General features: G+C 28.5%; 252 protein-coding genes, 13 tRNA genes and 1 riboswitch (2 of these 266 cut by a window edge). Of the genes, 137 read left to right on the forward strand and 128 right to left on the reverse strand.

The window, feature by feature from the left end; translation table 11 throughout:
- The 32 genes from B9N70_RS02175 to lpxB all read left to right on the forward strand — a co-directional run.
- Positions 1 to 33: the 3' end of an NADH-quinone oxidoreductase subunit C gene (locus tag B9N70_RS02175; protein ID WP_085114173.1), read on the forward strand. 573 nt of this gene lie to the left of the window's left edge; only the last 33 of its 606 coding nucleotides appear in the window; the start codon falls outside the window, past its left edge; the stop codon is at positions 31 to 33.
- The gene (locus B9N70_RS02180; RefSeq protein WP_085114174.1) at positions 17 to 1,192 is read left to right on the forward strand and encodes an NADH-quinone oxidoreductase subunit D; all 1,176 of its coding nucleotides are present in this window, start codon (positions 17 to 19) and stop codon (positions 1,190 to 1,192) included. The genes B9N70_RS02175 and B9N70_RS02180 overlap by 17 nt, the downstream gene beginning before the upstream one ends.
- A complete protein-coding gene (gene nuoE, locus B9N70_RS02185; RefSeq protein WP_085114175.1) occupies positions 1,189 to 1,797 on the forward strand; it encodes an NADH-quinone oxidoreductase subunit NuoE in 609 nt (202 codons plus the stop codon). The genes B9N70_RS02180 and nuoE overlap by 4 nt, the downstream gene beginning before the upstream one ends.
- Positions 1,790 to 3,118 (forward strand): NADH-quinone oxidoreductase subunit NuoF, encoded by a 1,329-nt coding sequence (gene nuoF / locus B9N70_RS02190; RefSeq protein WP_085114176.1) that lies wholly within the window; start codon positions 1,790 to 1,792, stop codon positions 3,116 to 3,118. Before nuoE ends, nuoF begins: the two co-directional genes overlap by 8 nt.
- The gene (gene nuoG, locus B9N70_RS02195) at positions 3,111 to 5,144 is read left to right on the forward strand and encodes an NADH-quinone oxidoreductase subunit NuoG (protein WP_085115114.1); all 2,034 of its coding nucleotides are present in this window, start codon (positions 3,111 to 3,113) and stop codon (positions 5,142 to 5,144) included. Before nuoF ends, nuoG begins: the two co-directional genes overlap by 8 nt.
- A gap of 2 nt (positions 5,145 to 5,146) precedes the next feature.
- Positions 5,147 to 6,145, forward strand: coding sequence for an NADH-quinone oxidoreductase subunit NuoH (nuoH, locus tag B9N70_RS02200; protein ID WP_085114177.1), 999 nt, complete (start codon positions 5,147 to 5,149; stop codon positions 6,143 to 6,145).
- Positions 6,146 to 6,631: an NADH-quinone oxidoreductase subunit NuoI gene (gene nuoI, locus B9N70_RS02205; protein WP_085114178.1), complete on the forward strand. Its 486-nt coding sequence runs from the start codon at positions 6,146 to 6,148 to the stop codon at positions 6,629 to 6,631.
- Between the two features lie 5 nt (positions 6,632 to 6,636).
- Entirely contained in the window at positions 6,637 to 7,266 is a 630-nt protein-coding gene (locus tag B9N70_RS02210; protein ID WP_085114179.1) for an NADH-quinone oxidoreductase subunit J, read from the forward strand.
- A complete protein-coding gene (gene nuoK / locus B9N70_RS02215) occupies positions 7,259 to 7,570 on the forward strand; it encodes an NADH-quinone oxidoreductase subunit NuoK (protein ID WP_085114180.1) in 312 nt (103 codons plus the stop codon). The genes B9N70_RS02210 and nuoK overlap by 8 nt, the downstream gene beginning before the upstream one ends.
- Position 7,571: 1 nt before the next feature.
- On the forward strand, positions 7,572 to 9,473 hold the full coding sequence (gene nuoL, locus B9N70_RS02220; RefSeq protein WP_085114181.1) for an NADH-quinone oxidoreductase subunit L: 1,902 nt from the start codon (positions 7,572 to 7,574) through the stop codon (positions 9,471 to 9,473).
- Positions 9,473 to 10,954, forward strand: a complete 1,482-nt coding sequence (locus B9N70_RS02225) for an NADH-quinone oxidoreductase subunit M (protein ID WP_085114182.1) — start codon at positions 9,473 to 9,475, stop codon at positions 10,952 to 10,954. The genes nuoL and B9N70_RS02225 overlap by 1 nt, the downstream gene beginning before the upstream one ends.
- A gap of 1 nt (position 10,955) precedes the next feature.
- Positions 10,956 to 12,374 (forward strand): NADH-quinone oxidoreductase subunit NuoN, encoded by a 1,419-nt coding sequence (gene nuoN, locus B9N70_RS02230; protein WP_085114183.1) that lies wholly within the window; start codon positions 10,956 to 10,958, stop codon positions 12,372 to 12,374.
- The gene (locus tag B9N70_RS02235; RefSeq protein WP_085114184.1) at positions 12,374 to 12,910 is read left to right on the forward strand and encodes a biotin--[acetyl-CoA-carboxylase] ligase; all 537 of its coding nucleotides are present in this window, start codon (positions 12,374 to 12,376) and stop codon (positions 12,908 to 12,910) included. Before nuoN ends, B9N70_RS02235 begins: the two co-directional genes overlap by 1 nt.
- A 3-nt stretch (positions 12,911 to 12,913) precedes the next feature.
- A complete protein-coding gene (locus B9N70_RS02240) occupies positions 12,914 to 13,657 on the forward strand; it encodes a type III pantothenate kinase (protein WP_085114185.1) in 744 nt (247 codons plus the stop codon).
- 2 nt (positions 13,658 to 13,659) lie between these two features.
- The gene (locus B9N70_RS02245) at positions 13,660 to 15,318 is read left to right on the forward strand and encodes a ribonuclease J (protein ID WP_085114186.1); all 1,659 of its coding nucleotides are present in this window, start codon (positions 13,660 to 13,662) and stop codon (positions 15,316 to 15,318) included.
- A gap of 1 nt (position 15,319) precedes the next feature.
- Complete coding sequence (locus B9N70_RS02250; RefSeq protein WP_085114187.1) at positions 15,320 to 15,565, forward strand: DUF1467 family protein; 246 nt, start codon at positions 15,320 to 15,322, stop codon at positions 15,563 to 15,565.
- Positions 15,566 to 16,900, forward strand: coding sequence for a proline--tRNA ligase (gene proS, locus B9N70_RS02255; RefSeq protein WP_085114188.1), 1,335 nt, complete (start codon positions 15,566 to 15,568; stop codon positions 16,898 to 16,900).
- On the forward strand, positions 16,897 to 18,126 hold the full coding sequence (locus tag B9N70_RS02260; protein ID WP_085114189.1) for a lipoprotein-releasing ABC transporter permease subunit: 1,230 nt from the start codon (positions 16,897 to 16,899) through the stop codon (positions 18,124 to 18,126). Before proS ends, B9N70_RS02260 begins: the two co-directional genes overlap by 4 nt.
- Positions 18,119 to 18,796, forward strand: coding sequence for an ABC transporter ATP-binding protein (locus tag B9N70_RS02265; RefSeq protein ID WP_085114190.1), 678 nt, complete (start codon positions 18,119 to 18,121; stop codon positions 18,794 to 18,796). Before B9N70_RS02260 ends, B9N70_RS02265 begins: the two co-directional genes overlap by 8 nt.
- Positions 18,789 to 22,208: a DNA polymerase III subunit alpha gene (dnaE, locus tag B9N70_RS02270; RefSeq protein ID WP_085114191.1), complete on the forward strand. Its 3,420-nt coding sequence runs from the start codon at positions 18,789 to 18,791 to the stop codon at positions 22,206 to 22,208. Before B9N70_RS02265 ends, dnaE begins: the two co-directional genes overlap by 8 nt.
- Positions 22,209 to 22,335: 127 nt before the next feature.
- Positions 22,336 to 23,145 (forward strand): 30S ribosomal protein S2, encoded by an 810-nt coding sequence (gene rpsB, locus B9N70_RS02275; RefSeq protein WP_085114192.1) that lies wholly within the window; start codon positions 22,336 to 22,338, stop codon positions 23,143 to 23,145.
- Positions 23,145 to 23,996 carry a translation elongation factor Ts gene (gene tsf / locus B9N70_RS02280; protein ID WP_085114193.1) on the forward strand — a complete coding sequence of 284 codons (852 nt, stop codon included), beginning with the start codon at positions 23,145 to 23,147 and terminating at the stop codon, positions 23,994 to 23,996. Before rpsB ends, tsf begins: the two co-directional genes overlap by 1 nt.
- The gene (gene frr / locus B9N70_RS02285) at positions 23,996 to 24,547 is read left to right on the forward strand and encodes a ribosome recycling factor (RefSeq protein ID WP_085114194.1); all 552 of its coding nucleotides are present in this window, start codon (positions 23,996 to 23,998) and stop codon (positions 24,545 to 24,547) included. The genes tsf and frr overlap by 1 nt, the downstream gene beginning before the upstream one ends.
- Positions 24,544 to 25,224, forward strand: coding sequence for a polyprenyl diphosphate synthase (gene uppS, locus B9N70_RS02290; RefSeq protein WP_085114195.1), 681 nt, complete (start codon positions 24,544 to 24,546; stop codon positions 25,222 to 25,224). The genes frr and uppS overlap by 4 nt, the downstream gene beginning before the upstream one ends.
- On the forward strand, positions 25,205 to 25,870 hold the full coding sequence (locus B9N70_RS02295; RefSeq protein ID WP_085114196.1) for a phosphatidate cytidylyltransferase: 666 nt from the start codon (positions 25,205 to 25,207) through the stop codon (positions 25,868 to 25,870). The genes uppS and B9N70_RS02295 overlap by 20 nt, the downstream gene beginning before the upstream one ends.
- Positions 25,871 to 27,037 (forward strand): 1-deoxy-D-xylulose 5-phosphate reductoisomerase, encoded by a 1,167-nt coding sequence (locus B9N70_RS02300; RefSeq protein ID WP_085114197.1) that lies wholly within the window; start codon positions 25,871 to 25,873, stop codon positions 27,035 to 27,037.
- Positions 27,034 to 29,259, forward strand: coding sequence for an outer membrane protein assembly factor BamA (gene bamA, locus B9N70_RS02305; protein WP_085114198.1), 2,226 nt, complete (start codon positions 27,034 to 27,036; stop codon positions 29,257 to 29,259). Before B9N70_RS02300 ends, bamA begins: the two co-directional genes overlap by 4 nt.
- 148 nt (positions 29,260 to 29,407) lie before the next feature.
- Entirely contained in the window at positions 29,408 to 29,854 is a 447-nt protein-coding gene (gene fabZ, locus B9N70_RS02310; protein WP_085114199.1) for a 3-hydroxyacyl-ACP dehydratase FabZ, read from the forward strand.
- 51 nt (positions 29,855 to 29,905) lie between these two features.
- Entirely contained in the window at positions 29,906 to 30,886 is a 981-nt protein-coding gene (lpxD, locus tag B9N70_RS02315; protein WP_085114200.1) for a UDP-3-O-(3-hydroxymyristoyl)glucosamine N-acyltransferase, read from the forward strand.
- Positions 30,883 to 31,665, forward strand: a complete 783-nt coding sequence (gene lpxA, locus B9N70_RS02320) for an acyl-ACP--UDP-N-acetylglucosamine O-acyltransferase (RefSeq protein ID WP_085114201.1) — start codon at positions 30,883 to 30,885, stop codon at positions 31,663 to 31,665. The genes lpxD and lpxA overlap by 4 nt, the downstream gene beginning before the upstream one ends.
- Position 31,666: 1 nt before the next feature.
- Entirely contained in the window at positions 31,667 to 32,452 is a 786-nt protein-coding gene (gene lpxI, locus B9N70_RS02325; RefSeq protein ID WP_085114202.1) for a UDP-2,3-diacylglucosamine diphosphatase LpxI domain-containing protein, read from the forward strand.
- Positions 32,449 to 33,582, forward strand: coding sequence for a lipid-A-disaccharide synthase (lpxB, locus tag B9N70_RS02330; protein ID WP_085114203.1), 1,134 nt, complete (start codon positions 32,449 to 32,451; stop codon positions 33,580 to 33,582). The genes lpxI and lpxB overlap by 4 nt, the downstream gene beginning before the upstream one ends.
- Here lpxB and gltX read toward each other — a convergent pair.
- The 7 genes from gltX to B9N70_RS02365 all read right to left on the reverse strand — a co-directional run bounded on the left by gltX (position 33,562) and on the right by B9N70_RS02365 (position 40,971).
- On the reverse strand, positions 33,562 to 34,959 hold the full coding sequence (gene gltX / locus B9N70_RS02335; protein WP_085114204.1) for a glutamate--tRNA ligase: 1,398 nt from the start codon (positions 34,957 to 34,959) through the stop codon (positions 33,562 to 33,564). The genes lpxB and gltX overlap by 21 nt on opposite strands.
- A gap of 22 nt (positions 34,960 to 34,981) precedes the next feature.
- Positions 34,982 to 35,659 (reverse strand): transcriptional repressor LexA, encoded by a 678-nt coding sequence (gene lexA, locus B9N70_RS02340; protein WP_085114205.1) that lies wholly within the window; start codon positions 35,657 to 35,659, stop codon positions 34,982 to 34,984.
- 89 nt (positions 35,660 to 35,748) lie between these two features.
- Complete coding sequence (locus B9N70_RS02345) at positions 35,749 to 36,540, reverse strand: indole-3-glycerol phosphate synthase TrpC (RefSeq protein WP_085114206.1); 792 nt, start codon at positions 36,538 to 36,540, stop codon at positions 35,749 to 35,751.
- Complete coding sequence (trpD, locus tag B9N70_RS02350; protein WP_085114207.1) at positions 36,533 to 37,525, reverse strand: anthranilate phosphoribosyltransferase; 993 nt, start codon at positions 37,523 to 37,525, stop codon at positions 36,533 to 36,535. The genes B9N70_RS02345 and trpD overlap by 8 nt, the downstream gene beginning before the upstream one ends.
- Before the next feature lie 4 nt (positions 37,526 to 37,529).
- The gene (locus B9N70_RS02355) at positions 37,530 to 38,096 is read right to left on the reverse strand and encodes an anthranilate synthase component II (RefSeq protein WP_085114208.1); all 567 of its coding nucleotides are present in this window, start codon (positions 38,094 to 38,096) and stop codon (positions 37,530 to 37,532) included.
- Positions 38,096 to 39,556, reverse strand: coding sequence for an anthranilate synthase component I (gene trpE / locus B9N70_RS02360; protein ID WP_172819946.1), 1,461 nt, complete (start codon positions 39,554 to 39,556; stop codon positions 38,096 to 38,098). Before trpE ends, B9N70_RS02355 begins: the two co-directional genes overlap by 1 nt.
- Entirely contained in the window at positions 39,553 to 40,971 is a 1,419-nt protein-coding gene (locus B9N70_RS02365) for a SurA N-terminal domain-containing protein (protein ID WP_085114209.1), read from the reverse strand. Before B9N70_RS02365 ends, trpE begins: the two co-directional genes overlap by 4 nt.
- 57 nt (positions 40,972 to 41,028) lie before the next feature.
- On the opposite strand from B9N70_RS02365, the gene B9N70_RS02370 reads away from it, so the two are divergent.
- Genes B9N70_RS02370 through B9N70_RS02405 form a run of 8 tightly spaced genes read left to right on the forward strand, consistent with a single transcriptional unit; the run spans position 41,029 to position 47,456 of the window.
- Complete coding sequence (locus tag B9N70_RS02370; protein WP_085114210.1) at positions 41,029 to 41,763, forward strand: triose-phosphate isomerase; 735 nt, start codon at positions 41,029 to 41,031, stop codon at positions 41,761 to 41,763.
- Between the two features lie 5 nt (positions 41,764 to 41,768).
- On the forward strand, positions 41,769 to 42,068 hold the full coding sequence (secG, locus tag B9N70_RS02375; protein WP_085114211.1) for a preprotein translocase subunit SecG: 300 nt from the start codon (positions 41,769 to 41,771) through the stop codon (positions 42,066 to 42,068).
- Positions 42,069 to 42,108: 40 nt separating this feature from the next.
- On the forward strand, positions 42,109 to 43,725 hold the full coding sequence (locus tag B9N70_RS02380) for a CTP synthase (RefSeq protein WP_085114212.1): 1,617 nt from the start codon (positions 42,109 to 42,111) through the stop codon (positions 43,723 to 43,725).
- Positions 43,722 to 44,546, forward strand: coding sequence for a 3-deoxy-8-phosphooctulonate synthase (kdsA, locus tag B9N70_RS02385; RefSeq protein ID WP_085114213.1), 825 nt, complete (start codon positions 43,722 to 43,724; stop codon positions 44,544 to 44,546). The genes B9N70_RS02380 and kdsA overlap by 4 nt, the downstream gene beginning before the upstream one ends.
- The gene (eno, locus tag B9N70_RS02390) at positions 44,547 to 45,803 is read left to right on the forward strand and encodes a phosphopyruvate hydratase (protein ID WP_085114214.1); all 1,257 of its coding nucleotides are present in this window, start codon (positions 44,547 to 44,549) and stop codon (positions 45,801 to 45,803) included. It abuts the gene before it with no gap.
- Positions 45,803 to 46,096 (forward strand): septum formation initiator family protein, encoded by a 294-nt coding sequence (locus B9N70_RS02395; protein ID WP_085114215.1) that lies wholly within the window; start codon positions 45,803 to 45,805, stop codon positions 46,094 to 46,096. The genes eno and B9N70_RS02395 overlap by 1 nt, the downstream gene beginning before the upstream one ends.
- A 2-nt stretch (positions 46,097 to 46,098) precedes the next feature.
- Positions 46,099 to 47,019 carry a lipoyl synthase gene (gene lipA, locus B9N70_RS02400; RefSeq protein WP_085114216.1) on the forward strand — a complete coding sequence of 307 codons (921 nt, stop codon included), beginning with the start codon at positions 46,099 to 46,101 and terminating at the stop codon, positions 47,017 to 47,019.
- On the forward strand, positions 47,019 to 47,456 hold the full coding sequence (locus B9N70_RS02405) for a type II toxin-antitoxin system RatA family toxin (RefSeq protein WP_085114217.1): 438 nt from the start codon (positions 47,019 to 47,021) through the stop codon (positions 47,454 to 47,456). Before lipA ends, B9N70_RS02405 begins: the two co-directional genes overlap by 1 nt.
- Here B9N70_RS02405 and B9N70_RS02410 read toward each other — a convergent pair.
- Genes B9N70_RS02410 through ispF form a run of 3 tightly spaced genes read right to left on the reverse strand, consistent with a single transcriptional unit; the run spans position 47,453 to position 49,513 of the window.
- A complete protein-coding gene (locus B9N70_RS02410; protein ID WP_085114218.1) occupies positions 47,453 to 47,944 on the reverse strand; it encodes a CinA family protein in 492 nt (163 codons plus the stop codon). The genes B9N70_RS02405 and B9N70_RS02410 overlap by 4 nt on opposite strands.
- The gene (locus tag B9N70_RS02415) at positions 47,911 to 48,414 is read right to left on the reverse strand and encodes a phosphatidylglycerophosphatase A family protein (RefSeq protein WP_085114219.1); all 504 of its coding nucleotides are present in this window, start codon (positions 48,412 to 48,414) and stop codon (positions 47,911 to 47,913) included. Before B9N70_RS02415 ends, B9N70_RS02410 begins: the two co-directional genes overlap by 34 nt.
- Positions 48,407 to 49,513: a 2-C-methyl-D-erythritol 2,4-cyclodiphosphate synthase gene (ispF, locus tag B9N70_RS02420; protein WP_085114220.1), complete on the reverse strand. Its 1,107-nt coding sequence runs from the start codon at positions 49,511 to 49,513 to the stop codon at positions 48,407 to 48,409. The genes B9N70_RS02415 and ispF overlap by 8 nt, the downstream gene beginning before the upstream one ends.
- Positions 49,514 to 49,556: 43 nt before the next feature.
- On the opposite strand from ispF, the gene B9N70_RS02425 reads away from it, so the two are divergent.
- From B9N70_RS02425 to B9N70_RS02470, 10 genes are all read left to right on the forward strand, one after another.
- Complete coding sequence (locus tag B9N70_RS02425; protein ID WP_085114221.1) at positions 49,557 to 51,347, forward strand: sensor histidine kinase NtrY-like; 1,791 nt, start codon at positions 49,557 to 49,559, stop codon at positions 51,345 to 51,347.
- The gene (locus tag B9N70_RS02430; protein ID WP_085114222.1) at positions 51,337 to 52,692 is read left to right on the forward strand and encodes a sigma-54-dependent transcriptional regulator; all 1,356 of its coding nucleotides are present in this window, start codon (positions 51,337 to 51,339) and stop codon (positions 52,690 to 52,692) included. Before B9N70_RS02425 ends, B9N70_RS02430 begins: the two co-directional genes overlap by 11 nt.
- The gene (trkA, locus tag B9N70_RS02435; protein WP_085114223.1) at positions 52,693 to 54,078 is read left to right on the forward strand and encodes a Trk system potassium transporter TrkA; all 1,386 of its coding nucleotides are present in this window, start codon (positions 52,693 to 52,695) and stop codon (positions 54,076 to 54,078) included.
- 9 nt (positions 54,079 to 54,087) lie between these two features.
- On the forward strand, positions 54,088 to 55,494 hold the full coding sequence (locus B9N70_RS02440) for a potassium transporter TrkG (RefSeq protein WP_085114224.1): 1,407 nt from the start codon (positions 54,088 to 54,090) through the stop codon (positions 55,492 to 55,494).
- A gap of 30 nt (positions 55,495 to 55,524) precedes the next feature.
- Positions 55,525 to 55,601 (forward strand) — tRNA-Arg (locus tag B9N70_RS02445).
- A gap of 125 nt (positions 55,602 to 55,726) precedes the next feature.
- Positions 55,727 to 56,767, forward strand: coding sequence for an amino acid ABC transporter substrate-binding protein (locus B9N70_RS02450; protein WP_085114225.1), 1,041 nt, complete (start codon positions 55,727 to 55,729; stop codon positions 56,765 to 56,767).
- Between the two features lie 107 nt (positions 56,768 to 56,874).
- Positions 56,875 to 57,981, forward strand: coding sequence for an ABC transporter permease subunit (locus tag B9N70_RS02455; protein ID WP_085114226.1), 1,107 nt, complete (start codon positions 56,875 to 56,877; stop codon positions 57,979 to 57,981).
- Positions 57,982 to 57,983: 2 nt separating this feature from the next.
- Positions 57,984 to 59,426 carry an amino acid ABC transporter permease gene (locus tag B9N70_RS02460; protein ID WP_085114227.1) on the forward strand — a complete coding sequence of 481 codons (1,443 nt, stop codon included), beginning with the start codon at positions 57,984 to 57,986 and terminating at the stop codon, positions 59,424 to 59,426.
- Positions 59,427 to 59,430: 4 nt separating this feature from the next.
- Positions 59,431 to 60,165, forward strand: coding sequence for an amino acid ABC transporter ATP-binding protein (locus B9N70_RS02465; protein ID WP_085114228.1), 735 nt, complete (start codon positions 59,431 to 59,433; stop codon positions 60,163 to 60,165).
- A gap of 149 nt (positions 60,166 to 60,314) precedes the next feature.
- Positions 60,315 to 60,686 (forward strand): helix-turn-helix domain-containing protein, encoded by a 372-nt coding sequence (locus tag B9N70_RS02470; protein WP_085114229.1) that lies wholly within the window; start codon positions 60,315 to 60,317, stop codon positions 60,684 to 60,686.
- Between the two features lie 8 nt (positions 60,687 to 60,694).
- On the opposite strand, the gene B9N70_RS02475 is transcribed toward B9N70_RS02470, so the two are convergent.
- Positions 60,695 to 60,770, reverse strand: a tRNA-Asn gene (locus B9N70_RS02475).
- A 50-nt stretch (positions 60,771 to 60,820) separates the two neighbouring features.
- Positions 60,821 to 60,894 (reverse strand) — tRNA-Cys (locus B9N70_RS02480).
- Positions 60,895 to 61,015: 121 nt separating this feature from the next.
- Between B9N70_RS02480 and B9N70_RS02485 the strand changes: the two genes are divergently transcribed.
- The 10 genes from B9N70_RS02485 to phoB all read left to right on the forward strand — a co-directional run bounded on the left by B9N70_RS02485 (position 61,016) and on the right by phoB (position 73,761).
- Entirely contained in the window at positions 61,016 to 63,640 is a 2,625-nt protein-coding gene (locus B9N70_RS02485; RefSeq protein ID WP_085114230.1) for a valine--tRNA ligase, read from the forward strand.
- Complete coding sequence (gene ilvD / locus B9N70_RS02490) at positions 63,640 to 65,358, forward strand: dihydroxy-acid dehydratase (RefSeq protein ID WP_085114231.1); 1,719 nt, start codon at positions 63,640 to 63,642, stop codon at positions 65,356 to 65,358. The genes B9N70_RS02485 and ilvD overlap by 1 nt, the downstream gene beginning before the upstream one ends.
- Positions 65,358 to 66,563 (forward strand): sugar phosphate nucleotidyltransferase, encoded by a 1,206-nt coding sequence (locus B9N70_RS02495; RefSeq protein WP_085114232.1) that lies wholly within the window; start codon positions 65,358 to 65,360, stop codon positions 66,561 to 66,563. Before ilvD ends, B9N70_RS02495 begins: the two co-directional genes overlap by 1 nt.
- Positions 66,563 to 67,723: an ATP-binding protein gene (locus B9N70_RS02500; RefSeq protein ID WP_085114233.1), complete on the forward strand. Its 1,161-nt coding sequence runs from the start codon at positions 66,563 to 66,565 to the stop codon at positions 67,721 to 67,723. The genes B9N70_RS02495 and B9N70_RS02500 overlap by 1 nt, the downstream gene beginning before the upstream one ends.
- Positions 67,724 to 67,834: 111 nt before the next feature.
- The gene (locus tag B9N70_RS02505; RefSeq protein ID WP_085114234.1) at positions 67,835 to 68,854 is read left to right on the forward strand and encodes a substrate-binding domain-containing protein; all 1,020 of its coding nucleotides are present in this window, start codon (positions 67,835 to 67,837) and stop codon (positions 68,852 to 68,854) included.
- A 112-nt stretch (positions 68,855 to 68,966) separates the two neighbouring features.
- On the forward strand, positions 68,967 to 70,370 hold the full coding sequence (gene pstC / locus B9N70_RS02510; RefSeq protein WP_085114235.1) for a phosphate ABC transporter permease subunit PstC: 1,404 nt from the start codon (positions 68,967 to 68,969) through the stop codon (positions 70,368 to 70,370).
- Complete coding sequence (pstA, locus tag B9N70_RS02515) at positions 70,363 to 71,625, forward strand: phosphate ABC transporter permease PstA (RefSeq protein WP_085114236.1); 1,263 nt, start codon at positions 70,363 to 70,365, stop codon at positions 71,623 to 71,625. The genes pstC and pstA overlap by 8 nt, the downstream gene beginning before the upstream one ends.
- Positions 71,626 to 72,387 carry a phosphate ABC transporter ATP-binding protein PstB gene (gene pstB, locus B9N70_RS02520; protein ID WP_085114237.1) on the forward strand — a complete coding sequence of 254 codons (762 nt, stop codon included), beginning with the start codon at positions 71,626 to 71,628 and terminating at the stop codon, positions 72,385 to 72,387.
- A gap of 3 nt (positions 72,388 to 72,390) precedes the next feature.
- Positions 72,391 to 73,080 (forward strand): phosphate signaling complex protein PhoU, encoded by a 690-nt coding sequence (gene phoU, locus B9N70_RS02525; RefSeq protein ID WP_085114238.1) that lies wholly within the window; start codon positions 72,391 to 72,393, stop codon positions 73,078 to 73,080.
- Positions 73,081 to 73,761 (forward strand): phosphate regulon transcriptional regulator PhoB, encoded by a 681-nt coding sequence (phoB, locus tag B9N70_RS02530; protein ID WP_085114239.1) that lies wholly within the window; start codon positions 73,081 to 73,083, stop codon positions 73,759 to 73,761.
- Here phoB and B9N70_RS02535 read toward each other — a convergent pair.
- The 3 genes from B9N70_RS02535 to B9N70_RS02545 are packed head-to-tail and all read right to left on the reverse strand — an operon-like array spanning position 73,758 to position 75,050.
- Positions 73,758 to 74,405 (reverse strand): aquaporin, encoded by a 648-nt coding sequence (locus tag B9N70_RS02535; protein ID WP_231909421.1) that lies wholly within the window; start codon positions 74,403 to 74,405, stop codon positions 73,758 to 73,760. The two genes, phoB and B9N70_RS02535, sit on opposite strands and share 4 nt — an antisense overlap.
- Complete coding sequence (locus tag B9N70_RS02540) at positions 74,395 to 74,829, reverse strand: arsenate reductase ArsC (protein WP_085114240.1); 435 nt, start codon at positions 74,827 to 74,829, stop codon at positions 74,395 to 74,397. Before B9N70_RS02540 ends, B9N70_RS02535 begins: the two co-directional genes overlap by 11 nt.
- On the reverse strand, positions 74,826 to 75,050 hold the full coding sequence (locus tag B9N70_RS02545; protein WP_085114241.1) for a DUF6552 family protein: 225 nt from the start codon (positions 75,048 to 75,050) through the stop codon (positions 74,826 to 74,828). Before B9N70_RS02545 ends, B9N70_RS02540 begins: the two co-directional genes overlap by 4 nt.
- Before the next feature lie 89 nt (positions 75,051 to 75,139).
- Between B9N70_RS02545 and B9N70_RS02550 the strand changes: the two genes are divergently transcribed.
- The 3 genes from B9N70_RS02550 to B9N70_RS02560 are packed head-to-tail and all read left to right on the forward strand — an operon-like array spanning position 75,140 to position 76,982.
- Positions 75,140 to 75,505 (forward strand): Fur family transcriptional regulator, encoded by a 366-nt coding sequence (locus tag B9N70_RS02550; protein ID WP_085114242.1) that lies wholly within the window; start codon positions 75,140 to 75,142, stop codon positions 75,503 to 75,505.
- Complete coding sequence (locus B9N70_RS02555) at positions 75,505 to 75,969, forward strand: hypothetical protein (protein WP_231909422.1); 465 nt, start codon at positions 75,505 to 75,507, stop codon at positions 75,967 to 75,969. The genes B9N70_RS02550 and B9N70_RS02555 overlap by 1 nt, the downstream gene beginning before the upstream one ends.
- Before the next feature lie 14 nt (positions 75,970 to 75,983).
- Positions 75,984 to 76,982, forward strand: coding sequence for an Ldh family oxidoreductase (locus tag B9N70_RS02560; RefSeq protein WP_085114243.1), 999 nt, complete (start codon positions 75,984 to 75,986; stop codon positions 76,980 to 76,982).
- Here B9N70_RS02560 and xth read toward each other — a convergent pair.
- On the reverse strand, positions 76,974 to 77,750 hold the full coding sequence (xth, locus tag B9N70_RS02565; RefSeq protein ID WP_085114244.1) for an exodeoxyribonuclease III: 777 nt from the start codon (positions 77,748 to 77,750) through the stop codon (positions 76,974 to 76,976). The genes B9N70_RS02560 and xth overlap by 9 nt on opposite strands.
- A complete protein-coding gene (locus B9N70_RS02570) occupies positions 77,750 to 78,067 on the reverse strand; it encodes a HesB/IscA family protein (RefSeq protein WP_085114245.1) in 318 nt (105 codons plus the stop codon). Before B9N70_RS02570 ends, xth begins: the two co-directional genes overlap by 1 nt.
- 50 nt (positions 78,068 to 78,117) lie before the next feature.
- On the opposite strand from B9N70_RS02570, the gene B9N70_RS02575 reads away from it, so the two are divergent.
- From B9N70_RS02575 to secF, 13 genes are read left to right on the forward strand one after another with little or no spacing between them, the layout of a single operon-like run.
- Positions 78,118 to 79,236 (forward strand): deoxyguanosinetriphosphate triphosphohydrolase, encoded by a 1,119-nt coding sequence (locus B9N70_RS02575; RefSeq protein ID WP_085114246.1) that lies wholly within the window; start codon positions 78,118 to 78,120, stop codon positions 79,234 to 79,236.
- Positions 79,233 to 80,966, forward strand: coding sequence for an arginine--tRNA ligase (argS, locus tag B9N70_RS02580; protein WP_085114247.1), 1,734 nt, complete (start codon positions 79,233 to 79,235; stop codon positions 80,964 to 80,966). Before B9N70_RS02575 ends, argS begins: the two co-directional genes overlap by 4 nt.
- Entirely contained in the window at positions 80,966 to 81,229 is a 264-nt protein-coding gene (locus tag B9N70_RS02585; RefSeq protein ID WP_085114248.1) for a hypothetical protein, read from the forward strand. Before argS ends, B9N70_RS02585 begins: the two co-directional genes overlap by 1 nt.
- On the forward strand, positions 81,222 to 82,169 hold the full coding sequence (locus B9N70_RS02590; RefSeq protein WP_085114249.1) for a glycoside hydrolase family 3 N-terminal domain-containing protein: 948 nt from the start codon (positions 81,222 to 81,224) through the stop codon (positions 82,167 to 82,169). Before B9N70_RS02585 ends, B9N70_RS02590 begins: the two co-directional genes overlap by 8 nt.
- A gap of 9 nt (positions 82,170 to 82,178) precedes the next feature.
- Positions 82,179 to 82,916, forward strand: a complete 738-nt coding sequence (locus B9N70_RS02595) for a segregation and condensation protein A (protein ID WP_085114250.1) — start codon at positions 82,179 to 82,181, stop codon at positions 82,914 to 82,916.
- A complete protein-coding gene (gene scpB, locus B9N70_RS02600) occupies positions 82,916 to 83,614 on the forward strand; it encodes an SMC-Scp complex subunit ScpB (protein WP_085114251.1) in 699 nt (232 codons plus the stop codon). The genes B9N70_RS02595 and scpB overlap by 1 nt, the downstream gene beginning before the upstream one ends.
- Before the next feature lie 45 nt (positions 83,615 to 83,659).
- Positions 83,660 to 83,860 (forward strand): twin-arginine translocase TatA/TatE family subunit, encoded by a 201-nt coding sequence (gene tatA, locus B9N70_RS02605; RefSeq protein ID WP_085114252.1) that lies wholly within the window; start codon positions 83,660 to 83,662, stop codon positions 83,858 to 83,860.
- Between the two features lie 5 nt (positions 83,861 to 83,865).
- Entirely contained in the window at positions 83,866 to 84,099 is a 234-nt protein-coding gene (gene tatB, locus B9N70_RS02610) for a Sec-independent protein translocase protein TatB (protein WP_085114253.1), read from the forward strand.
- Positions 84,092 to 84,862: a twin-arginine translocase subunit TatC gene (tatC, locus tag B9N70_RS02615; protein WP_085114254.1), complete on the forward strand. Its 771-nt coding sequence runs from the start codon at positions 84,092 to 84,094 to the stop codon at positions 84,860 to 84,862. The genes tatB and tatC overlap by 8 nt, the downstream gene beginning before the upstream one ends.
- Positions 84,855 to 86,114 carry a serine--tRNA ligase gene (serS, locus tag B9N70_RS02620; protein ID WP_085114255.1) on the forward strand — a complete coding sequence of 420 codons (1,260 nt, stop codon included), beginning with the start codon at positions 84,855 to 84,857 and terminating at the stop codon, positions 86,112 to 86,114. The genes tatC and serS overlap by 8 nt, the downstream gene beginning before the upstream one ends.
- A 54-nt stretch (positions 86,115 to 86,168) precedes the next feature.
- Positions 86,169 to 86,456, forward strand: coding sequence for a preprotein translocase subunit YajC (gene yajC, locus B9N70_RS02625; protein WP_085114256.1), 288 nt, complete (start codon positions 86,169 to 86,171; stop codon positions 86,454 to 86,456).
- A gap of 20 nt (positions 86,457 to 86,476) precedes the next feature.
- On the forward strand, positions 86,477 to 88,030 hold the full coding sequence (gene secD / locus B9N70_RS02630) for a protein translocase subunit SecD (RefSeq protein ID WP_085114257.1): 1,554 nt from the start codon (positions 86,477 to 86,479) through the stop codon (positions 88,028 to 88,030).
- Positions 88,030 to 88,920: a protein translocase subunit SecF gene (gene secF, locus B9N70_RS02635; protein ID WP_085114258.1), complete on the forward strand. Its 891-nt coding sequence runs from the start codon at positions 88,030 to 88,032 to the stop codon at positions 88,918 to 88,920. The genes secD and secF overlap by 1 nt, the downstream gene beginning before the upstream one ends.
- Here secF and B9N70_RS02640 read toward each other — a convergent pair.
- Positions 88,917 to 89,519 carry a urate hydroxylase PuuD gene (locus B9N70_RS02640; protein WP_085114259.1) on the reverse strand — a complete coding sequence of 201 codons (603 nt, stop codon included), beginning with the start codon at positions 89,517 to 89,519 and terminating at the stop codon, positions 88,917 to 88,919. The two genes, secF and B9N70_RS02640, sit on opposite strands and share 4 nt — an antisense overlap.
- A gap of 40 nt (positions 89,520 to 89,559) precedes the next feature.
- A complete protein-coding gene (gene uvrA / locus B9N70_RS02645; RefSeq protein ID WP_085114260.1) occupies positions 89,560 to 92,415 on the reverse strand; it encodes an excinuclease ABC subunit UvrA in 2,856 nt (951 codons plus the stop codon).
- Between the two features lie 91 nt (positions 92,416 to 92,506).
- On the opposite strand from uvrA, the gene ssb reads away from it, so the two are divergent.
- The 6 genes from ssb (at position 92,507) to B9N70_RS02675 (ending at position 97,872) form a co-directional block, all read left to right on the forward strand.
- On the forward strand, positions 92,507 to 92,965 hold the full coding sequence (ssb, locus tag B9N70_RS02650; RefSeq protein WP_085114261.1) for a single-stranded DNA-binding protein: 459 nt from the start codon (positions 92,507 to 92,509) through the stop codon (positions 92,963 to 92,965).
- A gap of 5 nt (positions 92,966 to 92,970) precedes the next feature.
- Positions 92,971 to 95,550 carry a DNA gyrase subunit A gene (gyrA, locus tag B9N70_RS02655; RefSeq protein ID WP_085114262.1) on the forward strand — a complete coding sequence of 860 codons (2,580 nt, stop codon included), beginning with the start codon at positions 92,971 to 92,973 and terminating at the stop codon, positions 95,548 to 95,550.
- Positions 95,550 to 96,044 carry a pantetheine-phosphate adenylyltransferase gene (gene coaD / locus B9N70_RS02660; RefSeq protein WP_085114263.1) on the forward strand — a complete coding sequence of 165 codons (495 nt, stop codon included), beginning with the start codon at positions 95,550 to 95,552 and terminating at the stop codon, positions 96,042 to 96,044. The genes gyrA and coaD overlap by 1 nt, the downstream gene beginning before the upstream one ends.
- Entirely contained in the window at positions 96,037 to 96,597 is a 561-nt protein-coding gene (locus B9N70_RS02665; RefSeq protein WP_085114264.1) for a peptidylprolyl isomerase, read from the forward strand. Before coaD ends, B9N70_RS02665 begins: the two co-directional genes overlap by 8 nt.
- Before the next feature lie 8 nt (positions 96,598 to 96,605).
- A complete protein-coding gene (gene tgt / locus B9N70_RS02670; protein WP_085114265.1) occupies positions 96,606 to 97,718 on the forward strand; it encodes a tRNA guanosine(34) transglycosylase Tgt in 1,113 nt (370 codons plus the stop codon).
- Positions 97,719 to 97,796: 78 nt separating this feature from the next.
- A tRNA-Lys gene (locus tag B9N70_RS02675) sits at positions 97,797 to 97,872 on the forward strand.
- Positions 97,873 to 97,880: 8 nt separating this feature from the next.
- Here B9N70_RS02675 and B9N70_RS02680 read toward each other — a convergent pair.
- Complete coding sequence (locus B9N70_RS02680) at positions 97,881 to 98,705, reverse strand: M48 family metallopeptidase (RefSeq protein WP_085114266.1); 825 nt, start codon at positions 98,703 to 98,705, stop codon at positions 97,881 to 97,883.
- A 114-nt stretch (positions 98,706 to 98,819) separates the two neighbouring features.
- On the opposite strand from B9N70_RS02680, the gene B9N70_RS02685 reads away from it, so the two are divergent.
- A complete protein-coding gene (locus tag B9N70_RS02685; RefSeq protein WP_085114267.1) occupies positions 98,820 to 99,470 on the forward strand; it encodes a DUF502 domain-containing protein in 651 nt (216 codons plus the stop codon).
- On the opposite strand, the gene recG is transcribed toward B9N70_RS02685, so the two are convergent.
- Complete coding sequence (gene recG / locus B9N70_RS02690) at positions 99,467 to 101,515, reverse strand: ATP-dependent DNA helicase RecG (RefSeq protein ID WP_085114268.1); 2,049 nt, start codon at positions 101,513 to 101,515, stop codon at positions 99,467 to 99,469. The genes B9N70_RS02685 and recG overlap by 4 nt on opposite strands.
- Before the next feature lie 22 nt (positions 101,516 to 101,537).
- On the opposite strand from recG, the gene B9N70_RS02695 reads away from it, so the two are divergent.
- The gene (locus B9N70_RS02695) at positions 101,538 to 101,801 is read left to right on the forward strand and encodes a succinate dehydrogenase assembly factor 2 (RefSeq protein WP_085114269.1); all 264 of its coding nucleotides are present in this window, start codon (positions 101,538 to 101,540) and stop codon (positions 101,799 to 101,801) included.
- Here the strand turns inward: B9N70_RS02695 and B9N70_RS02700 are convergent.
- Positions 101,802 to 101,891 (reverse strand) — tRNA-Ser (locus tag B9N70_RS02700).
- Between the two features lie 83 nt (positions 101,892 to 101,974).
- Here B9N70_RS02700 and rarD point away from each other — a divergent pair.
- Genes rarD through B9N70_RS02745 form a run of 9 tightly spaced genes read left to right on the forward strand, consistent with a single transcriptional unit; the run spans position 101,975 to position 110,312 of the window.
- Entirely contained in the window at positions 101,975 to 102,853 is an 879-nt protein-coding gene (gene rarD, locus B9N70_RS02705) for an EamA family transporter RarD (RefSeq protein WP_085114270.1), read from the forward strand.
- Entirely contained in the window at positions 102,840 to 103,841 is a 1,002-nt protein-coding gene (locus B9N70_RS02710; protein ID WP_085114271.1) for a lytic murein transglycosylase, read from the forward strand. Before rarD ends, B9N70_RS02710 begins: the two co-directional genes overlap by 14 nt.
- Complete coding sequence (locus tag B9N70_RS02715) at positions 103,831 to 104,580, forward strand: hypothetical protein (protein ID WP_085114272.1); 750 nt, start codon at positions 103,831 to 103,833, stop codon at positions 104,578 to 104,580. The genes B9N70_RS02710 and B9N70_RS02715 overlap by 11 nt, the downstream gene beginning before the upstream one ends.
- Entirely contained in the window at positions 104,573 to 105,724 is a 1,152-nt protein-coding gene (locus B9N70_RS02720; RefSeq protein ID WP_085114273.1) for a D-alanyl-D-alanine carboxypeptidase family protein, read from the forward strand. The genes B9N70_RS02715 and B9N70_RS02720 overlap by 8 nt, the downstream gene beginning before the upstream one ends.
- Positions 105,717 to 106,328: a dTMP kinase gene (tmk, locus tag B9N70_RS02725; RefSeq protein ID WP_085114274.1), complete on the forward strand. Its 612-nt coding sequence runs from the start codon at positions 105,717 to 105,719 to the stop codon at positions 106,326 to 106,328. Before B9N70_RS02720 ends, tmk begins: the two co-directional genes overlap by 8 nt.
- Entirely contained in the window at positions 106,325 to 107,257 is a 933-nt protein-coding gene (locus B9N70_RS02730) for an AAA family ATPase (protein WP_085114275.1), read from the forward strand. The genes tmk and B9N70_RS02730 overlap by 4 nt, the downstream gene beginning before the upstream one ends.
- Positions 107,250 to 108,791: a methionine--tRNA ligase gene (gene metG, locus B9N70_RS02735; RefSeq protein ID WP_085114276.1), complete on the forward strand. Its 1,542-nt coding sequence runs from the start codon at positions 107,250 to 107,252 to the stop codon at positions 108,789 to 108,791. Before B9N70_RS02730 ends, metG begins: the two co-directional genes overlap by 8 nt.
- Positions 108,784 to 109,542 (forward strand): TatD family hydrolase, encoded by a 759-nt coding sequence (locus tag B9N70_RS02740; protein WP_085114277.1) that lies wholly within the window; start codon positions 108,784 to 108,786, stop codon positions 109,540 to 109,542. Before metG ends, B9N70_RS02740 begins: the two co-directional genes overlap by 8 nt.
- Entirely contained in the window at positions 109,542 to 110,312 is a 771-nt protein-coding gene (locus tag B9N70_RS02745) for an MBL fold metallo-hydrolase (RefSeq protein ID WP_085114278.1), read from the forward strand. The genes B9N70_RS02740 and B9N70_RS02745 overlap by 1 nt, the downstream gene beginning before the upstream one ends.
- On the opposite strand, the gene B9N70_RS02750 is transcribed toward B9N70_RS02745, so the two are convergent.
- The 3 genes from B9N70_RS02750 to B9N70_RS02760 are packed head-to-tail and all read right to left on the reverse strand — an operon-like array spanning position 110,307 to position 112,477.
- Positions 110,307 to 110,858, reverse strand: a complete 552-nt coding sequence (locus B9N70_RS02750; RefSeq protein ID WP_231909423.1) for a glutathione peroxidase — start codon at positions 110,856 to 110,858, stop codon at positions 110,307 to 110,309. The two genes, B9N70_RS02745 and B9N70_RS02750, sit on opposite strands and share 6 nt — an antisense overlap.
- Complete coding sequence (gene nhaA, locus B9N70_RS02755; protein WP_085114279.1) at positions 110,855 to 112,030, reverse strand: Na+/H+ antiporter NhaA; 1,176 nt, start codon at positions 112,028 to 112,030, stop codon at positions 110,855 to 110,857. Before nhaA ends, B9N70_RS02750 begins: the two co-directional genes overlap by 4 nt.
- Positions 112,031 to 112,033: 3 nt before the next feature.
- Positions 112,034 to 112,477, reverse strand: a complete 444-nt coding sequence (locus B9N70_RS02760; RefSeq protein ID WP_085114280.1) for a zinc-ribbon domain-containing protein — start codon at positions 112,475 to 112,477, stop codon at positions 112,034 to 112,036.
- Positions 112,478 to 112,575: 98 nt separating this feature from the next.
- Here B9N70_RS02760 and B9N70_RS02765 point away from each other — a divergent pair, with 98 nt between their 5' ends.
- Positions 112,576 to 113,322, forward strand: a complete 747-nt coding sequence (locus B9N70_RS02765) for a hypothetical protein (RefSeq protein ID WP_085114281.1) — start codon at positions 112,576 to 112,578, stop codon at positions 113,320 to 113,322.
- Here the strand turns inward: B9N70_RS02765 and B9N70_RS02770 are convergent.
- The gene (locus B9N70_RS02770; RefSeq protein WP_085114282.1) at positions 113,317 to 114,102 is read right to left on the reverse strand and encodes a class I SAM-dependent methyltransferase; all 786 of its coding nucleotides are present in this window, start codon (positions 114,100 to 114,102) and stop codon (positions 113,317 to 113,319) included. The genes B9N70_RS02765 and B9N70_RS02770 overlap by 6 nt on opposite strands.
- Positions 114,103 to 114,199: 97 nt before the next feature.
- Between B9N70_RS02770 and B9N70_RS02775 the strand changes: the two genes are divergently transcribed.
- From B9N70_RS02775 to B9N70_RS02815, 9 genes are all read left to right on the forward strand, one after another.
- Positions 114,200 to 114,276, forward strand: a tRNA-Pro gene (locus B9N70_RS02775).
- A 3-nt stretch (positions 114,277 to 114,279) separates the two neighbouring features.
- Positions 114,280 to 114,561: an ETC complex I subunit gene (locus tag B9N70_RS02780; RefSeq protein WP_085114283.1), complete on the forward strand. Its 282-nt coding sequence runs from the start codon at positions 114,280 to 114,282 to the stop codon at positions 114,559 to 114,561.
- Between the two features lie 3 nt (positions 114,562 to 114,564).
- The gene (locus B9N70_RS02785) at positions 114,565 to 115,557 is read left to right on the forward strand and encodes a putative transporter (protein WP_085114284.1); all 993 of its coding nucleotides are present in this window, start codon (positions 114,565 to 114,567) and stop codon (positions 115,555 to 115,557) included.
- A complete protein-coding gene (gene glpX, locus B9N70_RS02790; RefSeq protein WP_085114285.1) occupies positions 115,557 to 116,498 on the forward strand; it encodes a class II fructose-bisphosphatase in 942 nt (313 codons plus the stop codon). The genes B9N70_RS02785 and glpX overlap by 1 nt, the downstream gene beginning before the upstream one ends.
- Positions 116,498 to 118,198 carry a single-stranded-DNA-specific exonuclease RecJ gene (locus tag B9N70_RS02795; RefSeq protein WP_085114286.1) on the forward strand — a complete coding sequence of 567 codons (1,701 nt, stop codon included), beginning with the start codon at positions 116,498 to 116,500 and terminating at the stop codon, positions 118,196 to 118,198. Before glpX ends, B9N70_RS02795 begins: the two co-directional genes overlap by 1 nt.
- Positions 118,199 to 118,234: 36 nt before the next feature.
- A tRNA-Glu gene (locus tag B9N70_RS02800) sits at positions 118,235 to 118,309 on the forward strand.
- Positions 118,310 to 118,311: 2 nt separating this feature from the next.
- Entirely contained in the window at positions 118,312 to 118,563 is a 252-nt protein-coding gene (locus B9N70_RS02805; protein WP_231909424.1) for a GIY-YIG nuclease family protein, read from the forward strand.
- Between the two features lies 1 nt (position 118,564).
- Positions 118,565 to 120,673, forward strand: a complete 2,109-nt coding sequence (locus tag B9N70_RS02810; protein ID WP_085114288.1) for a glycosyltransferase — start codon at positions 118,565 to 118,567, stop codon at positions 120,671 to 120,673.
- A gap of 20 nt (positions 120,674 to 120,693) precedes the next feature.
- Positions 120,694 to 121,548, forward strand: a complete 855-nt coding sequence (locus B9N70_RS02815; protein ID WP_085114289.1) for a glycosyltransferase family 2 protein — start codon at positions 120,694 to 120,696, stop codon at positions 121,546 to 121,548.
- Positions 121,549 to 121,573: 25 nt separating this feature from the next.
- Here B9N70_RS02815 and B9N70_RS02820 read toward each other — a convergent pair whose 3' ends face one another.
- Positions 121,574 to 122,554, reverse strand: a complete 981-nt coding sequence (locus tag B9N70_RS02820; RefSeq protein ID WP_085115119.1) for a site-specific integrase — start codon at positions 122,552 to 122,554, stop codon at positions 121,574 to 121,576.
- Positions 122,555 to 122,638: 84 nt separating this feature from the next.
- Between B9N70_RS02820 and B9N70_RS02825 the strand changes: the two genes are divergently transcribed.
- The 3 genes from B9N70_RS02825 to B9N70_RS02835 are packed head-to-tail and all read left to right on the forward strand — an operon-like array spanning position 122,639 to position 123,603.
- Positions 122,639 to 122,866, forward strand: coding sequence for a DUF6356 family protein (locus B9N70_RS02825; protein ID WP_085114290.1), 228 nt, complete (start codon positions 122,639 to 122,641; stop codon positions 122,864 to 122,866).
- Between the two features lie 40 nt (positions 122,867 to 122,906).
- Positions 122,907 to 123,344 (forward strand): GNAT family N-acetyltransferase, encoded by a 438-nt coding sequence (locus tag B9N70_RS02830; RefSeq protein WP_085114291.1) that lies wholly within the window; start codon positions 122,907 to 122,909, stop codon positions 123,342 to 123,344.
- Positions 123,325 to 123,603, forward strand: coding sequence for a methylated-DNA--[protein]-cysteine S-methyltransferase (locus B9N70_RS02835; protein ID WP_172819947.1), 279 nt, complete (start codon positions 123,325 to 123,327; stop codon positions 123,601 to 123,603). The genes B9N70_RS02830 and B9N70_RS02835 overlap by 20 nt, the downstream gene beginning before the upstream one ends.
- A gap of 516 nt (positions 123,604 to 124,119) precedes the next feature.
- Here B9N70_RS02835 and B9N70_RS02840 read toward each other — a convergent pair.
- The 7 genes from B9N70_RS02840 to rplM are packed head-to-tail and all read right to left on the reverse strand — an operon-like array spanning position 124,120 to position 129,359.
- Positions 124,120 to 124,974 carry a DMT family transporter gene (locus tag B9N70_RS02840; protein ID WP_085114293.1) on the reverse strand — a complete coding sequence of 285 codons (855 nt, stop codon included), beginning with the start codon at positions 124,972 to 124,974 and terminating at the stop codon, positions 124,120 to 124,122.
- 16 nt (positions 124,975 to 124,990) lie between these two features.
- Positions 124,991 to 125,890, reverse strand: a complete 900-nt coding sequence (locus B9N70_RS02845) for an AEC family transporter (protein ID WP_085114294.1) — start codon at positions 125,888 to 125,890, stop codon at positions 124,991 to 124,993.
- Positions 125,890 to 127,182 (reverse strand): homoserine dehydrogenase, encoded by a 1,293-nt coding sequence (locus B9N70_RS02850; RefSeq protein WP_085114295.1) that lies wholly within the window; start codon positions 127,180 to 127,182, stop codon positions 125,890 to 125,892. The genes B9N70_RS02845 and B9N70_RS02850 overlap by 1 nt, the downstream gene beginning before the upstream one ends.
- Positions 127,179 to 127,409, reverse strand: coding sequence for a hypothetical protein (locus tag B9N70_RS02855; RefSeq protein WP_085114296.1), 231 nt, complete (start codon positions 127,407 to 127,409; stop codon positions 127,179 to 127,181). The genes B9N70_RS02850 and B9N70_RS02855 overlap by 4 nt, the downstream gene beginning before the upstream one ends.
- Positions 127,406 to 128,428 (reverse strand): N-acetyl-gamma-glutamyl-phosphate reductase, encoded by a 1,023-nt coding sequence (gene argC, locus B9N70_RS02860; protein ID WP_085114297.1) that lies wholly within the window; start codon positions 128,426 to 128,428, stop codon positions 127,406 to 127,408. The genes B9N70_RS02855 and argC overlap by 4 nt, the downstream gene beginning before the upstream one ends.
- A 33-nt stretch (positions 128,429 to 128,461) precedes the next feature.
- Entirely contained in the window at positions 128,462 to 128,899 is a 438-nt protein-coding gene (gene rpsI, locus B9N70_RS02865) for a 30S ribosomal protein S9 (protein ID WP_085114298.1), read from the reverse strand.
- Between the two features lies 1 nt (position 128,900).
- Positions 128,901 to 129,359 carry a 50S ribosomal protein L13 gene (gene rplM / locus B9N70_RS02870; RefSeq protein WP_085114299.1) on the reverse strand — a complete coding sequence of 153 codons (459 nt, stop codon included), beginning with the start codon at positions 129,357 to 129,359 and terminating at the stop codon, positions 128,901 to 128,903.
- Between the two features lie 139 nt (positions 129,360 to 129,498).
- Positions 129,499 to 129,565: riboswitch (SAM riboswitch) on the forward strand.
- Positions 129,566 to 129,567: 2 nt separating this feature from the next.
- On the opposite strand from rplM, the gene B9N70_RS02875 reads away from it, so the two are divergent.
- The gene (locus B9N70_RS02875) at positions 129,568 to 130,896 is read left to right on the forward strand and encodes an O-acetylhomoserine aminocarboxypropyltransferase/cysteine synthase family protein (protein WP_085114300.1); all 1,329 of its coding nucleotides are present in this window, start codon (positions 129,568 to 129,570) and stop codon (positions 130,894 to 130,896) included.
- Here the strand turns inward: B9N70_RS02875 and B9N70_RS02880 are convergent.
- A complete protein-coding gene (locus tag B9N70_RS02880) occupies positions 130,893 to 131,900 on the reverse strand; it encodes a COX15/CtaA family protein (protein WP_085114301.1) in 1,008 nt (335 codons plus the stop codon). The two genes, B9N70_RS02875 and B9N70_RS02880, sit on opposite strands and share 4 nt — an antisense overlap.
- 42 nt (positions 131,901 to 131,942) lie before the next feature.
- Here B9N70_RS02880 and B9N70_RS02885 point away from each other — a divergent pair, with 42 nt between their 5' ends.
- Positions 131,943 to 132,233, forward strand: a complete 291-nt coding sequence (locus tag B9N70_RS02885; protein WP_085114302.1) for a chorismate mutase — start codon at positions 131,943 to 131,945, stop codon at positions 132,231 to 132,233.
- Here B9N70_RS02885 and B9N70_RS02890 read toward each other — a convergent pair whose 3' ends face one another.
- The 6 genes from B9N70_RS02890 to B9N70_RS02915 are packed head-to-tail and all read right to left on the reverse strand — an operon-like array spanning position 132,234 to position 134,761.
- Positions 132,234 to 132,425 carry a 50S ribosomal protein L33 gene (locus B9N70_RS02890; RefSeq protein WP_085114303.1) on the reverse strand — a complete coding sequence of 64 codons (192 nt, stop codon included), beginning with the start codon at positions 132,423 to 132,425 and terminating at the stop codon, positions 132,234 to 132,236.
- Position 132,426: 1 nt separating this feature from the next.
- Positions 132,427 to 132,801, reverse strand: a complete 375-nt coding sequence (locus B9N70_RS02895; RefSeq protein WP_085114304.1) for a MerR family transcriptional regulator — start codon at positions 132,799 to 132,801, stop codon at positions 132,427 to 132,429.
- Positions 132,794 to 133,090 carry an integration host factor subunit alpha gene (locus tag B9N70_RS02900; protein ID WP_085114305.1) on the reverse strand — a complete coding sequence of 99 codons (297 nt, stop codon included), beginning with the start codon at positions 133,088 to 133,090 and terminating at the stop codon, positions 132,794 to 132,796. The genes B9N70_RS02895 and B9N70_RS02900 overlap by 8 nt, the downstream gene beginning before the upstream one ends.
- Before the next feature lie 4 nt (positions 133,091 to 133,094).
- Entirely contained in the window at positions 133,095 to 134,096 is a 1,002-nt protein-coding gene (plsX, locus tag B9N70_RS02905; RefSeq protein ID WP_085114306.1) for a phosphate acyltransferase PlsX, read from the reverse strand.
- A 15-nt stretch (positions 134,097 to 134,111) separates the two neighbouring features.
- Entirely contained in the window at positions 134,112 to 134,294 is a 183-nt protein-coding gene (gene rpmF / locus B9N70_RS02910) for a 50S ribosomal protein L32 (protein ID WP_085114307.1), read from the reverse strand.
- A 2-nt stretch (positions 134,295 to 134,296) separates the two neighbouring features.
- Positions 134,297 to 134,761, reverse strand: coding sequence for a ubiquinol-cytochrome C chaperone family protein (locus B9N70_RS02915; protein WP_085114308.1), 465 nt, complete (start codon positions 134,759 to 134,761; stop codon positions 134,297 to 134,299).
- On the opposite strand from B9N70_RS02915, the gene bamE reads away from it, so the two are divergent.
- A complete protein-coding gene (gene bamE / locus B9N70_RS02920) occupies positions 134,760 to 135,248 on the forward strand; it encodes an outer membrane protein assembly factor BamE domain-containing protein (RefSeq protein ID WP_085114309.1) in 489 nt (162 codons plus the stop codon). The genes B9N70_RS02915 and bamE overlap by 2 nt on opposite strands.
- Here bamE and B9N70_RS02925 read toward each other — a convergent pair.
- The 11 genes from B9N70_RS02925 to B9N70_RS02975 form a co-directional block, all read right to left on the reverse strand.
- Complete coding sequence (locus tag B9N70_RS02925) at positions 135,235 to 137,340, reverse strand: sodium-translocating pyrophosphatase (RefSeq protein ID WP_085114310.1); 2,106 nt, start codon at positions 137,338 to 137,340, stop codon at positions 135,235 to 135,237. The two genes, bamE and B9N70_RS02925, sit on opposite strands and share 14 nt — an antisense overlap.
- A 77-nt stretch (positions 137,341 to 137,417) precedes the next feature.
- Positions 137,418 to 138,377, reverse strand: a complete 960-nt coding sequence (gene thiL, locus B9N70_RS02930; protein WP_085114311.1) for a thiamine-phosphate kinase — start codon at positions 138,375 to 138,377, stop codon at positions 137,418 to 137,420.
- The gene (locus tag B9N70_RS02935) at positions 138,370 to 138,774 is read right to left on the reverse strand and encodes a transcription antitermination factor NusB (protein WP_085114312.1); all 405 of its coding nucleotides are present in this window, start codon (positions 138,772 to 138,774) and stop codon (positions 138,370 to 138,372) included. Before B9N70_RS02935 ends, thiL begins: the two co-directional genes overlap by 8 nt.
- Positions 138,775 to 138,778: 4 nt before the next feature.
- The gene (gene ribH, locus B9N70_RS02940) at positions 138,779 to 139,162 is read right to left on the reverse strand and encodes a 6,7-dimethyl-8-ribityllumazine synthase (RefSeq protein ID WP_085114313.1); all 384 of its coding nucleotides are present in this window, start codon (positions 139,160 to 139,162) and stop codon (positions 138,779 to 138,781) included.
- Complete coding sequence (gene ribB, locus B9N70_RS02945) at positions 139,162 to 140,268, reverse strand: 3,4-dihydroxy-2-butanone-4-phosphate synthase (protein WP_085114314.1); 1,107 nt, start codon at positions 140,266 to 140,268, stop codon at positions 139,162 to 139,164. Before ribB ends, ribH begins: the two co-directional genes overlap by 1 nt.
- The gene (locus B9N70_RS02950; protein WP_085114315.1) at positions 140,255 to 140,848 is read right to left on the reverse strand and encodes a riboflavin synthase; all 594 of its coding nucleotides are present in this window, start codon (positions 140,846 to 140,848) and stop codon (positions 140,255 to 140,257) included. Before B9N70_RS02950 ends, ribB begins: the two co-directional genes overlap by 14 nt.
- A gap of 1 nt (position 140,849) precedes the next feature.
- Entirely contained in the window at positions 140,850 to 141,956 is a 1,107-nt protein-coding gene (gene ribD, locus B9N70_RS02955) for a bifunctional diaminohydroxyphosphoribosylaminopyrimidine deaminase/5-amino-6-(5-phosphoribosylamino)uracil reductase RibD (RefSeq protein WP_085114316.1), read from the reverse strand.
- Entirely contained in the window at positions 141,937 to 142,395 is a 459-nt protein-coding gene (gene nrdR, locus B9N70_RS02960; RefSeq protein WP_085114317.1) for a transcriptional regulator NrdR, read from the reverse strand. The genes ribD and nrdR overlap by 20 nt, the downstream gene beginning before the upstream one ends.
- The gene (gene glyA / locus B9N70_RS02965; RefSeq protein ID WP_085114318.1) at positions 142,392 to 143,705 is read right to left on the reverse strand and encodes a serine hydroxymethyltransferase; all 1,314 of its coding nucleotides are present in this window, start codon (positions 143,703 to 143,705) and stop codon (positions 142,392 to 142,394) included. The genes nrdR and glyA overlap by 4 nt, the downstream gene beginning before the upstream one ends.
- Before the next feature lie 8 nt (positions 143,706 to 143,713).
- Positions 143,714 to 144,145, reverse strand: a complete 432-nt coding sequence (gene rpiB / locus B9N70_RS02970) for a ribose 5-phosphate isomerase B (RefSeq protein ID WP_172819966.1) — start codon at positions 144,143 to 144,145, stop codon at positions 143,714 to 143,716.
- Entirely contained in the window at positions 144,141 to 144,731 is a 591-nt protein-coding gene (locus B9N70_RS02975; protein ID WP_085114320.1) for an aspartyl/asparaginyl beta-hydroxylase domain-containing protein, read from the reverse strand. The genes rpiB and B9N70_RS02975 overlap by 5 nt, the downstream gene beginning before the upstream one ends.
- 67 nt (positions 144,732 to 144,798) lie before the next feature.
- Here B9N70_RS02975 and hemB point away from each other — a divergent pair, with 67 nt between their 5' ends.
- On the forward strand, positions 144,799 to 145,788 hold the full coding sequence (gene hemB, locus B9N70_RS02980; RefSeq protein ID WP_085114321.1) for a porphobilinogen synthase: 990 nt from the start codon (positions 144,799 to 144,801) through the stop codon (positions 145,786 to 145,788).
- On the opposite strand, the gene recO is transcribed toward hemB, so the two are convergent.
- Genes recO through dapA form a run of 10 tightly spaced genes read right to left on the reverse strand, consistent with a single transcriptional unit; the run spans position 145,789 to position 153,106 of the window.
- Positions 145,789 to 146,469: a DNA repair protein RecO gene (gene recO, locus B9N70_RS02985; protein WP_085114322.1), complete on the reverse strand. Its 681-nt coding sequence runs from the start codon at positions 146,467 to 146,469 to the stop codon at positions 145,789 to 145,791.
- A gap of 3 nt (positions 146,470 to 146,472) precedes the next feature.
- On the reverse strand, positions 146,473 to 147,135 hold the full coding sequence (rnc, locus tag B9N70_RS02990; protein ID WP_085114323.1) for a ribonuclease III: 663 nt from the start codon (positions 147,133 to 147,135) through the stop codon (positions 146,473 to 146,475).
- Complete coding sequence (gene lepB / locus B9N70_RS02995; protein ID WP_085114324.1) at positions 147,135 to 147,869, reverse strand: signal peptidase I; 735 nt, start codon at positions 147,867 to 147,869, stop codon at positions 147,135 to 147,137. The genes rnc and lepB overlap by 1 nt, the downstream gene beginning before the upstream one ends.
- Positions 147,869 to 148,255, reverse strand: coding sequence for a holo-ACP synthase (gene acpS / locus B9N70_RS03000; protein ID WP_085114325.1), 387 nt, complete (start codon positions 148,253 to 148,255; stop codon positions 147,869 to 147,871). Before acpS ends, lepB begins: the two co-directional genes overlap by 1 nt.
- On the reverse strand, positions 148,255 to 148,971 hold the full coding sequence (locus tag B9N70_RS03005; protein WP_085114326.1) for a pyridoxine 5'-phosphate synthase: 717 nt from the start codon (positions 148,969 to 148,971) through the stop codon (positions 148,255 to 148,257). The genes acpS and B9N70_RS03005 overlap by 1 nt, the downstream gene beginning before the upstream one ends.
- Entirely contained in the window at positions 148,968 to 149,555 is a 588-nt protein-coding gene (gene pyrE, locus B9N70_RS03010; RefSeq protein ID WP_085114327.1) for an orotate phosphoribosyltransferase, read from the reverse strand. The genes B9N70_RS03005 and pyrE overlap by 4 nt, the downstream gene beginning before the upstream one ends.
- Positions 149,512 to 151,257 (reverse strand): bifunctional (p)ppGpp synthetase/guanosine-3',5'-bis(diphosphate) 3'-pyrophosphohydrolase, encoded by a 1,746-nt coding sequence (locus B9N70_RS03015; RefSeq protein ID WP_085114328.1) that lies wholly within the window; start codon positions 151,255 to 151,257, stop codon positions 149,512 to 149,514. The genes pyrE and B9N70_RS03015 overlap by 44 nt, the downstream gene beginning before the upstream one ends.
- Before the next feature lie 21 nt (positions 151,258 to 151,278).
- A complete protein-coding gene (gene folK, locus B9N70_RS03020; protein ID WP_085114329.1) occupies positions 151,279 to 151,755 on the reverse strand; it encodes a 2-amino-4-hydroxy-6-hydroxymethyldihydropteridine diphosphokinase in 477 nt (158 codons plus the stop codon).
- Positions 151,755 to 152,225, reverse strand: a complete 471-nt coding sequence (gene smpB, locus B9N70_RS03025) for an SsrA-binding protein SmpB (RefSeq protein WP_085114330.1) — start codon at positions 152,223 to 152,225, stop codon at positions 151,755 to 151,757. Before smpB ends, folK begins: the two co-directional genes overlap by 1 nt.
- Positions 152,225 to 153,106 (reverse strand): 4-hydroxy-tetrahydrodipicolinate synthase, encoded by an 882-nt coding sequence (dapA, locus tag B9N70_RS03030; RefSeq protein ID WP_085114331.1) that lies wholly within the window; start codon positions 153,104 to 153,106, stop codon positions 152,225 to 152,227. The genes smpB and dapA overlap by 1 nt, the downstream gene beginning before the upstream one ends.
- A gap of 42 nt (positions 153,107 to 153,148) precedes the next feature.
- On the opposite strand from dapA, the gene B9N70_RS03035 reads away from it, so the two are divergent.
- On the forward strand, positions 153,149 to 155,368 hold the full coding sequence (locus B9N70_RS03035; protein ID WP_085114332.1) for a lytic transglycosylase domain-containing protein: 2,220 nt from the start codon (positions 153,149 to 153,151) through the stop codon (positions 155,366 to 155,368).
- A gap of 2 nt (positions 155,369 to 155,370) precedes the next feature.
- On the opposite strand, the gene B9N70_RS03040 is transcribed toward B9N70_RS03035, so the two are convergent.
- Positions 155,371 to 155,462, reverse strand: a tRNA-Ser gene (locus B9N70_RS03040).
- Positions 155,463 to 155,525: 63 nt separating this feature from the next.
- Between B9N70_RS03040 and B9N70_RS03045 the strand changes: the two genes are divergently transcribed.
- The 6 genes from B9N70_RS03045 to B9N70_RS03070 are packed head-to-tail and all read left to right on the forward strand — an operon-like array spanning position 155,526 to position 162,176.
- Positions 155,526 to 156,779: a sarcosine oxidase subunit beta family protein gene (locus tag B9N70_RS03045; RefSeq protein ID WP_085114333.1), complete on the forward strand. Its 1,254-nt coding sequence runs from the start codon at positions 155,526 to 155,528 to the stop codon at positions 156,777 to 156,779.
- The gene (locus B9N70_RS03050; RefSeq protein ID WP_085114334.1) at positions 156,780 to 157,055 is read left to right on the forward strand and encodes a sarcosine oxidase subunit delta; all 276 of its coding nucleotides are present in this window, start codon (positions 156,780 to 156,782) and stop codon (positions 157,053 to 157,055) included. It abuts the gene before it with no gap.
- A 1-nt stretch (position 157,056) separates the two neighbouring features.
- Positions 157,057 to 160,062, forward strand: a complete 3,006-nt coding sequence (locus B9N70_RS03055; protein ID WP_085114335.1) for a sarcosine oxidase subunit alpha family protein — start codon at positions 157,057 to 157,059, stop codon at positions 160,060 to 160,062.
- Positions 160,055 to 160,612 (forward strand): sarcosine oxidase subunit gamma, encoded by a 558-nt coding sequence (locus B9N70_RS03060; protein WP_085114336.1) that lies wholly within the window; start codon positions 160,055 to 160,057, stop codon positions 160,610 to 160,612. The genes B9N70_RS03055 and B9N70_RS03060 overlap by 8 nt, the downstream gene beginning before the upstream one ends.
- Positions 160,613 to 160,648: 36 nt before the next feature.
- Positions 160,649 to 161,416 (forward strand): transporter substrate-binding domain-containing protein, encoded by a 768-nt coding sequence (locus tag B9N70_RS03065; RefSeq protein WP_085114337.1) that lies wholly within the window; start codon positions 160,649 to 160,651, stop codon positions 161,414 to 161,416.
- Positions 161,417 to 161,444: 28 nt separating this feature from the next.
- Positions 161,445 to 162,176, forward strand: coding sequence for an amino acid ABC transporter permease (locus B9N70_RS03070; protein ID WP_085114338.1), 732 nt, complete (start codon positions 161,445 to 161,447; stop codon positions 162,174 to 162,176).
- Here B9N70_RS03070 and B9N70_RS03075 read toward each other — a convergent pair.
- From B9N70_RS03075 to gatC, 7 genes are read right to left on the reverse strand one after another with little or no spacing between them, the layout of a single operon-like run.
- Positions 162,173 to 162,655 carry a thermonuclease family protein gene (locus B9N70_RS03075; RefSeq protein WP_085114339.1) on the reverse strand — a complete coding sequence of 161 codons (483 nt, stop codon included), beginning with the start codon at positions 162,653 to 162,655 and terminating at the stop codon, positions 162,173 to 162,175. The genes B9N70_RS03070 and B9N70_RS03075 overlap by 4 nt on opposite strands.
- Positions 162,618 to 163,988: an MATE family efflux transporter gene (locus tag B9N70_RS03080; protein ID WP_085114340.1), complete on the reverse strand. Its 1,371-nt coding sequence runs from the start codon at positions 163,986 to 163,988 to the stop codon at positions 162,618 to 162,620. Before B9N70_RS03080 ends, B9N70_RS03075 begins: the two co-directional genes overlap by 38 nt.
- A 9-nt stretch (positions 163,989 to 163,997) precedes the next feature.
- Positions 163,998 to 164,906 (reverse strand): oxygen-dependent tRNA uridine(34) hydroxylase TrhO, encoded by a 909-nt coding sequence (trhO, locus tag B9N70_RS03085; protein WP_085114341.1) that lies wholly within the window; start codon positions 164,904 to 164,906, stop codon positions 163,998 to 164,000.
- On the reverse strand, positions 164,906 to 165,556 hold the full coding sequence (locus B9N70_RS03090; RefSeq protein WP_085114342.1) for an O-methyltransferase: 651 nt from the start codon (positions 165,554 to 165,556) through the stop codon (positions 164,906 to 164,908). The genes trhO and B9N70_RS03090 overlap by 1 nt, the downstream gene beginning before the upstream one ends.
- A gap of 39 nt (positions 165,557 to 165,595) precedes the next feature.
- A complete protein-coding gene (gatB, locus tag B9N70_RS03095) occupies positions 165,596 to 167,071 on the reverse strand; it encodes an Asp-tRNA(Asn)/Glu-tRNA(Gln) amidotransferase subunit GatB (protein WP_085114343.1) in 1,476 nt (491 codons plus the stop codon).
- Positions 167,068 to 168,525: an Asp-tRNA(Asn)/Glu-tRNA(Gln) amidotransferase subunit GatA gene (gene gatA, locus B9N70_RS03100; protein ID WP_085114344.1), complete on the reverse strand. Its 1,458-nt coding sequence runs from the start codon at positions 168,523 to 168,525 to the stop codon at positions 167,068 to 167,070. The genes gatB and gatA overlap by 4 nt, the downstream gene beginning before the upstream one ends.
- Entirely contained in the window at positions 168,525 to 168,812 is a 288-nt protein-coding gene (gene gatC / locus B9N70_RS03105) for an Asp-tRNA(Asn)/Glu-tRNA(Gln) amidotransferase subunit GatC (RefSeq protein WP_085115120.1), read from the reverse strand. The genes gatA and gatC overlap by 1 nt, the downstream gene beginning before the upstream one ends.
- Positions 168,813 to 168,861: 49 nt before the next feature.
- Between gatC and ruvX the strand changes: the two genes are divergently transcribed.
- Genes ruvX through B9N70_RS03135 form a run of 6 tightly spaced genes read left to right on the forward strand, consistent with a single transcriptional unit; the run spans position 168,862 to position 175,246 of the window.
- Complete coding sequence (gene ruvX / locus B9N70_RS03110) at positions 168,862 to 169,317, forward strand: Holliday junction resolvase RuvX (RefSeq protein WP_085114345.1); 456 nt, start codon at positions 168,862 to 168,864, stop codon at positions 169,315 to 169,317.
- A 42-nt stretch (positions 169,318 to 169,359) separates the two neighbouring features.
- Positions 169,360 to 170,301, forward strand: a complete 942-nt coding sequence (locus B9N70_RS03115; RefSeq protein ID WP_085114346.1) for an aspartate carbamoyltransferase catalytic subunit — start codon at positions 169,360 to 169,362, stop codon at positions 170,299 to 170,301.
- Positions 170,302 to 171,588, forward strand: a complete 1,287-nt coding sequence (gene pyrC / locus B9N70_RS03120; protein WP_085114347.1) for a dihydroorotase — start codon at positions 170,302 to 170,304, stop codon at positions 171,586 to 171,588.
- Positions 171,589 to 172,167, forward strand: coding sequence for a glycerol-3-phosphate 1-O-acyltransferase PlsY (gene plsY, locus B9N70_RS03125; RefSeq protein ID WP_085114348.1), 579 nt, complete (start codon positions 171,589 to 171,591; stop codon positions 172,165 to 172,167). It abuts the gene before it with no gap.
- Between the two features lie 35 nt (positions 172,168 to 172,202).
- Positions 172,203 to 174,788, forward strand: coding sequence for a type I DNA topoisomerase (topA, locus tag B9N70_RS03130; protein ID WP_085114349.1), 2,586 nt, complete (start codon positions 172,203 to 172,205; stop codon positions 174,786 to 174,788).
- Positions 174,785 to 175,246, forward strand: coding sequence for a RidA family protein (locus tag B9N70_RS03135; RefSeq protein ID WP_085114350.1), 462 nt, complete (start codon positions 174,785 to 174,787; stop codon positions 175,244 to 175,246). Before topA ends, B9N70_RS03135 begins: the two co-directional genes overlap by 4 nt.
- Positions 175,247 to 175,249: 3 nt before the next feature.
- Here the strand turns inward: B9N70_RS03135 and B9N70_RS03140 are convergent, their stop codons facing one another.
- Together B9N70_RS03140 and B9N70_RS03145 are read right to left on the reverse strand one after the other, a co-directional pair.
- On the reverse strand, positions 175,250 to 176,551 hold the full coding sequence (locus B9N70_RS03140) for a UDP-glucose dehydrogenase family protein (RefSeq protein WP_085114351.1): 1,302 nt from the start codon (positions 176,549 to 176,551) through the stop codon (positions 175,250 to 175,252).
- Positions 176,548 to 177,363, reverse strand: a complete 816-nt coding sequence (locus tag B9N70_RS03145) for a sugar phosphate nucleotidyltransferase (protein ID WP_085114352.1) — start codon at positions 177,361 to 177,363, stop codon at positions 176,548 to 176,550. The genes B9N70_RS03140 and B9N70_RS03145 overlap by 4 nt, the downstream gene beginning before the upstream one ends.
- A 34-nt stretch (positions 177,364 to 177,397) precedes the next feature.
- Here B9N70_RS03145 and panC point away from each other — a divergent pair, with 34 nt between their 5' ends.
- On the forward strand, positions 177,398 to 178,210 hold the full coding sequence (gene panC / locus B9N70_RS03150) for a pantoate--beta-alanine ligase (protein ID WP_085114353.1): 813 nt from the start codon (positions 177,398 to 177,400) through the stop codon (positions 178,208 to 178,210).
- Here panC and mgtE read toward each other — a convergent pair.
- Entirely contained in the window at positions 178,205 to 179,578 is a 1,374-nt protein-coding gene (gene mgtE / locus B9N70_RS03155) for a magnesium transporter (RefSeq protein WP_085114354.1), read from the reverse strand. The genes panC and mgtE overlap by 6 nt on opposite strands.
- Before the next feature lie 61 nt (positions 179,579 to 179,639).
- Between mgtE and lipB the strand changes: the two genes are divergently transcribed.
- A complete protein-coding gene (lipB, locus tag B9N70_RS03160) occupies positions 179,640 to 180,269 on the forward strand; it encodes a lipoyl(octanoyl) transferase LipB (protein ID WP_085115121.1) in 630 nt (209 codons plus the stop codon).
- Here lipB and B9N70_RS03165 read toward each other — a convergent pair.
- From B9N70_RS03165 to B9N70_RS03370, 42 genes are all read right to left on the reverse strand, one after another.
- Entirely contained in the window at positions 180,244 to 181,155 is a 912-nt protein-coding gene (locus B9N70_RS03165; RefSeq protein ID WP_085114355.1) for an RluA family pseudouridine synthase, read from the reverse strand. The genes lipB and B9N70_RS03165 overlap by 26 nt on opposite strands.
- A gap of 24 nt (positions 181,156 to 181,179) precedes the next feature.
- A complete protein-coding gene (gene rplQ / locus B9N70_RS03170; protein WP_085114356.1) occupies positions 181,180 to 181,626 on the reverse strand; it encodes a 50S ribosomal protein L17 in 447 nt (148 codons plus the stop codon).
- The gene (locus B9N70_RS03175) at positions 181,626 to 182,654 is read right to left on the reverse strand and encodes a DNA-directed RNA polymerase subunit alpha (protein ID WP_085114357.1); all 1,029 of its coding nucleotides are present in this window, start codon (positions 182,652 to 182,654) and stop codon (positions 181,626 to 181,628) included. Before B9N70_RS03175 ends, rplQ begins: the two co-directional genes overlap by 1 nt.
- Positions 182,654 to 183,103 (reverse strand): 30S ribosomal protein S11, encoded by a 450-nt coding sequence (gene rpsK, locus B9N70_RS03180; RefSeq protein ID WP_085114358.1) that lies wholly within the window; start codon positions 183,101 to 183,103, stop codon positions 182,654 to 182,656. The genes B9N70_RS03175 and rpsK overlap by 1 nt, the downstream gene beginning before the upstream one ends.
- 5 nt (positions 183,104 to 183,108) lie before the next feature.
- Positions 183,109 to 183,492, reverse strand: a complete 384-nt coding sequence (gene rpsM / locus B9N70_RS03185) for a 30S ribosomal protein S13 (protein WP_085114359.1) — start codon at positions 183,490 to 183,492, stop codon at positions 183,109 to 183,111.
- Between the two features lie 55 nt (positions 183,493 to 183,547).
- Complete coding sequence (locus B9N70_RS03190) at positions 183,548 to 184,189, reverse strand: adenylate kinase (protein WP_085114360.1); 642 nt, start codon at positions 184,187 to 184,189, stop codon at positions 183,548 to 183,550.
- 6 nt (positions 184,190 to 184,195) lie between these two features.
- Entirely contained in the window at positions 184,196 to 185,476 is a 1,281-nt protein-coding gene (gene secY / locus B9N70_RS03195) for a preprotein translocase subunit SecY (RefSeq protein WP_085114361.1), read from the reverse strand.
- 11 nt (positions 185,477 to 185,487) lie between these two features.
- A complete protein-coding gene (rplO, locus tag B9N70_RS03200; RefSeq protein WP_085114362.1) occupies positions 185,488 to 185,943 on the reverse strand; it encodes a 50S ribosomal protein L15 in 456 nt (151 codons plus the stop codon).
- Positions 185,943 to 186,458 carry a 30S ribosomal protein S5 gene (gene rpsE, locus B9N70_RS03205; protein WP_085114363.1) on the reverse strand — a complete coding sequence of 172 codons (516 nt, stop codon included), beginning with the start codon at positions 186,456 to 186,458 and terminating at the stop codon, positions 185,943 to 185,945. The genes rplO and rpsE overlap by 1 nt, the downstream gene beginning before the upstream one ends.
- A gap of 2 nt (positions 186,459 to 186,460) precedes the next feature.
- A complete protein-coding gene (gene rplR / locus B9N70_RS03210) occupies positions 186,461 to 186,817 on the reverse strand; it encodes a 50S ribosomal protein L18 (protein WP_085114364.1) in 357 nt (118 codons plus the stop codon).
- Positions 186,817 to 187,356 carry a 50S ribosomal protein L6 gene (rplF, locus tag B9N70_RS03215; protein WP_085114365.1) on the reverse strand — a complete coding sequence of 180 codons (540 nt, stop codon included), beginning with the start codon at positions 187,354 to 187,356 and terminating at the stop codon, positions 186,817 to 186,819. The genes rplR and rplF overlap by 1 nt, the downstream gene beginning before the upstream one ends.
- 2 nt (positions 187,357 to 187,358) lie before the next feature.
- Positions 187,359 to 187,754 (reverse strand): 30S ribosomal protein S8, encoded by a 396-nt coding sequence (gene rpsH, locus B9N70_RS03220; RefSeq protein ID WP_085114366.1) that lies wholly within the window; start codon positions 187,752 to 187,754, stop codon positions 187,359 to 187,361.
- A gap of 10 nt (positions 187,755 to 187,764) precedes the next feature.
- Positions 187,765 to 188,070, reverse strand: a complete 306-nt coding sequence (gene rpsN / locus B9N70_RS03225) for a 30S ribosomal protein S14 (protein WP_085114367.1) — start codon at positions 188,068 to 188,070, stop codon at positions 187,765 to 187,767.
- A 2-nt stretch (positions 188,071 to 188,072) separates the two neighbouring features.
- Positions 188,073 to 188,627: a 50S ribosomal protein L5 gene (gene rplE, locus B9N70_RS03230; protein ID WP_085114368.1), complete on the reverse strand. Its 555-nt coding sequence runs from the start codon at positions 188,625 to 188,627 to the stop codon at positions 188,073 to 188,075.
- Positions 188,627 to 188,875, reverse strand: a complete 249-nt coding sequence (gene rplX, locus B9N70_RS03235) for a 50S ribosomal protein L24 (protein ID WP_085114369.1) — start codon at positions 188,873 to 188,875, stop codon at positions 188,627 to 188,629. The genes rplE and rplX overlap by 1 nt, the downstream gene beginning before the upstream one ends.
- Complete coding sequence (gene rplN / locus B9N70_RS03240) at positions 188,875 to 189,243, reverse strand: 50S ribosomal protein L14 (protein ID WP_085114370.1); 369 nt, start codon at positions 189,241 to 189,243, stop codon at positions 188,875 to 188,877. The genes rplX and rplN overlap by 1 nt, the downstream gene beginning before the upstream one ends.
- Positions 189,243 to 189,479 carry a 30S ribosomal protein S17 gene (rpsQ, locus tag B9N70_RS03245; protein ID WP_085114371.1) on the reverse strand — a complete coding sequence of 79 codons (237 nt, stop codon included), beginning with the start codon at positions 189,477 to 189,479 and terminating at the stop codon, positions 189,243 to 189,245. Before rpsQ ends, rplN begins: the two co-directional genes overlap by 1 nt.
- A complete protein-coding gene (gene rpmC, locus B9N70_RS03250) occupies positions 189,472 to 189,663 on the reverse strand; it encodes a 50S ribosomal protein L29 (protein ID WP_085114372.1) in 192 nt (63 codons plus the stop codon). Before rpmC ends, rpsQ begins: the two co-directional genes overlap by 8 nt.
- The gene (rplP, locus tag B9N70_RS03255) at positions 189,663 to 190,073 is read right to left on the reverse strand and encodes a 50S ribosomal protein L16 (RefSeq protein ID WP_085114373.1); all 411 of its coding nucleotides are present in this window, start codon (positions 190,071 to 190,073) and stop codon (positions 189,663 to 189,665) included. The genes rpmC and rplP overlap by 1 nt, the downstream gene beginning before the upstream one ends.
- A gap of 1 nt (position 190,074) precedes the next feature.
- Entirely contained in the window at positions 190,075 to 190,755 is a 681-nt protein-coding gene (rpsC, locus tag B9N70_RS03260; RefSeq protein ID WP_085114374.1) for a 30S ribosomal protein S3, read from the reverse strand.
- Complete coding sequence (gene rplV / locus B9N70_RS03265; protein ID WP_085114375.1) at positions 190,739 to 191,137, reverse strand: 50S ribosomal protein L22; 399 nt, start codon at positions 191,135 to 191,137, stop codon at positions 190,739 to 190,741. The genes rpsC and rplV overlap by 17 nt, the downstream gene beginning before the upstream one ends.
- Before the next feature lie 3 nt (positions 191,138 to 191,140).
- Positions 191,141 to 191,434, reverse strand: a complete 294-nt coding sequence (gene rpsS, locus B9N70_RS03270) for a 30S ribosomal protein S19 (RefSeq protein WP_085114376.1) — start codon at positions 191,432 to 191,434, stop codon at positions 191,141 to 191,143.
- Between the two features lie 3 nt (positions 191,435 to 191,437).
- Positions 191,438 to 192,271 (reverse strand): 50S ribosomal protein L2, encoded by an 834-nt coding sequence (rplB, locus tag B9N70_RS03275; RefSeq protein ID WP_085114377.1) that lies wholly within the window; start codon positions 192,269 to 192,271, stop codon positions 191,438 to 191,440.
- A 4-nt stretch (positions 192,272 to 192,275) separates the two neighbouring features.
- Positions 192,276 to 192,569, reverse strand: a complete 294-nt coding sequence (rplW, locus tag B9N70_RS03280; protein WP_085114378.1) for a 50S ribosomal protein L23 — start codon at positions 192,567 to 192,569, stop codon at positions 192,276 to 192,278.
- Positions 192,569 to 193,192 (reverse strand): 50S ribosomal protein L4, encoded by a 624-nt coding sequence (gene rplD, locus B9N70_RS03285; RefSeq protein ID WP_085114379.1) that lies wholly within the window; start codon positions 193,190 to 193,192, stop codon positions 192,569 to 192,571. Before rplD ends, rplW begins: the two co-directional genes overlap by 1 nt.
- The gene (gene rplC / locus B9N70_RS03290) at positions 193,192 to 193,902 is read right to left on the reverse strand and encodes a 50S ribosomal protein L3 (RefSeq protein WP_085114380.1); all 711 of its coding nucleotides are present in this window, start codon (positions 193,900 to 193,902) and stop codon (positions 193,192 to 193,194) included. Before rplC ends, rplD begins: the two co-directional genes overlap by 1 nt.
- Positions 193,903 to 193,904: 2 nt before the next feature.
- A complete protein-coding gene (rpsJ, locus tag B9N70_RS03295) occupies positions 193,905 to 194,213 on the reverse strand; it encodes a 30S ribosomal protein S10 (protein WP_075501282.1) in 309 nt (102 codons plus the stop codon).
- 2 nt (positions 194,214 to 194,215) lie between these two features.
- The gene (gene fusA / locus B9N70_RS03300; protein WP_085114381.1) at positions 194,216 to 196,294 is read right to left on the reverse strand and encodes an elongation factor G; all 2,079 of its coding nucleotides are present in this window, start codon (positions 196,292 to 196,294) and stop codon (positions 194,216 to 194,218) included.
- A 6-nt stretch (positions 196,295 to 196,300) separates the two neighbouring features.
- Positions 196,301 to 196,771, reverse strand: a complete 471-nt coding sequence (rpsG, locus tag B9N70_RS03305) for a 30S ribosomal protein S7 (RefSeq protein WP_085114382.1) — start codon at positions 196,769 to 196,771, stop codon at positions 196,301 to 196,303.
- 3 nt (positions 196,772 to 196,774) lie between these two features.
- Positions 196,775 to 197,146, reverse strand: coding sequence for a 30S ribosomal protein S12 (rpsL, locus tag B9N70_RS03310; protein WP_085114383.1), 372 nt, complete (start codon positions 197,144 to 197,146; stop codon positions 196,775 to 196,777).
- Between the two features lie 166 nt (positions 197,147 to 197,312).
- Positions 197,313 to 201,476: a DNA-directed RNA polymerase subunit beta' gene (rpoC, locus tag B9N70_RS03315; protein ID WP_085114384.1), complete on the reverse strand. Its 4,164-nt coding sequence runs from the start codon at positions 201,474 to 201,476 to the stop codon at positions 197,313 to 197,315.
- Positions 201,477 to 201,478: 2 nt separating this feature from the next.
- Positions 201,479 to 205,564, reverse strand: a complete 4,086-nt coding sequence (gene rpoB, locus B9N70_RS03320) for a DNA-directed RNA polymerase subunit beta (RefSeq protein ID WP_085114385.1) — start codon at positions 205,562 to 205,564, stop codon at positions 201,479 to 201,481.
- Positions 205,565 to 205,619: 55 nt separating this feature from the next.
- Positions 205,620 to 205,985, reverse strand: a complete 366-nt coding sequence (gene rplL / locus B9N70_RS03325; RefSeq protein ID WP_085114386.1) for a 50S ribosomal protein L7/L12 — start codon at positions 205,983 to 205,985, stop codon at positions 205,620 to 205,622.
- A 5-nt stretch (positions 205,986 to 205,990) separates the two neighbouring features.
- Positions 205,991 to 206,509, reverse strand: a complete 519-nt coding sequence (gene rplJ, locus B9N70_RS03330; protein WP_085114387.1) for a 50S ribosomal protein L10 — start codon at positions 206,507 to 206,509, stop codon at positions 205,991 to 205,993.
- Between the two features lie 7 nt (positions 206,510 to 206,516).
- On the reverse strand, positions 206,517 to 207,206 hold the full coding sequence (rplA, locus tag B9N70_RS03335) for a 50S ribosomal protein L1 (RefSeq protein WP_085114388.1): 690 nt from the start codon (positions 207,204 to 207,206) through the stop codon (positions 206,517 to 206,519).
- A complete protein-coding gene (rplK, locus tag B9N70_RS03340; protein WP_085114389.1) occupies positions 207,206 to 207,637 on the reverse strand; it encodes a 50S ribosomal protein L11 in 432 nt (143 codons plus the stop codon). Before rplK ends, rplA begins: the two co-directional genes overlap by 1 nt.
- The gene (gene nusG / locus B9N70_RS03345) at positions 207,637 to 208,167 is read right to left on the reverse strand and encodes a transcription termination/antitermination protein NusG (protein WP_085114390.1); all 531 of its coding nucleotides are present in this window, start codon (positions 208,165 to 208,167) and stop codon (positions 207,637 to 207,639) included. Before nusG ends, rplK begins: the two co-directional genes overlap by 1 nt.
- Complete coding sequence (secE, locus tag B9N70_RS03350) at positions 208,167 to 208,358, reverse strand: preprotein translocase subunit SecE (RefSeq protein ID WP_085114391.1); 192 nt, start codon at positions 208,356 to 208,358, stop codon at positions 208,167 to 208,169. The genes nusG and secE overlap by 1 nt, the downstream gene beginning before the upstream one ends.
- A gap of 16 nt (positions 208,359 to 208,374) precedes the next feature.
- Positions 208,375 to 208,450: transfer RNA gene (locus tag B9N70_RS03355), tRNA-Trp, on the reverse strand.
- Positions 208,451 to 208,459: 9 nt separating this feature from the next.
- The gene (gene tuf, locus B9N70_RS03360) at positions 208,460 to 209,650 is read right to left on the reverse strand and encodes an elongation factor Tu (protein WP_085114392.1); all 1,191 of its coding nucleotides are present in this window, start codon (positions 209,648 to 209,650) and stop codon (positions 208,460 to 208,462) included.
- Positions 209,651 to 209,693: 43 nt separating this feature from the next.
- Positions 209,694 to 209,767, reverse strand: a tRNA-Gly gene (locus B9N70_RS03365).
- 46 nt (positions 209,768 to 209,813) lie between these two features.
- Positions 209,814 to 209,899, reverse strand: a tRNA-Tyr gene (locus tag B9N70_RS03370).
- 132 nt (positions 209,900 to 210,031) lie between these two features.
- Between B9N70_RS03370 and rlmB the strand changes: the two genes are divergently transcribed.
- Both rlmB and B9N70_RS03380 read left to right on the forward strand, forming a co-directional pair.
- Positions 210,032 to 210,775, forward strand: coding sequence for a 23S rRNA (guanosine(2251)-2'-O)-methyltransferase RlmB (gene rlmB, locus B9N70_RS03375; RefSeq protein ID WP_085114394.1), 744 nt, complete (start codon positions 210,032 to 210,034; stop codon positions 210,773 to 210,775).
- 33 nt (positions 210,776 to 210,808) lie between these two features.
- Positions 210,809 to 210,884, forward strand: a tRNA-Thr gene (locus B9N70_RS03380).
- A 4-nt stretch (positions 210,885 to 210,888) separates the two neighbouring features.
- Here B9N70_RS03380 and B9N70_RS03385 read toward each other — a convergent pair.
- The 4 genes from B9N70_RS03385 to B9N70_RS03400 form a co-directional block, all read right to left on the reverse strand.
- A complete protein-coding gene (locus B9N70_RS03385; protein WP_085114395.1) occupies positions 210,889 to 211,659 on the reverse strand; it encodes an NAD kinase in 771 nt (256 codons plus the stop codon).
- A gap of 6 nt (positions 211,660 to 211,665) precedes the next feature.
- Positions 211,666 to 211,751, reverse strand: a tRNA-Leu gene (locus tag B9N70_RS03390).
- Complete coding sequence (locus B9N70_RS03395; protein WP_231909428.1) at positions 211,739 to 212,104, reverse strand: gamma-glutamylcyclotransferase family protein; 366 nt, start codon at positions 212,102 to 212,104, stop codon at positions 211,739 to 211,741. The genes B9N70_RS03390 and B9N70_RS03395 overlap by 13 nt, the downstream gene beginning before the upstream one ends.
- A 42-nt stretch (positions 212,105 to 212,146) precedes the next feature.
- A complete protein-coding gene (locus B9N70_RS03400; RefSeq protein WP_085114399.1) occupies positions 212,147 to 212,896 on the reverse strand; it encodes a competence/damage-inducible protein A in 750 nt (249 codons plus the stop codon).
- Positions 212,897 to 212,916: 20 nt separating this feature from the next.
- On the opposite strand from B9N70_RS03400, the gene sfsA reads away from it, so the two are divergent.
- From sfsA to grxD, 9 genes are read left to right on the forward strand one after another with little or no spacing between them, the layout of a single operon-like run.
- Positions 212,917 to 213,615, forward strand: a complete 699-nt coding sequence (sfsA, locus tag B9N70_RS03405) for a DNA/RNA nuclease SfsA (RefSeq protein WP_085114400.1) — start codon at positions 212,917 to 212,919, stop codon at positions 213,613 to 213,615.
- Positions 213,608 to 214,378, forward strand: coding sequence for a type I methionyl aminopeptidase (map, locus tag B9N70_RS03410; protein ID WP_085114402.1), 771 nt, complete (start codon positions 213,608 to 213,610; stop codon positions 214,376 to 214,378). Before sfsA ends, map begins: the two co-directional genes overlap by 8 nt.
- Positions 214,379 to 214,381: 3 nt before the next feature.
- The gene (gene purB / locus B9N70_RS03415) at positions 214,382 to 215,674 is read left to right on the forward strand and encodes an adenylosuccinate lyase (RefSeq protein WP_085114404.1); all 1,293 of its coding nucleotides are present in this window, start codon (positions 214,382 to 214,384) and stop codon (positions 215,672 to 215,674) included.
- Positions 215,674 to 216,459 (forward strand): phosphoribosylaminoimidazolesuccinocarboxamide synthase, encoded by a 786-nt coding sequence (purC, locus tag B9N70_RS03420; RefSeq protein WP_085114405.1) that lies wholly within the window; start codon positions 215,674 to 215,676, stop codon positions 216,457 to 216,459. The genes purB and purC overlap by 1 nt, the downstream gene beginning before the upstream one ends.
- Entirely contained in the window at positions 216,456 to 216,698 is a 243-nt protein-coding gene (gene purS, locus B9N70_RS03425; protein ID WP_085114406.1) for a phosphoribosylformylglycinamidine synthase subunit PurS, read from the forward strand. The genes purC and purS overlap by 4 nt, the downstream gene beginning before the upstream one ends.
- 3 nt (positions 216,699 to 216,701) lie before the next feature.
- Positions 216,702 to 217,385 (forward strand): phosphoribosylformylglycinamidine synthase I, encoded by a 684-nt coding sequence (gene purQ / locus B9N70_RS03430; protein WP_085114407.1) that lies wholly within the window; start codon positions 216,702 to 216,704, stop codon positions 217,383 to 217,385.
- Complete coding sequence (purL, locus tag B9N70_RS03435; protein WP_085114408.1) at positions 217,382 to 219,574, forward strand: phosphoribosylformylglycinamidine synthase subunit PurL; 2,193 nt, start codon at positions 217,382 to 217,384, stop codon at positions 219,572 to 219,574. Before purQ ends, purL begins: the two co-directional genes overlap by 4 nt.
- Before the next feature lies 1 nt (position 219,575).
- A complete protein-coding gene (locus B9N70_RS03440; protein WP_085114409.1) occupies positions 219,576 to 219,806 on the forward strand; it encodes a BolA/IbaG family iron-sulfur metabolism protein in 231 nt (76 codons plus the stop codon).
- Entirely contained in the window at positions 219,806 to 220,138 is a 333-nt protein-coding gene (gene grxD / locus B9N70_RS03445; RefSeq protein ID WP_085114411.1) for a Grx4 family monothiol glutaredoxin, read from the forward strand. The genes B9N70_RS03440 and grxD overlap by 1 nt, the downstream gene beginning before the upstream one ends.
- Before the next feature lie 2 nt (positions 220,139 to 220,140).
- Here the strand turns inward: grxD and rpsD are convergent, their stop codons facing one another.
- Genes rpsD through B9N70_RS03490 form a run of 9 tightly spaced genes read right to left on the reverse strand, consistent with a single transcriptional unit; the run spans position 220,141 to position 229,989 of the window.
- Positions 220,141 to 220,758 carry a 30S ribosomal protein S4 gene (gene rpsD / locus B9N70_RS03450; RefSeq protein WP_085114413.1) on the reverse strand — a complete coding sequence of 206 codons (618 nt, stop codon included), beginning with the start codon at positions 220,756 to 220,758 and terminating at the stop codon, positions 220,141 to 220,143.
- A gap of 40 nt (positions 220,759 to 220,798) precedes the next feature.
- Positions 220,799 to 221,512, reverse strand: a complete 714-nt coding sequence (locus B9N70_RS03455; RefSeq protein WP_085114414.1) for an RNA methyltransferase — start codon at positions 221,510 to 221,512, stop codon at positions 220,799 to 220,801.
- Positions 221,513 to 221,514: 2 nt separating this feature from the next.
- Positions 221,515 to 222,378 (reverse strand): urea carboxylase-associated family protein, encoded by an 864-nt coding sequence (locus B9N70_RS03460; RefSeq protein ID WP_085114415.1) that lies wholly within the window; start codon positions 222,376 to 222,378, stop codon positions 221,515 to 221,517.
- A 2-nt stretch (positions 222,379 to 222,380) separates the two neighbouring features.
- Positions 222,381 to 223,982 (reverse strand): citramalate synthase, encoded by a 1,602-nt coding sequence (gene cimA / locus B9N70_RS03465; protein ID WP_085115122.1) that lies wholly within the window; start codon positions 223,980 to 223,982, stop codon positions 222,381 to 222,383.
- Positions 223,979 to 225,328 carry a cysteine--tRNA ligase gene (cysS, locus tag B9N70_RS03470; protein WP_085114416.1) on the reverse strand — a complete coding sequence of 450 codons (1,350 nt, stop codon included), beginning with the start codon at positions 225,326 to 225,328 and terminating at the stop codon, positions 223,979 to 223,981. The genes cimA and cysS overlap by 4 nt, the downstream gene beginning before the upstream one ends.
- A 45-nt stretch (positions 225,329 to 225,373) precedes the next feature.
- Positions 225,374 to 226,111 carry an NAD(+) synthase gene (nadE, locus tag B9N70_RS03475; protein ID WP_085114417.1) on the reverse strand — a complete coding sequence of 246 codons (738 nt, stop codon included), beginning with the start codon at positions 226,109 to 226,111 and terminating at the stop codon, positions 225,374 to 225,376.
- 35 nt (positions 226,112 to 226,146) lie between these two features.
- The gene (locus B9N70_RS03480) at positions 226,147 to 227,526 is read right to left on the reverse strand and encodes a class II 3-deoxy-7-phosphoheptulonate synthase (RefSeq protein WP_085114418.1); all 1,380 of its coding nucleotides are present in this window, start codon (positions 227,524 to 227,526) and stop codon (positions 226,147 to 226,149) included.
- A 31-nt stretch (positions 227,527 to 227,557) separates the two neighbouring features.
- Positions 227,558 to 229,378, reverse strand: coding sequence for a glutamine--fructose-6-phosphate transaminase (isomerizing) (gene glmS / locus B9N70_RS03485; protein WP_085114419.1), 1,821 nt, complete (start codon positions 229,376 to 229,378; stop codon positions 227,558 to 227,560).
- A gap of 2 nt (positions 229,379 to 229,380) precedes the next feature.
- Positions 229,381 to 229,989: a DapH/DapD/GlmU-related protein gene (locus B9N70_RS03490; protein WP_231909429.1), complete on the reverse strand. Its 609-nt coding sequence runs from the start codon at positions 229,987 to 229,989 to the stop codon at positions 229,381 to 229,383.
- An 87-nt stretch (positions 229,990 to 230,076) separates the two neighbouring features.
- Here B9N70_RS03490 and B9N70_RS03495 point away from each other — a divergent pair, with 87 nt between their 5' ends.
- On the forward strand, positions 230,077 to 230,686 hold the 5' portion of the coding sequence (locus B9N70_RS03495; RefSeq protein WP_085114421.1) for an HAD-IA family hydrolase. It continues 74 nt past the right edge of the window; 610 of the gene's 684 nt are visible here — the first part of the coding sequence; the start codon lies at positions 230,077 to 230,079; its stop codon lies beyond the right edge, outside the window.

Raw genomic sequence — 230,686 nt, forward strand, 5'->3', positions numbered from 1 at the left:
GAACAAACGGATAGTAATGACAAAAAAAATTAAAAATTTAAATCTAAACTTTGGTCCACAACATCCAGCTGCGCATGGTGTTTTAAGATTAATTTTGGAATTAGATGGCGAAGTTGTTGAAAAAGCAGATCCACATATTGGTTTACTTCATAGAGGGACTGAAAAACTTATAGAAAATAAAACATATATGCAGGCAGTACCTTATTTTGATAGGTTAGATTATGTAGCTCCAATGAATCAAGAACACGCTTTTGCATTAGCTATTGAAAAAATTTTAAACATAGAGGTACCTATTAGAGCTCAATATATAAGAGTAATTTTTTGTGAGATTGGGAGAATATTAAGCCACATATTAAATGTCACTACACAAGCTCTAGATGTTGGTGCACTTACGCCATCTTTGTGGGGATTTGAAGAGCGTGAAACATTAATGACATTTTATGAGAGAGCCTCTGGTTCAAGGCTACATGCAAATTATTTTAGAGCAGGTGGAGTTCATCAAGATCTTCCATCTGGTTTAGAGGAAGATATTTTTAAATTCTGTGAAACATTTCCTAAAATAATTAATGATTTAGAAAATCTTCTTACAGATAATAGAATTTTTAAACAAAGAAATGTAGATATAGGTGTTGTAACAAAAGAAGACGCACTAGACTATTCTTTCACTGGAGTAATGATTAGAGGTTCAGGTGTCCCATGGGATCTAAGAAAATCTCAACCATATGATTGTTATGAACAATTGGATTTTAAAATCCCTGTTGGAAAAAATGGTGATTGTTATGACCGATATTTATGCAGGATTGAAGAAATGAAAGAAAGTGTTTCTATTATCAAGCAATGTCTTCAAAAAATGGAAAAAGGTCCAATCAAATCTTTAGATGGCAAGATAAGTCCTCCACCTAAAAAAGAATTAAAACAATCTATGGAAGCTCTAATTCATCATTTTAAATTATTTACTGAAGGGTACAGAGTTCCAAAAGATGAAATTTACACAGCTGTTGAAGCACCAAAAGGTGAGTTTGGAGTTTATTTAATTTCAGATGGAACAAGCAAACCCTACAAATGTAAAATTAGAGCACCTGGTTTCTCTCATTTACAATCAATGGATTATTTAATTAAAGGTCATATGTTAGCTGATGTACCTGCAGTTTTAGGTTCTCTAGATATAGTTTTTGGAGAGGTTGACAGATGACACTAAGAAAAATCTCAAAAGAACAGCCAGAAAATTTTGAATTCACTAAAGAAAATTTAGATGAGGCAAATAAAATTATTCAAAAGTATCCAGACGGTAAACAACAAAGCGCTGTTATGTCTTTATTATATTTAGCACAAAAACAAAATGATAATTGGATCCCTTTATCAGCCATGAAGCATATAGGTAAAATTTTGAACATGCCTTATGTAAAAGTTTATGAAGTAGCCACGTTTTATACAATGTACAATTTAACCCCTGTTGGTAAAAATTTCGTGCAAGTATGTACTACTACACCTTGCATGATCAGGGGTGCTTACAAATTAGTTGAAGCTTGTAAGGAAAAGATTTCAGAAAATGAAAATGAATTTATTAAAGAGAAAAATTGTTCTTGGATGGAAGTTGAATGTTTAGGTGCATGTATCAATGCTCCAATGATGCAAATTAATGACGATTATTATGAAGATCTTGATAAAGAAAAAGCTTTAAAGATATTAGAACAACTTACTTCTGGAAATAAACCTGAGCCAGGCTCTTATAGGGGAAGATTAAATTCAGAGCCCGAAAATAATCGAAAAACACTTTTGGATGTAAAAAATGCTTAACGATAAAGATAGAATATTTAAAAATTTATATAATGATTTAGGTGCTGACTTAGAGTCTGCAAGAAAAAGAGGAGATTGGTCTAATACTAAAGAACTTTGTAACAAGGGTAGAGATTGGATAATAAATGAAATTAAACTATCAGAATTAAGAGGTAGAGGTGGTGCTGGTTTTCCAACTGGACTTAAGTGGTCTTTTGCACCAAAAGAAGTTGGTTCAAGACCACATTATTTAGTTATTAATGCTGATGAGTCTGAACCTGGAACTTGTAAAGATAGAGATATTTTAAGATTTGAACCTCATAAATTAATAGAGGGTTGTTTAATAGCATCGTATGCTGTTAACGCACATGTTTGTTATGTTTATATTCGTGGAGAATATTATAATGAAGGTCAAAAACTTCAAAAAGCTATAGATGAAGCGTATAAAAATAATGTAATTGGAAAAAATGCCTCTGGTACAGGCTGGGATTTCGATATCTTTATTCACTATGGTGCAGGGGCATATATTTGCGGTGAAGAAACAGCTTTACTTGAGAGCTTAGAAGGTAAAAAAGGTCAGCCTAGGTTAAAACCTCCATTTCCAGCACTAATAGGATTATATGGTTGCCCTACGATTATTAATAATGTTGAAACTATCGCTGTTGTTCCAACGATTTTAAGAAGAGGTGGAGATTGGTTTTCTAAATTAGGAAAACCAAAAAACACTGGTACCAAAATTTTTTGTATTTCAGGAAACGTAAATAATCCATGCAATGTAGAAGAAGAAATGGGTGTACCATTGAAAGATTTAATAGAAAATCATGCTGGTGGTGTCATAGGTGGCTGGGATAATTTACAGGCTGTAATACCAGGTGGATCTTCAATGCCTTTATTGCCAAAAAAAACTTGTGATACAATTACGATGGATTTCGATTCATTAACGGCAGAAAAAAGTGGCTTAGGAACAGCTGGTATTGTTGTCATTAATAAAGATCAAGACATAATTAAATGCATGGCAAGAATTGCTAGATTTTATAAACATGAAAGCTGTGGTCAATGTACTCCTTGTAGAGAGGGTTCTGGATGGATGTGGAGAATGTTAGAAAGAATGGCTCAAGGTGAAGCTTCGAGAGATGAAGTTGATATGTTAATGGATGTAACAAAACAAGTTGAGGGACATACAATTTGTGCCTTTGGAGAAGGCTCTTCTTGGCCAGTACAAGGTTTATTAAGACATTTTTCTGATGAAATAAAAAAAAGAAACAAGTTTGATCCAATTATTAAAAAAGAGAAAAATATTCCTTATTTAGTTGATCAACATTTATTGGATAAAAATGCTTAAATTAAAAGTAAATGAAATTGAGGTGGAAGTAGAAGAGGGTCTTACCGTCTTACAAGCCTGTGAAAAAGCAGGAGTTGAGATACCAAGATTCTGTTATCACGAAAAATTATCAATAGCTGGTAATTGTAGAATGTGTTTAGTTGAAATGGAAAAATCCCCAAAACCTATTGCATCTTGCGCTATGCCAGCAGCTGACGGCATGGTTATAAAAACTAACACTCCTAAAATTGAAAAATCAAGAAAGGGAGTAATGGAATTTTTGTTAGCTAATCATCCTCTAGATTGTCCTGTCTGTGACCAAGGTGGTGAATGTGATCTTCAAGATCAATCTATGTATTATGGAATTGATAAATCCAGATTTAAAGAGAATAAAAGATCCGTGCCTGATAAAAATATGGGGCCATTAATCAAAACTCAAATGACAAGATGCATCCATTGCACTAGATGTATTCGATTTGCAACTGAAATAGCTGGGGCACCAGAACTCGGGGCAATTGGTAGAGGTGAGGATATGCAAATAACCACTTATTTAGAGCAATCAATTCAATCAGAGTTATCTGGAAATGTTATAGATCTTTGTCCGGTTGGTGCACTAACTTCTAAACCGTATGTTTTTGAAGCTAGACCGTGGGAACTTAAAAAAACAGAATCTATTGATGTAATGGATGCTGTTGGATCAAATATAAGAGTTGATACATACGGGTGGGAAGTAAAGAGAGTATTACCATTAATAAACGAGGACATTAATGAAGAATGGATTTCAGATAAAACTAGATATGCGTGTGATGGACTTTCAAATCAAAGATTAGACACACCGTTTATTAAATACAATGGAAAATTTGAAAAGGCTTCTTGGGAAGAGGTTTTTAAAATTATAAAATCAAAAATATTAGATACACATAAAGAAAAAATTGCAGGATTTGTTGGTGATTTAACAAATATGGAAACTGGCTATATTTTTAAAGAATTTTTTGACAGAACTTTAGATAATAATAATTATGATTGTAGACCAACTAAAAATTATACAGATCTAAGTGAAAGATCTAATTATTTATTTAATTCAAAGATTAATGGCATAGAAGAATCTGATTTAATTTTTTTAATTGGAGCCAATCCAAGATTTGAGGCAACAATTTTAAATGCTAGAATTAGAAAATCATTTATAAATAATTCAACAAAAATTTTATCACTTTCTGATGTAGGTGATTTAACATATCCATATCAATCTCTTGATGGACAAACGAAAACATTGATTAATATTTGTGAAGGTAAAAACGATTTCACTAAGGAAATTATAAACGCTCAAAAACCTTTGTTTATTCTAGGAGAATCATTCTTTAAATTAGAATCTGCAGATTATTTATTTAATCTAATAAAGGATTTACTTAACAAAAATAACAAAATTAATAATGAATGGAACTCATTAAATAAGCTTACGAATGACGCCTCAACAGTTGGAAGTTTAGACTTAAAAATTATAAATGAAAATGGAAATATTTTTGATGATTTAAAATCTAATAAATTTGAAATTATTTATTTATTAGGACAAGATAATTTAAATTTTGATAAAAAAGATGAATTTATAATTTATCAAGGTAGTCATGGCGATAAAGGCGCAGAAATAGCTGATATCATTTTACCTGGTGCAGCTTACACAGAACAGAATGGATACTTTACAAACTTAGAAGGCAAGGTGCAAAAAGCTTTTAAAGCTTCTTACCCTCCAGGTGACGCAAAAGAAGATTGGCAAATCATCAATGATTTAGCTGAATTTATGAATAATAGAAAATTATTTAATGATAAAGATGAACTGGAAAGCAGCATGTTTAATTTTATAAACTTACAAAAAGATAACAAAACTTTAGTTAATCAAAGAAAAATTTCTAGTAAATCTCCAAGTAATGAAAATTTAATTGTATCTTACAAAGACTATTATTTTTCAAATGTTGTAGCAAGATCATCTAAGACCATGCTTGATTGTTACAATTCAAAATTAGAAACCCAAAAAACAGGCACAGACGGCTAAAAATGGATTACTTAAACATTATCTTTCAAGAAGTATACAAAATCTTATTTTTACTTGTACCAGTCCTTGTTTCTGTTGCTATGATTGTATGGTTAGATAGAAGGGTTTGGGCCTTTGTTCAGAAACGACAAGGTCCAAATGTTGTTGGTCCTTTTGGTCTATTACAATCTTTAGCGGATGCCTTAAAGTATATATTTAAAGAAATAATCATCCCTGCAAGTTCTAATAAAGTTATTTTTATATTAGCTCCGATTGTTACAATGACTTTAGCATTAATTGCTTGGGCTGTGATCCCTTTTAGTGAAACACAAGTTCTTGCAAATATTAATGTCGGTATATTGTATTTATTTGCAGTTTCTTCTTTAGGTGTTTATGGAATTATAATGGGTGGTTGGGCATCTAATTCTAAATATCCATTTTTAGGAGCCATCAGATCAGCTGCACAAATGGTATCATACGAGGTTTCAATTGGTATAATTATAATAAATGTTCTTTTGTGTGTTGGGTCTTTAAATCTTAATGACATAGTTATAGCACAACAAAATATGTGGTTTGTCATTCCTCTTTTTCCAATGTTTGTAATATTTTTTATATCTGCATTAGCTGAAACTAATAGACCTCCATTTGATTTACCTGAAGCTGAAGCTGAATTAGTCGCTGGTTATCAGACTGAATATTCAGGCATGATGTATGCAATGTTTTGGTTAGGTGAATATGCAAATATTCTTTTGATGTGTGCAATGGGTTCAATTCTATTTCTAGGTGGCTGGTTATCTCCAATAGATTTATATCCATTTAATTTAATACCTGGAGCTTTCTGGTTAATTTTTAAAATTATATTTTTATTCATATTGTTTGCTTTGGTGAAAGCAATTGTCCCAAGATATAGATATGACCAATTAATGAGACTTGGATGGAAAATTTTTTTACCTTTGTCTTTAACTTGGGTTGTCTTAACAGCAAGTTTTTTATTTTATTTTAATCTATTACCAATCAATTAAATGAAACTATCAAGATTCCTTAAAACAATATTTATGATGGATTTTCTAAGTGGTCTAATGATTGCTATCAAAGAGGTTTTTAAATCAAAAAAAACAATTAATTACCCATTTGAAAAAGGAAAAATTAGCCCAAGATTTAGAGGAGAACATGCTTTAAGAAGATATCCTAATGGTGAGGAAAGATGTATAGCATGTAAGTTATGTGAAGCTGTATGTCCCGCTCAAGCAATTACCATTGAATCATCAGAACGTGCAGATGGTAGTAGAAAAACTACTCGTTATGATATTGATATGATGAAATGTATTTATTGTGGCTTGTGTGAAGAAGCTTGTCCTGTAGATGCTATTGTTCAAGGTCCTAATTTTGAATTTTCAACAGAAACACGTGAAGAACTTTATTACACCAAAGAAAAATTATTAGATAATGGAGATAGATGGGAAAACATTTTGGCTGCTAACATAAAAGCTGATAACCCACATAGATAAGAAATATGGCTCACGCAATTTTTTTTTATATTTTTTCTTCAATAGCAATTATTTCAGCAATAATGGTGACTGTTTCTAGAAATACTGTGCATTCAGTATTTTTTTTAATATTAGATTTTATAAGCATTTCCTGTCTTTTTATTATGATTGGTGCTGAATTTTTAGGAATGATTATGCTGATTGTTTATGTAGGTGCTGTTGCTGTTTTATTTTTATTTGTAGTCATGATGCTGAATGTTGCACAACAAAAAAATCAGTGGTTTTTGTCTGCCGAAAGCTCAGGCCACATACCTATCGGATTAATTATTAGTACAATTATATTTTTTGAATTGATAATTGTTATTAGTGGATGGCAATATAAACCTGAGTTATTTGATAGTGCAAAAATATCTGCAACAGAAACTATCAGTAATACACATTCTTTAGGTCAAATTCTTTATACTGATTACATACATGTGTTCCAAATAAGTGGAATGATTTTATTAGTTGCAATGATTGGTGCTATTGTTCTTACATTTCGTCAACGTGAAGGTGTTAAAAAACAAAATTATATCAAACAAATTTCAAGAGAAAGATCTGAAGGTGTACAAGTTTTAGACGTTCAGTCAAATAAAGGAGTTCGTGTAGATGATTGATATTGGTTTAGGACATTATTTAACTCTTGGTGCAATAATATTTACCATCGGTGTAGTTGGGATTTTTTTAAATAGAAAAAATATAATAGTGGTGCTTATGAGTATTGAATTAATCTTATTAGCAGTAAATATTAACCTCGTATCATTTTCAATCTATTTAGATAATCTTGCAGGACAAGTATTTACGCTATTTATTTTGACTGTTGCTGCGGCTGAAGCTGCAATCGGTTTAGCAATTATTGTAGTTTACTATAGAAATGCTGGAACTATTCGAGTTGAAGAAATCGATAAATTAAAAGGTTAAAATGGAATTATCAATTATTAGTTTACCTTTAGTTGCTTCAATAATTTCAGGCTTTTTTGGAAAGTATATTGGAGATAGAAACTCAGAAATTGTTACAAGTTTACTAGTTTCAATGTCAGCAATTTTGTCAATTGTAGTTTTTTACAATGTTATTTTTAATCAATATGAAGACAATATTATAATTGCGACTTGGATTAATTCTGGAACCTTAGATGTAAACTGGTCGATGAAAATTGACTCTTTATCCGCTGTAATGCTAGTGGTTGTAACTACAGTTTCTGCCTTAGTGCATGTTTATTCAATCGGATATATGTCTCATGATCCTCATAAACCAAGATTTATGGCTTATTTATCTTTATTCACATTCGCAATGCTTATGCTTGTAACTTCGGATAATTTTATTCAACTATTTTTTGGATGGGAAGGTGTTGGATTATGTTCTTATTTTTTAATTGGTTTTTGGTTTAAAAAAGAAACTGCAAATGCTGCTGCAATAAAAGCATTTGTTGTAAACCGAGTAGGGGATTTTGGATTTGCCTTAGGAATATTTCTAATTTTTTATTTATTTGGAACAGTAAATTATGATGAAGTTTTTCAGCAAATTCCAACAATTGTTGATAAAAAATTAAATTTTTTAGGGTTTGAAGTAAATTCAATTGATTTGATATGTTTGTTATTGTTTGTCGGAGCTATGGGAAAATCGGCTCAGATTTTACTTCATACCTGGTTGCCCGACGCTATGGAAGGACCTACACCCGTATCAGCTCTAATCCACGCTGCTACAATGGTCACAGCTGGAGTATTTTTAGTAGTAAGATGTTCTCCCATTTATGAATTCTCTGAACTAGCTTTAAATCTCATCACTATTGTTGGCATGACTACTGCAATATTTGCTGCATCAGTAGCCTTGGTTCAAACAGATATAAAAAAAATTATCGCGTATTCAACATGCAGTCAACTTGGTTACATGTTTTTTGCTGCAGGAGTAGGGGCGTACAATATTGCAGTGTTTCATTTATTTACTCACGCTTTTTTTAAAGCACTCCTTTTTTTAGGATCAGGTTCTGTGATACATGCTTTCAAAGATGAGCAAAATATAAACTCTATGGGAGGAGTTTGGAAAAAACTTCCTTACACATATGTTTTAATGATTATAGGAACATTAGCTCTCACAGGATTTCCATTATTATCTGGATTTTATTCTAAAGATGCAATTATTGAATTTGCATACTTAAGAGATAATACGGCAGGGTATTATGCTGCTGGTATAGGAATTTTTACAGCGTTTTTAACTTCTATTTATTCATGGAGATTAATATTTAAAACTTTCCACGGCACATATAATAATAAAGACATCAAGATAGAGGAAACGCATGAATCACCACTAGTAATGCTGTTACCCCTCATTATTTTATCAATTGGTGCAGTTTTGGCAGGCTATACTTTTAAAGGACTATTTTTAGATGCAGTTTTTTGGGGAGATGCAATTTTTTTCTTAGAACCTTTAAGTAAAGAACATCCTCCTACGTGGTTTTTGTTATTAACACCAACTTTGGTATGTTTGTCCATACCAATTTCTTATTATTTATTTGTAAAAAATAAAGATTTACCAAATTCAATAGTTAAGATTAATAAACCACTATATAACTTTTTAGTTAACAAATGGTACTTTGATGAATTGTATGAAACTTTATTCATCAAAACTTCGAAAAATATTGGATTATTTCTCTGGAAGTTTTTCGATATAAGAATAATTGATGGTTTTGGTCCAGATGGAATATCATCCCTGATTAAAAAATTTTCAATGAAAGCTAATAAATTTCAAAGCGGGTATGTATATCAATATGCTTTTATAATGTTACTTGGCTTTTCTGCATTACTAACTTTTTTAATTATTAAATAATGAATTTTCCAATTATATCAGCATTAATACTCTTACCAACAATTGGTTCTTTATTTTTAATATTTTCAAAATCTAATGATCAAAATAACTCTACAATTAAATATGTTGCACTATTTACATCTATTGTAAATTTCTTGCTATCAATTTACCTTTGGTATTTATTTGACCCAACAACTTCAGCATTCCAATTTGTAGAAGATAGAGAATGGTTAATTGGTATTGTAAACTATAAAGTGGGTGTGGACGGAATATCAATTCTATTTGTGGTGCTAACAGCTTTCATAACGCCACTATGCATAATTTCAGTAAATAATAGTGTCAAAAAAAGATTAAGAGATTTTCTTATTGCAATTTTAATAATGGAATCTTTTATGATTGGAGTTTTTTGTTCATTAGATTTAGTAATTTTTTATTTGTTTTTTGAAGCTGGATTAATCCCAATGTTTTTAATAATTGGTATATGGGGAGGTCCTAAAAGGGTTTATTCCGCATTTAAGTTTTTCTTATACACACTTCTAGGATCTGTATTGATGCTTGTTGCAATAATCTCAATTTACTGGATTGCAGGAACAACAGATGTTGAAAAACTTTATCAACTTGGAATTGACCCTAAATATCAAAATCTTTTGTGGTTAGCTTTTTTCAGTTCATTTGCAGTAAAAACCCCAATGTGGCCAGTACATACTTGGCTTCCTGATGCTCATGTTGAAGCACCAACAGCAGGTTCTGTTTTATTAGCTGCAATTTTATTAAAGATGGCTGGATATGGTTTTATTAGATTTTCACTTGGATTATTTCCAATTGCTTCAGATTTGTTTACCCCATTAATTTATGTATTAAGCCTTATTGCTATAATTTTCACTTCACTTATCGCTTTAATGCAAGAAGATATGAAAAAATTAATTGCATACTCTTCTGTTGCCCATATGGGTTTTGTAACACTTGGAATTTTTACAATTCAACAACAAGGTATTGAAGGTAGTATAATTCAGATGATAAGTCATGGTCTTGTATCTGCTGCCCTGTTTTTATGTGTTGGAGTAGTCTATGACCGAATGCATTCAAGGCTGATAAGTACATACGGTGGAATTGTTTCGATTGTTCCAAAATATTCAGTTTTATTTATGTTATTTACTTTAGCCGCTCTTGGATTGCCAGGTACAAGTGGTTTCATTGGAGAATTTTTAATTTTGATGGGTGCTTTTAAAGACAACTTTTTGGTTGCTTTTGTTGCTAGTTTAGGGGTGATTTTAGGTGCTGCCTATATGTTATGGTTATATAAAAGAGTTGTATTTGGAAAACTAGTAAATGATGATTTAAACAAATTATCAGATCTTGATAAATCGGAATATTTTATTTTGATTAGTTTAGCAATACCAACTTTATTTTTTGGTTTCTATCCCGAACCTTTGTTTAATACTATTGAAGTATCAATAAATGATCTTATAGAAATGTATAATTCAAATTTAATTAATAAATAAAATGGAAAACCTAAACTTAATAATACCAGAAATATTCGTCTCTTTAACAATAATGTTTTTATTAGTGCTTGGTGTATTCAAAAAAAATAGTTTTGGATTAATTCATAATTTGACATTAATGGTTTTGTTAATAACAAGTATAATTGTTTTTAATGAAACTATAAATATCCAAGAAACATATTTATTTAATAATAGTATAATAATTGATTATCTTTCATCATTTATGAAGATAATTACTTTGTTAGCTGCATTTATAGTTTTAGCAATCTCAAAAAAATATTTAGATGATTTTAAAATTTCAAAAATTGAATATCCAATTTTAATTTTAAGCTCAGTTTTAGGAATGATGGTAATGATAAGCTCAAATGATTTAATTATTTTTTATATGGGTTTAGAGTTACAATCTTTAGCTCTGTATGTTTTAGCTACGTTCAATAGAAACAATCTTAAATCTTCTGAAGCTGGATTAAAATATTTTGTTTTAAGTGCACTTTCTTCAGGACTTTTATTATATGGATGTTCATTAATTTATGGATTTTCAGGATCAACAAATTTTGAAATTATTGCTTCACAACTTAATTCTTCAGACTACGCATTAACTTTTGGAATTGTTTTTATTTTAGTTGGTTTAGCCTTTAAAATATCAGCAGTGCCATTTCATATGTGGGCACCTGATGTCTACGAGGGTTCACCCACAACTGTTACATTATTCTTCACTATGGTACCAAAAATTGCTGCTTTAACTGTATTTATAAGATTTTTATATGTACCTTTTTTAAATCTAATAGATCAATGGCAAACAATCTTAGTATTTTTATCAATAGCTTCGATGTTGTTTGGTGCAATAGCAGCTATTGGACAAAAAAACATAAAAAGACTTATTGCTTATAGTTCAATTGGTCATATTGGATATGCTTTAGCGGGTGTAGCATCAGCAACTAATGATGGTATTCAAAGTTCTGTTATTTACTTAACTATCTATGTTTTAATGAATCTAGGTCTTTTTTCTTGCTTATTAATGCTGAGAAGAAATGATAGTTATTATGAAAGTATAGATGATCTTTCAGGCTTATCAAAAAACCATCCAATATTATCTTTTTCACTTTTAGTTATCCTATTTTCATTAGCAGGAATACCACCACTTGCAGGCTTCTTTGCAAAGTTTTATGTTTTCAAGGCAGTGATAGAACAATCAATGTATTTTTTAGCTATAGTTGGATTATTATCTACAGTCATAGCTGCTTTTTATTATTTAAGAATAATTAAAATTATTTATTTTGATCCTGAAAAAGAAAAATATGATCATGATCATAGTCCTTGGTTAAAATTTTCTCTCATTTTATCAACTATATTAATTCTTTTTTACTTTATTTCACCTAGTCAGCTTGTTGAAATAGTTTCAAGAATTAATTTCATTTGATGAAATTTAAGAAATTTATTTTTAAAAAAGTAAACAGTACTAACCTTACCGCAATCAATATTCTAAAAAAAACAAAACTGAATTATGGAATGATAGTGGCTGATTTACAGAGCAAAGGTAAAGGACAATATGGTCGTAAATGGATATCTATTAAAGGTAATTTATTTGTAAGTTTTTTCTATAATCTTGATAAAATAGATTTATCATTAAAGAAATTAACAAAATTAAACTCTAATTTGGTTAAAAAAACTATCTCAAATTTTTATAAAAAAAAAATTCTCTTTAAGGAACCAAATGATTTATTGATAAATGGAAAGAAAATTTGTGGAATATTACAAGAGACAATCTATAAAAAAGAAAATAAGTTTTTAGTTATTGGTATAGGCATCAATATCTTAAAAAACCCTGTGATTTTAGATTATCCAACCACAAATCTTTGTGAAATTACAGGTAAGAATATCAAAAAAAATGATGTAGAAAAGTTATTGAAATTTAATTTTGAAAAAAAGTTTTATAATTATTTTAGAAATAAATAATCAATGTATTTAATTGGAGATATAGGAAATTCTGAAATTAAAATTTGTTTATTAAATAATAATAAAAAGATTATTCAAAAAATTAGCTTTCCAAATAATAAGATTTCATTAAAAAAAATTTCACATAATTTTAAAAAAATTAATAGATATTTTTTAAGAATAGAAAAAATATTATTTTGTAGTGTTGTTCCAAGTACTTTTAAGCTAGTCAAAAATTTTTTAAATAAACAAACCAAAATTAAGTGTTATGAAATTAAAGAATTGAAATTGTCGACATTAATTGACATTAAAGTAAATTATAAGCAAGTTGGATCTGATAGGTTAGCTAATGCAATTAGCTTAATTAATAATAACAAAAACTACATTATTATAGATTTAGGAACAGCTACTACATTTGATGTATTAATCAATAAATCATATAGAGGTGGTATTATCGCACCTGGTATTAAATTATCATTAAATACTCTTTCTGATAGAGCAAGCCTAATTCCAAAAATTAATTTGATAAATATAAAAAAAGTCATTGGTGTAGATACTGTCTCAGCGGTAAGATCAGGTTTTTTTTGGGGATATGCTGGTTTGATTGACAATATTATTAATTTAATTAAGAAAGAAGTAAGAAAACCTTTTGACATAATAATCACAGGAGGTTTTGCAGAATTAATTAAAAGTCCTATTAAAACGAAAGTAAAAATAGACAAAAACATAACTATCAAAGGTTTAATAAAAACTTTAGAAATTTTATAATAATGAAAGACGAGCTACTTTTTTGTCCTTTAGGTGGATCTGGTGAAATAGGTATGAATATGAATTTATTTGGTTATGGTCAAACAGGTGACCATAAGTGGGTTATGGTTGATATTGGTGTAACTTTTGCCGATGATACTATTCCAGGTGTTGATTTAATATATCCTGATCCAGGTTTTATTGTTGAGAGAAAAGATAATTTATTAGGTATAGTTTTAACACACGCTCATGAAGACCATATTGGAGCCATTGCTCATTTATGGCCTAAACTAAAATGTAAAATCTTTGCAACACCTTTTACAGCTGTTCTAATCAGAGAAAAATTTAAAGAAAAACATATTGATATTACAAATGACCTTAAGATTGTTGAGCTAAATGGAACAGTAAAACTAGAACCTTTTGATATTGAATATATTACTTTAACTCATTCGATTTTAGAACCTAACGGACTAAGAATAAAGACACCAGCCGGTGTTATCCTGCACACAGGTGATTGGAAAGTAGATCCCAATCCATTAATTGGTGAAAATATTAATGCTCAAAGATTGAAAGAGATAGGCGAAGAGGGTGTACTTGCAATGATTTGCGACTCTACTAATGTTTTTAGCGCTGGAAGATCTGGTTCAGAGTCTGATGTTAGAAAAAATCTTTTAAATGTAATGAGTAGGCTAAATAAAAGAATAATTATCACATCATTTGCATCAAATGTAGCAAGAATGGCAACAGCCTTTTATTGTGCAGAAAAAACAGGAAGACAAATTTCTCTAGTGGGTAGATCCATGCATCGAATTTATAAAGCTGCAAGACAATGTGGTTATTTAAAGGATACCATTGAACCGATCGATCCCAGAGAAGCTAAAAAATTTTCAAGAGAAAAAATTGTATATCTATGTACAGGTAGTCAAGGTGAACCAATGGGCGCTATGATGAGAATTTCTAGTTACACTCATCCAGATGTTTTTATAGAAAAAGGAGATGCAGTCATTTTTTCCTCAAAAATTATTCCTGGAAATGAAAAAAAATTATACAAATTACATAACCAATTAGTAAAAGATGGCATTGAAGTAATTTCTGAAGAAACAGAGTTTATTCATGTATCTGGTCATCCAAATCGGGAAGATTTAAAAGATATGTATCAGTGGGTAAAACCGAAATGTGTAATACCAGTCCATGGTGAGCATAGACACATGATTGAACACATTAATTTTGCAAAAGAAATGAAAGTTCCTAATCCAGTTCAAGTTGAAAATGGAGATATTGTTAGGTTATATCCTGGAGACAAACCTGAGGTATATGATAAAGCTCCAAGTGGCAGATTATATTTAGATGGAAATATAAGTGTTGATGAAGATGCTCAATCAATAAAAGATAGAAAAAATTTAAGTGCTAATGGGTATTTAGAGGTAACAATCCTAATAACACCAAAAGGCAACATACATAATAATCCTGTTTTGAATTTTAGAGGATTGCCAATAGATGACAGAGATGAATTTATTTATGGTATTGAAGATGAAATTGAAAAAACAGTTAAGACTTTTAAAATAGGAAGTAAACAACAAGAACATAACTTAATTGATGCATTAAAAGTTTGCTGTCGTAAGTTTTCAAAAGATAAAACTGGTAAAAAACCTTTCACTAACATTAATTTAGTTAGAATTTGAAATGAGTTATACCGGATTAGCGATAATCTATATAATTATTTGGTGGGTAGTGTTTTTTGCTATTTTACCAATTGATGTTAATCGAACAAAACCAATCAAAATTGATGGTGAAGATCCAGGATCTCCAGAAAATCCTAAAATGCTAAAAAAATTTATTTATTGTACTGGAATAACCACTATTATTTTTATGATAATTTATCTATTAATGAGATTTGAATACTTGAATTTAAGAAATATAATTAGCTAAATGTACTTATCAAAATCATTCATACCTATACTTAAAAATAATCCTTCAGAAGCAAAAATAAAATCTCATCAATTAATGCTCAGAGTTGGCATGATAAAACAATCCTCAGCAGGAATTTATTCATGGCTTCCATTAGGTTTTAAAGTGATGAAAAAAATTGAACAAATCGTAAGAGAAGAGCAAAATCGTATTGGTGTTCAAGAAATTTTAATGCCAACTATTCAATCTAGTGAAATCTGGAAAGAAAGCGGACGATATGAAGATTATGGTGAAGAAATGCTTCGAATTAAGGATCGTCAAAATAGAGAGATGCTTTATGGACCAACAAATGAAGAATTAGTTACTGATATTTTTCGAGCATCAGTTAAATCTTACAAGTCATTACCACAATTGCTTTATCATATTCAATGGAAATTTAGAGATGAAGTTAGACCTAGATTTGGAATTATGAGAGGTCGCGAATTTTATATGAAAGATGCGTATTCATTTGATATTTCAGATGAAGAGGCCTTTTTTTCTTATAATAAATTTTTTCTTTCATATTTAAGAACATTTAAGAGATTGGATCTAACAGCAATTCCAATGGCAGCCGATACAGGACCAATTGGTGGAAATCTTTCACATGAATTTATTATTTTAGCAGATACTGGTGAAAGTAAAATTTTTACAGATAAAAGAATTTTTGAATTAGATAGTGATGGAACAAATGTTGATAAAGAGGCTTTAAAAGATTTAAGAAAAAAATATGAAAAATTTTATGCAGTAACCGACGAAAAATTTAACGAAAAGGAATTTGAGGAAAAAGTTTCACAAGAAAATAGATTAATTACTAAAGGTATTGAGGTAGGCCACATATTTTACTTTGGAGACAAGTACTCTAAACCAATGGGTGCATCAGTTGATTTACCTGGTGGAAAAAAAGATTTTGTAAAAATGGGTTCATATGGAATTGGTGTATCAAGATTGGTTGGTGCAATAATAGAAGCAAAATACGATGAAAAAAGTGAAATCATGAAATGGCCAATTTCTGTTGCTCCATATGAAGTTTCTATAATACCTATGATTAATAAAAATGATCAAAGTGCCCTTGAAAAAGCAGTCAACATTTCAAAAGAACTAATGGTTAATAATATTGTTTCAATTATTGATGATACAGAAGAAAATTTTTCATCAAAAATGAGAAAAATGAATTTAATAGGATCACCATTTCAAATAATTATTGGAAAACAAACTGATGCTGATTTAGTAGAGTTTAAAGAGACAGGAAATGAAGCTAAGAAAATTAAATTGGAAGAAGCTATCAAAATTATAAAAGAACAAAAAGTATCAAATTGATTTCAACACTTGAAAAAGAAATTACTTTTAGATTTTTAAAAACTAGAAAAAAAGACGGTTTTTTAAACGTTATTTCTATTTTTTCTTTTATAGGAATAAGCTTGGGTGTTGCTGTACTGATCATTGTGATGTCAGTGATGAATGGTTTTAGGACAGAATTAATTAATAAAATTGTAGGATTTAACCCCCATGCGACAATCAAACCCTACGACAAACCTTTAGAATATAAAAATTTAAACAGTGCTTTAACCTCAATTTCTAAAGATTTGATATTGAGCAATTCTAGTGAAGCAATTGTTATTAGAGAACAAAATTCAAAAGGAGTTCTTTTGAGAGGTTACCTTGAAGAGGATTTTTCTAAGCTTGACCTAATTAATAACAAAAATTTCTTAGGAGATAAAAAAAATTTTAAAAATAATTCAATTTCGATTGGAAAAGAATTAAGTTTTAATCTTGATTTAGATATTGGTGACAGTATTACATTAATGTCATCTTCTGGAGTTGAAACAATAATTGGCAATTTACCTAAACAAAAAAAATTTATTATCACATCAATTTTTGAAAGCGGTTTAGCTGATTTTGACAATAATGTTATTTTTTTAAATCTTAATACCCTTGAGGAATTTTCCAATCTATCATCTGATGATCGTAACTTAGAAATTTATTTAATGAACCCAAAAAACATTGATGTACAAAAAAAGATGATTCAAAAACTTTATCCAAATGATTTAGTTTTTACTTGGGCTGATATGAATAGATCTCTATTCTCAGCGCTTAAAGTTGAAAGAAATGTAATGTTTATTATTTTGTCATTAATTATTATCGTTGCAGCATTCAATATTATTTCTGGACTCACAATTTTAGTGAAAAATAAAACTAGAGATATTGCTATCTTGAAATCAATCGGTGTTTTGAATAGATCTATAGTTAAGATTTTTTTTCTAGTTGGTGTAATTATTGGAACAACAGCAACTTTTTTTGGTATCATTATTGGAGTAACTTTTTCTTTTTATGTTGAAAATCTAAGAGCTTTTTTAAGTTCAGCTTTTGATCTGACTTTATTTCCAGAAGAAATTTATTTTTTAAGTACTATGCCATCTGAAATCAACATCAATTCAATTTTTTTAATTTCAATATGTTCAATTTTTATTACAGTATTTGTTTCAATTTTTCCTGCAATTAAAGCTGCAAAACTTGATCCAGTTAAATCTTTAAAATATGAATAAATTTATTGAATTAAAAAATTTATCTAAAACTTTTTTTGATAAAAAAAATATTAATGTTTTAAAAAAAATAAACTTCAAGTTTAAATTAGGAAAAATTTATTCTTTGATGGGCCCTTCTGGTTCAGGAAAATCAACATTACTTAATTTAATTTCATTAATTGATAAACCAACAAATGGCTTTATTAAATTTTTAGATAAAACAATAGATTTTGATTTGAAAGAGGAAAATGATATTTTCAGGGCAAATAATATTGGAATAATATATCAACAAGATAATTTACTGAATGATTTTACTGCACTAGAAAACGTCTATTTCTCATGTTTAGCATCAGGTCTAGAAAAAAATCTTTCAATAATTAAAGCAAAAAATATTTTAAAAAAAGTTGGTCTGAGTAATAGAATTGATCATTATCCAAATGAGCTTTCAGGCGGTGAAAAACAGAGAGTTTCCATTTCAAGAGCTTTAGTTAACGAACCAAATATTATACTTGCTGACGAACCAACTGGCAGTTTGGATAAAAAAGCTGCTGATGAAATTTTTGATTTATTAAAAAAACAAATTACACCAAATAGATTGATATTATTTGCAACTCATAATAGATTTCTTGCAAAAAAGTCAGATTGCTTATTGGAAATTGTTGATGGGAAGTTAAAATCAACAAATGCTTGAGTCCGATTATAAAAAATTTAATCACCTAAAAATACACACTCAATATTCTATCTGTGAAGGTGCAGTTAAAATTGATGATTTAAAAGAGAATGCAAAAGAATTAAAGATTAGATCTTTAGGTATTTGCGATACTTCAAATTTATGTGGTACTGTTGAATTTTCTGACAAATTATCAAAAGTTGGAACTCAACCAATTATTGGAACTCAAATAAATTTTAAGTTTAATGACACTACGGGTTTACTTCCTTTGTTTGCTTTAGATTTTGAAGGATATAAAAAAATAATAGAACTTTCATCTCGTTCTTATTTAGAAAATGATAACCTTTCAGATCCTCACTTAGATATTAATAATTTATTTGAATTAAATACTAATGGAATTTCAATTTTTTCTGGAACTATTTTTGGATTATTTGGTAAGTTATTTGATAAGGCTAAATTCAATGAAATATCCAGCCTTTATAAAAAGTTAAATACGAACTTTGACGATAGATTTTATTTAGAAATTCAAAGACATAACGATCTAGATGAAGATGCATTTGAGAAATTCAATCTTAATCAATCAAAAAGATTAGAAATTCCTATTATAGCAACTAATGAGGTATTTTATTTATCAAAGGATATCCATGAAGCACACGATGCTCTTATTTGTATTGGTAACAAAACATATGTTAATGAAAAAAATAGAATTAAATATAGCTCAGAACATTACCTGAAAAATGATAAAGAAATGTCCGAACTATTCTCTGATCTACCAGAAGCATTAGAAAATAATTATAATTTCTCTCATAGGTGCAGTTTTAGACCTCTTTTTTCCAAACCTATTTTACCAAATATCAGTTCATCAGATGAAGGTGATGCTAGTGAAATTATTAAGAAAAATTCTTTAGAAGGACTTAAAGAAAAATTTAGAAAATTTTTTAATCAAAATAATAATAACTTAGAACAAGATGAAAAATTTTTGATTTACAAAGATAGACTGGAACATGAATTAGAGATTATTATTAAAATGGATTACTCTAGTTATTTTTTGATTGTATCGGATTATATCAAATGGGCAAAAAATAATGATATTCCAGTTGGTCCAGGAAGGGGATCTGGTGCTGGTTCACTTGTAGCCTGGTGTCTGTCAATCACAGATGTAGATCCAATAAAATACAATCTTATTTTTGAGAGATTTCTTAATCCAGATAGAATTTCAATGCCTGATTTCGATATTGATTTTTGTGAGGATAAAAGAGATTTAGTTTTTGAATATCTTACTAAAAAATACAAAGATAGCGTAGCCCACATTATTACATTTGGAAAATTAAAAGCTAGAATGGTCATAAGAGATGTTGGAAGAGTTCTTGGCCTTGCTTATGGTTTTGTAGATAGTATTTCTAAAATGATCCCATTTGACCCTTCCAGACCTCAAACGTTATCAGAATGTATTGCAAGTGAACCAAGATTACAAAAATTAATTAATGAGGATCAAAGAGTAAAAAAATTAACTGAACTTTCTCTTAAACTAGAAGGGTTGAATAGAAACGTTGCAACACACGCAGCAGGTGTTGTTATTGCTGATAAAAAATTAACTGAAATTGTGCCACTTTATAAAGATGCAACAGCAGATTTGTTATTACCATCAACACAATTTGACATGTACTCAGCAGAAAATGCTGGTTTAGTAAAATTTGATTTTTTAGGTTTAAAAACTTTAACAGTTATCAATAACACTCAAAAATTAATAAGAAAAAAACAAAAAGATTTTAATATTGAAAATATTAATTTTGAAGATCAAAAAGTATTTGAATTAATGTCATCTGGCAAAACAGTTGGTTTATTCCAAATAGAAAGTGCAGGAATGAGGGATGCATTAATTAACATGAAGCCTAATCATATTGAGGATATTATTGCTTTAGTTGCTTTATACAGACCAGGTCCAATGAGCAATATTCCAATCTACAATGATTGCAAACATGGAAGAAAAACACCTGATTATTTGCACCCATTACTAGAAGATATTTTAAAACCTACTTATGGAGTAATAATTTATCAAGAACAAGTTATGCAAATTGCTCAAAAATTATCAGGTTTTACTGCTGGACAGGCAGATATTCTAAGACGAGCTATGGGTAAAAAGAAAAGAGCAGAGTTAGAAAAACAGAAACAGAATTTTATTGCAGGTGCTGTTAACAATGGAATAAGTAAAGATGTTGCAGCAGGAATTTTTCTTAAAATTGAGCCATTTGCAGAATATGGATTTAATAAAAGCCATGCTGCAGCTTATGCAATAATTTCTTATCAAACTGCTTTTTTAAAAACTTATTACCCAAAAGAGTTTATAGCTGCATCAATGACAATGGATATTTCAAACCAAAATAAATTAAGTGAATTTTATGAGGAATTAAAAAGACTTAATGTAGAAATAATTAGACCAGACATTAATAAATGTTTTGCTGATTTCAGAACTGAAAATGATAAATTTTATTACGCGCTAGGTGGTATCAAAGCAGTGGGTTCTGAAGCTATATCAAACATAGTGCAAGAAAGAATTAATAATGGAAATTTTAAATCTATTAATGATTTTATTAGTAGAGTAGATCCTAAAGATATTAATAAACTCCAACTTGAAGGCTTGGTTAAAGCAGGAGCATTTGACAATTTAAATGATAATAGACAATCAATATTTAATTCTATTCCAAATATTATTACCAAATCGAAAAACGATTTTGATAATAAAGTAGCGAATCAAATTGATTTATTTGGTGATAATAATGAAGTTGAAAATGATATAATTGAAAATATTAAAGATTGGGAATTTGAAGAAAGATTATCCAAAGAGTTTGAAGCAATTGGTTTTTTTATTTCTGATCATCCGCTTAATCAATTTAGAGAAATTTTTGATGACTATAAAATAATTGATTATCAAAATTTCTTTGAAAATGATGACATTAAAGAAAACAATATAGCAGCAACTTTATTAAAGGTTACTGAGAGAAAGACTGCTAAAGGTAATTCTTATGCTGTATTAAAAATAACTGATTTAAGCTGTGTTTTTGAGCTATTTATTTTCTCTGATGTTTTGGAATTAAACAGAGGAATCTTAAAGGAAGGTTCATCATTAATTTTAACACTAACAAAAACTATTTCGTCTGATGAAGATAAAACAAAAAGGATTAATGTAAGAAAAATAGCATCATTAAAAGAGCTTTTTAATAGCCCAATTAAAGAAATTACTATTAATCTTTCATCAAAATCACAGCTTAAAGAATTACAAAACTTTCTAGATGAAAAAGGCGATACTCTGATAAATATTCATATTTCAGAAAATGAAAAAAACAGCGTATATAAGCTTAAGACTTCAAGAAATTTTGACAGAAAAATAGTTAATATTTTAAGAAATAAAGAAATAGAGCTTAATATTCATTAATTTACACTTGTTTTAAGTAAAAATTATTGTAAATAAACGTTAAATTAACTAATACGCACATAGTATTTGGTTTTATACCTCCGGTCCTTAAGTGGAAATTACTATGGTGGCTTAACCGGGAAAAAATATGAAAATACCAAACGTTACAATTCAACAACTATTAGAAGCAGGTGTTCACTTAGGACACAAAACCTTGAGATGGAATCCAAAAATGAAAAAATATATTTTTGGAAAAAGAGACTCAATACATATTATTGATTTAACTCAAACTTTAGAACTAACTAAAGTTGCTCTTCAAAAAGTTTATGACACGATTTCAAACAATGGAAAAATTCTTTTTGTATCAACTAAAAAACAAGCATCAGAAGCTATTGCAGAAGTTGCAAAAGAAACTGACCAATATTTTGTAAACTATAGATGGTTAGGTGGAATGTTAACTAATTGGGGTACAATTTCAAATTCAATAAAAAAACTAAAAAAATTAGAAACAGATCTTGTTGCTGAAAATAGAGGTTTTACTAAAAAAGAACTTCTAAAAATGAGTGTAAAAAAAGATAAATTACAAAGATCATTGGGCGGAATTGCTGAAATGAAAAAAGTACCAGATTTAGTTTTTATAATTGATACAAACTATGAGTCTCTTGCTATACAAGAATCTGTAAAATTAGGAATACCTATAATTGCAATTTTAGATAGTAATTCGAACCCAGATGGTATTGATTTTCCTATTCCAGGAAATGACGATGCAAGAAGAGCAATTGACCTTTATTGTAATCTTTTAAAAGAAACAATTAATTCGGCAAAAAAATCAGCACCGAAAGAGGAAAAAAAAGTTGATTCTAAAAGTGATGATAAATCTTCTAAAACAATTCAAGAGTTAGATAGAGAAAAATTAGAAAATAAATTTTCTAACGAGGGTAAGGAGAAATTAAATTAATGAGTGATATTGAAAAAGTTAAAAAACTTCGTGAAGCAACAGGTGCTGGTTTTAAAGATTGCAATTTAGCAATTAAAGAGTCTGGAGGTGATCTAGATAAAGCTATTGAGATTTTAAGGGTTAAAGGAATTTCTAAAGCTTCAAAAAAAATGTCCAGAGATGCTAAAGAAGGTGTCATAGCAGTTTCTGAAAATGAAAAGCAAATTTCATTAATTGAGGTTAATTGTGAAACAGATTTTGTTGCTAAAAATAATGATTTTATAAACTTTGTAAAAGAATTAAGTGACTTGAATAATCAAGTTAATTCAAACTTAGACAATTTAAAAGTTTCTAAAATGAAAAATGGACAAACTGTAGATGAAAATCTTGTTGCTCTTATAGCTAAAATAGGTGAAAAAATTACCATAGGTAAAACTAAAACTGTTTTTAATGAAGGTTCTATTAATTCAAAATATTTACATTCAGTAGTAAAAGACAACCTGGCAAAATTGGCAGTAGCTGTTTCATTAGAAACCAAAGAAAACTCAGATGTAGTTAAAAATTTTGGTAAACAATTATCAATGCATATTGCGGCATCTAACCCATTAGCTTTAGATCAAAAATCTATTGAACAATCGATTATTGATAAAGAACAAGAGCTAGTAACAGAAGAATTAAAAAACTCTGGTAAGCCTGAGGATATAGCTAAAAAAATTAGTTTGGGAAAAATGAATAAGTTTAAAGAGGAAAATGCTTTATTGACTCAAGCATGGGTGATGGAACCTAAAAAAAAAGTTCAAGATATTTTAAAAGAATTAGCAATAACTGATTTAAAGATTAAAGAATTTGTTAGATTTAAAATAGGTGAATAATGTTTGATGAGAAATCATATGCTACCAAAATGGTTAAAACCATTGATGTTTTTACAAAAGAACTTTCTTCCCTAAGAACTGGTCGCGCTAATGCTTCAATGTTAGACTTAATTAAAGTAGATGTTTATGGTCAATTAATGCCAATAAATCAAGTTGGCAGTATTACAACACCTGAACCCAGAATGATAAACATTCAAGTTTGGGATCAAAACAATGTATCTCTTATAGACTCAGCTATTAAAAAATCTGAACTTGGTTTAAACCCTCAAATTGATGGTCAATTAATTAGACTACCAGTACCAGAATTAAATGAGGAACGAAGAACTGAATTAAAGAAAATGATAAAATCAATGGGAGAAAAATGTAAAGTTTCGATTAGAAATATAAGAAGAGAAGCCAATGAGGAGCTTAAAAAACTTTTAAAAGCAAAAGAAATAGGTGAGGATCAAGAAAAAGCTTTTGAAAAAAATGTCCAAAATATAACTGATAAACACATCTCTATAGTTGATGATAAAGTTTCTTTAAAAGAAAAAGAAATAATGACAATATGAACCCATTGAAGCATGTTGCTTTTATAATGGATGGAAACGGTCGCTGGGGTTTAAAAAATAAAAATTCTCGTAATCTTGGTCACAAACAAGGTTTAAAAACTGTTGAAGAAATCATTAAGTTTTCAATAAAAAAAAAAATAAATTATTTAACTTTTTTTGCTTTTTCCTCTGAAAATTGGAAAAGACCAAAAACTGAAATTGATTATTTATTTAAATTATTAAAGAATTTTTTAAAAACAAAGATAAATGAATTTATAAAAAATGATATTAAATTGAAAATTTTAGGTGAAAAAAAATTTTCAAAAGAATTAAATTCCTTATTAAATAGAGCAGAAAAAAAAACTAAAAATAATTGTAAAATTCATATTAATTTAGCTATTAATTATGGCTCAAAAATTGAAATCACCAATGCAATTAAAGCTTTAAATAAAAAAAAAATTAAGATTAACCCTCATAATTTAGAAAAATTTTTATATACAAAGGGAATACCTGATCCAGATATTTTGATAAGAACGGGAAACACTAAAAGATTAAGTAATTTTCTTTTATGGCAATTATCGTACTCTGAAATTTTTTTTGAAAAAAAATTATGGCCTGATTTTAAAACCACTGATTTCAATAAAATTATTGTAGAATACAATAATATAAAGAGAAACTATGGATCTATCACTAAATAATAATTTAATTAAAAGAATTATTAGTTCTATTTTTATTTTACCAATAGTAATAATTTCAATTTATTTAGGTAATAGTATTTATTTTATATTTTTAACCCTAATTACCTTAATTAGCTTTAATGAACTTAAAAATATTTCAACAAATAATTATATTTATATATTTAGCTCTTTAATTATAATTATTTTTTTTTATTCAGCCTGGGAATTAAGAAGTGGGCCTAATGGTTTTTATTTAGTTTTGTTTGTATTATTAATCTCTATATTTACAGATATTGGCGGCTATTTATTTGGTAAAATACTCAAGGGACCTAAAATCTCAAAAATAAGCCCAAATAAAACTTATACTGGTATGATTGGAAGTTTTTTATTGCCTGTTTTTTTAATTTATTTTTTTTTAACACATGAAAATAACAATGAAATTTATGAACAGATAATTTATATTGGAAATTTTAATTTATTATTTACAATTTTTGTTGTTTCTCTAATTAGTCAAGCTGGAGATTTTACTGTTTCCTATTTAAAAAGAAAATCGAACCAAAAAGATACGGGAAAAATAATACCTGGCCATGGAGGCTTATTAGATAGAATTGATGGTATTATATTTGCTTCAATTTTTTACTATTTATTTATTCAGTTTAATTTTTAAATGAAAAAAAAAATTGCAATTTTAGGTTCAACTGGATCATTAGGTAAGATACTTTGTAATCATGTTGCTAAGAATTTGAATATTTATGATGTAAGATTATTAGTTGCAAATAAAAATTCTCATCAGCTTTTAAAACAAGCAAAAAAATTAAAAGCAAAAAATGTTATTATAACAAATAATGATATTTTTAAAAAATTATCTAGAAAGAAATTTAAATTTACAATTTTCAATCATATAGATGAATTTCAAAAGAAGAATAAAGGTAAACTTTTTGATTATACTCTTGCGGCAATTTCTGGTTTAGGTGGTTTAGAATCAACATTTAAGATTATTAAAAATAGTAAAATAATTGCAATTGCAAATAAAGAATCAATAATATGTGCATGGAATTTGATTGATAAAGAACTAAAAAAATTCAATACAATATTCATACCAGTTGATTCTGAACATCACACAATTTGGTTTGGACTTAATAATAGAAAATTAAAAATAAAAAAAATTTATTTAACTGCATCTGGTGGGCCATTTTTAAATATGAAACTAAAAGAAAAAAAAAATTTTACTTTATCTAGAGCACTCAAACATCCTAATTGGAAAATGGGTAGTAAAATTACGATCGATTCTGCCACAATGATGAATAAAGTTTTTGAAATCATTGAAGCTAAAAATATTTTTAATCTTAAATATCAAAACTTATCTATATTAACACATCCAAAATCTTATATTCATTCAATCATATATTATGAAAATGGACTTTTTGATATGGTGGGGCATGAAACTGATATGAAAATTCCACTCATCAATTCAATAAATTTTAATCAAAAAATTAAAATAAGAACACCTCAACTTAATTTAGAAAAATTAAATAATTTAAATTTACAAAACATTGATATTAAAAAATTTCCTATTACACAAATTTTGAAGCTGTTACCTAACAATTTATCACTGTTTGAGACAGTCATAGTAACAGTGAATGATAAGTTAGTTGAACTTTTTTTAAAAAAAAAAATTGATTATTTTAATTTGTGTAAAAAGTTAATAGAAATAATTAATCTTAAAGAATTTTCTTGTTACAAGAAAAACCCTCCTAAAAGTATTGAAGAAATTAGCAATTTAAACCTTTATATAAATACAAATTTTGAAAAATTCATGTATAAGAAATCATGATAAAAAAGTTACTATTTATACTTTTCATTTTAACAATTAACGCACAGTCTGCAGTAATTAAAGATATTGTTGTGGATGGTAATAATAGAGTTTCAAAAGAATCTATCCAAATGTTTTCGACTGTAAAATCAGGTGATGATATAGATCAAAATAAATTAAATACTATTCTTAAAGATCTTTATGAAACAAATTTTTTTAAAAATGTAACTTTATCTATTGAAAATAATATACTCAAAATAACAGTAGAAGAAAACCCAATAGTACAAAATTACTTTATTGAAGGTATAAAAAATAAATCTCTTTTAGAAGTAATTGAAAAAAATATTCTTTTTAAAGCCAAATCATCTTTTGATTTGAGTTTAGTTAAAAAAGATAGAAATAATATTTTATTTATATTAAAAAAAGCTGGTTACTATTTTTCTGATGTAGATATCTTTACAGAAAATTTAGAAAATAATAAGATTGATCTTACATATAAAATTTCTCTTGGTGAAAAAGCTAAAATTAATAAAATAAAATTTATTGGTGACAAAGTTTTTAAAGATAACAAGCTCAGCAGTATTATACTTAGTGAAGAATATAGATTTTGGAAATTTCTTTCTGGAAAAAAATATTTAAATGAAGATATAATTTCTATCGACGAAAGACTTTTAAAAAATTTTTATTTAAATAAAGGTTTTTACAATGTAAACATTAAGTCATCATTTGCAAAATTAAATAATGATGATCAGTTTGAACTAATATTTAATATTATTCCTGGACAAAAAATATACTTTAATAATTTATCTTTAAAACTTCCAGATGATTATAATGAAAATAATTTTACTAAGATTAATAATTTATTTAACGATTTAAAGAACAAACCTTATTCATTAAATGAAATCGAAAATATTTTAGATGAAATTGAAGATATAACTATTAATGAAGAATTTAGTTCCATTAAAGCTGTTGTTAACGAATCTATTATATCTGATAAAATTAATCTTGAATTTTCTTTAAATGAGTTGGATCCCTCATATTTAAATGTAATTAATATTTATGGAAATAATATTACTGAAGAAACCGTTATCAGAAATCAAATTATTATAGATGAGGGTGACGCTTATAATGAAATATTATTATCAAAATCAATAAATAATATAAAATCACTTAATATTTTTAGATCTGTAAAAGAAGAAATTATTATTGATGATGTTGGAAATAGAACTTTAAATATAATTGTTGAAGAAAAACCCACTGGTGAAATTACGGCGGGCGCTGGTTATGGAACAAATGGTGGTACTTTATCTTTTTCTGTAAAAGAAAATAACTTTTTAGGTAAAGGTATAATAGTAGATAATAGTATTAATCTTTCAGAAACCTCTATCAAAGGCGGTATATCAATTGTAAACCCAAACTATAAAAATACAAATAATAGTTTATCTACATTGATAAATATTCAGGAGACAGATCTATTGAGTACTAATGGTTACAAATCTGATATTATGAGATTTCATTTAGGTACAAATTTTGAATATTTAGACGACCTATATTTAGGTGTACAAACTAAGAATAGTTTTGAAAATCTCGAAGTTGGAAGTAAAGCTTCTGCAAATCAAAAAAAACAAGCTGGTGATTATTTTGATAGTTTTTTGAATTTTAATTTTAATTATGATAAACGAAATCAAAAATTTGAAACCACAGATGGATTTTTTAGCAATTATTCAGTCGATATACCAATAATAAGTGAAAGTCTAACTTTTATAAACTCTTATAAATATAAAAATTTTAAAGAATTATATGAAAATAACGTCTCTACTTTTTCTTTTTTATTCAAATCATCTAATTCTTTAAATAATGATAATGTAAGACTATCTGAAAGATTATATATTCCTCAATCCAATCTACGAGGATTTGAAAGTGGAAAAATTGGTCCAAAAGATGGAAATGATTATGTTGGAGGTAATTTCGCAAGTGCAGTTAACTTAACCACTAATCTTCCAAATTTAACGGAAAACTTTCAAAATTTGGATTTAGGATTATTTTTGGATGCTGCAAATGTTTGGAGTGTTGATTACGATTCATCTTTAGAAAATAATGATGGCATTAGAAGTGCTGTTGGTATTGGTCTTGATTGGTCAACGCCAATTGGTCCTTTAACTTTTTCTTTGGCACAACCAATTACAAAAAAATCAACGGATGTTACAGAGACTTTTAGATTTAATATTGGTACATCTTTTTAAAAATTTTTTTTTCTTTAAAATCTCTAAATGATTAATTTAAAAAATATTAAGTTTATCATTTTTTATATACATCAAGTTATCGTATAATAAATTGAGATTGTTTTAGGCAAATAAATAGATATAATTCAAAATATAAATCATAACAATAATGAATAATTTAAACAAAAAAGAAATAGAAAATCTTCTGCCTCATAGAGATCCTATGTTATTGATTGATGAACTTACAGACATAAAAAAATTACAATCTGCAACAGGTATTGTTAATGTGAGAAAAAACAGTTTTTTTGTTCAAGGTCACTTTCCTAATCAACCTGTAATGCCAGGTGTTTTAATTGTTGAATCATTCGGACAAGCTGCAGCAGCTCTTACAGCTCATGGTCTTGATAAATCAACATATGAGAACAAATTAGTTTTTTTAATGGGTGTTGAAAAAGCACGTTTTAGAAATCCTGTAATACCTGACTGTAAGTTAATTTTAAAAATTGAAGCAATTAGATCACATGGTCGTGTATGGAAATACAAAGGAGAAGCTTTTGTTGATGATAAAAAAATGGCCGATGCTATATGGTCTGCAACAATTGTTGACAAGAAATAAATAGCAATAAATATTGATAACTCATTACATTTTGCTTTGTTAAAAGTATGAATGTCATCAGCTTTTTTTAAAAATAATGGTCCTTATACTATTTTAGAGATTCTAAATTGTCTGAATATAAAAATTGAAAATGAGGTATCAAATAGAAAAATCAATGACATTAAGGATTTATTTAGTTCCAATGAAAATGACATAACTTTTTTCCATTCAAAAAAATATAAAGATATTGCAAATAAAACAAAAGCTTCTTTTTGCATTACAACAGATGCCCTTAGGAATGATCTACCTGAAACTTGTACTCCATTAATTGTCGACAATGTTTTGTTTTCAACTTCAAAATTAACAGCAAAATTTTATCCAGATTCAATTAATGATGATTTTGATAATTCAGTTACAGATATTTTTAAAACTGAATTTGCTGATAATGTGAAATATGGAAAAAATGTTCTAATTGGAAAAAATATTTCAATAGGATCTAATTGTTTGATTGGACACAATACTATTATTGAGAAAAATGTATCTATTGGAGATAATTGCTCAATAGGATCAAATACAATTATTAGAAATTCCATAATTAAAAATAATGTAAGAATTTTAGATAATTGTGTTTTAGGCAAGCATGGGTTTGGTTTTTTTCCTTTAAAAAAAGGCAATTTAAGATATCCACATATTGGAATTGTTTTAATTGAAGATAATTGCGAAATTGGTTGTGGCTCAACTATAGACAGAGGCTCTATGTCTAATACTGTTATTGGAAAAAATACTTATTTAGATAATCAAATTCATATAGCTCATAATGTAAAAATTGGCGATAATTCAATTATTGCTGGACAAGTTGGAATTGCTGGTAGTTCCGTAATAGGCAATAATGTTAAAATAGGTGGTCAAGCTGGAATTTCAGGTCATCTAAAAATAGGTAATAATGTTGAAATAGCAGGCGGCAGTGGAGTAATTAAAGATATTCCAGATAATGCCAAAGTAATGGGATATCCCGCAAAAAATATAAGAAAATTTTTGAAAGATAATAAATGATACATGAAACAGCAATAGTTGATCCAAAAGCAAAATTGTCTGACAACATAATTGTTGGTCCTTATAGTATTATTGGACCGAATGTTGAAATTTTAGAGGGAACTGAGATACAGGGACATGTGAATATTACTGGTAATACAAAAATCGGATCTAATAATAAGATTTATCCATTTGCCTCTTTAGGTAATGATCCTCAAGATTTAAAATATAAAAATGAAAAAACTCAACTCATCATAGGGAATAACAATAAAATAAGGGAATATGTAACGATAAATCCAGGTACAGAGGGTGGTGGAGGAATTACTAGAATCGGAAATAACTGTTTATTCATGGTTTCATCACATATAGCCCATGACTGTTTAGTTGGTGATAACGTTATACTTGCCAATAACGTACCTTTAGGTGGTCATGCACATGTCGATGATGGAGCTATTATAGGAGGCAATTCCGCCGTACAGCAATTTACTAGGGTAGGAAAATACGCAATGATAGGTGGCATGTGTGGTGTAGTAAGGGATGTTATTCCGTATGGTATAGCGCATGGGAATAGAAGTATTTTACAAGGATTAAATTTAATTGGCTTAAGAAGAAAGAATTTTCCTAATAAAGAAATTTTAGAACTTAGTGATGCATACAAGCAAATATTTAAAAATGAGAATTTGACAGAAAATTTAAGCAATTTATCAAATGAATTAAAAAAAAATAAACTAGTTTCAGAAGTAGTTAGTTTTATAGAAAAAGATAAAAAAAGACCAATTTGTACACCATTTTCAAAATAAAATGATTGGGTTATTTTTAGGTGACACAGATTTTCCTGAAATAGTTTTAAAAAAAATAAAAAAATTAAAAAAAAAATATTTTATTATTGATTTTTCTAAGAATAATAAATTTAAAAAAGATAAAAATTCTTATAGGATAAGTATTGGACAATTTGGAAAAATAATAAAATTAATCAAAAAAAAAAAATCTAACAAAGTTTTATTTGCAGGTAAAATAGCAAGACCAAATCTCAAATCTCTTAGATTAGATTTAAAAGGAATATATTATATGCCAAGTGTCATTAAAGCATCTAAAATTGGTGATGCTGCAATTATCAAATCAATAATTAATATCTTATTTAATGAGGAAATAAAAGTAATCAGCTCTATACACTTCAATCCAGAATTATCACTTAAAAAAGGGATTTATACAAAAACAAAGTCAAATAAGAATGAAAATAATTCAATAAAAAAAGCTATAAATTATTTCAATAAGATTAATAATTTAGATCACGTACAAGCTTTAGTTGTCAAAGATGAAAAAATAATTGCAATAGAAGGAAAGCAAGGAACAAAAAATATGCTTTCAAGACTAAAGAAAAATTCAAAAGGTATTTTAATAAAATTACCAAAAAACAAACAAGATTTAAGAATGGATTTACCAACTGTTGGATTACAAACAATAAAAGATATAAAAAAATATGGATTAAAGGGTCTCGTTTTAAAATCTAAGAAGAATATTTTTCTTAATAAAGATGAGGTAATTCGTTTTGCTGATAAAAACAACATTTTTATTAAAGTAATATGAAAAAAATTTTTATACTAACAGGAGAACCTTCTGGAGATAAACTTGCTTCTACTTTGATTTCTAAATTAAAATTAGAAAAACCTGAAATTGAATATTTATCGGTTGGTGGTATTCATTTAAAAAAACTAGGAATTAAATCTATTTATGATTTGAAGGAAATTACATACTTAGGATTTACCAGTGTATTGCTTAATATTTTTAAAATTAAATCAAAAATAAATAAAACGATAGAAGAAATAGTAAAATTTAAACCTGATATATTGTTAAGTGTAGATAGTCCTGATTTTACATTGAGAGTTGCTGAAAAAGTTAAAAAAATTGATAAAAACATTAAAACTATTCATTATGTTGCACCTCAAGTATGGGTATGGCGAAAGAATAGAGTTAAAAAAATTAAAAAATTTATTGATCACGTTCTTTTGTTGTTTGAATTTGAAAAAAAATATTTTGATGAAGAAAATATTAATAATACTTTTGTTGGCCATCCTTTAATAGAAAGAAATCATAAAAACAAAACTATTATTGACAATATTTTACCTAGCAATAAAAAAATAATATCTATATTTCCTGGCAGTAGAAATTCTGAAACTAATGTTTTACTTCCTATATTATTGGATTTTATTAAATTAATGAATGGAAAGTATAATGAATATTTTTTTTATATTCATGCAACAGAAGAAAATAAAAGTTTAATTTTAGAACATGTAAAAAAATATAACATTGATAATATAGATATTGTGTCAGAAGAAAATATTAAATCTGAAATTTTGTCTAAATCTATTTTTGCTGTTTCAAAATCTGGTACTGTTTCATTACAAATTTGTAATTTTAATGTTCCATCAATTATTATTTATAAACTTAGTTTTATTAATTTTATGATTTTTAAAATGTTAGTTAATGTAAAATTTGCAAATATTATTAATATAATTAATAATCGTGAGGTAATTCCTGAATTACTTCAAAAGGAATGTAATGCAGATGAAATATATAGGTCTGTTATTTATTTTCTTAAAAACCCCGAGTTGATGAAAAAACAAGTAAGTGAGTGCTCCAAAACTTTAAAAGGCATCAGGTCTAAAACTTCATCTGCTGATGAGGTAAGTTCTATTTTAATTAAGTATCTCTCTTAATCTTTTCTCAACATCTGCTTTACCTAAAGATATAACAATATCATATAGGCCTGGTCCAAACTTAGATCCTGTTAAGGCCACTCTTAACGGTTGACCTACACCTTTGAAATTTGTTTCATGTTTTTTTATCAAGTTGTTGACTATTGGCTCTAAATTATCTCTAGTTAAACTTTCTAAGTTTTTAATTTCATCTTGAAATTCATTAATTATTTTTTTGGATTTATCGTCAATTAGTTTTAAGTCTTTTTCATTAAAATTGACTTCATCATTAATGATATATTTTGCATTATTAAATATTTCTTCCAATGTTTTTGCTTTATTTTTTAAAAATACTAAAGATGATTTTATTTTTGATGCTTTTTCTGTATTAATTTTATCTTTAAATTCTTCACAATACCTCAAAAGATGATCATACAGATCATTCTCATCAATATTTTTGATATAGTGCTCATTCATTGACAAAATACGGCTCATATCTAATTTTGATGGTGATTTCCCAATACCCTCTAAGTTAAAATATTTTACACTTTCCTCCAAAGTAAATATTTCTTTATCTTGATACGACCATCCAAGTCTTAGCAAATAATTTCGCAATGCATCAGGTATAATTCCTATTTTTGAGTAGTCATCTAGCGTTGAAGCATTATCTCTTTTAGATAATTTTTTACCTTCTATTGTATGAATTAAAGGAATATGGGCAAATAGTGGCAAACCCCATTTCATTGCCTCATAAATTTGCATTTGTTTAAAAGTATTTATTTTATGGTCATCACCCCTAATTATATGTGTCATTCCCATTTCATGATCATCTACAGTTGCTGACAAATTATAAGTTGGAGTTCCATCATTTCTTAATATTACAAAATCTTCTATTGTACTGTTTTCAATTTCAACATCGCCCTGAACTAAATCTTTAAGAATTGAACTTCCTTCAATTTTACTTTTAAATCTAATTACAGGTTTAATTTCTTTAGGAGCATCTTTTTCTTCTGCATCCCTCCATTTTCTGTTGTAAATATAAGGTATTTTCTTTTGTCTAGCTCTTTTTTTTTGCTCTTCTATTTCTTCAGGTGAACAGTAACATTTGTAAGCAAATCCATTTTTTAATAATTCATGTGCAATTTTTACATGATCATCAATTTTAGTTGACTGAATATATTCTTCACCATCATGTTTTATCCCTAACCAATTTAAGGATTTAATTATTTGTATTTTGTGTTCTTCTTTCGACCTTTCTTTGTCAGTATCTTCAATTCTTAAATGAAAAGTGCCTTTTTGATTTTTTGAATATAACCAATTAAACAAAGCAGTTCTAATACCGCCAATATGGAGAGCTCCAGTAGGAGAGGGAGCAAAACGAGTTGCTACATTAGACATCAGAGATGTTTAGACTATTTTTTTAGAAGTTTCTATATAAAGATACTAAAACACCCTGAACTTTTACTCTATCAGGGCCAAATATTTTGGTTTCATAGTTTCTATTTGCACTTTCCAATGCAACAACTTTACCTTTTTTACGAATTCTTTTTAACATTGCTTCGTGTTCGTCAATTAATGCGACTACAATTTTTCCATTATCTGCAGTATCTGTTCTTTTAATAATAACTGTATCTCCTTCGTGGATTCCAGCTTCTATCATCGAGTCCCCTTGAACTTTCAAGCCAAAATAATCTCCATTTTTTTCTAAATTATTTGGTAATGGTATTCTTGAAACTTCATTTTGTATTGCCTCAACAGGTGTACCAGCCGCAATTTTTCCCAATACTGGCACTTCTATTTCATCTGAATTGTTAATTTCTTCATCTAAGCCACCTTTGATAACACTTGGTGAAAAACTATTGTAAATATCATTTGCTGAAGCTGTTTCAGGTAATTTTACTACTTCTAAGGCTCTCGCTTTATGAGCCAGTCTTTTAATAAATCCTCTTTCTTCTAAGGCACTAATCAATCTATGAATACCTGACTTTGATTTTAAGTTTAAAGATTGTTTCATCTCTTCGTAAGAAGGAGACACACCAGAACTTCTCAACTTCTTGTTGATAAATAAAAGTAAGTTTTTTTGTTTTTTTGTTAGCATAAGAACAAATATCGTACAAATAATGTTCTATAAAAGTTCTTTTGTTTTAACAATACTAAAAATAGCGAGTAAAATAGGGATTAAATTGACTATAAAATTGAAAAAATTGAATTTTCATCCAAATTTTTCAAAAGTGATTCACCAATTAAAAAAGTATTAATTGAAGTCTTACTGTTTAATTCCAATAATTCTTCTTTAGATTTAATACCACTCTCAGAAATTAGAGGTCCTTTATGGTTTTTTACAACATCATAAATATCATAGGTTGTATTTATATCTGTTTTAAGTGTTTTTAAGTTCCTATTATTTATACCAATAAGTGCATCTTTAAAATTTAATGCTTTTTCAGCCTCCTGAACTGTGTGTACTTCTACTATTACTGACATATCTAATTTCAATGCCTCTTGATATAAATTGTCTGCAAGATCATCTGAGACACCGGCTAAAATAATTAGAATTGCATCTGCACCATAACTTTTGGCAAGTGGTACTTGAAACGTATCAATAAAAAAATCTTTACATAATACCGGTAAATTAATTTTATCTTTAATTTTACTTATATGAATTAAATTTCCTAAAAAATAATCCTCTTCGGTTAAAACTGATAAACAAGTAGCCTTATTTTTTAGATAAATATTAGCAATATCTACTGGATTATAATTTTCAATTATAACACCAGCAGAAGGACTTGCTTTTTTTATTTCAGCAATAATAGAAGTTTTATTTTCTTTTAAATTGTTTTCAATTTTATTTTTAAAATTTATGTATGAATTATTTTTTTGTATTAATTCTTCTAATTTTTTAAGATCTATTGATTTTTTTAGATTATCAATTTTTTCAATTTTTTTTTTAATTATATTTTCTAAAATATTTTCAGGCATTTTGTATTTTTTTCAAATGTGAAAAAGTTTTACCAGAAAGAATAAATTGTCTTGTATAATTATAGGCCTCTTTAAAATCTATAAACTTTTCTGTAACAATTAAACCAGCTGCAGCATTTAAACAAACTGCTTTTGAAAAATCATTATCTTTACCTTTAAATATTTCAATCATTTTATCTGCATTAAATTTTGCATTATCACCAATTAAATTTTCAAACTTTTCTGCATTCACACCAATTATGTTAGGATCCACTAAAATCTCAGATATTTCTCCATTCTTCAATTGCATTATATTTGTTTTAGCATATGGCGATATCTCGTCTAATCCATCTTCACTGCTTAATATCCATGCAAACTTTATATTCAAATTTTTTAATCCCTCTGCAAAAATTTTTAATAACTTTTTATCAAAAACACCAACAACTTGTCTTTCAACTAGAGCAGGGTTGCTTAAAGGACCAATCATGTTGAAAATAGTTCTTTTGCCAATTTTCTTTCTTACAGGGCCTACAAATCTCATTGCACTATGATAATTTGGAGCAAACATAAAACCAAAATTGTTATTACTTATTTCTTGTTCTATTTCTCTCGGCTCTAAATCAATTTTAATTTTAAGAGCCTCTAAAACATCTCCAGATCCACATTTTGAAGATACAGCTTTATTGCCGTGTTTTGCAACTTTTATACCCATACTAGACAAAAGTAAGGCTGATGCAGTAGATATATTAACAGTGTTCATACCGTCACCACCTGTGCCGCATGTGTCTATACAATCCTTAACGTTTACTCTTTTGGATTTTTCTCTGAGAACATAAACACCTCCAGCAATTTCATCTGCGACTTCACCTTTTTCTGACAGAAGTGTTAAAAAATTATAGATTTGATCCTCATTAGCTTTACCAGTCATTAAAATTTCAAATGCTGACTTGCTTTCTTCGAAGGTTAAATCTTTTTTATTTTTTAGCTTGTTTAAAATCTCTTCCATGAAATCAATGATTTATAAAATTTTTTAAAATTTTCATTCCCATCTTAGTTTTAATACTTTCTGGATGAAATTGTACACCATGAATATTAAACTGCTTATGTTGAATAGCCATAATTATTCCATCATCAGTTTCAGCTGTAATCTCTATATCTTTTGAAAGAGTTTTTTTATCAATAATTAAGCTATGATATCTTGTTGCTTCAAAAGAAGGAGGAAGATTTTTTAAGATCCCAATTTTTTTTGATTTAATTTTGCTGGTTTTTCCATGCATTAATTTTTTTGCTTGAATAATTTTAGATCCAAAAACCTGACCAATAATTTGATGTCCAAGACAAACACCTAAAAAGGGTAATTTTTTATGAAGTGATTTTAAAATACTTATACAATTTCCAGATTGATTAGGGTTTCCAGGTCCAGGTGAAATAACAATCCTATCATATTTTTTTCTTATTATTTCTTTTGAATTTGTTTTATCATTTCTTATGACATCAACTTTTACGCCCAATGATGAGATGTAATGATAAAGGTTAAACGTGAAACTATCATAATTATCTATTAATAATATTTTCATTACCTTAAAGCATTTATCAAAGCTTTCGCTTTGTTTACTGTTTCATTATATTCGTTTATAGGTTTGCTATCAGCCACAATGCCTGCACCAGCTTGTACATAGAATTTTTTATTTTTCGCTATCGCTGTTCTTAAAGCAATACAAGTATCAAACTCACCATTAGCAGAAAAATATCCAATTCCTCCAGCATACACTTTCCTTTTCGTTGTTTCTAACTCATCAATGATTTCCATTGCTCGTATTTTAGGAGCTCCAGAAACGGTACCAGCAGGAAAACCAGCCAATAATGATTTAAATTTTGAAAACTTTTTATTATATTCACCAATTACATTGGAAACTATATGCATAACATGAGAGTATTTCTCAATTATGAAACTTTCAGTAACTTTAACCGTATTAATTTTTGATACTTTACCTGCATCATTTCTTCCTAAATCTAAGAGCATTAAATGTTCAGAGAGTTCTTTTTTATCATTAAGAAGATCTTTTTTATAAAAAAGATCTTCTTTTTTATTTTTCCCCCTTGGTCTAGTGCCTGCTATTGGTCTAACTGTAATTTTATTATCTCTCAGTCTTACTAAAATTTCTGGACTTGCCCCAATTATTTGGAAATCTTGAAAATTAAAATAAAACATAAAAGGAGAAGGGTTGGTTGATCTAAGTTTTTTATAAATTTCTAAAGGTTTTTTTGTTAATTTTGCTTCAAATCTTTGACTTAAAACAACTTGAAAAATATCACCTAATTTAATGTATTTTTTGGCTTTATTAACCATAGCAAGAAATTTATTTTTAGATGTATTTGATTTAACTTTAATTTTTTTTTCGCTTAATACTCTGTTTGTATTTATGTTTTTGATTGATGATTGAACTAATAATTTAAATAGATCAGCTTTTACAGAGTCATACTTTTTTTGATAGTTTGTGATTTTTTCATCACTAAAAATATTGTTTATATAAAAAATTTCTTTCTTTAAATTATCATGGATAATCAAAGTTCTTGGTCTCATTAATCTTACATCAGGTAAATAAAGATCATCTTTACATGTGTTAGGAATTTTTTCTATATACCTAATAGAGTCGTATGAAAAATAACCAGAAATGAGTGAGCAAATTTTAGGTAAATTTTTAGGTGTATCAAATTTAAAATTTTCAATAATTTTTTCTATTAATATTTTTGGTTTATCTTTAAGAATGATTTTTTTGTTTTCAGTAATCAAATATGCCTTTTGATTATTAAACTCCCATATCTTGTCAGGATTTTTGCCAAAAATTGTGTATCTACCTTTAATTTTTCCTTTTTCAACAGATTCAAATATAAAACTATTTTTTTCCTCTAAAAAATTATCAATCAAATTTATTATCTCATCATCTGAATTTACTTTTTTAGAGGTGTATATTATTTGATTTTTTTTGCTTCTATGTCGAAACTTAAAATCTTTGAAGCTTCGATTTATAATCATTGAAATAAATTTTTAACATTATTTATTGCCACTTGATTGATATCAACGTCATATTTTTGATTAAGAAATAAGTCGTATGATTTTAATATATTGTTTCTAATTTCTGTGTTTTCTTTACTTGAAAATTTTTCATAATCTTTTGGGTTTATTGCCTCATCCAGATCGTCGTAATTATTTATTTTTGCTAAATAGATATTATTTTTCTCATCATTTATTAATGTAATTGACTTAAGTGGTAATGAATAAAGCATTTGAACAGAGTTAATTTCAAATTTATTATTATCTTTAATGGAATCCAATTTTAAAGATTCAATTTTTTCTTTTCCTAAATTAAAAAAATCTTGTTCAGTGAACTCTTTATTTTGAATTTTTTCTAAAAGATTTTTATTATAGTCAAATTTACTTTTTTGAGCCACAAGTTCTAAAATTTCTTTTTTAGTCTGATCATCATCTAAATTAGGTTTTTTCTTTTCTAAATTTTCTATTTTGTAAATTATAAAATTTTCTTTATTTTCAAAAATATCAAAACTATTATTTCTAACTTCGTAAATTTTTTTTTGTATTTCGTCACTTTTTTCTGAATATTTATAATCATCAATTGTACTTACATTTAAATTTAAATCAGATGTTATCGTGTCAAACTCAACTCCATTTAAAATATTATTTTCAATTTGATCAATTTTATCAAAAAATTCTTGATTATATTCACTTATGCCAATTAAATTTTGAGGATTTACTAATGCGTACTTAAAATCAATATATTCTACTTTTAATTGATCTTTATTCTCATCAATAAAGTCTAATAAATCCTTTTCAGTAATTTCATCATTTTTTTTATAAAATGTATTTAAATCTACAAAATTAATATTTAGTTTCTTATTTTCATTTTCATAAAGTTTTTTTACTAGAAATTGCGGTGATACTGATCCTGCCCCAATATAATCAAATAATTTTTTTTGTGATTCTCTATCTTTCAATCTTTTTTCAAATAATGGCGCTGAGATATTGTTTTCCAATAAAAATTTTTCATATTTAATTCTTTCGAATTTTCTATTTTCATTTTGAAAGTTGTTGTTATTTTTAATTTTTTCTGACAGTGAACTTTTTGAAATAGTAATTCCAAAATCTTCTATCTCAAGAGCTAACAATGTGTTTGACACAAGTCCTGTTAGGAGCTCTTCAATTACATTATTGTTCAAATTTTTTTGAATTGTTTCTTGTGCTATTCCACTTCTATTAATAAATTCTATTAAATCTTGTGAGGTAATATTAGTTTTATTTATCTTAGCTATATTATTTTGATTATTAGATAAAAATCCACCCCCAAAACCACCAAAACCAAATGCAATTATAATTACAATAATTAAAAATAAACCACCAATTTTATTTTTATTAAGATAGTTTCCAAGTTTCATTTAAGCTTTATTTTGTATTGATCTGTAAAAACAAACCTATAGATTAAAAATTCATTTATGACAAATAAATATACGTATTTTATAGCTAATTGGAAAATGTTTGGCAATCAGCGATCAATAAGTCTATTGGATAAAGTTATATCTTTTGTAAAAAAACATAAAAAAAATAATATAAAAGTAATTTATTTTCCTCCAGCCACATTAATAAATTTATTCGATAAAAAACTTAAAACCTCACCAATTGAAGTTGGTGCTCAGAGTTGTCATCCTGATGAAAAATATGGAGCGTACACTGGTCAAATTAATTCATACATGCTCAAAGATGCAGGAGCAAAATATATTATTCTTGGACATTCAGAGAACAGACAATTTGGTGACAGTGATAATATAATTAATCTTAAAATTAGGAGTTCAATTAATTCAGGTTTAAAAGTAATTTTTTGTATTGGTGAAACGCTAAATCAAAGAAGAAAAAAAAATACCAAAAAAGTTTTGTTAAAACAAATTACTCAAGGTTTGAAAAATATTAAAAATAAAAAAAATATTATTATAGCTTATGAACCTGTTTGGTCTATTGGCAGCGGTTTAATTCCCAAAGAAACAGAAATTTTTGAAATTGTTAAATTTATAAAAAATAAACTTAATGGTTCAAAAGTTTTATATGGTGGTTCAGTTAATTTTAAAAATATTGAATTATTAAAAAAAATTCACAATTTAGATGGTTATTTAATTGGAGGTGCATCTCAAAATCCAAATAATTTCATTGATATAATAAAAAAAAGCTTTAATTAGGCGACATGGAAAATATTTTATTGGTCTTGAACATTATTTTAGCAATTGTTCTTGTGCTTTTGATTTTAATGCAAAGATCTGAAGGTGGTGCTTTAGGAATTGGTGTTTCTCAAGAAAATATGATGTTTTCAAAATCTGCAGGTAATTTTATGACCAAGTCTACTACTGTGGTTGCTACATTGTTTATTATTTGCAGTCTTGCCTTAACAATTGTTTCAAGAAGCGAACTAATTCCAACTAATTCAGTTTTAGATGTAATTGAAGAAAAAACTGAAGATACTCCGTCAATTCCAGAAAATAATTAATTCTTTCCAATTACAACTTTTATCGCTATAAGGTTCTTCCATGGCGCGATATATCTTTGTCACTGGCGGCGTGGTTTCTTCCCTTGGTAAAGGCCTTTCATCTGCATCCCTTGCTTATTTATTGCAATCAAGAGGTTATAAAGTTCGTTTAAGAAAACTTGATCCTTATTTAAATGTTGATCCGGGAACAATGAGTCCATTTCAACATGGTGAAGTATTTGTAACCGATGATGGGGCAGAAACAGACTTAGATTTAGGTCATTATGAAAGATTTTCAGGCGTCACTGCGAAGAAAACAGATAATATTACAACAGGAAAAATTTACAGTGATGTTCTAAGAAAAGAAAGAAAAGGTGAATACTTAGGAAAAACAGTTCAAGTCATTCCTCACATTACAAATAGAATTAAAGAATTTATCAAACACGATTCTTATAAAGAAGATTTTGTGATTTGTGAAATAGGGGGAATAGTAGGAGATATAGAAAGCCTTCCTTTTGTAGAAGCTATCAGACAATTTTCAAATGATATTGATAAAAAAAATGCTTTATTCATTCATTTAACTTTAGTTCCTTATTTAAAAGCATCAGATGAAATTAAAACTAAACCAACACAACACTCTGTTAAAGAATTGAGAAGTATTGGTATTCAGCCTGATATAATAATTTGTCGATCAGAAAGACCCATACCTTTAGAGCATAGAAAAAAAATATCTTTATTTTGTAATGTTAATATTAAAAATGTAATTGAAACTGTTGATGTAAAAACAATATATGAAGCACCGATTAGCTTTGCAAGAGAAAAACTAGATGTTCAAGTTTTAGATTATTTTAAAATAAAATCAAAAAAATCAAATAATCTGTTACCTTGGAAAAAAATAACTAAAATTACTCTTAATACAAAAAGACATGTTAATATTGCAATTATTGGAAAATACGTTGAATTAAAAGATGCGTACAAATCTTTAGATGAGGCACTTACTCATGGAGGTATATCCAACAATCTTAAAGTTAATTTAGTTAGAATAGATTCTGAAAAATTAAAAGTTTCAGAAATCAAAAATAAACTTAAAAAAGTTTCAGGGATTTTAATTCCAGGTGGATTTGGTAAAAGAGGAACAGAGGGTAAAATTGAAGCTATTAGATATGCAAGAATAAATAAAATTCCATTCCTTGGTATTTGTTATGGAATGCAAATGGCAATTATAGAGTTTGCAAGAAATCAATTGAAAATTAAAAAAGCAACTTCTTCTGAGTTTGATAAGGGAGGTGTACACATAATTGGCTTGATGCATGAATGGGAGAAAAGTGGCAGAAAAGTTCAGGGAACAGATAAAGATCTAGGAGGCACTATGAGACTAGGTTCTTATGATGCGATCTTAAAAGATAAATCTAAAATTAGAAATATTTATAAATCTAGATTAATCAAAGAACGACATAGACATAGGTACGAGGTGGATATTTCATATAAGGAAATATTTGAGAAGAAAGGATTAATATTTTCAGGCTTATCCCCAGATAATAAACTTCCAGAGATAATAGAACTTAAAAACCACCCATGGTTTATTGGTGTACAGTTTCATCCTGAATTTAAATCTAGACCTTTGAGCCCACATCCTTTATTCTCTTCATTTATCAAAGCAGCAAAAAATCATAGATGAGCACGATTAAAGTAAATTGTAAAAATATAGAAATTTCAAACAACAATAAGATTTGTATTATTGCAGGTCCTTGTCAGTTAGAAACTGAGCAACATGCCATGGATATGGCTGGTAAAATAAAGGAAATTACATCAAAATTTGATCTTGGATTTATTTATAAAACTTCATTTGATAAAGCGAATAGAACTAGTTTAAAAGGTAAAAGGGGAGCAGGACTAGATGCATCATTACCTGTATTTGATAAAATTAAAAAAGAATTAAATGTTCCAATTTTAACAGACATTCATAATGCTGAACAATGTGAAATTATTTCAAAACACGTTGATGTTTTACAGATCCCAGCTTTTTTATGTCGACAAACAGACCTGTTAATTGCTGCTGCTAAAACGAATAAAATTATTAATGTTAAAAAAGGTCAGTTCTTAGCACCGTGGGATATGGTGAATGTAACAAAGAAAATTTCAGACTCAGGAAATGATAAAATACTAGTAACCGAGAGAGGAGCCAGTTTTGGTTATAATACTTTAGTATCTGACATGAGGTCATTGCCCATAATGGCTAAAAATGGTTATCCAGTAATTTTTGATGCAACTCATTCTGTTCAACAACCAGGTGGTCAAGGTGAGAAGAGTGGAGGTCAAAGAGAGTTTGTTGAGTATTTAGCAAGAGCAGCAGTAGCTGTTGGTGTTGCAGGCGTTTTTATTGAAACCCATCAAGATCCAGATAATGCTCCATCTGATGGGCCAAACATGGTTCCAATTGACAAGTTAGAGGATCTTTTAAAACAATTAAGCGATATAGATAATCTTATTAAAAATTAAGTGAGTAAAATTCTTAAAGTAAAAGCAAGACAAGTTTTTGACAGTAGAGGAAATCCAACTGTTGAGGCAGAAGTTTATGTTAAAAACAAAAGTGCAAAAGCAATATGTTCTTCAGGAGCCTCAACTGGAACTTATGAGGCTTATGAAAAAAGAGACACAAATAACAAAAGATATTTAGGTAAAAGTGTATTTTCAGCAGTGAATTTAGTTAACACTAAAATATCAAAAGCTTTAAGAAATAAAAATGTACATGATCAAGAGCGAATTGATGAAGTTTTAATTAATTTAGATGGCACAAGACAAAAAACAAAATTAGGTGCTAATGCTATTTTGGCAGTTTCGATGGCAACAAAAAAGTTATCAGCAAAAGTTAAAAAAATTCCACTTTATAAATCTTTTTATGTAACAAAAAATTTTCAACTTCCGTACCCGTTGATGAATATTATTAATGGGGGAGCACATGCCAATAACGGTCTTAGAATTCAAGAGTTTATGATTAGACCTGATAAGGCAAAATCTTTTTCAGAGGCAATGAGAATTTGTTATTTAGTAATTAAAAACTTAAGTCAATTAATTAAAGCAAAAGGTTTATCTACATCTGTAGGAGACGAGGGTGGTTTTGCACCAATGATTGATAGCAACAATCAAGCATTAGATTTAATTGTTTTAGCAATTAAAAAATCAGGCTTTAGAAACGGAAAAGATGTTTCAATTTGTTTAGATGTTGCAGCTAATGAATTATTTAAAAAAGGAAAATATTCTATCCACACAAAGAAATATATCTCAGTTGATAAATCAATTTCAGAATATAAAAAAATGATTAACAAGTATAAAATTAAATCTATTGAAGATCCATTTGCAGAAAATGATTGGTTAGCATGGAATAAGTTAATGAAAGCAACCAATAAAGTTCAAATTGTGGGTGATGATTTATACGTAACAAATCTAGAGAGATTGAAAAAAGGTTTTTTAAATTTATCTTCTAATTCAATTTTGATAAAACTTAACCAAATAGGGACAGTTTCTGAAACTTTAGATGTTATTAAATTTGCACAAACCATTGGATTTAAAACAATAATTTCACATCGATCTGGAGAAAGTGAAGATACATTCATTGCTGATTTGGCAGTTGGTTCGAATTCTAATCAAATTAAAACAGGATCTTTAGCAAGATCTGAAAGAGTAGCCAAATATAACCAATTATTGAGAATTGAAGAAGAACTTGGAAAAAAAGCAAGAATGAATAAAATTCATTAATGCTTAAAAATTTAAAAAAAAATTACTTTTTATTAATTTCTACTTTTTTTATTTTCTACTTCTTTTTTAATTTTATGTCTGGTCAAAGAGGGTTTGTTTCATATTTAGAAAAAAAAGAAATTTTAAAAGATCTTCAATTAAAGGAAGTTAGCTTAATTAAAGATATTGAAGATTTAGATTTTAAAAACTCATTATTAAGTGACAATCTTGATCTTGATTATGTAGAGACATTAATTAGAGAAAGATTTTTGTTTGGTAAAGAAGGTGAAAAAATCTATATAATAAGAAATTAATAATGAAAATTAGACATCCTGAAAAAGAAAATAAACCTATTAATCCTATAAAAAAAAAACCTGAATGGATTAGGTCTAAATTATCTAATAGTAAGGAATTTTTTTTAACTAAAACAATTGTTAACAATAATAATCTTGTAACCGTTTGTCAGGAAGCTAATTGTCCAAATATTACCGAGTGTTGGAGTAAAAGACATGCAACATTTATGATAATGGGTGATACTTGTACAAGAGCATGTGCTTTTTGTGATGTCAAAACAGGTGTTCCTGGAAAATTAGATCAATTAGAGCCTGTTAAGATTGCAGAAGCAGTAAAGAAATTAGATTTAAGGCATGTAGTTATTACATCTGTTGATCGTGATGATTTAGAAGATGGAGGATCTAATCATTTTTATGAAGTAATTAATCAAACTAGAAAAACGAACCCAAATACAACTGTTGAGGTTTTGACACCTGATTTTTTAAGAAAAGGTGATGCTTATAAAAAAGTTTTAGAGGCAAAACCTGATGTTTTTAATCATAATATAGAAACAGTTCCAAGTTTATATTTAAAAGTAAGACCAGGTTCTAGATATTTTGCATCTTTAGAACTTTTAAAAAATGCAAAACTTCATGATCAAAATATTTTTACTAAATCTGGAATTATGCTTGGTCTTGGTGAAACTAGAGACGAGATATTACAAGTAATGGATGATCTAAGAACTGCTGATGTTGATTTTTTAACAATTGGTCAATACTTGCAACCCTCAACAAAACACTATCCATTAGATAGATATTATGATCCTAAAGAATTTGATGATTTAGGTACCATTGCGAAAGCAAAAGGATTTTTATTAGTATCATCATCTCCTTTAACAAGATCTTCTTATCATGCAGACGAAGACTTCGCGAAATTGAAAGCAAATAGAATTAACAGTCATTAATGCCTAGAGCATCAGTTAAAAGAATAATAGATAAAAAAAAAGATAAACTTATTGAGTTTGTTCTTGATATTGAAAAATACCCTGAGTTCATTCCTTTTTGTTTGGGTTCTAAAGTTTATGAAAGAAAAGAAGAAGGGGACAAAATTTTAATTATTGCAGATCTCACAATTGGAAAAGGTCCATTTAACGATACCTATAAAAGTGATGTAAGGTTTGATAAAGAAACCGATACAATTAATGTTACCAATATTGAAGGTCCATTAACTCACCTTCAAAATAATTGGAAGTTTATTGAAAAAAAAAATATGACTGAAGTTTATTTTGACGTCGACTTTGAAATTAAAAATAAATTTCTCAACATGTTAATGGAAAAATCTTTTGAATATGGCTTAAATAAAATTGCAGATGCTTTTCAAAAAAGAGCAGAAACAATTTAGATTAAGTCATTAACCAACTCTAAGGCTTTATTTACTGTTGATTTTTGGATAGCATTTCTTGTTTTTTTCTTAAATAAATTTTTAGTTATCAGTATTTTATTTGATTTTTTTACCCCTATATAAACCAGCCCTACAGGCTTTGTTTTAGATCCACCTTTAGGTCCGGCTATTCCTGTGATTGATACATTTATATGAGCTTTAGAAATTTTTGATAAACATTTTACCATAGCCTCACAGCATTCAGCGCTTACAGCACCATATTTTTGAATTATCTTTTTATTAACTTTTAAAATATTGATTTTTACATCATTAGAGTACGTTACTAAACCAAGATTGAATACCTGAGATGCCCCACTTATCGATGTAATTGATGAAGCTAACATCCCACCTGTGCAAGACTCTGCTAGAGAAATCCTTAATTTTTTCTTGATTAATCTTTTTACTAGAGTTTCGATCATAAAATATAACTTTTTAATATCATGAAACAAATTAATGACAGGACAACATAAAATCCTGCACAAACATCATCCATGATTACTCCAAAACTATTTTTATGTTTCTGATCAAAGTAACTAACTGGAAATGGTTTCATGATGTCAAAGTATCTGAATAAAATAAAACATACAAAATAAATTATTATTGCTTGATCTGGCTCTTTATTAGTTCCATGTGAAATTTCATAAAGAAATATTGGTATTGACTGACCTATAAATTCATCAATAATTATTTCACCAGGATCTTTATTTTCATTGTTTTTTGTATGCTGTGTAACAGCAAAAAAAGAATAAATAAAAATTAAAATTAATCCAAGAAAAATAATACCTGAATTAATTTCAAGTATATGAAAGCATATATATAAAATAATTATTGTTGCTAATGACCCAAATGTTCCTGGAATAAATCTTATTTTACCAAGACCAAACATTGTTACAAATAAAGTGTTTAATGTATTAATCATATTTTATAATTGATGCTATTACCTCACATGCAATAGCTTTTTCTTTTCCAATTAGACCAAGTTTTTCAACTGTTTTGCCTTTAATGTTTATTATATCTTCATCAATCTCTAAAAGACTTGAAATAGATTTTATTATTTTGTCTCTATACTGAGATACCTTAGGTTTTTCACAAATAAGATTAATATCTATATTATTAATATAAAAATTTTGCTTTATTAGTTTATTTTTAATCGGTTTCAACATTTTAGGTGACCTAATATTTTTAAATTTATTTTTATCGCTAGGAAAATAAGTCCCAATATCTTTTTGTCTTAAAGCACCAAGTAAAGCATCAATAATTGCATGTAAAATTACATCACCATCTGAATGACCTTTTAGACCTGAATGAAAAGGTATTCTAATACCTCCTAGATATAATTTTTTATCCTTAATTAATCGATGAATATCAAACCCTAGACCAATATAATTTTTAGTTGATGTTAAGTCTTCTGCAAAAGTAATCTTTTTATTTTTATTTTCACCATTAATAAATTTTATCTTTTTTTCATTGTTAATGAATAAGCTTGCTTCATCGGTTATGTTATTTTTTTCTTTTAATGCTAACTTATATAAAGCCTTGTAATTAAAACCTTGAGGTGTTTGTGTTAAATAAGTTCTATTTCTATCTAAATTATATAGATTATTCTTTATATCATATTTAATTGAATCTGTTGGTTTGATTGTTGGAATAACAGCTTCATTTTTTTTAAGTTCCTTAACTATTTTTCTAAGCAGATTTAATGAAAAATCTGGTCTTGCTGCATCATGAATTAAGATATTTTTTGGTTTAAATTTTTTAATATATTTAAGTGCTATATTAGAAGAGATAGATCTTTTATTTCCACCTTTTAAGATTATTAAGTTTTTTGAGTATGACTCCTTTATTTTTTGAGGCTCATCTACGACCAATACAATTTTTTTAAATAATTTTGATTTTATCGTTTTAAAAATTGAATGTTCAAATAATTTAAAATTTTTGTAAATAGCGTACTGTTTTTTTTGATTTTTCCTAAATCTTGACCCATTACCAGCTGCTAAAATTACAAAAAAGTTGTTCATTTTAAAAAAATATATATACGAACATACATACACCTAAATAATTATGATCGAGTTTTTTAAAAAAAATCTAATAATCATAGGATTGTTTATTATTACTCTTTTTGTTGGTTTTTTTACCTTTCTAACATTTATTGATAAAAGTTTCATTCAGCTTAATCAATCTAATCTTCAATACCTACTAATAGTAAATATTATATTGATTTTTCTGCTCTTTCTATTTGTTTACTTTGAAATTAGAAAATCAATAAAATCTGATATAGATCAAGATGGGATTAGTTCTAATAAGAAATATATTACTTATTTTTCTTTATTTACATTGATACCGTCCGTTCTTATTTCAATTTTTTCACTTTTTTTATTCTCATTCGCACTTGAAAAATATTTTGATAAGAAAGTTACGACTGTTGTTAATAATTCATATGAACTTGCTAAAAATTATGTTGCAGAAGTTCAGGATAAGGTCAAATCTGAGATTGTATTGATTGCTTTTGATACCAATAAAAGTGCAAATTTTCTTAATGATAATCAAAAAGAATATTCAAGATTTTTAAAAACTCAAAAACTTATAAGAAAAATAGATGAAATACACATTATAGATATAAATAAAAATTTACTTTTTACTAATCTAGAGGATAAGAATAAATATGTTCCACCTGTGAAGGGAGCTTTAGAGCTAGTAATAGAGGATGATAGACCGCTTAAGATATTAAATGCACCTGAAAATATTTCAGCTGCTATTATGAGACTTCAGGCATTTGATGATAGATTTATATATGTAATCAAATATTTAGATCCAAAAATTTCTAATTATTTAAATGAGTCTCAGGAAGCAATTAATTTTTACTATACAGTGGAAGAAAAAAGTTCTGGTATCAAAATTTCTTTTGCAATTATCTACCTTATAGTTGTGACGTTGCTGCTGTTCATTTCGATAACAATTGCAATACGTTTTTCATCAAGATTTTTTAGGTCTATTAATAATTTGATATTTGCCTCAAACGCAATTGGAGACGGTGATCTTAGTGCAAAAGTACCAGAAATAAAAACTGATAAAGATTTAGAGAAGTTAAATAAAAATTTTAATTCAATGATTAGTAAATTAAAGGATCAACAAGAAAAATTGATTATAAATGAAAGGCATGAGGCTTGGGGAAATCTTGCAAGAAAACTTGCACATGAGATAAAAAATCCTCTTACACCAATTCAATTAACTATCGACAGACTACAAAGCAAATATTCAGAACAAATTTCAAATGGTGATAAAAATAACTATATAGAAAACCTTAATATAATTAAAAACCAGATTAAACAAATTGGTAACTTAGTTAATGAATTTTCAGACTTTGCAAGAATGCCAAAACCTGTACTTAAGAATAATGATTTAATTTCTATACTAAATGAAAATATAAGATTATTAAAAAAACTTGATGATAGAATTTTAATTCAATTGAATTCTAATTCAGAAAAAGTAATTCTTAATAGTGACAAAGAACAGTTAAGCAGAGTATTCTTTAATTTGATTAAAAATGCCATTGAGAGTATTCAACAAAAACATGAAAATACGTCAAAATATGAAGGAAAAATTACTATTGAAATTAATAAGCTAGATAACAATATTATTATAAGAATAGTTGATAATGGTATTGGATTTGGAATTTTTGCAGCAAACATTAAAGATATTTTAAACCCATACTTTACAACTAAAAAAAATGGTACTGGATTAGGACTATCAATTGTCAATAAGATTATAAATGACCATAATGGTAAAATTGAATTTATCCCAATTGAAGAAGGTGCTGAAATCAAAATTAACTTTGCTTTAAATGATAGCTGAAATATTAATAGTTGATGATAATTCGGATATTAGAAATATCCTAAATGAATTGATTATAGATGCTGGATATAAAACTAGATTAGCAGCAAATTATAATCAAGCATTAAGCGAAATAGATAAAAAATTACCTGATGTTGCAATACTAGATGTAAAGCTAGATAAAGGTGACAATGATGGTATTGAACTTTTAACCCACATAAAATCTAAAAATGTTGATGTTCCTGTCATCATGATTTCTGGTCATGCAAATATAGAAATGGCAATAAGATCTCTTAAACATGGTGCTTTTGAATTTATAGAAAAACCATTCGATCAAGCACGTCTATTGAATTTTATATCAAGAGCAGTTGAAAATTTAAGTTTAAAAAATCAAAACAAAGAATTTGAAAATAAACTTTTTCACTCATATGATTTAATTGGAAATAGTAAAAATATTTCATCAATTAGAGATCAGATTGAAAAGATTTCTATCACAGAGAGCAGAATATTTATTACAGGTCCTTCAGGATCTGGAAAAGAACTTATTGCAAGAAAAATTCATAAAAAATCAAAAAGAAATAATAAACCATTTATAATTTTGAATGGTGCTTTACTTGATAATGATAAATATGAATTAGAATTATTTGGGGAAGAAAAAAAAGATGGATCTATTTCATATGGTGCGCTTGAAAAAGCAAATAATGGAACTCTTTTAATCGATCATATTTCAGAGATACCTTTAGATATTCAGTCTAAAATCTTAAGAGTTTTGATTGATCAAAAGTTTAAAAGAATTAATGGTTCTAATGATATAAAAGTTGATGTTAGACTTATTTGCTCCTCAAATAAAGATTTGAAAAATGAAATTCATTTAGGAAATTTTAGAGAGGATTTGTATCATAGGATAAGTGTGTTCGAAATTAACGTAGAACCGTTAAATAATAGAATTTCAGATATTCCATTGTTAATTAAGTATTTTTCAGAAAAGATTTCTAATAATTATAATATTAAGATTTTAGATATAGATGAAAATGATAGTTATATTCTTAACCACAATTGGAAAGGTAATGTAAGAGAATTAAGAAACTTGATAGAGAGAATTGCTATTTTGCAACCTGAGACTAAAGACAAAATATCTAATATTATAAAAGAATCTTTAAAAAGTGAAAATTTTGAAGAAAAAATTACAGAAAATAGCCTTTCTGTGCCACTAAAAGAGGCTAGAGAAAAGTTTGAAAAAGAGTATTTAACAGTACAATTGAAAAAATTTAATGGAAATATTTCAAAAACAGCAAACTTTGTTGGTATGGAAAGAAGTGCGCTTCACCGAAAGCTTAAAGGACTAGGAATAAAAGAATTCAATTAAATGAACATTATAATCTGTGGTGCTGGTAGAGTAGGTTTTACTATTGCAAAGCTATTGAGTGAACAAGGACATTCTATAACTGTAATTGATCAATCGAGTGAAGATATTCAAAAAATTAATGATAGTTTAGATGTCAAAGCTATTGTTGGTAAAGGAACATACCCATCAATTTTAGAAAAAGCCAATGCATCAGAGGCTGACATGATAATTGCTGTTACAAGAAATGATGAAATTAACATGTTAATTTGTCAAATAGCTTATTCCATCTTTAATATTCAAAAAAAAATTGCAAGAATTCGATCACAAGATTATTTAAATCCTAAATTTACAAGAGTTTATAATAAGGAAAATTTACCAATTGATGTAATTATTTCTCCTGAAATTGAAATTGCAAGATCGATACAAAGAAAATTAGAAGCACCTGGTGCGCTAGATAGTGTTCCGTTTTCTGATAATAACATTAGATTATTAGAAATTTTGATAAAAGATAACTGTAAACTTATTGGTCACAAATTAAATAAATTAACAAAAGAATTTCCCCAATTAGATGCAAATATAGTTGCCATTATTAGAAAAGATAAAACTTTTATTCCAAAAAAAACTGATCAAATCAAATCTGAAGATAAAGTTTATGTTGTAATAAATTCTTCTCAAATGGCAGAAACACTTAATGCTTTTGGTCATGAAGAAAAAATTTCAAAAAAATTATTAATTATTGGCGGTGGAAATATTGGATTTAATTTAGCTAAAAATTTAGAAGAAAGTTCAGAAGGTGTGAGGGTAAAAATTGTAGAGAAGAATAAAGAAAGAGCGGAATATCTTGCCAACAATTTAAATAATACAATAATAATCAATGGTAGTGGATTAGATGAAGAGACCTTAGAAGAAGCCAATTTAGGTGAAGCAGAGACTGTTCTGGCTCTTACAAATGATGATGAAGACAATCTTATGGTAAGTGTTCTAGTTGAAAAATTTGCAAAAGATCAAAAAGATGTCGATGACAAAAGAACTATGGCTTTAATAAACAAGCCTAATTATTCTCTTTTGCAATCTTCATTAAAAATTGATGATATAATTGATCCAAGAATGAATACTGTTTCTAGTATCTTAAAACATATTCATAAAGGAACAATTGAAAATGCCTATACTATTTCGAATGGTGAATATGAAGTGATTGAGGCAGAAATTATAGAAACTTCTGAACTAATTAACAAAGAAATTAAAAATTCAAATTTACCAGATGATATAAGAATTGGAGCTGTATTAAGAGATAAAAAAGTTATCATTCCAAAATCTGATTTTATTTTTAAGAAAAATGATAATGTTGTTTTCATTGCAAAAAATGACACTATTCCAGTAGTTGAGAATATCTTCAGATTGAGTTAATCAATTTTCATGTCCGGTATAAGAATTAGATATTTAAGTTTTTTTTTTGGACTAATATCAATACTCTCACTTTTGAATGTTGCCTTTTCTTATCAACTTGATCTGCATCTAAACTTAAATACTTATTACATAAGTTTTATCTCTTCTATTATCATTGGAGTAACTTTTTATTATTTTGAAAAAATTAAATTAAAAGTAACAATCTTTGATAAGATTTTAACAGTTTTTTCTGGATATTTAATATTACCCATCATTTTATGTTTACCATTTTATTTTAGTATATACGATTTGACATTTTTAAATGCTTACTTTGAATCTGTTTCAGGATTTACATCAACAGGCTTTACTATTTTTGAAAATATAAAATATATAGATCAAAGCTTAATTCTTTGGAGATCAACAATACAGTGGGTTGGAGGTTTATATTTTTTATTCTCAATAATCTATCTAATCGATATTTATGATGAAAATTTTAAGAAATCACTTACAAATTATTTATCTTTTAGTAGCTCAGAAGTTTTAAAACAGTCATTTAAAATTTTTTTGCTTTATTCAGGTTTAACACTATTCATCTTTATAGTTTTAAACTTTTTATTGGTAAGATATTTTAATTCATTAAATTTAGCTTTTACAATAATCTCTTCGGGTGGTTTCTTACCGACAAACAATCTTTCTGATATTTTGAAAAATGACACTCAAATTGTAATTTTCTCTTTGTTATTGTTGTTTTCATATTTCAGTATTTTTTTTATCTACAACTTATTTTTTATAAGAAAAAAAAATATAAATTTTTTTTATGAAGATGTTCATTTAATATTTTATTATTTAATTATAGTTTCAATTTTTTTTATTTTTTTCTCGTATCAGAATGATTTTTCTAAAATCTTATTATCAATTTCAAGCAGCATGTCTAATGTTGGTTTTTCTTTAAATTTTGATCAATCTAATTTTAATTTTATATATTTGATTTTAGTAATTATTGGTGGATCTTTTTTTTCAACTAGTTCAGGATTAAGATTAATTAAAGTTTATTCTTTATTTAAATATTCTATTAATCAAATTTTATCTTTTAGTAGGCCAAAGAATATTTTCATGAATAAGTTAATTTTTACTAAAATAAACTTCGATTTTTCTGAAATTAATAAATATTTTTTGACTATTATTATTTTTGTAATTTCACTATTTACTCTAACTATACTATTAAGTTTATCACAATTAGAATTTGAGAGTGCTTTTAAACTCTCTATACTTACAATTATGAACACAGTTAATTCTTCAGCTTATGGATTATCTGATTTTGATTTTAATAATCTAAATATTTTTACAAAAAACTGTTTAATACTATTTATGATTATCGGTAGAATTGAATTATTAACAATTCTAATAATAATTAAGAATTTTTTATTTAAAGATTAAATAAATATTGTATATGTAATATAAATTTTTGCGCCCTTAGCTCAGCTGGATAGAGCATCGGTTTTCTAAACCGAGGGTCGGAGGTTCGAATCCTCCAGGGCGCGCCATTTTCTTAAATTAATAGGGCAATTTAAAACTTGCTTATTTTTCTCAGGATGCTTTAATTTTGGATATTCAAATTTATTTTTGAATTATTTGTTAACAAATAAAACTATAACGTAGAGGAAGAAAAATGTTTAAATACTTAAAACAATTAACTTCTTTAGTTGCTGTGTTTGCTGTGTTGTTTTCTTTTACAACAGAAGCAATGGCTGCTAAAAAATCTAAAACACTAAAAAACACTCAAAAGAAGGGTTTTGTTAGATGTGGAGTATCTCAAGGTCTTCCAGGATTTTCAAATGCTGACGCTGCTGGAAATTGGACTGGTGTTGACGTTGATGTATGTAGAGCAGTAGCTGCTGCAGTTCTAGGTGATGCAAACAAAGTTAAGTTTACACCACTAAGTGCTAAAGAAAGATTTACAGCTTTAACATCTGGTGAGATTGATATCTTATCAAGAAACACAACTTGGACTCTTTCAAGAGACGCTGATATTGGACTTACTTTCGTAGGAGTAAACTTCTATGATGGTCAAGGTTTCATGGTTAGAAAAAGTTCTGGTATCACTTCAACAAGCCAATTCAAAAATGGTATCTCAGCTTGTACAAACATTGGTACAACAACTGAGCTAAACATGAGAGACTTCTTTAATTCAAGAGGAATTTCTTATGAGCCAGTAGCATTTGAAAAAGCTGACGAAGTTGTTGCCGCATATGATGCAGGTAGATGTGATACATATACAACTGATAAATCTGGATTAGCTGCTCAAAGAACAAAAATGAGTAATCCTGATGAACACATTGTATTACCAGAAACAATTTCAAAAGAGCCACTAGGTCCAGTTGTTAGACAAGGTGATGCTGTTTGGGAAGATATCGTAAGATGGTCACTAAACACTATGATCGAAGCAGAAGAGTATGGAATTACATCTGCTAATGCTGACATGATGAAAACTTCAGACAACCCACAAATCAAAAGATTAGTTGGTGCTGAAGGTGAATTAGGTGCTGCATTTGGTCTAGATAATGAGTGGAGCTTAAGAATTATCAAGCAAGTTGGAAACTACGGTGAAAGTTATAAGAGAAACATAGCTGACACTGGAATTTTACCTGACAGAGGTCCAAACCAATTATGGACTAAGGGTGGAATTTTATACGTACCACCTGCAAGATAATTGCATTTATAATTAATTAAAAAGGGCTGGATTATTCTGGCCCTTTTTTTTATACATCTACAGTGACCTTTAAATTAAAAGATATAATACCTCAGTTGATTACAGTCATGGCTGTAGTTTTAGTTTTTGGTTTTTTTGCAAATAATGCTTCTGTTAATATGGAAAATAGAGGTATTGATTTTGGTTTTGGTTTTTTATCTCAAGCTGCATCATTTGATGTTCAATTTTCACTAATTGATTACGATGGATCACACTCTTATTTTAGAGCTTATTTAGTTGGACTACTCAATACATTACTTGTTTCTATTATAGGTATTATTTTAGCAACTATTTTGGGCGTAATAATTGGAGTTGCAAGATTGTCTCCAAATTATCTAATTAATAAGTTTGCAGCTTTTTATGTGGAATTTTTTAGAAACATTCCTTTATTACTTCAAATCTTCTTTTGGTATTTTGCAGCTTTAAGAGCTTTACCATTACCCCAAAATGCTGAACCTATGTTTGGCAATATGTATATGACCATTAAAGGTCTTTATGTGCCAACTTTTATTTGGGAAAATTTTAATATATTTTTTTATTCTGTTATTGCTGCAATTATTTCAATTATTGTAATTAAAATTCACGCAAAAAAAGTTCAAGAAACTCAAGGAAAACAAATCCCTGTGTTTATGATTTCTATCGGTTTAATTATAATTTTACCTTTGTTAAGTTTTTTAATTGGTGGTGTAAGTGCAACTTTAGAAACACCAAAATTAATTCAATTGGCACAAACATCATTTAAGTTTGAAGGAGGAATAAATTTACCCCCAGAGTTAATTGCATTAACGTTAGCTTTAGCATTGTATACTGCAACATTTATCGCTGAATGTGTAAGGGCTGGAATACAAGGTGTCGGTAAAGGCCAAAAAGAGGCTGCAGCATCAATTGGATTAACTCCAAATCAGGTTTTAAAACTTGTAGTAATGCCCCAAGCATTAAGAATAATTATTCCACCAACAACTAATCAGTATTTAAATTTAACAAAAAATTCATCACTAGCAGCTGCAATAGCATATCCCGATCTCGTTTTAGTTTTTGCTGGAACAGCATTAATGCAAACTGGTAAAGCAATTGAGATAGTATTTATGACGATGTTTACTTATCTAACTTTAAGTATTTCAATATCGTTGTTTATGAATTGGTATAATAAAAAAATTGCAATTCAGGAAAAATAAGAATGACAAAAATAAATTTTTTAAAACCTGATATTTCTAATTTAAATACATTTTTATATATAGGCTCATTTCTATTTTTTTTAAGTATTATTGATGTTTTTGTTAATTCTTTTTTTCAAATAAACATTACTGGTTTTTTACCAAATAAAATTAGTTTTATTTTACCTATATTAATTGGCTTTGTAGGTTTATTTTTTATCCGTATTGAACAAAGTGGTTATAAATTTTTAGATAGTTTAAATAAGAATATTAATACAAATAATTTTAATGCAATTTTATCATTATTAATAATATTCATAATCATTAAATCTCTACCTCCATTATTAAGTTGGTTTGTAATTGATGCAAATTTTGCTGGTGATAACAAGGATGTGTGTTCTGGATCTGGTGCTTGCTGGACTTATATAAAAGTTTGGTTCAACAGATTTATGTATGGAATGTATCCAAATGCTGAACAATGGAGAATTAATTTATCTTTTATTTCTTTAGCTCTTCTTGGATCTGTTGGGTATTTTGCAACAGAAAAATATAAGAAATATCTTACTCTTTATTATGTTGTGATTTATCCTTTTATAGCATTTTTATTTATTTTCTTTTTTATCTCTGGTGGCCCTGTATTTTTTGATTTTTCATATGGAATTATTGCTGCAATTATTTCAATAATAATTGGTTTTTTTATTCCAAGTAAATTTAGATTTTATTATTTTTTATTAGTCCCAATTACAATTTACATCTTACTTAAATATTTTATTTTTTACGAAGAACTAATTGAACTTGGTAAATTAGATGGATTAAACTGGGTTGAAACAGGTGCTTGGGGTGGTTTGTCTCTAACATTTATTATATCGTTCTTTTGTTTAATATTTTGTTTTCCAATTGGAATGGCTTTTGCACTTGGTAGAAGATCTGGATTTCCACTTATTCGATATATTTCAGTTGGATTTATTGAATTTTGGAGAGGTGTTCCTTTAATTACGGTTCTCTTTATGTCAGCAGTGATGTTTCCAATGTTTTTGCCTGAGGATCTCTTTATAGATAAACTAGTAAGAGCAATTATAGCAATTTCTTTATTTGAAGCTGCTTATGTTGCTGAAGTTATAAGAGGGGGCTTACAGGCTTTACCTAGAGGTCAATATGAAGCTGCAAAGTCACTTGGGATGGGTTATTGGAAAATGCATATATTTGTAATTTTACCTCAAGCCTTAAAATTAGTTATCCCAGGTATAGCAAATACTTTTTTAGCTTTAGTAAAAGATACACCATTAATTTTTGTCGTAGGATTACTTGAAATAGTTGGAATGTTAAATCTTGCAAAAACTAATCCTGAATGGCTAGGTTTTGCAATGGAAGGATACGTTTTTGCTGCGATAATTTTCTGGATTATTTGTTATGCAATGAGTAAATATAGCTATAATTTAGAACAAAAATATAAAACAGAGCGATAAATTTATGTCAGACAACATTATCCAAATAAAAAATATGAACAAATGGTTTGGTGAATTTCAAGTTCTAAAAGATATTAATCTTGAAGTTAAAGCAAAAGAAAAGATAGTTGTCTGCGGTCCCTCAGGATCTGGTAAATCTACATTAATTAGATGTATTAATAGATTAGAGGAACATCAAGAAGGCGATATTATCGTTGATGGTACAACATTAACTGAAGATACTAAAAATATTGAACAAATTAGAGCAGAAGTTGGTATGGTATTCCAACAATTTAACTTATTTCCACATTTATCTATTCTGGACAATTGTACATTAGCTCCTATTTGGGTAAAAAAATTACCAAAAAAAGAGGCAGAAGAATTGGCTTTAGAACATCTTGAAAAAGTACAAATCTTAGACCAAGCACAAAAATATCCTGGTCAACTATCAGGTGGTCAACAACAAAGGGTCGCAATTGCAAGAGCTTTATGTATGAAGCCAAAGATAATGCTATTTGATGAGCCTACATCAGCATTAGATCCTGAAATGATTAAAGAAGTACTTGATGTAATGGTTAATTTAGCAAAACAAGGTATGACTATGATCGTTGTAACTCACGAAATGGGATTTGCTAAAGAAGTAGCTGATAAAATGATCTTTATGGACGAAGGAATGATCGTAGAAAAAGCCGATACTAAAGAGTTTTTTGCGAATCCTAAAAGTGACAGAACGAAATTGTTTCTTAGCCAGATTCTATAATTTCAGCCTAATTATTAATTATTTAATATTAAAAAATACTTGACGGTATTTTTAAATTCTTCCTTTTTTAAAAAAAAAAAAAAAATTAAAAGTTGAAGTTTGTTGTGAAAGTAGTTGAATAAGATCTTAACAAATTAAGAGGGGTCTTAATGGAAGATAATTTTAACAAGCACTTGGGCAATAAACTTAAGCTAAGAAGACTAGCTTTAGGATTAACTCAAACAAAAGTAGCAAAAGCGATCAACGTAACATTTCAACAAATTCAAAAATATGAAAAAGGCACTAACGGAGTTAGTTCAATTAGATTATTGCAATTGTCTAATTATTTAAAAGTTCCAATTAATTATTTTTTTGAGGATTTTTCAGAATATTTAATAAATTTAGAAAAATCTCAAGAAGGACATATGAATGTAAATTATAATTTTCTTGTAAAATTATATTCTGAACTAAACGCGGATCAAAAATTAAAATTTAATAAGTCTTTGCAGCTAACAAATAATACTATTTCAAAAGTTGGATAAAAGTTTTTTGGCTCCCCGGGCAGGACTCGAACCTGCGACCAATTGATTAACAGTCAACTGCTCTACCAACTGAGCTACCGAGGAATATAAAATACAGAACTTACTTTTTTTTATAACTAAAACAAGATTTTTTTTGGAGGCAACGCCCGGAATCGAACCGGGATACAAGGATTTGCAATCCTCTGCGTAACCATTCCGCCACGTTGCCCTAAGTTTTAGTAAATAGCTACAAGCAGTTTTATATAAAATATTTTTAATTAGTCTATTAAATAACCATCCATTTTGATTATTGTTAATTTAGATTATTAAATTATAAACTAAATACACCCATGAGTAGCGATAAATACATTCATTTAGATGTTGAAGATAAGATTTATTCTTATTGGGAAAAAAATGAATTATTTAAACCAAAATCTAATTCAAAAAAATATTCAATAGTAATTCCACCACCAAATGTAACTGGATCATTGCATATGGGTCATGCATTAAACAATTCAATTCAAGATTTTTTAGTTCGATATTATCGAATGAATAGTTATGAAACTCTTTGGCAACCAGGAACCGATCATGCCGGTATAGCAACACAAGCTCTTGTTGAGAGAAAATTAGAGAAAGAAGGAGTTAGTAAAAATGATCTTGGTAGAGAGAAATTCATTGAAAAAATCTGGGAATGGAAAAATCAATATGGTGATATCATCATTAATCAGCTGAAAAAATTAGGTTGTTCTTGTGATTGGTCTCGTAATGCCTTTACAATGGATGAAAATCTCTCAAAATCAGTAATAAAAGTATTTGTTGAACTACATAAAAAAAAATTAATTTATAAAGCAAAAAAGTTAGTTAATTGGGACACTGTTTTAAAAACAGCTATTTCTGATTTGGAAGTTGATCAACGAGAAGTTAATTCTAAAATTTATTATATTCGTTATCCAATAGATGGAACTTCTGATTTTATAACTATTGCAACAACAAGACCTGAAACCATGTTTGGAGATACTGCTATTGCTGTAAATCCGAGTGATGAACGTTTTAAATCATTTGTTGGAAAAACAGTAACCATCCCTATTGTTGATAGAAAAATCAAAATTATTAAAGATGATTACGCTGACCCTGAGCAAGGAACAGGGGCATTAAAAATAACTCCTGCTCATGACTTTAATGATTATGAAGTTGGAGTTAGAAATAATTTAGAAGTAATTAATATTTTTACAGAAGATGGAAAAGTCAATGAAAATGCACCTAAAGATTTTATTGGCTTAGATAGATTTGATGCACGTAAAAAACTTTTAAAAGAATTAAAAGAAAAAGAATTTTTTGTTAAAGATGAAGATATAAGAAATAAAGTTCCTTATGGTGATAGATCTAATTCAGTTATAGAACCATTTTTAACTGATCAATGGTTTGTTGATGCAGAAAAATTAGCAGTTAAAGCAAAAGAAATAGTTAATAATAAAAAAACAAATTTTTTTCCTGAAAATTGGTCAAAGACTTATTTTCAATGGATGAATAATATTGAGCCCTGGTGTATTTCAAGACAATTATGGTGGGGCCATCAAATTCCTGCATGGTACGCTCCAGATGGTAAAATTTTTGTTGCAAACAATGAAGTAGAAGCAAAAAAAGATGCTAAAGATTTTTATAATAAAGATGTTGAATTAATAAGAGATCCAGATGTTTTAGATACTTGGTTTTCATCGGGTTTATGGCCTTTTGCAACATTAGGTTGGCCAGAAAAAACTGAATATCTTGATAAATTTTACCCAACAATTGTCCTTGTAACTGGTTTTGATATTATCTTTTTTTGGGTCGCAAGAATGATGATGTTTGGAATGGAATTTTTAAATAAAGAACCATTTAAAGATATTTATGTTCACGCACTAGTAAGAGACGAGAAGGGACAGAAGATGTCAAAATCTAAAGGTAATGTAATTGATCCATTAGATTTAATTGAAAAATATAGTGCTGATGCATTAAGATTTACATTGCTTTCAATGGCATCTCCTGGAACCGATGTTAAACTATCTGAAGATAGAGTTAAAGGTTATAGAAATTTTTTAAACAAGTTGTGGAATGCTAACAATTTTTTAAAAACTAATGAATGTGATTTTAGCTCAAATGATAAGCCAAATTTAACATTAAATATTAATAAGTGGATATATAATGAATTGATCGAAGTTCAAAATACCATTGAACAAAACATAAAAGATTATCGTTTTGATGAAGCAGCAAAACATGCTTACAGATTTGCATGGAATTCTTATTGTGATTGGTATTTAGAATTATCAAAAACAATTTTATACTCAGATGATGATAGTGCTAAAAATGAGGTTAGAGCCACTGCTGTATATATTTTTAAACAATTATTAAAAATTCTACATCCATTTATACCATTTGTGACAGAGGAAATATGGCTGAATAATAGGTTTGATAATTCAAATAAAGATTATTTGATGTATTCAAATTGGCCTAATGATGAAGCTAAAAAAGACCAATCGTCAAAAGATGTACAGAAAATTATAGATATTATTTCTGATTTAAGATCATTTAAAAATGAACTTAATGTAAGTCCTGGTTCCTTTACGGATATATCGATTAAGAATTTAAATAAAGATAGTCAAAAATTTATTAAAGAGAACGGTACTGTCTTAAAGAAACTTGGAAGAATAAATAGTTTTCATGATGAGGATTTAGATAAACCTGTAGCCTCAATGGTAATATCAGGTGAAATTTATAAGATTTATTTTGATGAAAATGTTGATCTTGATTTGATCAAATCAAATTTACTTAAAAAACAAGAAAAATATCAAAATGAGTTAAACAGTATTTCTAAAAGATTATCTAACAAAGGTTTTATTGATCGAGCACCAAAAGAGATTGTTGAACAAGAAAAAACTAATTATAATAATTTAGAAAATGATATTAAGAAAATCTCATTAACCATAGAGGGGATATAATGCCAAAATTTAATAAAAAGAAACTTCCAAGCAGACATACGTCATTAGGAGCTGATAGAGCTCCTCACAGATCTTTTTATTATGCAATGGGTGAAACCGAAAAGGATGTATCAAAACCTTTTGTAGGGGTTGTATCAACTTGGAATGAAGCCGCTCCTTGTAATATTGCATTAATGAGACAAGCTCAATCAGTTAAAAAAGGTGTTAGAGCTAACGGTGGAACTCCTAGAGAATTTTGTACAATTACAGTTACTGATGGAATTGCTATGGGTCATGAGGGAATGAAATCTTCTTTGATCTCACGTGAAGTTATAGCAGATTCTGCTGAATTAACTGTTAGAGGTCATTGTTACGATGCGCTAGTTGGTATTGCTGGTTGTGATAAATCTTTACCCGCTTTGATGATGTCTATGGTTCGTTTAAATGTTCCAAGTGTTTTTATTTATGGTGGATCAATTCTTCCAGGAAAATATAAAGGAAAAGATGTGACTGTTGTTGATGTATTTGAAGCTGTTGGAAAACATTCATCAGGTCAAATGTCAGCAAAAGAATTAAGAAAATTAGAACTAGTAGCATGTCCTAGTGCTGGTGCTTGTGGAGGTCAGTTTACCGCAAATACAATGGCATGTGTATCTGAAGCTATTGGTTTAGCATTACCTTATTCTGCTGGAACACCTGCACCATATGAAGAAAGAGATAAGTACGCAAAAGAAAGTGGCATAACTGTCATGAATCTTTTAGCAAAAGGAATTAAACCAAGGGATATAGTTACAAGAAAAGCTCTAGAAAATGCAGCGACCATCGTTGCAGCAACTGGTGGATCAACTAATGCAGGTTTACATTTACCAGCAATTGCAAATGAAGCAGGAATTAAGTTTAATTTAATGGATGTTGCTAAAATATTTAAAAGAACACCGTATCTTGCAGATTTAAAACCTGGTGGAAAATATGTTGCAAAAGATATGTGGTTAGCAGGTGGTGTGCCCATGTTATTAAAAACTTTATACGAAGGTGGATACATTCATGGAGATTGTATGACTGTAACAGGCAAAACCATGAAAGAAAATTTAAAGAACATTAAATTTAATCCAAAACAAAAAGTTATGAGATCTTATAAAGATCCTTTATCACCAACAGGTGGTGTTGTAGGTTTAAAAGGAAATTTAGCTCCAGAGGGTGCAATCGTTAAAGTTGCTGGTCTTAAAAAGTTACAGTTTACTGGAAAAGCAAGATGTTTCGATAATGAAGAAAGTGCAATGAAAGCAGTTCAAAGTAAAAAATATAACGATGGTGATGTTATAATTATTAGATATGAAGGACCAGTAGGTGGCCCTGGTATGAGAGAAATGCTATCAACAACTGGTGCTATCTACGGACAGGGAAAAGGTGAGAAGGTTGCTCTTATAACTGATGGTAGGTTCTCTGGTGCAACTAGAGGCTTTTGCGTGGGTCACGTCGGCCCTGAGGCTGCTTTAGGAGGCCCTTTAGGTCTTATACGAAATGGTGATATCATTGATATTGATGCTAACAAAGGAACGATAAATGTCAGATTATCCAAAGCAGAACTAGCTAAGAGAAAAAGAAGATGGAAAGCAAAAAAATCTGATTTTGGATCTGGAACAATTTGGAAATATGCTCAAACAGTTGGTCCTGCTTATTTAGGAGCACCAACACATCCTGGAAAGAAAAAGGAAGTTAGAGAATATTCTAAGATTTAATGAAAATAAGACCAGTTATTTTATGTGGTGGTGCTGGAACCCGACTTTGGCCTAATTCAAAAAATCACCAAGCAAAACAGTTTATTGATTTTGGTAATTGGACACTTTTAGGCAAAACTTTAGAAAGAGTTAAAGCTTCAATATTTGATTCCCCAATAATAAGCACAAATTCAAAATATCTAAAACAAGTAAAGTTTCATTTAAGAAAAGCTAAAATTTCAAAGTATAAAATTGTTTTAGAACCAGCAAAAAGAAACACAGCACCTGCTATTTTAAGTACTGCATTAATTAAAGATATTCCAATGGAGCAACCATTAATGTTTTTTTCAGCTGATCATTTAATTGAAAAAACAAATGTTTTTAATAAAGCTATTGATAAAAACAAAGCTAATTTAACTGATCAAAATATATTTATTTTTGGAATTAAACCCAGCTCACCATCTAGTGAATACGGCTATTTCATAACAAAGAAAATAAAAGATAATATAAATAAAGTAACAAGATTTATTGAAAAACCAAAAGAAGCAAAAGCAAAACAAGTAATTAAGCAAAAAGGTTATTGGAATTCAGGGATGTTTTTTCTAAGAAAAGACTCAATTATCAATAACTTTAAAAAACACCAACCAACAATTTATAGAAACTGCATTAAAGCTGTAAAAAAAGCAAAATATAAATCTAATACTTATTATTTAAATAAAGCCTCATTTATAAAAGCTACTGCTAAATCATTTGATTATGCAATATTAGAAAGGACCAAACATATTAATGGAATTAAATTAGATATTCCTTGGTCAGATCTTGGAAGCTGGAAAGAAATATTAAAAATGTATGACAAAAATAAAAATAAATATTTTAAGAAAAAAAATGTTTATTACCGACCATGGGGTAGATATACAAATTTATTCGAGGGAAAAGAGTTTTTAATTAAAGAACTATATGTAAAACCTAAAGGAATTTTAAGTTTACAAAAACATCATCATAGAGCCGAACATTGGTTGGTTACTAAAGGAAAGCCTAGAATAACTCTTAATAAAGATAGTTTTATAAAAAAACCAAATGAACATATTTTTATTCCATTAGAAGCAATTCATAGAATTCAAAATCCTGGAAAAAAACCAGTTAAGATAATCGAAGCTCAAGTAGGATCAATTTTAAAAGAAACTGATATTGTAAGATTTCAAGATATTTATGGCAGAGTGAATTAATGGATCTACTGTCTATAATTCTCTCAATTATAATTGCCATTTTGGTTTTTTTATTATTAAAAAAAGAGAGAGTATTTGGCATTCTAACTGAAACAGAAAATAAAAATAACGAAGTTAAGATTATAGAAAGCAAAGATTATAGAAAAAATATTGATAAACTTTTAGATTATTTTCCAGAAGGTGTATTAATTATAGATAAGAATAAAGAAATACTATTTTGTAACAATTCATCAAAAAATCTTTTTCAAATAGAAATAGGAGAAAATATTAGTAGTATTTTAAGAAACCCTGATCTTTTGAATTCAATTGATCAAGCTTTTGAAGGTAAGAATATTTCAAATTTAGAAATAGAGATAAGAAATCAGGCCATTCAAAGACTAAACATTACAGTATATCTTGATAATAATTTATTATTTTTTGACCAATTAACTTGTGTTTTATTTATAAGAGATTTGACTGAGTTTTATAAATTTCAACAACTAAAGTCTGATTTTGTTGCAAATGTTTCACATGAACTTCGAACTCCACTTCAATCTATAAAAATGGGACTTGAAAGTTTTGATAATAATTCAGATTTAAAAAATAATTCTGAAATTAAAAATTTATTACCAATAATGACTTCTCAATCAGAAAGAATGGAAAACTTAATTAGAGATTTACTTTCATTATCAAAAATAGAATTACAGGAACATATCAGACCAACTCATGAAATTGATTTGATAGAGTTAATAGATTATATCATTAAAACTTATGATAAAATGATTAGTAAAAATAATATCAAATTAAAATTTAATAAAATTGATGATTTTAAGATAATTGGAGATAGGGATAAATTAATTGAAATTTTTACAAACCTTATTGATAATTCAATTAAGTATAATGACAAAAAAGATAAAGAGATAATTATTACAGCTAAAAAAGAAAATGACTTAAATATCATATCAGTTGCAGATAATGGAATTGGTATTCCTAAAGAATCAATTCACAGAATTACTGAAAGATTTTTTACTGTGGATCCAAGTAAAAGTAGAAGTGTTGGTGGTACCGGTTTAGGTCTTGCGATTGTTAAACATTTAGTCACCCAACATAGAGCTGAAATGCTCATAAATAGTGTTGAAAATCAAGGAACGACAATAGATATCAAATTTAAAGCTTTATAATACAACTGAAAAGTTAGTCTTTGTAATAAAACTTTAACTTTCCTTTAATAAAATTTTTAAAAATTGAACTTAAATGAGCTCATATATTAACAAATAATAAAAAGGAAAAATATGAATAAGTTAATAAGTTTATTTTTTGGACTTTTGTTAGCTTTAAGTTTTACAACAGCAAGTTATTCAAGAGATCAAATTAAAATTGTTGGATCTTCAACAGTTTATCCATACGCAACAGTAGTTGCTGAAAAATTTGGTAAAGGTGGAAAATTTAAAACACCTGTTATTGAAAGTACTGGTACCGGTGGTGGAATGAAACTATTCTGTGCTGGTGTAGGTGTAAATCACCCAGATATTACTAATGCATCAAGAGCAATTAAATCAAAAGAAAAAGCTTTATGTGAAAAAAATGGTGTTTCTGAAATTATAGAAATAGTTGTAGGAAATGACGGAATTTCATTTGCTCATGCTGTAAATTCACCAGATTCTAATTTTACAAAAGAACAACTTTGGAGAGCTTTAGCTGCAACAGTTGATGTTGACGGTAAATTGGTAGAAAATCCTTATAAAAAATGGAGCGATATTGATGCAAGTCTTCCAAATAAAAAAATTGAGATTTTAATTGCACCTCCAACTTCTGGAACTAGAGATGCATGGAATTCTCTTGTAATGGGTAAAGGTTGTTCAAAAACAGCAAAATCTTTATTTGGTGATAAAACTAAAAAAGAATGCGTGAAAATGAGAGAAGATGGTTATGCTGTTGAAGCTGGCGAAAATGATACTTTAATTGTACAAAAATTAACTTCAAATCCAGATGCTTATGGTTTCTTTGGTTATAGTTATCTTGTTGCAAATAAAGATAAAGTTAAAGCAGCTGCAATTGAGGGTGTTCAGCCATCTTTAGAAGGTATTCAAGATTATTCATACCCAATTGCTAGACCTTTATTCTTTTATGTAAAAAAAGCTCACATTGGAGTTGTTCCTGGTATTCAAGAATACTTAAAGGAATTTACTTCAAAAAAATCTATGGGTAACAGAGGTTACTTAGCAAAAATTGGCTTAGTTCCATTAGCATCTGATAAGTATGATGTTACAAGAACAGCTGCTGTAGATTTAAACACAATTAAGATTAAATAAGTTAACACTTATCCACAAGAAAAAGGCCAGTTTTTACTGGCCTTTTTTTTTATTCAATCCTTGAGTTCATTTGTAATAAATCTGTAACATTTAAAATATAATAAATCCGCTCATGAACTCTGTTCTAATATTTTTAATATTAATTTTTTCATTATCATTATTTTTCTATGGAAGATCAAAAACAAAAAGTATTTCAATCGAGCAAAATATAAAACTAAATGCTTTACCAAAATTTTATGGTTACTATCTGGTCTTATGGTGTTCAATACCAGCATTAGTATTTTTAGTAATCTGGTCTCTTTTTGAACCTGTTATAATAAAATCAATTATTATTGAAGTTGCAGCTAATCAAGGAGCTATTTTTAATGATAAAAATGAAGCAAATTTGATTTATGAAAAAATTAAGGCAATCCATCTTGGAACCTATTTTGGGGATATAGATAGCATTTTAAAAGAGAGCGCATTATCTTATGCTAAATTTATAAATTTATTTACCAATTCAAAAGTAGTTTTAATTTTTGGAATAGTTATTGCTTCAGTAATCTATTCTTTAAACAAGATTAAGAACAATAATAAAGCAAGAGATGATGTAGAAGTAATTTTAAAAGGTCTACTATTTGTATCATCATTAATTGCTATCTTAACAACCCTTGGAATTATTTTTTCACTTTTATTTGAAAGTATTAAATTCTTTTCAGTTATAAATATTTTTGATTATTTGTTTGGGACAAATTGGAGCCCCCAAAAAGCATTTGTAAGCGATGCATCAGCAATTACAGAAGCAGAATATGCTGAATTAAAAGATGCATTTGGTTTTATACCTTTAATAGCAGGAACATCATTTATAGCTTTTATTGCAATGTTAGTCGCAGTACCAGTTGGACTTTTTTCTGGAATATATATGGCAGAGTATGCTTCTCTTAAAGTTAGAAGAGTCTCAAAACCAATTATTGAAATTTTAGCTGGTATACCAACAGTTGTTTATGGTTTTTTTGCAGCTTTAACCGTGGGACCTTTCTTTAGACAGATAGGAGAAAATTTAGGTTTAACAGTTTCATCTGAAAGTGCTTTAGCTGCAGGCTTAATTATGGGAATTATGATTATCCCATATATATCATCTTTATCAGATGACGTTATCAATTCAGTTCCACAATCCCTTAGGGATGGTTCTTATGCAATTGGTGCGACAAAATCTGAAACGATTAAAAAAGTTGTTATCCCTGCCGCATTACCAGGCATTATAGGTTCAGTCTTACTTGCCGTATCAAGAGCAATTGGTGAAACAATGATTGTTGTAATGGCAGCGGGATTAGCAGCTAACTTAACAATAAATCCACTAGATTCCACAACAACAATTACCACTCAAATTGTCATGATTTTAGTTGGTGATCAAGAATTTGATAGTCCAAAAACACAATCTGCTTTTGCATTAGGTTTAACATTATTTATAGCAACATTAATTTTGAATTATATCGCTCAAAGAGCGGTTAAGAAATATAGAGAAAAATATGACTAAAGAACAAAGATTAAAAAAAAGACACAGTGCTGAGAAGAGATTTCGATTTTATGGTCTTGCCTCAATTTTTATTGCTTTATTATTTGTAGTTATTTTAGTTCACAATATTTTTTCAAAAGGTAGTTCTGCATTCATGAAAACAGCAATTAAAGTTGATGTTTTTTTTGATAAAGGGTTGTTAGATATTCCAAATAACCCATCAGAAGAGCAGATATCTAAAGCTGATTTATACGATATAGTCATTGAGAGTCTTATAAAGATTTATCCTGCCTCAGATTTGGATCAAGAGAATGAATTAATAGATTTATTTACTACAGATGCAGAAATTGAAATAAAGAAAGCATTAATCAAAAATAATGATTTAATTGGTAAAACAGCTACTTTGGAAATTACTGCCTCTGACGATATTGATCAGCTGCATAAAGGAAATTATCCAAGAGATTTACCTGAAGACAGAAGAAGGATCTCAAATTATCAACTGCAAATTTATGACAGTTTAGTTGAAGATAATAAAATTATTAAAAATTTTAATACTTATTATTTTCAAAATGGAGATTCTCGTGATCCTGAGTTAGCAGGTATTGGTGGTGCCTTAATTGGTTCTTTTTACAGTATTATCATTTGTTTATTACTTGCTTTCCCTGTTGCAGTATTAGCTTCAATATACTTAGAAGAGTTTGCAGCAAAAAATAAAATTACTGATTTTATAGAAATCAATATTAATAATTTAGCTGCAGTTCCATCTATTGTTTATGGATTGTTAGCTCTACAAATATTATTAGCAACTATTCAACTTCCAAGATCAACTCCTTTAGTAGCTGGAATTACACTTGCTTTGATGACTTTACCAAGAATTATTATCCCTTGTAGAGCATCTTTAAAAGCAGTCCCGCCCTCAATTAGAGAAGGTGCCTTAGCTGTTGGTGCATCAAAATTTCAATCTGTGTTTCATCATGTAGTTCCTCTAGCACTTCCAGGAACTTTATCAGGAACCATTATTGGATTAGCACAAGCGCTTGGTGAGACAGCACCATTGATATTAATAGGTATGGTTGCATTTGTTGTAGATATACCGTCTACACCAATTGATCCTTCTTCTTCATTACCAGTACAAGTATATTTATGGTCTGAGTCAGCTGAAAGAGGATTTGTTGAAAAAACTTCAGCAACGATAATGATGTTATTGAGTTTTTTAATTGTAATGAATTTTTTAGCAGTATATCTAAGACAAAAATTTGAAAAAAGATGGAATTAAATGAGTGATATAAAAATTAGATCAAAAAATTTAAACGTTTACTATGGAGAAAAACAAGCTCTATTTGATGTGAATTTAGATTTAAATGAAAAAGAGGTAACAGCTCTCATTGGTCCATCAGGTTGTGGAAAGTCTACATTTATTCGATGTATAAATAGAATGAATGACGTGATCGATATTTGCAAAGTAACAGGTAATATAGAAATAGATGGTATTGAAATTAATGATAAAAACTTAGATGTCGTCTCTCTTCGTGAAAGAGTTGGAATGGTATTTCAGAAACCAAATCCTTTTCCTAAAAGCATATATGATAATATTTCTTATGGTCCTAAAATACATGGTAAAGGTGAGAGCAAAGGTGAGCTGGATGAAATTGTTGAGAGCAGTTTAAGAAAAGCAGCATTATGGGAAGAAGTAAAAGATAGATTAGACGAACCTGGAACTGGTTTATCGGGTGGTCAACAACAAAGACTTTGTATTGCAAGAGCAATTTCCGTTAATCCAGAAGTAATTCTTATGGACGAACCTTGTTCTGCACTTGACCCTATTGCAACTGCTAAAATTGAGGAATTAATTGATGAACTTAAAATGACTTATACAATTGTTATTGTTACTCATTCAATGGCACAAGCAGTGAGAGTTTCACAGAAAACAGGCTTTTTTCATTTAGGAAAATTAATAGAAGTGGGCAAAACTGAGAAAATTTTTAAAAATCCTGACAATAAAATGACACAAGATTATATTACAGGTAGATTTGGATAAAATATGAGTGAACATACAGTAAAATCATACGAAGAAGAATTAAGACACTTAATCGACTCTGTAATTAAGATGGGTAGTTTAACAGAGTCTCAAATGGCAGACTCAATGGATGCTATTATTAAAGTTGATAAAGACTCTATTGATAAGATTATTAAAAGTGATGATGAAATAAATAAATTTAGATCTAAAATTGATACTCAAATTATGACACTGCTTGTTAAAAGAGCACCAATGGCAATTGATTTAAGAGAAACTATTAGTTCGTTAAAAATTTCTCAAGATCTAGAGAGAATTGGAGATTTATCAAAAAGTAATGCAAAAAAAATAAAGCCATTACCACAAGATTTACCTGATGAATTGCTTGGTAATTTAAAAAGATTGGGAGACCTAGTTATTAAACAACTTAATGATGTTTTAGATAGTTTTGTTAATAAAGATTTTGATAAAGCAAAAGAAGTTTGGGAAAAAGATGAGCAAGTTGATGACCTTACTTATATTGCAATGGAAAGTGTGATTGATTTTTTATCAAAAGATAAAAAGAATTTAGATTTTTCTACACATCTTATTTTTGCTACTAAGAACTTAGAAAGAGCAGGAGACCACATTACTAATATTGCTGAGAACGTTTGTTATTTAGTAAAAGGTGAATATTTAAAAGGTAACAGACCAAAAGGAAAAGTTATTCAAGAATAAATGAATGGTAAAATTTTTATTATTGAAGACGAGCCTTCAATAATTCAGCTTGTTCAACATAATCTTGAAAAAGAAGGTTTCATTATTGCATCATCAGAAAACGGAAATGAAGGTTTAAAACAATTAAAAAAATTTGAACCTAATTTACTTTTGTTGGATTGGATGCTTCCTGATTTATCAGGTATAGAAATTTGCAAAAATATTAGAAAAGATAATAAATTTAAAACCTTACCAATAATAATGTTAACAGCAAAAGGTGAAGAAGAAGATAAAATAAAAGGATTAGAAAGCGGGGTTGATGATTATTTAACTAAACCGTTTAGTTACAAAGAATTACTAGCTAGAATTAAAGCTGTCCTCAGGAGATCTAATCCTAATATGGTGTCTGATAGCCTTGAATATGAGGATTTATTGTTAGATAGAATTGAAAAAAGAGTATTTAGAGATAACTCAGAAATTAAATTAGGTCCCACAGAATTTAGGTTATTAGAATTTTTTTTAACTAATCCAAAAAGAGTTTATACAAGAGATCAAATTCTAGAAAATGTATGGCCTAATAATGTAAACGTTGAAAGTAGGACTATAGATGTACATATCAGAAGATTAAGACAATCAGTAAATTTAGATAGTAAAAAGGAATTGATTAGAACTGTTAGATCTTCAGGTTATTCACTTATCTAAAATAATTTCTTTACGATTAATATTGCAATGATCATTCCAAGAAATTCTGCAATTATATAAAAAGGGGTATTTAAATAATTAATACCAGTAAAAGAATCTGTAAATGTTCTTGCAATCGCTACTGCTGGGTTTGCGAAAGATGTTGAAGAAGTAAACCAATAACCAGCCGTAATATATAAACCAACACTTGCAGCAACAGTAATTTTGCCCGATTTCATTGAACCAAAAATAATTATAATTAAACCAAGTGTTGCAACAATTTCTGATACAAAAATATAAATTCCATCTCTACTTTTTGACGATAATTCATAAATTTCATGTTCAAAGAAAAAATTAGCGAGTCCTACACCCAATAAACATCCTAATATTTGAGCTATAACGTAAGTTGGGAGTAATTTACTTTTTAAGTTGCCCGTATATGTCATCGCTATACTTACAAATGGATTAAAATGAGCACCTGAAATATCTGCAAAAACAGTAATAAGCACAAATAAACCTGCGCCAGTGGCAATTGTATTTGCTATCAATCTAATAGCTACATCTTTTGTTAATTGTTCAGCCATTAAGCCTGACCCAACAATAATCATTACCAAAAAACAGCTACCAATAAACTCTGCTAGAAAGAATTTTTGTTTATTTTTCAAAATTTATCCAATCATTGATATGTTGATTTATATTATTAAATGTTTTTGTAATAATTTCTAATTTCTGATCTTTAGATTTATCCATAAGTTTTGATACAGGATCTTCGATATCCCAATGATCTATTTGGTTTTTATTAGGCCAAATAGGGCACACTTCATTATTAGCATTGTTGCAAACGGTAATTACATGATCAATTTCAGTTTTTTCATCTATAAATTTTTGAAAGTTTTTTGAACTATAATCTTTAAGATTATATTTTTTTACATTTTCTAAATATTCTTTAATATCTTCATTTATTTTACCCGAAGGGTTACTCCCTGCACTATATGCTTTAAATGCATCACTGTGATCATTATTGATAATACTTTCTGCAATAATACTTCTCGCAGAGTTACCAGAACAAACAAACAATATACTTTTCATCCAACTATAATTTTATAAATACCAATAAAAAATAATGGAATTTGTAATCCAAAGTTAGTTAAGATCGCTTTATCTTTTGATAAAAATCCAGCAATCGTCCAACCAACAACACCCAATCCATGAAAGTATATATTAATTGGATAATAGTTTAAGTTTGTGAGTAATATTCCAGTTAACACTAGAAACGTGCTTATCCATTTTAAATATTTTCTAATAAACATTAGACTTATTTAAATAAGATTTGTTACAATTTTATTAAATATTTCTTTGTAATTTGTTGACAAAATTTATTGTTATGTTATAACATAACATGTCAAATACAGAGATAGTTTTTAATATTATAAAAAAATCATCAAAAAACCTTACTGCTTATGAGATTTTAGATAAACTACAGAAAATTAAAAAAACTCAACCTATGACGGTTTATCGAGCACTTGATAAACTGATTGAAGAAGAACGAATTCACAAAAATACTGTCAAAAAAACGTTTGTTCTTTGCAATCATGATCATGATGATGACCATAATAGTGCATTAGCTATTTGTAAAAAATGCGGAGATACTGAAGAATTAAAATCGAATCTATTTACCGAAATACTTAAAAAGAAATCACTTAAAAATTATGATTTAAGTGATTTTTCTATGCAAATAATTACAACATGCAAAGGATGTAACTAATGAAAAAAATAAGTTTTTTAACAATAAGTTTTTATATTTTAAGTTTAACTTTTCTTAGAGCAGCTGAGGGGCATTCTCATGATATTCCTGAATTTTTACATTTCATAGAAGATATAATTAAAGGTAATGATATTTATCGAGGATTTGTATTTGGATTTATACACACCTTAATTCCATTAATAGGGTTTTATACTGGCTGGAGTATAAATCGATTTTTAAAATTAGTTTCAAATGGTGCTATCGCTGGTATTGTAGGAATAGTTCTTGCTCATATTATTGCAGACTTTATTGCAGCTCTAGCAGATCCATCTTTAAAAAGTGCGGCTTTTGGAATTGTTTTAGGTGGTTTTTTACCTTTGATTGCAGTTCCTTTCTTAGAAAAATACGTTACTAAAAGTAAATATCATACAGTAGTAGGTGATCACGAAGATTTAAAAAAGGATTTGAAAAGCAAACATAAATAATATCTAATAGTTTTATGGCCAATATTGCTTTAACGTTAGATGAAATTTTTGATTTGGCTAAAAAGACCTTAGTAGCTAATGGATGTGATGATGAAACAGCTTCAATCTTAGCAGATTTAATTAGAAATGCAGAAAGAGATGGATCTGTATCTCATGGTTTATTTAGATTACCTGCTTACGTGTCTGGTTTAAAAAGTGGAAAAATAAATGGTAAGGGTAAACCAGAAGTTAAAAAAATTTCTCCATCTGTTATTAAAGTTTTAGGAAATAATTGTCTTGCACCAGTAGTCTTATCAAAAGGTCTTCCAGAATTATCAAAAGCTGCTAAAGAAAATGGTGTAGCTGTTTTAGCAATTAACAATTCTCACCATATGGCTGCTATGTGGCCTGAAACAGAAAAATTAGCAGAAGATGGATTAGTTGCTTTTGCTTGCACTTCTTATAAACCTGCTGTTGCGCCTGCAGGTGCTAGTAAAGCTTTATTTGGAACAAACCCAATTTCATTTGCTTGGCCAAGGCCTGGAAAAAAACCGGTAGTATATGATATGGCAACTGCATCCATGGCAATGGGTGAAGTTCAAGTTGCAAAAAGAGAAGGGCATAAAGTTCCTTTAGGAACAGGACTTACAAAAGAGGGTAAAGAGACAACTGACCCAGGTGAAATAGCTGATGGTGGAGTTCTACTACCATTTGGAGGTTATAAAGGGTCTGCTATTGCAATGATGGTTGAATTATTAGCTGGAGCATTAGTTGGAGATAATTTTAGTTATGAAACAGCTGCAAAAGATAACAATGATGGTGGTCCTCCTAGTGGAGGCGAATTCATACTTGCTATTTGTCCAAATAAAACATCAGGAACAGAATGGCAAAAACATGCAGAGGAATTTTTTGAAAAAATGAAGTCTATCGGTGAAGTTAGATTACCTGGTGAGAGAAGGCACAAAAATAGACTAGATACAGGACCAAGAAATATTAACGAAGATTTAGTAAAAAAAATAAAGTCTTTAAGCTAATTTAATTTCAATTGGAGTATGATCAGAAGGTTTTTCTCTTCCTCTTGGATCTTTATTAATGTTTACACTTTTGATGTGATCTAAAATTGAATTTGATGCTAAGAAATGATCAATTCGCATCCCATTATTTTTTTGCCAGGCACCTCTCATATAGTCCCAAAATGTATAACCCTCTTTATCTTCATTAAAATGACGATAAACATCATTGAAACCAAGATTAATCATCTCTCTTAACTTTTTTCTAATCTCTAAACGATAAAGAGCATCATCTTCAAAACTTTTAACGTTATAAACATCTTCTGCAGCAGGAATTATATTAAAATCACCTGCTAAAATAATATTTTCATTTTTTTTAGATAAATTTTTTAGTTGTTTAATTAAACTATCAAGCCAATTCTTTTTATAATCATATTTTTCAGTATCAACAGGGTTTCCATTTGGAGTATAAATATTAATTAATTGAATAACTTTTTTTTTAAATTCAACTTCTGCAGAAATAATTCTTGATTGTTTTAATTTATCTTTAATTAGATCTGTTCTTATGTTCTTTAATTTGTGTTTAGAAATTATTGCAACTCCATTATAGCTTTTTTGACCAAATACATGACTTTCATAATCCATTGATGAAAAATCATCATAAGGAAAATTTATATCTTCAGTTTTTATCTCCTGCATCATTAATATGTCAGGCTTATATTTTAAGAGATAGCTTTTAATATTTTCAATTCGGGCTCTAACAGAGTTAACGTTCCAAGAAGAAATGATCATTAAAGAGAGAAAGACACACCACAACCACAAGAGGATTTCGTTTGTGGATTATTAATTTTGAAAGACTCACCAATTAATTCTGAAACATAGTCAACTTCTGAGCCTTTAAGTAAATCTGCTGATGTTTTATCAATTATAATATTTTCAAAACTTAAATCATCATCATTTTTATTTTTCTCAAAAGTAAATTCGTATTGAAAACCTGAACAACCGCCCCCTTTAATAGCGATTCTAAAAAAGGAGCCTTCATCTTTTTTACTAAGCAAACTATTGATTTGTTTTAAAGCTTTATCGGTAAATTTAATTTCTTTAATCATTATTCAACACTGATAATACTAATATAATACTTAATTTTTTAATTTAAAGGATGAATAGCAAATCAAAACTTGGAAAGTTCTCTAGTGTCGGTAGATTAATACCAGAACCTTTGTCAAAATATCGTACTCCATTTCAAAGAGATCGTGACAGAATAATTCATAGCGCATCTTTTAGAAGACTAAAACATAAAACACAGGTTTTTGTAAATACAGAAGGTGATCATTATAGAACAAGAATAACTCACTCAATTGAAGTTGCTCAAATAGCAAGATCAATTTCAAGTTATCTTGGTCTAAATGATGATCTATCAGAGACCTTAAGTTTAGCCCACGATCTTGGTCATGCTCCTTTTGGTCATGCGGGAGAAGACGCCCTAAATGATTGTATGTCATCTTACGGTGGTTTTGATCATAATTTACAGACATTGCGAATTGTTATGTTTTTAGAGAATAAATATCTTAAATTTAAAGGTCTTAATTTAACAATTGAAACTTTAGAGGGTCTCCTTAAACATAATGGGCCTGTTGAGGACTTAGATTTAGTTGATACTTTGATTGGAAAAAATAGATTTAAAAATAAGATTAATTTTAAAATCTATCCTCCTTTAGAAGCTCAAATAGCTGCTATTTCTGACGACATAGCTTATAACAATCATGATATTCAGGATGGTATTAAAGCTAATTTGTTTAAACTAGAAGAATTAGTTGAGATAGGTTTTTTTAAAGATATTTACAACAAATATAAAAAAAAAATTAATAAAAAAAATTACAAAATAGCAATTCATCAGATTATAAGAGATTCGATTGATTTAATGATTAAAGATTTAATTTCAAATACAAAAAAAAATCTTAATAAATTAAATATTAAAAACCATAAGAATTTAAAATTTTCAAAAGAATTAATTGTAGATTTTTCAGATGAAATAAAATTATCAGAAAAAGAGATAAGATTATTTCTTAGAATTAAAATGTACAATAACAAAGATGTGTTAAAGAAAAACAACAAAGGAAAAAAAATAATAAATCAATTATTTAAGATGATTATTAAAAGACCTTTAAAGTTTATTGATAAACAAGATTTAAAACATGATAAATTTAGAGCTGTTTCAGATTTTATATCTAGTATGACTGATCGATATGCAATTAACCTTTACAAAAATAGTAAATGAATATCTTTAATTATTATTTAGAAAAAATCAAAATCTTGTTGAATGACCTCAATAAAGAAGGTCAAATTATTTTACCTTCATCTTTAGAAGGTATTAACGCTGAGATACCACCAGAGAAATTTAATTGTGACATATCTACAAACGTTGCAATGGTTCTTTCCAAAATAAATAGTAAATCTCCTTTTGATTTCGCTAAAAGTTTATCTGGAAAGATAAAATCATTAGATGAATATATAGATGATGTTTCAGTTGCAAAACCCGGTTTTATTAACATAAAATTAAAGCCATCTTTTTGGACTAATTTTATAAGCAGTATAATCAAAATTCCAAACACCTATGGAGTTAATGAAGAAGAAAAGAAGAATAAATACTTAGTAGAGTTTGTATCTGCTAATCCAACAGGTCCGTTGCATGTAGGTCACTGCAGAGGTGCTATTTTAGGTGATGTCATCTCAAATATATTATCTTTCAACAAACATGATGTTACAAAAGAATATTATGTTAATGATTATGGAAATCAGATAATTAATTTTACTAAATCTGTTTACTCTAGAATAAGAGAAATTAAGTTTAACGAACCATTTCCAGCTGATAATGAAGATTTGTATCCAGGTGATTATCTAATTGATTTTGCAAACAATATTATCAATTCGAATAATAACCTAAATTTTGAAAATTACGAAAAGATTTCAGCAGAACTAACAAAATTGTCTATAGCTGAAGCATTGAATTTGATTAAAAGAAACCTTAATAGTCTTGGAATAGAACACAATAATTTTGTGAGTGAAAAATCTATTGTAGATTCCAAAGAAGTTGAAAAAGTTATAGATTTTTTAACCAAAAATAATCATGTTTATAAAGGTAAAATAAAAGCTCCGAAGAGTGAAGATGATCCCAATTGGGTTGAAAGAGAACAACTTTTATTCAAATCTACAGATTTTGGAGATGATAAAGATAGAGCTCTTCAAAAATCAGATGGGTCATGGACGTATTTTGCAAGTGATGTTGCTTACCATAAAAACAAAATAGATAGAAAATATGATTATTTGATAAATATTTTAGGTGCTGATCATGCAGGATATATAAAAAGAATAACTTCTTCTGTTGATGCGTTATCAAATTCAAAAAACAAATTAATTTGTAAAGTAAGTCAATTAGTAAAACTTATTAAAGATAAAAAACCTTTTAAAATGTCAAAGAGAAAAGGGGATTATATAACTGTTGATGATTTGATTTCTGAAGTTGGAAAAGATGCTACTAGATTTATTATGCTCAATAGAAGTAGTGATGTTGAGTTAGACTTTGATTTTGATAACGTAAAAGATAAATCAAAAGAAAATCCACTTTATTACGTTCAATATTGTTATGCTCGAATATCTTCAGTATATCGTCACCTAAATATAGATTTAAACGATGATCTTAAAATATCAGTATCAAATTTTGAATATGGCTCTGATGAAATTAAGATTTTTAAAAAAATATCTGAATGGCCTAAATGTATTGATGCTGCATCAAAAAAATTAGAGCCTCATAGAATTCCAGTTTATTTGTATGAACTTGCCTCACAGTTTCATTCATATTGGAATTTAGGAAAAGATAAGCCAGAAAAAAGATTTATTAGTGAAGATAAAAAAATATCTGATGATAAATTGATTTTTTTAAAAGTTATTTCAAATGTTATACGATCAGGAATGAATATTATTGGCGTTGAAACGCCTAAAAAAATGTAATGTTAAAAGAGGTTAAATATTTAATTTTTTTATTAGTAATCACTCTTTTTATTTTTTTTACTGCTAAATATTATTTTTCAGACTCACACAAAAAAAAATCATTCCGTTCACTTGCAAACATAGATAAAAAAATTGAAAATTATTCTCAAAATTTACCTATCTTAGAGAATGATACAAAAAATATTATTGAATATGTTAAAAATACCCAAACAAAAAAAAAGAAAAAATATTATTTTTGGGAATTATTGAATAAAGATGATTAATCGAAAATCTTTTATTACTGGCATAAAAGGTAAAAAACTTACTAATCAAGAAATTCTTTTTTTAATAAAGCATAAACCATGGGGAATAATTCTTTTTACAAGAAATTTAGATAATATTAATCAGATCAAAAAACTTACATCAGATATAAAAAAAATATTTAAAGATAAAAATTATCCAATAATGATTGACCAAGAAGGGGGTAGAGTAAATAGATTAAGTAAATTAATTTCCTTAGACAATTTTACGTCTGAATATTTTGGAAATGTTTATGTTAAAAACAAAAAAGAATTTTATATCAGTTATAAATTTTTTATTGATAAAATAAGCCATCTTTTAAAAAACTTAGGTATCAATATTAATACTTTGCCTGTTCTTGACTTAAGATACAAAGGTAGTTCAAATATTATTGGTGATCGGTCTTTTTCTAGAAATCCTGAAATAGTCTCAAAAATTGGAGATTTGTGTATTAAATATTTTAAAACCAATTCAATTGGAACAATCATCAAGCATATACCAGGACATGGATTAGCTAAGGTAGATAGCCATCATTTTACTCCTGTGGTGAATAAAGATTTAGAATATTTAAAGAAAAATGATTTTAGATCATTTAATTTGAAAAAATCAATTTTTGCTATGACTGGACATGTAATCTTTAAAAAAATTGATCCTATTAATACTGTCACTCATTCAAAAAAATTAATCAAAATTATAAGAAACCAAATTGGATTTAAAAATTTGATAATTTCTGATGATATATCAATGAAAAGTTTGAAATTATCAATTGAGGATAATACTAAGAGATTATTTGAAGCTGGGTGCAATCTCGCATTGCATTGCAATGGAAATTTAAAAGAAATGACTATTGTTGCTAAAAATTCTCCAAAAGTGAACTCTTTTATAATCAAAAAAACATCAGAATTTTATAAGATTTTGAGTTAATGTTTAAACATGTTCGAATCTGATAGTCCTTTATTTGAAGTAGATGTTGAGAATTACAATGGTCCTCTTGATGTTCTTTTAGATTTAGCAAAAGCCCAAAAAGTTAATCTTGAAGAAATATCAATAACAAAATTAGCTGATCAATTTAATAATTATATTTCTAATAAGAAAGATTTAAATTTAGAAGTAGCGTCGGAATATCTTTTGATGGCAACTTGGTTAGCTTATTTGAAATCTAAATTATTATTACCAGGTACACCTGAAGAAGAATTTAAAGTTCAAGAAGTGGCTGAAAAATTGAAATTACAACTAAAAAAACTTGAATTAATACGTTTACTGTCTGAACAAATGTTAAAAAGGAAAAGATTAGGTCGTGAAATTAGAACTAGAGGAATGAAGGGAAATATAAGATCAATTTATAGCGCAGAATATAAATTAAATTTATTTGAACTTTTAAAAGCATATTCTTCGATTATCATGACCAAAGATTTTCAGAAAATGAACATACCTAAATTACCTGTATTTACTACTGAAGATGGAATTAAAACTATCAAAGATTTTTTTGGTAAATTAGTTGATTGGAAAAATTTAGAAGATTTGATACCCAGTAATTTTAAATCAGGAAAAAAGATAAAGAAAACTGGTAAAGCTGGAATTTTTGCAGGATCTTTAGAATTAGTTAAAGAAGGTAATCTTAAGATTAAACAAGATAAGTTATTTGATAATATTTATATAAAAGAAAATTAATGAACAAAAAAAAGATAGAAAAAAAAGATAATATAGTAAATTTTCCAACAAAATTATCTCCTGTAGAAAAAGAAATTGAAGCTATTATTTTTGCAGCTGCTGAACCTTTGGATCTTGAAACTATTGAAAGTAAGTTGTCTAAAAAAGTTAATATAAAAAAATCTTTAGATAAACTTCAGTTAGAATATTCTAATCGAGGCATAAATCTAGTTTGTATTTCAAAAAAATGGTCTTTTAGAACTTCTCCAAATTTATCAAATTTAATGACACAGGAAAAAACAGTAGAAAAGAAATTATCTAGAGCTGCTGTTGAAACTCTTGCTATCATTGTTTACCATCAACCTGTAACCCGTGCTGAGATTGAAGAAATTAGAGGTGTTGCTTTTGGAACTAATACTTTAGAAATTCTGATGGAGTTAAACTGGGTTAAACCAGGTGGCCGAAAAGATGTACCGGGCAAACCTATCCAGTATGTAACTACTGAGGACTTTTTGAGTCATTTTAATCTTCAAAAACTATCAGACTTACCAACAGTAGATGAATTAGGTGCTGCTGGACTGATTGATACATCGAGCGTTGATAATGCAATATTTGGTACTGGTAAATTTTACAAAGAAAAACAAGATGAAAAAAAAGAGGATATTTATTCAAATATTGATGAAATGCTCAACAGTACTTTAAATGAAGAAGATAATTAGTAAAAAGTCACTTTAAAAAAATTCTAAACAAGTTATAACTTACTTATGAGCATAGGAATTTGGCAAATAGCAATTGTTGTTATCTTGGTGGTTTTGCTTTTTGGAAGAGGTAAAATTTCAAGTTTAATGGGTGATGTTGCTAAAGGGATTAAAAGCTTTAAAAAAGGGATGGCATCTGATGTTACAGATGACACAGAACCTAAAAATATTTCCGAAAATAATCAAGATTCAAAAGATAAAGAATAAATCACATGCCTACTATTGGTTGGTTTGAGATTTTGATAGTTGTTGCGATTGCTATTATCGTTTTAGGACCAAAAGATTTTCCAATTATGTTAAAAAAAGTTGGTTCATGGATTGGAACTACAAAAAAATATATTAATAATATTCAAAGTGAAGTTTCAAATATTGATTTAGAGGATAACAGTATCCAGAAAGCAGAAATCAAAAAAGAAGATAATAAAGAAGAAAATAAAAATGCATAACGAAGATCAAGAAGGTGGTTTTGTTAGTCATTTAGCTGAGTTAAGAAAAAGATTAATTCATAGTTTTATTTTTTTGATAATTTTTTTTATTGGATGCTATGTATTTGCTGAACATTTATATGGTTTCTTAGTAGAACCTTATGCAAAGGCAGTAAGAGACGATGGGACCGAAAGACGGTTAATATTCACAGCTTTACAGGAAACATTTTTAACTTATTTAAAAGTATCTTTTTTTGCTGCATTTTTTGTAACTTGTCCCTTTATACTTATGCAAATTTGGAAATTTATTGCTCCAGGTTTATACAAACATGAAAAAACAGCAATTCTTCCTTATTTAGTATTAACACCCATCCTATTTTTTCTTGGTGGTATGCTTGTTTATTATTTAATCATGCCACTTGCTATCAAGTTTTTTTTATCTTTTGAAAGTTCTGGCTTATCAACAAATTTACCAATTCAACTTGAGGCTAAGGTTAATGAATATTTATCTTTGGTTATGAAATTAATCTTTGCTTTTGGAATAAGTTTCCAATTACCTGTTGTTTTGAGTTTGCTTGCAAGAGTTGGGGTAGTGGACTCTCATTTTCTAAAAACAAGAAGAAAATATGTTGTAGTAATAATTTTTGCAGCTGCTGCCTTATTGACACCCCCAGATCCAATCACGCAAATTGGTTTAGCTGTGCCATTATTAATATTATATGAATTATCTATTTTTTCTGTAAAATTTATTGAAAATAAAAATTTAGAAAACGAAGATGCATAATATCAAAGAAATAAGAACTGATTTTGAAAATTTTAAAAATCAATTAAAGGTTAGAAATATTGAAGTTAATATTGATGAAATTAAGAAATTAGATGAAAATAATAGAAAACTTATTCAAAAAAAAGAATCTTTAGAAAGTGAAAAAAAAGATATTTCTAAATCAAAAGATGAAAGCCTTTTTAAAAGATCTAAAGAAATATCAAAAGAATTATATGCTATCTCTAATGAACAAAAACAGATCAAATCAGAATTAGACACAATATTATCCAGTATTCCAAATATACCTCATAAGGATGTACCAATTGGTACAGATGAAAACGATAATGTTGAAATTTCCAAATCTGGAGAAATTTCAAGTTTTGATTTTAAGCCTAAGACACATTATGAATTAGGTGAAAAACTTAATATGCTTGATTTTGATCTTGCAACAAAAACTACTGGATCAAGATTTGTATTTGTTAAAGATAAATTAGCCTTACTAGAAAGAGCGTTATCAAATTTTATGTTAGACAAACATGTTTTAGCTAATGGTTATAAAGAAATTTCACCTCCACTTATTGCTTCTGAAAATACAATGTATGGTACTGGTCAATTACCTAAATTTGAAAATGATCAATTTGAAATTAAGTTTGATGAAGCATCTGATCGTAAATTTTTAATCCCCACAGCAGAAGTTATTCTGACTAATATTGTAAAAGATAAGATTGTAGATTTAAAACAATTACCTTTGAGATTTGTTGCATCTACTCCTTGTTTTCGAAAAGAAGCTGGTAGTTACGGCAAAGACACTAAAGGCATGATTAGACAACACCAATTCTATAAAGTTGAACTGGTTAGCATTGTTGAGAACGATAAATGTTTAGATGAACTTGAAAGAATGACTAATTGCGCAACAGGAATTCTAGATGATCTCGGCTTGCCTTATAGAAAAGTAATTTTATGTAGTGGTGATATGGGTTTTAGTGCTGAAAAAACTTATGATATTGAAGTTTGGCTACCATCAGAGGAAAAATATCGTGAAATTTCATCATGTTCATCTTGCTCCACATTTCAAGCAACTAGAATGAAAACTAGATATAAAAATCAAAAAAATGAAACACTTCATGTCGGAACACTAAATGGTAGTGGATTAGCAGTAGGACGAACTTTAATTGCTGTAATGGAAAATTATCAACAGAATGATGGCTCAATTCTTATTCCTGAAAAATTAAGACCGTACATGAACAATTTAGAAAAGATTGCACCTAATTAAAGTTGTTTTAATTTCTTAACTAGTATAAACAGACAACAATAATAAAGGAGTTTTATGGAAGGTTCAGGAATAGGTCAGTTTATCCCATTAATTTTAATTTTTGTAATTTTTTATTTTTTTCTTATCAGACCTCAACAAAAAAAAGTTAAAGAACATAAAACGATGGTAGAAAGTCTTAAAAGAGGTGACAAGGTTATTACATCTGGTGGTATCACTGGAACAGTTGAAAGAATTATCGATAATGACAAAGTAGAAGTTGAAATTGCAGAAAATGTCAAAGTTGAAATTGTAAAAGCAACTGGAATTCAAGGTTTACTTAATAACGTTGAAGTAAAAAAATAAGCTAAATCATTTTTGAAGGGATGTTATATTTTTCTAAGTTAAGAATTATATTAGTATCTTTATTTGTTTTATTTTTTATTACTATTACATCAAATAATATACTCAGTTCAGATAACAGATTTATAGACAAGAAGATTAACTTAGGTCTTGATTTACAAGGTGGTTCCTATCTCTTGCTTGAAATAGATAATGCTCCAGTTATAGAGCAGAAATTACAAAATACCGCAACACTAGTTAGATCTTTTTTTAAAGAAAAGAATATTCGTATTGCTAATATAGATTTAAATAATCAAAAATTAAGTTTTTCTGTAGAGGATCAATTCAAACAACAAGTAATTGATGAATTCAGAAGTGAAAATAGTGATATCAATCCATATTATCCTGTATTTAAATCTCATCAGTTTGATATTAATGAGGTTGGAGATAAACTTGAACTTAGTTTTTCTAATCAAGGTCTTGTTGAACTTAAAACATCCTCTCAAGATCAAGCGTTAGAAATAATTAGAAGAAGAATTGATGAAATTGGTACTAATGAACCAAATATTCTAAAAAGAGGGAATGATAGAGTTTTAGTTGAGTTACCAGGCTTGGATGATCCTATGAGAATAAAATCTCTGTTAGGTAAAACTGCTAATTTAACATTTAGATTTGTTTCGAATGACAATCAAGATTCATTTGGTGTTGAAAAACTTGAATATGAAGATGGTTCAAGTGAAGACTTTGTTAGTAAAAGAATTATTTTAAGTGGCGAAAATTTACTTGATGCTCAGCCTCGGATGAATAATCAAACTAATGAAACTGTAGTTTCATTTACACTGGATAGAGTGGGAGCAAAAAGATTTGGTAAAGCGACTTCATCTAATATAGGAAGACAATTAGCGATAGTTTTAGATGGTAAAATTATTAGTGCCCCAGTTATAAGAGATACGATAGCTAGTGGTAACGGACAAATAAGTGGTGGTTTTACTTTCCAATCTGCAACAGATTTAGCTTTATTATTACGATCTGGAGCCTTACCTGCACCATTAAATATCATTGAGGAAAGAACTGTTGGTCCTGATTTAGGGCAAGACTCTATAAATGCAGGAATGATTGCACTCTTAATAGGTTTTTTATTAGTAATTTTCTATATATTTTTTAAATATAAAATATTTGGTTTAATAACCAATCTTACTTTAATTATTAATTTGATAATCCTTCTTGGCGTTCTTACTTTATTTGAAGCAACTTTAACGTTACCTGGTATTGCAGGAATTATATTAACAGTTGGAATGGCAGTTGATGCAAATGTTTTGATATTTGAGAGAATTAAAGAAGAGCTGAAAAATGAAAATAATAATATTATTGCTTTTGATAGTGGTTATACAAAATCAAGAACAGCAATACTAGATGCTAATATAACAACTCTATTAGCAGCCATTATTCTATTTTTTATGGGATCAGGACCTATAAAAGGTTTTTCAGTTACATTAGGTGTTGGAATATTTACAACATTATTTTCTGTTTATTTTATAGCAAGATTATTAACGGCTATTTATGTTTCTAGAAACAAAGATAAAGAGGCTTTAATATAATGATAAGATTTAACAAATTTTACACACAGTTTAATATAATTTCAGCTCTATTAGTCCTAATTTCATTAGGATTGCTTATCTTTAAAGGGTTAAATTTTGGTATAGATTTTAAAGGTGGAACTTTAATTGAATTAAGATCTTCAGATAAAAAAATAAATGTTTCTAGTTTAAGAGATAATTTAAACCAGATGGATCTTGGTGATGTATCTGTAAAAAGATTTGGTAACGATCAAGATTATCTAATAAAATTTGAAAACAAAAATAATGTCAAGAATATTGTTGAGGAAATAAAATCTAATTTAGATAAATCTTTTGGTAATAATTTTGATTTTCGTAGAGTAGAAAATGTTGGACCAAAAGTAAGTGCTGAATTACTAAAATCAGGGATTATTGCAATAAGTGTTTCTTTAGCTTTAATGCTAATTTATATCTGGATAAGATTTGAATGGCAGTTTAGTTTGGGAGCAATTATAGCTTTATCTCATGATGTAATTATTACTTTAGGCTTATTTTCGTTATTAAGTTTAGAAATAAATTTATCAATTATTGCTGCCGTACTTACAATTGTTGGATATTCTATGAATGATACAGTTGTTATTTTTGATAGGGTTAGAGAAAATTTACGAAAATATTCTGATATTAAAATTTTTGAATTAACAAACATTTCAATTAATGAAACATTGTCTAGAACATTAATCACTTCTATCACAACATTATTAGCATTATTTGCTATATTCTTTTTTGGAGGTGAAATCCTTAAAGGATTTTCTCTTGCAATGATTTTTGGGGTTATATTCGGAACGTATTCCTCAATATATATTGCAAACACAATACTTGTTAGATTGAATGTCTCGCAAAAAACAATTCTTAAAGAAGAAGAGAAAATCTAATATAAGTTTTGAGCTGCTACCATTGTTAATAACATTGGAAGCGATAATAACGTATTTGTTCTTGAAAATAACATTGCAGTTTTTGCAGATTTTGCTTTTAAATCAGCATCACACTCAACAATACCTAAAGCTCTTTTTTGATTTGGCCAAATTACAAACCAAACGTTAATTGCCATAATTATTGCTAACCACATACCAATTCCAATTGCAGTGTGTTTAGGTATTCCTGAACCAAGACTTAATGTCATAGCATCGTGTAAATACCCATTTAAATATGCAAGTATTAGTCCTGATAAAACTGTTAAAGCTGCACCCCATCTAAAATAAAACAATGCTGCTGGAGCTATAACTTTGCCAATTGCTGGTTTTTGTTCATCTGGAATCTTAGCCATGTTAGGAATTTGAACAAAATTGAAATACCAAAGTAGACCAATCCACATTATTCCAACTACAACATGGGTATATCTTGCAAGCCAGCTATAAAAAGTTACATCAAAAACAAAACCATTATTTTGGTAAAACAAACCCAAAAACAGCACAATAGCTAAAATTACTGAAGCATGAACTGTTTTAGATAAAGATGAAAGTAAATTACTCATGATTCATAGGATTTATACATCAATTTTAGTAAATTTAAAATCAATTTAAAAGTGGTTTTAAGAATTGACCAGTATAACTATTTTTAACTTTGCAAATTTCCTCGGGTTTTCCTTCGGCAATAATTTTACCCCCTTTAACACCCCCTTCAGGGCCCATATCAACAATATAATCTGCTGTTTTAATAACATCAAGATTATGTTCAATAACAACAACTGTGTTTCCTAATGCAACGAATGTATGGAGAATTTCCAAAAGTTTTTTAATATCATGTTGATGCAAACCGGTAGTTGGTTCATCTAAGATATACATCGTTCGTCCAGTTGATCTTTTTGACAATTCTTTAGCCAATTTAATACGTTGAGCTTCCCCACCTGAAAGTGTGGTAGCCTGCTGTCCAATTTTAATGTATCCAAGTCCCACTTTTTTGAGCGTTAATAGTTTTGATTTAATATTAGAAATATTCTCAAAATATTCACAACCTTCATCTACAGTCATATTCAAAACATCTGCAATGCTTTTATCTTTAAATTTAATTTCTAATGTTTCTCGATTATATCTTGTGCCTTTGCATTCATCACATTGAATATAAACGTCAGGTAAAAAATGCATTTCATAAGTTATCACACCATCTCCTTCGCAAGCTTCACATCTTCCACCTTTAACATTAAACGAGAAACGACCAGGCTTATAACCTCTAGTTTTGGATTCTGGTAGGGCGGTAAACCAATCTCTTATGGGGCCAAAAGCTCCTGTATATGTTGCTGGATTTGATCTTGGTGTTCTTCCAATTGGAGATTGGTCGATATCAATAATTTTATCAACTAATTCTGTTCCCTTAAATCCCTTAAATGGTTTTGGAATCTTACGTGACTTGTTGTTGTTTAAAGTCAAGTTCAATGCATTATATAAAGTTTGTAAAACTAGTGTTGATTTTCCAGATCCTGAAACACCAGTAACACAAGTTAAACTTCCAAGTGGTATTCTTAAATTTACATTATCTAAATTATTTCCAGTTGCTCCTGTTATTTCTAAAAATCTACCATTTTTTGCCAATCTCCTTTTTGTAGGCACATTAATTTTAAATTTATTTGATAAATACTTTCCTGTAATACTATCTTTGTTGTTGCAAATTTCTTTAAAAGAGCCTTGTGCTACTACTTCTCCACCTTTATTACCAGCTTCTGGACCAAGATCAATTATATGATCTGCGTTTTCCATTGTCTCTGTATCATGTTCAACAACAATAACAGTGTTGCCTAAATCTCTTAATCTTTTCAGAGCACTTATAAGTTTAACATTATCTTTTTGATGCAAACCTATTGAAGGTTCATCAAGAACATACAAAACTCCTGTTAATCCTGAACCTATTTGTGATGCTAATCTTATTCTCTGAGCTTCTCCTCCAGATAAAGTTCCAGACTCCCTGGAGAGTGTTAGATAATCTAATCCAACATTTAATAGAAAAGTTAATCTTTCATTGATTTCTTTTAAGATATGTTCTGCAATTTTAATTTGTCTTTTATCCAATTTATTATTCAAATTTTTAAACCATGTAGCTGCGTCTAAAATTGATTTTTCAGTAACTTCACTAATGTGGAGCCCATCAATTTTTACACATAAAGCTTCATCCTTTAGCCTATAACCATTACATCTTTCACATTTAGTGTCAGATTGATATTGGGCTATTTCTTCTCTTTTCCAATCACTATCAGTTTCTAAATATCTTCTTTCTAAATTGTTTATTACTCCTTCAAATGTTTTTTTATGAGAGTATTTTTCATAACCATCATCATAAGAAAATTTAATTTCTTCATCATCTGATCCATAGAGTATTACATCTTTAATTTTTTTTGATAATTTGCTCCATTTTTCTTCCAATGAAAAATCATAATGCTTAGCTAAAGATGCTAAAGTTTGAGCATAATACAAAGTTGTAGTTTTTGCCCAAGGTTCAATTGCACCATCAGCAATGCTCTTTTTTTCATTAGGTATTACGAGATTAGGATCTACATTTAGTTTTACTCCAATTCCTTCACATTCTTCACAAGCTCCAAAAGGACTGTTAAAAGAAAATAATCTTGGCTCAATCTCTTCAATTGTAAATCCACTTTCAGGACATGCAAATTTGGTCGAGAAAATTAATTTTTCAACTTTTCTAAATTTTTTTGGTAAAGTTTCGTCTTCGTATTCAACAAATATCAATCCATTTGCAAGATTAACTGCAGTTTCTATTCCCTCAGCTAATCTATTTCCAAGTGATGAGTTTAAAACAATTCTATCAACTAAAATTGAAATATCATGTTTTACTTTTTTATTAAGTTCAGGAACATTTTCAATATCGTATAAGGTTTCATCGATTTTAATTTTTCTAAAACCTCTTTTTTTATAATTTAAAATTTCTTTTCTATATTCACCTTTTCTACCTCTTACTACAGGGGCGTATAAATATATTGTTGCTTTCTTTGGTAATTCTTTAATTCTATCAACTATCTGAGTTATCGTTTGTGATGTAATTGGTTTACCTGTAAAGGGCGAGTAGGGTATGCCAGCTCTTGCATATAATACTCTCATATAATCATAAATCTCTGTTACTGTTGCAACTGTAGATCTTGGGTTTTTAGAGGTATTTTTTTGCTCTATTGAAATCGCAGGGCTTAAACCTTCTATTAGATCAACATTGGGTTTCTTCATTTTATCTAAGAATTGCCTAGCGTAAGCTGACAAACTCTCAACATATCTTCTTTGCCCCTCTGCATAGACTGTATCAAATGCGAGGGATGATTTTCCTGATCCTGATAGACCTGTAATTACAACAAATTTATCTTTAGGAATTTCAAGCGAAACATTTTTTAAATTATGCTCTTTAGCACCCTTAATAACTATCTTTTTGATCATAAATTTTCTTGCTATGGATTAATATAATTAATATTCAGAGCAATATGTGGTATAAATTTAATTCAAATAACAATCAAATTTAAAAAATATTATGGCTGGAAGTTTAAATAAAGTTCTTTTAATTGGTCGATTAGGCGCAGATCCTGAAATAAAACAAATGGTTAACGGTAAAAGTGTAGCAAGGCTAAGTCTTGCAACCAGTCAATCTTGGAAAGATAAAAATACAGGCGAAAAAAAAGAAAAAACTGAATGGCACCGTGTAGTTGTATTCAATGAAGGTTTAGTTAACGTTGTTCAGCAATATTTAAAAAAAGGTGCTCAAGTTTATGTTGAAGGTCAAATTGCAACACGAAAATGGAAAGATGAACAATCTGGTCAAGATAAATATTCCACAGAAATTGTTATTCAAGGATACAACTCATCTTTAACAATGTTAGGTGGTGGAAATTCTGGAGGTGGCATTCAGTATGACAACAACCAATCTTCATCAAATGCTCCAGAAGATGCTTCGCAAGTTGCAAATGATATGGATGACGAAATTCCATTCTAGTTTTCATGGACAAAACTGAAGTTTCAAAAGATAAAAACATAAAACTCATTTCAATGCATGATGAGATGAGCTCATCATATCTTTCATATGCAATGAGTGTAATAGTTAGTAGGGCTCTTCCTGATGTTAGAGATGGTCTTAAGCCTGTTCATAGAAGAATACTATATGCAATGTATAAAGGTGGTTACGATTGGTCAAAACAATTCAGAAAATCTGCAAGAATAGTTGGAGATGTTATTGGTAAGTACCATCCTCATGGGGATCAATCTGTATACGATGCGCTAGTTAGAATGGTACAAGATTTTTCTATGAGTTTACCTTTGGTTGATGGACAAGGAAACTTTGGATCAATTGATGGAGATCCAGCAGCAGCTATGAGATACACTGAAACAAGACTTTCAAAAGTTTCTCAATTTTTAATTGAAGACATAGAAAAAAACACAGTTGATTATAAAAGTAACTATGATGAAACTGAAAAAGAGCCAACAGTTTTACCAGCTCAATATCCAAACTTACTGGTAAATGGTGCAGGAGGAATTGCTGTTGGTATGGCTACAAGTATCCCTCCACATAATTTAGGAGAAATTATAGATGGAACTCTAGCTTTAATAGAAAATAAAGACATTAAGATCAAAGAATTAATGAAACATATTCCTGGTCCTGATTTTCCAACTGGCGGAGTGATAATAGGAAAAGATATAATTAATCAAGGTTATAATAAAGGAAGAGGCTCTTTTAAAATCAGAGGTGAAATTTCTATTGAAACACAAAAAAATGGAAGAGAAAGATTGATTATAAATTCTATTCCTTATCAAGTTAACAAATCAATTTTAAATGAGAGAATTGCACAGTTAGTTAGAGAAAAAAAGATTGAAGGTATAAAAGATATAAGAGATGAATCTAACAGAGAAGGAATTAGAGTTTCTATAGATTTAAGGAATGGTGTTGAGCCAGAAACAATTAAAAGACAACTTTATAAAAATACTCAAATTGAAAGTTCTTTTGGTTTTAATACTTTGGCAATTGTTGATGGCAAACCTAAAACTTGCAATCTAAAAGAATTTTTAGAAAATTTTTTAACATTTAGAGAAGATGTAGTAATTAAAAAAACTAAGTTTGATTTAAAAAAAGCTGAAGAAAGAGCTCATATCTTGATTGGTTTATCAGTTTCAGTTGAAAATCTAGATAAAATAATCAAGATTATAAGAAATTCAAAAACCCCAGATGATGCTAAAAAATCTATTTTAAGTACTAAATGGAAAATTAATAAATCACAAAAGATGATTTCTTTGGTTGAGGGTAAAAAAACTAAAAGTGATTATAGTTTATCTGAACCTCAAGTAATAGCGATCCTAGAACTAAGATTACAGAAATTAACTGCTCTTGGGATTAATGAAATTGAAGTGGAGATTAAAAAGTTAGCTGAACTTATTGCAAAATACAAAAAGATAATATCCTCAAAGAAAGAGCTTTTAAAAGTAATAAGTGAAGAATTGAAAAATATTAAAGAAAAATTTTCTGTACCAAGAAGAACCAAGATAATTGATGCCGTATTGAATTACGACATTGAAGAAACTATCCAAAAACAAGCAGTTTTAATAACAGTAACTTTGCAGGGTTACATAAAGCGTGGTTCATTAAATAATGTGAAAACTCAAAAAAGAGGCGGTAAAGGAAAGACTGGAATTACAACAAGAAATGAAGATTCAGTAGTTCAAACCCTATCTGTTGATACACATACATCAGTTTTGTTTTTTTCAACTGAAGGGCTAGTTTACAGAATTAAAGCTTGGAAAATTCCTGAAGGATCATCATCTTCCAAAGGTAAATCATTATTTAATATTCTTCCCCTAAAAAACCATCAATCAATAAGTTCAATTATGCCTTTTCCAGAAGGAGATGAAAATTTAAATGACTATCAAATAATTTTTGCAACTGCTAAAGGTAAAGTTCGAAAAAATAGTTTAGATGATTTTTCTTCTATTAACGCATCAGGTAAAATTGCAATGAAACTTGATAATAATGATAAAATTGTTGGTGTAAAAATTTGTAAAGATGATCAAGATGCAATTTTAAGCACTAAATTTGGAAAATGTATTAGATTTGAAACTAAAAAATTAAGAATTTTTAAAGGAAGATCATCTAAAGGTATTAAAGGCATTGAACTTGCTCCTAATGATGAAATTGTTTCTTTGTCAGTAATTAACAATGATAAAACTTCTAAAAACGGAAAAAAATCTAAAGATGATAAAGCAGAAATTAAAGCTGGTGAAGGATATATACTTTCTATAACAGAAAATGGATATGGGAAAAAAACTTCTCATTACGACTATAGAGTTACCAATAGAGGTGGTAAAGGAATTATAGGAATAATTAATTCTCCTAGAAACGGTAATATATCATCTTCATTTCCTGTTTACGAGGGTGATGAAATTATGATCTCAACCAATAAAGGAAGGGTTATAAGAGTTGCTGTTAAGGAAATTAGAACTGCCGGTAGAAATACACAAGGTGTTAGAATTATTAAATTAACAGGTGATGAAAAAGTTGTCTCAGCAATAAAAATTGAGGATAATCTTATTTAATGTCTAACGTTGCTATATATCCCGGAACATTTGACCCAATAACTTTTGGTCATATAGATGTTATTAAAAAATCTTTAAAATTATTTAGTAAAGTAATTGTTGCCGTTTCAGATGGTGAAAATAAAAAATACTTATTTGATGTAAATGAAAGAATTGAAATTGTAAAAAAAGCTTTATTTTCAGATCTTAAATTAAATAAGAAAAAAATTATGATTATATCATTTACTTCTTTAACAACCGATTTATGCAAAAAATATAAATCAAATATAATATTACGAGGATTAAGAGCGGTATCTGATTTTGAATATGAATTTCAATTAGCTGGTATGAATAGAAAATTAAATAATGATATAGAAACTCTTTTTTTGATGTCTGATGTTGAAAATCAAATAATTTCATCAAGATTTGTTAAAGAAATAGTTAAACTAGGTGGAGATATTAAAAAATTTACTACAAAAAGCACAATTAGATCACTAAAAGAAAAATATGAATAAATTTTTTATAAAGATAATATTATTTTTATTAATCTTAACCAATCAATCAATCTCAGAGGAGAACCTAATGATATTAAAATTAAAAGATGGTGATGTTAAAATTGAATTATTTCCAGATGTTGCCCCAAACCATGTAAATAGAATAAAAGAGCTAGCTGATAGTGGTAAGTATGACAATGTGGTATTCCACAGAGTTATAGATGGATTTATGGCTCAAACTGGCGACGTTCAATTTGGAAATTCAAGTTCCGACAAGTTTGATTTAAGAAGAGCAGGCATGGGAGGTTCTGATCTTCCAGATTTAAAACAAGAATTTAACAACCTTCCTCATGATAGAGGAACTCTTTCAATGGCTAGATCGTCAGATCCAAATAGTGCCAACAGTCAATTTTTTATATGCTTTAAACCAGCTCCATTTTTAGATAATCAATACACTGTTTTTGGTAAAGTTATTGAAGGCATGGAATTTGTTGATAAAATTAAAAGAGGTGATGAAAGTAATAACGGATCAGTGCCAGATCCAGATAAAATTATTAGTTTTAAATCGTTGTAGTCTTTTAAATGGCATTAAAAAATTTTGCCTTTAAAATTCTAAATAAAGATAATTTTGCAAGATGTGGGATTATGGAAACCCACAGGGGTAATATTCGAACACCTGCTTTTATGCCTGTTGGAACTCAGGCTACTGTTAAAGCATGTAGAATTGAAGATATTAAAAAAACTGGTTCAGATATAATTCTATCTAACACTTATCATTTAATGATTAGACCTGGAGTAGAGCGTATTCAAAGCGCTGGTGGTCTACATGAGTTTATGAATTGTGATTTACCTATTTTAACTGACTCAGGTGGATTTCAAGTTATGTCATTATCTAAATTGAATAAAATTGATAGGGAGAAGGGCGCAATTTTTAATTCCCACGTTGATGGTAAAAAATTTTATCTAAGTCCTGAGGAAAGTATTAGAATTCAACTAGGTTTAAATTCTGACATTGTAATGATTATGGATGAATGTCCTAAAAATACTTCAGATTATGAACTTATAAAAAAGTCAATGGAATTATCATTATATTGGGCAGAAAGATCCAAAAAAGCTTTTGGTAAAAATCCACACAAAGCTTTATTTGGTATAGTTCAAGGAGGTTTATTTAAAGATTTAAGATTAAAATCTTTAGAGGAACTTATGAAAATAGGTTTTGATGGTTATGCTTTAGGTGGTTTGGCAGTTGGCGAAAGTCAAGATGAAATGTTTAAAGTACTAGATGATATCAAATCAGATTTACCGTCTGAAAAACCTCATTACCTCATGGGTGTTGGAACGCCATCAGATATTTTAGGTGCAGTTAAGAGAGGGATAGATATGTTTGACTGTGTTTTACCTACAAGATCTGGCAGGACAGGTTTAGCCTTCACTTGGGGCGGTCGTGTAAATATAAAAAATAATAAATACCAAAATGACAATTCACCTCTTGATCCAGAATGTGACAATTTAAACTTGAATAAATATTCTAAAAATTATTTGAACCACTTATTCAATACAAATGAAATATTAGCTTCAATGTTGTTAACACTTCATAATATCAATTTTTATCAAGAATTAATGAATGCTATACGTGAGAATATTATCAAAGGTACATTTGATGATTTTCACAATAAATACATAGATAAGTTGTAATTTAGTTAATTTTTGGGATTTCGGGTTTGAATTATCAAAATATTTCTGTATATACAATTTTCATTCGTTGAATTATGTGGGCCGTTAGCTCAGTTGGTAGAGCAATTCCCTTTTAAGGAATGGGTCGATGGTTCGAGTCCATCACGGCTCACCACTTAAAGTTTAAACTTTAATTGGTGGATAATCTAAAATTATCTCATTAGTCCACTCATTTATTTTTTTTATTCTATTATCAGCAGATGGGTGAGTGCTCATAAATTCTGGTGGCGCTTTTCCTTTATTAAACTCTTTCATTCTTTCCCAAATTTTAACTGTTTCCCTAATGTCATATCCAGATAGAGATGAAAAAATCATGCCTAAATAATCTGCTTCACTTTCTTGTTTTCTATTAAATGGATTCATAACACCTAATTGAGATATTAAACCAACTGTATTCATACCCGTTACTCTATTTACTTGTGATAACTTTCCTCCACTAAATATATCAAATAGCTGAGTTCCAGTGTTCAAAATCATACCTCTGCTTGCCCTTTCAACAGAGTGCTTAGCTACAGCATGAGCAATCTCATGTCCCATTACTGCAGCTAATCCATGAGTATTTTTTGTTACTTCTAACATACCAGTGTAAACAGCTATTTTTCCACCAGGCATACACCAAGCATTTCTAACTTTTTTATTATCAATTAATATATATTCCCATTCAAAACTTGTTGTTGGGTCGTCCAGTTTTTGTTTATAAAAATATTCTCCTATAGCTATTTCCATTTTTTTTCCAATCTCTCTAATTTCATTAATATCTTTACTATCTTCAATTAATTTTTCTTTTTCTTTTACTTTTTCATAAATTTGAGCTGCTTGAGCATTGAGCTTGGATTCAGGAATGATCTTTAATTGACGTCTTTCTGTAATTGGTGCTGTTGAACACGCATTCAAAACAAATCCGCAACAACCGCAACTTATATATGATAGGAATTTTCTTCTATTCATTTAATAATGAAATTGATACTATATTTAAATATGAATCTAAATAATAAAATTTTAATCTTTTTATTTATAGTCTGTTTAGCATTTGTAATTTATTCAAGTTATCATTAAGATTTTATGAATAAAAATAAAAAACCTATTTCAAAAAAAGAAATTGCTGGCCTATGGTTTTATATATTTTCTCTAAAAATTAGAAATTATTTTTTTACTGGTATTGTAGTCTTAATTCCAATTGGAGTAACAATTTGGTTATCAAAGTTTTTGATTAATACATCATCAAAAATTTTACCAAATTATATTAACCCAAATACTTATTTACCATTTCAAATACCTGGATTGGAAATAATTAGCTCAATTTTGATTATAACTTTTATTGGATTTATTTCTTTATCTTATCTTGGTAAAAAATTTTTAAATATTATTGATTATTTATTTAAAAAAATTCCTTTACTCGGAACATTCTGGTCTGCAGTAAAACAAATGTCTAATTCATTAAAAGAAAATCGGAACAAATCTAAAAGTGTAGTGTTAGTTCAGTATCCAAGAAAAGGAGTTTGGGCGGTTGGTTTTGCAACAAAAGAAAATAAAGGTGAGATATCAAAAAAAACAAAAAAACATTTAATAAATGTATTTGTTCCCACAACACCAAATCCAACAAGTGGATTTCTATTAATGTTTGAAAGAAAAGATGTTGTTTATTTAGATATGAATTTTGAAGAGGCTTCTAAATTTATTGTTTCTGCTGGTACCACTGTAAAAGAAAACTAAATAATATCATTAATAACATCTGCCTGATCATAAAGTTTCATTAATGTTCTATATTTATTCAATGAAATATTATTTTTTTCCATTTCTTTAATCTCTATTTCAGCTAACTTGAATAAATCTTCATTATGTACTGGATCAGCCAATCTAAATATCTTTATCCCACTTTGTTTAAAACCAAGAATGTCACCAAATCCTCTTAATTTCATATCTTCTTCTGAAATAACAAATCCATCAGTAGAAGATTTTAGTATGTTAAGCCTTTTTTTGGCATTTTCTGTTAAAGATGATTTGAACAACAATATACAGGTGGATTGCTTTTCTCCTCTACCAACTCTACCTCTTAACTGATGAAGTTGTGATAAACCAAATTTATTTGCATTTTCAATTATGATTACATTTGCATTTGGAAAATCAATTCCAACTTCAATAATTGTTGTTGAAACTAAAATTTTGGTTTTTTGATTTAAAAAATCTTTCAATATAATCTCTTTTTCTTCAGGCTCAGTTTTTCCGTGAAGTAATGCTACTTGATTAGGAAATTTTTTTTGAAGATATTCAAATTTTTGAACAGCAGATGTATGATCAAGTTTTTTTGACTCCTCAATTAAAGAACACACCCAGAAAATTTGATTGTTATTATTGATTTCCTTTTCAATAAATTTCAAAATTTCATCAATTTTAGTTTCTAATTTACTGTAAGTTTTTACTTCTTTTCTTGCCTTGGGTTTTTCTTTTATAATTGATAAATCCATATCCCCATAAATAGTCATAGTTAATGTTCTAGGAATTGGTGTAGCAGACATTAGTAGCACATCACAATTATCCCCACCTTTATCAGAAAGTTTTTTTCTTTGATTAACACCAAATTTATGTTGTTCATCAATTATTATAAGTCCAAGTTTTTTAAATATTATCTTTTTTTGAAATATAGCGTGGGTACCAAAAATTATATTTATTTGATTATTTTCTAATTTTTCTTTAATAATTTTTTTTTCTTTATATTCAGATTTACTGGATAAAATTTCTAGATTAATCTTTTTATCAAAAATTTTTTTTGCAAAATTAAAATGCTGTCTTGCAAGAATTTCGGTAGGTGCCATAACTGCGACTTGAAAACCGGAATTAACAGTATTAATTGCAGCACATAAAGCTACAATTGTTTTTCCACTACCAACATCACCTTGTAATAAACGAAACATTTTTTGATCTGATTGAAGGTCATTGTTTATTTCATTTAATGTTTTTTCTTGATCACCAGTAAGTTTAAAATCTAGATTTTCTAAAATTTTATTTTGATGAGTTATATCAAAAAATTTTTTTTGTTTTTTTATCTTTTTAATATTTTGTCTAATTTCAGAATGAGCAAGAAATGTCGATAATATTTCATCATAAGCAAGTCTTCTATAAAAATTTGAATTGTATTTGCCAACATTGTCAGGTTTATGTAATTCTATTATTGCTTTATTCCAGGAGATATTATCAAACTTTCTAAGTATTTTATTGTTATGCCATTCTTCTAAAATAGGTAAATTAATCAAAATTTGATTAATAATTTTATTATAAACTTTTTCAGATATTCCCTCTGTCAAGGAATATTTATTATATTTATCTTTAATTAATGTTGAATCCTCTGAAACATATTTTGGATTTGTAATTTGATATTTATTTTTAAAAATACCAACTTTTCCGCTTACTGTGACTTCTTTATTTAATGGTAAAATTTTTTTAATATAACCTTCGTAACTATTAAAAAACACACAATCTAATTCGCCAGTATCATCTTTGCAGTAAATTCTATTGGGGAGATTTCTTATTCTGGGAAAATTATATTTTAAAGGTGTTAATATAACTGTTTGTTCTTCACCTATTTTAAGATCTTCTATTTTGGTAGATTTACTTCGATCTGTGTAAGATTTTGGCAATCTCCATAATAAATCAAAGATGTTATTAATTTTTTTTTTCTTGAGTATGTTGTAAGTTTTTTGGCCAACACCTTTTAATTTCTTAAGATCTGATAATAAATAATTATATGTATTATTGACCATTTAATATTATTATAAATTTTTAATGAATAACGATATAGAAAACTTAAAAAAAAGATTAATTTACAGATCCCAGTACAGAGGTACCAAAGAAATGGATAAATTAATTGGTAGTTTTGTAAAAACTCATATTGATAATTTTGATTTAGATAAACTTAATGAATTAGAGAAATTCTTATCAATAGACGATGACACTTTATATAAATTTTATAATAACCAATTAGAAAAAATAGATCACGCAAACGAAGAAATGATTAAATTATATAAAAATCACATTTATAAAAAGTGATGGCGGAGAGACTGGGATTCGAACCCAGGAAAGAGTTGCCCCTTTGCCGGTTTTCAAGACCGGTGCTTTCAACCGCTCAGCCATCTCTCCGTGAGCTAGGTTTTATAATTATAATTATTTAATTCAACTATAAAATAGTCTAATAAACTGACTATAGCCTCAAACACCAAAATATGAATCAAGAATTTAATAAAGGACTTTTATTGACCTCATTAGGTTCTTTTTGGTGGGGATTTATTGGGGTTATTTATTTTAAATATCTAGAATTTATAGGATTTGTAGAAGTCATTATTCATCGATGTGTATGGACAGCCTTTACATTAATTATTACTACATTTTTTTTTTCTAAATGGAAAATTTTTATCTCTACAATCAGAAATAAGAAATTTCTTTTTGGATTATTTTTTTCTGGATTATTAATTTTTATTAATTGGGCTGTTTGGATTTATGCAGTTGCGACTGATCGAATAATCGATGCAAGTTTTGGATATTTCATTATGCCTATTTTAAGTGTTTTTTTAGGCTACATATTTTTTAAAGAAAAATTAAATAAGAATAGAATATTTTCGATTTCATTAGTCATACTATCTATTATCATTCTATTATTTCTAAGTATTAAGTCATTACCATGGGTTGGAATAGTTGTTGGTTTAAGTTGGGGATTTTATAACTTAATACGAAAAAAAATAAATGTTGATACTGATATTGGTCTTTTAATAGAAAGCCTGTTTATTTTACCATTTGCTTTAGTTACTTTTTATTTTGTTTATCAAAAAGGGTTAAATGATTTTTCTACAAATGATATTCCATTATCTTTATTTATTATGTTGACTGGTCCAATGACAGTGATTCCACTTTTTTTGTATGTGCGAGGTGTTGAGTTAAGTGGTTTAGGTCCAGCAGGTATGATTTTTTATATTACACCTACCTTGCAGTTCTTATTGGGTTATTTTTATTATGGTGAGCCATTTTCCACAATAAAATTTGTTAGTTTTATTTTAATTTGGATTGCAGTAATAATATATTTAAAAGATCTTTATGAAACTAATTAAGTTTTCAATTATTTTTTTACTAATATTTACTAAATATTCTTTTTCATATGATGTTAATGACTTCAATAAATGGAAGCTTAATTTTAAAAAAATAGCTTTAAAAAATAACATATCTGAAAACACATTTAATATGGTAATGTCCAATGTCAAATACTCGTCAAAAGTAATTGAGTATGACCGGTTCCAACCTGAATTCTATGAAGATACAAAAACATATATTGGAAAAAGAACCTCAAAACAAAAACAAACAAAAGGTAAAAACTTTTATAAAGATAATAAAGATATTATTGATTTAGTTGAGGCGGAATTTGATATTGAAAAAGAGTTATTACTAGCATTAATGGGTATTGAAACAAACTTTGGAACCTATGTTGGAAAAATGGATATTATTTCGTCTCTGGCAACTTTAAGTTATGACCAACGTCGATCTGAATTTTTTACTAAAGAATTAATAACTTTATTGAAATTAATAGAAAATAAGAAAATTGATTATCAAACACTATATGGATCTTGGGCTGGTGCTTTTGGTTTTTTTCAATTCATGCCAAGTACAATAACTAATTATGCGATTGATTATAATAAAGATGAAATGATTAACTTAAAAGATAATAAGGATGCTTATCCATCTGCTGCTAACTATCTTAATCAAATAGGGTGGAAAAAAAATGAACCATGTTTTTATAGAATTGAATTAAAAAATAATATTCCAAAAAAATATTTAAATATTTCTGCAAAAAAACTTCATAATAAAAAGAAATTAGGTTTTTTTAAAAAATATATAAAAGATTCATCTAAATTGAATGATTTAGATGATAATGTTAACACAGCCATTATAACTCCTGATAAAGATATCATACCAGGTGCGGAAACTTTAAATCCAGCTTATATAGTTTTTGATAATTATGAAGTTATTCTAAAATGGAATAGATCATTAAGGTTTGCACTTGCTGTCTGCACATTGAAAGATAAATTTAAAGATGAAATTTAGATATATATTTTTTTTATTTATACTTGTATTTATTTCTGGCTGTGAACAATACGGCAAAAAATCAAAAAAAGTAAATTTCAAACCTGAGATTAAATATAGAAACACTGGATTTGCATTAATTTATAATGAAAATTTAGATTTAAAAAAACTTGATCAAAGATCTTTGGAAATTTTTCACAAATCTTTAAAAAAAAAATCCAAAGTAAAAATTACAAATCCTTTAAATGGAAAATCTTTGATAGCTAAAATTAAATCAAATAATGTAAAATTTTCTAATTTTTATAATTCGGTAATTAGCGAAAGAATTGCTGAAGATCTGGAAATTAATCCAATAGAACCTTATATAGAAATTGTTCTAATTTCAAAAGATTCAACATTTATAGCTAATAAAGCAAAAACATTTGATGAAGAAAAAAAAGTTGCAGAAAAAGCACCTATTGATGGAATTAAAATTAGCAGTCTCAGTGAGAGTAAAGAATATATAAAGATAAATAAATCTGATCAAAAGATATCCTATTCAATAAAAGTTGCCGATTTCTACTATAAAAAAAGTGCCTTTTTAATGATTGATCGAATTAAATCAGAGACAACCATTAAGACTATCAAACTTGTTGAAATATCAAAAAATAATTTCAGGGTATTATTAGGTCCTTTTAATGATATAAAATCTCTACAAGAGTCTTTTGAACAAATGAACTCACTCAATTTTGAAAATTTAGAAATACTTAAAAATGTTTAGAATAATTATTATTAATCTTTTATCTTTTATTTTTTTAATTTCTAATTCAAATTCAAATATCGAAATTAAAGCTCGTACTGCCATTCTTCAAGATTTTTTATCAGGTGAAATTTTATATGAAAAAGAACCAGATATTCAAATCTATCCAGCATCAATGACTAAAATTATGACTTCCATAATTGCATTTGATTTAATTAAATCTGGAGACTTAAGTTTAGATGATAAATTTATTGTATCTGAAAAAGCTTGGAGACTTTCAACTGCAGGTTATTCCTCGATGTTTATCATGGTTGGTGATGAGGTTTCAGTTGAAGATTTACTTCATGGTATAATAACAGCATCAGGTAATGACGCCTGTATAGCTCTTGCCGAAGGTATTGCTGGAACTGAAGAAGAGTTTGCAATTTTAATGACAGCTAAAGCAAAAGAATTAGGTATGGATAATACTAATTTTGCAAATTCATCCGGTATTAATGATCCTGACAATTACTCAACTGTTAGAGATATTTTAAGAATGTCCAGATATTTAATACAAAAACATCCAGATTTTTATGAATGGTTTTCAATTAAAGAATTTACATGGGATAGAACAGGGGGAGATCCTATAACACAAGGTAATCGTAATCCTCTATTATATAAAAATATTGGTGCTGATGGTATCAAAACTGGTTATTTAGCTGTTGAAAAATATTCCTTAGCCTCTTCTTTAATAAGAAATGGAAGAAGATTAATTGCTGTTGGCAGTGGTTTTGAAACTAAAAATGCAAGATCTAGAGAAAGTTCTAAACTTTTAACTTATGGATTAACTAATTTTGATGTTGTCGAAATAAATAATGCAAATAAAACAATTGATAAAGTTGATGTTTGGCTTGGAAAAGAAGATCAAGTTGAGGTTTACGTTAATGAAAATATTTATAAAACAATCAAAAAAGCTAAAAAAGGATTATTAAAAGTTGCTTTAAAGTATGAAGGACCTGTTGAAGCACCGATTAAAAAAAATGATATGTTAGGAAAATTCAAAGTTGTTTATGATGAAGAGTTAATAGGTGAATACGAACTTTTGGCTGCTAAAGACATAGAGAGAGTAAATATCTTTACTAGATTAATAAAGTCTTTGAACTATTTAATCTGGGGTGATGTCTAGATATCCTGTAATAGTTTTTGAAGGTATAGAAGGTAGTGGTAAAAGCTTCCATATTTCTAATGTAGCGAAATATCTTAAAAAAAAGAATATAGATTTTATAAAAATTCGTGAACCAGGTGGTTCTATAAACTCTGAAAGAATTAGAAAATTAATTTTAAATAAGAAATCTAATTTTAATAAGATAACTGATTTATTGCTTTATCTTGCTTCCAGAAGTGAAAATATTGAACAATTAAAAAAAAGTTATAAAAAAAAAGTAATTTTGATTGATCGATTTACTGACTCTACAATTGCTTATCAACATTATGGCTTTGGCGTTGATATAAAATTAATAAACACTATCAATAATTTTATCCTAAAAAAATTTAAAGTTGATTATACATTTTTAAATATTGTTAATAAAAACAACATGATTAAGAGATTAAAAATTAGAAAATCACTTAATAGATACGATAAATTTAAGACTAGTTTTTATCAAAAAGTTCAAAGAGGTTTTGTAACATTGGCAAATAAAAATAAAAAAAAGTATACCATTATTAATTCGAATTATAATATTGATTATAATAAGAAAATTATATTACGAACAATAGATGAAATACTATGAGTAATTTACTACCTATAAATCAATATAAACTTTATGGCTTAGAAAAATATTTCACTGAACTTGTAAAGTTTTATAAAAACCAAAAATTTCCAAACAAGATTTTATTCAGTGGTCAAAAAGGTATCGGTAAATCTACATTAGCATTTCATTTTATAAACTATGTATTAACAATAGGTGAACAAGTAAGTTATGATGTGGAAAATTTTCAAATAAATACAGAAAGTTCTGAATTTAAAACGATAAATAACCAATCTAATACAAATTTGATAACAATTGATGTTAATGAAGATAAAAAATCTATTGATATTCAACAAATCAGAGACCTAATAGTCAATTTAAATAAATCCTCTTTTAATCAAAAACCAAGATTTGTTTTAATTGATAATATTGAATTATTAAATACCAATTCAATCAATGCATTATTGAAAGTTCTTGAAGAGCCTAATGAGAATATTAATTTTATATTAATACATAATAACAAAAAAATTTTACCAACTTTATTATCAAGGTGTATTAATTTTAAGATCAATTTATCAAATCAAGAATATTTGAAGATTTCAAATCAACTTTTAAATGATGATATAAATAATTTGATTTCTAAAGAACTATTGAATTATTATTTCACACCTGGTGAAATTTATCATTTAGTTCAATTTTCTTTAGAAAATAAGTATGATTTATCAAACATAGATTTAAGAAATTTTCTAAAAATTCTGATTAAAGATGCACATTATAAAAAGAATAATTTTATTAATAATATGATGTATAGTTTTATTGAATTTTATTTTAGAAAATTAAACAAATCTTTTTCTAAATTAATCAATAAAAAGTATTACTATTTTATTAAGAGAATTTCAGATACAAAAATTTATAATTTAGATAAAGAATCTTTATTTATAGAATTTAATGAAGAAATTTTAGATGCATAAAAATTTTTATATCACAACACCAATATATTACCCTTCTGCAAAACCTCATATGGGTCATGCATATTCAAGTATCATTGCTGACTTTTTTGCAAGATTTAAAAGAATTGATGGTTTTGATGTCAATTTTTTAACTGGCACAGATGAACATGGACTTAAGATTCAAAGAGCAGCTGAAAAAAAGGGGTTAGAAACTCTTAAATTTTGTGATGAAATCAGTAAAACTTTTCGAGATTTATCTAAAACCCTTAATTTAACAAATACTGATTTTATTAGAACTACTGAAGATCGTCATAAAAATTCTGTCCAAAATTTATGGAAAGAATTGGAAAAAAATGATGACATATATTTGTCAAAATATTCAGGATGGTATTCTGTATCTGATGAAGCATTTTATACGGACGATGAAATTGAGGAAATTGATGGTAAAAAATTATCAAAAACTTCTAAATCGCTAGTTGAATGGATGGATGAAGAATCTTATTTTTTCAGACTTTCTAAATGGGAAAAACCTTTGCTTGATTATTACGAAAAAAATCCTGAATTTATATCCCCAAAAGCAAGAAGAAATGAAGTTATTAGTTTTGTTAAAGGAGGTTTGAAAGATTTATCAGTAAGTAGAAAAAGCTTTTCTTGGGGGATACCAGTACCTAGTAATAAGGAACATGTAATTTATGTATGGTTAGATGCATTAACGAATTATATCAGTGCACTAAACTACCCTGATGTGAATAATCAACTTTTAAAAAAATATTGGCCTGCAAATGTACATTTGATAGGTAAAGACATATTGAGATTTCACGCTGTATATTGGCCAGCTTTTTTATTAGCTGCTAAAATACCTTTGCCTAAAAAAGTTTATGGTCATGGTTGGATACTATCTGGTGAAGAAAAAATGTCTAAATCAAAAGGTAACATTTTAGATCCAATAGAAATAATTAATCAATATGGTTTAGACCCTTTAAGATATTATTTAATCAAAGAAGTTTCATTCGGAAATGATGGTAATATTTCACAAGATAGATTGGAAGATTGTATAAATAGCGATCTAGCAAACAATTATGGAAACTTGTGTCAAAGAGTTACTGCTTTTGCAATTAAAAACTGTGAAGGTAAAATTCCTAAAGATATTGAATTTAATGAAGATGACTTGGTTATTTTAGATAAATTTAAAGATAATATTAATTTAATTAGAAAAAAAATTGATGAATTAGACTTAAATTTTTATATTGAGTTTATTGTTAATTCACTATTTGAAGCAAACAAATATTTTAATGATCAAGAACCATGGAAAAAGAAGGATAGTATCAAAAGATTGAACACAATAGTTTTTACAACATTAGAAATTGTTAGAAAAATAAGCTTCTTGTTATATCCAATAATTCCTCAATCATCATTAAATGCTTTAAAAATTTTTTCGATTAATGAAAATCAAATTGATTATTCAACAATTGAGAATCACAATTATTTATCTAAATTAGATACAATTAATAAAATAGATATTTTGTTTAAAAAAATTGAAAAACTGAATGATTGATTCACATTGTCATCTAGATCATTCACCACTTTTTGATGATATAGGTAATGTCATTAAAAGATCTAAAGAAGTGGGTATAGAAAAATTGCTTACGATTTGCACAACCATAAAAAGTTTTGAAAAAATAAAACTTTTAGTGAAGCAAGATGATATAATTTTTGGAACATATGGAATCCATCCTCATGAAGCTAAAAATGATAAAGTAAATTCAGATATAATCATTAAAGAAGTTAAAAATAATAATAAGATAATTGGTATTGGTGAGACTGGATTAGATTTTTATTATAATTACAGTGATAAAGATGATCAGATAACTAGTTTTGAAGAACACATTAAAGCCTCAATTAAGCTAAATATTCCTTTAATTGTTCATTCAAGAAATGCAGAAAAAGAGACTTTAGAAGTTTTTAGTAAATTCAAAAATAAGAATTTAAAAATTTTAATGCATTGCTTCACTGGTTCAAAAGAATTTGTGGATAATTTGTTATCTTTTGGGGCTTATTTTTCTGCTAGTGGAATTATAACTTTTAAAAATTCTTTAGAATTGCAAGAAACATTTAAATCTATTCCGTTAAATAAGTTGCTAATTGAAACTGATAGCCCGTATTTAGCACCAGTTCCAAATAGAGGTAAACAAAATGAGCCATCTTATGTAAAATTTACTGCTCAAAAACTTGCTGAGATTAAAAATATTTCAAATTTAGATTTAATAAAGAATACAACTTCAAACTTTAATAATCTTTTTAATTAATGAAGTTTACTATTTTAGGATGTGGAAGCTCAATGGGTGTGCCAAGATCTGATGGATATTTTGGTAATTGTGATCCAAAAAACAAAAAAAATTACAGGACAAGATGTTCTGCTTTAATACAAACTAAATCTGAAAATGTTTTAATTGATACTTCGCCAGATTTGAGACAACAACTAATTTACAATAAAATTAATAAGATAGACAAAGTTCTTTATTCTCATATGCACGCTGATCAAACACACGGTATTAATGATTTAAGAGTTTTTTATATCCAAAACAAAAAAACTATTCCTGTATATGCTGATCATCCAACTAAAAAATATTTGTTCAATACTTTTAAATATTGCTTCATTAATAACAGCAAAGAATATCCAGCTACTCTTAAATTAAACTCTTTAAATGATAATTTGTCTATTTCTGATGGTAAAAAGAAACTTAAAGTTAAGGGTGTTAATGTTAAACATGGTAAAGTAAATAGTGTTTGCTACATAATTGATAAAAAAATTGCATATATCAGTGATATTAGCAATATTTCTAAAAAGAATTATAAATTTTTTAGAAATTTAAAATATTTGATAATCGATTGTTTATGGTTGAGATACCATCCATCCCACTTAAATCTAGAAAGTTCCTTAAAATATATAAATGAATTCAAACCAAAAAAGGCAATTTTAACAAATCTACATTCTGATTTAGATTATAATTTCTTAAAAAAAACTTTACCTAAAAATGTTATGCCTGCTTATGATGGTCTTACGGTAAACTTATAGTATTTCTTCTATCTTATTTATTAACTTTTTTGACATTGGTTTTGTGAAGGATGAGTAGGTATCCTCGATTTTTCCATCTTTATTTATCAATATTTTATGAAAGTTCCATTTTGGCACAGCAGAATTTCCATAATTTTCTTTTGCCCATAAATAAATAGGATGTGCATTTTCTCCCTTAACATTAATTTTTGCAGTCATTGGAAACGTTATATTGAAATTCGTTTCACAAAAATCTTTTATTTCATTGTTACTACCTGGCTCTTGTCCACCAAATTGATTTGAAGGAACACCTAAAACAACTAATCCTTTCACACTATACTTATCGTATAGTTCCTGAAGTTCAGAATATTGTTTTGTGAAACCACAATTGCTTGCAACATTTACAAGTAAAACTGCTTTGTTTTTAAAATTTTCTAAAGCAAAAGTTTTCTCATTTATATCTTTAATTTCAAAGTCAAAAAATATTTTTTCATATTCCGCATTCACTGTATTAAAAAATGAAATCATAAAAATTATAATATAAATTAATCCTTTAAATTGGTTCATTTATTTTTAGAAGAAATTAACAATATGAAGTAACCAAAAACTGTAGAGAGTAGGGATCCTGTTAAAACACCAATTTTAACTCCATCAATATATTGAGTATTTTCAACAAAAGCTAAATTTCCAACAAATAAACTCATTGTAAAACCAATCCCTGTTAAAATTGAAACACCATATACACTTAACCAATTAGAATTATTTGGCATATCAGCAAATTTAAATTTTACAGAGACGTAAGAGAATAATAATACACCAATTTGTTTTCCAAAAAAAAGTCCCATTAAAATTCCAAGAGGGACAGGGTTTAGTAAACTTGATAAGGATAATCCCTCAAGATTTACACCTGCATTTGCAAAAGCAAATATTGGCATAATCATAAATGCCACATAAGGAGAAATAGCGTGTTCAAGTTTTACTAATAATGAAAAATCATGTTCTTTAAGTCTGTGAGGTATTGTTGATGCCAATAGAACACCAGCTATAGTTGCGTGTATACCAGATTTATAAGTGAAAAACCACATACACAATCCTATTAATAAATATGGTGTAAAAATCTTAACTGAAAATTTATTGAGAATTAATAATAAAATATAACTTATCAATATCAAACTCAAATAAGGTATGCTTAAATCGCCTGAATAAAAGAACGCTATAATTAAAATTGCCCCTAAATCATCTATTATAGCAAGTGCTGTTAAAAATACCTTTAACGAAATCGGAACTCTTGAACCAAGTAAGGATAATATTCCTAATGAAAAAGCAATATCAGTGGCAGAGGGTATTGCCCATCCATTAATTGTTTCTGAATTTCCATAATTGATAACCACATAAAATAACGCTGGCACAACCATGCCACCAACTGCAGCTATAATTGGAAGTAAAGCTTGTTTTATATTTGACAATTCACCTTGAAGAAATTCCCTTTTAATTTCAAGTGTTACAAAAAAAAAGAAAATTGCCATTAAGGCATCATTTATCCAATGATGGACTGATAATTTTAATCCAAATTCATTTATTCCTATAAAAAGATATTTTTCTAAAGTTTCAAAATAAATACTACTAAATGTACTATTACTAATGACTAATGCAAAAATAGCAGCTATTAATAAAACTAATCCACTTGCAGCCTCTAATTTAAAAAACCATTTAAAAGGTTTTGAAATATATTGGATCATGAATTAAATTATTAAATCTTTCAAAAATAAATAAATATCTTTTATAGTTTCATATAAATTATACAAGATTTTTTCAACTGCTGGAAAAATATATCCAATAGGTGTCTTAAAAGTATCTAATACTATGATGAGAGCTATTATTGATACTAATATAACCACAAAATAAGATGATGCTTTACTGATATTAAATTTTAAATCTGACCTATTTGTATTTACAGGAACATCATTAATTTCACTATCACTTATACTACTATCTGCAGATTTTTGCTTTGATACTTCAATATCATTTAATTCAGACTCTTTCTTATTATTTAAATTTTCTTTATTTTCATTTTTAAAAAACCAAGTATTTTCACAATTACCACATTTTAATAATCTACCTTCTTTAGGAATAAGGTGATCATATAATTCAAAACTTTTATTGCATTTATTACATTTGATGATCATTGAATTTTAAAACTTTCTTAATTTTTTGTTTATGTAATTATGACTTTAAATATATCATTAATTGTATTAATAAATAATTTATCTTTTAATTTAAAATAATGTTCTTTTTTAGCAAAAAATCAAAAAAAAATACCAATAAAAAGCTCAAGATACTCTCGGGATATAATTTTAGATATAGAAATGTTGGAAAACATTCAGAAAATACAATTATTAAATATGCTGAACATTTTAATTTTGATTATGAAATAGATAAAACAAATAAATTTGAAAGACATTTTTACTGGCTTAAGATCAAAATGCTGATTGATAATTTGCAAGCTGGTACACATGAATATTATTTGTGGCTAGATGCCGATACATTTATTTGCAGATATGAAAACATACTCAATCATATTGATAAAAAAAAACATATATTTGTTCATAATCAATTTTTTAAATCAAAACATCAAACAAAATTACCATATATAAATTACCTTACGTGGGGTCCTAATGTCGGTGTTTTACTTGTTAGAAACACAAAATGGTCTTTAGAATTTTTTAAAAATGTTTGGAACAAAAAAAAATATTTATCTCATTATTGGCCTGATAATGCAGCTTTTATGGATGAATTAGGTTTTAAAGCAGAAATATCAAAATTAAATGACAATAATCCACCAAAAAAAATATTAAATAAATTTTATTTTTTATCTGGCATTTGGAACAGTATGCCAAAGAAAAACTTTAAAAATCCAGAAAACGATGAAGTTTCAAACTATTATTTTGATCCTGTAATCATACATTTAGCAGGTATCAGAAGAAGAGACAGATTATTTTTTATAAAAAAGTATAAAAAATTTTTTTTATAATTCTTTAATTATATTAGATATTTGGTTCCTACTGTATAAGTTCATATAACAATAAAAACCACTGTGAGTCGACTCTACATCTTTATCCTTTATTTTTTTGATAGGCTCGGGAAAATTAAATGGTTTTTTTGATAAATTAATTTCTCTAAAATCTCCATCAAGGATATCCAAATTAATGAACTCTTTTTTATTATCTTTAAGCTCATAACTAGTAAGTAAAAGATAATCTATATTGCTTCTTAAAAAATTTCTAAAAAAAGACTTAATACTTTTAAATGATAAATGTATTAAGCAATCACGGCATATCATTAAATTTGAATCAGGAATTTTATCTCTTGTTATATCTAATTTCACAAAATTAATATTATCAGTTTTGTATTTATTTTTATTTTTTTCAATTAAATCAGAAACTATATCTCCGCCTAAATATTTGATCTCATCATTAATAATTGTTTTAATCCAGTTAAAATCTCCACAAGGAGCATCTAAAACGTTTTCAAATCTGTAATATTGAAAAATTTCAACTAATTCTTTTCTCAAATTAACTGTATTTTTTAATTCAGAACCTATCCCTGAAACACTTTCCATAGATGACCAAAAATTTTGTTTATAAATTAAATCAAATTTTTCTTCTTTATTATCTTTACTGAAAATCAAATTTTTTTTCTTTTTATATAGTTTTTTTTCAAAATATCTGAGAGGCGAAGAAATGATTTTTGTTATTGTTTTTATTAAACCATTATTTTTGTAAAATTTGTAATATCTATTAAGTATAAACATGGAGTTATTATTGAAATTTAAGTATATATTACATCTTTTATCTACTTATTTCTTTAATTTATTGAAAACATTTCTAAAAAAGTTATAAGAACTTTCACGGAGTGTAGCGCAGCCTGGTAGCGCATCTGGTTTGGGACCAGAGGGTCGCAGGTTCGAATCCTGCCACTCCGACCATTTATGAGAAAAGCTAAAATTTATATTCCTAATAAAAATCCTATGCAATCAGGTCAAGGGAAAACTGACAAATGGATTTTAGAATATGAAACTAAAAATCCTACTAGCAATCCATTAATGGGTTGGGAAAGTTCATCAGACACTTTTACTGAAATTAGATTAGAATTTTCATCTAAAGAACGTGCAATTAATTATGCAAAAAAAAAGAAAATTGATTTTGAATTAATTGAGCCAAGAAAAAGAAAAGTTGTTAAAAAATCTTACGCAGATAATTTTCTTTCATAAAGAATGTTTAAATTTTTTACTCAAAAAAAATGGTTTTTGTGGAGTATTTTTGGATCAATTTTTATTCTGTTATCCACATGGTACCAAGTGCAACTTGATGTTAAAATTAACGAATGGTTTGGTCAGTTTTATGATACATTACAAAAAGCTTTAACAACACCTAATTCAGTCTCTGAGACAGAATTTATTGGCTATCTTTTTTCTTTTGCTAAAATTGCTGCACTTTGGATTATAATCGCTGTTTTTACAGGTTTTTTTACAAGTCATTGGGTTTTTAGATGGAGAACTTCTATGGCTGAATATTATCATGAACAATGGCTAAAAGCTAGATTAACAGAAGGTGCTTCACAAAGAGTGCAAGAAGACACATTAAAGTTTGCAAGAATAATGGAAGGATTGGGTACCGGTTTGCTTGATAGCATTATGACTTTAATAGCATTTACTCCAATCCTCTGGGTGCTATCAAAACAAATTAATGTTTTACCATGGATTGGTGAAGTTGATCATGCATTAGTATGGGTTGCAATAATTTCAGCTTTAGGTGGAACTCTTTTACTTGCTGCTGTTGGAATAAAATTACCAGGTATTGAATATGATATTCAAAAAGAAGAAGCTGGCTATAGAAAAGAATTAGTTTTAGGAGAAGATGACCCAATAAGAGCCGCACCTCCAACTATAGGTCAATTATATAATAGGGTTAGAGGTATCCACTTTAGATCCTATTTTCATTATTTGTATTTCAACACTGTTAAATGGAGTTATTTCCAAGGAATGGTAATTGTTCCTTATTTAGCTCTTGCCCCAACCATTGTTACTGGTGCTATAACTCTTGGATTTGTTCAACAAATAACTAGAGCTTTTGGTCGTGTTGAAGGTTCATTGCAATATTTGGTGAAAAGTTGGTCGACAATTGTTGAATTAATTTCTGTATGGAAAAGATTAAGAGAATTTGAAGAAAAATTACATTATAGTACTAAGGTTGAATTTTCTAGTTAATGACTATTGATAAAAAATATATTGATTTATTCCATGATGTTTCTGCTAAAGCAGCATATTCATCTTATCACTTAGTTGGTAAAAAAGATAAGATTGCCGCTGACAAAGCAGCAGTAGATTCTATGAGAAATGAATTAAATAAAATAGATATGAATGGTAAAATTGTGATCGGGGAGGGTGAGCTCGATGAAGCACCTATGTTATATATAGGTGAAAAAATAGGCACTGGTAATGGTCCTTTTTTTGATATTGCAGTTGATCCTTTAGAGGGAACAAATTTTGCAGCAAATAATCTTCCAGGAGCCTTAACAGTAATATCAATAGCTGAAAAATCAAATTTATTTAATGCACCAGAAACATACATGGATAAAATTGCAATATCCTCTCCAGAAAATGGAGTTGTAGATTTAGATAATTCTGTGTCTAAAAATATAAAGAATTTAGCTGAACATAAAAATACAAGTCCAGAAAATTTAACTGCATGTATACTTGATAGACCAAGACATAAGAAACAAATTGATGAATTAAAATCACTTAATGTTAAACTAAAACTGATTACTGATGGCGATGTTTCTGGGGCCTTATACGTTACTGATAAGAAGTTTAATATTGATATTTTTTTAGGAATTGGTGGTGGACCCGAGGGTGTTTTAGCTGCATCTGCATTAGATGCCTATGGATGTTACTTTCAAGGAAGATTTATATTCGATACTGATGAAGATAAAATAAGAGCCAAAAAGATGGGTATTAGTGATTTTACCCAAAAATATGAATTAAATCAAATAGTATCAGGAGATTCTATTTTTTGTGCAACTGGAATTACTTCTGGGGATTTGGTAAACGGTATTAACGTATCAGATGATAAATTTATCTCTGAAACATTAATTACACATAAATCCACAAATTTTAGAAAAATAATTAAAAAAACTCACCGAATTTAATGAGATCAGTTTCCAGCAAAAACTGGGAAGAATTTTCAATTAATAGAAGAATTTTAGAAAAAATTAAAATTGAAAATAATCTATCCGAAATTTTAGCAAAGATTATTATTGCCAATAAATTTTCTGATGAAGAAATTTATTCAACAAATAATACAATTTCATATTCAAATCCTTTTCATTTTAACAATGATTTTAATAATTCTTGTAAAATCCTTAAGAAACATATCAATAAAAAAAATAAGATATTAGTTATAGGCGATTATGATGTTGATGGATGTGTGTCTACCTCTTTATTAATAAATTTTTTTAAAAAAATTAATTTAAAAGCTGATTATTATATTCCGAATAGGATTAGAGATGGTTACGGTGTTAATTATAATTTAATAAAATACTTAGTTAAAAGATTTAATCCTGATTTAGTCTTTATGGTTGACTGTGGTTCAAACACAAATGAACCTATTAACTACCTTAAAAAAAAAAATATTGAGTGCTTGATAATTGATCATCACAATATAAATAAACCTTATCCTGCAGCAACTTATATAATTAATCCAAAAAAAGAATGTGATTACAATATTTACGACTATTATTGTTCAGCTTTTTTGACATTTTTTTTTCTTGATGTTTTTATTAAAAAAAATTCATTAAACGTTAATCTTAAAGACTTACATATATATATTGCTTTAGCAACTATAGCAGATGTTATGCCATTAAGAAGAAATAATAGATTTTTTTTACAACAAACTCTAAAAAATTTTGATTTAAATAAAAATTTAATTTTTAAAAAAATATTTCAATTAAAAAAAATAAAAAAAAAACTAGATTATAATGATTTAGCATTTTTGATCGCACCAATGTTTAATTCTGCCGGAAGAATTCACGATGCAAACATTATTGTAAAATTGTTAACTACAAATAATGAAGATCAAATTAAAAAAATTATTATTAAATTAGATAATTTCAACACACATAGAAAAAATATTCAAAATAATTTTTTAAATAATAATGATTTAAATAAATATACTCTTGAAAATGGGATTATCTTTATTGATAATAAAGATTTACATGAGGGTATAATCGGAATAATTGCTTCTAAAATAAAAGAATTATTCAATAAACCATGTATTGTTTTTTCTAAGTCTAATTCAGTATACAAAGGTTCAGCAAGATCAACATATGATTTTAATATAGGCAATTTGATAAAAACTTGTGTAGATAAAAACATGTTAATTTCGGGCGGTGGCCATAATTTAGCAGCAGGTTTAAATATCCAAAAAAATAATATTAAAGATTTTAAAAAATTTTTGGATAGTCAATATTTAAAAAATAAATCTATTAACAAAAACAAGTATATATCAAAGATTTCTTTTAGTTCTTTAAATCTTAAGTTTTTAAATGAAATTTCAAAATTAGAACCTTTTGGTAATTTAAATGAAAATCCATATTTTTTAGTTGAGAATGTCAAAATTAAGAATCCATCTGTAATCAATGACAATTTAATTACTTTATATCTAAAACAATCGAGTAAAAGTTTAATTAAAGCTATTTCTTTTAATCCAATCCGGTCTAAAATTTCTGATTATCTCTTAAATTATATAAACCCTGTTAATTTAATTCTAAGATTAGATAAAATTAATTGGAATAATAAAACTAATATTCAAATAAAAATTGTTGATATAATAACACCTAATAAAGCTTGATTATAAATGCGATATGAAATAAATAATTTGCAATTTGGTCCCTTCGTCTATCGGTTAGGACACGTGGTTTTCATCCTCGAAAGAGGGGTTCGATTCCCCTAGGGACCGCCATTATGAAGGTTTTTTATGTTTATATGTTAAAATGTATAAACAAAAACGTTTCTAGATCATACGTTGGTTACACTAATAATCTCAATTTTCGCCTTGAAAAACATAATTCTGGTAAAGGAGCAAAATCAACAAGAGGTTATCAGTGGAAAATAATCTATAAAAAAAAATTTTATGATAAAAGATTGGCGATGTCCTTTGAATATAAATTAAAAAAAGATAAAAAAAAAAGAAAATACTTAATAGATTTAAATTAATATGAATATTGCAACCATTTTACCGTATAAAGAAAATTATACAAAAAATGGAGCTGGTGCAGTAGCGCTCTGGGTCAGTGAATTTATAAGAGATTCTGTGAATAAAAATTCAACCTATATATTTGGTAGTACGAGAAATAAAAATTTTCTAAGTAAAAATTACATAAACATTAATTTAGATAAATTTAATTCTAAATTAACAAGTACAACAAAAAAATATTCTCAAGAAATACTTAAGAAAGTACAAGAATTTAATTTTGATATTATAGAAATACATAATAGGCCAAATATGGTTGTTGATTTTTCAAATAAAATTAATTCAAAAATTATTTTATACTTTCATAACGATCCTACATCAATGAAGGGTGCTAAAACTGTTAATGAAAGATTATATCTTTTAGAAAAAGTTGATAAAATAATATTTATTTCAAAATGGGTTAAACAAAAATTCTTTTCAAATCTTCCAAAAATTTCTCAAAATAAAACAGGTGTTATTTATCATAGTATTGATCCAGTAAAAAAAAAAATGAAAAAAAATAAGCAGATAATTTTTGTTGGAAAACTCAACGAATCCAAAGGTTATGATTTATTTTGCAAGGCTATGTTTAAAGTTCTAAATGAATTTCCAAATTGGAAAGCCATATCGATAGGAGAAGAAAAAAGATTTCAAGAATTTCCAACACACAATCATCATTTAAATTTAGGTCAACTTTCTCATGAAAAAGTTATAGAATTTTTAGAAAAATCAGAAATTGCAGTCATACCATCTCGATGGGAAGAGCCTTTTGGTAGAACCTCACTAGAAGCTACATCTAGAGGATGTGCAACTATAATATCTGCAACTGGTGGCCTTGAAGAAACAACTGATCATGCGATTAGATTAAAAAATTTAGATACTGAAAATATTGAAACTGAAATAATTAAATTAATTAAAAATGACAGATTAAGAAAAAAAATTCAAATTAAAAGTCAGAAAAATATAAAACATAAAATAAAATTAAATTCTGAAAAAATTGATACAATGAGAAATTCATTATTTCCATTTATAAACTTTAGAATAAATAAAAATCAATTAAGAATTTTAAATATTTATAATTTAGCTCAAAAATTAAACCACAGAATCTACAATCTTTCTTTAGGAAAAAAATTTACTAATGGCTTTATAAGAAATGGACATGATGTAATCGAAATAAGTGATAGAGATTATGTGAGACAGCAAAAAATCTTAAATGTTATAAACATCAAAGATAAATTTAAGAATTATCTTATTGAAACATTTAAAAATTACAATCCAGACTTAGTAGTTTTTGGACATACAGAAAATATAAATGAGGAAATTATTTTTCAGTTTAAATCAATTAATAAAAATTTGATAATATCTCAATGGTATGAAGACCCGCTAATGTCAAATTTGGCAAATACAAGTAAAAACATCAACAAACTAAAGAAACTTTTACCATTAGTTGATCATTCATTTGTGACAACAGATCCATCGGTGATTAATTTAAAAAATAGCGAAAAGAAAAATATTCATTTTTTTATTACACCAGTTGATCACAATATAGAATGTTTTAATGTTTTTGATCTAAACCCAGAAAACGACATTTTTTATGCGATGAGCCATGGTGTTAATCGAGCAATACTTAAATCAGGTAAAATCGATGAAAGAGTAATATTTTTGGAGAAACTTAAAAGCAAAATTAAGGGTATCAAATATGATTTTTATGGAATCGGCAAGCAAGAACCTATTTGGGGGAACAATTTTTATATGTCATTGCTTAACTCTAAAATGGCACTTAATTTAAGTAGAGGAAAGCCCACAAAATATTACTCAAGTAATAGAATTGCTTCATTAATGGGTAATGGTCTATTAGTTTTTATTGATAAGAACGTTAAAATAAATGACTTTTTTAACAAAAATGAAATTGTTACTTACCAAGATATTGATGACCTTTCAGATAAAATAAAATATTTTAAAACTAATGAAAAGCTTAGAAAAAATATCGCAAAAAGAGGAAAGCAAAAATATTTTAAATTGTTTAATGAAAAAAGTATTTCAAAATATTTAACTGATATTTCCACTGGAAAAAAGGCTTCTTTGATAAATTAGATAGTCAATTTCAAAATATAATGAAAATATCTATAATCATTCCAACTTTTAATAACCTAAATTATCTAAAATTATTTCTTAATTCTATAAAAAAAAACTCTTTCTACACTGAACATGAAATTATTTTACATATCAATGATGGTTCTGATGGGACTTTAGAGTATGCTAAAAATAATAAAATTAGATTTAGTTTTAGTCCAAAAAATATTGGATTGTGTAGTTCTATGAATAAAGCATACTCACTTACAACAACAAACTATATACTTTATGCTCATGACGATATGTATTTTTGTAAAAATTGGGATTATTTTTTAATTAGTGAGATAAATAGTCAAAAAAATAATTTATTTTATTTATCTGGTACAAATGTTTCTACGAGACACGGTTTAATTAATTTTGACTGTGGAAATAATATTGAAGACTTTGATGAAAAAAAATTTGAAAAATTTTGCCTAGAAGACGATACCCCTGATTTGCAAAGTTCTCATTGGGCTCCACATATAATTCATAAAGAATTGTGGGATAAAATTGGAGGTTTTAGTGAGGAATTTAATCCGGGTGATGGGTCTGATCCTGATTTTTGCATGAAACTTTGGAATGCAAACACAAGAGTATTTAAAGCCATTTCAAAATTTAAAGTTTATCATTTTAATTCTAAAACAACCAGAAATTCAAAAGTAATTCTCAATAATGGTACTAAAACATTTTTATTTAAATACGGATTTAATCCTAGATTTTTCCGAAAACATTATTTGAGAGGTAATATTTCTATTATTCCATATCTTGGAACTTTAACAAATCCAATCAAAGATCTAAATTTTTATTTTGAATTAATCAAATGTAAGTTAAAAATTTTTTTTTATAAAATGATCTGATTTTTGTTCATAAAGATTTTAAAGATTAAAATTTAATTTTATTTAAAGCATTATTTTTAAAAAGATTTGCTTCTTTTATATATCTCCTGACCATTTCTGCAGATTTATGTCCAGTCATAGCCATTATACTTCGTTCTTCAGCACCTGATTCTGCAGCTGATGTTGCAAAACCTGATCTCAAGCTATGTCCTGAGTAATTTCTATTTTCTATACCTGCTAATTTTAAATATTCTTTTATAAGCAAAGCAACAGATTGGTCAGTTAATCTATTTTCTGATAACTTTGATCCTTTAAGAAATCTTCTAAATAAAGCTCCAGAATTAATTTTTGATATATCTATCCAATTCTTTACTGATATAACTGGACAGTATTTTGGGTTATCGAAGTAGGGAAGCCCTTTTAATAAACCTTCCCCTAATTGATCTGTTTTAGATCTTTTAAGATTGATTTTAAGTCCCTCTGGCACGAAATCTAGGTCTTCATAATTTAGAGAAACAATTTCATTTCTTCTAAAACCTCCTGAAAATCCTATTAATATTATAGACTTATCTCTCTGTTTCTTAATTTCATTATTTATTTGATCATCTATTACATTAATAATTTGTTTTATATAATTGATTAATAATGGTTTTTTTCCATTCTGAATACTTCCTTTTCTTCTTTTAATTCCCATTAAATTTTCTACAATTAAAGGGTGTTTAGTGTCTAAATAATGACCCTTTAACTTATGAATTACACCAATTGAAGCAACTCTTCTCTTTAATGTACTAATTTTACTATCTTTATTTGATAAATATGTAAGATATAAAGAGACTATTTTAGGGTCTGTTGGAAGTGGATTAAATCCATTCTTAGAACAAAAAAGATTAAAGTCGTTAAAATCTGATTTATATGCCCTAACTGTATTATTTGATTTTGAGTTTTGTAGATTAAATATAGTCTCTTGCTGAAGTTTTTTAATATCAAAACTTAATTCAGATCTAGGCTTTGGTTTAATTTGAAACATTGAAAAAGGTTTTTTTAAGCTCATTTTATTTTATTACTATTGATAACCATTAATTATCGTTAGTAATATATTAGTAGATTTTTAATGTCAATACAAATAATCAATCAACAAATGATTAAAAAATCCAAAGATCATCTAAATTCAGTAAATGAAAATTACTTTCAACATATGCTAGTTGCATTAAAAGTTAGTTTTAAAATGTTCTATGGAAGTTTATTGGCACTAATCCATGGTCTAATTCCAGGTGTATTTCAAACTAGCGCAAGTAACAAAATTAAGGAACTTTATGAATTTATTAATAAACCAAGATAAAATAATAATAACATTAGTTTATTTATATATATTAAAGTAAATGATTAGAAGTATAGAGAAAAAAGATAAAGAAAATTGGATAAAATTGTATTGTGGATACGCAAAATTTTACAAAGTCCCAATGAATCAATCCATTTTAGATACTTTATGGGATTGGATACATGATAAAAACCATGTTATTAAGGGTATTTGCTATGAATTGGAAGGTAAAATAGTAGGAATAGCTCATTTCAGAACAATGCCAAGACCAATTAAAGGTAAATATATTGGGTTTTTAGATGATTTGTTTGTAGAACCTGATTTTAGAGGCCAAAAAATAGCTCAAAAGCTAATTAATTATTTAAAATCCCTATCTAAAGATAATAATTGGGAAGGAATTCGCTGGATCACCCACTCTACTAATGAAAATGCAAAAAGATTATACGATAAAATAGCTAACAATACAGGATTTGAACTTTATGAACTTAAAAGGAACTAAATTTCAACTAAAAGTCTGGAATTATTTAATGAAAATCCCAAAAGGTAAGGTTAAAACATACCAAGAGGTTGCTAAAGCCATAGGAAAACCGAAAGCTTTTAGAGCAGTTGCTAATGCTGTAGGTAAAAACCCTTATCCTCCAAAAATACCATGTCATAGAGTAATCAGATCTGATGGCAGTCTCGGCGGATACTCTGGAAAAGGCGGAATCCAGCAAAAAAAACGTTTATTAAGATCTGAAAATGTCTTTATTAAATAGAGCTTTTTAAGTGCTCAATGCTTAAATTAATAGCTTAAATAAAGACTTTTAAGCGATTTTAGGCAATTTTAAGATAAATAGTATTATACACCCTTCAGTTGTGCTAAATATATAGACTTGCTCAAAATTAGGTACTCTATGGCCGTTTAAACAACATATTCTAATACTGCATTGCTTTAGTTTTCAACAATAGCAATACTTTTAGAAGATCATTAAAATTGGTTTTTTAATGATATTTTAAACAATAATTTGTACTCTAAAATTTGCTTATTTGGTAAATTTATCTATAGAAAATTAAAAAGTGTTGATTTTAAATGTTTTTTAAAAATGTCTGTATACTATGGATACCAACTACCTAATTTCCTTGTTTTTCTATTTCAATTTTTGCTCAATTTAAAATTCACTCTTATTAATTTATTTAAATTCAAAATATATTTTAATAAATTATTCAATAATAACAATTATTTATATATATAATTTTAAGTAAAATTTTAATATAAAGTAAATAAATTTTTACTAATGTGTTGACTTGCCGTGATGATATTCCCTCTTTGCTATATAGAGGCCGCTTAAAACTATTATAAAAAGACCTAAATAAGTCCAATTATCAGGAAGCTCATTAAAATAATAATAGCTGATAAGGATATTAGTTATTATTTCGGTATAACCTAATGGAGCTAATTTAGAAGCGTCTGAATATTTTAATGAAATAATAAGAAAAAGATGCGCTACAGAGGCTATAAGACCTATTAATGCCATTATAATCCATTCATTTAATGAAGGTTTGACCCATACAGAGGGTAAAAATAATGAAATTATCGAAAGCCCTACTACACTGGTAAATAATAGAGTTAATAAAGGATTATCTGAAGTGCTAAGTTTTCTGGTTATTATAAAATAAAAGCCATAACAAATACCACAGGATATTGCAGCCAAAGTTGCTAGATTAACTTCAATAAACCCTGGTCTAATTACAATTAAAGCTCCTAAAAAACCCACTAATACAGCTGACCATCTTCTAATTCCAACTTTTTCATTGAGAAATATTGGGGAAAATGCTGTGCAAGTAATTGGAGCTACAAATGCTAAGGTTAAAGCTTTTGGAAGAGAGATGACTGAAATTGCATAAAAAAAGCATAAAGTTGAAAAAGCTAAAACAAAACCCCTAATTATTTGTAATTTAGGGTTTTTGCTCCACACAAGAGTTTTTTTATAAAAAAAAAGCATAAGACTTAATGTAAAAAGTACAGAAAAAAAATATCTCGCCCAAGCTATTTGAAATACACTCATTGAATTACTTAAAAATTTAGCAAAAGCATCCATTACTGGTACGATCATCCAAGCAGATGCATTCAGAATTATAGCCTTCATCAAACTAAGATATAGATTAATTAAAGTACTTTAAAGCGAAGAATACAACTATTGGAATAGTGAAAAAAGACATTATAGTTGATACCACAATCATACTAGCAATATTATCAACAACTTTTTTCTTAGAATACATTGAACCAACAAGATAAGTCAAAACAGCACTTGGCATTGCGCATTGTATTAATAATGAACCAGCTGCATAACCATTTAAATTAAAAAATTTTATTATAAAAAATCCAATAATTGGTCCTAAAATTACTCTAGAGAAAGAGGAAATAATTGCATTTTTAAAATCAAAAATTTTTAATCTCGTAAGTGCTATACCCAAGGACATTAAAACTAAAAAAATTGTAGCATAAGACAAAAGCATAGTAAGATTTATAAGAAAAATAGGTGGATTTATTTCAAAAAATAGAAAAGAAATTGAAAAGAGTATTGCATAAAATGCAGGTGTTTTAAAAATTAGATTAATATCAAATTTTTTTTTGGCTAGAAAAATACCTACTGTAAAATGTAGTAGCATGATGATTGCTGCAATAGCAGAAGCAACGCCAAAACCTTTTGTTCCGTAAGCGAATAAACATATTGGAAGCCCCATATTTCCGGTATTTGGAAGTATAAATGGGGGCAGCTCCTCAATAACATCTTTTTTTAAAAAAAAGAGAAATAACAAACCCACTATTGAAAATGCCAGGACAGCAATAAAAAAATAACCAAAATAAAGTGAAAATATTTTAAATGTTACGCCAGTAGATGTTATTGAAAAAAAAATAAGACCAGGAGATCCTATATTGGCAGAAAAATTTGTAATAAAATCAGTATCTATTTTTGGATTTTTTTTTCCTAGATAATAACCAATGCCAACTACAAAAAAAACTGGAAATACAGCTTCAAATAATCTTAATAAAAGCTCCATCAATTGAAAATTCTTATTAATGTAGGAAATTGTAAAACGGCCTTATCTTTATAAATAATTTTCAAGCATTGTTGGATATTTTTTTCTGTTGTTTTGTGAGTAGTCATAACAATTGTTGCTCTATTAGATTTATGGTTGGGTGTTTGAATAAGTCTTTTAATAGATATCTTATATGCTGCTAATTTATCTGCAATTTTGGACATTACACCAGGTACGTCTTTAACCTCAAATCTTAAATATAAAGAATTCGTATAATTTCCTGAATTGAAGTGTTTTAATTTTTTTTGTTTGGTAGATGAAATACCAAAAGGATTTTTTATATTACCTCTTAAGATTGACAATAAATCAGATAATAAAGAGGAAGAAGTTGGGCCAGGTCCTGCCCCTTCACCTTGTAAAATACTCTCACCTACTGGCAAACTATTTAAAATAACTGCATTCATTACTCCATTAACATTGCCGATATAAGATTTTCCATCAACTAAACATGGATGAACTCGTTCAAATAACTCACCTTTTATAATTTCAGTAATACCAAGAAGCTTTATTTTCATGCCTAACTGATTAGAAATTTGAATATCTTTCAAATCAATATTTTCAATTCCTTCCATTAAGCATTTATTATTTGCTATTTTAGAATTAAAACAAAGAGATGATAATATCCTAACCTTAGCAAAAGCATCGTAACCGTTTAAATCTAATTTAGGATTTCCAGCTTCTGCATAACCTAATTGTTGAGCCTTCTTTAAAACCTCAGTGAAACTTTTGTTAGAAGTTTCCATTTCAGATAAAATATAGTTAGTTGTCCCGTTTAAAATTCCATAAATTTTTGAAATTTTATTTGTGGCTAAGCCCTCTTTTATCGTTCTTAAAATAGGTATTCCACCTGCAACTGAAGCTTCAAATTCAAGATTAACTTGATTTTTTTCTGCCAATCTCGCAAGATCATTTCCATGTTTTGCGATCAAAGCTTTGTTGGGAGTTATTACATGAATCTTATTTTTTAAACCTAATTCAACTATACGCTTAGAAATTCCATCAGACTGACCAACAACTTCAAATAATATATCTGGTTTTAGTTCTTTAATGATTTTAATTGGATCAGAATAAAAAATTTTTTTATCAATTTTAAATTTTCTTTTTTTATTTTTTGATTTTGCAGATATTCCAACTATCTTAATTTTTTTTCCTGTTTTTAATTCAATGTCTTTTTGTTTGTTCTTTAGTTCGTTATATAAATAATTTCCAACTTGACCTAAACCTACAATTGCTATTTTAATTGAATTTTTCATTTATTAATATCTGGGTAATCACTATTCTTTGTATATTCTTCTAAATATATTTCGTACTCTTCTATTGTCATAGAGGTGATATCATTAGCTTTAAGTTTTATTTTTTCAATTATTTCTTGATTTCTAATATCTTCTATAGAATTTTCAGTCCAATACTTGGAATCAGAATTTAGTGAACAGTTTGATAATAAAATAAAAAGAATTAAGAAAAAATATTTTTTTATCATACTAAACCTCTGGAAATTGGAAAGTTATACTTAATATTCAAATTTTGTACTGCCTGCCCTGCTCCACCTTTAATTAAATTATCTAATACAGATATTATTATAGCTTTATTTTTTTCTTTAGTTTTGCAAACTGATATAAAACAATTATTAGATCCTATTACATCATTTGTACTTAACATTGTATTTTGATCTTTAACTTTAACAAAAGGATGATCTTTATAAAATCTTTTTAATTCATAATTTAATTTACTAATTGAAGAAGATTTATTTAAATCTACATAAATTGTACTTAAAATTCCTCTTAACATAGGTGTTAGATGTGGTGTAAATGTAAACTCTAGATCTTTACCGGTATATTTTTTTAGTATTTGTTCTATTTCAGAATTATGTCTATGTGAAGAAATTCCATAGACACTCAAAGACTCATATAAGTTTTTGTTTCTATATTTTTTATGTACAGATCTACCTGCTCCAGAAAAACCCGATTTTGAGTCAATGATTATATTATTTGATTTAATTAGGTTTTTTTTAATTAATGGCAATAATGGTAATATTATAGATGTTGGATAACATCCTGGACATGCAATTATACTAAAGTCTTTTACTTTGTTCCCTGTTATTTCGGGTAATGCATAAATTGATTTTTTAATATTATGGATTGCTTTATGTTTTAATTTATACCATTTTAGATATTCAGAACCTTTTTCTAACCTAAAATCTGCTGCAAGGTCTATTAATACAGTTTTTTTATTTAAGACCTTAGAAATTATTTGAGCTTCACCATTAGGAAGTGCCGTAAAAACAATATCAATTTGATCAATTAATTTTTTATTAAATTTTACAATCTTTGGTAGTTTAAATTTTTTTAGTGATTTTTCGTAAACAGTAATAGATTTTCCAACAGAGCTGTTACCACATATATATTTAATATTAACATTAGGATGTTTAACAAGCAGCTTAATTAGTTGAATACCAATATATCCCGTTGAACCAGCAATTAATACATTAAGCTTAGGCATGAAGTACTATAACAGTTTAGATATAAAAAAGAATTATCTTTTAGAGAATTGGAAGCTTCTTCTAGCTTTTCTTCTACCAGGTTTTTTTCTCTCAACTGCTCTTGGATCTCTGGTAGTTAAATTTTCTGTTTTTAAGGTAATTTTATGATTTGCATCAAACATAACTAAAGCTTTTGAAATTCCATGTACCATTGCACCCGCTTGGCCTGTATGACCTCCACCTGTCACACTGCATCTTACATCATAATCGGTAGCTTGGTTAATAATTTCAAATGGTCTAGTTATTTGCATTTTGTGGTTTTCACTTACAAAATATTGATCAAATAATTTTCCATTAACATAAATTTTACCAGTACCCTTTTTTAACCAAACTTTTGCGATTGAAGTTTTTCTTCTTCCAGTAGCATATTTGCTATCTTTGAAGTCTAAATTTATTTTTGTTTTTTTTGAAGTTGATTGTGTCGTTTCCATTTTAATTTCTAACTAAGTTTTTACTATTTAATTTAGCAATATCTATAATTTTTGGATTTTGTACAGAATGAGGATGTTCATTACCTGAATATATTTTCAATTTTGTTAATTGTTTTTTTCCAAGTACTCCGCCTGGTAACATTCTTTTAACAGCTAACTTTAAAGCTTCACCAGGTTTTTTATTGGCTAATTTCTCAGGTGTGGTTTCTTTTATTCCACCAGGATGTCCAGTATGTCTATAATATTTCTTATTTTGAAATTTTTTTCCAGTAAATTTTATTTGTTCAATATTTTTTACTACCACAAAATCACCATCATCCATATGTGGTGTAAAGGTGGTTTTATTTTTCCCTCTTATAATTTTAGATACTACTGTTGCTAATCTTCCAACTACAGCATTTTTAGCATCAATTTCATACCAGTTTGAGGTTAACTGATCTTTTTTTAAGAATTTTGTCATTGTGCCAGGATTAATACTATTATTAAATTCAAAGTCAATTTGATAATTCTATTGCAATTAATTGCTTTTGTGATATCTCTTAAATGCCGATTTGATCCTATTGCGGGCTTTAAACTGCTAAAATGGAATTTTTCATTACATAATCGGTAGGTATTTGAACTGTATTGTGCACCTAACACAATGTTAAAGCACTAAAAAAGGAGAAAAAATGAGTACTAAAAGAAATAACCCTGAAACAATAGCAATTCATGGAGGCGATTACAGAAGTGATCCTTCAAGCAATGCTGTAGCTGTCCCAATTTACAGAACTACATCATATCAATTTAATAGTACTGAACATGCAGCAAATTTGTTCGCACTTAAAGAATTTGGTAACATTTATACGAGGATAATGAATCCCACTAACGATGTTCTTGAAAAAAGAATTGCAGCTTTAGATGGTGGTTTAGCATGCTTAACAGTTTCATCAGGTCAAACTGCTTCTACTTTTGCAATTTTAAATGTAGCTCAAGCAGGAGATAATATTGTTAGTTCAACCGATCTCTATGGAGGTACTGTATCATTGTTTACACATACATTAAGTAAACTTGGTATAGAGGTTAGATATGCTGACCCCTCTGATCCAAAAAACTTTGAAAAAGTTATTGACGAAAAAACAAGAGCTTTTTATGGTGAAACTTTACCAAACCCTTATTTAAGAGTTTTTCCAATCAAAGAAGTTGCTGATATAGGTAAAAAATACAACATACCTTTAATTGTTGATAACACGGCAGCCCCGGTTATTTGTAAGCCTCTTGAACATGGTGCAGCAGTTGTTGTCTATTCACTGACCAAATATATAGCTGGTCATGGAACAGTTATTGGTGGAGCTTTGGTTGATGGTGGTAATTTTGATTGGACAATAGATCCTAAAAGACAGCCATTGTATAATGAGCCTGATGCTAGTTATGGAGGTGTAGTTTGGGGTAAAGCTGTACCTGAGTTAACTGGTGCAAATGTTTCTTTTGCTGTTAGAGCAAGAGTAACTTTATTAAGAGATCTAGGATCTGCACTATCCCCTGATAATGCTTTTGGTGTGATTCAAGGTCTGGAAACAGTTGCATTGAGAATGAAACAACATTGTGAGAATGCAGCAAGAGTTGTTGAGTATCTTAAAAAGCATAAAGCAGTTTCTAAAGTAATTTATGCAACTGAACATGATGAAGAAATCTCTAACAGAGCTAAAAAGTACCTTCAAAATGGAAATGGTGCCCTAGTAGGTATTGAGTTAGCTGGAGGTATAGAGGCTGGTAAAAAATTTATTGAGTCTCTTAAAATGTTTTATCATGTAGCAAATATTGGTGATGCAAGAAGCCTTGCAATACACCCTGCTACCACCACTCATAGTCAATTAACAGATAATGAGCTTGCTGCTGCTGGAGTTACACCTGGATATGTTAGATTATCAATAGGTATAGAGCATATTGATGATATTATTGAAGATTTAGATCAAGCTTTAGATAAATCATTAAAAGGTAATTTAAAAGCTGTTAGCTAATTATTTTTATAAACAAGTGTTATAACGCTTGTTAAAACTAATATTGAACCTAGCTGGTGTAAGGATGCAAAGGAAATTTTTACACCAGATAGTAAAGTTATAATTCCCAAAGCTATCTGAAATAAAATTGCTAAGTTTAAAATAATGAAAATTTTATAATCCATTCCTTTTTTTAAAAACAAATAATTAAAATAAATCAAAAATAAGAAAATTACATAAGCAATTTTTCGATGATAAAATTGTATTACAGAAGGATTATTTGTTGAATCTAGTGAAAATAAATCTTTAAAACTAACATCACTAGGCACTACAAAACCATTCATGTCTGGCCATGTATTGTATAAAAGACCTCCATCTAGGCCTGCAAGAAATGCTCCAAAAATAATTTGAATCACTATGAGAATTAAAAATATATTAAGAACTCTATTAGGTATTTTAAATAAAAATTTTTTAATATTAAGATTGCTAATTAAAAACCAATAAACTAAAGAAATGATCAATAAGGCTACTGACAAATGTAATGCTAGACGATAATGACTAACGTCGGTATTGTTAACAAGTCCACTTTTAACCATAAACCATCCCAAAAAACCTTGAAAACAAATTAAAATGAAAATTAAAAAATATTTATAAATATTTTTTCTCTCATTCTTATATTTAAGAAATAAGTAGATAAGTGGTACAATTGAAAAAAGTCCAATTAGTCTAGCTAAAATTCTATGTCCATATTCCCAGTAATAAATTACTTTAAATTCAGATAAAGTCATATTGTAATTAATTTCGGTATATTCAGGTATTTTTTTGTATTCGTCGAAATAGAATATCCATTTGTCATCAGATAAAGGAGGCAGGACACCTTTAAATAACTCCCACTCAGTTATTGATAAACCTGAATCAGTTAATCGAGTAAGCCCACCAACAGCTACAATTAAGAAAATTAGAATAAACATTGTATATAGCCAAATTTCTATAAATCTTTTAAATGGATCCGTGTTTACAATCATAATTAATACATATAATAATAATTTTCATAACCAATTGATTAAATGTCGCCAAAAAACAAAAAAAAATTAGATATAATTAGAAAGAAGTTGGATCAAATAGATAATCAACTACTTGCAATTATAAAAAAAAGAACTTTACTTGTTAATGAGGTTGTTAAACTTAAAGAAAATAAGAGTGAGATCGTTGATCAAAAAAGAATTACCTCTATACTTAAAAATATAAAAATTAAGTCAATAAAAAAAAATATAGATCCAAAAATCACCAATAGAATATGGAAAAATATGATTTGGTCTTATATTGATTACGAACGAAAAAACTTTAAAAAAAAGTAATTACTTACTGTGAGGTGGAAGTTTTTTTTCTACAAAAACTTCATGTTTTCTAGTTACCGGATTATACTTTTTTGCCTTTAATTTAACTTTAGCTTTTTCACCACCAGCTGGTTTTTTTACATAATAAAAAAATGCACTATCAGGTTTTTCTTCTGGAACCAGTCTTACTTTAACGTGGGTTTTTTTAGCCATACTATTTTAAATTCTTAAGTTGTTTTATTATGTTCGATATTTTGTTAATTTTGTTCTTTAAATTATCTGCTCTTATAGTTTTATTTGAAATTTCGTCAAGATCCTTAGAATTACTTGAATTAAGTAGTTTTTTAACACCATTAATGGTCATACCTTGATCCTTCAGTAAGAATTTTATCTTTTTGAGTAAATCAATACTGGATTGATCATAATACCTTCTATTATTATTTAAAATTTTAGGTTTAATTTGTTTAAATTCTTTTTCCCAAAATCTGATTGTGTAAGTGGGAGTTTTTTGCCCTGTTCTACTTTTTAAATCTAATATCTTAACGACTTCACCAATAGTTTTATAGGCATTAGTAGATTTTTCAGTCATTTTTAAGATTAACAAAATCTTTAAATTCTTTTGATGGTTTAAATAAAACAACATTTCTCTCTGAAATCATAGCTTCTTTTTTTGTTTTTGGGTTTCGACCAATTCTTGATTTTTTTTGTCTTATGGAAAATGTACCAAATTTAGAGAGTTTTAATGACTTTTCTTTAGATAAATTTTGAATAATTGTTTGAAAAAAATCGTCTATTAAATTTTCAGAAATTTGTTTGGAAAAACCAATTTGCATATAAATTAAATTAACTAAATCTTTTTTAGTTAAATTAATTCTCATATTTTTAAATATTTCTTTTAATTTTTTCTATTAAATTTCCACTAACAATTCTACAACACACGTCAAGGGAATTTGCAAAACCTATATAGTCAGTTCCACCATGACTTTTAACCACAGGTGAGTCTAAACCAATAAATATTGCACCATTATATAGTCTTGGATCCAATCTTTTTTTAAATTTTCTTAAATTTGAAATATTTAACAAAGATGAAATTTTGCCAATTAAAGAACCACTCAAAGCTTTTTTAAGTTCATCAGTTATAAAGTTCGCTGTACCTTCTGCAGTTTTAAGAGCAACATTTCCTGTAAATCCATCTGAAACAATGACATTTACTTCTCCATTCATTAATTCATTACCCTCAATATAACCACAAAATTTGTAATCATTAGATTTTTTTTCATTCATTAATTGATACGTTTCTTTAATTGTTTCATTCCCTTTTAGTTCTTCAGAGCCTATATTTAACAACGCTACATTTGGTGTTTCTTGTGGGTAAAGAGATTTGTATAAAGAGGCGCCCATTACAGAAAAATCAAACAAATTTTTCGAACTACATTCAATATTAGCACCCAAATCTAAAACAACACTCATGCCTGTTTTATTTGGCCATAATGCAGATAAAGCGGGTTTGTCTATATTATTAATCATCTTAAGATTTAATTTTGATATGACTAGCAAAGCACCTGTATTACCGGCTGAAATAACTATATCACAATCTTTTTTCTTCACACTTTCAATTGCAAGCCACATACTTGTATCTTTGCCTCGTTTGGCTGCTTCTAAAGGACTATCCTCACTTGAAACTTTATTTAAAGTATTAACAATTTCAAAATTGTTTTTGCTAATTTTGTTATTTAATAATTTTGAAATTTTATCTTCATCACCAAATATTTTATAAAAAGTAGATTGATTAGATGCATGGTGATGAACAATTCCATCAATAATTTTATTTGGTGAATTATCACCACCCATTGCATCAACTGCAATTTTTATAACTGACGACATCTTATCTAAATAAATCTAATCTTTTGGGTCTAAAACTTGTCGACCTTTATACATTCCAGTTTTAAGGTCTAAATGGTGAGACAATCTATATTCACCAGATTTTTTATCTTCAACAATATTTTTTGAAGAGAACTTCATATTTTGAGCTCTTCTCATACCGGTTCTTGATGGTGTTTGTTTACGTTTAGGAACTGCCATAATTAAGGTTTAATTACACTTTTTAAGAAAAAATTCAAAGTGTTTTTTGATAGATTGTCATTAAAATTGTCAAAATAATCAACAATAAGCTTTAAATCACTATAATCTGAAAGATATTTTTTTAGTAAGTCAATTTTTTTGTTGTTATTTAAAGCATTCCAAAAATGAATATCTGAAAGCATGCCATGAAATAAATTAATATAATCTTTCATTTTTTTGTTAATTGATTGATCTCCATAACCAATTTCTCTAATACTTAGTTCAAGTTGTCTGAAATTAAAGTCATATATTTCTTGAAGCTTTTTTTGATTCTCATCACTTTTAAAGTTTTTCAAGAAAAAAGCGAAATGTAATAGAAAAAAATAAAGTCTATCTGAAAAAATATCATTTCTGTTTAAAGTTTCATATAGTTTTTTATTTCTAGTCAAACTAATTAAATTATTATAAATGTTTACATATTCACTCATGTATAGATATTTTCTAATTATAATTACATTAACTATCTTATCAAATTGTTCATTAAAGAAAGCAATAAATCATCATGGTGTACACTTTTTAGAAAAAAAACAAGAAAATCTAATAGTTAATACATCAAATAAAAATGATGTGGCTACAGTATTAGGTAGTCCTTTAACAAAAAGCAAATTTGATAATGATTTATGGATTTATATTGAAAGAAAAGAATCTAACTCAGGTTTATTAAAATTAGGAAAATCACAATTAATAAAAAATGATGTTTTAATAGTTGAAATTGACAATTATGGAATTTTAATAAATAAAATTTTTTACAACATGGATGACATGAATGACATCAAATTAGTAGAAGCTACAACAAATACGGAGTTCAAAAAAAACTCATTTATATATAATTTTCTATCTAGCATGAGACAAAAAATTAATGATCCTCTTGGTACGAGGGCCAAAAAAAGAAGAGAAATTATTAAGCAGCGATAACAGCTAACAATAACAAAGCTACAATATTTGTAATCTTGATCATAGGGTTAACAGCTGGACCTGCGGTATCTTTGTAAGGATCGCCAACTGTATCTCCAGTAACAGCTGCTTTATGCGCCTCTGAACCTTTTCCACCATGATTGCCATCTTCAATATATTTTTTTGCATTATCCCAAGCTCCACCTCCAGCTGTCATTGAAACAGCAACAAAAAGACCGGTAATAATGACACCTAATAACATTGCGCCTACTGCAGCTAATGCAGCTACTTGTCCTCCAATAGATAGAATAATAAAGTATAAAATTACTGGTGATAAAACAGGCAATAAAGATGGAATAATCATTTCTTTAATTGCAGCAATAGTTAATAAATCAACAAGTTTAGCATAATCAGGTTTTTGTTTTTTCTTCATTATACCTGGATATTTTTTAAACTGTCTTCTAACTTCAACAACTACAGCTCCGCCTGCTCTTCCTACAGCTTGCATTCCCATTGAGCCAAATAAATATGGAAGCATTCCTCCAATAAGTAAACCTACAACTACATACGGATTTGACAAATCAAAAGTTACAACAATACCCTCTAAAGCTGAACCTGCTTCTTTTGAAAAATGTTTGATATCCTCTGTATATGCAGCAAATAAAACTAATGCTCCTAAACCAGCAGAGCCTATAGCATAACCTTTGGTCACAGCCTTAGTAGTATTTCCAACAGCATCGAGTGCATCAGTAGTTTTTCTTACTTTTTTATCTAAATTTGACATTTCTGCTATTCCACCCGCATTATCAGTAACGGGTCCATAAGCATCTAAAGCTACCACCATTCCTGCTAGTGCAAGCATTGTAGTTACTGCAATCGCAATTCCGTATAAACCAGCTACAGAATTAGTTAGTAAAATTCCACCAACAATAATTAATGCTGGAATAGCAGTTGCTTCCATAGAAATAGCTAAACCTTGAATAACATTTGTTCCATGACCTGTTGTAGAAGATGATGCTACAGATCTCACTGGACGATAATTAGTTCCAGTGTAGTATTCTGTAATCCAAATTAATAATCCAGTTATTACTAAACCAACAACACCACAATAGTATAAATCCATACCATTAAAAGTTTTATTATTTACAGTGTACTCATTGCTAAAACCAATTACATAATCTGTTACTGGATAAAGAATAGCAAGTGAAGCAATAGCTGAAACCACAAAACCTTTATATAAAGCATTCATCACATTATTTGTGCTACCAAGTCGAACAAAAAATGTTCCAACAATAGATGTCAATATACAAGCACCACCAATTGTTAATGGATAAATCATCATGTTAATATCACCAACAAAAAAGATTGAAGATAAAACCATAGTAGCAACAATAGTTACTGCATAAGTTTCAAACAAGTCAGCAGCCATTCCTGCACAATCACCAACGTTATCCCCAACATTATCAGCAATTACAGCTGGGTTTCTTGGGTCATCTTCTGGAATTCCTGCTTCAACTTTTCCAACTAAATCAGCACCAACATCGGCACCTTTAGTAAAAATACCACCACCTAGTCTTGCAAAGATTGAAATCAAAGAAGCACCAAATCCTAATGCAACAAGAGCATTAACAATTTCTCTCTCATCGACATTAAATTTTAATAAAATATAATAGTAAACTGCAATAGCCAATAAAGCTAAACCAGCAACCAACATGCCAGTTACAGCGCCTGATTTAAAAGCAACAGATAAGCCCTGAGCAAGACCTTTTCTAGAAGCTTCTGTGGTTCTAACGTTAGCTTGAACTGAAACCAACATACCAACATAACCTGCAATACCTGATAAAGTTGCACCTATTAAATAACCTAAACCAACTAGTGGACTAAATGCAAAACTGACAATTACCAAAACAACTACACCAACAATTGCAATAGTTTTGTATTGTCTAGCTAAATAAGCTTTGGCACCGATTTGAATTGCAGAAGCAATTTCTTGCATCTTGGCATTTCCAGCGCTCGAATTTAAAATATTTTTTCCAGTTAAAAATCCATAAACGATGGATAAAAAACCAGCTCCTATTGTATATAAAAGTATAGTTTCTACAGATGTGCTCATAATTACCTTAAGTTTGTTGGTTATTAAATTTTAAGCCCGGACAATACAAAAAAAGCTCAAAAAGACAATAATAAGTTTTAAAAATGATGAAGATAGCCTTTATTATTAACCTTTAAAATCTTACCTTTTTCGTCAATAATTGATGATTTATTTGAAGGTGATAAGATTTTACCAATTTTTGTTATCTTTATTTTAAGTTTTTTAGAAATTGCTTTAATGATTCTTGATTTATTTTTACTTGCCGTAAACAAAATTTGATAATCATCTCCATTGGAAATTGTTTTAATTTTTTTGAGTTTACGTTCGTGTAATAATTTACTCATTGGCTTTGAAATTGGAACTTCATTTAAACGTACTTTATAGCTAGCTTTTTGATCATTAATTAATTTCTCTAGATCAGCAAACAAACCATCTGAAATATCAATTGAGGTGTTAGAAAATTTTAATAATTCTTCAGCTAATTTTATTTGAATGTCAGGTTTATAGTATTTATCTATAAAATAGCTATTTTGATTTTTTTTTAAATTAATTCTTTTTTTGATAATGTCTAAACCAATATAACTATCTCCAATGTTTCCAGTAACGTAGATATCATCATTTATTTTGGCTTTGTTTCTAAAAATTATTTTTTTGGAAAAACCAATTACAGTAATTGAAAAAGTGAGCTTGTTTGAAAAAGTTGTATCACCACCACAAAGCTGAATATCATATTTTTTTTGTTCTTCTGATAAAGATTTAGCAATTTCTCTTAAATTATTTTTGGAAAAACTTTTTTTATTACCAGATCCAGACATAAAGTAATATTTTGGTTTTACTCCTTTGCAAATAAGATCAGAAATTGATGCTCTTAAAATCTTTTTAATCACTAATGAAAGATTATCAAAATTAGGAAAATGAATACCTTCGTTATAAGTATCTACAGAAATGACTAACTCTTTTGATTTGTCAAAAAAGACATCATCGTTAAGATTTAAAGCAGATTTATTATTTTTTGTTAATTTTGAAAAATAATTTTTAATTAAATCAAATTCATGCATTCTTAGATCTTAATTTTTTACCAATATTATCTAGTAAAGCGTTTAAATATTTTGTTTGAGAGTTTTCTAAAAAAAAATTTGATGAGTTTAAATATTCTTTAATAATAATATTTTTTGAAATATTTGGTTTATATAAAAATTCATAGGTAGCTGCAGTTAAAATAATCTGAAAAACTTTATCTAAATTTTTAAATGAAAATTCTTCACCTAGTTTGGTATCTATTTCTTCTTTAATCAGTTCATTTCTTTCTATCGATCCTAAAACAATATCTTTAATAAATTTTTTAAAACGGTGTTTGGGAAAGGTAATATTTTCCTCTTCATTAAAAATTTTACCATATAATTTTTGAATGATTATAACTCTTGGATTATTTTTAGGACTATAATGAGTTTTCATAGGATTAATAGCTCAAAACAGAAATAACAGCATCGGCGGCTTCAGCACCCTTTTTTCTTCTAGCTCTAGCTTGCTTCATATTCAAACAAGTAATTACGCCATTGCCAATTGGTTTTTTTGAACTTACTGATAAATCCATTATTGCATTTGTGGTTGCTTGAGAAATAAAATCAAAATGTGGTGTTTGCCCTTTAATTACACATCCTAAAGCTAAAAATCCATCATATCTTTTTATATGTTTAGATATTAAAACAGGTATTTCAAAAACACCTGGCACTTCTTTGATTTCAAGAATATAATTTTTTGAAAATTTTTTTTTTGCAGATTGAATGAGTCCTTTAGAAACATCCTTATAGTAATTTGCTACTACAAATAGTATTTTTTTCATTAAATAATTTCTTGATTTAATATTTTAATACCAAAACCATCTAAACCAACAACATTTTTTGGTGTTTTGGTTAGTAATGTCATTTTCCTTACTTTTAACTCTTTTAAGATCTGAGCTCCTATTCCATAATTTTTTATTAAATATTCTTTTTTACTCTCTTTAATTTTTGAATATTTTTTTTTTGATTTAAAAGAAACATTATTTAAAGATAAATTATTCTCATTGATAAAGACTAAGATACAATTTTTAAATTTTTTAAAATATCTCATTGTTCTATTAAATGTATCAGGTAATTTTCCTCCTGTAAGAATGTTTTCGAGTAATAAATTTGACGAAATAACCCTTACCTTTGGAACAATTTTTGATCCAAGTTTACCCTTAGTAAAAGCTAGATGCTCAGATCCATTGATTTTATTTTCGAAGATTTTAAGCTTAAAATTTTGCTCTTGAATTTTAATATCTAAATTTTTTTTAAGTTTAATTAATTTTTCTTTTTTAAGTCTATAAGAAATTAAATCTTCGATCTTAGCTATTCTAAGATTATGTTTTTTAGCAAAAATAAAAAGATCTTTACCTCTTGCCATAGATCCATCATCTTTCATAATTTCACAAATTACTGCAGAATTATTTTTTTTTGCTAATTTTGAGATATCAACTGATGCCTCGGTGTGCCCAGCTCTTACTAGTACACCGCCATCTTTGGCGATTATAGGAAATATGTGACCTGGTGAGACTATTTCTTTTTTCGTAACATTTTTTTTTGAAGCAACTTTTATTGTTCTAGCTCTATCTCTTGCAGATATACCAGTTGTAATGCCTTTTTTGGCTTCTATTGAGATCGCAAAAGCAGTTTTATTTCGTGATTGGTTTACTGGAGACATTAAACTCAAATTCAACTTTCTTGCTTGTGAACTTTCCATAGCAAGACAAATTAATCCCCTTCCATATTTAGCCATGAAATTAATATTTTTTGTGGTTGCAAACGATGATGATATTACGAGGTCACCCTCATTTTCTCTCTTTTCATCGTCTACAAGAATAAACATTTTACCTTGTTTGGCAGTTTTGATTATTCCTTCTATTGGAGAAAAATTATTTTTTTGCATTAAAATAGTTCTTAACGTATTTTGAAAGAATATCGATCTCAATATTAACCAAACTATTTTTTTTTAATTTTGATAAATTGGTTAAATTATATGTATGAGGAATTACCCAAATTTCAAAACTGGATGAAAGAACTTTTGATATAGTTAAAGAAATTCCGTTGATACTTATTGAAGCTTTTTCTATTAAATCCTGCTTAAAAATTGAAGGTATTGAAAATCTAAATTTATAAGATTTATCAATATTTTTTATTGAAATAACCTTTCCCACACAATCTACATGTCCTTGACAAATATGACCTGAGATTTGCTGTTTGTATCTTAATGGAAGTTCTAAGTTTAAAATCTTTCCAATAGTAACATTCTTAAAGTTTGACCTGACAATAGTTTCATCTGATAAATAAAATTCTAACAATTTATTTTTGACTGATATCAATGTCAGACAAACTCCATCACAAGCAACCGATATTCCTAGATCCTTAGAAGTTAACTTTAAATTTGATTTTAAAAAAATATTTATTCCTTTTGGTCTCTTTAAAATTTTTTTTATTTCACCAGAGTTAAAAATTATTCCATTAAACATCTTAATTATATATTGTTATTTTGTCTTTATTAAGTTTATTAATTATCCTTTTTTTGTGTTTAAAATTTTTTTTTAATAAATAAACATAATTAAATATTTTATAATTATTTTCCAAAGGATCTTTTTTATTGCTTTTAAATAGGTAAAATTCATTAAAAATTTTTTGTTTTAAACAGTTTTCAGTTAATTTTTGCCCTCCCTCAACTAAAAGATTTCGTACTTTCATATCGTAGAGTTTTTTTAAAATCAATTTTAAATCAAAATGTAAATTTTTATTTAGTTTAAATCTTACTAGTAATGCACCTTTTTTTTTAAGCTTATTAATTTTTTTTTTTAAACCTGAATTATAAAAGATTATGGTATTTTGTTTATTGATAGATTTAAAAACATAAGAACTTTGATTTAATTCCAGATCTTTATCAAGAATTATTCTTTTTGGAGAAAATCTACTTAAACCAGTTAACCGACAATCTAATCTTGGATTGTCTATATTAATTGTTTTTGAACTGATCAGTATAGAATCATTTTTGTATCTTAGGTAATGAGTTAATTTATCTGACTCAATAGATGTAATTTTCTTAGTTTGATCACTATGAATAACATTATTTTGAGTGACCGCTATTTTTCCTATAACGTATGGAATGTGTTGCTTTCTATTAATTATATATGAATTATAAAAAAGTTTTGCTTTATTCTGTAGTATATTTTTTTTAACTAGAATGCCATTTTTAGATAAGATTTTTTTTGCTTTATTTTTAACTCTAGGGTCAATGTCTTCTAGAGAAAAGATTACTTTTTTAATTCCTGATTTAATTATTAAATTTGTACAAGGTGGAGTTTTACCAAAGTGTACACATGGCTCTAAAGTTGAATAAAGTGTTGAACCATTTAATTTCTCTATAGCTGAATTAATTGCACTTTTTTCTGCATGAGGTGTTCCACCAATCCCTGTTGAACCTGCAGATAAAATCTCATCGTTTTCTCCAACAATAATACACCCAACTGCAGGATTAACACCTGTTAACCCAGTTTTTGATTTAGCCAAATCAAAGGCTAAAGACATAAAAAAATTATCTTTGTTAATAGATTTACTTATTTTTGTAGACATCTAATCTGTCAACAAATTGAACAAAATCTTTTTCTTCTTTAAAATTTCGATAAACTGAGGCAAATCTTACATAAGCAACAGGGTCTAATTCTTTTAAACCATCCATCACCATTGTACCTATTGTGTTCGTTGAAATTTCACTTTGTCCAAGCTCTTCTAATGATCTTGAAATTTTACTAATAAATTTTTCAGTTGTTTCTGTATCTATTGGTCTTTTTTTAAGTGCTATAAAGATTGATTTAGCAAGTTTATCTCTATCAAATGATGATTTCCGACCATTCTTTTTTACAACCATCAACTCTCTGTATTGAACACGTTCGAAAGTTGTAAATCTAGCTCCACAAACACAAAGTCTTCTTCTTCTGATTGCAGTGCCATCTTCTGTTGGTCGGGAGTCTACAACAGAGGTTTCACCTTTTTTACAGATTGAACAAATCATCTGTTAAGATTTTTATAAATTGGAAAAGAAGAACATAATTCAACAACTTCTTTTTGAACTTCTAATTCAATTTTATTATTGTCATTAGGATTTTCTGATAAACCTTTAATAACTCTAGTTATAAGTTCACCTACTTTTTCAAACTCTTTTAATCCAAATCCTCGTGTTGTTGCGGCTTGAGAACCTAATCTTATACCAGATGTAACCATAGGACTTTCTGTATCAAACGGTATTCCATTTTTATTGCACGTAATGTTTGCCCTACATAAACTTTCAGCTGCTAGATTACCTTTTACGTTAAATGGTCGTAAATCAACAAGCATCAAATGTGTATCTGTTCCACCAGAATAAATTTTAAATCCTTTATTTTTTAATGTTTCAGCTAAAATTTTAGCATTAGCTAAAACTGATTTTATATAACTTTCAAATTCAGGTTTTAGAGCTTCTAAAAAACCTGCAGCTTTACCAGCTATAACATGCATCAAAGGTCCACCTTGATAACCCGGAAATACAGCAGAGTTAAATTTTTTAGATAAATCCTCATGGTTGGTTAAAATTATTCCACCTCTAGCACTTCTAAAAACTTTATGAGTTGTTGAAGTGACAACATGAGCATAATCACAAGGATTTGGATAACCTTTACCTGCAACTAATCCAGATATATGAGCCATATCTACCATTAAATATGCTCCAACTTTATCTGCAATTTCTCTAAATCTTTTAAAATCAATTACACGTGAATAAGCACTTCCTCCCGCAATAATTAATTTAGGTTTATGTTCAAGAGCTAATTTTTCAACATTATCATAATCAATTAACTCTGATTCTTTATCAACATCATAGCCTATTGCGTTGAACCATTTTCCAGACATTGAGATCTTCAATCCATGTGTGATATGACCACCAGAATTTAAACTCATTCCCAAAAAAGTATCTCCAGGATTTAATAAAGCTAAAAAAACTGCACCATTTGCTTGTGCACCAGAATGAGGTTGTGCATTTGCAAATTTACAATTAAAAATTTTTTTAAGTCTATCTATTGCTAGTTGTTCAGCTACATCAACATGTTCACATCCATTGTAGTATCTTTTTCCAGGATATCCTTCGGCATACTTATTTGTTAAAACTGATCCTTGTGCCTCAAGCACTGCTTTTGAAACAATATTTTCTGATGCTATTAATTCTATATGGTTTTGTTGTCGTATTAATTCATCATTAACTGCTTTAAATAACTCTGGATCAGTTTCAGATAAACTTTTTTCAAAAAAATCTTTGTATTGAGTATTTAAATAATTTGTTTCTTTTGACATAATACCACCTATATTTTTTTAACTCTCTTTAAATGCCTACCACTTTCAAAAGGTGTACTTAAAAAAGTATTTATGCACTTAAAGGCCAATTCTTTTTTAATCAACCTTGAACCTAATGTAATGACATTTGAATTGTTATGCAATCTTGATAATTTTGTATTTTTTATTGAATAACAAAGTGCAGCTCTAATTTTTTTATGTCTATTTGCAGCCATAGACATTCCCATTCCTGATCCACAAACTAAAATACCAATATTTTTATTATTTAAACTAACTTTTTTACACAATTGGTGAGCAAAATTTGGATAATTTACAGATGTTGTGGAGTTATTTGTGCCTAGATCAATGATGTTGATATTGTTTGAAAATTTTTTTTTTATTTGCTCTTTAAGTTTGAAACCAGCGTGATCAGAAGCAATGAAAACTTTTCTCAATTTAATTAAATTTATGATTTAAAACGCAAGCAACTAAATGAATTCTATTTTCTTCTCCACCATTAAAAAAATTATGGTATTTTGTATTATTAGTTATCCAACAAGAACCATCAGCTGGCATGTGTTTTGCAACATTATCAATTACCATAATACATCCAGGATTAGTTATAATTGGAATGTGCAATCTTGGTTCGGGATCTCTGTGCCAACTTAAAGTAGATCGAGGTTGTTTAAGCAAAATTCTTACTCTTCCAAGTTTATATCTTTTTGATAGAGAGTCAAAAACCTCTTTAAAATATGTATTTTTAAAATCCTCTATAAATTCAGAATATTTATCTTCTTCAATAGAAACATCTCTTGAAACTTCTTTCCCACTTGCATCTGGTTTTGTCCAAAAAACACCTCTAGCTTTATGACCTTTAATAGACTCTGGATCTCCTGGGATTTGTGTTAAAGAAATCGCACCAAAATTAGTCACTTCTTCAGGGCTTTCAAAATTTTTAATCTTTATTACTTCTTTGTAAGCTTCTTGCAATTTATTAATATTAAACTTTAAATCTAGTTGCTTAAAATCGTTAAAATTTAAATTCATGATTTTTAATTACTCTTTTAAAATAAGATTAATATAATACATTTGTCGCATTTTATAAAATAATATTATGATCACAGGTAAATATCCATCTCTTAGACTAAGAAGAAATCGAAAATATGACTGGACAAGGAGACTTGTTCAAGAAAACACCTTAAGTTCAAGTGATTTTATTTTGCCAATTTTCTTACTTGATGGAAAAAATAAAAGAGAAGCAATACCATCAATGCCTGATGTGTATAGATATTCAATAGATAGAATTTCTCAAATAATAGATAAAGCAATAAAGAATAAAGTTCCAATGGTGGCTCTGTTTCCAAAAACGAAAAAAATAAAAAAAAATGAACTTGGAACTGAAGCTCTTAATGAAAATAATTTAGTTTGTAGAGCTATTTTACAAATTAAGAAAAAATATAAAAATGAAATTGGTATCATGTGTGATGTTGCACTTGATCCTTATACATCACATGGACATGATGGTTTGATAAAATCAAATGAGATAATTAATGATGAGACTATTGAAGTTTTGATTAATCAATCTTTACTACAAGCAAAGATGGGTTGCGATGTACTTGCACCATCAGACATGATGGATGGAAGAATTAAAAAAATTCGTTCTGCTTTAGATAATGAGGGATTAAAAAATATTAATATACTTTCCTATGCTGCAAAATATGCTTCTAGTTATTATGGTCCTTTTCGAGATGCAGTAGGCTCTAAAGGCTCACTTAAGGGAGATAAAAAAACTTATCAAATGGATTTTAGAAACACCGATGAAGCTTTAAGAGAAATCGCTTTAGATATAAAAGAAGGTGCCGATATGGTAATGGTTAAACCTGGTATGCCATATCTAGATATTATAAAATCAATTAAAGACAAATTTAAAATACCAGTATTTGCCTATCAAGTCTCAGGTGAATATAGTCTACTGTCTAATGCTATAAACAAAAACATTATTGATAAGAATGCTATTTATGAGAGCCTTATTGCATTTAAAAGAGCTGGTGCAAATGCAATAGTAACTTACTACGCAGATAGATTAGACAAAATTTTAATTTAATTATTTTAAAGAATTTATAAACTGTTCTCTAGTCAAAGGGTGATTAATATTATTTGGTTTAAGAATTGTTTTATCCAAAAAATCTCCAACTAATTTAAGTCCATTTAAAAGATCTTTTATATTTTCTTGGTTTTCATCTTTGTCGATCAAAAAATTTGGAACTAATTTTCTTTCAGTTGATGATTTAGCAAAATACACAGTTTTATTATCTAAAATTTTTTTATTAACCATTTGTTTAAGATCTAAATTGAAACCAAGAATACTTAAAAGGTTAAGTTCCCAAAAAATATATCTTTTTAACCAATCTGGCTCTTCTAAAATTTTATATAAATCATTTATTGATTTATAAATGTCCTCATTTCTTTGAGAGTCTGCTGTTAAGATTTTTATCAAATTCATAGATGATGAAATGCAATTTAATTTTTTTGGATCATCAAAATAAATAGGAGTAAAGGCTTTAGAAATTTCAATTTTAAAATAACCAATTCTATTGACTGATTTAGAGTTATAATTTGTATAAAGTAAATTTCCAACTTGGAGATAATTCTTTATTTTTTTTGATGTTCCGCCAAAAATTATACCAGAAACCTTCCCTCGTTCTTTTGTAAATATTTCTGTTATTATGGAATTTTCATTATACCTGTTTTTTGATAACAAAAATCCTGTATCATCCCAGTTCATAAATTACTGATTATTTTCTAAACAAATAATTGCTGCATTTTGTTCAGCATCTTTTTTTGATGTACCTTGGCCAATATAGAATTTTGTATTTGGAAGTTTAACTGCTACTTTAAAAATTGGTTTGTGTCTTGGTCCAGTATTAGAAATTATCTTATATATAGGTAGTTTTTTAAATTTCTTCAGTGAATATTCTTGTAATTTAGTTTTTGCATCTATCTGCGTGATAACGCTCTCTTTAATATTTTTGCTCCAAAAAGTTAAGATAAAATTTTCTACAGCTGTAAAGCCTTTATCTAAATATATAGCACCAATTAATGCTTCACAACAATCAGCAATCACTTTATCTTCAACTTTAATTTTTTTATTTTTAGGATTAAATGTTAGAATATATTTTTCTAAAGAAATATTATTAGCTATTTGAAGACATGTTTTTTTGTTAACCAAAGATGCAAATTTCTTATCTAAAATACCTTCCTTTTCTTCAGGATAAATTTCTAAAAGTTTTTTTGCTATTATAAGTCCTAAAACTCTATCACCTAAAAATTCAATTTTTTCGTTATTATTGATTTTATCATAACTTTTGTGTGTTAAGGATTTTACTAGAAGTTTTTTATCTTTAAATTTATAGTTAATTTTTTTTTCTAAATTGAAATAATCTATTTTCATTAAATAATTTTCTTAAAAAATCTATTAAATCTAATAGATTTATGCCACTTCCAAAATGCAAAAAAACTACCGATTGATTTGTCAGAAGAAAAAAAAATAAATTGAGCTTTACCAACAAGATTATCTTTATGAACATATCCAACACTTGATAAAAATCTACTATCTTTAGAACAATCTCTATTATCTCCTAGGAAAAAATAATGGTCTTTAGGGACAATAAATGGATCGGAATTATTGAATGGAAAATTTTTTAGATATACAGTTTTATGAATCTTATTATTTGGTAATTTTTCCTCAAAAGTAAAAACATCTATTGTTCTATTGCCGCAAAAAATTTTATCAGAAATTGATGTACGAGATTTTAATATTTCACTATTATTAATATAAAGATTTGTATCTAGGAATTGAATTGTATCACCAGGCAAACCAATTAATCTTTTTATGTAATCAGTTCTGTTATCAGCTGGAGTTTTAAATACAACGACGTCCCCTCTTTTAGGTTCAGAAAACATTATTCTTTTATTTAGAATTGGAGGACTGAAAGGGAATGAATGCTTGCTATATCCATATGAATACTTTGTGACAAAAAGTCTATCACCAACTAAAAGCGTAGGCTCCATCGAGGATGATGGAATATAAAAAGGTTGTAATAATAAAGATCTGATAATTACCGCAATAACTAACGCATAAAAAAGAGTTTTTATATTATCTAATATTACAGCTTTAGAAATCATTAAACTTTTTGAATAATTGTAAAGGCAACTGAGTAATCTTTTTCATCAGAAATTGAAAGAAACAATTCAAAATTATCAATTTTTTTTATCTTTTTAATAAATTGCTTAATTTTAATATTTTTTAAATAATATGGTTTCCCAAGATCATTATTTAGTACTTCCACATCTTTAAAATTTAAGCCATTTCTGAAGCCAGTTCCTAGAGCCTTTGCAAAAGATTCTTTTGCAGCAAATCTCTTTGAATAAAAGTTTATTTTATTAGAAATTTTTTTTGAATTTGAAATTTCCTTTTTACTAAATGTTCGATTAATGAATTTCTTATCTCTTACTAAATTTGTAAACCTCTTGTTATCAACTATATCAACACCAATACCAACTGTTTTCATTATTTAATAATTTTTTTGAATTTTTTTATGACATTTTTAATTCCATAAAAAATTGACTCGCCAATAATAAAATGACCTATGTTGAATTCTTTTATTTCATTAATTTTTGATAAAATTTCTGTAGATTTATAATCCAGACCATGACCAGCATGTATTTCAAGTCCTATTTCATCTGCTAATTTACAAGAAGATTTTATACGCAATAATTCTTTTCTAAATTTCTTTTTTGATTTTACTAAATTAGCTAATCGACCTGTATGAATTTCTATACACTCAGCTCCTAATTCTTTGGATAGAAGTATATCTTTTGAAGTTGGATTAATAAAAAGACTGGTTCTGATATTATTCTTTTTAAATAGATCTATAATTTTTTTAATCTTATGTTTATTTTTTGATATGTTTAAACCACCTTCGGTAGTTATTTCTTTTCTGTTTTCCGGAACAATGCAAATATAATTAGGTTTAATTCTTAGAGCATTATTAACTATTTCATTTTTTATAGAAATTTCTAAATTCACCAATAAATTTTTTATTGAACAGATTTTTTTTGCATCCAAGTCTCTAATATGACGACGATCTTCTCTTAAATGAATTGTGATAGAGTCTGCTCCTTGTTGATTTACATATTTAGCAGCAAAAAATGGATCTGGATGAAATTCACCTCTTGCATTTCTTAGTGTTGCAATATGATCGATATTAACTCCTAACCTTTTCACTTTAAAAATCTACTTCCCGGTTTTGTAATTGGAATTGAAGCTAATTCTTTTGGTAATTGATTTGATTTATATGTAGGAACATCAATTTTTAAATGTGAAATAATTTTATGTTTTATTTTTAAAGTTTTTTTTGTTGATCTATCTATTATGGATGCAAATCCAACTAATTTTGCTTTTGATTTATCTATTAACTTTACACATTCTAAACTTGATTTACCTGTTGTAATTACATCTTCAATTATTAGAACTTTTGAATTTTTTTTAATATCAAAACCTCTTCTAAGTTTAAATTTGCCATTAACCCTTTCACAGAATATTGTCTCTTTTTTTAATAGTTTGCCGATTTCATATCCAATAACAACACCTCCCATTGCTGGTGCTAAAATTAAATCAATTTTTTTGTAATTTTTTTTAATTTTATTTGCAAGAGATTTACAAATTAAACTAGCTTTATTTGGGAAACTTAATAATTTTGCACATTGAATATATTTTGGAGAATGAAGACCAGAAGATAAAACAAAATGACCCTCTAAAAGAGCATCAGTCTTTTTTAAAATACTTAAGGATTTTTTGAGTGAAAGCATTTCTTTTATCTTCGTGTCTAATTATCTTAAATTTTATACCTTTTTGCTTTAACTCCGCAATAAAATTAGTGAAATTTTTTAAATCTCTAATGATTAACTGGAATTTAAAATTTATATAATTTGGATTTTTACCAGCCATAACTAAATTTGAAATATTCAATTTGTGGTCACCTATCAATGAACTTATACTTCCTAATTGTCCTGGCTTGTCAGGTAATGAAATCCATAATGTAGTATTGTATTTTTTAAGCTTTTCTTCTTTCTCTTCTCCTTTATCATGCCAATATCTTCTTATTGCGGCTCTTGCCTTACCTGTTTTAGTAACAGGTATCCAGTGAAGTGAGGGAGATTGATTTTTAGAAGTGATTATATTTACTGTATCTCCATTTCTAAGAATACTTTGCATTTCACTTTTATTACCATTTATCTCACAGCCAATAGCAGTATTTCCAATTTTAGTATGAACTGCATAAGCAAAATCAATTGGAGTAGCGTTTTTAGGTAATTTTATCACTGAGCCTTTAGGTGTAAAACAAAATACGTTTTCTTGAAACATTTGTAATTTTGTATATTCATAAGAATGTTCAGGATTTTCATTTCTTTCAATAATCTCAACTAAGTCTTTTAACCAATCATATTCCTTCCATTGAAGAGAATTAAATTTTTCAGAAGATTTATAATTCCAATGTGATGCTATTCCTCTTTCAGCAAAGTCATGCATTTCATTTGTTCGAATTTGAATTTCAATTGGTTTTTTAAATGACCCAATTACAGATGTGTGAAGTGATTTATATCCATTAATTTTTGGTGAGGAGATGTAATCTTTAAATTTTCCTGGTATGCAATTCCATTTTTTATGTAAAACTCCCAAACAATGATAACACTCGTCTATATTTTCTAAAATAATTCTGAATCCAATAATGTCTGTGATTTGTTCAAGCGAAACTCTTTTTTTTTGAACTTTTCTCCAAATTGAAAAAGGAGTTTTTTGTCTACCATAAATTGAGGATTTAATATCATTTTCTGATAATAAATTTTGGATTTCTTTTGAAAGAGCCTCAAAAAGATCTTCTTTGTCTTGTTTAATTTCAGTTAATCTATTTTGAATAAGTTTTCTTGCATCATTATTTAATATTTCAAATGATAAATCTTCAAGTTCATCTCTTATTCTGTGCATTCCCATTCTATCAGCAAGGGGAGCATAAATTTCCATGGTTTCTTGTGCAATTCTCTTCCTTTTATCTTCTCGAGAAATTGATTTGATTGTCCTCATGTTGTGCAATCTATCTGCAAGCTTAACCAATAAAACCCTAATATCTTTTGATGTGGCTAAAATTAATTTTCTGAAATTTTCAGCTTTAGAATTAGCTGCAGCAGTATTTTCGAAAACTGAAATCTTTGTAACCCCCTCAACTAATTCAGCAACTTCCTCTCCAAATTCACCTTTGATTGTTTCGTAAGTTGCAAACGTATCCTCAATTGTGTCATGTAGTAAGCCTGTAGCAATAGTGGCTGAGTCTAATTTTAAGTCAGTGAGAATATTTGCTACCTCAATTGGATGCACAGAATAAGGATCGCCTGAAGCTCTTTTTTGATTACTATGAGCCTTTACCGCAAAATTATAAGCTTTATTTAAGCGTTCTAAATTAACAAACTTATTATAAATCTTAACTTTATTTATGAGGTCGTCAGAATTAAGCATATAATTTAATATAACATTAAATCATATTTGTTTAATAGTTGTAATATCTTTAATTGGTAAAGAAAAAATTAAATCTTTAACACTTTTTTTTGTTATTGGATGTATCCAATCTGGGGCTATTTCAAAAAGAGGTAATAATACAAAATTTCTTTTCGACATTCTTTTGTGAGGAATTTTGATTTTATCTAAAAAAATTTTGTCTCTATAAGAAATTAGATCAATATCACAAGTACGAGGTGAATTCCTTGGACCTTTTCTTCTACCGAGTTTTTTTTCTATTAATTTGAAAATTTTGATTAATCTATCTGCGGGGATATTTGTATTTGATTCAATTATTATATTTATGAATTTTGGATTAGTAGTATCTGGCCATGATAATGTCTCATAGTAACTAGATGACTTTAGAATATCAATACCATGAGATTTCAGCAGATATTTTGCATTTTCAATATTTTGAATTCTATTTCCTAAGTTAGAACCTAAGCCAATATATATCATCAACTTGATTTTCTTATGTATCTAGCTTTATCACGATTCCAATCTCTATTCTTTTTAGCTGCTCTCTTATCGTATTGCTTTTTACCTTTGGCTACCGCGATTTCAATTTTTGCTTTTCCTTTTTTAAAATACATTTTAGTTGGAACAATTGTAAATCCATCTCTCTGCATTTTACCAATAAGTTTATTTATTTCTCTTTTATTTAGTAATAATTTTCTTTCATCCATTGGATTATGATTTGTCATACTTGCCTGTTTATATTGAGCAATATGAGAATTGATTAAAACAATCTCTCCATTTTTTTCAACAGCATAGGATTCAGCAATATTAACTTTACCTTCTCTTACTGATTTAATTTCTGAACCTTTTAAAACAATTCCTGCCTCTATAAGATCCTCAAAAAAATAATTAAAGCTTGCTTTTCTATTTAAACAAATAATCTTCAAACCAGGACTGGTTTTTTTTTTCATTAGACTAGTTTAGCTGTCTCTAGTGCTTTACTTACTATATTTTTTGTTTCGTCTGTCACTTTTACAAGTGGTAATCTAACAGCATCATCACACAAACCTAAAATTTTAGCTGCATATTTTACTGGACTTGGATTACTCTCAACAAACATAGAATAGTGTAATGGTTGTAAAACTTTATCTAAATTTTCAGCTTCCTTTTTTGATTGATCATCAGGCAGTAAAGATAAAGATTGAAAATCAGAACAAAGCTTAGGAGCTATATTGGCAGTTACACTAATTGCTCCAACCCCACCTCTTCGATTAAACTCTAAAGCATTATCATCGTTTCCTGTTAATTGTATAAATTCATTTCCCATTGCTTTTAATTGTTGGTCTACTCTATCTAAATCACCTGTTGCGTCTTTAACACCAACAATATTTTTTAATTCAAAAAGTCTAGCCATAGTTTCTACGGACATATCAATTACAGATCTTCCGGGTATATTGTAAATAATAATTGGCAATCCACATTTGTCATTAATAGCTTTATAATGTTGATACAGTCCTTCCTGAGTGGGTTTATTGTAATATGGGGTCACGATTAACGCTGCACTGGCACCTGCTTTTTCAGCATGAGATGTTAACGATATTGCTTCCACAGTAGAATTTGAGCCTGTTCCAGCAATTACAGGTATTTTACCCTTACTTTCTTTTATACATAGATCAATAACTTGCTGATGCTCTTTATGACTAAGTGTTGGAGACTCACCTGTAGTGCCTGCTGGCACAAGTCCACTAGTCCCATTATTAAGATGAAAATGAATTAATTTGATATAACTATCAATATCAAGATTGTCATCTTTAAATGGTGTTATTAACGCTACATTTGATCCTTTAAACATAAATACTTATAACATAAATTATTGATTCACATACTAAAGATTATGCCAAGAAAACTAACAACCATTCTTACAGCAGTTATATTTTTATTGATTACAAACAACTTTGCATTTTCTCTGAATAGTAAAATTATACCAATTAAGAAACCAATACTGACAGATGATGAAATTCAGAAAAAAATAATACTGAACATTTTAAAACCCCTTCCAAAACCAAGTTTGAAAGAAAAAACAAAAATTGTTGAAAAAATAATAAAAGATAAAAAATCTTTAAAACCAAAATATTTATTACCCAAAAAGAAACCATTAATAGCTGGTAAAAATACCAAACCTGAGATTGATAGGTCTAAATTTTATACTAAAAAGGATTTTTCATTTGCAAAAAAAGCAGTCGCAGAAATGAAAAAATCCAATTGGAGTAATGCCCTAGGGGTAGCAAAAAAAGCTAAGGATAAATCAATATATAATTTTATCCAATGGAGACACCTTTTAACTAAAGGAAATAAAGCATCATTCTATGAATATCTAAATTTTATAAATTCAAATCCCGATTATCCAAGAATTGGTAGAATTAGATATTTAGCAGAACATAAGTTGTCTAATGAAAAAATTACACCAGGTAAAATTATAGATTGGTTTGGAGGTGAAGAGCCCTTAAGTGGTTATGGTAAAATGATCTTAGGTGAAAGCTATATTCTATCTGGCCAAGTAGATATTGGAAAAAAATTAATTAAAGATGGTTGGATAACTGCTGAATTAAGTAAAGCTGATTTAAGGCTTTTTAGAAAAAAATTTAAAAAACATCTTAATGCAGATGATTATATAAAAAGAGCAGATTATCTTGCTTGGGAAAACAAATATTGGGATTTAAAAAGAATATTGCGTTATTTACCTAAAGATTACGAACTTTTGTATAATGCCAGACAATTATTAATGAGTAAATCCTATGGTGTGGATCAAGCTATTAAAAATGTTCCTGCGCGATTTAAAAATGATGCAGGTTTAAATTTTGATCGTTTGAAATGGAGACGTAAAAGAGGTCGTGTAGATAGTTCAGCTGAAATATTATTAAAAGTTAAAAACACAAAAGATTATTTAGTGCGCCCTGAAAAATGGTGGCAAGAGAGAGAAATAATTTCAAGAGCATTAATTTATAAAAAGAAATATGAATTAGCCTATAAAATATCTAGCAACCACGCTTTAACCGAGGGGCCAGAATATGCTGCAGCAGAATGGATGAGTGGCTGGATTGCGTTAAGTTTTTTAGATGACCCTCTATTATCTAAAGATCATTTTCAAAATTTTTATAATAATGTGAGCTATCCAATCAGTACATCAAGAGGTGCTTACTGGTTAGCACGATCTTATAAAGCACTTGGTGATAAAGAAAATTCAAATAAATGGTTTAATGAAGCATCTAAATATCTAACAACATACTATGGTCAACTTGCTTTTATGGAATTAAATCCTAATAAAACTTTTGAACTTCCAAAAGATATAGAAGTCGACAATAAATATAGAGAAAAATTTTACTCAAAGGAGTTGGTAAAGGTAGTTTATCTTTTAGATGAACTTAATGAAGATAAATACACAAAATTTATCCTAAGACATTTAGCAAACGAAAATATAGAAAATGGAAGTGAAGTTTTAGCGTCTGAACTTTCCACTAATATAGGAAGATTTGATTTTGCAATACAAATTGCAAAAATTGCTTCTTATGAAAGAAGATTTCATAATAAATATAACTATCCTATCATAAGTACACCAAAATTTATCAATGGAAGAAAAATTCCTGAAAGTGCATTTATATTATCAATTATTAGACAGGAAAGTGAATTTGATTTAAGTGCAAATAGTCATGCTGGAGCCAAAGGTTTAATGCAGTTAATGCCCTACACAGCAAAATTAGTTGCAAAACAAGCAAAGCTTCCTTATGTAAAATCCAGATTAACTACTGATCCTGAGTATAATATTAATTTAGGATCACATTACATCGCTGGTCTAATATTAAATTATGATGGTGCTTATCCGTTTGCAGTTGCAGCTTATAATGCTGGACCTAATAGAGTTAAGTATTGGAAAAAAATTAATAAAGATCCACAGAAAAAACAAATTGATTATGTTGATTGGATTGAATTAATTAAATTTAGAGAGACAAGAAATTATGTTCAAAGAGTATTAGAAAATTATAATGTCTATAGATATATTCTTGAACAAAAACCAATTAAAATGACAGATTTTTTCAAGGACAATCCCTTATTCTAAAATGGCGGAAGAGGAGGGATTCGAACCCTCGGTACAAGTTTCCTCGCACGGTCATTTAGCAAACGACTGGTTTCAGCCTCTCACCCACTCTTCCTTATTTTGTTACATTTGATTGTATTGAATATTGAATATTAATAAAGTAATTATTCAAAATTCTATGAAAAAAAAATATTCAATATTCTCTCTAATTAAAAATGCATTTTCTTATCATGAGAACTGGGAGAAAGCATGGAAAGATCCAACACCTAAAAAAGAATATGATGCTGTTATAGTTGGTGGTGGAGGTCATGGTTTAGCTACAGCTTATTACTTAGCTAAGAAACATGACATGAAAAATATTGCTGTAGTTGAAAAAGGATGGATTGGTGGAGGAAATACTGGAAGGAACACAACTATTATTAGATCAAACTATCTATGGGATGCGAGTGCAGGCCTTTATGATCATGCGTTAAAAATTTGGGAAGGCTTATCTCAAGAATTAAATTACAATGTAATGTTTAGTCAAAGAGGTGTAATGAATTTAGCTCACAATCTTCAAGATGTTAGAGATTTAAAAAGAAGAACACATGCAAATAGATTAAATGGTATTGATGCTGTTTATCTTTCAACAGAAGAGGTTAAAAAATTTTGTCCAATAATAAATACTTCACCAGATATACGTTACCCTGTCTTAGGTGGAACATTACAAAGAAGAGCTGGTACAGCACGACACGATGCAGTCGCATGGGGTTATGCAAGAGGAGCTGATGAAATGGGTGTTGATATAATCCAAAATTGTGAAGTTAAAGGAATTAAAAGAAATGGTGATGCAGTTGAAGGATTGGAAACTACAAAAGGATTTATAAAAACAAAAAAAATTGGCGTTGTTGCAGCTGGACACTCAAGTGTGATCGCAAATATGGCTGGTATTAAACTTCCGTTAGAAAGTAAACCACTACAAGCTCTTGTATCAGAACCTGTAAAACCTATTATTGATACAGTTGTTATGTCAAATGCGGTACATGCTTATGTAAGTCAATCAGATAAAGGTGAATTAGTAATTGGAGCTGGAACAGATGATTATGTTTCATATTCACAAAAAGGTAGCCATGATATTGTTGAAGGAACGTTAAATGCAATATTAGAACTATATCCAATTTTTAGTCGGATGAGAATGTTAAGACAATGGGGTGGTATCGTTGATATCTGTCCTGATGCAAGTCCAATCATAAGTAAAACGATGGTGAAAGGTTTGTATTTCAATTGTGGTTGGGGAACAGGAGGATTTAAAGCGACCCCTGGATCAGGTGATCTATTTGCACACACGATTGCAAATGATGAGCCGCACAAACTAAATGCTGCTTTTAATTTAAATAGATTTGTAAGTGGTGACCTTGTTGATGAACATGGTGCTGCAGCTGTAGCTCACTAAATGTTTGTAATTAACTGTCCCTATTGTGGTGAAAGAGAGCAAAGTGAATTCAAAGCTGGTGGTGAAGCTCATATAGAAAGACCCAAACAACCTACTGAACTCAGTGACGATGAATGGGCTGAATATCTTTTTATGAGAAAAAACATAAAAGGAGTTCAATACGAAAGATGGAACCATGCTCATGGTTGTAGAAAGTGGTTTAACATGGTTCGTGATACATCTAACGATGAAATAAAAGCAATTTATAAAATGGGTGAGAAACCTCCTTCAGTTTAATATGTCAAAGAATCCAAGAATAAAAACTAGCAGATTTATTGATCAAACGTATCGTATCTCATTTAAATTTAATAATAAAACGTATTATGGTTTTAAAGGAGATACTCTAGCCTCCGCATTATTGGCAAACAATGTCCATTTAGTTGGAAGAAGTTTCAAATACCATAGACCAAGAGGAATAATGACCGCTGGTTCAGAAGAGCCAAATGCAATTGTTCAAATTAACGATGGTACGGCATTAACTGAACCCAATGTAAGAGCTACAGAGGTTGAGATATATGAGGGTTTAGAAGCTTCAAGTCAAAATTGTTGGCCAAGTGTAAATTTTGATATTGGAGGAATAAATAATTTATTATCGCCACTTTTACCTGCTGGGTTTTACTATAAAACATTTATGTGGCCAGCAAGCTTCTGGGAAAAATACGAATATTTCATAAGAAAATCTGCTGGACTAGGTAAGTCACCTACTCAACCTGATCCAGATATTTATGAACATCAATATGTTCATTGCGATGTACTTGTAATTGGATCTGGAATTTCAGGCATCATGGCAGCAAAAACGGCTGCTAAGAATGGATTAAAAACTTTATTGATTGAAGAAAAACCGATTTTAGGTGGATCAACTATTTATAAAGAGGATAATGAGGTCTTTTTAGACAATGAAACACCGTCAAAATGGTTATCCAATCAAATAAATGATTTAGAAAAATTAGAAAACCTAGAAATTAAAACAAGAACAAGTGTTGCTGCGTATCATGGATATAATTATATATTGGCAAAAGAAAATCTTACAGATCATCTACCAATTCATGAGAGAAAAGACAAAATAAGACAAAAGTTATTAAAAATAAGAGCAAAAAAAGTTGTTACATCAACTGGAGCGCTCGAAAGACCATTGATCTTTAACAATAATGATAGACCAGGAATTTTATTAGCCTCAGCTTTAAAAAGATATGCAGATTTATTTGGTGTTGCATGTGGTGAAAAAAATATTCTATTTACTAATAATGATAGCGCTTATGAAACGGCTCTCTCCTTTATTGATAAAGGTATCAAATTAGAAGCTATTATAGACATTAGAGAAAATCCAAATTCTGAACTTGTTAAAAAAGTTGAGGAAAATCAAATTAAAATACTCAAAGGTTATACTTTAGTCGATACATCCGGATATAGAAGAATTAATAAAATCTCAATAATGCAACTTTCAAAAGATGGACAAAATGTTGTGGGAAATAAAATTGAAATCTCTTGTGATTGCTTAGGAATGTCTGGTGGATGGACACCAGCTGTACATTTATTTACCCAATCTGGTGGAAAACTTTCTTTTAGAGAAGAAGATCAAGTTTTTATTCCAAAAACTTATCCATCTAAACAAATCAGTATAGGCTCGTGCAATGGTGATTTTAGTTTAAACTCAATAATTAAAAATATACCTAATCAACTAAAAGAATTTTTTGCAGTCAGTTCAACAGAATTTGATAACTTAGATATTGAAAGTAATGAAGATTTAACAAAAAGAAATATTTGGTTACTACCATCTGACAAAGTTATTGGAAAAACTAAACCTTTTGTTGATTATCAAAATGATGCAACAGCTAAAGATATAAAATTAGCTCTTAGAGAAGGATTTAGATCAATAGAACATGTAAAGAGATATACAACAACTGGAATGGGAACAGACCAAGGAAAACTTGGTAACATGCATGCTCTCGGAATCATTGCAGACACTGCTGGGGTCAAAATGGGAGAGCTTGGAACAACAACTTTTAGGCCACCATATACCCCTCTTACTTTTGGTACAATTGTTGGAAGAAATGTAGGTGAATTTTTTGATATTTTTAGGAAAACCCCTATGCATGATTGGCATGTACAAAATAATGCAGAATTTGAAAATATTGGTCAGTGGAAAAGAGCTTGGTATTATCCAAAAGATAATGAAAACATGCATCAAGCAGTTCAAAGAGAAAGTAAGGCTACAAGAGAAAGTGCAGGAATTTTAGATGCATCGACTTTAGGAAAAATTGATATTCAAGGAACAGATGCTTCAGAGTTTTTAAATCGTGTTTATACTAACGCATGGTCTAAACTTGCGATAGGAAAATGCAGATATGGTTTAATGTTGAATGAAGATGGAATGGTTTATGATGATGGTGTTACGACCAGACTAGATGAAAATCATTATATTATGACTACAACAACTGGGGGCGCTGCAAATGTTCTTGGAAAATTGGAAGACTACTTACAAACTGAATGGCCAGAATTAGATGTTCATTTAACTTCGGTTACTGACCATTATGCAACAGCAAGTATATGTGGTCCTAATAGTAAAAAAATAATTCAAAAAATAATTCCAGACATGGACTTATCTGATGAAAATTTTCCTCATATGTCTTTTAAAAATTCTGAAATTGATAATGTGAAATGTCGAATTATGAGAATAAGTTTTACCGGTGAGCATAGCTATGAAATTAACATTCCAGCAAGCTATGGAAAATCTCTGTGGGAAAAATGTATGGAGGCAGGTAAGGAATTTAATATTACACCTTATGGAACTGAAACTATGCACCTACTTAGAGCTGAAAAAGGATTTATAATTGTTGGTCAAGATACGGATGCAACACTCACACCTATAGATCTTCAAATGGATTGGATTGTTAGCAAGAAAAAATATGACTTTATTGGTAAAAGATCATTATATAGATCAGACACTATAAGAGAAGATAGAAAACAATTAGTCGGACTACTGACTGATGATCCAAATGAAGTACTTGAAGAAGGTGCTCAAATTGTTGCTGATACAAACAAAAAACCTATAGAAATGTTGGGCCATGTTACTTCAAGTTATTTTAGCCCAAACCTAAATAAATCAATTGCACTTGGTGTAGTTAGAGGCGGAAAAAAAATGTTGGGTCAAAAATTAATTATACCAATGGAAAACAAAAACATTAATGTAACAGTATCTGATCCAGTTTTTTTAGATAAGGAGAATAAAAGATTAAATGCTTAATTTACAACCTGCAATAAATGATCAAAAAAAATTTTCAAATATTGAATTAAAAGAAATTTCTCCAATCAGAAAATTAATAATAAGAGGTAAGAGTAGAAAATTTATATCTGCAGTTGGAAGAGCAATTAATATATTGCTTCCAACAGAAGCTAACACCTCATCATCTAATGGTGAAATAACCACTATTTGGCTTAGTCCAGATGAATGGTTAATTTTTTCTAATACTATCGATGACAAAGATTTTAATCAAATAGAGGAAAAATTAATTCAAAATATCTGTAAAACAAAATTAGGAGCTGTCATTGATGTCACTGACCAATTTGTAATGATAAATTTATCTGGAAATAAGATATTTGACCTTTTTCAAACAGGATCTCCATTTAACTTTAATGAATTTAGAAATAAAAAAGGTGTAACAACACAAACATTATTAGCTAAAATAGATGTAATTATTCAAAATAAAGATCAAAACGATGCAAATCTTTTTGTAAGAAGATCTTTTTCTAGACATTTATTTTCATGGATGAGCGATAGTGCGTCAAGATTATAGGTAATAATACAAATTCAAATAAGTTAGGGATAGTTTATGAAAAAACTATTATATGTTGTGCTTTTAGCACTTTTGCCCTTTTCTCTAAACGCAGAATCGAATTTAGATAAAATTTTATCAACAGGTGTCTTAAAAGTTGGGACAACAGGAGACTGGGATCCTATGACAGTAAAAGATCCAGCAACAAATAAATATAAAGGTTTTGATATTGATGTAATGAATGAACTAGCCAATGACATGGGTGTAAAAGTAGAATTTGTTCCTGCAGAATGGAAAACTATTGTCTCCGGTATTACATCAGAAAGATATGATATTTCTACAAGTGTAACCAAAACCCCAAAAAGAGCTGAAGTAGCGGGATTTACTGACACCTATTATAAGTACGGAACTGTGCCATTGGTTCTTAAAAAGAATTTAAAAAAATTTCCAACATGGGACTCGCTTAACAATTCTAATGTAACAATTGCAACTACATTGGGGACTTCACAAGAAGAAAAAGCTAAAGAGTTTTTTCCTAAATCAAAATTAAATTCTGTTGAAGCACCAGCGAGAGATTTTCAAGAGGTTTTGGCTGGTAGAGCAGATGGTAATATTACAAGTTCTACTGAGGCAAATAAATTAGTAATCAAATATCCACAGTTAACTATAGTACCTGATGGAGAAAAAAATCCCGCATTTTTAGCGATGATGGTTCCTAAAGGTGATGAAAAATGGAACAATTATGTTAATCAATGGATAAAAAAGAAAAAATCATCAGGTTTTTTCACTGAGTTATTGGCTAAATACAATTTGAAAAGCTTATAATTAATTTTAATCATTTATAGATTAGTAAGTGAAAAAAATACTTTTTTTACTTCTATTATTTCCATTAACATCATGTGGTAAAAATGAACTTAATTGGCTAATTTTATCTCCAAATAATGTTGAGGGTTTAACTAATCTTAAATTTCTATTAAGTGGATTAACAACAACAATTTTCATTTCTGTTGTCTCAATAATAATTTCAATGATTTTAGGATTTATTGTTGCTGTACCATCTTTAGCAAAGAACAAGTATTTAACTTACATTAATGTAGGTTATGTGGAAATTGTTAGAGCAATACCATTGTTAGTCTTGATACTGTGGATTTATTATGGATTGCCTATTATGACAGGTATTAGCTTCAGTCCATTTGTATCTGGTATTATAGCTCTATCTATTAGCGAAAGTGCTTTTCAAGCAGAAATATTTAGAGCAGGAATAAATTCTATTAAAAAGGCTCAATGGGAAGCTGGTAGCTCTTTAGGTTTAGGTTTTTTAAGAAAATTAAGATTAGTTATTTTACCTCAGGCAATTAAAAATATCTTACCAGCAATTGGAAATCAATTTGTATATGTATTGAAAATGTCCTCGCTTGTGTCAATAATTGGTATCGGCGATCTAACAAGAAAAGCTAATGAGTTAGTCGTTACTACATATAGACCATTAGAAATATATACATTTTTAATTTTAGAATATTTAGTTTTAATTTTGATAGTTTCTTATTTTGTTAGAAAATTAGAAAAAAAATTGAAAAACGACTAATTTTTTTTTCTATATTCCCAAGGATATTCAAATGACATTGACCACATACCCTTATTATTATTTTTTGCAAATTCTTCATCCTTAACAAATTTATTTGAATATTTTCTGTAAGCAAAAGCATAACCTTCTCTAACTAAATATCTTGATAAACTTAAATCACCCACAAAACATTCTGCTAATGTTCTTTTGTATCGATCTTTTCCCTCAGAAATGCAATTGACATCGCGGTTATCAATAATTTTAACTAATAGATTTTTAGCTTCTAATCCACAAAAGAATATTTCTTTATTAGAAAGACAAGTTTGTTTTAATTCAGGCGTATCTATACCGCTAAATCTAATTTTTTCACCATTAATATGGATCGTGTCACCATCTACTATCTTAATATCAGAGGATTTAGCATTACAAATATCTAATAAAAATAAAAAGATTAAAGTTAGGTTAGAAACTAAAAAGAGGTTTTTTCTGATTAAATACATTATTTAAGAAATAACCAATAAATAGCAAAACAGCAATTCCCATTATCCAATTTGTAACCATAATTGTGTAAAATATATCTTCATAGTCTCCACCTCTGATATTAATTACATACCATAAACATAAAAAAGGAAATGCGGTTAATCTCAAGATGCTTAGATAAAGACTATATAAAGGTTTTTTAACTGCTTGAAAAACTGCCGTTGTAATAAAAAAAGCTGGATAAATTGGTCCTATTAATGCAGCAACTTTTAGATAAATAATTCCATGTTTTATTGCTTCAGAATTGTCGGTAAACAAAGATACAAAAAATTCAGCACCAAAGAAAATAATCACACCTGCTAAAGCCATAAATGAAGATCCAAAAATTAATGCTTTAAAATAAAGTTCTCTAATTCTATTAAAAGCTTTTGCTCCAAAATTTTGACCACCAATAGATAAAACTGCTGTATTTAGTCCAATAACGGGTAGTAGAAAAACTTGTTCAATTCTTAATGCAGCGCCATAACCTGCGGTAGCTAAATCACCAAATTGACCAATAAAATATAAGATATTAAATATTCCAACTCCAATAAATAACATGCTGAACATTATAGGGAGTGATTGTTTAATTAATGAGATCAAATAGCTGTATTTAGGAATAAAGCACTGAATTTTTAAATATTTTTTTATTCTACAATTATTAACTTTATAAGCTAAATAAATTGTTCCAATTAATTGTGAAATAACAGTTGCAATAGCAAGCCCAGCAATTCCAAATGCTGGTATTATTCCATATCCCCAAATAAAAAGTGGATTTAAAAATATATTTAGAAAAAAACTAAAAATGTAAACATTTCTATAACTTTTTGTATCGCCCTGAGCATTCAAAGTTCCATTAAGTGAAATTTGTATAAGCACAATAAATGTTCCATAAAAAATTATGTCTAGATACTCTCTAGTTAAAAAAATCCCAGTCTCATCAGATCCCATTACTCCTAATAAAAAGTTAGACGCATTCAAACCGAATAATGTTACCAAAATAGATATAAATAAAGCAAAAATTAATGATTGTGCAATATACATAGAAGCAACTTTATTTTTCTTTTCACCTAAAGAATTTCCAATTAAAGCATTTGTTCCAGCGCCTACACCAACACCTACAGCAATAATTGTAAAATATATCGGAAATGATTTAGCTATGGCACCTATTGCTTCTGCTGAAATTTTACCAGCAAACCAAGTATCAACTAGATTGTAAAAAGTTTGAAATAGTGATCCAACACTTGCTGGAATAGTTACTTTTCTTAACAAGGTCCAAATTGGATCTTTAGTTAGATTAATTGATTTAGACAAAATTACCTTTTATTTATATTCTTTTTGAAAAATGTGTTTTTGGCCAGATTTTTTAGCTTTATATATCTGACTTTGTCTCATTCTAAAACGAGATTTTTGTTCAGTTGTTAAATTATCATAACAACTTGGACATGAAACACCTTCTTCATATTTTTTAGATTTTCTATCTTTTGTAGAGATTGGCTTTCTGCATCCACTACACATTTTAAAAGTTCCGCTTTTTAAACCATGTTTAAGACTTATTCGATTATCAAAAACAAAACACTCACCTTTCCATAAACTTTCTTCTTTTTTAATTTTTTGTAGATAATTTAAAATACCCCCATTTAATTGATATATGTTCTTAAAACCTTTCTTTTTTAAAAATACTGATGTTTTTTCGCATCTAATCCCACCTGTACAAAACATTGCAATAGGTTTATTTTTTTTTAATTTTTTTAGATATTTTGGAAAATCTCTGAAGTTATTAATATTTGGATTAATTGATTTTTTAAAAGTACCAACTTCGTATTCAAAAGGTTTTCTTGTATCGATTATATGTGTGTCTTTTTTTTTAATTAATTTATTCCATTCTCTTGGATCAAGATGAGTATTTAAATTTCTTTCTTTGGGATTTAAAGTTAAATTCATTGGAACTATCTCTTTTTTGATTTTAACTTTTGGCTTATGAAAGGGTTGAAATGAAGACTTTGATTTATTGTTATTATCAAATTTTTTAAATGAAAATAAGGATTGTAGTTTGTTAATTAAGATTAATATATTTTTTGATTTTCCAGATATTATTCCGTTTAATCCTTCCTTTGCAATAATAATGGTTCCTCTTAAATTATTTTGGATCAATAATTTTTGTAAGATGTCCTTATTCTTTTTTAAAGTATTAATTTTTATGAATTTATAAAAGCCAAATACTTCAAACATTATAAAACTCTACACACTGTCATTCCATCACCTAAAGGAAATATAAGTTGTTCTACTCTTTTGTCTTCAAGTATAAATTTGTTAAATTCTCTAATATTTATTGTAAATTTGTCATTATTTTTTTCATCTATTACTTCTCCGTGCCATAAAACATTATCAATAATAATCAAACCACCTTTTTTGATTAATTCTAAAGATTTTTCATAATAATTTTTGTAATTCATTTTATCAGCATCAATGAAAATCATATCAAACTTTTGATCTTTAAATTCACTTAAACTTTGAAGTGCAGGCTTAATAATTGTTTTTATTTTGTGATCTTGTTTGGCTTTTTTAAAAAAATCTAAAGCAACTTTATTAGTTTCTTGATTTTTATCCAAAGCGATAAGTTTTCCATCGTTGGGAAGTGCAAGAGAAATTGAGAGTGCACTTAGGCCTGTGAAAGTGCCAATTTCAAGTACATCTTTAATACCAGAAATTTTTATAATTAAATGTAAAAAGTGACATTGTGATATTGCAACTTGCATTCTCTTAATATCACCAAGTTTGTTATTATAATCTAATATTTCTTGCTGTACTGGATTTAACTTTAAACTAAAATCATTTATGTACTTTTGAAGTTTATCGCTAATTTCTAGGTTCGTACCCATGGCTTTTTAAGTCCTTTGTATCTGACAATAATATCAAAATTAAAGTTTTTTCTTTAATATTTCATTTATTAACTGAGGGTTAGCTTTACCTCCAGATGCTTTCATGGCTTGCCCTACAAAGAAACCAAATAATTTTTCTTTACCTTGTTTGTACTCAATAGCTTTTTCTCTATTTTCATTAATAATTTTATCTATTAAAGTCTCTAAAGCCTTAGGATCACTTTGTTGTTTTAATCCTTTTTCCTCAACAATTTTTTGAGGATCTTTATCTCCATCTATCATTAATTCAAAAACAGTTTTTGCTATTTTTCCAGAGATAGTTCCATTCTTTATTAAATTTATTAATATTGCTAAGTTTTTAGCACTTATAGGGCTTTGAGAAATTTCAATATTTTTACTATTCAATAAAGCAAACAATTCACCAGTAATCCAATTAACCGCTAATTTAATATCTTTATTTTTACCCATCTTATCCACCACTTCTTCAAAATATTTTGCAATTTCTATGTCCGAAACTAAAATTGTAGCTTCATAGGGAGATAATTTAAATTCATCGATAAATCTCTTTTTTTTATCATCAGGAAGTTCTGGAATATCAGATTTAATGTTGTCTATAAATTCATCTGAAACTTCTAAAGGTAACAAATCTGGATCAGGAAAATATCTATAATCATGAGCATCTTCTTTTGATCTCATAGATCTAGTTTCATTCTTTTTAGTATCAAATAATCTTGTTTCTTGATCAATTGATTTACCTTCCTCAATTAAATCAACTTGTCTATTAGCTTCATACTCTATAGCCATCTGCATAAATTTAATTGAATTTACATTCTTTATCTCACATCTTGTTCCATAATCTTTAGATTTTATCGGTCTAACAGATACATTAACATCTGCTCTTAGAGATCCTTCTTGCATATTTCCATCACAAGTTCCTAAATATCTCATAATTGATCTTAATTTTTTAATATATGCACTTACTTCATCTGGTGATCTTAAATCTGGTTTGCTGACAATTTCCATTAAGGCAACACCAGATCTGTTAAGATCTACAAATGTATTTTGTGGATCTAAATCATGAATACTTTTTCCAGCATCTTGCTCTAAATGAAGTCTCTCTATACCTACTTCTTTTTGACCATCGGGCATATCTAGAATCACTTTACCCTCACCTACTATTGGATCTTTAAATTGAGAAATTTGATACCCCTGAGGTAAATCAGCGTAAAAATAATTTTTTCTATCAAAAACAGATCTTTTATTTATTTTTGCATTAAGACCTATGCCTGTTTTAATTGCCTGTTGAACACAAAATTTATTAATGACTGGTAACATACCTGGAAAGGCAGCATCAACTAAACTTACTTGTGTATTTGGCTCAGAGCCAAATTTGGTAGGTGATGATGAAAATAGTTTGGAGTTTGAGGTTACTTGTGCATGAACTTCTAATCCAATTACCACTTCATATTGGTTATCACCTCTTTCAATTAAGTATTGAGAATTAGTATTACTCATTTCATCCACCAATCAGAAATCTTATTCTCAAAACCTATTTTTTCTTCCATTGCATATGCAATGTTTAATAAATTTTGCTCATCAAAAGCTTTACCAATTAATTGTAAACCCAGAGGATATCCTTTTTTATCATGACCTGCCGGAATAGATATCCCAGGTAGACCTGCTAAATTAACTGGCACTGTAAATATATCATTCAAATACATAGAAATTGGATCATTTGTTTTCTCCCCAATTTTAAAAGCTGAACTTGGTGTTGATGGTGTTAAAATTGCATCAACTTTTTTATATGCTTCATCAAAATCAGATTTTATTAAATTTCTAACTTTTTGAGCCTTTAGATAATAAGCATCATAATAACCTGATGAAAGAACATAGGTTCCAATCATTATTCTACGCTGAACTTCAGAACCAAAACCTTCAGATCTAGTCTTTTCATACATATCTATAAGATTTTTACCTTCGGCTCTAAAACCATATTTTACTCCATCATATCTAGCTAGATTTGACGATGCTTCTGCCGGAGCTACAATATAATATGTCGGTAAAGCATAATTAGTATGTGGAAGAGAAATATCAATTATTTCAGCACCACAATCTTTAATATATTCAACTCCTTTTTTCCATAAATCTTCAATTTCATCTGGCATACCATCAACTCTATATTCTTTAGGAATACCAATTTTTTTTCCTTTGATATCTTTATTTAATTCTTTGCTATATTCATTTCTTTTAAAATCAACAGATGTTGAGTCTTTGGAATCATAAGAGCTTATAATTTCATGAAGCAATGCACAGTCTTCTACATTTTGTGACATTGGTCCTGCTTGATCAAGTGAAGATGCAAAAGCTACTATGCCATAACGAGAACAACTTCCATAAGTAGGTTTTAATCCAACGGTGCCTGTAAATGATGCTGGTTGTCTAATTGAGCCACCAGTATCAGTTCCAATTGTAATAGGTGTTAAACGAGCAGCTAAAGCTGATGCTGAACCTCCAGATGATCCACCAGGAACTAAATTTTCGTCAATTGGATTTTGAACATTTCCAAAGTAACTAGTTTCATTAGAAGACCCCATTGCAAATTCATCACAATTCAATTTTCCTAAAAGAATAGCACCTTCATTCCACATATTTTGAGTAACAGTTGACTCATAAGGTGGAATAAAACTATTTAACATTTTACTCCCGGCAGTGGTTTTTACATCTTTAGTGCAGAACAAATCTTTAACCGCAATTGGAATACCTGGAAGCTTTAAATCTAAATTTGGATTTTCATCAAATTGCTTTGCTTTATTTAAAGCATTTTCGAAATTGTCAGTAATGTAAGCATTAAGTTTTTTTGATTTTTCTGACCTTTCTACAAATGATTTGGTTATCTCTACAGATGACAATTCTTTTTTCTTAACTTTGTTTACTAAATTCGAAAGTGATAAGGATGTAATTTCAGTCATTATTCTATCACCTTAGGAACCACAAAATAATCTTCATTACTATCAGGTGAATTTTTTATAATTTGATCTCTTATATTATCGCTTTTAATTTCATCTGACCTAAGTTTTAAAGTTGTTTCAGCAACAGAAGTTAATGGTTCAACATCATCAGTTTTTAATTCATTGAGTTTTTCAATAAATTTAAATATTGAACTTAAATCTTTTGCTAATTTATCAGCTCTTTCCTCATCTACAGAAATTCTTGATAATTTTGATATATGCTTAATTGTTTTAAGATCTATACTCATATGATAAATAATTTGTGGCAAACTATCACTTAAGTAAAAAATATACAATATGATCAAAATTGAAGATTTTAAAAAAATTAATTCTAAGAAAACTAGATTAATTGGTCTTGATCTTGGATCAAAAAGAATTGGTGTATCAATTTGTGATGAAAAACGATTAATAGCCACTCCCTTTAAAACAATTCACAAAACCACTGGCAAGAATTTAATTGAACAAATAAGAGAAATTATTGAAGAAAATGATATTGGAGGGATTATAGTTGGAAATCCTCTTAATATGGATGGAACACCGGGTAGATCTGCCCAATCTGTTAATGACGTTATTAGAAATATTAAAGATATTATTGATATTCCAATTATTCTTTGGGATGAAAGATTATCCACAGTTGGAGCATTCAATTTATCCAGTCAAATAGATGTTAGTGTTAGCAAAAGAGAGAAAAAAATTGATGAAAACGCAGCTGCTTTCATTTTACAAGGTGCAATTGATTATTTAAATAATTAACACTTGCTATAGTAAAGCATTATAGTTATAGAGTTGGTTTTAATGGCAATTAAAACCAATAAAGCTATTAAGATTTCTCAAAAACATCTCCTAGGAATACAAGATTTATCAATTAACGACGTAAATCTTATTTTAGACGAAGCAAAAGATTACATAAAACTTAATCAAAGCAATAATAAAAGAACAGATGTTCTTAAAGGTAAAACTCAAATAAATTTATTTTTTGAACCCTCAACAAGAACACAAAGCTCGTTTGAATTAGCAGGTAAAAGACTTGGCGCTGATGTTATGTCCATGAATATTAGTAATTCTGCAATTAAAAAAGGAGAAACCTTAATCGATACAGCAATGACTTTAAATGCAATGCATCCAGATATTATTGTTATTAGGCATCAAGACTCTGGCGCATGTAACCTTTTATCTCAAAAAGTTAATTGTGCTGTATTAAATGCAGGTGATGGTAGAAGAGAACATCCTACTCAAGCATTGCTAGATGCACTAACTATAATTACTAGAAAAAAAAAAATAGAAGGTCTTAGAATTGCAATTTGTGGAGACATAGTACATTCAAGGGTAGCAAGATCAAATATTTATCTTCTTAATATGCTGGGTGCAGAAGTTAATATAATTGCTCCTACAAATTTAATGCCAAAAGAAATTGAAAGATTTGGAGTGAACACTTTTACTGATATGAAAAAAGGACTTAAAAATTGTGACATAGTTATGATGTTAAGACTTCAAAATGAAAGGATGACAAGCTCATACCTTGCCTCCAACAGAGAATATTATGAATATTATGGATTAACACCAGACAAGCTAGATCATGCAAAACCTGATGCACTGATAATGCATCCTGGACCTATGAATAGAGGTATAGAGATAGATACAATGTTAGCTGATGATATAAACAAAAGTGTAATTAAGGAACAAGTAGAATTAGGTGTAGCTGTAAGAATGGCTTGTTTAAAAATTTTTTGTAAGTAAATGAAAAGACAATACTTTATAAACGCCAATATAATCGACCCTCACAATTCAATGAATGAAAATGGTGGGCTTATAGTTGGTGAAAATGGAAAAATCGAAGCAATTGGTAAAAAAGTTAACACAAATAACTTACCATCAAGAGAAAAGCCTATTGATTTAAATGGAAAATATATTTTTCCAGGTTTAGTGGATATGAGAGTTTTTGTTGGCGAACCTGGGTATGAATATAAAGAAAATTTTAGAACTTTAAGTAATGCGGCCCTAGCTGGTGGAGTAACATCAGTAGTTACTATGCCAAATACTGATCCAATAATTGATAATGTCTCGATAGTTGATTTTTTAAAAAGAAGAGGAAGAGATAAATCTAAAATTAATATTTTTCCATGTGCCTCACTTACAAAAGAAATTGAAGGCGTTACCATGACTGAATTTGGTTTATTACAAGAAAAAGGTATTATAGCATTTACAGATGGAATCAAAACTATTCAAAACTCACGACTGATGTCTAGAATTATGAATTCCGCAAAAGACCTAGGAAGTTTAATTATGCAACATGCTGAAGATTATGAGCTTGCAAAAAATGGTATGATTAATTCTGGAATTATAGCAACAAAATTAGGTTTAGCAGGTATTCCTGATATAGCTGAAAGGATTATAATAGAAAGGGATCTAACATTATTGGAAAAAACTAAATGCAGGTATCATATATCTCAATTATCATCTGAAAAATCAATTTTAACCTTAGAAGAAAGAAAAGATAAAGTCCAATTTACTTCTGGAGTTTCAATAAATAATTTATCTCTAAATGAAAATGACATTGGTGACTTTAGAACTTTTTTAAAACTTTCACCTCCATTAAGAAAGGAAGAAGATAGATTAGCATTAGTGAAAGGTTTAAAAGATGGCTCAATAGATGTAATTGTGTCAGATCATAAACCTGAAGATGAAGAGTCTAAAAGATTAACCTTTGCGCAAGCTGCTACAGGTGCATCAGGAATTGAAACTTTACTGTCTTTAAGTCTTGAACTTTATCATAATGGTTCTCTAAAATTAGATACTATAATAAATGCTTTAACAAATAACCCTGCCAGAATTCTTAAAATTAACAAAGGAAATTTATCTATAGGAAATGATGCAGACTTTTGCATTGTAGATATAAGCAAACCTTGGATAGTAAAAAAAGATAAATTGATTTCAAAATCTAAAAATACCTCAATAGAAGATAAAAAACTTCAAGGCAGGGTTTTAAATACTTTTGTAAAAGGTAAGGAATTATTCAAATTATAAATGGATTATATCTTAGTAATTTTGATTACATATCTTTTAGGATCAATACCTTTTGGTTTCCTATTAACAAAATTTTTTTTACAGAAAGATATTAGAAATATCGGCTCAGGAAATATAGGTGCAACAAATGCTCTTAGAACTGGCAATAAAATTATAGGATTTTCAACCTTAGTACTCGATGTGGGAAAAGCTGTATTGCCAATTATATTAATCAAATATTATTTCCCACAATATATTTATATTGGTGCTTTAAGTGTATTTTTAGGACATGTTTTTCCAGTGTGGCTAAAGTTTAAAGGTGGAAAAGGTGTTGCTGCATATCTTGGAATACTTTTTTCAATCAATGTTTTATTCGCAATAGTTTTTTCTGTAAGTTGGCTAATAGTTTACTTTATTTCAAAACTGTCTTCTTTATCATCTTTAATTGCAACTTTGAGTGTTCCTATTTTCATTTTTTTCTTTAACATTCAAAGTAATATAATTTTCTTTCTAATAATGTTTGTTTTGATTTTTTATACACACAGAGAAAATATCAAAAGGCTAAAAAATAAAGAAGAAACAAAAACTAAAATTTATTAATTTGACTATCAATAAGTTTTCGTTAGTTTGTAAGCATGAATCTCGTAATTGTTGAAAGTCCAGCTAAAGCTAAAACAATAAATAAATATCTCGGTGATGATTATAAAGTTTTGGCTAGTTATGGTCATATAAGAGATTTACCTTCGAAAAATGGATCTGTAGACCCTGATCAAAATTTTAAAATGGAATGGGAAGTTGATAGTTTTTCAAAAAAATATTTAAAAGAAATAACAGATGCAGCTAAAGATTCTTCAAAAATTATTTTAGCAACAGACCCTGACAGAGAGGGTGAAGCAATAGCTTGGCATGTTAAAGAATATTTAGATCAAAAAAAACTCCTTAAAGATAAAGAAGTAGAAAGAGTTGTATTTAATGAAATTACAAAAAAAGCAGTAGTTCATGGAATTGAAAATCCAAGGCAAATTGAACCATATTTAGTAGACGCTTATATGGCTAGGCGTGCTTTAGATTATTTAGTTGGTTTTAATATATCCCCTATTCTTTGGACTAAATTACCAGGATCAAAATCTGCAGGAAGAGTGCAATCTGTTGCTCTTAAATTAATTACAGAAAGAGAACATGAAATTGAGTCATTTAATCCTGAAGAATTTTGGACTTTAAGCGTAAAATTTTCAGATACGAATAATAATTTTATAACTGCAAGTATTTATGAATTAAACTCAAATAAGATAGAAAAATTTACTTTCAAAAATAAAGTCGAAATTAATGAAGCTATTGAGGATATTAAAAAAAAGCAATTTTCGATTACTGATATATCAAGTAAAACTGTTAGCAGAAAACCATCAGGACCATTTACAACCTCAACACTTCAACAAACAGCATCTAGTAGATTAGGGTTTGGAGCATCTAGAACGATGCAAATAGCACAAAGATTATACCAAGGTATTGAAATAGAAGGAGAAACTATAGGCCTTATTACTTATATGCGAACAGATGGAACCAATTTATCCGCTGATGCAATTAGTACCTTTAGAGATTATATTAAAGAGAATTGTGGTAAAGAATATTTACCAAGCCAACCTCTAAATTATTCTGGTAAAAAAGCTAAAAATGCTCAAGAAGCACATGAAGCAATTAGACCAACAGATATTAGTAGATCACCTGAAAATGTGAAAAAATATTTAAGTACAGATCAAAACAAACTATATGAATTGATTTGGTCTAGAGCTTTATCATCACAAATGGAGTCTGCACAATTTGATAGAAGTACCATAACATTTACATCAAATGATAGAGGTACAATTTGTAAATCAAGTGGTTCTATTTTAAAATTTGATGGTTTTTTGAAAATTTACAAATCTCCTTCTAAGGAGGAAGATGAAGAAATACTGCCAGTAGTATCAAAAGGTCCAGTTAATATTGAAGCTTTAATGGACGAACAGCATTTCACACAACCTCCTCCAAGATACTCTGAAGCAAGTCTAGTTAAAAAATTAGAAGAATTAGGAATTGGTAGACCATCAACATATGCAAGTATTATTTCAACGATTGCAAATAGAGGTTATGCAGAAATCACTAATAAAAGATTTTTTCCAACCGATAGAGGTAAATTAATTTCTGCTTTTTTAGAAAAACTATTTTCAAGATATGTAGATTATAATTTTACAGCAGGCCTTGAGGACCAATTAGATGAAATTACCACAGGTAAGGAAAGCTGGATTAAAGTTTTAGAATTATTTTGGAAAGATTTTAATAACAATGTTTCTGAAGTTAAAGAAAAAAGAACAAGGGAAGTACTTGATCTATTAAATGATAGTTTAGGTGACTTAGTATTTGATAAAGATAAAGATGGAAATATAGATAGAAAATGTAAAATTTGCTCAGAAGGTGTCTTAAGTTTAAAGAATAGTTTTAGAGGAGGTGCTTTCATAGGCTGTTCAAATTATCCTGATTGTAAGTTCACAAGACCACTATCAAAAGCTAAGGCAGCTGCACAAGCTCAATTAGCAGAACCAAAATTTATAGGTAAGCATGATAATGGAAATGATATTTTTTTAAAAAATGGAAGATTTGGTCCTTATTTACAATATGAAATCATTCCTGAAGAAATAGAAAATGAAATAAAGGATGTTAAAAAAAAAAAAAAGAAAAAATTAAAAAAAGAAACAAATGATAACCTGAAGAATATATCAATACCAAAAGGGATAGAACTTGAAACTCTAGATTTAGAAAAAGCTAAATTCTTATGCTCACTTCCAAAATCGCTAGGGGTAAATCCTGAAAATCAAAAAGATATAATGCTTAACACTGGGAGATTTGGACCTTACTTAAAGTGTGATAACAAATCTGCGAGAATTGAAAATGTTGATGAAATTTTTTCATTAGGGTTGAATAGAGCAATTACTTTAATTGCAGAGGCTAAACCTGGTCGAATGTCATCTTCAATAATTAAAGATTTAGGAGAGCATCCGGAAGATAAAAAACCAGTTAGAGTGATGAAAGGCCAATATGGACCTTATATTAAATATAAATCCTTAAACGCAACAATACCTGAAGAAAAAGATCCAACAGATCTTACAATGGAGGAAGCTTTAATTCTTATTGAGAAAAGGAAGGAATACGATAAAAATAAAAAATCAAAAAAAAGGAAATCTAAATGAGCTATGAAGATAATATTAAAAAATTAGGTTTAAAATTACCAGAAGCAAAAGCTCCAGCTGGAAATTATGTTGCTACTAAAATAGTTGGTAAATTGCTTTATATATCAGGACAAATATCAATTGATGAAAATCGTCAACTCATCAAAGGTAAAGTTGGTTCAGATTTAAACTCGGATCAAGCATATAATGCAGCAAAACGTTGTGGGCTTAGTATTATCACTCAAGCAAAACATGCTTGTAACGGAGATCTTTCTAAAATTAAGAATTGTGTAAAATTGACAGGTTTTGTGAATTCTACTGAAGATTTTACTGAACAACCAAAAGTAATCAACGGTGCATCTGATTTAATAGCTGAAGTTTTTGGAGAAGCTGGCAAACATACGAGAGCTGCTGTAAGCACTAACAGCTTGCCACTTGGTGTAGCTGTTGAGGTTGATGCAATATTTGAGTTGAATTAAGAACTAACCTCTCCCCACACTGTAGTATTTGACATTTTTATTAGTCATTTTACTTGGTACGTATAAATTTCTCATATCGTAAATTTTAATTTTCTTATTCTTAATCAATTTTAAAAAATCTAGAGATTTAAAATCATTCCATTCAGTATGAATAATTACTAAATCAGTTTTTTCAAGACATCTTGAAATTGATCTAGCAAAACTTACATTTTTATATCCCTTAAATTCTTTTTTGTAACCGGTTGGATCAAAATATCTTATCAAAGCTCCTTTTTTAGATAGAGCTGGAATCATTATTAAACTTGATGAGTCTCTCATATCATCAGTATTAGCTTTAAATGTAACACCTAAAAAACTAATTTTTTTATTCTTAACTTTATTATTTAATATTTGATAAACTCTTTTTAACATCAATTGTGATCTATTTTCATTTGATTTGATAACAGATTTGATAATAGAAAGATTCGTAGAGAACTTATCAGCTGTTGAGGTTATTGCTTTTGTATCTTTTGGAAAACAAGATCCACCATATGCAGGACCTGCTCTTAAAAAACGACTTCCAATTCTTTGATCTAAACCCATCCCAATAGATATATCATCAACATTTATATTTGTTTTTTCACATAGATTAGCTAATTCATTAATAAAGGTAATTTTAGTAGCTAAAAAAGCATTTGAAGCATACTTAATTAATTCAGCTGCCCTTCTTGATGTATTGATATATTTTGCCCCTTTAGCAATTAATGGGGAATATAAATTTTTTAAAATTCTAGATGATTTCTCATCATTAGAACCGACTACAACTCTGTCTGGGTAAATAAAATCTCTAATTGCCTCACCTTCTCGTAAAAACTCAGGGTTAGACACAACAGAAAATTTATTTCGAGAATTTGATTTTATCAAAATTTTTTCAATTTCATCACCGGTTGTAACTGGAACTGTAGATTTTGTTATAATTATCTTATATTTGTTGATGTTTTTAGATAATTCTTTAGCAACTCCAAATACTTGATTTAAATCAGCGCTGCTTCCTCCTCTTTTAGTCGGTGTACCAACACAAATAAATATTATATTAGATTTTCTAACAGATTTTTTTAAATCATTAGAAAAGCTTAATCTTTTATTCTTAATATTTTTTTTAACAAGCTCGTCTAAGCCAGGCTCGTAGATTGGAATTTTTCCATCTTTTAAGTTTTTGATTTTATTAATATCTTTATCAACACAAATAACTTCATTTCCTAAATCAGAAAAACATACACCACTTACTAAACCTACGTAACCAGTTCCTATCATACATAATTTCATGATCTTGCAATTTCTAATGTAGAGTTAATATAACCATGCATTGTACCACAATCTAGATACTTTCCAGAAAAGTTGTGAGCAATAAATTTTTCTTTATCTTTAATTAATTTTTGTATCGCATCAGTTATATGAATTTCACCACCTTTTCCAGGTTTTTGGTTCAATAGTAAATTAAAAATTTTTTTTGGAAGTATATATCTTCCAATTACAGCTTTGTTAGAAGGAGCGTTTTTAACTAAAGGTTTTTCAACTACATCCTCTATTAACGAATTTTGTTTATTTATTCTATTCTTAAATTTAAAAATTCCCCACCTTGAAACAGTTTTTTTTTCAACTGTCATACTAGCCATCACAGATGATTTAAATTTTTGATGAATCTTGATCATAGATTTTGAACAATTATTTTTAATAATAAGATCATCAGGTAAAAGCATTAAAAAATGATTATCTTTTATTAAATTTTTTGTTTTTAATACAGCATCACCAGTTCCTAATGGCCTGTTTTGATAAACAAACTTTATCATTTTTTTATATTTTAATATTTTTTGATATTCTTTTTTTATTCTTGGATCATTTTTTTTTTTTATTATTTTTTTATAAAAAGAGTCATTGTAAAAATATTTTTTAATAATTTCTTTCTTTTTTGAAATAATAAATATTATTTCTTTAATTCCAGCATCAATACATTCATCTAAGATATACTCAATTCCAGGTTTACCATTTATTGGTAAAAGTTCTTTTGCTAAAACACTTGTTAAAGGTAGCAATCTGGTACCTAGACCAGCCAGTGGAATAATTGCTTGTTTAATCATGCAAATGTTTTACTTATTAAACTAGCTAATACAAATGAAAATTATATTAAATAGCTTAATTCTTAAAAAAGAACTTAAAGAAATTAAAAATTTAGGTTTTGTTCCCACAATGGGAAGCATTCATAAGGGCCACGAATACTTAATTAAGAAATCTAAAAAAGAATGTAAAAATACTTTAGTAAGTATTTATGTTAATCCAACACAATTTAATAATTTAAATGATTATAAAAAATATCCAAAAGACACTAGGAATGACTTAAAAATATTAAAAAAACTCAAAGTTGACTTGGTTTTTATTCCAAAAACTGAAGACATTTATAAAAAAAGAGGAACAAAAAAGATTGCACTATCTCAAAAAGATAAAATTCTATGCGCAAAATATAGAAAAGGACATTTTGAGGGTGTTATTGATGTAATGGATAGACTTACAAAGCTAATTATGCCTAGCAAAATATTCATGGGAGAGAAAGATTACCAACAATATTACCTATTAAAGAAATACATAGAAAGAAAATACCCAAGTAAAGTAATCAATTGCAAAACAATTAGAGATGATAAATCAATTGCTCTTTCTTCAAGAAATTTATTACTTAAACCTAAATCATTAGTTGTTGCTGCTAATGTTGTCAAAGATCTAAAAAAAATAAAAAAAAATATCAATAAGCAAAAAAATATAAAAATTTATTTAAAAAAAGAATCCAAAAGCTTGGTAAAGAAGAATAATATTAAACTTGATTACTTAGAATTTAGAAATTTAAAAACTTTAAAAACTTCAAACACTTTCAAAAATTCAAGATTATTTATTGCTTATTATTTACAAAATGTAAGATTAATAGACAATTTATAAAAAATAAGCTCCTACTCCCAGAAAAGATACAAAACCTATTACATCTGTTATGGTTGTTACAAACACACTTGAGGCAATAGCTGGATCTATTTTCATTTTTTTTAAGGTTACTGGCACTACAATACCAAACAAACCAGCAACAATCATTGTGATAATCATTGAAATTGAGATAATTAAAGATAATTGAATATCTTTAAACCAAAGTTGTACGATTAAAGAACTGATAATTGCAAAAATAATTCCATTTAAAACACCTATATTAAATTCTTTTAAAATGTTTTGATTAAAATTGTTTTTTGTTAAATCGTTAGTTGCTAAAGTTCGAACAGTTACTGCTAGAGTTTGCATGCCAGCATTACCTCCCATAGAAGCAACAATTGGCATCAAAAAAGCCAAAACGACCATCTGTTCTATAGTTGCACCAAATAGACTTATGCACCACGTTGCCAAAAAAGCAGTGAAAAGGTTCAGCAGTAACCAATTAAAGCGTCTTTTTGTTTTTACAAAAACTCCATCTGTGATTTCTTCATCACCAACACCAGCTAGTCTTAAAGCATCTTCTTCAGCCTCTTCTTTTAAGACTGTTAATACATCATCATAAGTAATCATCCCTACTAATTTATTATTTTTATCAACTACACATGCAGAATTTAAACTGTAATTTTCAAATAAGTTACCTACTTCTTCTCTATCCATATCTACTGGTACTAAAAAAGGAGACTCAGTCATTATAGCGATCATTTTTGTATCACGCGATGTTCTTAAAACTTTAGATGATGGTACAGTTCCTATCGGTTTAAAATTTTCATCAACAATGAAAATTTCTAAAAACTCCTCTGGTAATTCTTTATTTTCTCTTAAATAATCAATTGTTTGACCTACACTCCAATTACTCGGTATTGCAGTAAATTCTCTCTGCATAATTCTAGCAGCACTATCTTCTGGATAACTCAGACCCTCAAGTAAAGCAAAACGATCTTTTGGGGGTAATTCACTTAATATTGAATTTTTGTCACTCTCATTAACATTTTCTAAAATTTTAATTGCATCATCTGACTCAAGATTTTTTAAAATTCTTATAATTGATGCTGAAGATAAGTATTTAATGATTTCTGATTGAACCGACTCATTAAGTTCAATAAATACTTCAGGATCAATTTTAAACTCATTAAGTTTAATTAAACTCTCCCTATCATTTTGATTTAAATGCTCAATTATGTCAGCAGCATCAGCTGGATGCATTTCTTTAAATGAATTAGTTATGAAAACTGCATCATTATTTGAAATTTTATCAGTTAGGACTTTTATATATTCTTTGTTAAACTCAAAGTTAACTTTTTTATCTTTTATTTTTTTTGTTAAAGTCATAAGTTTACCAGTAATATTTTTTGCAACTTTTAATACAATACAAGAAGAATACAATTTTTTAATGAATATTGAGATCAAAAAGACCGAAAAACCAGTAAAATATCAAAATGCAATAAGTTTACTAGAAAATAGATTAAAATTAGTTAGTGCAAATAAAGAAAAAGAATTAATTTGGATTCTGGAGCATGAAGCTATTTTTACAGCAGGCACAAGTTATTCAAAAAAAGAAATTTTAGATAATTCAATTCAGATTTATGAAACCAATAGAGGAGGAAAAATTACTCATCATGGTCCAGGTCAGTTAATTTTTTATTTTGTAATTGATTTAAGAAAACGTAAAAAAGATATTAGAAAATTTATTAATATTATTGAAACAAGTATAATTGAAACATTAAAATATTATAACATTCAAAGTTTTTCTGACAGAGAGAATGTAGGAATTTGGTTTAATAATAATCATAAAATTCAAAAAATTGCGGCTATTGGTGTGCGTGTTAGTAAATGGATTGCTTATCATGGTTTCTCTTTAAATATTAACAATTCTTTAAAACCTTTTGAAAGTATAGTTCCTTGTGGAATTTCAGATAAAGGAGTTACGAATTTAAAAAAAATTTCTAACCAAAATTATGAAAAAATTAAAGATATTTTGATAGAAAAATTTCTTACTAATTTGAAAACTTTAAACGCTTAGTTTTTATTAATTTTTTAAAATAATCAGGTAATAAAGCAGTATAAGTATATTTTTTTTCATTTATCATAAATTTAATTTGATAAGAATGTAGCATCAATTCCTTATTTATTCCTTTAGCAAACTCAGTATTTCTGTACTTAGTGTCACCAAATATTGAATTTCCAATTTCATAAAGTTGTTTTCTTAATTGATGCTTTCTTCCAGTAATAGGTTTCATCTCTACCAAAGAACATAATGAATTTTTATCTATTACTTTATATAAAGTTCTTGCCTTCTCTATAATTTTTTTTCCATTTTCATATCTGATCAAATCACTTATCCATTCACCTTTATCAGATTCAATTTCACCATTACAAATTGCTAAATAAGTTTTATGTACCTTTCTCAAACGAAATAATGATGTTAACAACTGAGCTGTTTCTCTGTTTTTAGCAATAATAAAAACACCTGATGTATCTTTATCTAATCTATGAACTGAGTATGGTTTAGAATTTTTAAAAACTTCACTTTTTGAAAAAATATCAACTAAATTTTTTTTAGATTTAGTTCCACCCTGAACAGAAATACCTGATTTTTTATTTAGCACTATAAAATTTTCATTATCATCGATTATTAGATTTTCATTTTCTTTAATAACTTGATCTGTAGGTTGGTACTTAATTTTTTTTTGTAAAATATTTTCTTTAAAATTAATATTAAATGTTTGGATTTCAAATCCAGTTTTTATCTTAAAAGAACTTTTAACTTTCTTTTTATTAACTTTAATTTTTCCTGACCTTAGACTTTTTTCTACAAGACTCTGTGGGATGTTACCAAGTTTGTTTCTTATCCATCTATCTAAACGCATATCATTACATGTTTCATCAACAACGTATGATTTTATCATTAACGGATTATTTTTTTAATTTAACTATGCTGTGGCAGTTGTTTTTTCTTCAACCTTTTTATTTTCTGTAGCAGCTTTATCTTTTTTTGGTTTATCTATTCTTTTAGCCTCAACATCTCTATCAACAAATTCAATGATTGCCATAGGTGCATTGTCACCATATCTAAAACCTGCTTTAATTATTCTTGTATAACCACCATTTCTTTTTTCATATCTTTTAGAAAGAGTTTTCTTCACCTTGTTAGCAGATTTCACATCTTGTAACTTCGAGACAAGCATTTTAGTTGTTTGTAAAGTTTCTTTTTTACCAAGAGTAATTATTTTATCAGCCTGTGGCTTTAAAAACTTTGCTTTTGGCAATGTTGTTTTAATTTGCTCATACTTAATTAATGAATTAAGCATATTCTTTAGTAGGGCTTTTCGGTGTTCAGAAGTTCTATTCAACTTCTTATTAGCCATTCCGTGTCTCATTAGATAGCTTCCTCAAGTTTTTTCGACATTTCAGCAATGTTATCTGGTGGCCAGTTTGGTATTTCCATACCAAGATATAAAGACATACCAGTTAAAACCTCTTTTATTTCATTTAAAGATTTTCTGCCAAAATTTGGTGTTCTTAACATTTCACCTTCTGATTTTTGAACAAGATCACCAATATAAATTATATTATCATTTTTAAGACAATTCATTGATCTTACAGAAAGTTCTAATTCATCAACTTTTCTTAATAAATTTTTATTGAATTCTGGTTCAGTAGATACCTCTTTAACTGGAGCTTCAACAGGCTCATCAAAATTAACGAACATTTTAAGCTGATCTTGAAAAATTCTTGCTGAATATGCAACTGCATCTTCAGCAGAAATTGAACCATTTGTTTCTACTTCCATTGTTAATTTATCGTAATCAAGAGCTTTTCCTTCTCTAGCTGTGCTTACAGAATAAGAAACTTTTTTTACAGGACTATATAAAGAGTCAATTGCAATTAATCCTAAAGGTGGTTCTTCTGGCTTATTTAATTCAGCTGGAACATAACCTTTTCCAGTATTAACATTCATTTCCATATGAAAATTAGTATTTTCATCTAAATTACAAATTACTAAATCTGGATTTAAAATCTCAACATCAGCAACTGGTGTTATATCAGAAGCTTTAATTTCTCCTGGTCCTTTTGCATCTAAAATTAATTTTTTAGTTCCCTCAGATGAGCATTTTAAAGCTAAAGATTTAACATTTAAAACGATGTCAGTTACATCTTCTCTTACACCTTTAATTGAAGTAAACTCATGTAAAACACCATCGATTTGAATTGATGTTACTGCTGCTCCTCTAATTGAAGATAAAAGAATTCTTCTTAAAGAATTTCCTAAAGTTAGCCCGTAGCCTTTTTCTAATGGTTCAGCAATTATTTTTGCATGTGTTAAGTCATCACTAATCTTTACATCTAGTTTACTAGGTTTAATTAATGACTTCCAATTTTTAACATTAACATTTTCGGTTTCCATTAAACTCTCCTTTTTTTTGGTGGACGTGTACCATTATGTGGCATTGGTGTTGTATCTTTAATAGATAAAATTTTAAATCCTCTTGCTTGTAAAGCTCTTAATGCAGTTTCTCTACCAGATCCTGGACCTTTCACTTCAACTGATAGAGTTTTCATTCCATACTCTAATGCTTTAGAAGCTGCTGCATCAGCAGCAATTTGCGCAGCATAAGGAGTAGATTTTCTTGATCCTTTAAAACCTTTTTGTCCAGCTGATGCCCATGAAACAACATTTCCATTAGTATCAGCAATTGATATTATAGTATTGTTAAATGTTGATTGAACATATGCAATACCATTTAAAATATTTTTTTTAATTTTCTTCTTTTTTGAATAAGAACTTTTATTAGATTTTTTTGAAGATTTTTCTACTTTTTGATCTTTACTTTCAACTTTTTCAGTTTTTACCATTGTTATTATTTCTTAGTTGGTGTTAATTTTTTTCCTGCAATAGCAATAGCCTTTCCTTTTCTGGTTCTGGCATTGCATCTAGTTCTTTGACCTCGTACAGGTAATTTTTTTCTATGTCTTGTACCTCTATAACAGGCTAAATCGATAAGTCTCTTTATACTTAACGAATAATCTCTTCTTAAATCACCTTCAACTTTAAAATTTTGATCAATGTATTCTCTAATTTTTAAAATCTCATCATCAGTTAATTCATTTACTCTTTTTTGTTTCGGAATTTCTAATGAAGAACAAATTTGTTGAGAAAATTTATCACCAATTCCATAAATATAAGTTAAACCTATGTGAACAAGTTTATTTTGTGGAATATTTATACCTGCGATACGAGCCATAAGATTTGTGATAAATTGTGCCTTTTATATAATAAGTTCTTTCAATGTCAACGGGTTAAACATTAAGAAAAGTGTTAATTTTATTGGTTATTTCACTTATTTTAAGTGTTCCATCAATTTCATGAAAAAAACTTTTTTGCGATAGAAAATCAATCACTGGTTTTGTTGTTTGTGTATATATATCGTATCTATTCATTAAAGTTTCTGAATTATCATCTTTTCTTTTAATAAATCGATCTGCACCACACGGATGCATTTTAATTTCTTCCTCATTAAAGAACTTATTTAAAGTAGTGTTACATTTTTCACATATAAGTCTGCCCTCTATTCTTTTCTCTATAATCTCTCTTGGAACATGAAGTGATATTATTAAATCTATTTTTTCATCAAATTCTTTTAAAATTATATCTAAATTTTTAGACTGTTCGATTGTTCTTGGATATCCATCAAAAATAATTCTATCTCTAAATTTTAAATCTTTAATAGTTTTTTTTAATAACTCATTTACAATTTCATCTGAAACAAAATTACCTTTGGAGATTTTTTCTTCAATTTGTTTTCCCAAATCGGTATTTCTTTTGACTTCATCTCTTAATAAATCACCAGTGGATAATTGAAAATAGTTATACTTATTAACAATTTGTTGAGCTTGAGTGCCTTTACCAGCACCCGGTGGTCCAAATAGAATTATATTCACTTAAAATTATCTTCCAAATTTTGTTTTTTTAATCAATTGCTCGTATTGAGCACTCATTAATCTAGTTTGGATTTGTGTAACTGTATCTATAGCTACCACAACAACAATTAAAATTGATGCACCACCTAAATAAAATGGTATTGGATAATTTGCAATTAAAAATTCTGGCATTAAACAGACTAAGGTTAAATACAAAGCTCCTATTGTTGTAAGTTTTGTTGATATATTCTGAATATAAATTGCTGTACTTTCACCTGGTCTTATTCCTGGTACAAAGCCACCGTATTTTCTTAAATTATCTGCTGTCTCAGTTGGATTAAAAGTTATCGAAACATAGAAAAAAGTAAAAAAGATTATACCTGATGCATACAACAGCATGTAAAGTGGTTGACCTTGAGTAAAATAAGAACTCAAATTTAAAAATGTTTCGTTATCAGAAAAATTAAAATTAGAAAAAGTTACTGGTAATAATAGAAGAGCTGAGGCAAAAATTGCAGGAATTACACCTGCTTGATTTATTTTTAATGGTAGATGCGATGACTCTCCACCATACATCTTATTCCCCATTTGTCTTTTGGGATAATTAATTAAAATTTTTCTTAGAGCTCTTTCCATAAACACAACAAATAAAATAGTTGCAATTAATAAAATAAATATTGCTAAAATCATTAATGTTGAAACAGCTCCAGTTCTTCCTAGTTCAAAAGTTGTAACTAAAGCTCTTGGAATTTCTGCTACAATACCTGCGAAGATTATTAATGAAATTCCATTACCAATACCCCTTTGAGTAATTTGCTCCCCTAGCCACATTAAAAAAATTGTTCCTGCAACAATGGTTGTAACAGTTGAAATCTTGAAAAATAAACCTGCATTTATTACTAAATTTGCAGAAGATTCTAATCCTACAGCTAAACCATAACCTTGGACAGTAGCAAGAAGCACTGTACCATATCTAGTTATTTGCGTTATCTTTGCTCTTCCTGTTTCACCTTGAGCTTTCAAATTTTTAAAGTAATCAGATACACCCGTTAATAACTGAACAATGATAGCAGAAGAAATGTAAGGCATAATTCCTAAAGCAAATATTGCCATTCTACTTACTGCTCCACCCGCAAATACATTAAACATACCAAGTAATCCTTTTTGATTACTATCCATCAATATTTTAAGTTGCTCTGGATCTATACCTGGTAGTGGAACAAATGTTCCAAATCTATAAACAGCTAAAATACCAATAGTAAAAAGAATTCTATTTCTTAAATCAATTGAGGAAGATGATGAACTCATATTTCAATGATTTATTTTTTTAGTTGAATTGATCCACCAATTTTCTCTAACTTTTCAATAGCAGATTTCGATGCAAGATTAGCTTCTATATTAACTTTATCTTTGATCTCACCAGAACCTAAAATTTTTAATTTTGTTGAGTTTTTGTTTATTATTTTAAGTTTTTTTAAAGATTCAGTATTTATTAGTTCTGATCCATTAAGAGTTTTACTATCAATATATGATTGAATTTTTTCTAAGTTCAAAATTGCAACTTTTTCAGTAGATATTGAATTAAATCCTCTTTTAGGTAGACGTCTGTATAAAGGCATCTGGCCACCTTCAAAACTTTTTATAGCAACACCTGACCTAGATTTTTGTCCTTTAACACCTCTGCCGCAGGTTTTTCCTTTACCTGATCCAATTCCTCTACCTATTCTGATCTTAGGTTTGTTGATTTTTTCTCTATTATTTAATTGTGTAGTCATTAGCCTCTTTTTTCAATTATTTCTGATATTTTTTTATTTCTAATAGCTGAAATTTGTTTTGGTGAATTTTGTTTCATTAGTGCTTTAATAGTTGCTCTTATTACATTATGAGCATTAGAAGTTCCCATTGATTTAGCAACAATATCTCTTACACCTAAAACTTCACAAACGGCACGAACTGGACCACCTGCAATTATACCTGTTCCTTTTGATGCAGCCCTCAATACAATTCTACCAGATCCATCCTTTGCTTTAACATCATGGTGAATTGTTCTTCCTTCTCGTAGTGGAATATGAATTAATTTTCTTCTTGCCATTTCATTTGCTTTTTTGATAGCATCCGGTACCTGCTTTGCTTTAGCATGAGCAATTCCAATTCTACCAGCTTGGTTTCCAACAACAACTAATGCAGAGAATCCAAATCTTCTTCCACCCTTTACAACTTTTGTAATTCTGTTGATATGGACTAATTTTTCTAAAATATCATCAGTTTTTTTATCTTTATTGTTTTCCATAATTAAAATTCCATTCCATTTTTACGTAAAGTTTCTGCAAATACTTTTACTCGGCCATGATATTTGTAAACACCTCTATCAAAAAAAATCTTTGTTATTTTTTTTTCTTGAGCTTTTTTTGCTAGTTTTTCAGCTACAATTTTTGAAAGTTCAGTTTTATTTACCTTAGAACCAGATTTAATATCTTTTTCAACTGATGAAGCAGATAATAAAGTTGTATTTTTGGTATCATCAATAATTTGAGCAGAAATATTTTTAGCAGACCTTGATATGCATAATCTAAATCTATCTTTAGATGCAACTTTTTTAACTTTATTACTTACTCTAAAACGTTTTCTAATTGATGTGGTTAACTTCATTATTTTTTCTTTCCTTCTTTTTTAAGAACATATTGTCCTTTTTCTCTAATTCCTTTACCTTTGTAAGGTTCAATTTTTCTAAAAGTTTTAATTTTAGAAGCAACAACACCAACTAACTGTTTATCTGATCCAGTTATTTTCAGAGTGGTTTGTTTTTCAACAGCTATTTTAATTCCTTCTGGAATGTCAAAATCTATGTCGTGGCTATAACCTAATTGCAAATTAAGCTGATTACCTTTTAAAGCTGCTCTATATCCAACACCAACTAATTCTAGAGTTTTTTCATAACCTGTACTTGAACCTATAACAGCGTTATTAATTAGACTTCTGTTCATTCCCCAAAGTCTTTTGGTATTTTGATCTATTTTTTTTGGCTTAATTGAGATTTCTTTCCCCTCTTTAATATCTAGATTAAATATATCTAAATCTATATCCAATGATTTTTTTCCTAATGGTCCCTCTATATTTAAAATATTACCAGCTAAAGCAACTTTAACTTTTTCAGGGATTGTAATATTTATTTTGCCGATTTTAGACATAATTAAAATACCTTACAGATTATTTCTCCACCAACTTTTTGTTTTCTTGCATCCATATCAGTCATAACTCCTTTTGGAGTTGATACAATGGCTATTCCTAATCCGTTATTGATTTTTGGCAAACTGTCAGCGCTTGAAAATATTCTTCTTCCAGGTTTTGACACTCTTTCAAAATTACTAATCACCGGATTTCCAGAATGATATTTAAGCTCTAATGATAAAACTGGTTTTTTTTCTTCTTCTACAATTTTAAAATCTTTAATAAAACCCTCGTTTTTTAAAATATCAGCAATTTTAGATTTAAAATTTGAAGATGGTAATTCTACTTTTTTGTGATTTCTTGCTTGAGCGTTTTTAACTCTTGCTATCATATCTCCAATTGGGTCACTTAAACTCATATAATCCTTTCTACCAACTTGATTTAACTAAACCAGGTATCTTTCCTTGCAATCCAAGTTGTCTTAATGCAATTCTTGATATCTTTAATTTTCTATAAACACCGTGAGGTCTTCCTGTGATTTGACATCTATTCATAACTCTATTTTTCGCAGAATTTCTTGGTAACTTTGAAAGTTTTTGCTGTGCTTTAAATCTTTCTTCTAATGGAAGTTTTTTATCCATAACTATTTTCTTTAATTTTTCTCTCTTTTTATAAAATCTATCTGATAATTTTATTCTTTTATTATTTTTGTTTATTGAACTCAATTTAGCCATTCTTAATTTTCTCCTTTTTTAATAAATGGGAAATTCATTTTTTCTAGTAATGCAAAACTATGATCTTTATTTTGAGATGATATAACAATTACAATATCCAGGCCTCTTACTTTGTCAGCTCTATCAAAACTAACTTCTGGAAAAATAATGTGTTCTTTAATACCAAAAGTATAATTACCAAACTTATCAAAACCATTAGCAGAAAGCCCTCTAAAATCTTTTATTCTTGGTAAAGCGATATTTACTAATCTGTCTAGAAACTCATACATTTTATTCTTTCTTAAAGTAACTTTTAAACCTGCATTAGATCCTTTTCTGGTTTTAAAATTTGCTACAGATTTTTTGAATTTTGTAATAACAGGTTTTTGACCAGTAATCTTTGCTAGATCTTCCTCACAAGATTTTAATATTTTAGCGTCATTGCCATCTAATCCTAAGCCCATATTTAAAACAATTTTTTCAATTTTAGGACCCATATAAACATTTTTTAATCCAAATTGACTTTTTAAAGCAGGTTGAATTTCCTTAAAAAACAGTTCTTTCAATCTTGGTGTCATTATTTTTTAGCCTCAGTTTTTTTACTAGTACTTTTTTCATCAACCAATTTTAAATTTGAGATGTGAATAAAATTTTCCTTAGAAACTATTCCACCTTTTTTTTCCTTAGTTGTTTTTACATGTTTTTTAACCATGTTTATTTCTTTAACTTTTGCTCTATTGTTAGGTCTATCTATTTCAATTACTTCACCCTCTTTTCTTTTATCCTTACCAGTTAAAACTATTACTTTAAGACCTTTTTTAATCATTATAATACCTCTGGAGCTAAAGAAATTATCTTCATTTGCCCTCTGTTTCTTAATTCTCTTGTTACAGGTCCAAAAATTCTTGTACCCACAGGCTCTCCTTTATCATCAACTAATACAGCCGCATTGTTATCAAATCTAACTTTAGAACCATCATCTCTATGTATTCCTTTTTTTACTCTAACCACTACAGCTTTATGCACAGTTCCTTTTTTGACTTTTCCTTTAGGAATAGCTTCTTTAACAGCAATGACAATAGTATCACCAATACTAGCATATCGTCTTTTAGATCCACCAAGAACTTTAATACACTCTATTTTTTTTGCCCCAGTGTTATCAGCAACTTGTAATTCTGTTTGAACTTGAATCATTATTTTGTGTTCTCCATTACTTGAAATTTCTTATTCTTTGAAAATGGCTTACTTTCAATTATAGAAACCTTATCGCCATTTTTAAATTTGTTATTTTCATCATGTGCATTATATTTTTTTCTAACTTTTATTACTTTTTTAAGAACAGGGTGAGAAAATTTTCTTTCAACCATAACTGTTATGGTTTTATTTGGTTTATCACTTACAACTATTCCTGTTAAAATTTTCTTAGGCATTTAATTTTTCCTTTAAAGTTGTTTTTAATCTAGCGATAGTTTTCTTAGTTTCGCCGATCTTAGCTGGATTTGTTATCTGCGAGTTTATTTTTTGAAATCTAAAATTAAATAAGTCTTTTTTTAACTTATCAATATTTTTCAAGATTTCATCTTTTGACAATTTTTTAATTTCTTGTTTCTTCATTATACAAATCTTTTAATAGTTTTTGTTTTTATTGGTAATTTAGCTGATGCTTTATATAAAGCTTCTTTTGCAATTTGCTCTGATACACCATCAACTTCAAATAAAATTCTGCCCGGCTTTACTCTGCATGCGTAATATTCAGGAGAGCCTTTACCTTTACCCATTCTTACCTCAATAGGTTTTTTTGAAACTGGAATATTTGGAAAAACCCTTGTCCATACTCTACCTTGTCTTTTCATGTGTCTTGTTAAGGCTACCCTCGCAGCTTCGATTTGTTTACCAGTAACTCTCTCTGGTGACATAGCTTTTAAAGCAAATGCGCCATAATTAATAAAGTTAGCTCTTGAAGCATTACCATGAATTCTTCCTTTATGAGCTTTTCTCCACTTAGTTCTTACTGGTTGTAACATTTTATTGTTTACCTTCTTTTGGTGTAACTTTGTTAGTTTCTTGACTGAATTCTTTAGCAAACACTTCGCCTTTATAAATCCAAACTTTTATCCCTATAATACCATAAGTTGTTAGAGCTTCTGCTTCTGCATAATCGATATCTGCTCTTAGAGTATGTGATGGTATACTTCCATCTCTTAACCATTCTGTTCTTGCAATTTCATTTCCACCCAATCTACCACTACATGAAACTTTTATTCCTTTTGCTCCAAGCCTTATGCAAGATTGCATTGCTCTTTTCATTGCTCTTCTGTAAGAAATTCTTTTTACGAGCTGTTGTGCAATATTTTCAGCAACTAAATACGCATTAGTTTCTGGTTTTTTCACTTCTTTTATATTTAGTGTAACTTCATTTTTTGTGAATTTTGATAAATTATTTTTTATTTTATCGATATCACTTCCTTTTTTTCCAATCACGAAACCAGGTCTAGATGTATATATAGTCACATAACACTTGTTTGAGGTTCTTTCTATCATCACCTTAGAAACACCGGAATTAATCACATTTTTTTTGATATATTCTCTTATCTTAAAATCTTCGATTAAAAAATTACCAAAATCTTTTTTCTTAGCATACCAAACAGAGTCCCAGCCTCTGTTAACACCTAATCTAAAACCAACTGGATTAACCTTTTGTCCCATGACTCTCCATTTTTTTTGCTTCTGATAAAATAATTGTTACACTTGAATAAGGTTTTAGAATTGGAGCCGCTCTTCCTTTTGCTCTTGGTCTAAATCTCTTCATAGTTATTTTTTTTCCACAGTATGCTTCTTTAACTACTAAATTATCAATATCGTATTGAAAATTATTCTCTGCATTTGCAACTGCTGAACTAATTGTCTTTCTTATATCTTTTGTAATTCTTTTTTCAGAAAATTGTAAATCTCTAATCGCTACATCAACCTTTTTTCCAACGATCCCTTTTAGAATTGGATTTAGCTTTCTTACACTAGATCTAATATTATTATTTATAGACCTAACAGTTTTTTCTTTATTCTTATCAATCTTTTTTTTCTTACTCATATTCTATTTTTTTGCCTCAGCAGGTTTAGCTTTTTTATCAGCTGGTGTATGACCAAAGAATGTTCTTGTTGGTGCAAATTCACCTAATTTATGACCAACCATATCTTCAGATACTGTTATCGGTATAAATTTTTTACCATTATAAATCAAAAAACTAACTCCAACAAAATCTGGAATTATAGTTGATTTTCTAGACCAAGTTTTAATTGGAATTTTTTTTGGGTCCGTCTTATATTTATCAACTTTTTTCATCAAGCTCTCTTCAACAAACGGTCCTTTCCAAACTGCTCTAGCCATTAATTAGTCCTTTCTCTTCTTTCTTCTTCTGACAATAAATTTATCTGTTCTCTTGTTATCTCTTGTTTTTAAACCTTTAGCAGATTGACCAGTTGGTGAAACCGGATGACGTCCACCTGCGGTCTTACCTTCACCACCTCCATGAGGGTGATCAACTGGGTTTTTAACAACTCCTCTAGTATGTGGTCGTCTACCTAACCATCTTGATCTTCCTGCTTTACCTATTTTAATATTTTTTTGATCTGGATTGCTCAAAACCCCTATCGTAGCTAGTGACCTTGAATCAATTTTTCTAACTTCACCAGATGCAAGTTTGATCAAACTATAATTACCGTCTAATCCACTAATAGTTACGGAAGTCCCTGCTGATCTTGCAATCTTACCTCCACCACCTGGCTGAATTTCAACATTGTGAATATTTATTCCCACTGGAATATCTTGTAATGGCATACAATTTCCAACTTTAATTTCTTTTTTATTTCCATTCTCGATTACATCTCCCACTTTAATTTTTTGAGGAGCTAAATAATATGCATGTGTATTATCCTCGAATTTTACTAACATTATGTAACATGATCTGTTTGGATCGTACTCAATTCTCTCAACTGTTGCAGGCATATCAAGTTTTTTTCTGTAAAAATCGACATGTCTGTACATTTTTTTATGACCACCAGCTCTATTAATTGAAGTAATATGACCATTATTATTTCTACCTTTCATCGCATTTTTAGGAGAAACTAAAGTTTTAAAAGGTTTACCCTTCCATAATCCGGTTCTATCAACAAGAATTGTACCTCTTGTAGATTTTGTGTATGGTTTAAAAGTTTTTAATGCCATTTAATTAAACTCCAGTTGTAAGATCAATACTTTGACCTTTCTTTAAAGTGATTATTGCTTTTTTAAACCCAGAAACTTTAACTTTTTTACCTCTAGTTAATTTTGTTCTGTTTTGTTTATTTATAATATTTATCTTGGTCACATTAACTTTAAAAATTTTTTCAATATTAGTTTTTAAATTTTTCTTGTTTGCTGTAGCAGGAACTTTAAATACAATTTTATTTTGCTCAGACAAGTTTGTTGTTTTCTCAGTTACTAATGGAGACAGAATTTTATCGTATAAGTGTAGTTTGTCCATTACGAGTATCTCTTTTCTAATTCTTTTATTGAACTTTCTGTGAAAACAACTTTTTTAAATTTTACAATATCAAAAGTGCTAAAATGATTTACATCAGTTACTTTTACATTTGGAATATTTCTTACTGATTTTTCTATTTTATCTTTAGAATTTTTATCAAGAATAATTAGAGAATTTGTAATTTCAAATTTTTTTATTATTGAATGCATTTCTTTAGTCTTTTTAATTTCACTATTAAAGTCACTAAAAATTAATAAATCTTTATTTTTATTTTTTTCAGTAATCAATGAAGCTACACTTAGTTTTTTTTCGCTTTTATTTAATTTTCTTTTTTTATAGGCTAGTTCGCCTTTTGGTCCATGAGCTATACCACCACCAACAAAGATTGGAGCTTTTCTACTTGCATGTCTTGCCCCACCAGTTCCTTTCTGAGCATAAATTTTTGAAGTTGGTCCTGATACCTCATTTTGTTGTTTGGTTTTAGCATGTCTTCCTTTGTAATTAGCATTGGTCTTATACAGAACACTATTTACTAATTTTTTATTAATTTTAGCTGAAAAAATTTTATCTAAAACTTCTATCGAGTCTTTTTTTCCATCTAAATTCAGTTTATCTAATTTCATTATTTTTTCTTTTTATCAGGTGTTTTTTTAGCTTCTTCAGCTGCTTTGATTTTTTCATCAATTGTCAATTTATTGATATTTTTTACTGAACTTTTAACAAGTATTTCTGAATTTTTTGCTCCAGGGATTGATCCTTTTAAATATAATAATTCATTTTCTAAATCAGTTTTAATTATTTCAATATTTTGCATAGTTCTGAGTTTGTCACCCATGTGACCAGCCATTTTTTTTCCTTTAAAAACTTTTCCTGGATCTTGTCTTTGACCAGTTGATCCATGTGATCTATGTGAAACAGAGACACCATGGGTTGCTCTTAATCCACCAAAATTATGTCTTTTCATTGCTCCAGCAAAACCTTTTCCAATTGTTTTTGATCTAGTGTCGACAAATTTTGTGTCTTTAAAGATCTCTAAACCAAACTCATTTCCTTCTTTAAAATTTTCAGTGTTTTCTACTCTGAACTCCTTCAGTAATTTTTTTGCTTCTGTGTTCTTTTTTGCAAAATAGCCTTTCATAGCTTTTGTTAATTTAGAACTTTTAATCTTTCCATATCCCAATTGAACAGCCTTATAACCTCTTTTTTCTTGTTCAATTACTTGGATTACTCTTGCCTTTTCCATTTTTAAAACGGTAACTGGTACAAGTTGACCAGTCTTATAAAATTCTCTAGTCATCCCAATTTTTTTTCCAATTAAAGCAATTTCATTCATAACTAAATCTTTATCTCCACATCCACACCAGAAGCTAAATCTAGTTTCATTAAAGCCTCAACTGTTTGAGGTGTTGGCTCAACTATATCGATTAGTCTTTTATGTGTTCTAGACTCAAATTGTTCTCTGCTTTTTTTATCAATGTGTGGCGAACGTAGAACTGTATATCTTTCGATTTTAGTTGGTAGCGGAATTGGTCCTTTAATTGTAGCACCTGTTCTTTTTACAGTATTTACAATTTCTTCTGTAGAAGCATCTAAGATTTTGTTGTCATATGCTCTAAGTTTTATTCTAATATTTTGTTTTTCCATATTTATCCCGCAATCTTTTTAGTTACTTCGTCTTGAACATTTTGAGGCACCTTTGAATAATGATCAAAAAACATTGAATATTGCGCTCTACCTTGTGACATTGATCTTAAATTATTTATATACCCAAACATGTTGGCTAACGGAACCATAGCTGTAATTACAGTTGCATTTCCTCTTTGCTCTTGAGTGCTTATTTGACCTCTTCTGCTATTTAAATCTCCGATAACATCACCCATATAATCTTCAGGTGTTACCACTTCAACTCTCATAACAGGCTCTAATAATTTTAACCCACCTTTAGTACAAGCTTCTTTAAAGCAAGATCTGCTCGCTAATTCAAAAGCAAGAACACTTGAGTCAACATCGTGATGTAAACCATCTAAGATTGTGACTTTATAATCAATCATTGGAAAACCAGCTAATATTCCAGTATCTGAAACAGTCTCAATTCCTTTTTCAACACCTGGTATAAACTCTTTTGGAATAGCTCCACCTTTAATTTTACTTTCAACTTCTCTTCCTTTACCTGGCTCTTGTGGTTCTACTAATAATTTAACTTTTGCAAACTGTCCTGCACCACCACTTTGTTTCTTATGTGTGTATTCAACTTCAGATGCATTTTCAATTGTTTCTCTATAGGCAACTTGAGGAGCGCCAACATTCGCTTCTACTTTAAATTCTCTTTTCATTCGATCAACAATAATATCTAAGTGAAGTTCACCCATACCTTTGATAATTGTTTGTCCAGACTCCTCATCAGAAGTAACTCTAAAAGATGGGTCTTCTTTAGCTAACCTACCTAGAGCTTCACCCATTTTTTCTTGGTCTGCTTTAGTTTTAGGCTCTACAGCAATTTCAATAACTGGTTCCGGAAACTCCATAGGTTCAAGTAAAACTGAATTATCTTTGTCACATAATGTATGACCAGTAATTGTATTTTTTAATCCTGCTAAAGCTACAATGTCACCAGCATTTGCCTCTTTGATATCTTCTCTAGAATTTGCATGCATTAAAAGCATTCTTCCAACCCTTTCCTCTTTTTCTTTTGAGGAATTAAATACTGCTGTACCAGTTTTAATTGTCCCTGAATATATTCTTATAAATGTAAGAGAGCCAACAAATGGATCTGTAGCAACTTTAAACGCCAAAGCTGAAAAAGGGGCACTATCTTCAAACTTCATTTCTAATTCATCTTCACTACCTAATTTAGTTCCTTTAATTGAGCCAATATCGATTGGACTTGGTAGGTAATTAATGACTGCATCCAATAATGGCTGAACACCTTTGTTTTTAAAAGCTGATCCTGTTAAAACAGGAACAAAACTAAAGTTTAAAGTACCTTTTCTAATACATTTTACTAAATCTTCTTCTTTAATTTCTTCACCATTTAAATAACTTTCCATTAGTTTTTCATCTTGCTCAACAGCCATTTCAACAAGTTCTGTTCTGTATTTTTGAGAAATTTCTTTTAAATCATCAGGTATCTCTTTGTATTCCCACTCTGCTCCAAGAGCCTCATTTTTCCAAACCTGAGCTTTCATTTTAACTAAATCAACAACACCAGTTAAAGAAGCTTCAATTCCAATTGGCACTTGTAGAACCAAAGGTTTGGCTCCAAGTCTATCTCTAATCATATCTACACATCTAAAGAAATCTGCTCCAGTTCTATCTAATTTATTTACAAAACAAATTCTTGGAACTTTATATTTGTCAGCTTGTCTCCAAACAGTTTCTGATTGAGGTTCAACACCCGCGACACCATCAAAAACTGCTACAGCTCCATCTAAAACTTTTAATGATCTTTCAACTTCAATAGTAAAATCCACGTGACCCGGAGTATCTATGATATTAATTCTATGATCTTGCCAAAAACAAGTCGTAGCAGCTGAAGTAATTGTTATACCTCTCTCTTGTTCTTGTTCCATCCAGTCCATTGTTGCAGCTCCATCATGAACTTCACCAATTTTATGACTTTTACCAGTGTAATACAAAACTCTTTCTGTAGTAGTTGTTTTTCCGGCATCTATATGAGCCATGATACCGATATTTCTATATTTATCTAATGTATGTGTTCTTGCCATATTAAATTACCATCTAAAGTGAGCAAACGCTTTGTTTGACTCAGCCATTTTATGGACATCCTCTCTTTTTTTAACTGCTGCACCTTTTTTTTCATAAGCATCATAAAGTTCATTAAAAATTTTATCTGACATATGTTTGTCTTTTCTTTTTCTAGCAGAATCTACAAGCCATCTAATCGCTAATGCTTGGGCTCTTTTACTTTTTACTTCTACAGGCACTTGATAAGTAGCTCCACCAACTCTTCTAGATCTTACCTCAACAGTTGGCTTAATATTATTTATTGCTTCATTGAATATATTTATTGGCTCATCTTTAGTTTTGGTCTTTATCTTATCGATAGCTTCATAAACAATTTTTGCAGCAACACCTCTTTTGCCATCATACATAATATTATTAATTAATTTTGGGATTATAGTAGATTTAAATTTTGGATCAGGAGTAATGTTTTTTTTTGGCTGAGTTTTTTTTCTAGACATAACTTACTTACCTTTTTTAGTTCCGTACAAAGATCTTCTTTTTTTTCTATTGGCTACACCTTGTGTATCTAAATTTCCTCTAAGTATATGATAACGAACACCAGGCAAATCCTTTACTCGTCCACCTCTTATTAAAACAACTGAGTGTTCTTGCAGGTTATGACCTTCACCAGGAATGTATGCTGTAACCTCAAAACCATTTGATAATCTTACTCTAGCAACTTTTCTTAATGCTGAGTTAGGTTTCTTTGGAGTGGTAGTATAAACCTTAACACATACACCTCTTTTAAGAGGTTGTTTTTGAAGAGCTGGAACTTTATTTCTTTTACTTTGTTTAACTCTTTTATTTTTTAATAACTGGTTAATAGTTGGCATATAGTTTTTAAATTATTAATAATTGTTTTTGAGAGAAATAACTGACAGGTTATTTGTGGCAGCGTTTAGTGTCTAAAGCTAACACTACATTCCAACCAAAAACATCGCCAAAATACTTATTAATTTGACTTTGTCAAATTAAAACTAAAAATTAATTGGTCTATTTTTATTGATTAACGGGGGTTTCTGTAGCTTCAATCTTATCTTGTTCTGATAAAAATTTATTATCATCTTCAAGAGCCTTTTTGTTCCATTTGTTCTTAATATTACCTGTACCAGCAGGAACTAATCTACCTACAATCACATTTTCTTTTAGACCATTCAAAGGATCAACTTTTCCTTTGATAGCGGCATCAGTCAACACTCTAGTTGTTTCTTGGAAAGAAGCTGCTGATATAAATGACTCTGTCTGAAGTGATGCTTTTGTTATTCCCATTAAAACTCTTTCACCAACTGCTGGTGTTTTGCCTTCAGCTTTAAGTCTCTCGTTATTTGTATCAAATTTTATTCTGTCAACGATTTCACCTGGTAAGTAAGTTGAATCTCCTGAATGCTTAACTTCAACTTTCTTTAACATTTGTCTTAATATAGTTTCAATATGTTTATCATTAATGATAACACCTTGTAATCTATATACTTCTTGAACTTGATTAACAAAATACTCAGTTAAATCTTTAATTCCCATAATTCTTAAAATATCATGTGGTAGAGGTTGACCATCAAGAAGATACTCACCTTTTTTAATTCTTTCACCTTGGTTGAAATTAATATGTTTTCCTTTGGGTATTAAATAATTAGATGCTTCAGCTCCATCCTCTGGAACAATTGAAACTCTTTGTTTTCCTCTTACCTCTTTACCAAATACAACTTGTCCATCATTTTCAGCAATTATTGCACTATCTTTTGCTTTTCTTGCTTCAAATAATTCAGCAACTCGAGGTAAGCCTCCAGTAATATCTTTTGTTTTTGTAGTTTCTTTCGGAAGTCTAGCAATTACATCACCAGCTGAAACTTTTTGACCATCTTTAACTGATAAAATTGAGTCTGGTACTAAATAATACCTTGCTTCATTGTCATCAGCTTTTTTAATTACATTTCCTTTGTCGTCTCTTAAAGTAATTCTAGGTTTTAAGTCTGTACTTTTTGATTGAGACCTCCAGTCAATAACTGATTTAGATGAAATTCCTGTGGCATCATCAGTAGTTTCTTGAATTGAAACACCATCAATTAAATCAACATAACTTGCAACACCACTTTTTTCTGCGATAACTGGTGTTGTATACGGATCCCATTCACAAATTTTTGTATTTGCTTTTACTTTATCACCATTTTTGAAAAATAATTTTGATCCATATGCAACTTTATAAATTGCAACTTGTAAGCCATTATTATCTTCAATTGATAATTGAGTATTTCTACCCATAACTATTAGGTTTTTCTTAGAGTCTTCTAGTATATTAGAGTTAATAATTTTTAATGTTCCTTCATTTTTAGTAACAATTTGAGATTCTTGTTTTACAGATGCAGTTCCACCAACGTGGAAAGTTCTCATCGTTAATTGTGTACCAGGTTCACCAATTGATTGAGCTGAAATCATTCCAATCGCTTCTCCGACATGAACCATCTTTCCTCTTGATAAATCTCTACCATAACAAGTAGCGCAAACACCTTCTTTTGAACTACATGTCATCACTGAGAATACTTTTAATGCTTTAATACCTGCGGCATCAATTTGATCACATCCAACTTCATCAATCATTACAGATTTTTTAATGATAACTTCGCCAGTTATTGGATGCTTCACATCTGCAGCAGTTACTCTGCCTAGTGCTCTTTCAGATAAACTAACAACTACATTACCACCCTCTAATATTTCAGAAAGTTCTATAAATCCAGGCTTGTCGCATTTTACTTTTGTAATTGTTAAATCTTGCGCAACATCACAAAGCCTTCTAGTTAGATACCCAGAACTAGCAGTTTTTAATGCAGTATCAGCTAAACCTTTTCTGGCACCGTGAGTAGAATTAAAATATTCAAGAGCAGTTAATCCCTCTTTAAAATTAGATACAATTGGACTTTCAATAATTTCTCCAGATGGTTTTGCAATTAGTCCTCTCATTCCAGCTAACTGTTTCATCTGAGCAGCAGAACCTCTTGCTCCACTATCAGCCATCATAAATACAGAATTAATTTTTAGCCCTTCAGAAGTTTTTTCGGTAGCAGAAATACCTTTCATCATTTCTCCAGCAACTCTGTCAGTACATTTAGACCAAGCATCAACAACTTTATTGTACTTTTCACCTCTAGTAATTAAACCTTCCGCATACTGAGTCTCATAATCTGCAATTAATTTCTTAGTATCTTCAATTAGTTGAGTTTTACTCTCTGGTATTACTAAATCATCTTTACCAAATGAAATTCCAGCTTTAAATGCGTGTTTAAAACCTAAGTCTTTTAATTTGTCACAAAATATGACGGTAGTTTTTTGACCACAAAATCTAAATACAATATCTATAATTTCAGAAACTGTTTTCTTAGGAAGTAATCTATCAACTAAAGAAAATTTAATATCTTTGTTTTTTGGTAATAAGTTTGCTAGTAAAAATCTTCCAGCTGTTGACGTATATTTTTCAAATTTTTTATTTCCATTTTCATCAACAGTTTCAAATCTTGAAATTATAGTACTATGAACTTTTATTTGTCCTGAAGACAAAGCAAATTCAATTTGATCAGCATCTACAAAGTAACCAGCTGGTTTGTCAGTTAAAGGCTCTTGAGATAAATAGTAAATACCTAAAATCATATCTTGACTTGGTACAATGATAGGTTTTCCATTTGATGGAGAGAGAATATTATTTGTTGAAAGCATCAAAATTCTAGCCTCTAATTGAGCTTCTAAACTTAATGGTACATGTACTGCCATTTGGTCACCATCAAAGTCAGCATTAAATGCAGCGCAAGTTAAAGGATGTAGTTCTATAGCATCCCCTTCAATTAATTTTGGTTCAAATGCTTGAACACCAAGTCTGTGTAAAGTTGGAGCTCTATTTAATAATACAGGGTGCTCTCTAACAATTAATTCTAATGCATCCCAAACAGCATTAGTTTCTTTCTCTACTAATTTCTTAGCTTGTTTTATAGTAGATGCTAACCCTAGTTTATTTAATCTTGCATAAAGAAATGGTTTGAATAGCTCTAAAGCCATTTTCTTAGGAAGACCACACTCATGTAATTTTAAGTCTGGACCAACTACAATTACTGATCTACCAGAGTAATCAACTCGTTTTCCAAGTAAATTTTGTCTAAATCTTCCTTGCTTACCTTTTAACATTTCTGCTAAAGATTTTAATGGTCGTTTTCCTGTTCCTGTAATAACTCTTCCACGTCTTCCATTATCAAATAGTGCATCTACAGACTCTTGAAGCATTCTTTTTTCATTTCTAACGATTATATCAGGAGCCTTTAGGTCCATTAATCTTTTCAAACGATTATTTCTATTTATTACTCTTCTATATAGATCGTTTAAATCTGATGTAGCAAATCTACCACCATCTAAAGGTACTAATGGTCTTAACTCTGGTGGAATAACAGGGACAACTGTCATGATCATCCATTCTGGTTTCTGACCTGTTTCAATAAATGACTCAATTAATTTTAGTCTTTTTATTGCTCTTTCTTCGTTAACTTTAGATTTGGTCTCTTTAATATAGCTAACTAAATTTTTTCTCTCTAGCTCAAGGTCTAGATTTTTTAACATTTCAAGAACAGCTTCCGCACCAATTCCAGCAGTAAATGCTTCTTCACCAAATTCGTCTTGGTATTTAGCTAATTCTTCTTCATTTAAAAGTTGGTTTTTTTGTAAGCCTGTTAAGCCTGGCTCAATAACAATGAAATTTTCAAAGTATAAAACTCTCTCAATCTCTTTTAATTTCATATCAACAGCGAGAGCTATTCTGCTTGGAAGAGATTTTAAAAACCAAATATGTGCAACTGGCGTAGCAAGATTAATGTGACCCATTCTTTCTCTTCTCACATTAGATTTTGTTACTTCAACTCCACATTTTTCACATATAATTCCTCTAAATTTCATTCGTTTGTATTTTCCACACAAACATTCATAGTCTTTTATAGGGCCAAAAATTCTAGCACAAAACAAACCATCTTTTTCAGGTCTAAATGTTCTGTAATTTATAGTCTCGGGTTTTTTAATTTCACCATAAGTCCATGATTTTATTTTCTCAGGACTAGCTAAAGAAATCTTAATACTATTAAAGTTTTGAGCCTCTGAAATTTCGGTATTTTTAAAAAGATCTGTTAATTCTTTTTTCATAATTAATTAAGCTCCACGTTTAATGCTAATGATTTAATTTCTTTTACTAGAACGTTGAATGATTCTGGTATTCCAGATTCAAAGTTTTCTTCACCTTTAACAATTGTTTCATAAACTTTAACACGTCCAGCTACGTCATCTGATTTGACAGTTAAAATTTCTTGCAAAGTATAAGAGGCTCCATAAGCTTCTAAAGCCCAGACTTCCATCTCACCAAATCTTTGTCCACCTAATTGAGCTTTTCCACCTAGTGGCTGTTGCGTAACCAAACTATAAGGTCCAGTTGATCTAGCGTGAATCTTGTCTTCTACTAGGTGATGAAGTTTAAGCATATAAATTATACCTACAGTCACAGGTCTATCAAATTGTTCGCCTGTTCTGCCATCCCATAAATGAGTTTGACCTGAGCCTGGCAACTTAGCTAACTCAAGCATTTCGGTAACATCTTTTTCTTTAGCTCCATCAAAAACTGGAGTTGAAATAGCAATACCATTTTGAAGATTTTCACATAAATCTCTAAATTCTGTTTTGTTTAATTTATCAACTTTTTCATTAAAAATTTCTTCTCCATAAACAGATTTAAGAAATTTTGATATTTTTTCAGTTTTTTCAATTCTTTTACTATTTTCATTAACTAATTTCTTAACTTCTTCACCAAATTCTTTACATGCCCAACCTAGATGAGTTTCAAGAATCTGACCGACATTCATACGGCTAGGTACACCAAGTGGATTAAGAACAATATCAACTGGTCTTCCATCTTCTCTGTATGGCATATCTTCAACTGGAACAATTTTACTGACCACCCCTTTATTACCATGTCTTCCAGACATCTTATCGCCAGGTCTCAATCTTCTTTTAATTGCAACAAAAACTTTAACCATTTTCATTACACTTGGTAATAAATCATCACCACTTCTAATTTTTAAAACTTTATCTTCAAATCTTTCAGTAATATCCTGTTTTGCTTTATTATACTGATCTTTTAATTGAGCTAGAGTCGCTTCATCATTCACATTACCAACTGTAATTTTAAATACATCATTAATGCTTAGTTTATCAATATTTTCAAAATCAAGTTTTGTACCTGTTTCTAGATCTTTAATTTTTTTAGTTAAAGATGCGCCTGAAAATATTTGTGCTGCTCTCTGCTTTATACTTCTCTCTAATATTTCTTCTTCAACAATTTTATCTTGTTGAACTTGATCAATTTCAGCTCTTTCAATAGTAATTGATCTTTCATCTTTTTCAATTCCATGTCTATTGAAAACTTTAACATCAACAACTGTACCACTACTACCTCTAGACATTCTCAAAGATGTATCAGTCACATCTATAGCTTTTTCACCAAAAATTGATCTTAATAGTTTTTCTTCAGGGCCAGATGCCGAATCACCTTTTGGTGTCACTTTTCCAACTAGTATATCTCCAGCATTTACCTCAGCTCCAATATAAACAATTCCTGACTCATCTAAATTTTTTAAAGCTTCTTCATTAACATTTGGAATATCTCTTGTTATTTCTTCTTCGCCTAATTTTGTATCTCTCGCCATTATTTCATATTCAACAATATGAACTGAGGTAAAGACATCGTCGGTTACACATCTTTCAGAAATCAAAATTGAGTCCTCAAAATTGTATCCTTGCCATGGCATGAATGCTACAGTTACATTTTTACCTAAGGCTAATTCACCTAATCTAGTAGATGGTCCATCAGCGATTATATCGCCTGATTTAACTTTATCGCCTACTCTAACTAGTGGTCTTTGGTTTATGCATGTATTTTGATTTGATCTTTTAAATTTTTGGAGATTGTAAATATCTACACTTGATTTTGTAAAATCAGTTTCTTCAGTAACTTTTACTACAATCCTCTTACCATCAATTTTATCAACCACACCATCTCTTTTAGCAACAATTGTTACACCAGAGTCTAAGGCTACATCGCTTTCAATTCCTGTGCCTACCAATGGGGACTCGGGTTTTAATAATGGTACTGCTTGTCTCATCATATTAGAGCCCATCAGAGCTCTGTTAGCATCATCATTTTCTAAAAATGGAATTAATGAAGCCGCAACAGAAACTAGCTGCTTAGGTGATACATCGATATAGTCAATTGTTTCTGGTTTAGATAACAAGAAGTTTAAATTTTGCCTACATGACACAAGTTCTTCTATAATTTTACCATTTTTATCTATTTTTGTATTAGCTTGAGCAATGGTATATTTAGTTTCTTCCATTGCAGATAAATATTCAACTTTATCTTGCACAACTCCATCCTTAACTCTCTTGTATGGACTTTCTATAAACCCATATTTATTTATTTTTGCATAAGTTGATAAACTATTAATCAATCCAATATTTGGTCCTTCAGGAGTTTCAATCGGGCAAATTCTTCCATAATGTGTTGGATGCACGTCTCGAACTTCAAAGCCTGCTCTTTCTCTTGTAAGACCACCTGGACCTAATGCTGATACTCTTCTTTTGTGTGTTATTTCTGATAATGGATTTGTTTGATCCATGAATTGTGATAATTGAGAACTAGCAAAAAAATCTTTCAAAGAAACTGTTAAAGGTTTTGCATTAATCAAATCTTGAGGCATAGCTGACTCAACGTCTAGAGTAGTCATTTTTTCTTTAATGGCTCTTTCCATTCTGTAAACACCTATTCTTGCTTGATTTTCAACCAATTCTCCTACAGATCTAACTCTTCTGTTACCTAAGTGGTCAATATCATCAACATCATCTTTGCCATCTCTTAGATCTAGCATTTTGTGAACTATTGCAATTATATCATCATTTCTTAAAATTGTTATCTTGTCTGAACATTCTTGATTTAACCTAGAGTTCATTTTAACCCTACCCACATCTGAAAGATCGTATCTATCAGAGCTGAAAAATAAATTATTAAATATCTGTGTGGCAATTTCTATTGTAGGTGGTTCACCAGGTCTTAACATCTTATAAATTTCGGTGATTGCCTCATCTTTTGTATTATTTTTATCATTTAATAGAGTTGTTAATAGATAAGGACCTTTATTAATCGAGTTAGTTACAGAAATATCCAGAGAATGGATATTTGCGTCTAATATCTGTTGAATAATAGTATCGTTTAACTCTGTACCAATTTTAAAAGTCCCCTCTTCTTCATCGCTTACTTTAATATCTTTGTGTAAAAATTTTCCATATAAGGACTCTCTCGAAACCAAAATATCTTTTAGACCATCATTAGCTAATTTTTTCGCATTTAGATAATTAATTTTTTCACCTAACTTGATTACTACATTACCTGTTTTTGCATCAATAACTTCCTCAGAGAAATTTTTTGCTTTGTAATTTTCAGGATTAAATTTTGTTTTCCATTTTTGAGTTTTTGAATCAAAGGTAAATTGCTCTTTATCATAAAATTCATTTACTATCTCTGATTTAGAAAAACCTAGAGCCATTAATAATGTTGAGGCTAATATTTTTTTCTTTCTATCAATTTTAAAATATAAAAAATCTTTAACATCATATTCAAAATCTAACCAAGAACCTCTATTTGGAATTACTCTGCAATTAAATAAAAGTTTACCACTTGCATGAGTTTTACCTTTGTCGTGATCAAAAAACACACCTGGACTTCTATGCATTTGATTTACTACAACTCTTTGAACACCGTTTGTTATGAATGTACCACTATTAGTCATCATTGGTACTTCACCCATGTAAACTTCTTGTTCTTTTGCTGATAAAATATCTTTAGTATTATTTTCTTGATCTATTTCGTAAACAACTAATCTTAAAGTACACTTTAAAGCAGAGGAATAAGTTAGACCTCTAGCAATGCATTCCTCAACATCAAATTTTGGTTTCTCAAGTCTATAAGATACGTATTCTAATGTTGCTTTGTCATTTAAATCTTCGATTGGAAAGATACTTTTAAAAACTCTATCAAAACCTTTTGTGATTTCTGCATCTGCAATAAAATCCGTTAATTCATCATAAGAATTTTTTTGTACTTCAATTAGATTTGGGATAGATAAACTTTCTTTAAGTTTACCAAAGTTTTTTCGAATATTCTTCTTTTCAGTAAAAGATATTTGCATTTATATTTTAAACTGATTAAAAAATTTAATCAGTTTGTGAATTCTTTCTAATTGTTTATTTTAATTCTACTTTTGCGCCAGCAGCTTCTAGTTTAGCTTTGATTTCTTCTGCTTCTTTTTTTGGAACACCAGATTTAACTTCTTTAGGTGCACCTTCAACTAAATCTTTAGCTTCTTTTAGACCAAGAGAAGTTGCTGCTCTTACTTCTTTAATAACATTAATTTTTTTATCACCTGCTGAAACAAGCATAATTGTAAAGTCATCTTTATCAGCTGCTGCCTCACCACCAGCTACTGCTGCTGGAGCTGCTGCTGCCATTGGAGTTACACCCCATTTTTCTTCTAACTGCTTTGAAAGTTCTGCAGCTTCAGCTACAGTCAAACTTGAAAGGTCTTCAATAATTTTATTTAGGTCTGGCATAGTATCTACTCTTTAGGTTGCGTTTCTGAATTTTCTGGGGACAAACTACTCATTTTTTCTGAACGTGCAAGCAAAATACTCACTAATTTTGAGGCTGGGGCGTTTAAAATACCAACAATATTTGCTCTAGCTTCATCCAAAGTAGGTAAATTTGCTACATTTTGAACTCCAGCCTGATCTAAAACTTCATCGTCCATAATTCCACCAATAAGTTTAAGATTTTCATTTTCTTTAGCAAATTTAGATAAAATCCTTGCTGACATTATAGCGTCCTCACCAAATGCAACAGCTGTTGGTCCAGTAAAAAGATTAGATAGATCTTTACACTTTGTCTTCTCCAATGCGAGTTTGGTAATTCTATTTTTTGTGATTTTAAAAATAATTCCATGCTCTCTCATCTTAGATCTTAGTTCATCTAATTGAGGCATAGTTAAACCTTGATAATGAGTAACCATTACAGCTTTACTGTTCTCAAACTGATTAGTCATATCAGCAATGTAAGCTTTTTTTTGTTCTTTATTCATCATGAGTTTAAATCGCTTTTCCTAGTTTTAATTTATAAGAAACACCCATTGTTGAAGTAATAAAAGTGTTTTTAATTAAATCACCTTTTAAAGTATTATTAGATTTTTCTTTATCTAATGCATCGAGAACAGCATTATAATTTTTAATTAATTGTTCATCACTAAAAGATTTCTTACCAATACTCACTCCAATATTGCCATCTTTATCATTTCTAATTTCTGCTTGCCCAGATTTTGCATCACTTATTGCTGTTTTTAAATCTTCAGTCACAGAACCAAGTTTTGGATTTGGCATCAATCCTTTTGGACCAAGTACTTTTCCAAGTTTAGATAATTTTATCATCATAGCCGGAGTACAAATTAGTTTTTCAAAGTTCATTTCACCAGATTTAATCTTTTCGATAAACTCATCACCTCCAACAATATCAGCTCCCGCATCTTTTGCTTCAGAAGCTTTTGCATCTTCACAAACAACAGCAACTTTAACTTTTTTTCCAGTTCCACCTGGTAAATTAACTACTGTTCTTATATTAACTTCGCTCTTTTTTTGTTTATTATTAATTTGAAAACTCAAATCAATTGATTCATCAAATTTAGTTGTGCAATTTTTTTTAACTTCTGGAATTAATTTTTCAATTACTTCAGATGGTAAATCTGATGTTTTTTCTGGAAGTTTTTTAAATCTTTTTGATGGCATTACTCTTTAACCTCTATTCCCATTGATCTTGCAGAACCAGAAATAATTTTTACAGCTTGATCTAAATCAAGTGCATTTAAATCTTTCATTTTTTGATTTGCAATTTCTTCTACTTGTTTTCTTGTTATTGAAGCAACGATACTTCTACCAGGTTCTTTTGATCCACCTTTTAATTTTGCAGCCTCTTTAATAAAAAAAGATGCAGGAGGTGATTTAATTTTAAAATCAAATTTCTTATCTTTGTAAACTGTAATTTCAACTGGAACAGGTTTACCAGCCATTGATTTGGTTTTATCATTAAATGCTTTACAAAATTCCATGATGTTAACACCACGTTGACCTAAAGCAGGACCAACAGGCGGGGCTGGATTAGCTTGACCACCATTAATCTGTAATTTTATAAATCCACTAATTTCTTTTTTTGCAGCCATTAACTTGTTTTCTCCACTTGATTATATTCTAATTCAACTGGTGTTGGACGTCCAAATATAGAAACTGAAACCTTAAGTCTAGACTTTTCTTCATCTATTTCTTCAACTAAACCGCTGAAAGATGCAAAAGGCCCGTCAACTACCTGAACTTTTTCACCAACGCTGTACTCTATACCAGATTTTGGCTGAGCCACACCATCTTTTATTTGACCTAAAATCTTCTCAATTTCCTTATCAGATACTGGCACAGGTATGCCCTTGGTCCCTAAAAATCCGCTTACTCTCTTTATATTCTTAATCATGTGGTAAATGCTGTTATCCATTTCACTTTTAATCAAAACATAACCAGGAAAATACTTTTTTTTTCTTTGTGTTCTTTTTCCACGTTTCACCTCAGTTACATCATGCGTTGGAACAACTATTTCCTCAAATTTGTCTGAGATTTTTGCTTTTTCTGCCTCTTCTCTTATTAATCCAGCAACTTTATTCTCAAAACTTGAGTGTGATTGAACAATGTACCAATTTTTCATTAAATACTTACCTTCAATAATAATTCTAAGAAAAATTTTAAAACTTGATCAAGAAGTAAGAAAAATAAAGACATTACAACAGCCATGGCAAATACCATTAACGCACCTTGCAGTGTCTCTTTTCCAGTTGGCCAAGTGACTTTAAAAGCCTCTTGTTTAACTTCTTGAATAAATTTAATAGGGTTTTTCATAATTAATCAACTCATTTGGCAGGAGCGGAGGGACTCGAACCCTCAGCCTCCGGTTTTGGAGACCGGCGCTCTACCAATTGAGCTACACTCCTATATAGAGCTTACTCTATAATTTTAGTTACTACTCCAGCTCCTACAGTTCTTCCACCTTCTCTAATTGCAAAGTTTAATTTTTCTGCCATCGCAATTGGAGTAATAAGTTTAACTGTAAATTTAGCGTCATCACCAGGCATAACCATTTCAGTTCCAGCTGGTAACTCTACTTCTCCTGTTACGTCAGTTGTTCTGAAATAAAATTGAGGTCTATACTTAGTAAAGAATGGAGTGTGTCTTCCACCCTCTTCTTTTTTAAGCACATACGCTTGAGCTTCAAATTTAGTATGTGGTGTTATTGAACCAGGCTTACAAAGAACTTGTCCTCTTTCAATATCAGTTCTTTCTATACCTCTAAGTAGAACACCTACGTTATCACCAGCTTCACCTGAGTCTAATAGTTTTCTAAACATTTCAACTCCAGTACAAACTGATTTTTTAGTCTCTTTAATACCAACGATTTCAATTTCATCACCAGTTTTAAGTACACCAGATTCTACTCTTCCTGTTGCAACAGTTCCTCTACCTGAAATAGAGAACACGTCCTCTACTGGCATCAAGAAATCTTTATCTTTTGGTCTGTCCGGTTGTGGAATATGTTCATCAACATTTTTCATTAATTCTAAAATTGAATTTTTTCCAATTTCATCATCTCTCCCCTCTACTGCAGCAAGTGCTGAACCTTTTGCAATTGGAGTTTTGTCTCCAGGGAATTTATATGAGGTTAATAATTCTTTAATTTCTTCCTCTACAAGTTCAATCATTTCTTTATCATCAACTTGGTCTACTTTATTTAAGTAAACAACGATTGCTGGAACACCAACTTGTCTTGCTAAAAGAATGTGTTCTCTAGTTTGAGGCATAGGACCGTCTGCAGCGTTAACAACAAGAATTGCGCCATCCATTTGAGCTGCACCCGTGATCATATTTTTTACATAGTCAGCGTGACCAGGACAATCTACGTGAGCGTAATGTCTTTTTTCTGTTTCGTACTCAACGTGAGCAGTTGAAATTGTAATTCCTCTTTCTTTTTCCTCTGGAGCTTTATCAATTTCATCGTAAGCAACTGATTTTCCACCGCTTGCTTCAGCTAAAACTTTAGTGATCGCTGCTGTTAGAGTTGTTTTACCGTGGTCGACATGACCAATTGTACCAATGTTACAATGCGGTTTATTTCTTACAAATTTTTCTTTTGACATTACTTTATTACCTCAGTTTTATTTTTTATTTATAATTTTTTCTTGGAGCGGGTAAAGGGAATCGAACCCTTACATCCAGCTTGGAAGGCTAGCGTTCTACCATTGAACTACACCCGCACAACCCCAAGAGTAACACTCCAGTATCACCTGAAGAATTATTGAATGGTGGAGGGGGAAAGATTCGAACTTTCGAAGACCGAAGTCAACGGGTTTACAGCCCGCCCCATTTGACCGCTCTGGAACCCCTCCTTATTTGGGGAAGTGTCCCCTTGTTCAATAAAGCTTCAAACAACACGCGTTTTATATATTTTATTTGTGCAAATGCAATACGAGAATTATTAAGAAAATATAGTAAAAAGCGTGTAAAAGTTATCAAAATTTATGAATAAATCGTCATTTTTTATTGTAGGGCAGCATGCGGTTATTGAGGCTCTTAAAAACCCAAAAAGAAAAGTTTTAAGGGTATTTTTAACAGAGGAGAGTAAAAAAAATATTCATAGAAAAAGTCCAAAAAAAAATCTTTTAGAGGATGTCAAAGTTTATTTTAAAACAAAAAAAGAATTAGACAAATATTCAACAAAAGAAAATTTGCTTCATCAAGGATACGTTGCTGAGATAGAACATTTAGAAAAACTCATCTTGAAAGATTTTATCAAAGAGCAAAAGAATATTACTTTTGTTTGTTTAGATGGAGTAACAGATCCTAGAAATATTGGTTCATTAATTCGAAGTGCTGCTTCGTTTGATATTGATGGAATAATTATTAAAGAGAGGCACTTTCCTGATGAAAGCAAACTAATGTACAAAGCTGCAAGTGGTGCTATGGAATACATTAATATATTTGAAGTATCTAATATCAATTCTACTTTAAAAAATTTAAAAGATAAAAATTTTTGGGTTTATGGTTTTGATGGAAAAGGAGATAAAGTTTTCACTGATGTTGAATGGAAAGGTAATAATATTCTTTTATTTGGTTCTGAAGGAGCGGGAATGCATGAGCACACATCTAAATATGCAGATTTCTTAGTAAAGATTGATATTAATAAAAAAATTGAAAGCTTAAATATATCAAATAGTGCTGCCATTGTTTTTCATCATTTGAGTTATTTAAAAAAAAATAGTTGATTAAATTCAAAATAGTTAATAATTATCACCTAAGCCCTTGTAGCTCAGCTGGTAGAGCAATTGATTTGTAATCAATAGGTCCGCGGTTCGAATCCGTGCGGGGGCACCACTTCTTAGGTTGTTTCTTTTCTCAGCTGTTCAATTTTGATTTTCTTCTGAAGGCTACGACTTTGATCGTAAAGTAAGTTAAATTTAATTTTTTGATTAGTTTTAATAATAATATTTTTTGCATTCCTGACTTCTATACTATCAGCTACTGCACTAATTGGTCGCTTTATATGATTTAAATTTTTTATTGTTATTTTTGATTTATTACTAACAACCTTGCCCTTCCATCTTCTTGGTCTGAAAGGACTTATGGGTGCAATAGATAATTTTTTAGAATTAAGACTTAATATAGGGCCATGAACTGACAAGTTGTAAGCAGTACTTCCTGCAGGTGTTGAAACTAAAACACCATCTGAAACTAAATTTTTTATAATTGATCTTGAACCATGTTGAATAGCTAGTGATGCTGCTTGTCTACTTTGTCTTAATATCGATACCTCATTAATTGCTAAAAACTTTTTATTAATTTTTGAATTTGATTTTACAGTCATTTCTAAAGGAGAAATTGAAATCATTCTTGAGTTTGATAAATTTTTAATAAAATTTTTTGGTGTAAATTTATTCATTAAGAAACCATAATTTCCAGAATTCACACCATAAAAGTATTTATTGTTATCTATATTTTTCTTTAATGTTTGAAGCATAAAACCATCACCACCAACAACTATAATGATATTTAAATTTTTATACTTAGCTTTTTCTATTAGTTTTAATATTTGTAATTTAATTTTTTGAGATTTTTTATTTTTATCTGAAATAATTTGAACTTTATTCATTACAAGTGGTGCCCTCGGCCAGACTCGAACTGGCACTCCGCAAGCGGCAAGGATTTTAAGTCCTTTGTGTCTACCAATTTCACCACGAGGGCATTAAAGCTTTTTTTAGGTATTTTTTCTCTAGATTGCAATCCTTATATCCTTTTTTGATAACATTTAAATATCTTTCAGTTGGATACATGAAAGAAGTTTTTTTAACCATTGTGTAAGTCATGATTTGTTTATTTTGATAATTAAAATAATATTTTTTATATAGAATTGGATAATCCTCATAGACATCAAGTTTTTTTTCATCACTTTTTGAAATTTCAAACATACCGCCTGGTACTAAAGAACCTTTTTTATATTCAATATCAGCGGCTCTGTATTTGCTTCTAAATGTTAATTTAAAATCTTTTAAATTTATCTTTTTTAAAAATACACTATCTTTACATCTTTTTTTCATTTGAAAATGATTGAGATTACTTCCGTATGCAAAATAAAGCATTTATCGTTCAACAATTTCTATTTTTTTTTCTTTAACAAATTTTAAAATTTGTGAATTACATTGATCAATTTTAGATTGATCTTCAGATCTTACTACAATTGAAACTCCTAATTTACCCGCTTGAAAAAAAGGATAACTGCCAATTTCAACTTCATTATTGTCATCTTGAACTTTTGTTAACGACTCTGCTATTTCACTTTCAACTGTTCTTAAATTTATTGTGAGACTTTTAATTGGCTCTCCACCGACAATTTTATTTTTTAATCCTCCCAACATAGATTTTAAAATTGAAGGAACTCCTGGTAAGCAAAAAACATTTTCAACATTAAAACCTGGAGCACCACTTGTGGGGTTTAAAATTAAATTTGCATTGCTTGGCATCCAAGTCATTTTTTGTCTCCCTTCATTAAATTCACCCGGTTTGTAATATGCTTCTAAAATTTTAAAAGCTTCTTTATGAATTTCATATTTAAGATCAAATGCTTTTGAAATAGATTGTGCAGTTATGTCGTCATGAGTGGGCCCTATTCCACCTGTTGTAAAAACGTAATTATAATTTTTTCTTAACAAGTTTACGGTATCTATAATTATTTTTTCATTATCAGGAATTACCCTAACTTCCCCGACACTTACACCAATAGAATTTAACCAAATAGCTAGTGTTGAAGTATTAGTATCTTGAGTTCTTCCCGAAAGAATTTCATTCCCAATAATTAAAATTGCGGCATTAACTTTTATGTTTTTATTCACATAAAATGTATAATCTATAGATGGAATTTTCCAAGCCTCTAGTAAAAGGCAAACTAATCAAACGATATAAACGTTTTTTTACAGACATAAAAATAGATAATCAGATTGTTACTGCACATTGTCCAAATACTGGTTCAATGTATGGCTTATTAGATGAAGGTAACGAAGTTTATTTGCTTCCTAACAATGATCCCAAAAGAAAACTAAAATATGGATTAGAAATCATAAAAACAAGAAAAAACTTAGTTGGTGTTAATACTCATATTGCAAATAAAATAACACACCATGCTTTGAAAAATAATCTAATAAAAGAACTTAAAGGTAGTGATTTAATTAAGCCTGAGGTATTTTTTAATAAAGAAACTAGATTTGATTTTCTTATAGAAAAGAATAAACAAAAAAGCTTTCTAGAAGTTAAAAATGTTACTCTATTTAGAGATAAAAAAACTGCTGAATTTCCCGATGCTGTAACAGAGCGTGGTTCAAAACATTTATTAACACTAATCGATGCTATAAAAAAAGGATTTAAGGCTTATTTATTATTCTTAGTTCAAATTCAAAATATGGAAGAATTTAAAATAGCTAAGGATATTGATATCAATTATTACAATAACTATTTGCTAGCTAAAAAAGCTGGTGTTAACTTCCTTGCTTATAGATGTAATATAAGCTCTAAAAAAATTTATATAGATAAAAAACTAAAAATTATTGATGTCTGATTATAAAGAAAAATTTGAAAAAATGAGAGTTGCTGGAAAACTAGCGGCACAAACTTTGGATATGCTTACCGCTAATATTAAGGAAGGTATCTCAACAGATTACATTGATAAACTTGGGTATGAATTTATAAGAGACCACGGAGGATATTCTGCTCCACTTTATTATAGAGGGTTTACAAAATCTTTATGCACATCTCTAAATCATGTTGTTTGTCATGGAATTCCTTCTGATAGAATTTTAAGAGATGGTGATGCGATTAATGTAGATGTAACAGCTATTGTTGATGAGCATTATGGAGATACAAGCAGAATGTTTTCTATAGGCAATACTTCGGTAAAATTAAATAATCTAATTGATACAACTTATGAGTCTATGATGAGGGCAATAAAAATTTTGAAACCCGGGATAAGACTTGGAGATATTGGTTATGAAATACAATCATTTGTTGAAGAAAAAGGTTTTTCAGTTGTAAGGGATTTTTGTGGTCATGGTATCAGCACAACATTTCATGAACCACCAAATATACTTCACTATGGTAGTAAAAATAGTGGAATGGAATTAAGACCAGGAATGACTTTTACAATCGAGCCAATGATTAATGCAGGAAAATTTCCTGTTAAAATGTTAAATGATGGATGGACAGCAGTTACAAAAGATAAATCTTTATCAGTACAATTTGAACATACATTGGGAATTACTGAAAATGGTTATGAAATATTCACAGAATCTGCTAAAGGTTTTTCTAAGCCTCCATACTTATAATTAATGATAAAAAGATATTCTCGAAAAAAACTCACTGACATTTGGTCGGAAGAAAATAAATACCAAATTTGGTTAGATGTTGAAGTCGCTGCAGCTGAGGCTATGGAAAAACTAAATCAAATTCCTAAGGGTGTAGCCTCAATAGTAAGAAAAAAAGCTCGAATAAATGTAAAAAGAATTCATCAAATTGAAGCTGAGGTAAAACACGACGTTATAGCTTTTTTAACTTCAGTCACTGAAAAAGCTGGTATTAAAGCTAGATATTTACATCAAGGAATGACCTCTTCAGATGTATTGGATACGAGTTTTAATATTCAAATGGTCCAATCTGGTAAAATAATCCTTAAAGATATAGATCAAATTTTAAAAGTTTTAAAAAAACAGGCTAAAAAATATAAGCTAACTCCTTGCATGGGGAGAAGTCATGGCATTCATGCTGAACCTGTAACATTTGGATTAAAATTGGCTTCGTTTTACGAAGAATTCAAAAGGAACCGTAAAAGACTTGTTGATGCTATAAATGAAGTTTCAACTTGCGCCATTTCAGGTGCTGTTGGAACATTTGCAAATATTAGCCCAAATGTTGAAAATCATGTTGCAAGAAAATTAGGATTAAAAGTAGAGCCTATATCAACACAAGTTATTCCAAGAGACAGGCATGCATTTTATTTTTCCGTTTTAGGAATTATTGCAGGTTCAATTGAAAGAGTTGCAACTGAGATCAGGCATTTACAAAGAACTGAGGTATATGAGTTGCAAGAATTCTTTTCAAAAAATCAAAAAGGTTCCTCAGCAATGCCACACAAAAAAAATCCAATTTTAAGTGAAAATTTAACTGGACTAGCAAGAATGGTTAGAAGTGCTGTAGTGCCTGCCTTGGAAAATATTGCCTTATGGCATGAAAGAGATATTTCACATTCAAGTGTTGAAAGAAACATTGGTCCAGATGCAAATATTACAATTGATTTTGCATTAGTAAGATTAACAAACATACTTGATAATATGATTGTTTACCCAAAAAAAATGTTAGAAAATTTAAATTTAACAAAAGGATTAATTTTTTCACAAGAATTAATGCTAGAACTCACTAAATCTGGTCTAAGTAGAGAGAAATCATACAAAATGGTTCAAACATATGCAAAAAAATGTTTTGCTGATAACTTAAATTTATTTGATGTAGTATCAGACGATAAATTTATTATGAGTAAAATTACTACAAAAAGATTAAAAGAAATTTTTAGCTATAATAAGCATTTCAAAAACGTTAATTTAATTTTTAGAAGAGTATTTAAATAATGAAAAAAGGTAAAAAACTTTACGAGGGAAAAGCTAAAATTATTTATGCTACAACTGATAAAAATTTAGTTATTCAATATTTCAAAGATGATGCAACCGCTTTCAATAATCAAAAAAAAAGCATTATTGAAGGTAAGGGTGTTTTAAACAATAGAATTTCAGAACATATCCTTTCCAATTTATCTCAAATAGGGATTAAAAATCATCTAGTTAAAAGACTTAATATGAGAGAGCAAATTATAAAATTGGTAGAAATAATTCCAATCGAGTTTGTTGTAAGAAATATTGCAACTGGCTCTATTACAAAAAGACTAGGAATTGAAGATGGTACAGTTTTAAAAGAACCTCTAATTGAATATTGTTTAAAGGATGACAAATTAGGAGATCCATTAATAGCTGAAGAACATATCTATGCTTTTGATTGGGCTTCAAAAAAAGAAATAGAAAAAGTTAAAAAAATGATTTTAAGAATTAACGACTTTATGATCGGAATGTTTAGAGGTGTTGGAATTAAACTAATCGATTTTAAATTAGAATTTGGAAGATATAAATCTAATGGAAAATCAGAAATAATATTGGCTGATGAAATAAGCCCTGATACATGCAGATTATGGGATAGCATTACTGACAAAAAACTTGATAAAGATAGATTTAGAAAAGATTTAGGTGATCTCATTCCAGCTTATACTGAAGTAGCTAAAAGACTTGGTATACTTCATGAGCAGTCTAATGTTTCAGCAGTAAATATTACAAAATTGTCTTCAGTGAAAAGAAAACGTAAATGAAAATTTCAGTAATCATCACACTTAAAAAGGATGTACTTGATCCACAAGGAAAAGTTATTCATCAAACTTTAAATGGTATGGGATTTGAAAATATTAATGAAGTTAGACAAGGAAAATATTTTGAAATCGATACAAAAGAAACTGATCCAAAAAAAGCTCAAGATCAAGTAGAAGAAATGTGTAAAAAACTTTTAGCAAATCTTGTCATTGAAAATTATAAAATTATTGACGCTCAATAATTAATGAAATCATCTGTCATTACATTTCCTGGTTCAAATTGTGACAGAGATATGGACGTTGCTTTAAAAAAATTTGGTTTCAAAAATAAAATGGTTTGGCACAATGATGTTGAATTACCAAAAAGTGATTTGGTAGTTCTTCCTGGCGGTTTTTCGTATGGCGATTATTTAAGATGTGGAAGTATGGCCTCTAAATCCAAAATTATGCAATCCGTAATCAATTTTGCAAATTCTGGGGGAATGGTGATGGGTATATGTAATGGTTTTCAAATTTTAGTTGAAACAGGTTTAGTTCCAGGGATGTTGTTAAGAAATAAATATCTAGAATTTATTTGTAAAAATATTTTTGTCAAAATTAACAACAAACATAATACTTATTTTAAAAATATTGATAATGAGGTTTTGGAACTACATATAGCTCATAACGAGGGCAATTACTTTTGTACTAATGATCAATTAAAAGAAATTAAAGATAATGAACAAATAGCAATTAATTATTGTAGTAAAAATGGAGAAATTGATGAACAATTTAATCCAAACGGTTCAATTGAAAATATTGCGGGTATTTTTAATAAAGAAAAAAATGTTTTAGGGATGATGCCCCACCCTGAAAGAATGATTGATAAGTACTTATCTGGAGAAGATGGGTCACTTTTTTTTAATAACCTTCTTAATAATATTAAATGATTGTAAACGAACAAGTGGCTATAGACCACGGTCTTAAAAAAGATGAATATAAAAAGATATGCGAGCTTTTAGATAGAACTCCTAATATTACAGAACTTGGAATATTTTCTGCAATGTGGAATGAACATTGCTCTTATAAATCTTCAAGATTGCACCTTAAAAAACTTCCAACTAAGGGAAAACAGGTAATTCAAGGTCCTGGTGAAAATGCTGGTGTGGTTGATATTGGAGATGACGATGCAATTGTATTTAAAATAGAAAGTCATAATCATCCATCATTTATTGAACCTTATCAAGGTGCAGCTACTGGCGTTGGTGGAATAATGAGAGATGTGTTTACAATGGGTGCAAGACCTATTGCTAATTTAAATTCAATTCATTTTGGTTCCCCTCAACATAAAAAGACAAAAAATTTATTAAGAGGTGTTGTTCATGGAATTGGTGGCTACGGCAATTGTATGGGTATTCCAACTATTGCTGGTCAAACAAGTTTTGACAGCTCTTACAACGGTAATATTTTGGTAAATGCAATGACTTTGGGTTTAGTTAAAAAAGATAAAATATTTTACTCAAAAGCTGCTGGATTAAATAAGCCAGTAATCTATGTGGGTTCTAAAACTGGTCGTGATGGCATTCATGGAGCAAGTATGGCCTCAGCCAGCTTTGATGAAAAAATTGAGGAAAAAAAACCAACTGTTCAAGTTGGAGATCCTTTTACAGAAAAATTACTACTTGAGGCTTGTCTAGAGTTAATGGCTGGAGATTCAATTATTGCAATTCAAGACATGGGTGCAGCTGGTCTAACTTCATCAAGTATTGAAATGGCTTCAAAGGGAAATTTGGGAATAGAAATTAATTTAAATAAGGTGCCCACACGAGAAGCTAATATGACTCCGTACGAGATTATGTTGTCTGAAAGTCAGGAAAGAATGTTAATTGTTCTTGAAAATGGCAAAGAGGATGCTGCAAAAAAAATATTTGATAAATGGGATCTAGATTTTGCTGTAATTGGAAAAACAACTAAATCTAAAAAAATTGAACTTTTTTTTGATAATGAAAAGGTCGCAGATATTCCTGTAAATACATTAGTTGAAAACTCACCTATGTATGATCGTAAATGGAAAAAAGCTAAACCTCCAAAAAAAATTAAAGTTGAAAAAGAAGATATAAATAATTTAAAAGTAATTGAAGTACTTAAGAAAATTTTATCTAATCCAAATATTTGTAGCAAAGAATGGATTTGGCAACAATACGATCATACTGTTATGGGAGATACTATTCAAAAACCAGGTGGAGACTCAGGTGTGGTAAGAGTGCATGGCACAAATAAAGCTGTAGCTGCGTCTGTAGACTCGTCTGCGGTTTATTGTTGGGCTCACCCACCAACAGGTGGAAAACAAGTTGTTTGTGAAAGTTTTAGAAATCTAATTTCTGTGGGTGCAAAACCTATTGCTATTACAAATTGTTTAAATTTTGGAAGTCCTGAAAATGAAGAAAATATGGGTGAGTTTGTTGAATGTGTTCAGGGAATTGGTGAGGCTAGTGAATACTTAAAATTTCCAGTGGTTTCAGGAAACGTGTCTTTCTACAACCAAACAAAAGATGTGGGTATTAAACCCACCCCTTCAATTGGTGGTGTAGGATTAATTAAAGACTATCAAAAAATGATTACAATGGACCTAAAAGAAGTAGATAATATTGTTTTGGTTATTGGAAAAACTGAAGGTCATATTGATCAAAGTGTGTTTGCAAGAAATATTTTAGATGAAAAAAATGGTCCTCCCCCTGAAGTTAATCTTTTTAATGAAAAGAATAATGGAGAAACGGTTTTAAAATTAATTGATGCTGGTTTAATTAAGAGTGCTCATGATGTTTCTCTTGGTGGAATTATAACTGCAATTAGTAAAATGTGCATAAAAGGTAATAAAGGAATTGATCTTAAAAAACCAAAATATCTTATCAGTGATATTGAGTATTTCTTTTCAGAAGATCAAGGTCGTTACTTAATTGAAGTAACCAAAAAAGATTTGAAAAAAGTAACTATAATACTTGATAAAAATGCAGTTCATTATGATGAGTTAGGGGTAATAAATGAAGATCAACTTTATATTAATGAAAAGTCAAAAATTACAATTGACGAGTTAAAATCATCTAATACAAGTTGGTTGAATAACTATATGGATAATTAAAATGGCAATGGATTTAAAAGAAATTGAGAGTTTAATAAAAGAGGCTTTAAGTGATGCGACTGTTGAAATTCAAGATCTAGCTGGAGATGGAAATCACTACTCAGCAACTGTAACCTCTGCTCAATTTTCCGGTAAAAGTAAAATTGAACAACATAAAATGGTATACAATTCACTAAAAGGTAAGATGGGAAATGAACTTCACGCACTAGCAATTAAAACAAAGGAACAATAATGGATGAAAATACAAAAAATTTAATTCAAAATCACATTGACACAAACGAAGTATGTTTGTTTATGAAAGGAACACCTGATGCTCCGCAATGTGGGTTTTCTATGGCTGTTTCAAATATGCTAAAAATTCTAGAAGTTAATTTTAAAGGAATAAATGTTCTTGAAAATCAAAATCTAAGAGAAGGTATTAAAACTTTCAGTGACTGGCCTACTATCCCACAGCTATATATCAAAAAAGAATTTGTTGGTGGTTGCGATATAGTAAAAGAAATGTACGAAAATGGTGAACTTAAAAAGGTTCTTGAGGATAAAGGTGTTAGTTTTAAAAAATAAAACTATCTTGAATAATATTCGATTACTAAGCTAGGTTCCATCACGATCGGATAAGGAACTTCTTCAAATTTTGGTACTCTAACAAACTTTAATTTCTTATTTTTTTCATCCATTTGAATGTATTCAGGAATTTCTCTCTCTTTATTTGCTAAAGCGATATCTATGATTGCAAGTTGCTTAGATTTATCTCTTATTTCAATAGTGTCTTCCTCTTTAACTGAATAAGAGGCTATATTAACTTTTTTACCATTCACTTTTACGTGGCCATGGTTAATTAATTGTCTTGCAGAAAAAATTGTAGTTGCAAACTTTGCTCGGTAAATAATTGCATCAAGTCTTCTCTCTAATAGACCAATTAAATTTTCACTTGTGTTTCCCTTAAGCATAGTAGCTTTTTTATAAATATTTCTAAACTGTCTTTCGTTAATATTACCGTAATAAGCTTTTAATTTTTGCTTAGCTTGTAATTGAATTCCATAATCAGATGGTTTTGAAGATCTTGTTTGACCATGTTGACCAGGTCCATATGCTCTTGTGTTAAAAGGGCTTTTTGGTCTTCCCCATAAATTGACTTTAAGTCTTCTATCTACTTTATGTTTAGAGTTTAATCTTTTTGTCATTTGAATATGGGGTTTATAAACTTACTCATAAGATTGTCAATCAACGTTTTTTTCCTAAACTAGCAAATACTCCAGATAAAATGCGGGTTTCTTTAGATGATAATTCCATTCTATAAAAAATATTTCTTAAGTTCTCTAGCATAATTGGCTTCTTTTCTTTTGGTTTAAAAAAATTAAATTCATCTAAATTTTTTATGCATAAATCAGCCATTAGTAAAATTTCTCGTTTTGTAGCTGTTTTAACTTTGTCTGATTTTAAAAACTTTAAAGTTTTAGATTTAAGAATGCTTGAAGCATAATAAGCAATAATTATTAGACTATGAGATAAATTTAATGATTTGAATTTAGGGTTTGTTGGTATTTGTAAAGTATAATTACAATAACTTATTTCATTATTTGATAATCCTGATGCCTCTGAACCAAAAAGAAAAGCAACTTTTTTTTTAAAGTCTATTTTTTTTAGATCTTCTAATTGAATATGTTTAATATTTTTATTTCTAAATCTTGCTGATGTTGCAATAACAATATCGATATTTTTAAGAGCAGATTTTAAATCTTTAAAAGTTTTACTTTTATTTATAACATCTTTAGCCCCAACCGAGGTTGCTAAAATTTTGTCATTTGGAAAAATTGGTTTAGGATCAACAACAATCATCTTTTGAAAATCAAAATTTTTCATAGCCCTAGCACAAGCACCAATATTTTCTGAAAGTTGGGGTTTATGTAAGATAAAAGAAATATTATTATTCGACATAATTATTTTATGCCATGATCTCTATTATAATTTGAAATATTTGATCCTTTAAAATCTTTTAAATATTCTTGATCAACTGTCCAAATACTAACTTTTAGTGGATAGCATTTTGCAGTATCTGATGAATGTTCTGAACCACAATCTCCCCCAGGACAAGCTGAAAGAGCTCCTAAGATATCTGTTTCAGCATAGAATTCTAAATAATCACCAGGTCTAACTGGACTTGCCTTCATAAAGTATTGTTTAGTATCATTTGTAAATCCAGTTAACATAAAAACATTTAATACATCATGAACAATTTTTTCAGCTTCATCAATATTCAGATTTTTTTCTTTAACTAAAGCTCTGGTTAGGTTTGAGTGACAACAATAATGATAATCATTGCCTGATAACAATTTAGAGGTATAGGGATCACATCTTGTTCCAATTACATCGTGAACCGAGCCTCCGTCTTCATCGTAATCATACCAGTCTAGTGTATCCCAAGTAATAGTTGCTAACGACCTCAAATATGGAAAGCTACTGAACATTTTATCACCAACCGATAGATGTGTCCCATAAAGTGCTCTAGTTTTACCAGAATAAAATTTTTCATCTAAATTATTTAAATTAAATAAATTTAAATCTCCAACCTGAGGACCCTCAAAACTTTCAATCCTAAAAAATTCTCCTTCTTTAACTTCAAAAGTTTTTGCGTCTCTAGGTGGAATTAAAATTTCACTTTTTTTAACAAGGTTTTTTCTAGCTTTATGAAGAATATCTAAATTTTTTTCCTCTATATTACTATTAGGGTAACAAACAATAGGCTTTGCTCCTATTCTATCATTGATATCATTAGGTTTTTTTGAAAATTTTTTAATTTTCATACTTAATTACTTGCGGGTGCATTATCTTTGAATAACTTGTAATCTAGACTGTCTACCAATGCTTTAAATGAAGCATCAATAATATTTGGTGATACCCCAATGGTAAACCAATTGACTCCTTTCGCATCAGTGCTTTCAATGCTTACTCTTGTGACTGCTTCTGTACCTGTGTTTAAAATTCTTACTTTGTAATCAACTAATTTTAAATCTTTTAAGTAAGTAGAATATTTTTCAAGTTTATTTACATTTTTTCTAATTGCATTATCAAGAGCATGAACTGGCCCGTTACCCTCACCTTCACATATTATTTTTTGACCATCTACTTCTAATTGAGCTTTTGCAAAAGAAATTATTTCTCCTGAGATATTTTTTTTAACTGAAACATCATATTCGTTAATTGAAATATACCTTGGTATCTTTCCCATTAAACGTCTTGCAAGTAACTCAAATGAAGCGTCCGCACCATCATAACTATAACCAATAAACTCTCTATCTTTAACTTCGTCTAAAAGTTTTTTAATTTTTGGATCATTTTTTTCAATTTTAATACCTATTGAATTTAATCTTGAAATAATATTTGATTGACCTGATTGATCTGACACAACAATATTTCTTGAGTTACCAACTTCCGCTGGTTCAATATGCTCATATGTTTTAGGATTTTTTTGTACAGCAGAAACGTGCATACCACCTTTATGTGAAAAAGCTGATGCACCCACATAAGGTAAATGTTTATTTGGTTTTCTATTTAATAATTCATCTAATAACCTTGAGCATTGAGTTATTCTTTTTAAATTTTCAGGTTTAATATTTAGTTTATAATTTTCAGAATAATCTTTTTTTAAAAAAAAAGTTGGTATAAGAGATGTGAGACTAGCGTTTCCACATCTTTCACCTAAACCATTAATAGTTCCTTGAACTTGACGTACACCAGCTTGTACAGCAGCCAAACTATTTGCAACTGCGTTATCAGTATCATTATGCGCATGTATGCCTAAATTATCTCCTGGTATATGTTTTGAAACTTCAGAAATAATACTTCCAACTTCATGGGGAAGTGTTCCGCCATTTGTATCACATAAAACAATCCATCTTGCGCCATTATCATAAGCTGATTTTATGCATGCTAATGCATATTCAGGATTAGACTTGTATCCATCGAAAAAATGCTCTGCATCAAACATAAATTCTTTACCCGATTTAACAATATACTTTGCACTTTCACCGATGTTAGTAAGATTTTGTTCATTAGTAATACCTAAAGCAACATCAACTTGAAAATCCCAGGATTTACCAAATAAGCAAATGGAAGAACTTTTTGAGTTAATTAATGATGCTAACATTGGATCATTTTCAGCACTGTGTTCTGATTTTTTGGTAATCCCAAAAGCCGTAAGTTTTGCATTTTTAAAACCATGATCTTTATTAAAAAATTCAGTATCTGTGGGATTAGCACCAGGCCAACCTCCCTCAATGTAATCTACACCTAAAATATCAAGTGAGTTTGCTATTTTTTGTTTATCATCAATAGAAAAGTCCACACCTTGGGTTTGGGCTCCATCTCTAAGTGTTGTATCAAATATATATAGTTGTTCTTTACTCATTTTAATTTCCAAGAAGTTTTACCATCTTTATCTTCTATTAAAACACCTTTGTCTAAAAGGTAGTCGCGAATATTGTCTGCTTCTTTATAATTTTTTTCTGCTCTAGCTTTGTTTCTAAGCTCTATTTTTTTTTCAATTTCTACATCTGAAATTTCTACTTTTATTTTTTTAAAATCTAGCCATTCTTCTTTAGTCTCATGAAGTAAACCAATAAAATTACATGCTGAATTAAAAATTTGTTTATCTTCATCATTTCCTTTGTAAGCCTTGTCATAAAGTTTATGTAAATTAGCAATATATCCTGGGGTATTTATATCGTCATACAAAGGTTGAACGATTTCATCAGTTAATTTTTTGTTTGACGGTAAATAAACATTATACCACTTATCAATCGTATTTTGACAATCATTTAATAATTTATCATTCCAATCTAACGGTTGCTTATAATGAGTGCTAATCAAAGCTAACCTTAAAACTTGTCCACTAATTTTTCCTTTAAAATCTTTTATCTTTAAAATATTTCCTTGAGATTTTGCCATTTTTTCATTCGACATGGTAATAAAAGCATTATGTAACCAATAGTTAGCAAAAACCTTAGTGTCATTTGCACACCTTGATTGTGCTATTTCATTTTCGTGATGTGGAAAAATTAAATCAATACCTCCACCATGTATATCAAATTCATTTCCTAAAAAATTCTTAGACATTGCAGAGCATTCTAGGTGCCAACCAGGTCTACCTTTACCCCAAGGAGAGTCCCAAGATGGCTCATTTTCTAAAGAAGGTTTCCATAATACAAAATCTTCTGGGTTTTTTTTATTTTCACTTACTTCAATTCTTGACCCAGCAATTAATTCATCCAATTTTTTATTTGATAATTTGCCATAATCATCAAACTTTTTAACTTCAAAATAAACATGGTTTTTATTTTCATAGGCATAACCTTTCTTAATTAATTCAGAAACCATCTCTATCATTAAATTAATATGTTCAGTTGCTTTGGGTTGTTCTGTGGGATTTTCACAGTTTAAAAACTTACAATCATCACTAAAACTTTTAATAATATTTTGTGTTAAATCTGAAATAGATATTTTTTTTTCCTCAGAAGATTTAATAATCTTGTCATCTACGTCTGTAATGTTTCTAACATAAGTGACTGATGAATATTTATTTTTAAGTATTTTAAATAAAATATCAAAAATAACTAAAGGTCTTGCATTACCAATGTGTGGATCGTCATAAACTGTAGGGCCACAAACATACATCCCTACATTTTTTTCATCAATTGGAACAAATTTTTCTTTTTTGTTGTTTAGATTATTAGTTAAAAAAATATCATTACTCATAATTTTAGAAATATACCTAATTGATAGATTTGTGAATCTATTTGATTAATTTGGAATTTTGCAAACTGGAATTGGCTCCATTTTATGTAAATTTTGTTTTCTAATACTCTCGTATTGTTCTCTATTTACTGAATTAGGATTTTCCATGGCTTCTTCTAACTCTTCATATTTTAATCCTAACTGACCTTCATCAGTTCTTGCATCGTCCCATAATCCATCTGTTGGGGCGGCCTCTATAATCTCTTTAAGTATTCCAAGTTCTTTACCAAGTTCCCATACTTCTGTTTTATTGCAATCTGCAATTGGAGATATATCTACTCCACCATCACCATATTTTGTATAAAATCCAACACCAAAATCTTCAACCTTATTACCTGTACCAACAACTATTCCTTTATTAGCAGCAGCTACTTGATAAAGAGTTGTCATTCTTAATCTTGCTCTGGAATTTGCCATTCCGTGCTCACTATCAAATTTGGATAGACTGGAAGTAAAAGATTTAAACAAATCATCTAAATTAATGGTGTGTGCTTCAACATTTTTAAATTTTTTAACCAACCAATCTTGGTGCTTTAAGCTTAAATCGTGTTGATTTGATTTTTGTCTAATTGGCATTGATAATACAATAGTTTTAATACCTGTCATTGCACTAAGAGTACTTGAAACAGAAGAGTCTATTCCTCCTGAGATTCCAATTACAAGAGACTGAGCTTTTGAGGGCATGCTCTCAACATAATTTTTAATCCAATTTGAAATAAATATTATTTTTTCTGAGGGTTTCATTGTTAAAAATATTATTAATACTTAGCTTACAATATTTATGATGCAGCTTTATTTGCATTTTTAGAATAAGAGCTATTCTTTTTAATCTCATCTGAAATCAAAAAAGCTAATTCTAAAGCCTGATTTGCATTAAGTCTTGGATCGCAATGAGTGTGATATCTTGAAGATAAATCTTCTTCTGAGATTTTGTGAGCTCCACCAATACATTCTGTTACATCTTGACCAGTCAATTCAATATGTAAACCTCCTGCATAACTGCCTTCACTTTGATGACAGGCAAATACATTTTGAACTTCTTTTAACACACTATTGAAGGGTCTTGTTTTAAAACCAGTTGTAGCTTTAATAGTATTACCATGGCATGGGTCACATGACCAAATAACATTTAATCCTTCTTTTTTAATGGCTCTTATAAGTTTTGGTAAATATTTAGAAACATTATCAGCACCAAATCTTGAGATTAAAGTAATTTTGCCTTTATCATTATTTGGATTAATTCTATTACATAAATTGATTAAATCGTCAGGTTCAAGAGTTGGGCCACATTTGATACCTATTGGATTTTCTATCCCTCTACAGAATTCAACATGACCACCATCTAATTGTCTTGTACGGTCTCCAATCCAAACAAAGTGTGCGGACGTATCATGGTTTTCACCAGTTGTTGTATCAGTTCTTGTCATTGCTTCTTCAAATGGCAATAACAATGCTTCGTGTGAAGTCCAAAAATTAACAGTATATAATCTATTATTGAAATCAGAATTTATTCCACATGCTTCCATAAAAGCTAAAGCGTCTGCAATTTTATCTTCTAATTCTTTAAATCTTTTTGTCTCTGGAGTTTTCTTTATGTAATCTAAATTCCATAAATGAACTTTATTTAAATCTGCAAACCCACCTTTAGAAAATGCTCTGATTAAATTTAAAGTAGAAGCTGACTGTGAATAAGCTCTAAATAATCTTTTTGGATCTGGAACCCTGGCGCTTTCTGAAAATTCCATACCATTAATATTGTCACCTAAATAGCTAGGTAATTCTACTCCATCTTTTACTTCAACAGGTGAGCTTCTTGGTTTTGAAAATTGACCTGCAATTCTTCCAAGTTTAACAACTGGTAAAGAAGCTGAATAGGTTAACACCAAAGACATTTGTAATAATAATTTAAATGTATCTTTGATATTGTCAGGATGGAACTCTGCAAAACTTTCAGCACAGTCTCCTCCTTGCAGTAAGAAAGCTTTGCCATCAACTACATCGGCTAATTGAGATTTTAAATGTCTAGTTTCACCAGCAAATACTAAAGGTGGAAACGCCTCAATTTTTTCCAAAACGTTATCTAATCCTTTTTTATCTGGATACTCGGGTATGTGTTTTACAGGATAATTTCTCCAGCTATTTTTTTTCCAATTTTTCATACAACTCTGAATTGTTAACAGAGTTTAGGAATTATTCAACTGTGACTGATTTTGCTAAATTTCTAGGTTTATCAATATCATAACCCATTTTTAAAGCAGAATAATAAGCTAACTTTTGCAAAGGAATTGTTAGTAAAAATGGAAGTAAATCATCATTTGTATTTTCAACTTCGATTTTTTCCCACACGTTTTCTGAAAATACCTCATCTTTACTTTTATTGGTTATCAATAAAACTCTTGCACCCCTTGCAATAACTTCTTGCATATTTGAAATTGTTTTTTTGTAATAATTGTCTCTAGGCGCCAAAACTACAACGGGCATTCCCTCTTCAATTAATGCAAGGGGGCCATGTTTCATTTCTCCAGCAGGATAACCTTCTGCATGAACATATGATAATTCTTTTAATTTTAAAGCTCCTTCAAGAGCAATTGGAAATGAAAAACCTCTACCTAAAAACATTGAACCCTTGGCTTCATTAAATGTTGAAGATATGGCTTGTATTTCATTATCTATTAGTAAAGTTTGTTCAACTAATTTTGGTAAATTTTTTAGTTCTTTAATTTTTTTCTTATAGTCTTCTGTTTTAATATCCTTTTTCAGATAACCTAATTTTAAGGACAAAATATATAAAATTAGTATTTGCCCTAAAAAGGCTTTTGTTGAAGCTACCCCAATTTCTGGACCACAATGAATAGGTAAAACAAAATTAGCATCTCTTGCTATTGAGCTTTCTATCACATTTACAACAGCACAAGTTTTCATATTATTTTTCTTACACAAATCTAAAGCTGCGTATGTATCCGCAGTTTCTCCTGATTGTGATACAAAAATATATAAATTTTCAGACTTAAATCGGTTTTTTCGGTATCTAAATTCTGATGCTATATCAATGTTTACATCTAGTGATGTTAGTTCTTCAAACCAATATTTTGCCATTAAGCAAGAATGATACGCAGTACCACAACCAACTAATGTGATGGATTTAATATCATTAATGTTCCATGGAAAATTAATAATGTTTATATCTTCGTTAATACTATCAACATACTCTTTAATTCCTGTTTTTAATGTTATTGGCTGTTCTTCAATTTCTTTAGCCATGAAATGTTTAAAATCACCTTTATCATATACTTTTTCATTTGAAGAAAGTTCTAGTATTTTTTTATTAATTTTTTTTCCCTCATCATTAAAAAAAGAAACGTGATCTTTTTTTATAATACAAAATTCTCCATCTTCTAAATATGAAATTTTATTAGTCATAGATTTTAATGCATAAGAGTCTGAGCCTAAATAATTTTCATTTGGACCATAGCCAACTGCTAATGGTGACCCTCTTCTTGCTCCAACAATTAAATCAGGAAGATCTTTAAAAACAATACCAAGAGCAAAACTGCCATGTAATTGTTTTAAAGTTTTAGTGATCGCGCCTTCTAGTTCTAACTCTTTCAAATTTTCAGTAATCAAATGAACGATTACTTCGGTATCAGTTTGAGATTTAAATTTATGACCTTTGTTGATTAAAAATTTTTTTAATATTGTTGAATTTTCGATAATTCCATTATGAACAATTGAAACATTCTCTGATGAATGCGGATGTGCATTAACACTATTGGGGATGCCGTGAGTTGCCCATCTAACATGTCCAATGCCAACATTTCCTTTTAAATCTTTTAGATTAAAATTTTGCTCTAGCTCATCTACACGTCCTTTTGATTTAACTTCATTAATTTCTCCATTATAAAGAGTCGCTAATCCTGCTGAGTCATAGCCTCTGTACTCAAGTTTCTTTAATGAACTAATAATGTTACCTGAAACGGATTTATGACTTGAGATACCTATTATTCCACACATAATTATTTTATTTTTCTCTTATAGTTCATAATCTCAGTTTGAATAGATCTTGTTAATGCCAATGATTTCTTTTTCACATTTTTAGTAATAACAGAACCCGCTCCCACTACGCTATCACTATTAACAGTTACTGGTGCAACCAATGAAGAATTAGATCCTATAAAAACATTATCTTTAATTTTTGTTTTACTTTTCTTAAAGCCATCATAATTACAAGTTATTGTTCCAGCACCAATATTAACTGATTTTCCAATTACGCTATCACCCACATAAGATAAATGATTAACTTTAGATTTTTTTCCAATTGTACTTTTTTTTATTTCTACAAAATTTCCGACCTTTGATCCTTCTTTCAGAATCGTGTCTGGACGAATTCTGGCATATGGTCCAAGCTCAACTTTATTTTCTATTTTACAAGACTCTAAATGTGAGAAGGATTTAATAATAACGTTATTTCCAATTTTAACATTTTTTCCAAATACAACATATGGTTCTATCGTTACATTTTTTCCAATTTTTGTATCTTCAGAAAAAAAAACAGTTTCTGGGCCATTCATTTTTACTCCAGATTTTAAGAATTTATCTCTAAGTTTGTTTTGAATTTTACTCATTTTTAAAGCTTTCATCTTTGAAATTCTTTATATTAAGTATATAGCTAAATTAATTCACATAATATTTCTTAAAAATACTTTTAAACTATGAAGCAAATTTTGACTGTTTTATTTGATCTTGATGGAACATTGGTTGATACAGCGCCAGATCTATTGAGAGCACACAATCATGTTATGGAAAAATTTGGATATCCTACAAAATCTACAGAAGAAATACGAAATCTAGTTGGGCAAGGTGCTGGTGCTATGCTTGGAAGATCCATTTGGGGACAAGCTAAAAAAAAATTTGGAAAAGTTGAAGATCAAAAAATTAAAAAACAAATGATTGATGCATTTGTAGATTATTATGGAAAAAATATTATCAATGAAAGTACTCTAATTAATGGAGTCAAAGAATTTTTAAAATGGTGTAAAGAAAAAAATATTTCAATGGCAGTGTGTACTAATAAACAAGAGCACTTAGCAGTTGACCTTCTTAAAAAAATTGGAATTTATGATTATTTTGAATATGTGGCTGGATCTAATACTTTTGATTATTGCAAACCTGATCCTCGACATTTAACTAATGTAGTTGAAATTTTAGGTGGGGAAATAAAAAAATCGATTATGATTGGTGATAGTGAAACAGATGCTAATGCAGGAAAGAATGCTGGTATCCCAGTAATTTTACTAGAGGATGGTTATACAGAAAAAAATA

It is taken from the genome of Candidatus Pelagibacter sp. HIMB1321 (assembly GCF_900177485.1).
GTDB lineage: Bacteria > Pseudomonadota > Alphaproteobacteria > Pelagibacterales > Pelagibacteraceae > Pelagibacter.

Bases quoted from the DNA above. Each gene is read 5' to 3' on its own strand.
- B9N70_RS02180 (WP_085114174.1), top strand. From the start codon at position 17: ATGACAAAAAAAATTAAAAATTTAAATCTAAACTTTGGTCCACAACAT.
- nuoE (WP_085114175.1), top strand. From the start codon at position 1,189: ATGACACTAAGAAAAATCTCAAAAGAACAGCCAGAAAATTTTGAATTC.
- nuoF (WP_085114176.1), top strand. From the start codon at position 1,790: ATGCTTAACGATAAAGATAGAATATTTAAAAATTTATATAATGATTTA.
- nuoG (WP_085115114.1), top strand. From the start codon at position 3,111: ATGCTTAAATTAAAAGTAAATGAAATTGAGGTGGAAGTAGAAGAGGGT.
- nuoH (WP_085114177.1), top strand. From the start codon at position 5,147: ATGGATTACTTAAACATTATCTTTCAAGAAGTATACAAAATCTTATTT.
- nuoI (WP_085114178.1), top strand. From the start codon at position 6,146: ATGAAACTATCAAGATTCCTTAAAACAATATTTATGATGGATTTTCTA.
- B9N70_RS02210 (WP_085114179.1), top strand. From the start codon at position 6,637: ATGGCTCACGCAATTTTTTTTTATATTTTTTCTTCAATAGCAATTATT.
- nuoK (WP_085114180.1), top strand. From the start codon at position 7,259: ATGATTGATATTGGTTTAGGACATTATTTAACTCTTGGTGCAATAATA.
- nuoL (WP_085114181.1), top strand. From the start codon at position 7,572: ATGGAATTATCAATTATTAGTTTACCTTTAGTTGCTTCAATAATTTCA.
- B9N70_RS02225 (WP_085114182.1), top strand. From the start codon at position 9,473: ATGAATTTTCCAATTATATCAGCATTAATACTCTTACCAACAATTGGT.
- nuoN (WP_085114183.1), top strand. From the start codon at position 10,956: ATGGAAAACCTAAACTTAATAATACCAGAAATATTCGTCTCTTTAACA.
- B9N70_RS02235 (WP_085114184.1), top strand. From the start codon at position 12,374: ATGAAATTTAAGAAATTTATTTTTAAAAAAGTAAACAGTACTAACCTT.
- B9N70_RS02240 (WP_085114185.1), top strand. From the start codon at position 12,914: ATGTATTTAATTGGAGATATAGGAAATTCTGAAATTAAAATTTGTTTA.
- B9N70_RS02245 (WP_085114186.1), top strand. From the start codon at position 13,660: ATGAAAGACGAGCTACTTTTTTGTCCTTTAGGTGGATCTGGTGAAATA.
- B9N70_RS02250 (WP_085114187.1), top strand. From the start codon at position 15,320: ATGAGTTATACCGGATTAGCGATAATCTATATAATTATTTGGTGGGTA.
- proS (WP_085114188.1), top strand. From the start codon at position 15,566: ATGTACTTATCAAAATCATTCATACCTATACTTAAAAATAATCCTTCA.
- B9N70_RS02265 (WP_085114190.1), top strand. From the start codon at position 18,119: ATGAATAAATTTATTGAATTAAAAAATTTATCTAAAACTTTTTTTGAT.
- dnaE (WP_085114191.1), top strand. From the start codon at position 18,789: ATGCTTGAGTCCGATTATAAAAAATTTAATCACCTAAAAATACACACT.
- rpsB (WP_085114192.1), top strand. From the start codon at position 22,336: ATGAAAATACCAAACGTTACAATTCAACAACTATTAGAAGCAGGTGTT.
- tsf (WP_085114193.1), top strand. From the start codon at position 23,145: ATGAGTGATATTGAAAAAGTTAAAAAACTTCGTGAAGCAACAGGTGCT.
- frr (WP_085114194.1), top strand. From the start codon at position 23,996: ATGTTTGATGAGAAATCATATGCTACCAAAATGGTTAAAACCATTGAT.
- uppS (WP_085114195.1), top strand. From the start codon at position 24,544: ATGAACCCATTGAAGCATGTTGCTTTTATAATGGATGGAAACGGTCGC.
- B9N70_RS02295 (WP_085114196.1), top strand. From the start codon at position 25,205: ATGGATCTATCACTAAATAATAATTTAATTAAAAGAATTATTAGTTCT.
- B9N70_RS02300 (WP_085114197.1), top strand. From the start codon at position 25,871: ATGAAAAAAAAAATTGCAATTTTAGGTTCAACTGGATCATTAGGTAAG.
- bamA (WP_085114198.1), top strand. From the start codon at position 27,034: ATGATAAAAAAGTTACTATTTATACTTTTCATTTTAACAATTAACGCA.
- fabZ (WP_085114199.1), top strand. From the start codon at position 29,408: ATGAATAATTTAAACAAAAAAGAAATAGAAAATCTTCTGCCTCATAGA.
- lpxD (WP_085114200.1), top strand. From the start codon at position 29,906: ATGTCATCAGCTTTTTTTAAAAATAATGGTCCTTATACTATTTTAGAG.
- lpxA (WP_085114201.1), top strand. From the start codon at position 30,883: ATGATACATGAAACAGCAATAGTTGATCCAAAAGCAAAATTGTCTGAC.
- lpxI (WP_085114202.1), top strand. From the start codon at position 31,667: ATGATTGGGTTATTTTTAGGTGACACAGATTTTCCTGAAATAGTTTTA.
- lpxB (WP_085114203.1), top strand. From the start codon at position 32,449: ATGAAAAAAATTTTTATACTAACAGGAGAACCTTCTGGAGATAAACTT.
- gltX (WP_085114204.1), bottom strand. From the start codon at position 34,959: ATGTCTAATGTAGCAACTCGTTTTGCTCCCTCTCCTACTGGAGCTCTC.
- lexA (WP_085114205.1), bottom strand. From the start codon at position 35,659: ATGCTAACAAAAAAACAAAAAAACTTACTTTTATTTATCAACAAGAAG.
- B9N70_RS02345 (WP_085114206.1), bottom strand. From the start codon at position 36,540: ATGCCTGAAAATATTTTAGAAAATATAATTAAAAAAAAAATTGAAAAA.
- trpD (WP_085114207.1), bottom strand. From the start codon at position 37,525: ATGGAAGAGATTTTAAACAAGCTAAAAAATAAAAAAGATTTAACCTTC.
- B9N70_RS02355 (WP_085114208.1), bottom strand. From the start codon at position 38,096: ATGAAAATATTATTAATAGATAATTATGATAGTTTCACGTTTAACCTT.
- trpE (WP_172819946.1), bottom strand. From the start codon at position 39,556: ATGATTATAAATCGAAGCTTCAAAGATTTTAAGTTTCGACATAGAAGC.
- B9N70_RS02365 (WP_085114209.1), bottom strand. From the start codon at position 40,971: ATGAAACTTGGAAACTATCTTAATAAAAATAAAATTGGTGGTTTATTT.
- B9N70_RS02370 (WP_085114210.1), top strand. From the start codon at position 41,029: ATGACAAATAAATATACGTATTTTATAGCTAATTGGAAAATGTTTGGC.
- secG (WP_085114211.1), top strand. From the start codon at position 41,769: ATGGAAAATATTTTATTGGTCTTGAACATTATTTTAGCAATTGTTCTT.
- B9N70_RS02380 (WP_085114212.1), top strand. From the start codon at position 42,109: ATGGCGCGATATATCTTTGTCACTGGCGGCGTGGTTTCTTCCCTTGGT.
- kdsA (WP_085114213.1), top strand. From the start codon at position 43,722: ATGAGCACGATTAAAGTAAATTGTAAAAATATAGAAATTTCAAACAAC.
- B9N70_RS02395 (WP_085114215.1), top strand. From the start codon at position 45,803: ATGCTTAAAAATTTAAAAAAAAATTACTTTTTATTAATTTCTACTTTT.
- lipA (WP_085114216.1), top strand. From the start codon at position 46,099: ATGAAAATTAGACATCCTGAAAAAGAAAATAAACCTATTAATCCTATA.
- B9N70_RS02405 (WP_085114217.1), top strand. From the start codon at position 47,019: ATGCCTAGAGCATCAGTTAAAAGAATAATAGATAAAAAAAAAGATAAA.
- B9N70_RS02415 (WP_085114219.1), bottom strand. From the start codon at position 48,414: ATGATTAATACATTAAACACTTTATTTGTAACAATGTTTGGTCTTGGT.
- ispF (WP_085114220.1), bottom strand. From the start codon at position 49,513: ATGAACAACTTTTTTGTAATTTTAGCAGCTGGTAATGGGTCAAGATTT.
- B9N70_RS02425 (WP_085114221.1), top strand. From the start codon at position 49,557: ATGATCGAGTTTTTTAAAAAAAATCTAATAATCATAGGATTGTTTATT.
- B9N70_RS02430 (WP_085114222.1), top strand. From the start codon at position 51,337: ATGATAGCTGAAATATTAATAGTTGATGATAATTCGGATATTAGAAAT.
- trkA (WP_085114223.1), top strand. From the start codon at position 52,693: ATGAACATTATAATCTGTGGTGCTGGTAGAGTAGGTTTTACTATTGCA.
- B9N70_RS02440 (WP_085114224.1), top strand. From the start codon at position 54,088: ATGTCCGGTATAAGAATTAGATATTTAAGTTTTTTTTTTGGACTAATA.
- B9N70_RS02450 (WP_085114225.1), top strand. From the start codon at position 55,727: ATGTTTAAATACTTAAAACAATTAACTTCTTTAGTTGCTGTGTTTGCT.
- B9N70_RS02455 (WP_085114226.1), top strand. From the start codon at position 56,875: ATGGCTGTAGTTTTAGTTTTTGGTTTTTTTGCAAATAATGCTTCTGTT.
- B9N70_RS02460 (WP_085114227.1), top strand. From the start codon at position 57,984: ATGACAAAAATAAATTTTTTAAAACCTGATATTTCTAATTTAAATACA.
- B9N70_RS02465 (WP_085114228.1), top strand. From the start codon at position 59,431: ATGTCAGACAACATTATCCAAATAAAAAATATGAACAAATGGTTTGGT.
- B9N70_RS02470 (WP_085114229.1), top strand. From the start codon at position 60,315: ATGGAAGATAATTTTAACAAGCACTTGGGCAATAAACTTAAGCTAAGA.
- B9N70_RS02485 (WP_085114230.1), top strand. From the start codon at position 61,016: ATGAGTAGCGATAAATACATTCATTTAGATGTTGAAGATAAGATTTAT.
- ilvD (WP_085114231.1), top strand. From the start codon at position 63,640: ATGCCAAAATTTAATAAAAAGAAACTTCCAAGCAGACATACGTCATTA.
- B9N70_RS02495 (WP_085114232.1), top strand. From the start codon at position 65,358: ATGAAAATAAGACCAGTTATTTTATGTGGTGGTGCTGGAACCCGACTT.
- B9N70_RS02500 (WP_085114233.1), top strand. From the start codon at position 66,563: ATGGATCTACTGTCTATAATTCTCTCAATTATAATTGCCATTTTGGTT.
- B9N70_RS02505 (WP_085114234.1), top strand. From the start codon at position 67,835: ATGAATAAGTTAATAAGTTTATTTTTTGGACTTTTGTTAGCTTTAAGT.
- pstC (WP_085114235.1), top strand. From the start codon at position 68,967: ATGAACTCTGTTCTAATATTTTTAATATTAATTTTTTCATTATCATTA.
- pstA (WP_085114236.1), top strand. From the start codon at position 70,363: ATGACTAAAGAACAAAGATTAAAAAAAAGACACAGTGCTGAGAAGAGA.
- pstB (WP_085114237.1), top strand. From the start codon at position 71,626: ATGAGTGATATAAAAATTAGATCAAAAAATTTAAACGTTTACTATGGA.
- phoU (WP_085114238.1), top strand. From the start codon at position 72,391: ATGAGTGAACATACAGTAAAATCATACGAAGAAGAATTAAGACACTTA.
- phoB (WP_085114239.1), top strand. From the start codon at position 73,081: ATGAATGGTAAAATTTTTATTATTGAAGACGAGCCTTCAATAATTCAG.
- B9N70_RS02540 (WP_085114240.1), bottom strand. From the start codon at position 74,829: ATGAAAAGTATATTGTTTGTTTGTTCTGGTAACTCTGCGAGAAGTATT.
- B9N70_RS02545 (WP_085114241.1), bottom strand. From the start codon at position 75,050: ATGTTTATTAGAAAATATTTAAAATGGATAAGCACGTTTCTAGTGTTA.
- B9N70_RS02550 (WP_085114242.1), top strand. From the start codon at position 75,140: ATGTCAAATACAGAGATAGTTTTTAATATTATAAAAAAATCATCAAAA.
- B9N70_RS02555 (WP_231909422.1), top strand. From the start codon at position 75,505: ATGAAAAAAATAAGTTTTTTAACAATAAGTTTTTATATTTTAAGTTTA.
- B9N70_RS02560 (WP_085114243.1), top strand. From the start codon at position 75,984: ATGGCCAATATTGCTTTAACGTTAGATGAAATTTTTGATTTGGCTAAA.
- xth (WP_085114244.1), bottom strand. From the start codon at position 77,750: ATGATCATTTCTTCTTGGAACGTTAACTCTGTTAGAGCCCGAATTGAA.
- B9N70_RS02570 (WP_085114245.1), bottom strand. From the start codon at position 78,067: ATGATTAAAGAAATTAAATTTACCGATAAAGCTTTAAAACAAATCAAT.
- B9N70_RS02575 (WP_085114246.1), top strand. From the start codon at position 78,118: ATGAATAGCAAATCAAAACTTGGAAAGTTCTCTAGTGTCGGTAGATTA.
- argS (WP_085114247.1), top strand. From the start codon at position 79,233: ATGAATATCTTTAATTATTATTTAGAAAAAATCAAAATCTTGTTGAAT.
- B9N70_RS02585 (WP_085114248.1), top strand. From the start codon at position 80,966: ATGTTAAAAGAGGTTAAATATTTAATTTTTTTATTAGTAATCACTCTT.
- B9N70_RS02590 (WP_085114249.1), top strand. From the start codon at position 81,222: ATGATTAATCGAAAATCTTTTATTACTGGCATAAAAGGTAAAAAACTT.
- B9N70_RS02595 (WP_085114250.1), top strand. From the start codon at position 82,179: ATGTTCGAATCTGATAGTCCTTTATTTGAAGTAGATGTTGAGAATTAC.
- scpB (WP_085114251.1), top strand. From the start codon at position 82,916: ATGAACAAAAAAAAGATAGAAAAAAAAGATAATATAGTAAATTTTCCA.
- tatA (WP_085114252.1), top strand. From the start codon at position 83,660: ATGAGCATAGGAATTTGGCAAATAGCAATTGTTGTTATCTTGGTGGTT.
- tatB (WP_085114253.1), top strand. From the start codon at position 83,866: ATGCCTACTATTGGTTGGTTTGAGATTTTGATAGTTGTTGCGATTGCT.
- tatC (WP_085114254.1), top strand. From the start codon at position 84,092: ATGCATAACGAAGATCAAGAAGGTGGTTTTGTTAGTCATTTAGCTGAG.
- serS (WP_085114255.1), top strand. From the start codon at position 84,855: ATGCATAATATCAAAGAAATAAGAACTGATTTTGAAAATTTTAAAAAT.
- yajC (WP_085114256.1), top strand. From the start codon at position 86,169: ATGGAAGGTTCAGGAATAGGTCAGTTTATCCCATTAATTTTAATTTTT.
- secD (WP_085114257.1), top strand. From the start codon at position 86,477: ATGTTATATTTTTCTAAGTTAAGAATTATATTAGTATCTTTATTTGTT.
- secF (WP_085114258.1), top strand. From the start codon at position 88,030: ATGATAAGATTTAACAAATTTTACACACAGTTTAATATAATTTCAGCT.
- B9N70_RS02640 (WP_085114259.1), bottom strand. From the start codon at position 89,519: ATGAGTAATTTACTTTCATCTTTATCTAAAACAGTTCATGCTTCAGTA.
- uvrA (WP_085114260.1), bottom strand. From the start codon at position 92,415: ATGATCAAAAAGATAGTTATTAAGGGTGCTAAAGAGCATAATTTAAAA.
- ssb (WP_085114261.1), top strand. From the start codon at position 92,507: ATGGCTGGAAGTTTAAATAAAGTTCTTTTAATTGGTCGATTAGGCGCA.
- gyrA (WP_085114262.1), top strand. From the start codon at position 92,971: ATGGACAAAACTGAAGTTTCAAAAGATAAAAACATAAAACTCATTTCA.
- coaD (WP_085114263.1), top strand. From the start codon at position 95,550: ATGTCTAACGTTGCTATATATCCCGGAACATTTGACCCAATAACTTTT.
- B9N70_RS02665 (WP_085114264.1), top strand. From the start codon at position 96,037: ATGAATAAATTTTTTATAAAGATAATATTATTTTTATTAATCTTAACC.
- tgt (WP_085114265.1), top strand. From the start codon at position 96,606: ATGGCATTAAAAAATTTTGCCTTTAAAATTCTAAATAAAGATAATTTT.
- B9N70_RS02680 (WP_085114266.1), bottom strand. From the start codon at position 98,705: ATGAATAGAAGAAAATTCCTATCATATATAAGTTGCGGTTGTTGCGGA.
- B9N70_RS02685 (WP_085114267.1), top strand. From the start codon at position 98,820: ATGAATAAAAATAAAAAACCTATTTCAAAAAAAGAAATTGCTGGCCTA.
- recG (WP_085114268.1), bottom strand. From the start codon at position 101,515: ATGGTCAATAATACATATAATTATTTATTATCAGATCTTAAGAAATTA.
- B9N70_RS02695 (WP_085114269.1), top strand. From the start codon at position 101,538: ATGAATAACGATATAGAAAACTTAAAAAAAAGATTAATTTACAGATCC.
- rarD (WP_085114270.1), top strand. From the start codon at position 101,975: ATGAATCAAGAATTTAATAAAGGACTTTTATTGACCTCATTAGGTTCT.
- B9N70_RS02710 (WP_085114271.1), top strand. From the start codon at position 102,840: ATGAAACTAATTAAGTTTTCAATTATTTTTTTACTAATATTTACTAAA.
- B9N70_RS02715 (WP_085114272.1), top strand. From the start codon at position 103,831: ATGAAATTTAGATATATATTTTTTTTATTTATACTTGTATTTATTTCT.
- B9N70_RS02720 (WP_085114273.1), top strand. From the start codon at position 104,573: ATGTTTAGAATAATTATTATTAATCTTTTATCTTTTATTTTTTTAATT.
- tmk (WP_085114274.1), top strand. From the start codon at position 105,717: ATGTCTAGATATCCTGTAATAGTTTTTGAAGGTATAGAAGGTAGTGGT.
- B9N70_RS02730 (WP_085114275.1), top strand. From the start codon at position 106,325: ATGAGTAATTTACTACCTATAAATCAATATAAACTTTATGGCTTAGAA.
- metG (WP_085114276.1), top strand. From the start codon at position 107,250: ATGCATAAAAATTTTTATATCACAACACCAATATATTACCCTTCTGCA.
- B9N70_RS02740 (WP_085114277.1), top strand. From the start codon at position 108,784: ATGATTGATTCACATTGTCATCTAGATCATTCACCACTTTTTGATGAT.
- B9N70_RS02745 (WP_085114278.1), top strand. From the start codon at position 109,542: ATGAAGTTTACTATTTTAGGATGTGGAAGCTCAATGGGTGTGCCAAGA.
- B9N70_RS02750 (WP_231909423.1), bottom strand. From the start codon at position 110,858: ATGAACCAATTTAAAGGATTAATTTATATTATAATTTTTATGATTTCA.
- nhaA (WP_085114279.1), bottom strand. From the start codon at position 112,030: ATGATCCAATATATTTCAAAACCTTTTAAATGGTTTTTTAAATTAGAG.
- B9N70_RS02760 (WP_085114280.1), bottom strand. From the start codon at position 112,477: ATGATCATCAAATGTAATAAATGCAATAAAAGTTTTGAATTATATGAT.
- B9N70_RS02765 (WP_085114281.1), top strand. From the start codon at position 112,576: ATGTTCTTTTTTAGCAAAAAATCAAAAAAAAATACCAATAAAAAGCTC.
- B9N70_RS02770 (WP_085114282.1), bottom strand. From the start codon at position 114,102: ATGTTTATACTTAATAGATATTACAAATTTTACAAAAATAATGGTTTA.
- B9N70_RS02780 (WP_085114283.1), top strand. From the start codon at position 114,280: ATGAGAAAAGCTAAAATTTATATTCCTAATAAAAATCCTATGCAATCA.
- B9N70_RS02785 (WP_085114284.1), top strand. From the start codon at position 114,565: ATGTTTAAATTTTTTACTCAAAAAAAATGGTTTTTGTGGAGTATTTTT.
- glpX (WP_085114285.1), top strand. From the start codon at position 115,557: ATGACTATTGATAAAAAATATATTGATTTATTCCATGATGTTTCTGCT.
- B9N70_RS02795 (WP_085114286.1), top strand. From the start codon at position 116,498: ATGAGATCAGTTTCCAGCAAAAACTGGGAAGAATTTTCAATTAATAGA.
- B9N70_RS02805 (WP_231909424.1), top strand. From the start codon at position 118,312: ATGAAGGTTTTTTATGTTTATATGTTAAAATGTATAAACAAAAACGTT.
- B9N70_RS02810 (WP_085114288.1), top strand. From the start codon at position 118,565: ATGAATATTGCAACCATTTTACCGTATAAAGAAAATTATACAAAAAAT.
- B9N70_RS02815 (WP_085114289.1), top strand. From the start codon at position 120,694: ATGAAAATATCTATAATCATTCCAACTTTTAATAACCTAAATTATCTA.
- B9N70_RS02820 (WP_085115119.1), bottom strand. From the start codon at position 122,554: ATGTTTCAAATTAAACCAAAGCCTAGATCTGAATTAAGTTTTGATATT.
- B9N70_RS02825 (WP_085114290.1), top strand. From the start codon at position 122,639: ATGTCAATACAAATAATCAATCAACAAATGATTAAAAAATCCAAAGAT.
- B9N70_RS02830 (WP_085114291.1), top strand. From the start codon at position 122,907: ATGATTAGAAGTATAGAGAAAAAAGATAAAGAAAATTGGATAAAATTG.
- B9N70_RS02835 (WP_172819947.1), top strand. From the start codon at position 123,325: ATGAACTTAAAAGGAACTAAATTTCAACTAAAAGTCTGGAATTATTTA.
- B9N70_RS02840 (WP_085114293.1), bottom strand. From the start codon at position 124,974: ATGAAGGCTATAATTCTGAATGCATCTGCTTGGATGATCGTACCAGTA.
- B9N70_RS02845 (WP_085114294.1), bottom strand. From the start codon at position 125,890: ATGGAGCTTTTATTAAGATTATTTGAAGCTGTATTTCCAGTTTTTTTT.
- B9N70_RS02850 (WP_085114295.1), bottom strand. From the start codon at position 127,182: ATGAAAAATTCAATTAAAATAGCAATTGTAGGTTTAGGTCAAGTTGGA.
- B9N70_RS02855 (WP_085114296.1), bottom strand. From the start codon at position 127,409: ATGATAAAAAAATATTTTTTCTTAATTCTTTTTATTTTATTATCAAAC.
- argC (WP_085114297.1), bottom strand. From the start codon at position 128,428: ATGCCTAAGCTTAATGTATTAATTGCTGGTTCAACGGGATATATTGGT.
- rpsI (WP_085114298.1), bottom strand. From the start codon at position 128,899: ATGGAAACGACACAATCAACTTCAAAAAAAACAAAAATAAATTTAGAC.
- rplM (WP_085114299.1), bottom strand. From the start codon at position 129,359: ATGACAAAATTCTTAAAAAAAGATCAGTTAACCTCAAACTGGTATGAA.
- B9N70_RS02875 (WP_085114300.1), top strand. From the start codon at position 129,568: ATGAGTACTAAAAGAAATAACCCTGAAACAATAGCAATTCATGGAGGC.
- B9N70_RS02880 (WP_085114301.1), bottom strand. From the start codon at position 131,900: ATGATTGTAAACACGGATCCATTTAAAAGATTTATAGAAATTTGGCTA.
- B9N70_RS02885 (WP_085114302.1), top strand. From the start codon at position 131,943: ATGTCGCCAAAAAACAAAAAAAAATTAGATATAATTAGAAAGAAGTTG.
- B9N70_RS02890 (WP_085114303.1), bottom strand. From the start codon at position 132,425: ATGGCTAAAAAAACCCACGTTAAAGTAAGACTGGTTCCAGAAGAAAAA.
- B9N70_RS02895 (WP_085114304.1), bottom strand. From the start codon at position 132,801: ATGACTGAAAAATCTACTAATGCCTATAAAACTATTGGTGAAGTCGTT.
- B9N70_RS02900 (WP_085114305.1), bottom strand. From the start codon at position 133,090: ATGAGAATTAATTTAACTAAAAAAGATTTAGTTAATTTAATTTATATG.
- plsX (WP_085114306.1), bottom strand. From the start codon at position 134,096: ATGTCGTCAGTTATAAAAATTGCAGTTGATGCAATGGGTGGTGATAAT.
- rpmF (WP_085114307.1), bottom strand. From the start codon at position 134,294: ATGGCAGTTCCTAAACGTAAACAAACACCATCAAGAACCGGTATGAGA.
- bamE (WP_085114309.1), top strand. From the start codon at position 134,760: ATGTATAGATATTTTCTAATTATAATTACATTAACTATCTTATCAAAT.
- B9N70_RS02915 (WP_085114308.1), bottom strand. From the start codon at position 134,761: ATGAGTGAATATGTAAACATTTATAATAATTTAATTAGTTTGACTAGA.
- B9N70_RS02925 (WP_085114310.1), bottom strand. From the start codon at position 137,340: ATGAGCACATCTGTAGAAACTATACTTTTATATACAATAGGAGCTGGT.
- thiL (WP_085114311.1), bottom strand. From the start codon at position 138,377: ATGCATGAATTTGATTTAATTAAAAATTATTTTTCAAAATTAACAAAA.
- B9N70_RS02935 (WP_085114312.1), bottom strand. From the start codon at position 138,774: ATGAAAACTCATTATAGTCCTAAAAATAATCCAAGAGTTATAATCATT.
- ribH (WP_085114313.1), bottom strand. From the start codon at position 139,162: ATGAAAAAAATACTATTTGTAGTAGCAAATTACTATAAGGATGTTTCT.
- ribB (WP_085114314.1), bottom strand. From the start codon at position 140,268: ATGCAAAAAAATAATTTTTCTCCAATAGAAGGAATAATCAAAACTGCC.
- B9N70_RS02950 (WP_085114315.1), bottom strand. From the start codon at position 140,848: ATGTTTAATGGAATAATTTTTAACTCTGGTGAAATAAAAAAAATTTTA.
- ribD (WP_085114316.1), bottom strand. From the start codon at position 141,956: ATGTCTACAAAAATAAGTAAATCTATTAACAAAGATAATTTTTTTATG.
- nrdR (WP_085114317.1), bottom strand. From the start codon at position 142,395: ATGATTTGTTCAATCTGTAAAAAAGGTGAAACCTCTGTTGTAGACTCC.
- glyA (WP_085114318.1), bottom strand. From the start codon at position 143,705: ATGTCAAAAGAAACAAATTATTTAAATACTCAATACAAAGATTTTTTT.
- B9N70_RS02975 (WP_085114320.1), bottom strand. From the start codon at position 144,731: ATGAATTTAAATTTTAACGATTTTAAGCAACTAGATTTAAAGTTTAAT.
- hemB (WP_085114321.1), top strand. From the start codon at position 144,799: ATGATCACAGGTAAATATCCATCTCTTAGACTAAGAAGAAATCGAAAA.
- recO (WP_085114322.1), bottom strand. From the start codon at position 146,469: ATGAACTGGGATGATACAGGATTTTTGTTATCAAAAAACAGGTATAAT.
- rnc (WP_085114323.1), bottom strand. From the start codon at position 147,135: ATGAAAATAGATTATTTCAATTTAGAAAAAAAAATTAACTATAAATTT.
- lepB (WP_085114324.1), bottom strand. From the start codon at position 147,869: ATGATTTCTAAAGCTGTAATATTAGATAATATAAAAACTCTTTTTTAT.
- acpS (WP_085114325.1), bottom strand. From the start codon at position 148,255: ATGAAAACAGTTGGTATTGGTGTTGATATAGTTGATAACAAGAGGTTT.
- pyrE (WP_085114327.1), bottom strand. From the start codon at position 149,555: ATGCTTTCACTCAAAAAATCCTTAAGTATTTTAAAAAAGACTGATGCT.
- B9N70_RS03015 (WP_085114328.1), bottom strand. From the start codon at position 151,257: ATGCTTAATTCTGACGACCTCATAAATAAAGTTAAGATTTATAATAAG.
- folK (WP_085114329.1), bottom strand. From the start codon at position 151,755: ATGATATATATTGGCTTAGGTTCTAACTTAGGAAATAGAATTCAAAAT.
- smpB (WP_085114330.1), bottom strand. From the start codon at position 152,225: ATGAAAAAAAAAACCAGTCCTGGTTTGAAGATTATTTGTTTAAATAGA.
- dapA (WP_085114331.1), bottom strand. From the start codon at position 153,106: ATGTTTAAAGGATCAAATGTAGCGTTAATAACACCATTTAAAGATGAC.
- B9N70_RS03035 (WP_085114332.1), top strand. From the start codon at position 153,149: ATGCCAAGAAAACTAACAACCATTCTTACAGCAGTTATATTTTTATTG.
- B9N70_RS03045 (WP_085114333.1), top strand. From the start codon at position 155,526: ATGAAAAAAAAATATTCAATATTCTCTCTAATTAAAAATGCATTTTCT.
- B9N70_RS03050 (WP_085114334.1), top strand. From the start codon at position 156,780: ATGTTTGTAATTAACTGTCCCTATTGTGGTGAAAGAGAGCAAAGTGAA.
- B9N70_RS03055 (WP_085114335.1), top strand. From the start codon at position 157,057: ATGTCAAAGAATCCAAGAATAAAAACTAGCAGATTTATTGATCAAACG.
- B9N70_RS03060 (WP_085114336.1), top strand. From the start codon at position 160,055: ATGCTTAATTTACAACCTGCAATAAATGATCAAAAAAAATTTTCAAAT.
- B9N70_RS03065 (WP_085114337.1), top strand. From the start codon at position 160,649: ATGAAAAAACTATTATATGTTGTGCTTTTAGCACTTTTGCCCTTTTCT.
- B9N70_RS03075 (WP_085114339.1), bottom strand. From the start codon at position 162,655: ATGTATTTAATCAGAAAAAACCTCTTTTTAGTTTCTAACCTAACTTTA.
- trhO (WP_085114341.1), bottom strand. From the start codon at position 164,906: ATGTTTGAAGTATTTGGCTTTTATAAATTCATAAAAATTAATACTTTA.
- B9N70_RS03090 (WP_085114342.1), bottom strand. From the start codon at position 165,556: ATGGGTACGAACCTAGAAATTAGCGATAAACTTCAAAAGTACATAAAT.
- gatB (WP_085114343.1), bottom strand. From the start codon at position 167,071: ATGAGTAATACTAATTCTCAATACTTAATTGAAAGAGGTGATAACCAA.
- gatA (WP_085114344.1), bottom strand. From the start codon at position 168,525: ATGACTGAAATTACATCCTTATCACTTTCGAATTTAGTAAACAAAGTT.
- gatC (WP_085115120.1), bottom strand. From the start codon at position 168,812: ATGAGTATAGATCTTAAAACAATTAAGCATATATCAAAATTATCAAGA.
- ruvX (WP_085114345.1), top strand. From the start codon at position 168,862: ATGATCAAAATTGAAGATTTTAAAAAAATTAATTCTAAGAAAACTAGA.
- B9N70_RS03115 (WP_085114346.1), top strand. From the start codon at position 169,360: ATGGCAATTAAAACCAATAAAGCTATTAAGATTTCTCAAAAACATCTC.
- pyrC (WP_085114347.1), top strand. From the start codon at position 170,302: ATGAAAAGACAATACTTTATAAACGCCAATATAATCGACCCTCACAAT.
- plsY (WP_085114348.1), top strand. From the start codon at position 171,589: ATGGATTATATCTTAGTAATTTTGATTACATATCTTTTAGGATCAATA.
- topA (WP_085114349.1), top strand. From the start codon at position 172,203: ATGAATCTCGTAATTGTTGAAAGTCCAGCTAAAGCTAAAACAATAAAT.
- B9N70_RS03135 (WP_085114350.1), top strand. From the start codon at position 174,785: ATGAGCTATGAAGATAATATTAAAAAATTAGGTTTAAAATTACCAGAA.
- B9N70_RS03140 (WP_085114351.1), bottom strand. From the start codon at position 176,551: ATGAAATTATGTATGATAGGAACTGGTTACGTAGGTTTAGTAAGTGGT.
- B9N70_RS03145 (WP_085114352.1), bottom strand. From the start codon at position 177,363: ATGATTAAACAAGCAATTATTCCACTGGCTGGTCTAGGTACCAGATTG.
- panC (WP_085114353.1), top strand. From the start codon at position 177,398: ATGAAAATTATATTAAATAGCTTAATTCTTAAAAAAGAACTTAAAGAA.
- mgtE (WP_085114354.1), bottom strand. From the start codon at position 179,578: ATGACTTTAACAAAAAAAATAAAAGATAAAAAAGTTAACTTTGAGTTT.
- lipB (WP_085115121.1), top strand. From the start codon at position 179,640: ATGAATATTGAGATCAAAAAGACCGAAAAACCAGTAAAATATCAAAAT.
- B9N70_RS03165 (WP_085114355.1), bottom strand. From the start codon at position 181,155: ATGATAAAATCATACGTTGTTGATGAAACATGTAATGATATGCGTTTA.
- rplQ (WP_085114356.1), bottom strand. From the start codon at position 181,626: ATGAGACACGGAATGGCTAATAAGAAGTTGAATAGAACTTCTGAACAC.
- B9N70_RS03175 (WP_085114357.1), bottom strand. From the start codon at position 182,654: ATGGAAACCGAAAATGTTAATGTTAAAAATTGGAAGTCATTAATTAAA.
- rpsK (WP_085114358.1), bottom strand. From the start codon at position 183,103: ATGGTAAAAACTGAAAAAGTTGAAAGTAAAGATCAAAAAGTAGAAAAA.
- rpsM (WP_085114359.1), bottom strand. From the start codon at position 183,492: ATGGCTCGTATCGCAGGTATAAATATTCCACAAAATAAACTTGTTCAC.
- secY (WP_085114361.1), bottom strand. From the start codon at position 185,476: ATGAGTTCATCATCTTCCTCAATTGATTTAAGAAATAGAATTCTTTTT.
- rplO (WP_085114362.1), bottom strand. From the start codon at position 185,943: ATGACTACACAATTAAATAATAGAGAAAAAATCAACAAACCTAAGATC.
- rpsE (WP_085114363.1), bottom strand. From the start codon at position 186,458: ATGGAAAACAATAAAGATAAAAAAACTGATGATATTTTAGAAAAATTA.
- rplR (WP_085114364.1), bottom strand. From the start codon at position 186,817: ATGAAGTTAACCACATCAATTAGAAAACGTTTTAGAGTAAGTAATAAA.
- rplF (WP_085114365.1), bottom strand. From the start codon at position 187,356: ATGTCTAAAATCGGCAAAATAAATATTACAATCCCTGAAAAAGTTAAA.
- rpsH (WP_085114366.1), bottom strand. From the start codon at position 187,754: ATGAGTTTAAGTGACCCAATTGGAGATATGATAGCAAGAGTTAAAAAC.
- rpsN (WP_085114367.1), bottom strand. From the start codon at position 188,070: ATGGCTAAATTGAGTTCAATAAACAAAAATAATAAAAGAATAAAATTA.
- rplE (WP_085114368.1), bottom strand. From the start codon at position 188,627: ATGACACCAAGATTGAAAGAACTGTTTTTTAAGGAAATTCAACCTGCT.
- rplX (WP_085114369.1), bottom strand. From the start codon at position 188,875: ATGATTAAAAAAGGTCTTAAAGTAATAGTTTTAACTGGTAAGGATAAA.
- rplN (WP_085114370.1), bottom strand. From the start codon at position 189,243: ATGATTCAAGTTCAAACAGAATTACAAGTTGCTGATAACACTGGGGCA.
- rpsQ (WP_085114371.1), bottom strand. From the start codon at position 189,479: ATGCCTAAGAAAATTTTAACAGGAATAGTTGTAAGTGATAAACCAAAT.
- rpmC (WP_085114372.1), bottom strand. From the start codon at position 189,663: ATGAAGAAACAAGAAATTAAAAAATTGTCAAAAGATGAAATCTTGAAA.
- rplP (WP_085114373.1), bottom strand. From the start codon at position 190,073: ATGTTACAACCAGTAAGAACTAAGTGGAGAAAAGCTCATAAAGGAAGA.
- rpsC (WP_085114374.1), bottom strand. From the start codon at position 190,755: ATGGGACAAAAGGTTAATCCAGTTGGTTTTAGATTAGGTGTTAACAGA.
- rplV (WP_085114375.1), bottom strand. From the start codon at position 191,137: ATGAGTAAGAAAAAAAAGATTGATAAGAATAAAGAAAAAACTGTTAGG.
- rpsS (WP_085114376.1), bottom strand. From the start codon at position 191,434: ATGGCTAGAGCAGTTTGGAAAGGACCGTTTGTTGAAGAGAGCTTGATG.
- rplB (WP_085114377.1), bottom strand. From the start codon at position 192,271: ATGGCATTAAAAACTTTTAAACCATACACAAAATCTACAAGAGGTACA.
- rplW (WP_085114378.1), bottom strand. From the start codon at position 192,569: ATGGACAAACTACACTTATACGATAAAATTCTGTCTCCATTAGTAACT.
- rplD (WP_085114379.1), bottom strand. From the start codon at position 193,192: ATGAAATTAGATAAACTGAATTTAGATGGAAAAAAAGACTCGATAGAA.
- rplC (WP_085114380.1), bottom strand. From the start codon at position 193,902: ATGAATGAAATTGCTTTAATTGGAAAAAAAATTGGGATGACTAGAGAA.
- rpsJ (WP_075501282.1), bottom strand. From the start codon at position 194,213: ATGGAAAAACAAAATATTAGAATAAAACTTAGAGCATATGACAACAAA.
- fusA (WP_085114381.1), bottom strand. From the start codon at position 196,294: ATGGCAAGAACACATACATTAGATAAATATAGAAATATCGGTATCATG.
- rpsG (WP_085114382.1), bottom strand. From the start codon at position 196,771: ATGTCTAGAAAAAAAACTCAGCCAAAAAAAAACATTACTCCTGATCCA.
- rpsL (WP_085114383.1), bottom strand. From the start codon at position 197,146: ATGCCAACTATTAACCAGTTATTAAAAAATAAAAGAGTTAAACAAAGT.
- rpoC (WP_085114384.1), bottom strand. From the start codon at position 201,476: ATGAAAAAAGAATTAACAGATCTTTTTAAAAATACCGAAATTTCAGAG.
- rpoB (WP_085114385.1), bottom strand. From the start codon at position 205,564: ATGCAAATATCTTTTACTGAAAAGAAGAATATTCGAAAAAACTTTGGT.
- rplL (WP_085114386.1), bottom strand. From the start codon at position 205,985: ATGCCAGACCTAAATAAAATTATTGAAGACCTTTCAAGTTTGACTGTA.
- rplJ (WP_085114387.1), bottom strand. From the start codon at position 206,509: ATGAATAAAGAACAAAAAAAAGCTTACATTGCTGATATGACTAATCAG.
- rplA (WP_085114388.1), bottom strand. From the start codon at position 207,206: ATGCCATCAAAAAGATTTAAAAAACTTCCAGAAAAAACATCAGATTTA.
- rplK (WP_085114389.1), bottom strand. From the start codon at position 207,637: ATGGCTGCAAAAAAAGAAATTAGTGGATTTATAAAATTACAGATTAAT.
- nusG (WP_085114390.1), bottom strand. From the start codon at position 208,167: ATGAAAAATTGGTACATTGTTCAATCACACTCAAGTTTTGAGAATAAA.
- secE (WP_085114391.1), bottom strand. From the start codon at position 208,358: ATGAAAAACCCTATTAAATTTATTCAAGAAGTTAAACAAGAGGCTTTT.
- tuf (WP_085114392.1), bottom strand. From the start codon at position 209,650: ATGTCAAAAGAAAAATTTGTAAGAAATAAACCGCATTGTAACATTGGT.
- rlmB (WP_085114394.1), top strand. From the start codon at position 210,032: ATGAATAAATCGTCATTTTTTATTGTAGGGCAGCATGCGGTTATTGAG.
- B9N70_RS03385 (WP_085114395.1), bottom strand. From the start codon at position 211,659: ATGAATAAAGTTCAAATTATTTCAGATAAAAATAAAAAATCTCAAAAA.
- B9N70_RS03395 (WP_231909428.1), bottom strand. From the start codon at position 212,104: ATGAAAAAAAGATGTAAAGATAGTGTATTTTTAAAAAAGATAAATTTA.
- sfsA (WP_085114400.1), top strand. From the start codon at position 212,917: ATGGAATTTTCCAAGCCTCTAGTAAAAGGCAAACTAATCAAACGATAT.
- map (WP_085114402.1), top strand. From the start codon at position 213,608: ATGTCTGATTATAAAGAAAAATTTGAAAAAATGAGAGTTGCTGGAAAA.
- purB (WP_085114404.1), top strand. From the start codon at position 214,382: ATGATAAAAAGATATTCTCGAAAAAAACTCACTGACATTTGGTCGGAA.
- purC (WP_085114405.1), top strand. From the start codon at position 215,674: ATGAAAAAAGGTAAAAAACTTTACGAGGGAAAAGCTAAAATTATTTAT.
- purS (WP_085114406.1), top strand. From the start codon at position 216,456: ATGAAAATTTCAGTAATCATCACACTTAAAAAGGATGTACTTGATCCA.
- purQ (WP_085114407.1), top strand. From the start codon at position 216,702: ATGAAATCATCTGTCATTACATTTCCTGGTTCAAATTGTGACAGAGAT.
- purL (WP_085114408.1), top strand. From the start codon at position 217,382: ATGATTGTAAACGAACAAGTGGCTATAGACCACGGTCTTAAAAAAGAT.
- B9N70_RS03440 (WP_085114409.1), top strand. From the start codon at position 219,576: ATGGCAATGGATTTAAAAGAAATTGAGAGTTTAATAAAAGAGGCTTTA.
- grxD (WP_085114411.1), top strand. From the start codon at position 219,806: ATGGATGAAAATACAAAAAATTTAATTCAAAATCACATTGACACAAAC.
- rpsD (WP_085114413.1), bottom strand. From the start codon at position 220,758: ATGACAAAAAGATTAAACTCTAAACATAAAGTAGATAGAAGACTTAAA.
- B9N70_RS03455 (WP_085114414.1), bottom strand. From the start codon at position 221,512: ATGTCGAATAATAATATTTCTTTTATCTTACATAAACCCCAACTTTCA.
- B9N70_RS03460 (WP_085114415.1), bottom strand. From the start codon at position 222,378: ATGAAAATTAAAAAATTTTCAAAAAAACCTAATGATATCAATGATAGA.
- cimA (WP_085115122.1), bottom strand. From the start codon at position 223,982: ATGAGTAAAGAACAACTATATATATTTGATACAACACTTAGAGATGGA.
- cysS (WP_085114416.1), bottom strand. From the start codon at position 225,328: ATGAGTAATGATATTTTTTTAACTAATAATCTAAACAACAAAAAAGAA.
- nadE (WP_085114417.1), bottom strand. From the start codon at position 226,111: ATGAAACCCTCAGAAAAAATAATATTTATTTCAAATTGGATTAAAAAT.
- B9N70_RS03480 (WP_085114418.1), bottom strand. From the start codon at position 227,526: ATGAAAAATTGGAAAAAAAATAGCTGGAGAAATTATCCTGTAAAACAC.
- glmS (WP_085114419.1), bottom strand. From the start codon at position 229,378: ATGTGTGGAATAATAGGTATCTCAAGTCATAAATCCGTTTCAGGTAAC.
- B9N70_RS03490 (WP_231909429.1), bottom strand. From the start codon at position 229,989: ATGAGTAAAATTCAAAACAAACTTAGAGATAAATTCTTAAAATCTGGA.